This window comes from Kaistia terrae (assembly GCF_026344005.1).
Classification (GTDB): Bacteria; Pseudomonadota; Alphaproteobacteria; order Rhizobiales; family Kaistiaceae; genus Kaistia; species Kaistia terrae.
Window position 1 is genome coordinate 449,468 of sequence record NZ_JAPKNH010000001.1, and the last position, 230,686, is coordinate 680,153.

The window sequence follows — 230,686 nt, forward strand, 5'->3', positions numbered from 1 at the left end:
ACCTCTCCCTCAGGGAGAGGTGAAGGAAGAAACGACGGGGCAAAGAGGCAGGGCCTAGGGCGTCCAGGCGTCGTAGTCGCCGGTCGCGCGCGGACGCTGGTCGGCACCGATGATCGAACCCTTGGGGCGGTAGGCAGCAGCGGTGCCCGTGCCGTTCGGCTTGTGCGCCTTCTGCCAGTCGCGCGGCGTATAGCTCAACTGCGATGGCGGCGTTTCGATCCGGTGATGGATCCAGCCATGCCAGCCGGTCGGGATGGTCGAGCTATCGGCATAGCCGTTGTAGATCACCCAGCGACGCTCCGGAAAACCGCCGGCGGTGCACGCCGGGTCGGGAGTGCGGTAATAGGTGTTGCCGAACTCGTCCGTGCCGACCTTTTCGCCCTTGCGCCGCGTAAAGAGGCGCGTGCCCATGGTCTGGCCGTTCCACCAGGTGAACATTTCGGTCAGGAACCAGCCCATTTTCGACCCTTCTCTCGACAGGTAATTCGCTTGCTTATGCCGCCACCGCGCGGCCGAGTCAAAGGCTGCAAGGTGTTCCGGGCGGGAATGCCACCCATCTTGCGCTCATCCGTCGCGGGCAAGGTCCGAAGCCGCGACCGAAGGCTTTGTCGAAGCCGGCTCGTCGAGGCTGTCGCGCAGTCCGGCGATGGCGTCGCGGAGCGCGATGGCCTGCGTCTGCGTGACGGCAAGCTTGCCGGCGAGCGACTGCGTCACCGCGCAGGCATCCTGCAGCAGCGCCCGCCCGGTGTCGGTCAGGGAGACCCGCACCTGGCGCTCGTCGGCGGTATCGCGGCGACGCACGACATGGCCGGCCGCCTCCAGCCGCTTCAGCAGCGGGGTCAGCGTGTTCGATTCGAGGAAGACGTGCGCGCCGATCTCGCCGACCGTCAGCCCGTCGGTTTCGCCCAGCGCCATCAGCACGAGATATTGCGGATAGGTCAGGCCGAGCCGATCCAGCATCGGGCGATAGGCCCGGTTGAAGGCGCCATTGGCCGAATAGATCGCGAAGCACAGCATCTGGTCGAGATCGAGGGGGGAGGTCGGAACGTCCGGCATGGTCTGGTCTCCAGCGTGACCCCGCATAATGCATCGTGCGCGATTGAAGCGGAAGCGCTTTTATTTGCAGGGCAGGTATGCCCAAATATATATCGCACTCGATTAAATCGTGTGCGATACATATGTCGCCGGACAGGACCGGTGCCGATGCAAGCGCCTCCGGCGCAGACAAAACCCAGGAGACAGATCATGACCATACTCTACACAGCCGCCGCCACGTCCACAGGCGGCGGCCGCGATGGCCGCGCCGCCAGCTCCGATGGTCGCCTTGATCTGCAGCTGAGCGTGCCGAAGTCGATGGGCGGCAATGACGGTCCGGGCACCAATCCGGAGCAGCTTTTCGCCGCCGGCTATTCCGCCTGTTTCATGGGCGCGCTGCGCTTCGTCGCCGGCAAGGAAAAGGTGAAGTTGCCGGACACGACGGCTGTGACGGCCAATGTCGGCATCGGCCCGCGCGCCGATGGCACCGGCTTCGGTCTTGACGCGGCGATCTCGGTCGCGATCCCCGGCTTCGACCAGGCAGCGGCCGAAGACCTCGTCGCCAAGGCGCATATCGTCTGCCCCTATTCCGAGGCGACCCGCGCCAATCTCGATGTTCGCGTCTCCGTCGACGTCTGATTTCTGGACGGCTGACCAATAAAAAAGGCCCGGCAAATGCCGGGCCTTTTTCTATTCATGGGGCTTTCGCCGAAGAGGCGGCTTGCACCGCAGCCCGTTCCTAGAAGAACGAGCGGCGCTGCCACCAGCCACCGCGCTTCGGACGACCGTCCTCAGGCTCGGCTTCCGCCTGCGGCGCTGGTGCTACCGGTGCAGGCGCTGCCGCCGGTGCGACGGGTTCCGGCGCACGGTAGGCAACCGGCTCAGCTGCCGTTTCGGCGGCTTCAGCGGCTTCCTCAGCGGCGATCGTATCCTCGGTCACAACCGACAGGCTCTGGCGATCTTCGGCCGGAGCGTCGTCCTCGTTGTCGCCGACTTCCGGCATTTCGAGTTCCGGCTCGTCGTTGATTTCGTCCAGGAACGGCTCGCTCATGTCGCCGATATCGGCAACCGGGATATCGGCGGCGATCCTGCGCTCACCAGCATCTTCCGGCTCGACGTCGCGAACGCCCCGGCTCTCGACTTCGACAAAGCGCTCGGAAAGCACTTCGCCGGTCTCGTCGAGTTCGAGCGTCTGGCCTTCTTCGGCACCCTCGCCCTCGGAACCTTCGCCCTCGGCGCCACGACGACCGCGACGGCCGCCACGACGACCGCGACGACGGCGACGACGGGGCTCGCCATTCTCGTCGGTCTCGTCGCCCTCGGCATCGCTGCCTTCTTCGGAGGGCTCAAGCGTCGAGGCCTCGGAACCTTCTTCGCCGGCCTCGCCGTCTTCATCCTCTTCGCCGGCTTCGCCCGCGGATCCGGCTTCCTGGCCGGCACCGCCAGCCTCGCCGCCCCGACGACGCCGACGCCGACGACGCTTGCGCCGTCCGCCTTCATCCGCACGAGCTGCTTCGTCCGAGCTGTCACCTGCCGCATCCGTCTCTGCTTCGGCCGCAGCCTCTGCCTCGACTTCGTCTTCGACCTCATCCTCGATCTCTTCGTCTTCCGGATAGATCGTATCGGGATGGACGATGGGCGAGGGGGCCGCGATCAGCGCCGGGTCGCGCGGCACGACTGCCTCGCCGCGCTCGAGCATGTAATGCTGGGCGGTGTTGACGGTCTCGTCGGCGAGAACGGTGATGGCGATGCCGAAGCGGGCTTCGATCTCGGCCAGATGGTTGCGCTTCTGGTTCAGGATGTAGAGCGCGACGACCGTCTTGGTGCGGATGGTCAGGTTATGGGTTGCGCCCTTGAGCAGGGTGTCCTCAAGCGAACGCAGAACATGCAGCGCGACCGATGCCGGCGCGCGGACATAGCCGGTGCCGTGGCAATGCGGGCAGGTCTCGACCGAGCTCTCGACGACGCCGGTGCGCAGGCGCTGGCGCGACATTTCGAGCAGGCCGAAATGCGAGATGCGCCCGACCTGGATGCGGGCGCGGTCGTTCTTCAGCGCGTCCTTGATCTTGCGCTCGACCGCCCGGTTGTTGCGCTTCTCTTCCATGTCGATGAAGTCGACGACGATCAGGCCGGCGAGATCGCGCAGGCGAAGCTGGCGCGCCACTTCCTCGGCCGCTTCCAGATTGGTCTGGTAGGCGGTGTCTTCAATGTTGTGTTCGCGCGTCGACCGGCCCGAGTTCACGTCGATGGCGACGAGCGCTTCGGTCTGGTTGATGACGATGTAGCCGCCAGACTTCAGCGTTACCTGCGGCGAGAACATCGCGTCGAGCTGCGCCTCGATGCCGGTGCGGGCAAAGATCGGCTGGCTCTCGCGATAGGGCTGAACGCTCTTGGCATGGCTCGGCATGAGCATGCGCATGAAGTCCTTGGCCTCGCGATAGCCGTCCTCGCCGGAGACGAGAACCTCGTCGATGTCCTTGTTGTAGAGATCGCGGATCGACCGCTTGATCAGGCTGCCCTCCTCATAGACGAGGGTGGGGGCGGCCGAGCGCAGAGTCAGCTCGCGGACATTCTCCCAGAGACGCAGCAGATATTCGAAGTCGCGCTTGACCTCGGCCTTGGTGCGCGAGGCGCCTGCGGTGCGCAGGATGACGCCCATGCCCTCCGGCACCTCCAGATCGGCAGCGACTTCCTTGAGGCGCTTGCGATCAGCGGTGTTGGTGATCTTGCGGGAAATGCCGCCGCCCCGCGCCGTGTTCGGCATCAGGACCGAATAGCGACCGGCGAGCGACAGATAGGTGGTGAGAGCCGCGCCCTTGTTGCCGCGCTCTTCCTTGACGACCTGGACAAGCAGCACCTGGCGGCGCTTGATCACTTCCTGGATCTTGTACTGGCGACCGCGACCGCCGCGACGCCGCTCGGGCAGTTCCTCGAGCGCGTCCTCGGCGCCGACCGACTCGACGGTGTCTTCTTCGTGCTCTTCGTCGCCGCCGATTTCCTCGACGCTATGGTCGGATTCGGGCGCGTCGAGATGCGAAGCGTGGTTGTCGTCGCCATTCTCATCGCCATGGTCGCCATTCTCGGCGCCGCCGGCCGAGACCGGGCGTTCGTCGTGATGGTCGTCGTCATGGTGCTGGTCGTCGGAATGCGCTTCTTCGGAAGCGCCGCCTTCTTGGCCTTCCTCGGAACCGACATTCTCGGAGCGGGCGTCATCGGCGGCCTTGGCGGCAACCGAGCGGTTGCTGCCGCGCCGGCGGCTGTTCCTGGCCTTGGCGGCGGCGCGCTCTTCGGCTTCGCGCTCTTCCTGCTCTTCGGCCTCGATCAGCGCCTGACGGTCGGCAACCGGGATCTGGTAGTAGTCGGGGTGGATTTCGGAGAAGGCGAGGAAGCCGTGCCGATTGCCGCCATATTCAACGAAGGCTGCCTGCAGCGAAGGTTCGACGCGTGTGACCTTGGCTAGATAGATATTGCCGCGAAGCTGCTTCCGGCTCGCGGACTCGAAGTCGAATTCCTCGACTCGATTGCCGCGCACCACAACGACCCGGGTCTCCTCCGGGTGTGTGGCATCGATGAGCATCTTGTTTGCCATATTGGAAAATTCTCCATGGCTCGACGCGCAAATCTACGGCCGGCGCGCAGCGCCGATGCCGTGTTGGTCGCGAAGAAGCCGTGATGGGGGAAAAGTGAAAGTGCGCGCGCCTGCGCCAGGACCGTAGATACCACCCGACCGGCAATGGCCGGTTCAAGGTTGGCGGAACGGTCGGGGGTCGGCAAAAACATGGGTACGCGCTATGAGCCTCTTGAAGAACACACCGGCAAAGCTTCCCCTGCCGGTAATCCCGACCGCGAACGCTTCCGCGCCGCGCAGTCGCCGGATCGCAGGCACGCCCGACGTGCGCTCGGAAAGTCGAGCTGCACGAAAACGATACCTGTCCCATCCCCTGACCGTGCACCGAAGTGACCGCGGAACGCTCTTGAGCCGGCAACCTTTTGACAGGTCGATCGTCCCTCAGCGCCCCACCGCATCATGCCGATCACGCCTCGTTGGGGCGCAAATCGGTCGGAGGATGAATTCCGTAGTTTCCTTTTATGGAAGGTCACGATTCTTGGCAAGGATATTGGGTGGCAGGTGGGCCTTGCGAGGAAGCTGCAACAGGGCTTCAACAACACAGGCTTTTGTCGTCACGCAACTGTGCGCGGATGCTGTCTGGTTAGGACCTCTTAACCATTCGATCCTAATCGTTTAAACAGCCAGCATCGGGGCGGGGGCAAGGCTGCACCGGACGACACGATAGACATGCGAGCAAGACAAGGCGTCAGCGCCGATCCCACGGGTTGGCAAAAGGCCAAGAAACACGCCGAGCGTTTTCTCGGCGCCAGCGCCTTTGTGCTGATTTCCGTGCTGGCATCCGCCGCGCAATCGCCCGGCGACGACGCCCCGCCGAATTTTTCCGAAACGGTTGAGATGGCTCCGGCCGAAGACGCGTCGACGGGTTCCATCCCGGCCGTCATCGCGCCCGCCGATCCTGGATCTCCCTCGCAACGTGGCAGTCCTGCCCAAGCCTCGCCGGAAGCGCCGGCCGCCGTCCGCGCTGTGCCCGTCATAGCGCGCGAAGCCCGCGTCGTTGGCGATGGCGCGCGCACGCGCTTCGTCATGGACCTTTCCGGCCCTTCCGCCGTCACCGTCTTCACGCTCGACGAGCCGTATCGCGTCGTCGTCGACCTGCCCGAAATGCATTTCGATCTGGCCGCCGATGCCGGCAAGGCGGGGAAGGGACTGATCTCCGCCTTCCGCTACGGCCTGATCTCGGCTGGCAAGTCGCGCATCGTGCTCGATGCGACCGGACCTGTCGCGGTCGACAAGGCCTTCGTGCTGCCGGCCGAGAAGGAGCAGCCCGCCCGCCTCGTCATCGACATGGTCAAGAGCAACCGCACCGCCTTCCTGGATACGCTGCGGATTTCCCGCGACCGGGCTGCGGCGGAGCACAAGCCTGAACCCGCACCCGGCCCCGCGCCAAATGACGGCAAGCTGCGCATCGTGCTCGATCCCGGCCATGGCGGCATCGATTCCGGCGCCATCGCCAAGTCCGGCGTGTTGGAAAAGAGCGTCGTTCTCGCCTTCGCCCGGACGCTGAAGGAAAAGCTCGAGGCGAACAGCCGCTACGAAGTGCTGATGACGCGTGACGACGATACGTTCGTCACCCTGCGCGGCCGCGTCCAGTTCGCTCGGTCGAAGCATGCGGACCTGTTTGTCTCGATCCACGCCGATTCGTTCTCGGGCAAGGATATTCGCGGCGCGACCGTCTACACCCTGTCCGAGCGCGCCTCGGACCAGATGGCAGCCTCGATCGCAGAATCGGAAAACAAGTCGGATATCCTGGCTGGCGTCGACGTGCCGGAAGATACGGATGACGTTTCGGACATCCTGATCGACCTGGCGCGGCGCGAGACGAAAAATTTTGCCGTCGTCTTTGCGCGAAACGTGATCAAGGAATTGAAGCCCGCCGTACGCCTGTTCAAGCGCGCGCACCAGCAGGCCGGCTTCATGGTTCTGAAGGCTCCGGACGTCCCCTCGGCTCTTGTCGAACTGGGCTATCTGTCCAACGTGGATGACGAAAAACTGCTGACTTCTCCCGAATGGCGCGACAAAACCGCGGTTGCGATCACCCGCGCCATCGACGAATATTTTCGCACGCGGATCGCCAACATGGCCGCCTCCGAAACGGTGGATCCGAAGGTTGGCGTGCCATGAGAGGGCTGTTGCCCATAGATCACGCGGACGGACGGGCTTCCCTTCCGGACGCTCGCGCCCAAGTTTCTCCACAAAGCGACTGGAAGAACGAGGCTGTTGGGTCTATCGAGGCCAAACGAACCTGTAGTTCGCCTTCGGACAACGGACGGTTGAGTCCCTCGTTTTCAGGCGTTGATCGCGCGGTGAGCGTGAGCGGTGTCGTTCTTTTATCGGGACCGACCCGGCAATGCATGCCGGGAAGATCAACCAATTTCGAACCGGGGTTCGTCTCGTCGGCTTGAGCTTGTCGCCGGCTAGGCGATCCAGCGGGGAACGCGAGCGATATGTTTCTGCGACTAATCGGCTATTTATTCGGGATTGGCGCCGTGTTTTTCTTGGCAGTTGCTGCAGGTGTGGCTTGGTATGTCTCCGGCTTGACGGGCGGATTGCCCTCGGTCGAGGTACTGGCGAAATACGAGCCCCCGGTCATGACGCGCATCCACGCGTCCGATGGACAACTCGTCGGCGAATATGCCCGCGAGCGTCGCCTCTATCTGCCGATCCAGGCGATCCCGGATCGCGTCAAGGCCGCCTTCATCTCGGCCGAAGACAAGAACTTCTACACCCATGCCGGCCTTGATTATTACGGCATCGCCCGCGCGGCCCTCCAGAACATCGCGGCGCTCTCGTCCGACAAGCGCATGATCGGCGCGTCGACGATCACCCAGCAGGTCGCCAAGAACTTCCTGCTGACCAACGAGCGCTCGCTTGACCGCAAGATCAAGGAAGCGATCCTGTCGCTCCGCATCGAGCAGGCGAATTCGAAGGACAAGATCCTCGAGCTCTACCTGAACGAAATCTTCCTCGGCCTTGGTTCCTATGGCGTTGCGGCTGCGTCCTTGTCGTATTTCGACAAGTCGGTGCATGAGCTGACGCTGTCGGAAGCCGCCTATCTGGCAGCGCTGCCCAAGGGCCCGAACAACTACAATCCGTTCCGCTACGCCGACCGCGCCATCGAGCGCCGCAACTGGGTTATCGACCGCATGGTCGATAACGGCTTTGCCACCGCCGATGAGGGCGTGGCCGCCAAGGCTCAGCCGCTCGGCGTCAAGACACGCGTCGCCAGCCCGCACATCTTCGCCGCCGACTATTATGTCGAGGAAGTTCGCCGCCAGCTGATGCAGATCTATGGCGAGAAGGCACTCTATGACGGCGGCCTTTCCGTCCGCACCTCGCTCGACCCGGGCCTGCAGGTCATGGCGCGTCAGGCGCTGATGAACGGCCTTGTCCAGTTTGACGAGCAGCATGGCTGGCGCGGACCGGTCAAGAATGTGCCGATCGAAGGCGACTGGGGCGTCGCCGTCGGAACCGTGCCGCCGCTCGCCGATATCATCGAATGGCGCCTCGCCATCGTTACCGCCGTCGACAAGGATCAGGCCGAGATCGGGCTGCAGCCGGGTCGTGACGGCTCCGGCAAGCTGATGGCCGAGCGCGAGACGGGCGTCATTCCGTTCTCGGAGATGAAGTGGGCCAAGCCCGCCGGCAAGAAGCTGACCGGCGCCAGCGACGCGCTGGCTGTCGGCGACGTCGTCTATGTCGAACCGGCCGATGGCAAGCCGGGCTCCTTCCGCCTGCATCAGGTGCCGAACATCGCCGGCGCCATGGTCGTGATGGATCCGCATACCGGCCGCGTGCTGGCAATGGATGGCGGCTTCTCCTATGCGGAGAGCCAGTTCAACCGCGCCACCCAGGCGATGCGCCAGCCGGGTTCGTCGTTCAAGCCGTTCGTCTATGCCGCCGCTCTCGATAATGGCTATACGCCGTCGTCGGTGGTGATGGATGCGCCGATCGAGGTCGATCCGGGCTTCGGCCAGCCGATCTGGCGGCCTGAAAACTACGCCCAGAAGTTCTATGGACCGTCGACGCTGCGCACCGGCATTGAGCAGTCGCGTAACGTGATGACCGTGCGCCTGGCGCAGGACATGGGCATGCCGCTCGTGGCCGAGTATGCCAAGCGCTTCGGCGTTTACGACAAGCTCGGACCGTTCCTGCCGAACGCGCTCGGCGCGTCGGAAACGACGGTTCTGCGCATGGTCGCCGGCTATTCCGTGTTCGCCAATGGCGGCCGGCAGGTGAAGCCGACGCTGATCGACCGTATCCAGGATCGCTTCGGCAAGACCATCTTCAAGCATGAGGAGCGGGTCTGCGAAGACTGCTCTGCCGAGCAGTGGTCGCATCAGGACGAACCGGCCATCGAGGACAATCGCGAGCAGGTGCTCGACCCGATGACGGCCTACCAGATCACCTCGATGCTCGAAGGCGTCGTCCAGCGCGGTACTGCCACGGTTCTGAAGAGCGTCGGCAAGCCGTTGGCTGGCAAGACGGGTACGTCGAACGACTACAAGGACGCCTGGTTCATCGGCTATTCACCGGATCTCGTGGTCGGCGTGTTCATCGGCTACGACAATCCCAAGCCGATGGGACGCGGCATGACGGGCGGCGAAATGGCCGCTCCGATCGCCGGCGACTTCTTCAAGCTGGCGCTGGCCGACAAGGCCGCCATCCCGTTCCGCGTGCCGCCGGGCCTGTCGCTGATCCCGATCGATCGCAAGACGGGCATGCGTTCCGCCGCGGGTGGAGCCGGCACGATCCTCGAAGCCTTCAAGCCGGGCACCGGTCCGCCGGATACCTATTCGATCATCGGCCAGACCGATGCGAATGGTCAGCCCCTGACCGTGACGCCGGAAGCAGACCGAGCCGTCGTCTCGGGCACCGGCGGGCTCTACTGATCCAACAGGCCGCGGCTTACCCCCGCGGCCTTTTCCTTTGCGCAACTTTTCCCGAACGACATGACAAGTACTTCCCCGATCAAGACGGGCGGCTCCCCGACCCAAGCGGGCGCCTGGCGCCCGATGCGCACAGACGATCTTGGCGCCGTGGCCGAGATCGCCGACCGCGTCCACGAGGCCTATCCCGAGGATCCGGAGATCTTCGCCGAGCGGCTGCGGCTCTGGCCGGAAGGTTGCTGGGTCTATGAGAGCGACGGCGCGCTCATAGCCTATGTGTTGAGCCATCCTGCCATTGCGTTCGCGCCGCCGCCGCTCAACTCGCTCTTGGGCGAACTGCCCAAGGTACCCACGACCTATTACATCCACGACCTCGCCCTGCTGCCGGAAACGCGCGGGCAGGGCGCCGGCTCGGCCATCGTCCGCATCCTGCTCGACGGCGCGCTCCGGTCGGGTTGCCCGGATGTCTCTCTGGTCGCGGTCAACGAGTCGGCCGGTTTCTGGGGCCGACATGGTTTCGAGACCGTGTCGGTGCCGGCCCTCGACGCCAAGCTGCGCAGCTATGACGAGGATGCCCGCTTCATGGTCCGCCCGCTGGTGTGAGGCGGTGTCGGCAGGGCCGGCGACGCGCTTAACCTCTCCCTCAGGGAGAGGCGAAGAAGGCGTCAGTGCGATCCCGAAACGTGCGGGCTGCATTGCGCCCGGCACAACCTTCTGCGACCCTCCGGGGCGAGGGTTCGGAGGAATGGGTGATGCGGACCATGCTGACATCCTGGCTATTCTGGGCGCTGCTCTCGGCGGTGTTCGCGGCGTTGACGGCGATCTTCGCCAAGGTCGGCATCAGCAACGTCAATTCCGACTTCGCGACCTTTATCCGCACCATCGTCATCATTCTCACCATCGCCTTCATCCTGACGCTGACCGGACAGTGGCAGCCCTTCGGCTCGGTATCGCCGCGCAGTTACGTCTTCCTCGTCCTGTCGGGGCTGGCGACCGGTGCTTCCTGGCTCTGCTATTTCCGCGCCCTGAAGCTTGGCGAAGCGGCGCGCGTTGCGCCGATCGACAAGCTGAGCGTCGTGCTGGTGGCCGTTTTCGGCGTCGCCTTTCTCGGCGAAAACCTCTCCGTGAAAAACTGGCTCGGCGTGGGCCTGATTGCATCCGGGGCGGTTCTGGTGGCAATGCGCAGTTGACGGCGCTCCCCTAGCGGTTCGGCCTGCTCGGCCTCCAAAGCCAGCTAAATTCAATCCGAGGCCCTCTCTCGATGCGAATCGAGCGATTTATCACATTCGTCGCACGCGCGGTGCGAATGGGGGTTGACGTTGCCCTCGGGTTGGCGCACCTCAGCAGCGTCAAAGTCGGTTCGCGTATGCGGCCGACCCCCATCGGAACCTCAGTTTCATGTCGAGCGACAGTAGCTGTCGAATACAGGCGCCGCCCACGGCCGCCGTGAACTGATCGCTCGATCGGCTCACGCGACCGGCTGGGTGGCCGATCGGAGTGAGTCATGGAAGATATCGTCCGCCAAGACGAGGCGGTCCTGCGTTCCCGCGCATTGGATCTCGAAGGCGAGCACGTCGCCGATCTTATCGAACATCTCAACCAACACGACGCCGACGCCAATCCGGCCTTGTTGGCCGGCATTTCCGACGAAAGGCTGATCGAGATTCTCGACCAGCCCGAGTTCGAGGCGACGGTCGAGGTCATGTCGAGCCTGCCGGCCGATCGCGCGGTTCGCGTGCTCGCCGGCATGTCCGCCGACCAGGCAACGGATCTTCTGGCCGAGATCGAGGAGCCGACCCGCTCGCAGCTGATCGCGAAGCTCGATCCGGAGACGCGCAATGCCGTTGCGCGATTGGCCGCCTATCCCGAAGGCAGCGCCGGCTCGATCATGACGACGGAAGTGGTCAGCGTGCCGGCCAACTGGACCGTCGGCCAGACGCTGCAGCACATTCGCCTCGTCGAGAAGAGCCGCGAGACGATCTACACGATCTGTCTGCTCGATCCGCTGACCCATGCCCTGGTGCAGACCGTCACGCTGCGCCGGCTGATCGCAGCGGAACTCGATGCTCCCGTGCTATCCGCCGCCCGCCATCGCCGTCCGATCACCGTCACGCCCCGCACCGACCGCGAGGAAGTGGCGCGCCTGTTCTCGAAATACGATCAGATCGCCGTGCCGGTCGTCGACGAGCGCTATCATGTCGTGGGCATCGTCACCGTCGATGACATCATCGACACGATCTTCGAGGAGAGCACCGAGGACGTCCAGAAGTTCGGCGGCATGGAGGCGATCGACCAGCCCTACATGGACATCGGCTTCCTCAAGATGATGCACAAGCGGGCCGGCTGGCTCTGCGCGCTGTTCATCGGCGAAATGCTGACGGCAACCGCCATGCAGCACTTCGAGCACGAGCTGGAGAAGGCGATCGTGCTGACGCTGTTCATCCCGCTGATCATGAGCTCTGGCGGCAATTCCGGCTCGCAGGCGACCTCGCTGATCATCCGCGCGCTGGCGCTGGGCGAGGTCAAGCTGCGGGACTGGTGGCGCGTCGCACTGCGCGAATTGCCGAGCGGCCTGACGCTTGGCGCCATTCTCGGCCTGCTCGGCATCATCCGCATCAGCGCCTGGCAGGTGCTCGGCCTGTATGACTATGGCGAACACTGGATGCTGATTGCCGCCACCGTCGGTACCGGCCTTCTCGGCATCGTTACATTCGGTTCGATGGCGGGCTCGATGCTGCCCTTCATCATGCAGCGCCTCGGCTTTGACCCGGCCAGCGCCTCGGCGCCTTTTGTCGCGACGCTCGTCGATGTCACCGGCCTGGTGATCTATTTCAGCGTCGCCATGGTGATCCTGAGCGGCACGTTGCTTTAGCGAGCAAATGCGGAGCGTCCTTCGAGGCCCGAGCTTTGCTCGGGCACCTCAGGATGTTGAGGGCTGTTCCTGGCGGAAAGCAAAGACTTCAACATGCTGAGGTGCCGGCCAAAGGCCGGCCTCGAAGCACGCGCCAAGAAAGCGCGAGCTACTTCTTCTTCAGCTCGATGATGTCGAACTTCGATTCGAAGGCCGGCAGCGGTAGGTCGAGCCGGTAGCTAGACTGTCCGGCCTTGAGGAAATAGCCGACCTGGTCGTTGTCGGCCTTGGCGCCGTAGCGGCCCGGCTTGTCGCCGGCGATGTACGAGACACCGTAATAGAGCAACCGATTGGCGGAATCGTCGATGAAGTGGCCGGTCAGCCGCTGCGAGCCGCTCGTCTTGGTCAGCCGGTAGCCGATATCGTCCTCGTCGATCTTGCAGTTGAACCAGCCATAGATGGTCAGCGGCAGTCCGCCGCCGAGCTTGATCGTGCGGCAGCGATAGTTGCCGCGGATATCGACGCCGAGGATCGGCTGCGGCTTCAAAGCCAGCAGCGCATCGAGCGCCGTCACGTCGACTTTGTCGCCGCCTTTGCGGGCTTCCGCGATCGCCGATTTCTGAGTCGCTTCAAAGCGCGCGAGGCGATCCTTGTCGGTGGGAGTCAGGGTTCGCGCCGCCATAGTCCCATCGGCGAACGCCGCGCCGGACAGCAGCATCATGGCGATCGCCGGTATGAAGCGAAGGCGGCGGGCAGGCGATATCTTGGCAGGCGACGGCATGGAAGTCTCCCTCGTTCGTCCGCTTGGTTTACATGCGAAAGGGGCGTCACTATGTTGCCCCACCCGGCGGGGAGACCCTGCCCGAACGAGAAATGGACGTCTATCCATGCGAGCCGAGATCGAAACGATCATCGACGAAATCAAGCAGGGCATCACCCTGCTGAGGAGGCATCTTTGACTGGGATCGTGCCCAGAGACGCCTGCTCGAACTGAACGCTCTCTCCGAGACGCAGAACTTCTGGGATGATCCCCAGAAGGCGCAGAAGCTGATGCGCGAGCGCCAGGGTCTTGAGGACGGCATCGGCGCCGTCGAGACCAGCGAGCGCGAACTCCAGGATAACATCGAGCTGATCGAGATGGGCGAAGCCGAGGGTGATCCCTCGATCGTCGCCGAGGCCGAGGCCGCCATTTTCGCGCTCAAGGGCGAAATCCGGAAGCGCCAGGTCAATTCGATGCTGTCCGGCGAAGCCGACGGCAACGACAGCTATCTCGAAGTCCATGCCGGCGCCGGCGGAACCGAGAGCCAGGATTGGGCCAACATCCTGCTGCGCATGTACACGCGCTGGGCGGAGAAGAGCGGCCGCAAGGTCGAACTGCTGGAAGTCCATGACGGCGAAGAGGCAGGCATCAAGTCGGCCACGATCCTCGTCAAGGGCGAGCAGTCCTATGGCTGGCTGAAGACCGAATCGGGCGTCCATCGCCTGGTGCGTATCTCGCCCTTCGACAGCGCCGCGCGCCGCCACACCTCGTTCGCCTCGATCTGGGTCTATCCGGTCGTCGATGATTCGATCGATATCGAGATCAACGAGAGCGACTGCCGCATCGATACCTATCGCGCGCAGGGTGCCGGCGGTCAGCACATCAACACGACCGACTCGGCCGTGCGCATCACGCACATGCCCTCCGGCATCGTCGTGCAGTGCCAGAACGAGCGTTCGCAGCACAAGAACCGGGCCGCTGCCTGGGACATGCTGCGGTCGCGTCTCTACGAAGCCGAGCTGGAACGGCGCGAGGCGGCCGCCATGGCGACCGAATCGACCAAGAAGGACATCGGCTGGGGTCACCAGATCCGTTCCTACGTCATGCAGCCCTATCAGCTGGTCAAGGATCTGCGCACCGGCGTCGAGAGCACCAGCCCGCAGGACGTGCTGAACGGCGATCTGAACGACTTCATGGAAGCGGCGCTCGCCCAGCGCCTCGGCGGCAACGACGTCGACGTCCAGGATCTCGACTAATTCTGCTTTTCCGGGCGGGGCTTGGCTCCGCCCGGAATTTTCTAGAGCCGCCCAGCCTCAGTCCGGCCTGACGGCGGTGACATAGAGCCAGTCTGTCGGCTTGTTGTCATAGCCGCCGCCGACGCCCGACTCGATGGCGACCTCGCTACAGAGCCCGCCATCAGCCCTTGCCGGCGATCCAGTCCTGCGTTGCGACCACTTTCGCATAGCCGAAAGCCAACGCTGCCATGTTGGCGGCATGGACTTGCGCCGCGGGAACGGTCGTGCCGTCAAATTCCAGTTCCCGTGTCGCGCAGGCGTCGTGGATGACCACCGTCTTGTAACCGAAATCGGCGGCGGCCCGTCCGGTCGCGGCGATGCACATGTGGCTCATGGCGCCGACGATCACGACCTCCTTGATGCCCCGCTCGTCGAGCGCCTGCTTCAATACCGTCTCGCGGAAGGCGTTGGGGAAGTGCTTGATGACCACGGGCTCATCGCCTTTCGGCCGCACCGCCGCGTTGATTTCGACCCCTTCGGTGCCGGGCACGAAGAAGGGCGCCTCGTTCGACGCCGCCAGATGCTGGACGTGAATGACGGAATCTCCGTTGGAGCGCGCGGATTCGATCACCTGCGCCGCCTTGGCGGCGGCCGCCTCGATGCCTTCCAGCGGCCAGTTGCCCGGAGGAAAATAGTCATTTTGCAGATCGATGACGACGATGGCGCGCTGGCTCATGATGTTCTTTCCAGATCGGTTGTTAAGACAGTCTGCAATATGACCGCGTGCGTGCGAGTGCTAAATTGGCGAAATCGACAAAGATCGGGGTGATTTCGACATATGGCATTCGGCGATCCGATCGAACTCGGCCTGGTACTTTATCCGGATGCGCAGATGGCGGCAGTGCTCGGCCTGACCGATCTGTTCGCGGTTGCCAATCGCACGGCGCTGCGGCGGGGCGAGGCGGAGATCGCCCCGCTCAGGATCTCGCACTGGTGTCAGGCCGGTCCGGGAGGGGCGATGACGCGGGTCTTCGACACGGGGCCGGAACGCGCGGTTGAGCCCGCAGCATTGATCCTGCCGCCAAGCCTCGCCGATCCGATCGAGCCGGAGCAAGCTGCGCCCTATGCGGCATGGCTGCGAAGCTCGCATGCCCCGGGCGGCACGCTTGTCTCCGTCTGCGCCGGGGCCTTTCTGCTGGGCGAGACCGGCCTGCTCGCCGGTCGGACCGCCACGACCCATTGGGGCCTCAGTGAGCGCTTTGCCAGCCGCTTTCCCGACGTGCGCCTCGACATCGACCGGCTGATCGTCGACGAGGGCGATATCGTGACCGCCGGCGGCCTGATGGCCTGGACGGATCTCGGCCTCAAGCTGGTCGATCGCTATCTGGGCTCGGAGGTGATGCTGGAGACGGCGCGGGTGCTGCTGGTCGATCCGCCGGGGCGCGAGCAGCGCTATTACAGCACCTTCGTGCCGCGACTGGATCATGGCGACAAGGCGGTGCTGCAGGCCCAGCATTGGCTGCATGCGCTCGGCACCGAGGACGCGTCGCTGGAAAGCCTCGCATCGCGGGCCTGCCTGGAGGAGCGCACCTTCCTGCGGCGCTTTCGCAAGGCGACGGGGCTGACGACGACGGAATATCAGCAGCAATTGAAGGTGAACAAGGCCCGCGAGTTGCTGCAGTTCAGCGCCCTGTCGGCCGATCAGGTCGCCTGGGAGGTCGGTTATGGCGACCCCGGCGCGTTCCGAAAGGTGTTTGTGCGAATCGTCGGCCTGTCGCCGGCGGAATATCGCCGGCGTTTTCACGCCTGAGGCCGCGGATGGGGCCGGCTTACAGCAGGCGGCCGATTTCCTGGCCGGCCTTGAGGTAGATCATCGGATCGATGGCCTTGCCGTCGATGCGGATTTCGTAGTGCAGGTGCGGGCCGGTCGAGCGTCCGGTCGAGCCGACCTGGCCGATCTTCTGCCCGGCGACGACGCGCTCGCCAACCTTGACGGCGATGCTGCGCAGATGGCCATAGCGGGTCACGACGCCATTGCCGTGGTCGACGTCGACGCAATTGCCGTAGCCGCCCATATTGCCGGCGTTGACGATGGTGCCGGCGTTGACCGTGCGCGCCGGAAGCCCCGACATCGCGCGGAAATCAATGCCGGAATGGTACGCCAGTCGGCCGAGGAAAGGATCCCGGCGCGTGCCAAAGCCCGAGCTGATGTCGGCGTCTTCGAGCGGGCGCTTCAGCGGCAAGGCGAGCGCGATCTGCCGAAGCTTGGCTAGCCGGTCGAATTGGTTCGTCAGCGTCGCCACGTCCGACTTGAATTCGGCCGGGGTGGAGACAACGCCAGCCGGCGCGGGAATGAACGGTCCGCCGACACCGGAAGGAGCGGGCGGCACGCGACGTCCGAGCTTGCGCAGCGCCGCGTCGATCTTCTGCGACCGCTTGGTGACGCCTGCCATCATGCCGCCGACAAAGGCATCCTGATCGGCGGCCATCCGGGTGATCTTGTCCTCGAGCGGGTCGAGCTTGGGGACGACGGCCGGCATGGGCTGCGACGAACGAAGGGCCATGCTGGCGAGACGAACGTCCGGCTTTGCGACGCTCGGCGCGATCGAGCCCGTGACCTCCGGGTCGAGGCCGGCCTTGCGGCCTTTCGCCGGCTTCGGCTTGGTCGTGTTCGTCGCGGGGATCTGCACGTCCAGCCCGGCCCGTCGCGCCGCTTCGGTGATCTTGGACAGCGCCTTCTGGCGCGCTTCCAGTTCCTTCTGGCGGTCGAGCAGGCTGCGAACCTTCTCGTCGACGCCGGCGCTTTCCTTGGAGCGCGCCTTCTGCATGGTTTCAATCTCGGCGTTCAGCTTGCCGACTTCGTCGCGGAGCGTCGCTACCTTGCCCTCATAGGCCGAGATCTGGCCCTCGTGGATGGCGCTGGCCTCGACTTCGCGGGCCTCACGTACATTCTGCGAGGCGATGATCGCGTTCTGCCGCTCGGCGGCTGCATTGAGCAGGCCGTCGCGGAAAAACAGATAGGCGGTCGCGCCGAAATAGAGCGTCGAGAGCAGCAGCAGGCACGCGCCGCCGATCGCGATCGTGCGCGGGCGGATGTGAATGGCCCGTACCCGCTCGCCGTCGGCGACTACCAGCTTGGCCTTGCTCCGCTGACCGCGAACCCGGGTCGGAGCCAGTTCGGGCTCCGGCATGGGGGGCGCGGGAAGATGAGAGACCAGGCTCTGGCGGGGGATGGGGTGATAATCTTGGTACTGACTCGGCATCTGCGTTCCAACCGTCGCGGCGGTACTCGGACCTTTGGCCGAGGAGCACGACCGACCGCAACGATTAGAGGCAGTTAAGGTTAAGGCTTGGTTGACGCTTGGTCGGCTTTGCCGCTCTTCAGCGGTCGTAGGCGGGGGCCAGAGGCCGGTAGAAGCCGGGCGTCATGCCCGCCTCGGACCGCGCCGCTTCGTTAAAGGGAGGCTTCAGCGGACCGCGGAAATGCTTGATCACCAGCTGTCGGAATGTCGGTTCCGGCGCCAGATTCTGGCGGTCGCACATGAAGCGAAACCACTTGGCCCCGAAGGCGACATGGCGCTTTTCGTCGCGGTAGATAATTGACAGGATATTGGCGCTCTCGGCGTCGCCGACCTCGATCATCTTGTCGATCAGCGGCGGGGTGACGTCCAGTCCGCGCGCCTCCAGCACCAGCGGCAGGATGGCGAGTCGGGCGGTCAGGTCATGCCCGGTCTCCTGCGTTGCCTGCCAGAGGCCGTCATGCGCCGGCAGGTCGCCATAGGCGGCGCCGAGCAAGCGCAGGCGGTCGGCCAGCAGCGAATAGTGCTTGGCCTCCTCCAGCCCGACCTGCACCCAATTGTCGAAGAACGAGCGGGGCAGGGGGACGCGCACAAAACGGCCGACGAGATCCCAGGTCAGGTCGACGGCATTCAGCTCGATATGGGCGAGTGAATGGATCATGGCGATCCGGCCATGCTCGGAGTGGACCGAGCGCTTCGGCAGCGAGCGCGGTGGCACCAGGACGAGGTTGGCCGGCCGGCCGGGCTGGTCGGGCATGGCGCCGTCGAGCGCGCCTGCCGAGAGCGACAGGCGTCGCCCGAACCACGCCTTGGCGGTGGCGAAGGCCAGCTCAACCTTCTCGTCCAGGTCGGCGGTGGCAACGATCCGGGCGGAGGCGGCGGCGAGGCTGCGAAGATCGGAGGGCTCCATCGGGGTGTTCACAGGCTCTTTGCCGCCGCCAGAACGTCCTCGACATGGCCCTTGACCTTCACCTTGTCCCAGACTCGCGCGATGTTGCCATCGGCGTCGATGAGATAGGTGGTGCGCACAACTCCCATGTATTTATGCGCGAACATCGATTTTTCCGCCCACACGCCATAGGCCTCCAGCATGGCCTTGCTTTCGTCCGATACGAGGCGGATCGACAAATCGTGTTTCTTCTTGAAGGAATCGTGAGATTTGACGCTATCGGGCGATACGCCGATGACGATAGTCCCCGCAGCCTCGAAGTCGGCCTTTCGAGCCGAAAAGTCGATCGCTTCCAAGGTACAGCCGGAAGTGTTGTCCTTCGGGTAGAAATAGAGGACTACCTTGCGTCCCTTCAATTCCGAGAGCTTGATTCTGCTGCCGCCATCGGCCGGCAGGTCGAAGTCGGGAGCAGGAGAACCTTGTGTCAGCGTGGACATGCTGCCTTCCTTTCGTCGCACTTGTCTGGCGTGAGAAGCAGAATTGAAGCGGAATTTGCAAGGGGGGCTTGGATCAGGGCCCCGAATCCGGTTGAGATCAGAACAGAACGTCGGTCTGGTCCTGAGGGTCGGTCGACGTCTCCGATGAATTTACGCCGCTCCTGCATTGGGAGCCGGCTGGCAAGGGGTGTTGACGCCTGACAATGCGCCTCGACGAGTACCCATCGGCGCGCGCTCACCGGCCCCTCTATGAGCGTCCGCCGCCAAGGCGACGCGGCTGGTCGCGCTTGCTGCTGCGTCTGCTCGGCGCGTTTGTCCTGCTCGTCGTCATCCTGTTTGGCACATTGGCCGCCATCGTCGCCTCAGGCCCCGTCGATCTCGACGCGGTGCGCGATCGCGTGCGCGCCTCGCTCGCCTCCCGGCTGGGCCCCGATTATGCGGTCAGCGTTGGCCGCGCGATGATCGATGTCGATCCGGTGCTCGGCCTCGTGGTTCAGATCGACGAGATCTCTGTTCGCGACCAGAGCCATGCCGTTGTCGGCAATGTGCCGGCGGCGCGGCTGGCGATCGATCCGCTCTCGCTGCTGCGCCTGCGCCTGGATATCAGCACCGTCGAAATCTCCGATGCCGACATCTCGCTGGTGCGGGCGCCTTCGGGCAGCATCTATCTCGGCACCGCCGAGACGATCCGCCGAGCCGAACCGACACCCGCCACGCCCAGCACCGGGCCGGCCACGGCGCAAACAGGCAATGTGGCGGATGGCGGTTTTCCGGATCTGCTGCGGGCCATGCGGACCGTGAACGGAGCGCTCGATCCCGCCGTCGAGTTCGCGATTGCGCGTGGCTTCGAGCGCCTGTCGGTCGATGCCTCGACGATCCAGGTCTGGGATGCCGCCCAGATGCAGAAGCGGACCTTCGCCCACACCGATATCGCCTTGACGGTCGACCGTGACACGGGCGCCGTGAAGGCCAATTTCGACACCTCTGGCTATGCCGGGCGCTGGGCGGTCCAGGCCGAGCGGACCGTCGATTCCGACAACCAGGACCGCAATCTCTCGCTCATCCTTTCGCAGCTGTCGCTGGCGGATATCAATCCCGCCCTTGGCCGCCCCGAAAGCATGCTGCAATCCAACGTGCCGATGTTCGGTCGCGCCACCGTCCGGCTAAACCCCGCCGGCGAGGTCCAGCACGCGACGCTGCGGCTCGATCTCGGCGCCGGCCATGTCATCTCCGGCCTCGGCAAGGATACCGTGTTGCTCGACGAGGCGACGGTGCGGCTGCGCTGGGATGTTCCCCAGCGCACCATCGTCATCGAGCCGTCCGCCTTCTTCTTCGGCGACACGCGCGCCGTCGTCGCTGGCGAGATCAAGCCGCTGACGGCGGAGGCGGACGGGCGCTATGGATTTGCGCTCGAGAGCCGCAACGCCGTGCTTTTCGCGCACGACGCCAATGCGCCGCCAATCGTCGCCGACCGCATCTCGTTGGTCGGCACCGCCGATATCCCGGCCAAACGCATCGACTTCTCCGATGCGTCGATTACCACCGAGGGCGGATCGATCGCCGCCGCCGGTTCGGTCGGCTTCGATGGCGCCACGCCGTCGCTGGCGATGGCGGCTTCGTTCACGCCGATGGCCCTGTCCACCTTGAAGCAGATGTGGCCGCCCTTCCTCGCGGGCGGACCGCGCAAATGGGCCTATCAGCACATTACGGGCGGTACGCTGGAGGCTGGCCGTTTCGAGGCTTCTATCCCCGGCGGCGTGCTGTGGACGGGCGAGCGGGTGATCCTGCCGGAAGAATATATGCGCCTCGACATGCGCCTCGACGATGTTTCCTTCACCACCATCGGCACCGTTCCGATGGTGACGGGCGCCAGTGGCAATGCCGTGCTGGCGGGATCGACCTTCGGTGTCGACATCGAGAAGGGCCGTGTCGTCACGCCGCTCGGCAAGACCGTCGACGTGACGGCGGGCGCGTTCGCGGTTTCCAATACGGCACCGCGCTTTCCCGACGCGCAGATAGAGATCCAGCTGGAAGGCGATGCGGGCGCGATAGCCGAGATCGCCGACAGCGAGCCGGTTCTCGCCATGCAGCGCCGGTCGATCGACCCGGCCACGCTGTCCGGCAAGTCGCAGGCGACCGTGTCGATCAAGCTGCCGCTTCGGCCCGGCGTGACGCCGAGCGAGGTCGATTGGCGCGTCGGACTTACGACGACGAATTTTGCCAGCAGCGAGCCGATCGAGGGCAAGCTGATCAAGAACGGCGCATTGTCGATGACGGCGACGCCCGAAGAGATGGAGATTCAGGGCAAGGCGACGATCAACGGCGTCCTCGCCTCGATCGACCTCTCCCAACCGCTTGGCGATACCGATGGCGACGGCGTCACCGAGGCCGGGCGCCGCAAGGTCACGCTCAGCCTAGACGCGAAGGCGCGCAAGGCGCTCGGCATCGGCCTCGACAATGTCATCGGCGGCACGGTCGGCGCGATCGTTTCCGATCTGGGCGATGGCAGCAAGGCCCAGCGCTACGAACTGGACCTGAAGCAGGCGCGCCTCGTCCTGCAGGCGGTCGGCTGGTCGAAGGGCATCGGGGTTCCGGCCAAGCTGAGCTTCGATCTGCGTCCCACCGCCAACGGGTTCCTTGTCGAGAACATGGTGGCGACGGGCGATGGCTTCGGCTTCCGGGGCAAGGCCGTGCTCGATTCCAAATACGGCCTCGTCTCGGCCGATCTGGACCGGCTGGCACTTCGCAAGGGCGACCAGATCTCGGTCAAGCTCAGCCGCAAGGGCAACGGCTATTCGATCGTCGCGCGCGGCGCTTCTTTCGATGTGCGTGGCCTGATTGCCCAGTACAAGGCCGCCGCCACCGGGCCGAGCGAGGATGCGGCCGATATCTCCATCGACGCCAAGGTCGAGACCCTGATCGGCTTCAACCAGGCGACCCTGTCGGGCGCGGCGATCGTGGTTCAGGCGCGTGGCGGCACGCTGCAAAAGGCCTCGCTGGAAGGCATGCTCGACAAGGGCGGCATCTCGATGAGCTTCGTCGACAGTGGCGACCAGGCTGACCTGCGGCTGAACTCGGGCGATGCGGGCAGCGTGTTCCGCTTCATCGACATCTACAACCGGATCGTCGGCGGAAGGCTGACGCTGACCGGCAAGCGGGCAGGGCCGTCCGGCTCGTTCTCCGGCGTTTTCGACGTCTGGAATTTCCGCATCGTCGACGAGCCGTCGATGAGCCGGCTGGTGTCGGCGACGAACGGCACCGGGCCGGATGCGACCCGCACCGGGCTGAACCCGTCCAACGTCCCGTTCGACCGGATGCGGCTCGATTATACCAAGCGCGGTTCGATCGTCGTGATCGAGGACGCGACGCTGCGCGGCGCGTCGGTCGGCGCGACCTTCAACGGCACGCTGGACCTCGCCCGGCAGACGGTGTCGCTGGCCGGAACCTACTTGCCCGCCTATGCCTTCAACAATTTGTTCGGCAAGCTTCCCATCATCGGGCTCGCGCTCGGCGGCGGCAGCAAGGGCGGCCTGATCGGCGTGACCTTCAAGGTCGATGGCAAGCTGAGCGCGCCGAGCCTGATGATCAATCCGCTCTCGGCCATCACCCCCGGCATCTTCCGCAAGATTTTCGAATTTCCGGTCAACTGAGCGCGGGCCTGTTCGGCTGGAGCATCAGGTCGGGCGCGGGCTCGTTACGCCGGCAAGGTGTCGGATGTGAACGTCGGCCTCGGCGCCAGCTATACTTGGAACGAGATCGAAAGGACGCGCCACGTCTCGCTGTCCGGCTTCTTCGAGACCGAAAAGGCTGATTACTCCGCCGGCACGACGCAGATCTTCGGCGAAGTCGGCTATGACGTCGCGGTCAGCGCCGCGACGACGATCGAGCCGTTCGCAGGTCGCGACCGACGGCTATAGCGAGACGGGCGGTTCGGCTGCACGGGCTCCCGGATCAAGTCCGGGATGACGCCGAGATGATGATCATTGGCTTGGCAATCCGGCCGGAGCGCTTGTCTTGCGGAGCAACAGAAAAGGCGGCGCAGTTGCCTGCGCCGCCTCGAATTCTCATATCGACCGATTGATCAGACCGGACGAACCAGAATGTGCTTCTTGCGGCCGAGCGACAGCTTGACGACGCCTTCCGCCGTCAGCGCGTCCGGGCCGACCAAGACCTTCTCGTCGGTCACGGCCTGATCGTTGACGCGCAATCCGCCGCCCTTGATCTGGCGGCGGGCTTCGCCGTTGGAGGCGACGAGGCCGGCCTGGACGAACAGCGACAGTATGCCGAGGCCGTTGGCGAAGTCGGACTGGGCCACCTCGATCGTCGGCAGGTTTTCCGCCAGCGCCCCTTCTTCAAACGTCCGGCGGGCGGTCTCAGCCGCTTCGTCAGCGGCAGCGCGGCCATGCGCCAGCGCCGTCACTTCGGTGGCGAGGATCTTCTTCGCCTCGTTGATGTCGGAGCCGCCCAGCGCTGCCAGGCGGGCGATCTCGTCCAGCGGCAGCTCGGTGTAGAGCTTCAGGAAGCGCTCGACGTCGCCGTCCTCGGTGTTGCGCCAGAACTGCCAGAACTCGTAGGAGCCCAGCATGTCGGCGTTGAGCCAGACCGCGCCATTCGCCGTCTTGCCCATCTTGGCGCCGGACGAGGTGGTCAGCAGGGGGGTGGTCAGCGCGTAAAATTGCTTGTCGAGCATGCGGTGGCCGAGCTCGATGCCGTTGACGATGTTGCCCCACTGGTCGGAGCCACCCATCTGCAGCGTCACGTCATGGCGCTGGTTCAGCTCGACGAAGTCGTAGGCCTGCAGGATCATGTAGTTGAATTCGAGGAAGGACAGCGACTGCTCGCGGTCGAGGCGCGTCTTCACCGAATCGAAGGAGAGCATGCGGTTGACCGAGAAGTGCCGGCCGACATCGCGCAGGAAGTCGATGTAGTGCAGGCCGTTCAGCCACTCGGCATTGTTGGCCATGATGGCCGGGCGCTCGGCGCGCTCGAAATCGATGTAGTTGGCGAACACCTTGCGGATGCCGACGAGGTTCTCGTCGATCATCTCGTCGGTCAGCAGCTTGCGCGCTTCGTCCTTGAAGGACGGGTCGCCGATGCGCGTGGTGCCGCCGCCCATCAGCGCCAGGGGGCGATGGCCGGTCTTCTGCATCCAGCGCAGCATCATGATCTGCATCAGCGAGCCGACATGCAGGCTCTTCGCCGTGGCGTCGAAGCCGATATAGCCGGTGACCGTCTCCGTCGCGAAGCGGCGATCGAGCGCCTCGCTATCCGAGCACTGGTGGACGAAGCCACGCTCGGTCAGGATCTGCATCAACTCGGACTTGAAGGCGCTCATGACAGCCGGACCTTTGGAATTGTTTTGGGATTGGCCGGCTTTCTAGCAGCCGGGCCGGGAAATTTCACCCTCAAGGCGAAATTTCCCGGGCAGAAGCATTTTCGAGCGAAGCGGGTACCGGTTCGCGTGAGAACACGCGAGCCGGCAAGCTTCAGGCGGCGCGACGAGCCTTGGCGCGGCGCGCCTCTACGGATGCGGCAAGCCGCTCCAGTACGTCGACCGTGGTGTCCCAGTCGATGCAGCCATCGGTGATGCTCTGGCCGTACACCAGAGGCTGGCCTTCGACCAGATCCTGACGGCCGGCAACAAGATTGCTCTCGACCATCACACCCATGATGCGGCTGTCTCCTGCCTCGACCTGACGAGCGATGTCGTCGACGACGATCGGCTGGTTTTCCGGCTTCTTCGACGAATTGGCATGGCTGGCGTCGATCATGATCTTCGGCGAGATACCGGCCTTTTCGGATGCCTTGGCGGCCTCTTCGACGCTGGCGGCGTCATAATTGGTCGATTTTCCGCCGCGCAGGATGATGTGGCAGTCCTCGTTGCCGGAAGTCGTCGCGATCGCCGAGCGGCCGCTCTTGGTCACAGCGAGAAAATGATGCGGCTCGGATGCCGAGAGAACCGCATCGAGCGCGATCTTCACATTGCCATCCGTGCCGTTCTTGAAGCCGACGGCGCAGGAAAGGCCGGAAGCCAGTTCGCGGTGCACCTGGCTCTCGGTCGTGCGCGCGCCGATGGCGCCCCAGCCGACGAGATCGGCGAAATATTGCGGCGTCGTCATGTCGAGGAATTCCGAGCCGGCCGGCACGCCGAGATCGTTGATCTCGAGCAGCAGGTTGCGCGCAATCCGCAGGCCCTTGTCGATCTCGAAGCTGCCGTCGAGGTCCGGATCGTTGATCAGGCCCTTCCAGCCGACGGTCGTGCGCGGCTTCTCGAAATACACCCGCATGATGATCTCAAGCCGATCGGCGAGATAGGGGCGGATTTCGGCAAGCCGGCGCGCGTAGTCCATGGCGGCGACGGGATCGTGGATCGAGCAGGGGCCGATGACGACGGCGAGGCGGTCGTCGGTGCCGTGCAGGATGTTGTGCAGGGCGGTACGGGCGTTGGTAACCGTCTCGCTGGCCGTCTCTGTGCGCGGGATTTCCCGCATCACCTGCTCTGGCGTCGAGAGTTCTTTCAATTCGCGGATGCGGAGGTCGTCTGTGGTCAACACGGGTCATGGCTCCTTGGAAAATGGACCCACCCGGCGGCATAAAAAAAGCCGCCAGGTGTCTGGCGGCTTCGGGACAATTTGCGGTTTTTTAGACCGCGCGCACCCCTACCTCCGCCATTGTGAGCGGATAGCTAAAGTACCAAGCGTAGGTGGCGACGGCGAAAGTCATGACAGCGCATATAGATCAGCGAAATCGGTTTGTCACGTGGCAGATCGGCGGATCGCACGAAAGAGGGCGACTGTTGCCGATCTGCTCTTTGCCGAAGCGTGACTTGCGGCTATCCCGGATTAGAACAGTTCCGGGGGAACCTATGCGCAGAACCGTCGTTGTCGGGCTCATGAGTGGAACGTCGATGGATGGCGTCGACGCGGCCTTGATCGCGACCGACGGCGAAGAGGTCGAAGCTTTCGGCCCAACCTATTTCCGGCCCTATGCGCCGGACGAGCGCGCTGTACTGCGGACGGCGCTGAAGGCAGCCGTCGAGTTGAATCATCGCGATGCGCGCCCTGGCATCTTGGTCGAGGCGGAGCGGATCGTTACCGAGGCGCATGCCGAGGCCGTCGAGGCGCTTTTGGCGCGGCAGGACGTGGATGCTCCCCGCGTGACGCTTGTCGGCTTTCATGGCCAGACCGTTTTTCACGCGCCGAACCGCAAGCTGACGATCCAGATCGGCGATGGCGCGGCGCTGTCGCATCGGCTTGGCATTCCCGTCGTCTATGATTTTCGCGCGGCCGATGTCGCGGCCGGCGGGCAGGGGGCGCCGCTGGTGCCGATCTTCCATGCCGCCCTGGTGCGCGCCGCCGGCCTCAGGGGCGATGTCGCGGTGGTCAATATCGGCGGTGTCGGCAATGTCACGCGGATCGGCGCCGATGGTTCGATCGTCGCTTTCGACACCGGCCCCGGCAATGCGCTCATCGACGATCTCGTTCGCGAACGGACGGGCGAGGCGATGGATCGCGGTGGCGCGCTTTCGTCCGCCGGCACCGTGCAAAAGCAATCCCTGGCGGAGCTGATGGACAATCCCTGGTTCGACCTGGCTCCGCCGAAATCGCTCGACCGCGACGCCTTTTCGCGAGAGGCCGTCGCGCGCCTGTCGACCGCCGATGCAGCGGCCACTTTGGCTGCCTTCACCGCTGAGACCATCGCCCGTGCCGTTGCGCTGGCCGGTGGCGCCGACGACATCATCGTCTGCGGTGGCGGCGCGCATAATCCCGCCATCCTGCGCCTGCTTGCCGAGGCCAGCGGCGCCAACGTGACAACCGCCGATGCACTCGGCTGGTCGGGCGACTTCATGGAGGCGCAGGCCTTCGCCTATCTCGCCGCCCGCAGCGTCGCCGGCCTGCCGCTCAGCCTTCCGGAAACCACCGGTGTTCCGCATCCCATGCCGGGCGGTGTCCTGGCCCAGCCGGGAGCGCTGACGCGATGAGCCAACGCATCGCCGCCCCTGCGCGCCCATCCTTTCCCTTTTCTCCCGAGGAGTCGTCCGTATGCGCAATCGTCTGCTGAAGTATGGTGCTCTGTTGATGGTCGGCGCCGCGCTGGCCGTGCCGCTGGTGGCCTCGGCGCAGGCGGCGCCTGCCGTTGCGCCGCCTGCCGCGCAGGAGCCCGTGGCGGGTGCCGCGCCCGCGGCAAAGGTCGCGCCCAAGAAGGTGATTGCCAAGGTCACCAAGACCGCGCCGCGCGTCGCGCGCGACCCGCAGATCTATCTTTTCCGTGGCCTCGCCAACGTCTTCTCGCTCGGCATGGACGACATGTCGAAGGAGCTGACCGCGCAGGGCATTCCCAACAAGGTTCTCAACCACGCCAATTGGCCGAGGATTGCCGCGGAGATCACCGCCAAGTACAAGGCCAATCCGAAGTCCACCCGCCCGATCGTGCTGGTCGGCCATTCACTCGGCGCCAATGCCGTTCTGATCATGGGCCAGCAGCTCGCCCGCAACGGCGTGCCGGTTGATCTGGTCGTCACCTTCGATCCCACGACCAAGGGCCCCATCGCGCCCGGCGTGCGGCGCTATCTGAACCTCTATCAGTCCAACAATGGCTGGGCCGAGGCGCTGGACGTGCCGGAGGGCGCCGGCAAGCGCGTGGTCAATTCCGACGTCCGCAAGCGCGCCGACATCAAGACGGTGTCGCATTTCGACATCGAGAAGAACCGCGTGCTGCATCAGCAGGTGGTGTCGGAGATTGCCCGCCTGGTGGGAACGCGGGTCAAGCCGCAGAACCCGTCCAAAGCCGGAACGATGTGAGGCGCCGGCTCGTCGCGGATCCGTTTGGCGTCGCCCGAGCGGTTGAACTCTCCGGTTCGTCGCCGGGTGGCTGGCTCACTCGACAACGCTGACAGGCGTGAGTTCGAGCGGCTGTCAGTACTGAGTGAACTAAAAAAGGGCTCCCTCGGCGGAGCCCTTTTCTTTTTGTGGCGTCGAGCCGGCCTTGCCCGTATCGAGGCGCCAATGCCCGACTGTGCGGGTGGGGGCGTTGGTGGCGGGAGACCGGCGGCAACCCGGGCCCATTGCGAATCAGAGGCGTTTTAGGCGAGCGCAGAATCGACCCCGCCGACGCTTCCCAGGCGGATATTCGACGACCAGACTTTAGCAGTGCTTCAAATCCCCCCTGCTAGTGCCGCCTTATAGATCGGGTGGCATTGTTCGCCAGGTTCGCAATCAAAATTTGCGCGAGAACCGATTGCATTTTCGAAGGGCATCTCAACCTATGATAGGGATGAAATTCTCGTTTTCCTGCAAGGAGCTGCTGTCCAATTGCTAAGGGTAACAACTAGTATTAAGTGATAAGTGTATATTGACCCTGCGTCACTTGTAGATTGGTGATGCTATTTGGCAACGGTTTAACTCCGTGCGCTGCGCTAGCTTTCGTGCACCAGGCGGTGGGGGCCAAGATGGTCGTTCGCCCGGAGCATTTCTTTTGAGCGCAGGGGCTCCTTGATGAAATTCATTCTTCGCAGTGCAACGATGGCTTCCGTACTCGTCTTGGGCGTGGTGGGCGCTCATGCGGCGGACCTGACCTACGAGCCGGTCCCCGTGGCCGCTCCGGAAGTCTTCAACTGGACCGGCTTCTATATCGGCGTGCATGGCGGCGTCGCCGCCGGCGACTTCAAGTATCCGGGAGACATTACTGTCAACGATGACGGAGACATTTTCTCCATCGCCAACGGAGAGCTGGAGCAGGATGCAAGCGGCGGCTTCGGCGGCGTCCAGGTCGGCTACAATTGGCAGTTCAATCAGAACTGGGTTGTTGGTATCGAGGCCGACATCGCGGCTTCGTCCTACGAGGGCAAGCTCACCGGCAATCTCAATGCCGGCGGCACGAACGTCAATTTCGAGGCAGGCTCCGAAGTCGAATGGTTCGGCACGGTTCGCGGCAGGCTCGGCTACGCGCTCGACAACCTCCTGCTCTACGGCACCGGTGGTCTGGCTTATGGCAGTGTCGAGTCGTCGATTTCGGCCGGCATTAACGGCAACTCGCTGATCAATGAATCGGAATCGAATACTCAGTACGGCTGGACGGTCGGCGCTGGCTTCGAATACGGCGTCACCAAGAACATCACGCTGAAGACCGAATATCTCTATGTCGATCTCGGCAGCGAGAAGATCATTGATGCGAACTTCGGTCCCTTCCACGCAGGATTGGACGCAGAAACCAAGTTCCACACGCTCAAGGCTGGTCTGAACTACAAGTTCTGATCGCCACGGGTCAATCTGGATTTTGGAAAGGCTCCGCTTCGGCGGGGCCTTTTTTCGTTGCCGCTGGTATCTCGGATCGCGATCCGGATCTCGCTTGCCTTGTGGTGCCTCCGAGGCGCCGCGCTGCCGTTCCAGCAGCTCATCTGTATGGCCGCCAGCTTAGTGGATTGCCTTACGAAGATGGATATGTGTTCCTATCAAGTTACTTTCGGACTGAACAGAAAGTTAGCTAATCTACTACAGGCAAATCCTCGGAATAATTATACCAGAGGGTCAAACAATCGCGTATTTGCGCCTGAATCATCGAAAATTCGGCCAATTATGGAGTCGAATCCATGCGTTGTGTGACGAGTCTGCAATAGTTTGTTTGCAGATACGGTGTTAGCGTGAAGTCTCTGGGTGGCACTTTCATTTCAACCTTCGTGAACGACAAGATCGAAGAGGCTCGCAATGAAATATTCCCTTCTAATGGCGACCGCGGCTGCATCCGTCTTGGCCATGAGCCTCGGCGGCGCGCAGGCGGCTGACCTCACCTACGAACCCGCGCCAGTCATCGTAGCGCCCGCCGCCTTCAACTGGACCGGCTTCTATGCCGGTGTGCATGCGGGCTATGCCTGGGGCAGCGAAGACGACAACCAGAGTGTTTTCTTTCCCAACGTCATTACCCCCGCGGATAGCTTTGATGCGGACGGCTTCCTGGGCGGCGTCCATGCCGGCTACAATTGGCAGATGGACCAGTTCGTCTTCGGCGTCGAAGGCGATATCGATTATGCCGATATCAGCGGTGACCAGAGCTACAGCTATCTCGGCGGCGACGTGACTGGAAACCTTTCCTTCCGGAGTGACTGGCAGGGTTCGGCCCGCCTGCGCGCCGGCTATGCGTTCGACAACTTCCTGATCTATGCGACGGGCGGTATCGCTTTTGCGAGCGGCAAGCTGAGCTCGTACGGCTTCGACGTCAACAATGGAGCGTTCGGCTCCGATGACTCGAACACGCATGTCGGCTGGACGATCGGCGCCGGTGCTGAATATGCCTTCAGCCCGAACTGGATCGCCAGGGCCGAAGTTCGCTACTCCGATTTCGACAACCAGACCTACAATCTATACGAGGGCAGTGTAGATGCGGGCTGGGACCAGACGGCCGTCACCGTCGGTCTTAGCTACAAGTTCTGATCGAGAATTTCGGCTGATATGAGAAGGGCCCCGCTTGTCGGGGCCTTTCTTTTTGGATTGCCCGGAGGTCGCTTTTGCCTGTGAGGGGATGTCTCACGCTCCCGGCAGGAGCTTTTTCTCCCAGCCTCCATTCGCATCATCTTGCGGAGGGCCGAAGGGCCGTCTCGAAGGATGCAGGACGGCAAGACTGGATCCCGGCCTGACCGTGTGTCCTTCGGCGGGGGCTTCAGTTATGGCCTCTCGAGTGTCTGGCTCGTAATACATGATCGAAGGGAGCAGCCAGTCTTGAGCCTCCCCACCAGCGCGGTCCGAAATAGCCTTCCTTCACCTCTCCCTGAGGGAGAGGTCGACAGCCAAAGGCTGGCGGGTGAGGGTTTACGGCCTCTCCGGATGGTTCCCTAAACCCTCACCAGGAGCTGCGCTCCGACCTCTCCCTCAGGGAGAGGTAAGGGGCAACGCGGCTCGAATGAGGAAATCGGGCTCGCTTGCTGAATCACGGGCCGGACAATCAGGGGGATAGAAATACTGGCTGCAGGTAGGGCGCTTGGGGTTACGTGAAGGTCTGTCCAGGCCAGAGCCAAAGCACGCTCTGGTGCTTCAAAGCTGGTGTCTCTCAGGCGAGCCGGGGCGCAAAACTCATTGCATCTACAAACAAAAACGGCCCGGGCGATGACGCCTCGGGCCGTTTTCTTATGGGTCGAAAGGGCCTTGCGGCCCGTTCCAGAAAAATCAGGCGGCGGTCAGCATCGCGAGGCGCTTGTCGACATAGTTGCCGCAGATATCGATCAGCGGCTCGACCTGGCCTTCGAAGAAGTGGTTGGCGCCCGGCATGATCGTCTGTTCGACAATGATGCCCTTCTGCGTCTTCAGCTTGTCGACCAGCGTCTGCACGTCCTTGGGCGGTGCGACCTTGTCCTGGTCGCCATGGACGATCAGGCCGGAGGACGGGCAGGGCGCCAGGAACGAGAAGTCATACAGATTGGCCTGCGGCGCGATCGAGATGAAACCCTCGATCTCCGGGCGGCGCATCAGGAGCTGCATGCCGATCCACGAGCCGAACGAGAATCCGGCGACCCAGCAGGCGCGCGCATCCGGATGGATGGTCTGCACCCAGTCGAGCGCCGACGCGGCGTCCGAAAGCTCGCCCTCGCCATGGTCGAATTCACCCTGGCTGCGGCCGACACCGCGGAAATTGAAGCGCAAAACGGCAAAGCCGCGCTTCGCGAACATGTAGAACAGCTGGTAGGTGATCGCATTGTTCATCGTGCCGCCGAACTGCGGATGCGGATGAAGGATGATGGCGATCGGGCCGTTCTTTTCCTTGGACGGCTGGAACCGTCCCTCGATGCGGCCGGCGGGGCCGGTGAAGATTACCTCGGGCATGCTTAGCCTCGGACCTTTCGATCTGTTCAGAGCCCCATGAGCGACCTATATCAAAGCCAAATCGTAACTTGACTCTGAGTCTCAGGGTTTCTAGAACACTTTAGAATTATTCGAAAACGGCATCGGATGTCGATCCTGCCTTGTAGCGGGCCTTGTAGCATGATGCGGGGTCCGGATTTCAAGCATAATGCGACATCCGCCTCGCAACAGGAGACGGCAAGCCGTGGCAGCGCCGCGTATCTACCTCGATTACAATGCCGGTGCGCCGCTTCGACCCGAAGTGCGCGCGGCGATGATCGACGCGCTGGATGCGACCGGCAACGCCTCTTCCGTGCATGGCGAGGGCAGGGCGGCCCGCTCCAAGGTCGAATTGGCGCGACGCCTCGTGGCCAAGCTGGTCGGCGCCGATCCGGTGCGGGTGATCTTCACGAGTGGCGGCACCGAGGCAAATGTCACGGTGTTGTCGCCGAAAATGCGTATCGGTGCCGGTGAAATAGCGATCGACACGCTGCTGGTCGGCGCGACGGAACATCCGTCCGTGTTGGCGGGCGGCCGTTTCGGAAAGTCGGACACGCTGGCGATCGCTGTCGACGGCGAGGGTCGGTTGAACCTCGACGATCTTAGCGGCAAGCTTGATGGCTTGCAGGCTGAGGGCAAGCGGGCGCTGGTTTCGGTGATGCTGGCGAATAACGAGACCGGCGTGATCCAGCCGGTCGCTGAGATCGCTGCCATCGCGAGAAAATTCGGCGCGCTGGTTCATACCGATGCGATCCAGGCCGCCGGCCGGATCCCGGTCGATATCGCGGCGCTCGGCGTCGATTTCCTGACGCTCTCCGCCCACAAGATCGGCGGTCCGCAAGGGGCTGGCGCCATCGTGCTGGGTGGGGATCTCGCCTCGCCCCTGCCGCTGCTGGTTGGTGGCGGCCAGGAAAAATACAGCCGCGCCGGCACGCAGAACGTGGCGGCGATTGTCGGTTTCGGTGTGGCGGCGGAATGTGCCCGCGCCGATCTCGACCGGCAGGCCGAATGGACGCTATGGCGCGACGAAATCGCGACGGCGGCGCATCCGGCAATCCTATTGAGTGGCGGAGCCGACCGGCTTCCGCAGACGCTGTCGCTCAGCGTCGAAGGTCTCCAGGCGGAAACGCTGGTGATCGCCCTCGATCTCGAAGGAGCAGCGGTTTCGGCCGGGTCTGCGTGTTCTTCGGGAAAAGTCGGTATTTCGCATGTGATGAAGGCCATGAAGGTGCCGGAATCTCAAGCGAAGGCCGCGATCCGCGTCAGTTTCGGATGGCAAACATCCGAAAGCGACATACGTAGATTTACGGAGGTCTGGGGACGTGTCATGAGACGGCTTGCGCCGGGCGTGACACGCGCCGCATGACAACGCACTCAACCCGCGGTCCTTGAAACCGCTGTGGATGGAGTAGGCAATGCCTGCAATTCAGGAGACGGTCGATCAGGTTAGCCAGATCGACGTCGATCAGTACAAATACGGTTTCGTGACCGATATCGAATCCGACCGCGCCCCCAAGGGCCTGTCGGAGGATATCGTCCGCTTTATCTCTGCCAAGAAAAACGAGCCCGACTGGATGCTCGAATGGCGGCTGGACGCCTATCGGCGCTGGCTGACCATGACCGAGCCGACCTGGTCGCGCGTCCACTATCCGAAGATCGATTTCGACGACCTCTATTATTATTCGGCGCCGAAGAGCTCCCCGGGCCCGAAGTCGCTCGACGAGGTCGATCCCGAACTGCTCGCCATGTACGAGAAGCTGGGCATTCCGCTGCGCGAGCGCGAGATCCTGGCTGGCGTCGAGGGCGCGTCGGATCGTCGGGTCGCGGTCGATGCGGTGTTCGATTCCGTCTCCGTCGTCACGACGTTCAAGGAAGAGCTGAAGAAGGCTGGCGTGATTTTCTGCGCCATCTCGGAAGCCATCCGCGAATATCCCGAGATCGTGAAAAAGTATCTCGGCTCCGTCGTTCCGGTGACCGACAACTATTATGCGACGCTGAATTCGGCTGTTTTCTCGGATGGTTCGTTCGTCTACATCCCCGAAGGCGTCCGCTGCCCGATGGAGCTGTCGACCTATTTCCGCATCAACGAGCGGAATACCGGCCAGTTCGAGCGCACGCTGATCATCGCCGAGAAGGGGGCTCACGTCTCCTATCTCGAAGGCTGCACGGCGCCGATGCGCGACGAAAACCAGCTGCATGCGGCGGTGGTCGAGCTGGTTGCGCTGGAAGACGCCGAGATCAAGTACTCGACGGTCCAGAACTGGTATCCCGGCGACAAGGACGGCAAGGGCGGCATCTACAACTTCGTGACCAAGCGCGGCGATTGCCGTGGCGATCGTTCGAAGATCTCGTGGACGCAGGTCGAGACCGGTTCGGCGATCACCTGGAAGTACCCGTCCTGCATCCTGCGCGGCGATGACAGCCAGGGCGAGTTCTATTCGATCGCGGTTTCGAACGGCTATCAGCAGGTCGATAGCGGCACCAAGATGATTCATCTCGGCAAGAACACGAAGAGCCGGATCATCTCGAAGGGCATCGCGGCCGGTCGTTCGGACAACACCTATCGCGGCCTCGTCTCGGCGCACCGCAAGGCGTCCGGCGCACGCAATTTCACCAATTGCGACAGCCTTCTGATCGGCGACAAGTGCGGCGCGCATACCGTGCCCTACATCGAGTCGAAGAACGCCAGCGCCGTGTTCGAGCATGAGGCGACGACGTCGAAGATCGCCGACGACCAGCTGTTCTATTGCCTCCAGCGCGGGCTTTCGTCCGAAGAGGCCGTGGCGTTGATCGTCAACGGCTTCGTCAAGGACGTCATCCAGCAGCTGCCGATGGAATTTGCGGTCGAAGCCCAGAAGCTGATTTCGATCAGCCTCGAAGGGTCGGTCGGCTAAGTCCCCGCTTGTTGAACCCTCCCCGAGAGCGGGGAGGGTCGAAGCGCCTGAGGCGCTTTGGGAAGGGTCGCGGCCTTTCCGCTTGAACCCTGACCGAAGACGCCAGGGCGTCTTCGACCTCCCCCCGGGAGGTTCAAGAACCAGTTTTGAACGGAACAACGATATGCTCGAGATCAAGAACCTCCACGCCTCCATCGACGGCAAGGAGATCCTGCGCGGTGTCGACCTGGTCGTCCCGACCGGCGAAGTCCATGCGATCATGGGGCCGAACGGCTCCGGCAAGTCGACGCTGTCCTATGTGCTCTCCGGCCGCGATGGCTATGACGTCACCGAAGGCGAGATCATCTTCGACGGCAGCGACATCGTCGAGATGCCGGCCGAGGAGCGCGCAGCCGCAGGCGTTTTCCTGGCATTCCAGTATCCGCTTGAGATCCCCGGCGTCGCCACCATGACCTTCCTGAAGGCAGCGCTCAACGCCCAGCGCAAGGCGCGCGGCGAGGCCGAACTGACCACGCCGGATTTCATCCGTCGCGTGAAGGTTGCCTCGGAGAAGCTTAATGTTTCTCAGGAAATGCTGCGTCGTCCGCTCAATGTCGGTTTCTCCGGCGGCGAGAAGAAGCGCAACGAAATCCTGCAGATGGCGCTGCTGGAGCCGAAGCTGGCGATCCTCGACGAGACGGATTCGGGCCTCGACATCGATGCGCTGCGCGTCGTTTCGGAAGGCGTCAATTCGCTCCGTTCGCCCGAACGTTCCATGCTGGTCATCACCCACTATCAGCGCCTGCTCGACCACATTGTTCCCGACAAGGTTCATGTGATGTCGGCCGGCCGCATCGTTCGCACCGGCGGTCCGGAGCTGGCGCTTGAGCTCGAAGCCAAGGGCTATGCCGATTATGCCGGCGAAGCGGCTTGAGCGAGGGAGTGGCATCGATGAACGCCGAGCCGCGCATCCTGCGCACACAGGCTGAAGAAACGCTGGCGCTGGAGTTTGCCGCCGCCCGCACGCAGTTGCCGGGTTCGCCCGCGATTGCCGCGGCGCGTGAAAGCGCCTTCGCCACCTTCCAGAAGCTGGGCCTGCCGCATCGCCGGACCGAAGCCTGGCGCTATACCGACCTGCGTGCCCTGCTGCGCACCATGCCGCCGCTCGCGGTCGGTGCTACCGCCGAGGTGAGCTCGCTTGCAGATCCGCTTCCGGGTCTCGACCGTGCCCGTCTCGTGGTGGTCGATGGCATTTTCCGGCCGGATCTCTCGGACCTCAACGGTATTGACGGCGTCACCGTTCGTCCGTTGGTCGATCTGCTCCAGGCTAGCGATGCGCGCATCGGTCAGCAGATCGCCACGCTGAACGACGCGGTCGTGTCGCTGAATTCGGCGCTGATGATCGGCGGCGTTTCGATCGAGGTGCCGGCCGGCGCCCGCATCGAGCGCGCCATCGAGATCGCCCATGTGACGAGTTCGGCTGTCGCCTCGCATGTCCGCAACATTGTGACGGTTGGCGCGGACGCTTCCGTGCGCCTGCTCGAGACGCATGTCGGCCCGGCCGGCAGTGCCTATCAGGCCAATATCGTCACCGAGGCGACCGTCGGCGACCGCGCCAAGGTGATCTGGGCCAAGCTGCAGAGCGAAGGCAACGCTGCCGTCCATCTCGGCACGCTCGCTGTCACCATCGGCACCGAGACCCAGTTCGATCATCTGACGCTGATGATCGGCGCTACGGTTTCCCGCGCCCAGACCTTCGTCACCTATTCCGGCGAAAACGCCCGCGCCGGCCTGTTCGGCGCGACGATGCTGCGCGGCAAGCAGCATGCCGATATCGCGCTCAGCGTCGATCACGCGGTGCCGAATGGCGCCAGCCGCGAATTGTTCAAGGCGGTGATGGACGGTCGTTCGGAAGGCGTGTTCCAGGGCCGCATCATCGTGCGCCCCGACGCGCAGAAGACCGACGGCCGGATGATGACGCAGGGCCTGCTCCTCTCCGAGGACGCGTCCTTCTTCGTCAAGCCGGAGCTGGAAATCTTCGCCGACGACGTCCAGTGCGCGCATGGCGCGACCAGCGGCGAGATCGACGACGACATCCTGTTCTACCTGCTCTCGCGCGGCATTCCCCGCCCCGAGGCCGAAACCCTGCTGGTAACGGCATTCCTGGCCGAAGCGATCGAAGGCCTTGGTGACGAAGCCATTGGCGACGCCTTCGAGGAAATCTCGCGCAACTGGCTGGCAACACGCGGACAAGAGGCAGCATGAGCGAGCAGGGCGGCTATGACGTTCAGGCGATAAGGCGGGATTTTCCGATCCTGTCGAGGACGGTTTACGGCAAGCCGCTCGTCTATCTCGACAATGGCGCTTCGGCTCAAAAGCCGCAGGCGATGCTGGACGCGGTGACGAAGGCCTATTCGGAAGAATATGCCAACGTCCATCGCGGCCTGCACTACCTCTCCAACGTCGCGACCGATGCCTATGAAAAGTCGCGCGAGACGGTCCGGCGCTTCCTGAACGCCGGCTCGGTCGACGAGATCATCTTCACGCGGTCCTCAACCGAGGCGATCAACCTGGTCGCCTCGTCGTTCGGCGCGATGGAGATCGGCGAGGGCGACGAGATCATTGTCTCGATCCTCGAGCACCATTCCAACATCGTGCCGTGGCATTTCCTGCGCGAGCGCAAGGGCGCGGTGATCAAGTGGGCGCCGATCGCCGATGACGGCACCTTCCTGCTCGACGAGTTCGAGAAGCTGATCACGCCGCGCACCAAGATCGTCGCGATGACGCATATGTCGAACGTCACCGGCACCATCGTGCCGATCGCCGACGTGATCCGCATCGCCCATGCCCATGGCGTCAAGGTGCTGGTCGATGGTAGCCAGGCCGCCGTGCACCTGCCGGTCGACGTGCAGGCGCTCGACGCCGATTTCTATTGCGTCACCGGCCACAAGCTCTATGGCCCGACCGGCATTGGCGTTCTCTACGCCAAGAAGTCGCTGCTGGACGTCATGCCGCCCTTCCTTGGCGGCGGCGAGATGATCCGCGACGTCACCGAGGACAACGTCACCTATGGCGTGCCGCCGCATCGCTTCGAGGCCGGCACCCCGCCGATCGTCCAGGCGATCGGCCTTGGCGCGTCGCTGGAATACATGGAAGGCCTCGGCCGCGATAAAATCCTCGCGCATGAGCTGGCGCTGCGCGATTACGCGACGGAGCGGCTTTCGGCGATCAACAGCCTGAAGATCTTCGGCACGACCAGGGACAAGGGCGCGATCATCTCGTTCGAGATGAACGGCGCGCATGCGCACGACGTCTCCACGATCATCGATCGCGAGGGCGTCGCCGTCCGCGCCGGAACGCATTGCGCCCAGCCGCTCTTGCACCGGTTCGGCGTGACCTCCACATGCAGGGCATCCTTCGGTCTCTACAATACCTTCGACGAGGTCGACCGCCTTGCCGATGCGCTGGTTAAGGCGCACTCTTTCTTCGCATGAGGATCTGAAATGGACGACATCGCGCTGATCAGCGAAGAGACGAACGAAGTGGCGGACGAAGCGACGGCGACCGCGCCGGAAGCTGCGGTTTCCGCCATTCCGGCCGAGGAACTGGAGCGTCTGACCGGCGACATCGTCGCCGCGCTGAAGACCGTCTACGATCCGGAAATCCCCGCCGACATCTACGAGCTTGGCCTGATCTACAAGATCGACGTCGATGACGACCGCAATGTCGCGATCGAGATGACGCTGACGGCGCCGGGTTGTCCCGTGGCCGGTGAAATGCCGGGCTGGGTGGAAAACGCCGTTGGATCCGTTCCGGGCATTGGCCGTGTCGATGTCACCATGACCTTCGATCCGCCCTGGTCGCAGGACCGGATGTCGGATGAGGCTCGCGTCGCGCTCGACTGGTATTGAGGCCGACAATGGGCACGCCGCCACCGATCACCGGCGTTCTGGAAACGGCGATCTATGTCGACGACATCAAGCGTGCCGCGAAGTTCTATCGCGACGTGCTCGGCCTGCAGGCTTTGATCGAGGATGACCGCCTGGTTGCCTTCGATGCCGGGCCGGCCAGTGTGCTTCTGGTGTTCCTGCGTGGCGCGACGTTGAAGGATGTCGTGCTGCCGGGCGGCACCATTCCCGCCCATGACAGCAGCGGACCCTATCATTTCGCGCTGCGTATCCCGAAGGATGCGCTGTCCGCCTGGCGCGATCATCTGGTGGCGAAGGGCGTCCTCGTCACCGCCGAGATGGTCTGGCCGCAGGGTGGCGAGAGCCTCTATTTCAACGATCCGGATGGCCATGTCGTCGAGCTGGCGACACCCGGCATTTGGTCGAACGATTCCGATCTACCCGTCGCTGCCTTGCAGAACGGCATTTGATAGCCGATCTTAAGGGTCGACAAAGGCGCTTTGCGCCGCGAACTGGAGATATGCCATGGGCGTCCGTTCACGCTTTGCCGTGATGACCCTGACCGATGCCGCCGCCGAGCGCGTGCGCGAAATCGTCGAGGATTCCGACGTGCCCGTGCTGGGCCTACGCATTGGCGTCAAAAAGGGTGGCTGCGCCGGCATGGAATACACCATGAAGCCGGTCGCCGAGCCCGATCCCAAGGACGAGCGCATCGAGGAGAAGGGCGCTTCGGTGTTCATCGATCCGGCCGCGGTTCTCTACCTGCTCGGCACGGTGATGGATTTCGAGACGACCAAGCTGCGTTCGGGCTTCGTGTTCAAGAACCCGAACGAGGTTTCGGCCTGCGGTTGCGGTGAGTCCGTCATGCTGAAGCCGGCGGATCTCTCCGAGGCGAATGCCGCGACGGCCGACCACTAAGGCGGGCTTGCTTCACCTCTCGCCTCACGGGAGAGGTCGACGCACGCAGTGCGGCGGGTGAGGGTTTACGGCCTCACCGGATTTCCCAAACGCAACGCACCGTGCTCAACATGCTGAGGAGGCCCGAAGGGCCGTCTCGAAGCACGCAGAGCATATTCCGAACCCACCCTCTCCGCAGTCATCCCGGCGAAGGCCGGGATCCATACCCGCCGCCGGATTTCCGGACAGCCCCGCCTACATCCCCTGGCCAATGGTGATGGCCCCAGCCTTCGCCGGGGCGACGATGCCCGCGCCATCCCGAGTTCCATTCTGGAGACTTTCTTGTCCAGCCTGTTCGAGCGCTTGAAGTCCGATGCCGCCGCTGAGTGGCACGCCTATGTTCGCCATCCCTTCGTGGTCGGCCTTGGCGACGGCACGCTGCCCAAGCCGAGCTTCCAGCACTATTTGGTGCAGGATTACCTGTTCCTGATCGAGTTCGCTCGCGCCTATGCCATCGGCGTCTACAAGGCGCCAAACGCTTTGGAAATGCGCAAGGCTTCGGCCGGGATGCATGCCATCCTCGACGAAACCAGCCTGCATCTGACGCTTTGCGCCGAATGGGGGCTGTCGCAGGAAGCGGTTGAGAACACGCCGGAAGCCCGCGCCACCGTCGCCTACACGCGCTTTGTGCAGGAGGCCGGCTTGCGCGGCGACATGCTCGATCTCATTGTCGCGCTGTCGCCCTGCGTCGTCGGTTATGCAGAAATCGGTACCGATCTCGCGGCTTCCGGTACCGGCCTTGATGGCGCAAATCCCTATTCCGCCTGGATCCGCGAATATGCGGGCGAGGGCTATCAGGGCGTGGCCGAGGCAAGCCTTGCCCAGATCGACCGCCTCGCGGCAGACTATCTGACCGAGGCGCGCTATCCGCGCCTGCTTGAGATCTTCCGGCAGGCGGTCCGCCTGGAGGCTGATTTCTGGCAGATGGGCCTCGATATCGCAGACTGAGGCAGCCCATGACGGCCGATCTCGATTATCTCGCAGAGCTGTTGAGCCGGTCGGCGGCGTTCGCATCCGCCGCATGTTCGGCGGTCTGGGCTTTTTTCGCGATGGGCTGATGTTCGGCATCTGGCAGGGCGATGTCATCTACCTGAAGGCCGATGACCAAACCCGCCAGGCCTATGAAGCCGAGGGCTGCGGCCCATTCGTCTATGGCTCGAAGAACGGCCGCGATACATCGCTCAGCTACTATCGCATTCCGGAACGCCTGCTCGACGACACGGACGAGTTGCGCGACTGGGCGCTGGCCGCGATCGACGTCGCGATCCGGGCCAACGCCGCCAAGCCGATCAAGCAGCGGAAGTAGCGGAAAGTCCTCTTTCGCGCCGCCATCAGGGCGCCAGCGCGATCGCCTTCAGTTCCTTCCGGGCCGTGCCGAAGGTGCCGAGTTGATAGACCGATGCGCCGGTCGGGGAGAACGTGAACGTTTCGAACGGCTTGGCCAGCATCTTGTTCAGATAAGCTTCCGTTCCGACGCCGATGGTCACGTGCGGATTGAAATGGTCGCCCGCCGCGACCTTGGTGAATCCGGCGACATACTCGATCAGCGATTTCTGGATGTCCCGTCCGCCGTCTTGGCTGAAGAATGCCGAAGGCGTTCCCGTCTTCACCGTGAAGGGCTTGATGGCGGTGATCAGCTCATCCTGCAGCCGATGCAGGTCGGCGGTCGGTTCGACAACGATCCCGGCAAGGCCGACCGGCGGTGACGGGATATAGTAGTATTTGAAGGCCTTCAGCGGCCATGTCGTCGGCTTCTCCTTGCTGATAACCGCGTCCGCCGCCGCATAGACCTTGTCGAGGTCGTCGGTGCGTACGAATTGCTGCAGCAGCGTGACGTGAGGGTGGTGGGTCGCGTCGAGCGAAAACCCCTTCGGGAAGGACTTCAGCAGACGGGCGTTGGCGTCCTTCGCGTGCTGAAGCATCGTCGCGTCGGGTTCGAGCGCGATATCGATCGCGGTCACGGAATCGGATTGCGCTCTCGCACCGTCGATCGGCCCGAGCGCCAGGAGCAGCCCGAGGCCAGCCGCCATGCCGGCCACGATGAAGGCAGGTGCGCGCCGAGTGTGCTTCGGGGACAAAAACGGGCTCGCCGGAATAGCATTCGTCATCGCTCTTCTCCCGCAATTTTTGGCAAATCCGCAGGGGAGGTTGGTCGCCTGCGCGCTTTGAAAGACTTGCGCGCAGCCGATCGCCTTCAAGGCGCTTCACGCGATTGTGGAAGGCGCGAGATCGCTCAACCGGGAGCCAGTCCCCAACGGAAAGCAAGCCCCTCACCCAACCCTCTCCCGCGAGCGGGCGAGGGCTCTTTCGGCCTGCGGCTTTGTCGCAGGCCTAGCCGTCACTGTTCGGGAGAGCCAGCGTCTTCAATTACGCCGAGCCCGCCGGGATCGCCCCCTCTCCCGCCTGCGGGAGAGGGCTGGGGTGAGGGGCTTTCTGGCAGGCTTCGACGATCTGCCGCAACACTTCGTCGATGTTCTCAAACAGATCGTTGTTCCAGAACCGGACAACGCGATAGCCGAGGCCAGCCAATATGTCCGCCCGGTGCCGATCATGCCCGGCGCGCATTTCCGCATGTTGCCCGCCATCGAGTTCGACGATGAGCATGGTGTCCTTGCAGACGAAATCGGCGAAGTAACCTTCGATTGGAACCTGTCGGCGGAACTTCAATCCCTGGAGCCGGCGATCGCGCAGATGCAGCCAGAGCTTCAATTCGGCATCGGTCTGGGTCCTTCGCAAGGGCCGGGCGCGCGCGATTTCCTTGCGCATGGCTCCCCCGAAAGCAAGACCCTCACCCAACCCTCTCCCGCAAGCGGGCGAGGGCTTTTCCGCCGGCGGGTTTCATTCGGAACGAGACCACCATCCGTCCAACCCCTCCGCCCGGACTCCCTCGCCCGCGTGCGGGAGAGGGTGGGGTGAGGGGCTTGCTGTCCTATTCGACCACCACAGCTTCCGGATGCGGAGCCTTTGCCCTGACCGCGAGCTCCGTCACGGCCGTATTGTCGACCTTGCCGGATCCGAGCATTGGCAGCTTTTCGACGAAGATCACCGTCCTCGGCAGCATGATCTCCGACAGGCCGCGCGTCCGGGCGAAGCGCTGGAACTCCGCGAGGTCGGCGTCCGGCCGCTCGGTCACCAGCACGATCTCCTCGCCCTTGCGCTCATGCGGCACGGCGGCGGCCGCCGTCGCATGGTGCGGCCAGAATTCGCCGGCCAGCGCTTCAAGCGCCGCCAGCGACACCATTTCGCCGCCGACTTTGGCAAAGCGTTTGGCGCGACCGGAGATGGTGATGTAGCCGCTATCGATGGTGACGATGTCGCCGGTGTCGTACCAGCCATCGACCGGCGCCTCGAGCACGCCCGGCGCCTCGGCGCGATAGTAGCCGCGCATGACATTGGCGCCGCGAACCAACAATTTTCCGCCTTCCTCGATGCCGGCGATCTTTTCCAGCCGGGTTTCGATGCCGGGAAGCGCCTTGCCGACCGAGCCCGGACGGTTGGCCATCGGCGTGTTGATGGCGATGACCGGCGCAGTCTCGGTCGTGCCATAGCCTTCCAACAGGCGGATGCCGAACTTCTCCGACCAGACGCGGCGCGTCTCGGGCTTCACCCGCTCGGCGCCGGCGAAGACATAACGCACCGAATAGAAGTCGTAAGGGTGCGCCATCCTGGCATAGCCGGCCAGGAAAGTGTCGGTGCCGAACAGGATGGTGGCGTTCACGTCATAGGCCATTTCCGGCACGATCCGGTAATGCAGCGGCGAGGGGTAGAGCATCTGCCGGACGCCGGAGAACAGCGGCAGCAGGCAGCCCGCCGTCAATCCGAAGGCGTGGAACAGCGGCAGCGCATTGAGGACGATGTCCTCGCCGGAGAAGTCTATGACGCTGGCGATCTGCTGGCGGTTTGACTGGATGGCGTGGTGGCTGAGCGAGACGCCCTTGGGTGTTCCCTCGGAGCCGGAGGTAAACAGCACCACGGCTTCGGCCTGCGGATCGGTCGGGCGCTGGAAGGCGACGCGGGAGAGAAACAGCGGCGCAACCCCGCCAAGCATGGCAAACAGCTTGCGGAACAGGCCGATTTCGCCGCGCAGATCCTCCAGATAGACGATCCGGGTGTTCTGGCCGAGTATGTCGATCAACGGCTGCAAGCGGCCCTTTTCCACGAACAGCCGCGAGGTCAGCACCAGCTTGACCTCAGCCGCCTTCCGCGCCGCGTCGACCGAAGCAGGGCCGGCGGAGAAGTTGAGCATGGCCGGGATGCGGCCCGTCACCTGCAGCGCGAAGAACGTGACGACGGCGGCAAGCGTGTTGGGCAGCAGCACGCCGACCCGCTCGCCCGGCGAAGTCAGTTTCGCGAACGATTTTCCAAGCGCGAACGCGCCGCGGATGATCTGCGTATAGCCGATCGGGCTGCGGGTGACGTCTTCGATGACGGGACGCTTGCCGTGGATATGGCGGGCATGCAGCAGCGCGTCGAACAGAGTCTCCGCCGCCGGGCTGGTCTCGTAGACCATCTCGGTCATGATTGCTTGCAGGTGATGGCCTGCCTCGTGGCGGCGCTTGCGTCCGACAAGGCCGGGCGTCAGCTCGATCCGGCGCGTCGGCAACACCGTCATCTGGATGTCGGGGAACAGGCGGCGCCGAACCTTGCCCTTGAGCCGTGAGAAGATCGTGTATTGCGCGCCGTCGATGCGGACGGGGATGATCGGCACGTCGGCAAGCGCCGCGATCATCGCCGGGCCGTCATAGACCTTCATCAGCGCGCCGGTGACGGTGATGCGCCCTTCCGGGAAGATCACAAGCCGGCGGCCTTCCTTCACCAGCTTGACCATTTTTCGCACGGTGAACGGGCTGGTCGGGTCGACGGGCACGAGATCGAAGAACAGGAAGGCCGGCTGCACCCACCAGCGTTCGGCGATGTATTTGTTGATCGCGAACACCGGCTTGCCCGGCAGCAGGCAGCCGATCAGCACAGCGTCGAGGAACGAGGTGTGGTTGACCACCACCACCGCCGATTCCTCTCCGTCGCCATAGTTTTCCAACCCCTTCACGCGTGCGCCGAAGAAGAGCTGGAGAAGGCGATGGCCGATCGCCTTGACCAGTTCGTCGGGGACGAATTTCAGGCACACGATGGCCGCGATGATGTTGGCGAGGCCGAGCCAGAACAGCAGTTGCAGCGTCGTGACCCCAGCAGCGAGCAGGCCCGCCGCAACGACGGTGCCGAGCACCATGACGGCCGAATTCATGATGTTGTTGCCGGCGATCGCAGCCGAACGCTCATGCTCGTCGGCGCGCGATTGCAGCAGCGCGTACAGCGGCACGGTGAACAGGCCGCCGCCAAAGGCAACGCCGACGAGATCGATCAGGACGCGAATGCCGGGGCCCGACGTGATGAACGCGCCGAAATCGAGCGCGCCACCGGCGCCGACCGCGCCGAGCGCGCTGGCCGAATAGGACAAATCGACCATGAAGGCGGCCATGACCAGCGCGCCGATCGGCGTATGGCGGGCCGAGATGTGGCCGGCGAGCACTTTTGCTGTGGCGGCCGAGCCGAGCGCGATGCCGACGACGAAGGCGGCGACCAGCAGGTTGGCGACGATTTCGTCGACCTTCAGCGTCGACTTGGCGAAGTCGGGGAACACCGACATCACGATCAGGCCGATCATCCAGAACCAGGAGATGCCGGAGACAGCGAGGAAGAGCGTGCGTTTGCGGCGAATGGCGGCGAAGGCGTCGCGGCTGGAGCCGATGAGCGAGAACTTGAATTTTCCGGCTCCCGGCGCCGGCGGGGCGGACGGGATGAAAAAGGCGGCGACCGCGCCGATCAGCGCGACGGAGACCAGGCCGACAATCGCCACCCACTTGCCGCCGAGACCGATGGTGAGGCCGCCGAACAGCGTGCCCAGCAGGATGGCGACGAAGGTCGAGCCCTCGAACAGCGCATTGGCGGCGACCAGCCGTTCGCGGCCGACGAATTGCGGCAGGATCGAATATTTCGCCGGCCCGAAGATGGTCGATTGCACCGCGTAGAGGAACATGCCGAGCAAGGCGAGGGGTGCGGAATGGATCATGATGGCGATCGACGACAGGATCGCCAGCCCGACCTCGGCAAGCCGGGTCCAGCGCACGACGAGCTTCTTGTCGACCGTGTCGGAGAGCCGGCCCGAGACGCCGGAGAACAGGAAGAAGGGCAGCATGAACACCGCGCCGCCCAGCGTCACCGCCACTTGCGGCGATAGGCCGAACAGATCCGCGCCGCCATAGGCGACCATGAAGCCGAAGGCGCTCTTCAGCGCATTGTCGGCAAACGCGCCGAACCACTGCACGATGAAGAGCGGCAAAAAGCCCGGCGTCTTCAAAAGGGGCGGGGAGCCGGCAGGCGTGGCGCCAGGCGACGGGGTGTCGTGCGGTGATGTCTGTGCGGAAGCGTCCATGACGTCAAACCTCAGCCTGTTCGCGGCGACTCGCAAGTCGCTTTTATTGAACGATGTTCAATTGAATATCATCGTTTTGAACGCTGTTCAATACATGCTATCCCGTCCGGTGATAGGGAACGCAGTTGGAGTGGCCGGCCCGGCTTTCGCAGGAATGCGGTCCGGACTGGCAGAAGGCAGGAACGGCATGGCACGTCGCAGCGATCATGCGCCCGATGAATTGAAGCGCCTCGCAAGCGATGCCGGCCGGGCGATCGCCTCGGAGGAGGGGCTTCGCGGACTGACCGTGCGCCGCGTCGCCGAGCGGATCGGCTATGCGCCCGGCACGCTCTATAATCTGTTTGCCAATCTCGATGACCTGATCGTGCAGATCAACGGCTCGACGCTGGATGCGCTGGGTGTCGTGCTGGCCGAAGCGGCGAAGGCAGATCCGGAAGACCGGCCGCGAAAACTGGTCGAGGCCTATTTTGATTTCGTCGAAAGCCGGCCGCGCCTCTGGAGCATGTTGTTCGAGCATCGATTGCCGGAGGGAGAGGATCTGCCCGACTGGTATCGGCCGAAGCTCGCGGCGCTGCTGGCTCTCGTGGCCGAGGCACTGGGACCGCTGATGCAGGATCAGACCTTTGAGGCGCGGCAGGCGATCATCGTCACCATGTGGGCCGGGTTGCACGGCATCTCGACGCTGGCGGTCTCAAGCAAGCTGACCCTCGTCGCTGAAACCGACCCACGCCAGTTGGGCCATCTTCTCGTCCAGCGAATGCTGGGGCGCTAGGGCAAGGCCGCCGTCCTCTTGGGCATCCGGGCCGCGTGCGAGCTTTCTGGACCCTCCTTCGAGGCTTCGCTGCGCGAAGCACCTCAGGATGATGGCCGGTAAGGGTGAGGGGACGGGGAGCATGAGGCTTCGCCGGATGATCCCGTACCTTCGTCGGGAGCTGACTTGGTGCCCTCTGGAGCCACACGACCATCATCCTGAGGTGCCCGGCAGAGCCGGGCCTCGAAGGAGGGTCCAGAAGGCTCCTTACAACCTCAGCTCGCCGCAACCTCGGCCTCGCGGACGATCCCGAGGGCCGCGTCAAAGGCCGGAGCGATGGTGCGGGGCAGGGTGCCGGCGTTGAGCCGGTAGGTCGGCGTCGCGCTGACGAGCTTGGACAGCAGGCGGAACAACACCTGCTGCTGAGGCGGGACGCCGTCGTCGAACACGCCGATATTGTCGGTCAGTATGACGGAAAGCGCGTCGGCCTTGCTGAGACGAGAAAGGCTTGCCTCGCCATCCGAACGCGGCCCGACCACGACCACGGCGGCGATCTTGTAGCTTCGAGTGGCGTCCGGCAGCGGCATCAGTCCGGCGAGCGCGGCGCGCGTCAGCGGCGCCTCGTCCTCGTCGCCGCCAAATTCGCCGAGATGCGGCGCGATTTCCGGGAACAGCGCCGCCGTCCGTCGCTGCACCTTCAAGGTGCGCGGCATGCCCCAGCCGACAAGGTCGGTACCGTCCTGGCGCAAAATGACTGCGTCATCGCCCATATGGCCAAAGCCGCCAAGCGCCAGAGCCAGCGATGTCGTCGTCTTGCCGAAACCACTGGGCGCGAAAAGCAGCACCAGTTCGTCGCGGTCCGGCAAAAGCAGCGATGCCGAGTGAATCGTCATCAGCCCATGCCCGCGCAGGGCGATGTCGAAAAGCACCGCGCCGGCCATCGAGCGAAGCGGCTTCTCGGCGGACCCTACCGCCAGGACTTCGGTTAACGGCCGGCCGGCTTCCTCGATGATCGAGAGCCTGCCCGGCATATAAAACTGCTGGCGCTCGCCCGAGCGATGGATCTCGGCATAGCTGCCGTCGATCAGCGTGCCGCTCCAGATCATTGCGCCCTGGGGCGCAATGTCGTCACCGGCGGCCTCGCGGATGACAATCTCATGCTCGACAGGGCCTTCCGGCTGCACGAACTCCGCGAGTTGCGGGAAAGCCACCTCACCAGTGTCCTGGCGCTGGTCGACGAGATTGAAGGTGAGGCCGGGTATGACGAACCGGGTCGTGGACATCAGGCGGGTCTCGCGCGGTTCTTCTCGACGAAAATCGTCACCATGGACGGCTCCGGCGGATTGAGGATTTCCATATTGTCCGCCACCACCCAGCAATGCGCGGAAAGCTTCGCACTGCCGATGCTCTTGCGGTCGACGCCAAAGTGCATTTCGGCCGGTATACCCGCGAGCGTGAGGAAACGATAAGCGAGAATTCCTTCGCGCAGGCAGCGGCGGTCGCGCATGACCCAGGGCCGCCGCGCCGCGCGCTTGGAGCGATGGGCGATATAGGGCGCAGCCAGGCCGCGATAGCGGCGTCCGGGACCGGCATCGGCAATCTTCATGATATCGGAGAAATCACGCGATTTGCGACAGCGTAACGCCAGCGTGCGGGCCCAGAACCAGAGTTCAGTCCGGAACATAAGCCAGCGAAGGACGCCGTTGGGGGTCATTTTTCGACGCGGACGATCAGGCCTTCACCGGCCAGATGGTTGGCAAGTTCCGACATGTCGTCACGCAGCATGGCGGCGTCGACGTCGAACACCCTTTCGAGCTCAGAAAGTATGCCGGCGAAATTCCGCGTTCCATCGACGGTCGCCAGGAAGGCAGCGGTGGTGTCGTTGCAGGTGAAAAGCTGCCCGGACACGGTGTCGAGCAGAACCCCGCCCTCACCATCGCCAAGCGGCTGGAAGCTCGTATTTTCATGCAGCGCCCAAACAACGCCCGGCTCAATTCTCGACACAGCACGCCCTTCCGTCAGCGTTCGATTCCCGCGTGGGATAGCTCAACCACAAGTGATTGACCAGAGGCCCAACTTGCGGAGGCTTCCATAAGGACGTCATACTGATTAGGTTGATTCTAAATGTGTCGGAGGATGTTCATTGGCCAATCGTAGTGAAAAAAAGCCGTACGAGAGACCCGAACTGGTAAAGCGGGATCGTGTCGCGATGATCGTCGCCGCAATTTCCGGCTCGGCGCCCCTGCCGCCGCCATAGGCGGACCTTCCATCTCCGTCCGGATAGACCTTCGGGGGCGGAGTTTGGGGCTGAACATTTAAAGGGCGGTGCCAGGCACCGCCTTTTTCCGTGCTTAGGTGGATATACCTTGAATCGCAATGCCCGGGCTGGGGCGTGATGTCCGTCGTTGAAGCTGCCGCGCTGCCTTCCTTGTCCGCTGCCGGGCCGCGCCGCCTGTCGGGCGTCGACGCCCGTATGCTGATTGCGCTCGCCGATCCACAATCGGCCATCGTTCCGCCATCGCTGACGGCGGAGAGGGCCATTCTGTTGCTGTCGCAGGCCGAGCGGCATGGCGTGTTGCCGGCCGTCTTGCGAAAGCTTCGGCCGGGCCTGGGTTCCGCCGAGCGCCTGCCGATCCGCGACGGCTTCGCCCAGCGCTATTCAGCTGGCGTCGCTTTCAACATGCAGTTGCGCGCGGAAGGCAAGCGGCTCCTGACGGCGTTACGGGCTGCCGGCCAGCCGGCGCTGCTGATCAAGGGGCAGGATTTTGCCGAGAACCTCTATCCCGATCCCCTGTTGCGGCCGACAACCGACATCGATCTGATCGTGCCTGTCGAACGCTTGTCCGGCATCGAGGCAGTCGTGGCCGCGAGCGGCTTCGAACTGATAGCCGATCAGCGTGACGACGAGCAGCTCGAGCGAAAATGGATTCACTCGGTTCATCGCCAGCTGATGGTGGAGATTCAGGGCAATCTGGTGCATGCGCCCGGCCTGCGTTCGAAGCTCTCCCTGGGGTTTGCCGAGCTTTGCCCCGGCGGCGATCCGGGAGAGGCGGCGCGGCCTTCGGCGCGACTGGCGATCGCCGGCGTTCATGCCGCCAGCTCGCACCATTTCGAAAAGCTGCGACTGGTCGTCGATGTCCTGCAGGGGGCGCGCCGCCTGCAGGGAGCGGCCGAGGAAGCCGCGCTCGACGATCTCATCCGCCGTTCCGGCACGCGCCTCGCGCTGGTCGCCGCGCTCGATCTGGCGGCGCGGCTCTATGACGACGCGCGGTGCCGGGAATTGGCGCAGGCGTTGTCGCCGGTGCGCTTCCGCAGCGCCGCCAGGCTCCTGATCACGCCCGATGTCGTGATGGCGATGGAGACCGGCGAGCGGGCGTTGCAATCGTGGCGCCGCTCGCTGTTTCGCGAGTTGCTGAAGCGTGGTGAGGGAAGGGCTCCGATTCTCTCGTCATGAGACGAATTGAATGCTATCCGTTGTGCAGCGCGATGGGTTCGCGTGAAAGTCGACGGAGGGCAGGGTGCAGGTCGCCGAGATAGTTTCCTGGCTCGGTCGAACGAGCTTCTTCAATGGCCTGGACAAGGACGACCTGACGCGTCTGGCGCAGATCGCCCGTGTCTCGACCTATCCGGCCGACACGGTGCTGTTCTCGCAAGGGGACGAATCGGACGGACTTTATTCGGTCGTCGATGGCATCGTCCGTATCTTCCTGACGGCGGATGACAGCCGCGAGTTGACCATCCAGTTGTTCGAAGAGGGCGAGGTGATCGGCGAAATCGCGCTGATCGACGGCCTGCCGCGCAGTGCCGGAGCGGCGACCCTGACCGAAACGCGGATGATCTTCGTGCCGCGGCAGTCCTTCCTCAATCTGCTCGACAGTTCGAGCCAGTTGCAGCGCCAGATCATTCTCAGTCTCTGCGAGCGGCTTCGACAGACCAACGATCAGGTCAACCGCGCCGTCTTTTCGGATCTGCGGCATCGGTTGCTGGTGCTGCTGCGCCAGCTTGCGCTGATCCACGGCCGGATCGAGCGCGACATCGCCGTGGTTGAACTCGACCTGACGCAGGGCACGCTGGCACAGATGCTGGGCGCGAGCCGCGAGGCGGTGAACAAGCAGATACGCGCGCTGATCAAGGAAGGCCGCCTCTCGGTCGATGGCCACCGCATTATCGTGCACCGCTCGACCCGGGACGCCTGAAAGCCCTGCGCAACGCATTCCCACTGAAAATGATGACGATTTGGGCAACCGATAGGTTGTCGTCCAATCGAAACGGTCTGTGGCATAAGGTGCCCTGGCAACAAGGTGCCGACTCCTCCGCGACCCCGCAGCGGAAGAGCGCGGAAATCCGGCATCAATGTTGCATGGAACAAGGTCTGGCCTGAGCGATCGCCAAGGGGCCGGACACGAGCAATAGCGGCGAGCAGGACGAGGACATTCGATGCAGGATGCTACCATGTCGATATCGACGGACGACGCCAAGAGCGGCAAGCGTGCGCGCGTATCCGCCGCCGCGTCGGAAGCCGATGTGGCCGCTGCCCGCGACGCCATCACCGACAAGCTGACCTATGCGGTCGGCAAGAACGCCGTCACGGCAAGCGACCGCGACTGGTTTGTCGCCACCGCCTTGGCCGTGCGCGACCGCATGGTCGATCCCTGGATCGCCTCGTCCAAGGCCACCTATGCCGAGGGCCGCAAGCGCGTCTATTACCTGTCGCTCGAATTCCTCATCGGCCGCCTGCTGTTCGACGCGATGAACAATCTCGGGCTGACCGATGCGTTTCGCGCCGCGTTGGGGGATCTTGGTGTCGACATGGATCGCCTCAAGACCGTCGAGCCGGACGCAGCGCTCGGCAATGGCGGTCTCGGCCGTCTCGCCGCCTGCTTCATGGATTCCATGGCTTCGCTGTCGATCCCGGCCTATGGCTACGGCATCCGCTACGATCACGGCCTGTTCCGCCAGGTGGTGAAGAATGGCTGGCAGCAGGAATATCCCGAGACCTGGCTCTCCTTCGGCAATCCCTGGCAGTTCGAGCGCCCCGAGGTTGTCTACGACATCCAGTTCGGCGGCTCGGTCGAGGCGATCATGTCGCCGACCGGCGTTGCCCGCTATGTCTGGCATGCGGCCGAGACGATCGAGGCGGTTCCCTATGACACGCCGATCCCCGGCTGGCGCGGCCGCCACGTCAACACGCTGCGCCTCTGGTCGGCGCGCGCCGTCGATCCGCTGCGTCTCGACGCCTTCAACTCCGGCGATCACATCGGCGCGCTGGTCGAGCAGGTCCGGGCCGAGGCGATCTCGAAGATCCTCTATCCGAGCGACGAGAGTGCTGCCGGGCAGGAACTGCGCCTGCGGCAGGAATATTTCTTCGTCTCCGCCTCGCTGCAGGATTTGATCCACCGCCACACCCGCACCTATGGCGACATCCGCTCGCTGCCGGACAAGGTGGCGATCCAGCTCAACGACACCCATCCGGCGATTTCCGTCGCCGAACTGATGCGCATCCTCGTCGACCTGCGCGATATTCCGTGGGACGAGGCGTGGGACATCACCACCCGCACGCTCGGCTACACCAACCACACGCTGCTGCCGGAAGCGCTCGAGACGTGGCCGGTGCCGCTGCTCGATCGCCTGCTGCCGCGCCAGATGCAGATCATCTACCTGATCAACGCGATCCATCTGGAGAAGGCGAAAAAGCTCGCGGAATCGGACGACCGCTTCCTCTCCTCCGTTTCGCTGATCGACGAGAACAATGGCCGGCGCGTGCGCATGGGCCATCTCGCCTTTATTGGCTCGCATTCGATCAACGGCGTTTCGGCGCTGCATTCCGACCTGATCAAGCAGACGATCTTCCGGGATCTCGACCAGGTCTATCCCGACCGTCTCAACAACAAGACCAACGGCATCACTTTCCGCCGCTGGCTGCATGAGGCCAATCCCGGCCTGACGCGCATCCTCGTCGACACCTGCGGCCCGTCGATTCTCGACAATGCCGATGTGCTGTCGAAGCTGGAGCCGTTGGCTGGCGATGTCGGCCTGCATGAGGCGTTCGGCGCGGTTCGTCGGGACAACAAGATCGCGCTGGCCAAGCTGATCCGCGACCGGCTCGACATCCGCGTCAATCCGAATGCGCTGTTCGACGTGCAGATCAAGCGCATCCACGAATACAAGCGCCAGCTGCTCAACATCCTGGAGACGATCGCGCTCTACCAGGCCATGCGCGCCCAGCCCCACAAGGAGTGGGTGCCGCGGGTAAAAATCTTCGCCGGCAAGGCGGCGGCGAGCTACCATCAGGCCAAGCTGATCATCAAGCTCGCCAATGACGTGGCGCAGGTCGTCAACAACGATCCGACCGTGCGCGACCTGCTCAAGGTGGTGTTCCTGCCGAATTACAATGTCAGCCTGGCCGAGATGATCATCCCGGCCGCCGACTTGTCCGAGCAGATCTCGACTGCCGGCATGGAGGCTTCCGGCACCGGCAACATGAAGCTGGCGCTCAATGGCGCTCTGACCATCGGCACGCTTGATGGCGCCAATGTCGAGATCAAGGAACGCGTCGGCGACGACAACATCTTCATCTTCGGCCTCACCACCGAGGAAGTCGCTGCACGCCGCGCCAAGGGCATCGACGCCGCCGACACGATCGCCAGGTCGCGCATGCTGGCCGACGTTCTGGAAGCCATCGATTCAGGCATCTTCTCGCCCGGCGAGCCAGCCCGCTTCGCCGCGCTGACCACGGCATTGCGCCATCACGACTATTTCCTCGTGACCGCGGATTTCGATTCTTACTACGCAGCGCAACGAGACGTTGACGCGCTATGGCTCGACAGAGCAGCATGGTGGAAAGCGAGCCTACTGAACACGGCTCGGGTCGGCTGGTTTTCCTCGGACCGCACCATCGCGGAATATGCCGGGCAAATCTGGGACGTACCCGTCAAGCCGGCTGGATAGGCAAAGCATACAGGGAGACGCGATGACGGGTTGGCGGGCGAGCGTATCGGATGTTGAAGCCCTCATTGCCGCACGCCACGGTGATCCCTTCGCCCTTCTCGGGCCGCATGAAACGGATGACGGCCTCGCCATCCGCGCCTTCGTGCCCCACGCGGAAACGGTTGCCGTCGAGGATCTCGACGGCAACCGCGTCGCTCCGCTGGAGCGTCGTCCCGGCACGGACTTCTTCGAGGGCCTGATTCCAGGCCACAAGAAGCGCTTCGGCTACCGTCTCAGGGCGGAAAACCCAGGCGGCGGCTGGACCTTCCACGATCCCTACAGCTTTGCCGGCGTACTCGGCGCCACTGACGACTATCTGCTGGTCGAGGGCACCCACCGCCAGCTTTACGAAAAGCTCGGCGCGCATCTCCTGCATCATGAAGGCGTTGACGGCGTGCATTTCGCCGTCTGGGCGCCGGATGCCCTCCGCGTTTCCGTCGTCGGCAATTTCAACGGCTGGGATGGTCGCCGCCACCAGATGCGCAAGCGCGTCGATAGCGGGCTTTGGGAGTTGTTCGCGCCCGGCTTCGGCGAGGGCGAGATCTACAAATACGAGATCGTCGCCGCCGATGGCATCGTGCAGCCGCTGAAGGCCGACCCGGTCGGCTTTGCCGGCGAACTGCGCCCGTCGACCGCCTCGGTCGTGGCGCGAACCGACAATTTCACCTGGAACGACGATGCCTTCCTGCGCCAGCGCGGCGAGGGCCAGGCGCGTCGCCAGCCGATGTCGATCTACGAGGTGCATCTCGGCTCGTGGCAGCGCGGCGAGGGCAATTCGTTCCTCTCCTATGACGAACTGGCCGACCGGCTGATCCCCTATGCCGTCGAGCTGGGTTTCACCCATCTCGAACTGCTGCCGGTCAGCGAGCATCCGCTCGACGATTCCTGGGGTTACCAGCCGATCGGCCTGTTTGCGCCGACGCGCCGGCACGGCGAGCCGGCCGGCTTCGCCCGCTTTGTCGATCGCGCCCATCAGGCCGGCCTCGGCATCATCCTCGATTGGGTGCCGGCGCATTTCCCGACCGACCGGCATGGCCTTGCCCATTTCGACGGCAAGCCGCTCTACGAGCACGCCGATCCGCGCCGTGGTTTCCACCCGGACTGGAACACGGCGATCTATGATTTCGGTCGTAAGGAAGTGTCGAACTTCCTGGCCGCCAGCGCGCTCTATTGGCTCGACCGATTCCATGTCGATGGCCTGCGCGTCGATGCCGTCGCCTCGATGCTCTATCTCGATTATTCGCGCAAGGACGGCGAGTGGCTGCCCAATCCGGACGGCAGCAACGACAACAAGGATGCGGTCGCCTTCCTCTCCCGCGTCAACCAGCTCTGCTATGGCGAGCATCCCGGCACGGTGACCATCGCCGAGGAATCGACCTCCTGGCCCGGCGTCTCGCAGCCGGTGCATGAGGGCGGCCTCGGCTTCGGCTTCAAGTGGAACATGGGGTGGATGAACGATACGCTCGACTACATGTCGCTCGAGCCGATCCATCGTCGCTATCACCACGACAAGCTGACCTTCGGCCTGCTCTACGCCTTCTCCGAAAACTTCGTCCTGCCGCTCAGCCATGACGAGGTCGTCCATGGCAAGCGCTCGATCCTCGGCCGCATGCCGGGCGACCGCTGGCAGCAATTTGCCAACGTCCGCGCCTATTACGGTTACATGTGGGGCCATCCCGGCAAGAAGCTGCTCTTCATGGGGCAGGAGTTCGGCCAGCAGAAGGAATGGAACTTCAACCAGAGCCTTGATTGGCATCTGGTCGAAGATCCGATGCATGCTGGCCTCAAGGATTTCGTGCGCGACCTCAATCGCGCCTATCGCGGCCATGCCGGCCTGCATGCGCGCGATTGCGAGGGGGAGGGCTTCCGCTGGGTCGTGGCGGATGACAAGGACCAGTCGGTCTTTGCGTTCCTGCGTTTCGGCGGGCCAGACGACAAGCCGATCCTCGTCGTTTCCAACTTCACGCCTGTCATCCGCGATGGCTACCGCGTCGGCCTGCCCGAAACCGGGCGCTGGCGCGAAATCCTGAATTCGGACGCTTCCGTCTATGGCGGCTCCGGTGTCGGCAATCTCGGCGCCGTCGAGGCGACGGAGGTGCCGGCGCATGGTTTCCCGGCTTCGGCCGCGATCGTTCTACCCCCGCTTTCGACGGTCTTCTTCGAATACGAACCGTAAGGCGACCTTTGGCGCGGGCGGGCTTGGGTTGAGAAAAACTTGAGTTGATAAAAACACTGCAGGGCAACGAGCGTTTCGGGAGGGACTAAGGATGGAACGGCCGCAAACCAACGCGCCGCTGGCGCGTAATGCCATGGCCTTCGTGCTGGCGGGTGGACGCGGCAGCCGATTGATGGAATTGACGGACCGGCGCGCCAAGCCGGCGGTCTATTTCGGCGGCAAGTCGCGCATCATCGATTTTGCGCTCTCCAATGCCGTCAATTCCGGCATCCGCAAGATCGGCGTCGCCACGCAATACAAGGCGCACAGCCTGATCCGGCATCTGAACCGTGGCTGGAACTTCTTCCGCCCCGAGCGTAACGAAATCTTCGACGTCTTTCCGGCCAGCCAGCGCGTCTCCGAGGATGCGTGGTATCGCGGCACGGCCGACGCGGTCTATCAGAACCTCGACATCCTGAAGGACTACGACGCCAAGTATTTCGTCATCCTCGCCGGCGATCACATCTACAAGATGGATTACGAGTTGATGCTGCAGCAGCACGTCGACTCCGGCGCCGACGTGACGATCGGCTGCCTGGAAGTGCCGCGCATGGAAGCGACCGGCTTCGGCGTCATGCATGTCGACGATACCGACCGTATTCTCGAATTTGTCGAGAAGCCGAAGGATCCGCCCGCCATGCCCGGCAAGCCGGACAAGGCGCTGGCCTCGATGGGCATCTATGTCTTCGACACCAAGTTCCTGATCGAGGAACTGGAGCGCGACGCCAACGATCCCAATTCGAGCCGCGATTTCGGCAAGGACATCATCCCGAACATCGTCAAGAACGGCAAGGCGGTCGCCCATCACTTCGAGGATTCCTGCGTCCGTTCGAGCCAGGAATCGGTCAGCTACTGGCGTGACGTCGGTACGGTGGACGCCTATTGGGAAGCCAATATCGACCTGACCAGTATAGTTCCCGATCTTGACCTGTTCGACCGCAACTGGCCGATCTGGACCTATAGCGAGGTCACGCCGCCGGCGAAGTTCGTCCACAACGAGGATCACCGTCGCGGCTACGCGCTGTCGTCGCTGGTATCGGGTGGCTGCATCGTCTCTGGCGCCTCGCTGGAGCGGGCGCTGCTGTTCACCGGCGTGCGTTGCAACTCCTACTCGCATGTCGAGAATGGTGTGATCCTGCCCTATGTCGAGGTCGGTCGCGGCGCCCGCTTGAGCAATGTCGTGGTCGACGCCCGCGTCCAGATCCCGGAAGGGCTTGTGGTCGGCGAGGATCCGGAGCTCGACGCCTCGCGCTTCACCCGTTCGGCAAACGGCATCTGCCTGATCACCCAGCCGATGATCGACGCGTTGAAGGCTTGATGTTTCGATACAAGAGACCCTCACCCCAACCCTCTCCCGCAAGCGGGAGAGGGGCTTGCTTTCCTGGGGCAAGAAACATCTGGGCCGAATACGACTTTTCACCTCTCCCTGAGGGAGAGGTCGGCTCGAAAAGCCGGGTGAGGGTTTAGGGAACTATCCGGTGAGGCCGTAAACCCTCACCCGCCGGCCTTTGGCCGTCGACCTCTCCCTCAGGGAGAGGTGAAGAAGGCGGTTCAAAGTAGATGGATTTTGCTCTAGAGGCCGATTGTTGATGACCCTGAAAATCCTCGCCGTCGTTTCCGAGATCTATCCGCTGGTGAAGACCGGCGGACTGGCTGATGTCGCCGGTGCGCTTCCGGGCGCGCTGGTGCCGGAGGATGTCGCGGTGACGACGCTGGTGCCCGGCTATCCGGCCGTGCTGGCGGCGCTGAAGAAGCCGCAGGTCGTTCATACCTTCGCGGGCCTGTTCGGCCATGACGCGCGGCTCTTGAAGGCCAATGTCAGCGGTCTCGACCTTCTCGTGCTGGATGCGCCGCATCTCTTCAACCGGCCGGGCAATCCTTACGTCGACGCCGACGGCAAGGACTGGATCGACAACCCGCTCCGCTTCGCGGCGCTTTCGCGGGTCGCTGCTGAAATCGGCCAGGGCCTTGTGCCGGCGCTGACGCCGGACGTGATCCACGCGCATGACTGGCAGACCGGGCTGACCGCCGCCTATCTGCGCTATTCCGGCCGTCCCGCCGTGCCGACGGTGATGACCGTCCACAACATGGCATTCCAGGGCCAGTATGGCCGCGACCTGTTGCCCGCGCTCGGGCTTCCGGCGCGCGCCTATGCCATCGACGGGGTCGAATATTACGGCACGATCGGCTTCCTGAAGGCGGGCCTGCAGCTTTCCGACCGCATCACCACGGTATCGCCGACCTATGCGACCGAGATCCGTACCGCCGAGGGCGGCATGGGGCTCGATGGCTTACTGCGTAGTCGCGGCAATGCCGTCTCCGGCATTCTGAACGGCATCGATACCGGCGTCTGGAATCCCGCCACCGACGCCCGGATCGCCGCGCCCTTCGAACTTTCGCGCCTCGCCGGTCGCGCCGCAAACAAGAAGGCGCTGCAGCAGAGGCTGGGCCTCGACGTCGATCCGAATGCGCTGATCTTCGGCGTCGTCAGCCGGTTGAGTTGGCAGAAGGGCCTCGATCTCCTGCTCGAACGGCTGCCGGCGCTGCTCGCCGCCGGCGGGCAATTGGCGCTGCTCGGTTCCGGCGAGATGTCGCTCGCCAATGGTTTTGCCGGCGCCACCACCCTGCACAAGGGCCGCGTCGGCATGGTCAATGGCTATGACGAGGGCTTGGCCCATCTGATCCAGGCGGGCTCCGACGTCATTCTGGTGCCATCGCGCTTCGAGCCCTGCGGCCTGACCCAGCTTTGCGCGCTGCGCTATGGCGCGCTGCCGCTTGTCGCCCGCGTCGGTGGGCTGGCCGATACCGTCATCGATGCCAACGAGGTGGCGCTCGCCGCCGGCGTCGGCACCGGCGTCCAGTTCAGCCCGGTCTCCGGCGATGCGCTGGAGGCGGCGATCTGGCGTACCGCCGATCTCTGGCGCGACCGCCCAACCTGGAAGAAGCTGCAGAAGAACGCGATGAAGACCGATGTCTCCTGGACCCGGCCGGCCGCTGCCTATGCCCGGCTCTACCGCGAGCTGGTTGCCGGACGCGCGGGATGACCGTCAGTGCGCCCGTGAGGGAAGGTTCGCCGGAGCCGCTCGGCGTCACGCCGACAGAGACCGGCGTCAACGTCGCCGTCTATTCCGCCCACGCCGAAGCGATCGACTTCTGCCTCTTCGACGCAACTGGGCAGGTCGAACTGCGCCGCGTCCGCCTGCCAGAGCGCTCGGGCGACGTCTTTCACGGCCACATTGACGGGATTCGCCCTGGCGACCGCTATGGTCTGCGTGCCGAAGGACCATGGCGACCGGAGGCCGGCCAACGCTTCAATGGAGCAAAACTACTCGTCGATCCGTATGCGCTGGCGCTGGACCGGGCCTTTGTGCTCGACGACACGATGTTCGATGCCCGCCGGCTGGGCGCGGCTGAGGACGCGCGCGACAGCGCCGCCGTAGTGCCGAAGGCGATCGTCACGGCCGCCGCCACGCCCGCACCGCGCTTGCACCCGCCGATAGCCTGGGACCGGCAGGTCATCTACGAACTGCATGTGCGCGGCTTTTCAAAACTCAATCCGGCCGTGCCGGAGGCCATCCGCGGCACCTTCGCTGGCCTCGGCCATCCGGCCTCGATCGCGCATCTGAAGCAGTTGGGCATCACGACGGTAGAGCTGTTGCCCATCGCGGCCTGGCTCGACGAGCGCCATCTGCCGCCGCTCGGGCTCACCAATTATTGGGGCTACAACCCGATCGCCTGGATGACGCCCGACCCGCGTCTCGCGCCGGGCGGATTTGTCGAAGTGGCGGACTGCGTCGCCGCTCTGCATCAGGCCGGCATTGCCGTCATCCTCGACGTCGTCTTCAACCATTCCGGCGAGAGCGATCACCTCGGCCCGACCGTCTCGATGCGCGGCCTCGACAACGCGACCTACTACCGTCTCGAGCAGGGCGACCCATCCGGCTATGTCAACGATGCGGGCACCGGCAACATCCTCGCCATGGACCGACCGCCTGTCATCCGCCTGGTCATGGATGCGCTCCGAACCTGGGTCGAACGCACCGGCGTCGATGGCTTCCGCTTCGACCTGGCCACCACCCTGGCTCGCCGGGTTGAGGGTTTCGATCCGGCCGCGCCCTTCCTCGCCGCGATCGAGCAGGACCCGCTGCTGCGCGAACTGATCCTGATCGCCGAGCCATGGGACATCGGACCGGGCGGCTATCAGCTCGGCAATTTCCCGCCTGCCTGGGGTGAGTGGAACGACCGTTACCGCGATACGGTGCGACGCTTCTTTCGGGGCGATGCCGGCATGATCGGCGATCTCGCCACGCGCCTCGCCGGCTCGTCCGATATCTTTACGCATCGCTACCGGAAGGTTAACAGAAGCATCAACTTCATCACCGCCCATGACGGCTTCACGCTCGCCGATCTGGTCGCCTATGAGCACAAGCACAACGGCGCCAATGGCGAGCAAAACCGCGACGGCACCGACGACAACAAGTCCTGGAACAATGGCGTCGAGGGCGAGACGTCCGATCCCGCCATCCTCGCGCGCCGCCGCGCCGATATCCGCGCGCTGCTGATGACGCTGGTCTTCTCGCGCGGCACGCCGATGTTGACCATGGGCGACGAACTCGGCCGCAGCCAGCAGGGCAACAACAACGCCTATGCGCAGGACAATCCAATCGCCTGGCTAGATTGGTCGAAGATCGATCAGGATCTCATTGATTTCACAAAACAATTGCTGTCGTTGCGTGCGGCTCATCCGGCGCTGCGTGATCCGCGTCCCCTGACCGGGAAAGCACTTCCAGACAGTGGCGAGCCGGATGTCGGCTGGTTTGGCCCGAATGGCATGCCGCTCGACGAAGCCGGCTGGCACGCACGGGATGGCCGGACGCTGGTTGCCGTCCTTGCGGTTCGGATACCGCAAGGTCCGATCGAGCGCGTCTGTATCGCGCTCCATGGCGGCACTACTTCGATCGACCTGAAACTGCCGCCGCTTGACGGCGCGGCTCCATGGCGGCTCGCTGCTTCGTCCTTGCCGCCCGAGGATGGCGGGGCGGCAGGTTACGGCTCGAGCCGGTCGCTCAGGGTGGCCCCGCGCTCGGCATTGCTCTTCCTCGGCTAGATCATCCTCGGGGTAAGTCTTCGCCCGTCGAAGCGATCAGGAAGATTTTACATAAACTGGCGAGATGAAGCCGTCTCGCCATTTACGTTGTTGTGCTAATTCGATGGCTGCGCCTGGCGATTTTCGTTAAATTTGTAGGCAAGAATTTTGGGCGGCTGACGGAGGCTTTCGTGTCGGAAACGATTTTCAAGAATTGGACGAGCGACCTGAGCCGGGATTGGGGCAAGAAACCGATCCGGATCGATCATTCGTTGAGCCAGAATGAGCTGTTCTCCAAGGACGCCCTGGCCGAACTGATCCAGCGCTATCCGATTGAACATTACTCGCTGATGCGGACGAGCTCGCGCGGCGAGGAAAAGAAGATCTGGCGCAGGGGCGAGGTGGGTGGTCTGAGCGGCCATGAAGTGATGGCTCAGATCGCGTCCGGCGGTCTTTGGTTACAACTGCGCGAACTCAAGCTCGTCGACAAGCGCTACTACGACCTGCTGCAGTCGATCTATGGCGAGGTTGAGCAACGCGTGCCGGGCTTCGACTCGTTCAACCATGAAATGGGCGTGCTGATCTCGTCGCCGAATGCCAAAGCGCATTATCACGCCGATCTGCCGGGCCAGGCGCTTTGGCAGATCATGGGACGCAAGCGCGTCTACATTTATCCGGCGGAAGAGCCCTATCTGCCGCAAGCCGAACTCGAGAAGATCGCGCTGACCGGCCTGGAATCGGCTTTGCAGTACGATCCCGAATTCGATCGTCATGCGCTGGTGCTCGATCTTGAGCCGGGCCAGATGCTGACATGGGAACTGAACGCGCCGCATCGGGTCGAGAACCACGATGAGTTGAGCGTCTCGATGACCACCGAGCACTGGACGGAGGAAATCCGCCGCCAGCAGATGCTCACTGTGGCCAACGGCATCCTGCGCAAGCACTTCGGTGTCTCGCCGAAGCGCGGCCCCGCCGACGGCGCGAGCTTCTGGGCCAAGGCGGTATTGCAAGCTGGCTGGCGTCGCAGCCCCTGGTATAAGCGCGAGCAGCGCAAGATGTTGCCGGTCGACTTCCGTCTTACTCCGGGGACGACCACGTCGATCGTCGACATTCCCGCCTATGTCGTCTGAACGTTCGTCCGTTCGACCGCTGGCGATGGGGGAGCGACGTTATGACGAACGCGCCGCGTGATCGCTGGAAGGTGACCGTGCACGGATCCTGGCAGGAGGCCGCCACGCTTTGGCGGCCCTTCTTTGCCAGCGATTCCCCGCGGTCGCCCTTCCAGACAGAACACTGGTTATCGCATTGGTACGCGGCGTTCTCGGCCCGAGCGGATGTCGAGCCGTTGCTGGTGCTTGTCACTGATGCGAGTGGCGCTGACGCTCTCGCGCTGCCGCTGATCCTGCATCGCGACCGGCTGCGTACGATCGAGTTCGCGGATCTCGGCATCACCGACTACAACGCGCCGCTGCTCGGCCCGGCCGCGCCGGTTGACGAGACGGAGGCGCGCACACTCTGGCGCGCCGTTCGCGCCGCCCTGCCGCCGGCGGACCTGATCGAATTCACCAAGGTGGTGACGAAGATCGGGGATCGCCCCAACCCGCTGGTGCAGGCGTTGAGCGGCGAGGTCTCGCATCTGTTTGGAAATGTCGTCCAGATCGATGCCGACTATGAGGCGTGGCTGCGCAGCCTCAGCAAGGATAACCGCAAGGAACTCGGACGCTTCTGGCGGGTGTTCACGCGAGATGAGCGCGCGCGGTTCGTGTTCGCCGACACGCCCGAAGCCGCGAAGACCCTCTATGGACAGCTGACGGCGCAACAGAGCGCGCGCATCCGGTCTCTGGGCCTGCCTTATCTGCTGGATGAGCCCAACTATGATGACTTCTACCGGGAGCTTCTTCTCGACGGCCTGAACGATGGTTCGGCCCGGCTGTCGGCGCTGGTTGCCGGCGATGAACTGGTCGCGGCCTTGTTCGGCGTCGCGCGCGGCGATCACTATTCCATGGTTCGCATCAGCACGGCGGGCGGCGAATGGGCCAATTGTTCGCCGGGGCGGCTGGTGATCGAGCGGACGATGGAGGCGCTGCATCGCCAGGGTTTTCGTACCTTCGATTTCACAATCGGCGACTATGGCCACAAGCGCAGCTTCGAGGTCGCCCACATCCCGCTCGTCGACATCCATGAGAGCGTTTCCTGGCGCGGATGGGGAACCGTCGGCTATGAGGGCGCCAAGGCTTTCGTCAAGCGGCACCCGTCAATCGAGCGGTTTGCCCGCAAGGTCCTGCGCCGAGCTGCGTGAGGCTCAGGCGGAGGCCTGCGCCCGACGGTCGAGCCGGCGCCGCAGGATGCCGCGCGCTTCACCGCGATAGGCGATCAGGATGGCAACCGCATAGAGGAGCATGCCGAACAGGATGGTCAGCACTAGGCCTGTGATGCTCTGCGCGGTCGGGATGGTGGCCAGACCAAGTGCCATCGCGCCAGTCGCGGCCGTAACCTTGGCAATGTCGAGTACCGGCAGGATGAAGGCGAGCTTGCGAATGGCGAGATACATGCTGACGAGCGCGGCGAGGGTCGAGCCGAGAGCTGTGCCGATGACAGCGCCAATCGGTCCATAGAGCAGCAGGCCCGCTATTGTCAGGACAATGGCGGCGACGATCTCGACGATGTCGACGATCCCCGCATAGCTCAGCCTTTTCTCCAGGATGAAGATCTGGTCGCTGACATGCACATGCAGGAACCGGAGGGCGGCGGCGAGGGCGGACAATCCGAGAATTGCCTTCGTCATTTCGCGATAGGGCTCGGCGATCAGGAGGTCGGTCGCGGGCGCGCTGATCATGGCGATACCGACGACGGTCGGCGCCATAACGCCGATCAGCAGGGCGGCATTTGTGGCCAGTTGTTGCAAAGCTTCGGCGCGCTTCCCCTCGTTGAGCAGTCGCGCGGCGATCGGGAAGGCGGCGGCGGCCACCAGCATCGCGCCGAACGAAGCGCAGCGCCGCCCGAGTCCCCAGCCCACCGCCATCAGACCAAAGGCGGCGGCACCCGATATATGGCCGACCACGTAGCGGAAATTGTTTTCAGCGATCCAGCCGAGCCCATAGAGCAGCAGGATCGGTCCGCCATAGGCAAAGGCGCCGCGCAGGATTGCCCTGTCGATCCGGCGCGGCAGGATGGCGATGCCGATCAGCGGCGCGGCTATGAGGTTGGCAACAAACTGCGCGATGCCATAGGCGAGGATGAGCGCTTCGCCGGTGGGCTGCCACCAGGTGAGGAGCGCAAGACCGATGCCAAATCCGAGGATCGGCCCGACGATCTGCAGCAAGGTGTAGGCGAAGATGTTCGACTGCGCCCGTGCCCGTTCCGAATAGTGAGTGTTGATGCCCCGCGTCGCATAGAAGAAGGCAATGATGAGAACGGTTTGCCAGGACAGGTGCGTGACATCAATGATCGCCACCGTGGCCAAGGCGGCAATCAGGCTGATCGGGATCGAGAGGCAGACGATCGCGGCTTCGGTGTGCAGGAAGTCGCTGCGCTCGGTGCGACCTCGCTCGAACGGCATGAAGCGAAGCGCATAGACCGAGAACCATGACAGCGCGATCAGATAGGCGAATTCCTGGGTGGCAGTGATGAGGACATAGGACCCCATCTCCGCCGGCGGCAGGAAGTAGGTCCACACCACCATCGACAGAAGCTGGAACGCAGGCGACAGCAACTGCGCCGGCAGGTAGCGGATGGTCTGGCGGATCAGCATGCCGGACGTCCGTTGGCGGGCGCGGAAATCGCAGGGATAAAGCGGCGGTCGAGGCCGATCAGGATCATCGTCATGACGAGCGCCATGTCGGTGGTCTTGTTGGCGATGCCGGTCGAGGTCGAGGAGACAAGGAAGAAATAGGCAAGCGGTAGCAGTCCGGGCACCCCGACCGTGCGGATGATCTCGGCGCAAAGGAAAACGAGGCCGACGAAGAACAACACGGTGGTGACAATGCCGTAATAGGCGAAGAAGGCCACAACGAAGCTCTCGATGCCGATGGCGAGATCCAGCCGCCTCTGGTTGGAGGCGACATGGGCGAGGTCGGGGGCAAAGAAGATGTCGCGCAGCGCCATGCCGTCGAAGATGTGGAACATGGCGACGCGTGTCGCGGCGCTGCCGGAATCGTCATCGAACCGGCTCAGGAAGCTGTCGAGAATACCACCCTGGACGAGAAGCGTGCCCAGCGTTGCGATAAGGGTGAGGACGATGATTACGGCAAGGGCATTCCGGACGCGGAAAGGTCGCCCAGCGACCGCCTTGGCGAGGCTGAGCGCGCCGCGCGCCGCCAGCAGGGCAAGCACCACTACGGTTGCTGCGCGGCCACCGAAGGCAGCCAGCGCACCCAAGCTGTAGATCAGCAGGAAGGCGCGGATCGATAGGTCGAAGCGGCGACCGCCGGGGCCGGACAGGATCAGCAGATAGACGCCCGTCGCGAGTGAATTGATCAACGGATGGCCGAGCAGCGCTGTGGACCGCCAGTCATGATAGACGAGAACGCCGCCCTCGTAGTTTGGCGTCAGCCGCCAGCTTGTCAGAAGTTCCGCGAAGCCGATGGTGGAGTTGAGCAGGAAGAACAGGTGGAGCGCGATGTTCAGGCGCTCCATGACAGGAGCGGGTAATGCCGCAATCGATATGAACAGTGCCAGCGGCAACACGAAGGTGTCGACGACCGCCGAGACGGGCAGCTTCTGGACGACGATGGTCTGGAACGCCAGAAGGACAGTGGCCGCGGCGAAAACGAGTATGCCCGGACGCCGTATCGCCAGTGCCGCCAGCATCCGGCCCGGTCCGATGGCAATCACCCAGACTGCAAGCGCCGCCAGCGACAGATAGGTCGCGGGGTGAAATTTCGTCAGGCCTGATCCGCCGGGTGAACCGTAGGGTAGTCCGATCGCCTGAAGCACCTTGGAAGAAATAAAGAACAGAACGGCGATCGCCAGTACGGTAAGGCCGGTGGCGAGGCCGACCGGACGCGCAATGCGCAATGGCGGGCGCAAGCCCGAGGTTCCGAAGGTTCGGGAACCGTTGTCGTAAGCCGCGTAGGTCCGCTGGAGTCTCGGCGCAATCATCGCGCCACCGCTGTGTCCGTCGCGGAGCCGGTCTTGCCCGCACCCGTCTTGGTCGCCGGTCGAAGCGTGATACCGAGGAGAAGCGCCGCTGCCCAGCGCGAGCGGATCAGAACTTTGTGCAGCGCGATTGGCAGGAACAGGCCGGCAACCAGAGCCGACGCGAAGAGGATGGTGTTCGGCAAGCCTGGCGCCAGAACGGCAAGGCTCTTCCGCAACGCGGCGGTGAAGAACACGTGGAAGAGATAGATCGTATAGGAATAGGCGCCGACGAATTCGAGCGGACGCCATTTCAGCCGCGAGAAGAACAGAAACAGGCAGGCGCACACGCCGAATAAGAGGCCGAGCACGGACTCGCGGGAAAAATCGAGCGTGTTCCAACCGCGATATTCGCCGAGATCGAGCAGGAACAGGACCGCTACCGGCAGGCCGAATAGCGCCATTGCGATGCGCCGTCCCGACACGTCGCCGATCCGTCGATTGATGGACCAGATCCGCAGCAACTGTCCGAGCAGAAAATAGGGCAGGAGGTAAAGCGCCGAGCCGATTGAGAAAACGTCCGGATCGAAGGCGGGCGCGGCGATGAAGACGGCGCAACTGACGGGGAAGAGTGCGGTCATCCAGGCGCGCGCATAGCGGCCGGCGATGTAGTTGCTCACAAGCAGCGCCGCCATGATCAGCATGGTGGCCTGCAGAAACCAGTAGTGCTCGTAGGGCAGCACGTAGATCCGCCAGATCGGCAGGGAAAAATCGCGATTGATCAGGCCGAAGCAGACATAGAACAGGGTCGAGACGACGACAAAGGGAACTGCGATCCGGCGCAGCTTCTTGCCAAAGGCGACGCTCAGCGCTGCGCGATCGGCGACGAAGGCAGAGAAGACAAAGCCCGACAGGAACGAGAACAGCGGCATGCGGATATGGATGAATAGCTCCGTAAAGAGCCGCCAGTTGTCGTGAGCGGTGATGTGCATCCCGTGTTGCGGATCATTGCCGATCACGTGGTAGGCGACGAGCAGTACACAGGCGAAGCCGCGTAGGGTCTCGATATATCTGTCTCGTCCAGAATGGGTGGTTGCCATGCCGCTCAAATGGTCCGCTTGCAGGGTCATGCGCGAGCGAGCTTCGGAGGTGAGCTCGTCATGGGAGGCATTTTATATCGAAGCCCTTAACAAGTATCGTCTTTGGGCATCACGCAGGAGAATTGGCTGCCGCGATAGCCGCTCAGCCGAAAGACGCATTTCTCCCGCTCGCTCCAAGGATTTATGCGTCTTGGGGCAAGCGGAGATTATCGTTTAGCTATCCTTAAGCGACCCAACGCCATAGTCGTTCGGCCAGGGGGCGGGCGTGGCGACGATCCGTGATCTTGTGTACCTAATCACGTTCGTGGAAGCCAATGGCGCCCAAAGCCAATTTTTCAATGAATCGAGCTTCGCCAACGGCGGACGAACCCGGTGGGGCGTTTGGCCCGGGCTCGGATTCGATCGATCTCTCCGCACTCTTCGCTTTGTTGCGGCGCCAGATCCCACTGATCCTTCTGACGGTCGCACTGTTTGTCGGTGTCGCTTTTGCCTATTCCATGCTTGCCGAAAAGGTCTACCAGGCGACGACGCGCGTCCTGCTCGATCCGCGCGACAAACAGTTGGTCGGGCCTGAAGTTGTCCGTCCCACCCAGGGCGTGGATCTGAGCTGGATCGAAACGCAGGTCGATCTCGTCACGGCTTCTGGCACGCTTCGCGGTGTGGTCGAGAGCGAGCGTCTGATCGACGACCCGGAATTCGGCGGCACAGGCAACCCGGCCGATCTCGACGCGGTTCTGACGTCGCTCGCCCGGCATGTGCGCGCCGAGCGGGGCGCACAGACCTATGTGATCGATGTCATCGTTTCCTCGACATCGGCCGAGAAGGCAGCCCGTCTTTCCATTGCCGTCGCCGATGCCTTCATGGACGGCATGACTGAGGCAAAGCAGAACGCTGCGCGCCAAGCCAGTGTCCTGATCGCGCGGCAGATCGACGACCTCAAGGCCAAGGCACGCGAGGCGGAGGAACGGGTCGAGGCCTATCGCAAGGAACATGGCGTCGTTCAGATCGACGGCCGTCCCGTCGACGAACAGACCCTGAAGCAGCTCAACGAGGCGAATGTCGCGGCGCGGATGAAGGCGGACGAAGCCTCCAGCCGGCTCGCCAAGCTCGATGCCATCTCGCGCGAGAGTGGTGGCGATCTCGCATCGGCGTTGTCGTCGGTCGATTCGCCGGTGCTTGGCAGGCTCAAGGTCGAATATGCGATGGCCGTGCGCCAGCAGGCCGAGTTGCAGCAGACACTGGGCGATCGCCATCCGCGCATGCAGGCTATCGGTGCTGATGTCGCTCGCAGCCGCAGCCTGATCACGCAGGAACTCAAAACGCTTGTCGCGCGCGCCCGCGTCGATGCCGATCTCGCCAAATCGCAAGTCGCCAGCTCGACCGCTGCTCTCGTCGCCGCGACCCGCAAAGTCAGCGAGACCAGCGACGCCAGCGTGGCGATGCGCGATCTCGAGGGCGAGGCGGCCATACGTCGCGACGTCTATCGCGCCTTCGTTGCCCGCGCGCAGGAGACCGGATTGCAGGAGAACCTGCAGGTTTCGGACGCCCGTATCATTAGCCCGGCGCAGATACCCCTCTATCCGTCGTCGCCACGCAAGAAGATCATTCTCGGTCTCGCGGGTATCGGTGGCCTGGGCGTTGGCCTGGCCCTGGCGCTCTATCGCGGTCGCGCCAGGATGTTGCGACCCGTGGCGGCTCCGGCTGTTGCCATTGCCGATGCGGCGCCAGAGTTCCGCCGGAAGCCGGCACTCGTCGTCGACCCGCCGCGTCCACCGGGCATTGTCCTGGCAGAAGTTGCCGTGTCGGAATCACTCGCGAGTGGTGAGGGGCTTTCCGACGAAGCGGCCGGCACTGGAATCGCCAGCTTTGCCAAGGACGCCTATCCGGCGTTCCAGGCGCTTGCTGGGGCATTGACCATGCCAGCCGATACGGAGGGGCCCGCCGTCCATATTCTCTTCGGCACGGCCGCGAGCGGCGCGATCGCGACCGTCGCTCATGGCCTCGCCCGAGTTCTGGCAGAGCCGCAGGTCGAGACGCTGCTGATCGATGCCAGCTACGGTAGCGTCACGACGGGTTCGGCGCTGGTCGGCCACGATGCTCCCGGCATTCTCGATGTCGAGTTCAGTGGCGTTGATCCGCACGCCATCGGCACCCGACTGCCTGACGCCTCCATTGTGCTCCTGCCGGCTGCGAGCGCGCGTCTTCGTCAGGAAATCGGCCACCACGGCGACCAGTTGATCCAGACGATCCGCGACGTCGCCGACGGCTTCGCGCATGTGGTGGTCGATCTTGGTCCAGCCTGTCCGCCAGCGCTGTTCAACGCGCTGGTGGCGATCGCCGACGACGTCGTCATGGTGGTCGATGCGCAGGAAGCCGATGCGCCGGAAATTCTCGCCAGGTTCAATGAGCTTCGCCATCTCGTGCCCGAATTGCGCGGCATGGTGACGACGCTGGCGACCTCGGCCTCGGTCGAAACACGGCCTGTCGTTACGGCAGGATAGAGAATGGCCGCCAATCCCGTCCTCTACGTCGACGAGAGCCATCTCGGCCGCCATGTAACCGGATTGGAACGGATCACGCTCGAGCTGTTCTCGGTTGCCGCGCTGGCGCCGCTTGCCGTCGAGCCGCTGCGCGCCTCGGGCGTTCGCGGCATGATCGTTGCGCAGACGCTTAGCCTGCCAGCGCGCCTGGCCGCCAATCGGAGAGCCCTTGCTCTCTGCCCGGGCTTCCCGCCTTCGATTCCACTGTCGCTCTTCGGCGACCGCGTGATTCCCTATATCCACGACACCTTCCTGCTGAGCCGCCCGCAGGATCTGAACTGGCGTGCGAAATACTATATGGCGCCCGCGTTTCGGTTCGCGTTGCGCCGCTTGCCGTGGCTGTTGGTCAATTCCGAGACGACGCGCGCGGAAGTCGCCTCTCGCGCCAATTCGCGTGCGGAGATCTCGCTCTATCGCCCGCGCATACGCGACGTCTTCGGAATCGCGGAACAGGCGCTACGCCCTAGAAGCTGGTTGCCGGGCCAGCCGCTACGGCTGATTGCCATTGGAACGGTCGAACCGCGCAAGAATTTGAGGGCCGCCGCTGCCATCGTCGCCGCCTTGCAGCAGAGCGGCATCGACGCGCAACTCGACATCGTTGGCCGCTTTGGTTGGGGCGACGAGATGGAAGCGCTGAAGGCGTCGCCGCACGTAACGCTGCACGGCTATCAGGAAGCGGATCGCGTTCGCGCTCTGATCGGCGAGGCCCACGCGCTCATCACGACGTCGCATGACGAAGGCCTCGGATTAACACCGCTCGAAGCGCAGCATGGCGGGCTCGCCGTCATCGCAACGGACATCAAGGTGTTCCGCGAAGCGCTGGGCGATTCTGGCCTGTGGATCGATCCCGCCAATCCGGGTTCCGCCGCCGCGATCCTTCGCGAGCGGTTGGCTTCTCCGGACGCGCTGGCCGCGATTGCCAGCAAGGCGAGAGCCAATCTCGAGCGATGGAACGCTTGCGCCGACCGGGATCGCCAACAACTGATCGAACGCCTCACCGCGAAGCTTGCTGCGCAGCGCTAACTAGAGCGCTCTCCCCTTCAGCGCCGTCACGATGGCGTCAAAGGCGGGCTTCTTGCGGAAGCCTGAATCGAAAGGCAGTGGGCGGGGTAGTCGGGTCGCGTCCGGGTTCGCTTCGCGGGCGGCGTGCTCATACCAACTCGCGGAATCGGCCAACTGCCAGGTGATGATGGTCTTCACTGCCGGGACGGTGAGCACAGCGTTCAGGAAGTCGCGATAGCGGGCGGCTACAGCGGCATCGCGCAATCCGATGTCGGCCGGAAAGCTACTGTCATCGACATCAAGCTCCGTGATCCATATGTCGACCTGGCGTTCGGCCAACTGGTGCAGGAAGTCGACGAAGCCAGCATCGTCATGGGGCCGCGCTGGGTCGAGATGGCCCTGCAGGCCCACCGCATCCAGCCGTACCCCGTCATGCTGCAGCCGATCGACCAGGTTCAATAGCCCGGCGCGGACCCTGGCGCCGTCTTCTGTCCAGACCTCGGTCATCGTTTCGTTGAGCACCAGTCGTGCATTTGGGTCCGCCATCTGCGTCCGCCTGAAGGCGCGGCTTACATAGTCCTGGCCGAAAGCTTGCAGCCAGGGGCCGTCGCGAAAATCGCCGGGCAGTCCATGTCCCGGCCAGAACGGCTCGTTGACGACATTCCAGGCTGTCAGCTTACCGGCGAAGTAGGCAACAGTTTCGTCTATGTGGCGATCCAGCGCCTTCTGCTTGCCGGACTTCGACAGTGCCATCAGCCAGTCGGGGCGACTTTCGTTCCAGGCGAGCGAATGGCCATGGACGGGAAGACCTGCCTCGTCGGCAAAGGCAAGGATGGCATCGGCGTCCCCAGGATGGAAGCTGTCGGCCTCAGGACGGAGATTGCCGAAGACCATCGCCCAGTCGACAGTGAAGATGCGCGCCTGCTCAAGATAGAGCGTTGCCTGGGCCGGGCTCGTCAGCGTATCGGCGGCGATGGAGGTGCCAAACGTGATCGCGGATTTCGCAGCGATCGCGCCCAGGGTCTTGTCTTCGGGCGCGGCTTCCGCAGCCGCGGAGGTTAAAAGCGCGGCGGACAATCCGGCTCCCGCGCCAAGAATATCGCGACGCGACAGCGTCATTGCGGTTCCTCCAATGCCCGGTTCCGGTCTTCTTAACCTTCTTGGCTATATCGGTAGCGCACCACACAATGCAAAAACAGCGCCCGGATGTTCGATGACTACAGCCGGGCCTTCCAGGGTATGATGCACTTCATGGCGATGAGAGCCTGCAATCATGTCAATTCCTGACGGCCTTCCGCTACCAGCTCCGCTCGATCTGGTGCGTATCGGCGACGGGCGCATCAATGTGGGCGCACAGGATGAACTCATTGCTCGTGTTGTCGCCGACGCCCGGGGAGGTATCGGTGGCTCGGTCTTCACGCTCAATCTGGATCATCTGGTCAAGCTTCGCGACGATGCGCGGTTTCGCACTGCCTACCAGCGCGCGACTTATGTGACCGCCGATGGCGCGCCGGTCGTCAGGATGGCGCGCGGGCTTGGCGCACCGGTCGATCTCGTCACCGGGGCCGATCTGGTGGTGCCGCTCTGCGAGGCGGCGGCGAACGCGGGTGTCTCCGTGCACCTCTTCGGCACCTCCGACACGATCCGCAACGAGGCGGCGGCAAAGCTGACCGCGGCCATTCCGGGCCTTGTCATCGCAGGCTCGGAATCGCCTCCGCGCGGCTTCGATCCGGAGGGCGAGGACGCACGCGCCGCCGTCGAGCGGATAGTCGCTTCAGGAGCCGGCGTCTGTTTCGTAGCCCTCGGTGCGCCGAAGCAGGAACTGTTTGCCGACTGCGCCGTCTTGCGTTCGAGCGGCGTCGTGTACATCTGCATCGGTGCTGCTCTGGATTTCATTTCGGGTCACAGCAAGCGTGCGCCGCTGATTTTCCGGCGCACCGGCTCGGAGTGGGTCTGGCGCTTCATCCAGGAGCCGCGACGGCTCGGCATGCGCTATGCCCGCTCGATGACCTACTACATCCGCTATCGCCTAAGGCGGCAGGGCTCGCCCGGCAAGGACGTCTAGAGCGCTTCTCCGTGTATCCGGAACGGTGCGATTCTCCAGATTCTTGGCGGGCATGTTTTCTTCACGGGAACCGATATTCACTTTGCTCGAAAACGCTCCAAGGAATTCATCGTGCATCGGCTGACCATGCTTCATCCCATCGATCCGCGTGGCTCCAAGGTCGGCGGCATCGAGACCCACGTCCGGTTGATGTTCGAGCGCCATCCGCCGGATTTCTCGGTGCTGCTGGTCGGCGTCGACGAGCGCGGCGATCTGGAGCTTGGCAAGGTGGTCAAGTTGCCGGTCGGCGACCAAACGATCGATTTCCTTCCCGTTGTCCATATCCCCGACAAGGAAATCCACGGCGCGGCCAAGAAGCTCTGGCAATCGGTGACGTTGCGCTTTGCGCTCGGTGCGCTGCGCTATCTGCCGACCGTCCGCCGCGAGGGCGCGGCGGCACAGGCGACGACCGAGTTGCAGCGTTTTGAATTCGCGCCGATCGGGCGGATGCTCGGACGCCCCGTCGTCCAGCTCGTGCATGGCGAAGGCAGTCGCAAGGATCAGATGGATTCGCTGATCAAGCGCTTCTGGTACATCAACGCCGTCAACGAGCGCATCGCGCTGCGACTGGCGAGCCGCATCGTCTGCGTCAACCAGAACATCATCGAGCGCTTTAAGAAGGTCATGCCGCAACTTGTTGCGAAATCTGAGCTTCTAACCGTTTCCGTCGATATGGATCGCTTCGCGCTGGCGCCGTTTCCCGAGGGCGATGTTTTCCGGGTCGTCTTCGCCGGTCGCCTGGATGCGTTCAAGGATCCGTCACTGATGTTCGAGACGATGCGCCGGCTGCATGAGGCGCGGGGCGGGCGTTTCGAGTTCCACTATATCGGCACCAGCGATCCCCATCGCTTCGCCGAGTTCCCCGCGATCGAGCCCTTCACCATCCGCCACGGCTTCCAGAATTCCAAGGGCGTCGCCGCGATCATGCGGCAATGCCATTCCGGCGTGCTGACCTCGTTCTTCGAGGGAATGCCCTGCTATCTGCTCGAATCGCTGTCGACCGGTCGTCCGGTCGGCGCCATTCGCCTGCCGCAGTTCGATCCGCTGATCATCGATGGTGAGAGTGGGTTCCTCGTCGAACGGCCGGCCGATCCGGTCGCCTCTGCCGAGGCAATGACGGCGGGCTTCCTGAAGCTCTGGGACGAAATCCAGTCCGGGCGGCTCGACCCGGCGGCGATCCGCGCCAAGGCGATTCCATATTCGACCAAGGTGCAGATGCCTAAATTGTTCGAGCGCCACCGGCAATTGGCGGCGGCTGTCGCCCGGGCTTAAGCCTCAACCCTTGCGGACGATATCGTCGAGCAGAGACTGCCAGGCCGCGAAGCCGGCATCGCTGGAAAATAACTTTGCCCGACCGATGCGCGGTGCCGGGTCGCCCGGGTCGGCAAGGGTGGCGTCGATGGCGCGCGCCATCGCTTGTGTGTCTCCAATCGGCACGATCTTGCCGAATCGGTCACCTGCCAGAATTTCTCGCGGACCGGCACAAGCCGTCGCGACGACCGGAAGTCCGGCCGCCAGCGCTTCGACGGCGACCATGCCGAATGCTTCCGTTCGCGATGGGATCACGCAAAGTCGGGCTTGGGCGTAGAGCGGTCCAGGATCCGTATAGCCCACGAGTTGCACCCGCTCCTCGAGCTTGTTCTCGCGGATCAGCGTTTCAAGCGCGCCGCGTTCCGGACCTTCTCCTGCGATTGTCAGGGTGGCATGGTGGGTTGCTACAAGAGCAAATGCCGTGATCAGGTCATCAAAACCCTTTTCGCGAGACAGCCTACCGACGGCGACGATGCTGGGTGGCCGCGCCGTAAGCGATGCGGCGTTGATATCGGTCTCCGTGATGGGAACCGGATTGTAGATCCGCACCGTCTTCCCGGCTTCCGCGCCCCAGCGATCGATCATCACCATTTTCAGCGTCTCGGAGACGCAGACAATCCGGCTGCAGAGCTTCGTCAGCACCGGCATGCCGTAATAGGCAGCCGCGCTCAACTTGCCGGTTCTGTATTCCTCGAAGCCATGGAACGAGACGACCAGCGGCACGCGGCTGCCGGAGATCACCTTGGCAAGTGCCAGCTTGGTGGCGCTGCCAGAAAGGGCGGAGAGCGCGACATCCGGCTTGAGGCGGCGTAGCAGCCGGGCGAGGTCGAGCACATTGGCCCGGTTGCCCGGACGCAGTATTTCGACGCGCACGGCCGGATCGAGCGGCGTTGTATCATCGCCCGAGCCATCGACGGCGAGGATGACCTCGTCGCCTTGTGACGCGAAATGGGAAGCGAGCAGCGCCCAGACGCGTTCCGCACCGCCGCCACCAGCGAGAGACCGCGTGTAAAAGAGAAACTTACGCTTTGCCATTAGCCTGCTCGTTCCGTGCGTACTGCACCGAGCCGTAAAGCCGAATGCGCCCCGCGCCAAGGAGAGAGATGCCATGCGGATCGATATCCGGCTCGACCCGTCCAATCTGCGTGGCTGGCAGAGCGAAGTTGTCGCCGGATTGAAGGCGCTGCCGGAATGCGAGATCCGGCTCTCCACGGGAAGGGCCACCGGCGGCCTACCGAAATCCGCCGATACGCTATTCTGGCTGGAGCGCACGCTTTTTCATGCCGAGCACGGCGCGCTGGCGATGGTGGCCGACTGGCCGGACATGCCGATCGCGGATAGCGACTGGAGCCCTGATCTCCGGATCGATCTTTGCGGCGACGGGACTTCCGAGGGCGCGTCGATGGGCGTCCTGAGCCTCCGCTGCGATGGCGAGGCGCCGGAGGTCGGGGCGCTGGCCGCCGTGCTCGATGAACGCGCGCCTTACATGCACACCTGTCTCGCGCTCGACGGCGCGGTGCGCATACTTTCCGTCTGGCGTCCGGCGGTCGAGAATCCGCGTAGCGCGATCGCCGCGCTTGGGATGTTGCTGGGTCGCGCCGCCCACATGCTGGTGCATGACGCGGCGCGCCTCGTGGAGGGCGTCCCGGCCGGTAGCCTTGCCGCGCCGCCTCTTCCGGACACGCTGGGCCGCTCTGCGACCAGCTTCTTCGCGGCATCGCTGGCCGCGCGCGTGCGAAATCGGATCGAGCGGCAACTCGGCCGCGCGCCAAACTGGTTCGTCGCCTGGCGCGAACGGACGGGCGGTGAGGAATTGCCGGTGATCGGCCCGGCAGGTTTCCGCCGCCTCGCCGACGACGGCCAGCGCTTCTACGCCGATCCGTTTCTGTGGGAGCAGGGCGGTCGGCGGTTCCTGTTCGTCGAAGATTTTCCCTATGCGACGGGCAAGGGCGTTCTTTCGCTTGGCGAGATCGATGCGGCTGGAAACGCCACGACGCCGCGCGTCATCTTCGAGACCGATTGTCATCTCTCCTATCCGTTCGTTTTCGAGCATGACGGCGCGGTCTGGATGATCCCGGAAACCTCGTCGCGCCGCACGGTCGAACTCTACCGCGCCGACCCGTTCCCGGATCGCTGGACGCTGCATTCGGTGTTGCTGGAGGACGTCGATCTTGGCGATGCTACCTTGCAGAAGGTCGGCGACACCTGGTGGATGTTCGCCGGCTCGCGCGAGCGCTGGACGTCGAGCTGGGACGCGCTGTCGCTCTATCGCGCGCCGTCGCCCTTCGGGCCGTGGCAGGCGCATCCCGGCAATCCTGTGATGGTCGATCTCCACGCGGCACGTCCCGCCGGCCGAATCCTCGATATCGGCGGCCGACTGGTGCGGCCGGTGCAGAATTGCGACGGGCTCTATGGCGCGGCGTTGGGCTTTGCGGAGATCCGCACTTTGACGCCGGAGACCTATGCGCAGACGTTGTCGGCGACGGCGCTGCCCTGGGGCGACAATACCGGGCTGCATACCTTCAACCGCAGCGCCACTTTGGAGACCATAGACCTGTTCGGCCCACGCGGCTGAAGGACTGCGAGCAACGATCGGGCCTTGGGAATTCTGGCGATGAAATCCATGCGCCGAAAACGCGTTCGGCAATCATGACACATCGATGAATGAGCCGGCGAACCGGATTTTCTTAGTCTATTCGTGCGCTTCGACAGTGATCCACAGGGGAGGTCCGCTGTCACAAAAGATTTGCTTCGAAAATGCATGATCCGCCCAATCGGGAGATCATGATATGTTGGTTCTGGACGGCGTCGCACGACACTTCAACAACAAGGCAGCCGTCAGCGACGTCAGCCTGACGATCGGTTCTGGCAGCTTTGTTGGCGTGATCGGCCGTTCCGGCGCCGGCAAGTCGACGCTGCTGCGCATGGTCAACCGCCTCGTTGATCCGACCGCTGGCTCGATCCGCTTCGGCGATGTCGACGTCACCAAGCTTCGCGGCAAGGAGTTGCGCGACTGGCGCGCCCGCTGCGCCATGATCTTCCAGCAGTTCAACCTGGTCGGTCGCCTCGACGTGCTGACGAACGTGCTGATGGGCCGCCTCAACACCGTCTCGACGCCGCGCTCCCTGCTGCAGCTCTGGAAGGACGAGGATCGCGCCGTGGCGCTTTCGGCGCTGGAGCAGTTCGATATCTCGGCGCTTGCCGCGCAGCGCGCCGACAGCCTTTCCGGCGGCCAGCAGCAGCGCGTCGCCATTGCGCGCGCGCTGGTGCAGGAGCCCGAAATCATCCTCGCCGACGAACCGATCGCCTCGCTCGACCCGCGCAACACCAAGGTCGTGATGGATGCGCTGCTGCGCATCAATCGCCACTACGGCATCACCGTCATGTGCAACCTGCACTCGCTCGATCTGGCGCGCACCTATTGCGACCGGCTGATCGGCATGTCGGCCGGCCGCGTCGTCTTCGACGGCGTTCCCGAAGAGCTGACCGAGGATGTCGCCCGCGATCTCTACGGCCTCGAGGCCGATGATGTTCTCGATTTCGATCCGGCGGTTGCGCCGGACCGTTTCCGGGGCGCAATCGCCGCCGCGGCGTGATCCCCAAACTGCTTCCAAATCGGTGTCGATGCGGCACCGACAACACCAAAACTACCGCCAAAACCTGGAGACTACCGATGTTGAACCGTCGCACCCTTATCGGCGCCGCTGTCGCTGGCCTTGCGCTGGCCGGCGTTGCTTCGCCCGCTTTCGCTGACTGGAAGGCCGATTTCCCCGAGCTGACGATCGCCGTCATCCCGGCCGAAAACGCATCGACCACCGCCGACCGCTACCAGCCGCTGGCCGACTATCTCGGCAAGCAGCTCGGCGTTCCGGTCAAGCTGGCCGTCGCCACCGACTACGCTGCCGTCATCGAGGCACAGCGCGCCGGCAACGCCCAGATCGCCATGTACGGCCCGGCTTCCTACGCCCGCGCCGTGCTGACCGGCGTCGAAGTCGACCCGGTCGTCGTACCGCGCCATTCGAACGGCGCCACCGGTTATTATTCGGTCATCTACACGCTCGCCAACGGCCCCTACAAGTCGATCGACGACCTGAAGGGCAAGACGCTGGCGCTGGTCGACTCCAACTCGACCTCGGGCAACAACGCACCGCGCTTCTTCCTGCATCGCGATGGCAAGGACGTCGACTCGTTCTTTGGCAAGGCGATCTTCGCCGGCAGCCATGACAACGCCGTCCTCGCGCTCGCCCAGGGCACCGTCGACGCCGCTGCCAATTCCTGGAACTCGGAAGACGATTCCAACCTGACCCGCATGATCTCCAAGGGCATTCTCAAGAATGCCGACGGCAAGCCGATGACCAAGGAAGACTTCCGCGTCGTCTTCAAGACCGACTTCCTGCCGGAAGGCCCGTTCTCGGTCCTGTCGGCTCTGCCGGCCGACCTGAAGGCCCAGATCAAGCAGGCCTTCCTCGACATGCCGAAGAACGACGCCAAGGCGTTCGCCGGCCTTTCGGACGGCAAGGATACCGAGTTCGTCGCCGTCGAGCCGGCCGCTCTGCAGCCGATCATCGACATGGTCAAGTTCAACGACGAGCAGCGCAAGAAGGGCTCCTGAGCCTCTTCAAGCCTTTCGAGAGGCGGCCGGTTCATCCGGCCGCCTTTTTTGTAACCGGCCGCATGTCGCGGTTGTCCGTCCCTCGGGGCGGATGAAAAACAAGCGGAGACGGCTCTTGGCGACCGCCATTGCAAAGCTTCCGGATCACCAGGCGGCGGCCTTGAGCCGGGCTTATGCCAGCTCCGTCGCTGCCAAGCGGATGAAGACGCTCGCCGTCCTCGTTGTCTTGGCGGTGCTGATCTTTATCAGCGGCCAGATGGCGGACATCCGCCCGTGGAAGCTGATCACCAATATCGGGAATTTCGGCTCCTTCATCGGCCGTACGCTGCCGACGCTGACATTCGGTAATTTCTTCGCCGACATGAAAGCCTGGTACTGGAATTTCGGCGACTGGTTCCAACTGCTGGTCGAGACCATCCTGATTGCCTATCTCGGCACCTTCATCGGCGGCATACTCGCCTTCTGCCTCTGCTTTTTCGCCTCGGCCAACCTCGTTCGCAACAAGACGACGCGGTTCGTCGCCCGGCGCTTCCTCGAATTCTGCCGCACCGTCCCCGACATCGTCTTCGCGCTGATCTTCGTCATCGCCTTCGGCCTCGGGCCGATGGCGGGCGTGCTGGCGCTGACGATCCACACGGTCGGCGCCTTGGGAAAACTGTTCGCCGAGGTGGTCGAGAACATCGACATGAAGCCTGTCGAGGGACTTCAGGCGACCGGCGCCTCCTGGCTGCAGACGGTGCGCTTCGGCGTGCTGCCGCAGGTCTCGTCCGGCTTCGCCTCCTACGCGCTGCTGCGCTTCGAGATCAATGTGCGCGGCGCGGGCGTCATGGGCTTCGTCGGTGCCGGCGGCATCGGCCAGGAATTCCTGATCGCCATTCGCAATTTCTACTACACCGACGTCAGCGCCATCCTCCTGATGATCATCACCACCGTGATCCTGATCGATCTCGGCACGGAGCAGGTTCGTCATCGGCTGATCGGCATGGAGCGCATGCGATGAACACGGCTTCTACAGCAATTTCCCCCGGCAAGCGTGCCATCCGCGAAACGGCGCTGGCCGACCTCGACGGCCTCCGTCGACGTCACCCCGGCGCTTTCGCCAAGTCGGCGATGCGGCGCGCGTTCATGATCGGCCTGCCGCTCGTGATGGTGCTGCTGGCGTTCGGGGCTATGGTCTGGCTCGATTTCTCGCTGGTGCGGATCTGGAACGGCTTGCACCGGCTTGGCCAGTTCGCCGTGCTGATGATCCCGCCGGCGCCCGAAGGCCGGTTCATGGCCTTTTCCATCGCGCTTGGCGAGACGCTGGCGATCGCCTTTCTCGGCACGCTGACGGCCGCGATCCTCGCCTTTCCGGTGGCGTTCCTGGCCGCCAAGAACGTCATTCCCAACATCTTCGTCCATTTCGGCGCCCGCCGGACCTTTGACGTCTTCCGCTCAGTCGATACGCTGATCTGGGCGCTGATGTGGATCAATGTCGTCGGCCTCGGCCCCTTCGCCGGCGCGCTCGCCATCGCCTGTGCCGATTTCGGCGCATTCGGAAAACTGTTCTCCGAGGCGATCGAGGCGACGGACGGCAAGGCGACTGAGGGCATCGCGGCGTCCGGCGGCAGCAAGGCGCACCAGGTGCGCTTCGGCCTCGTGCCGCAGGTACTGCCGGTGATCGCCAGCCAGGTGCTCTACTTCTTTGAGTCGAATGTCCGCTCGGCGACGATCATCGGCATTGTCGGCGCCGGTGGCGTCGGCGCCTATCTGACCGAGCTGATCCGCGTGCTCGAGCTGAAGCAGGTCGCCTTCCTGATCCTGATGATCCTCGTCACCGTCGCGGTCATCGACTTCATCTCGTCGAAGCTGCGCATGGCGGTGATCGGCAAGTCGAAGATGGTGTGAGGGCGGGTTCCAGCCTGTCAGGTCCGCAAGGCGGTGCGTGCTTCGAGACGCCCGCCTAGCGGGCTCCTCAGCATGTTGAGATGGAGGTCTGCTGACCGGTTTTGGTCGTCGCAGGCCTCTTCCTATTGGGGAAGGCTTTCAAACCCAGCATGCTGTGGAGCCGCTCGCAGAGCGGCGTCTCGAAGCGCGCACAAACCTTCACCTCTCTCTCAGGGAGAGGTGAAGGGGAGGACGCCTCAGCTCTCGATCACCAGCTCCGTCCGGTCGGCGGAAAACGCCGCGCGGGTGAACTGGATTGGGGTGCCGGACGGATCGACATTGATGCTCTCGACCGTCAGGAGCAGGCGACCCGGCGCGAGATCGAGTTTCTGGGCCTCCTCGACACCTGCCGGCCGTGCCGTGATCCGCGTTTCCTGCCGGCGATAGTCGCTGACGCCGCAGGCTTCCAGCGCCTTTGTTACCGTGCCGACCGCGCGATAGGCCTCGACCAGACCGGCGAAGCGGGGCAGGGGGAAGTAGGCATTGCCGAGCGAGATCGGGCTGCCATCGGCCATGCGGACCGTATCCAGCCGGACAACCGGCGCGCCTTCCGCGATCGCCAGCGCCTTGGCAACCCCGGGATCGGCAGCCGTCTCATAGGCTTCCAGCAGCTTGCCGCCTGCCTCGCGCCCGGCGCGGGAAACGTTTTCCGAGAAGCGGGTGCGTGCGCCGATCGGATAGGGCATCGGCCTGTCCTCGACGAAGGTGCCGCGCCCCTGCGTGGCGCGCACGAGGCCGCGCGACGCGAGCTCGGAAAGGCTGCGCCGGACCGTATGGCGGTTGACCGCGAAGCGGGTGGCGAGTTGGCTCTCTGTCGGCAGCTGCATTCCGGCCCGCAGGCGTTCGCTGCGGATATCCGCCTCGATCTCGTCTGCGATCTGCCGCCAGGCGGCGATGCCGCGGCCGCGGGCCACTTCCGTCACGCCGTTGTCGTCGGCCGGGAGCACTGTGTCTGTCATCAAATCGTCACTGGACCTATTCATGCAGTTGTCTATATCATTAGACAACTCGAATGAGAAGCCTCGTAGGTGATGGATCTGGTCATGCGACATGAAGCGAACGGCGCCAAGCCGGCAATCGACCCCGATATTGCCGCCCGGCAGGCGGTGATGGCGACCTGCACCGGCGCAACGGCCGCCGAACTCGAGCACGCGTTGCAGGGTCTTGGCGAGGCTCCCTCGGCAAGCGATTTGCGCGGTACCGAGAACGGCCTCGTCATGCTGCGCGGCCGGATGGGCGGCGATGGCCGCGCCTTCAACCTCGGCGAGGCGACGGTGACGCGCGCTGCCGTTCGCCTGGACGATGGCCGCACCGGCTTCGCCTACCAGCTCGGCCGCGATACCGCCAAGGCGCGGATCGCAGCCATTCTGGATGCGCTCTGGCAGGGTCCGGAACGCGCCGCCGTCGAGAGCGTGCTGACGCCGATCCGCGACCGGATCGCCGGGGAAGCCGCCGCCAAGGCCCGTCGCGTCGCCGCGACCCGGGTCAATTTCTTCACCATGGTTCGCGGAGAGGATTGATGTCCGCCCTCGCTATCACCGCCGGCTTTGCCGATCCCGTCATCGAGGCGCAGGCGCATTTCCATGCCCTGATGAACGCGTTGGCGCGTCCGGGTTCGATCCAGCCTTTCCCGGCAGCCCTCGACGCCCCCGCGCCGCTGACGCCGGAACTCGCCGCCGTCGCGCTGACGCTCGCCGATCATGAAGCGACGCTCTGGCTCGACGAGACGCTGGCCGCCTCGAAGTCGGTCGTCGACTATCTCCGCTTCCATACTGGCGCCCGTCTGGTCGCCAATCCGTCCGACGCCGCCTTCGCGCTGGTGGCCGACGTGGCGGCCATGCCGTCGCTCGCAAGCTTCGCGCAGGGGACGGACGAATATCCCGATCGCTCGACGACGATCATCGTCGCCGTCGAGACGCTTGCCGCCGGCGGCGAACTCGAACTCGCCGGCCCCGGCATCGAGGATCGGACCCGCTTCGATCTCTCCCCCCGCCCTGCGGGCCTTGCCGCTCAACTCGCCGCCAACCGCGCGAAATTCCCGCGCGGCGTCGATCTGGTTTTCGTCGGCGCCCGCGAAGTCGCGGCGCTGCCGCGCACGACACTCGTTTCGGAGGTCTGATCATGTATGTCGCCGTCAAGGGTGGCGAGGAAGCGATCGACAATGCGCATGGGCTGCTCGCCCATGAGCGTCGCGGTCCCGTCTCGGTCCCCGATCTCTCCCCCGACCAGATCGAAAACCAGCTGGCGCTCGCTGTCGACCGCGTCATGGCCGAAGGCTCGCTCTATGATCCGGCGCTGGCCGCGCTCGCGATCAAGCAGTCGCGCGGCGATCTGATCGAGGCGATCTTCCTCGTCCGTGCCTTCCGCACCACCTTGCCGCGCTTCGGCAATGGCGAACCGGTCGATACCAGCGCCATGGCGATCGAGCGCCGCATCTCGGCCACCTTCAAGGATCTGCCCGGCGGGCAGGTGCTTGGGCCGACCTTCGATTACACCCACCGCCTGATCGATTTCATGCTGGCCGCCGGCGTTACCCCGCCGGCACCCGCCGAGGTCGAGACCGATTTCGAGGCGACGCCGCGCGTCACCGACCTGCTCGACGGCCAGGGCCTGATCGAGGCGGAGCTTCCCGACGATACCGCCGAAGTTGGCGACCTGACCCGCGCGCCGCTCGATTTCCCGGCCGACCGCGATTTGCGCCTGCAGGCGCTGGCGCGCGGCGACGAGGGCTTCCTGCTGGCGCTCGGCTATTCGACCCAGCGCGGCTATGGCCGCACCCACCCCTTCGTCGGCGAAATCCGCTTCGGCGAGGTGATGGCCGAGTTCGTGCCGGAGGAGCTTGGCTTCGCCGTGCCGCTCGGGCCGGTGACGCTGACTGAATGCCAGATGGTCAACCAGTTCCACGGTTCGGCCGAGCTGCCGCCGCAGTTCACCCGCGGCTATGGGCTGGTGTTCGGCCAGAGCGAGCGCAAGGCGATGGCGATGTCGCTGGTTGACCGGGCGCTCCGCACCCGCGAGTTCGGCGAGGACATCACCGCCCCGGCGCAGGACGAGGAATTCGTGCTGTCGCATTGCGACAATGTCCAGGCGACGGGCTTCGTCGAGCATCTGAAGCTGCCGCACTATGTCGATTTCCAGGCCGAGCTCGGGCTCGTCCGCAAGATGCGCTCCGAATATGCGGCGCGCCAGCAAGAGCTGAAGGAGGCGGCCGAATGAGCGCCGTGGCAGCACCGCAGGCGAGCGGCTACAATTTCGCCTATCTCGACGAACAGACGAAGCGGATGATCCGCCGCGCGATCCTGAAGGGGATCGCGATCCCCGGCTATCAGGTTCCCTTCTCCAGCCGCGAAATGCCGATGCCCTATGGCTGGGGCACCGGCGGCGTGCAGGTGACGGCGGCGATCATCGGCCCGGATGACGTGCTGAAGGTGATCGACCAGGGTTCGGACGACACCACCAACGCCGTCTCGATCCGCAAGTTCTTCGCCAAGACGGCGGGCGTCGCCACGACGACCGAGACGAAGGACGCGACGATCATCCAGACGCGCCACCGCATCCCGGAACGGCAGCTGACGGAAAAGCAGACAATCGTCTTCCAGGTGCCGATTCCGGAGCCGCTGCGCTTCCTCGAGCCGCGCGAGACCGAAACCCGCAAGCTGCATGCGCTCGCCGACTACGGGTTGATGCATGTGAAGCTCTACGAGGATATCTCGCGCCACGGCCACATCGCCACGACCTACGACTATCCGGTCGAGGTGGCGGACCGCTACGTCATGAACCCGTCGCCGACGCCGAAATTCGACAATCCGAAGATGCACATGTCGCCGGCGCTGCAATTGTTCGGCGCCGGTCGCGAGAAGCGCATCTATGCCGTGCCGCCCTTCACCAAGGTGCGCAGCCTCGATTTCGAGGATCATCCCTTCGAGGTGCAGAAGTTCGACAAGCCCTGCGCGCTTTGCGCCGCGACCAATGTCTATCTCGACGAGGTCGTGCTGGATGATCGCGGCGGGCGGATGTTCGTCTGCTCGGACTCGGATTATTGCGAGGAACGCCGCGCCGATGGCCATCGCGGCGAGCTTTCCGGCGAAGCGCCGCACCTCGTCGGGGGAGCGGCGTGATGGCGGACATCCAGGTTCGCAATGCGACGGAGGCCGATCTGCCGGCGCTGCTCGCACTCTATGGCCAGCCGGACTTCAACAATGGCCGCGTCACCTCGCTTGAAGTGGCGCAGGCAACGCTCGCCCGCATGGCGCAATATCCCGATTTCGCCGCCTATTGCGTCGAGGCGGATGGCCAGATCGTCGGCACTTTCTCGCTGATGGTGATCGACAATCTCGCCCATTGGGGCATGTCGTCGGCGCTGGTCGAGAACGTCGTCGTGGCGAATGGCCATCAGGGCGAGGGCGTTGGCCGCGCCATGATCCAGCAGGCGTTTCGGCTGGCGGAAGCGAAGGGCGCTTACAAGGTGGCGCTTTCGTCCAACATCAAGTCGACCAAGGCGCACGCCTTCTACGAAAGCCTCGGCTTCGAGAAATACGGCTTCAGCTTTCGGCTGGAACCCGTTTCCGGCAAGCGCGCCCCTCAGGTTGAACTCATCGACGGAGCCGCATCATGATGGCGAAGCTGAACGACAAGCCGCTGCTTTCCGCCCGCAATCTCGGCAAGCATTACGGCCAGCGGCTCGGCTGCCGCGATGTGAACTTCGACCTCTATGAGGGCGAAGTGCTGGCGGTGGTCGGCGAATCCGGCTCGGGCAAGTCGACCCTACTCAGCCTGCTCGCCACCGAGCTTCCGCCGACGGCTGGCGCCGTCAACTACCGGATGCGCGACGGCGAGACGCGAAACCTGTTCGACCTCACCGAGGCCGAGCGTCGCTTCCTGCTGCGCACAGACTGGGGCTTCGTCCGCCAGGATGCGCGTGATGGCCTGCGCATGGGCGTCTCGGCCGGCGGCAATGTCGGCGAGCGGCTGATGGCGGTCGGCGGCCGGCATTATGGCCGCATCCGCGACACGGCGAGCGACTGGCTCAACCGGGTCGAGATCGAGCCGGAACGCATCGACGACCTGCCGAAGAGCTTCTCCGGCGGCATGCGCCAGCGCCTGCAGATCGCCCGCAATCTGGTCACCCATCCGCGCCTCGTCTTCATGGATGAGCCGACGTCGAGCCTCGACGTTTCGGTGCAGGCGCGCCTGCTCGACCTGATCCGCGGCCTGGTTTCCGAACTCGGCCTCGCGGTCATCATCGTTACCCACGACCTCGCCGTCGCCCGCCTGCTGTCGCACCGGATCATGGTGATGCGGCAAGGAAGGGTGATCGAGACCGGCCTCACCGACCAGGTGCTGGACGATCCGCGCGAAGCCTACACCCAGCTTCTCGTTTCCTCGGTGCTCGCAGCATGACCCAGAACCTCGTCACCCTCGAAGGCGTCTCCAAGGCCTTCACTTTGCATCTGCGCGACGGCATGAAGATCAGCGTCGTCGACAACGTCTCCTTCGCGGTGAAGCCCGGCGAATGCGTCGTGCTCGGCGGTCCCTCGGGCGCCGGCAAATCCTCCATTCTCAAGATGATCTACGGCAACTACCGCTGCGATCACGGCCGCATCCTAGTGCGCGATGGCGATGAGCAGGTCGATGTCGCCAATGCCGAGCCGCGCCGCATCCTGGCGCTGCGCGGTTCGGTGATGGGCTATGTCAGCCAGTTCCTGCGCGTCATCCCCCGCGTCTCGTCGCTCGATATCGTCGCGGGCGCCGCGACCGATAGCGGCGTGCCGCAGCCCGAGGCCTGGGCGCGGGCCGAGCGCCTGCTGACGCTCCTGAACGTGCCGGAGCGGCTCTGGAGCCTGCCGCCGGCAACCTTCTCCGGCGGCGAGCAGCAGCGCGTCAACATCGCGCGCGGCCTCGCGGCGGATCGGCCGATCCTGCTGCTGGACGAACCGACCGCCTCGCTCGACGCCGCCAACCGCGCCGTCGTGGTGCGGCTGATCGAGGAGAAGAAGCGGGCAGGGGCGGCGATCATCGGCATCTTCCACGATGACGATGTCCGCGAGCTGGTGGCCGACCGCATCGTCGACGTGACGGAATTCGCCTCTTCCAAGGCGGCCTGAGGCTCCGACTGGTGCGTGGTTCGAGACGCGAACCTGCGGCTCGCTCTTCACCATGTTGAGGCCGGAGGAAGCCGGAACTCACGAACCCCAACATGGTGAGGAGCCCGCGAAGCGGGCGTCTCGAACCACGCACGAACCCAAACTTCGCCACGGCGTGACGAATGAACGAGAACGAGACCATGACCGAACCGACTGAATTCCTGATCGAGAATGCCAGCCTCGTCTTGCCCGATCGCGTGGTGGAAAAGGGCTGGGTCGCCGTCGCCGATGGCAGGATCGCCGAGATCGGCGAGGGTGACGCACCCGAGCGCGGCATCGACTTTGCCGGCGATCATCTGGTGCCGGGCCTCGTCGAATTGCACACCGACCACCTCGAGGCGCATTTCGCGCCGCGCCCGCACGTGCGCTGGCATGCGCTGTCCTCGGTGATGGCCTATGACGCGCAGATCGCCGCCGCCGGCATCACCACCGTGTTCGACTCGCTCCGCGCCGGCTCCGACGCTGACTCGGCCTCGATCGGCACCGATCTCGCGGTGCTGGCATCGGCAATAGAGGAAGCCCGTGCTACCGGCCACCTGCGCGTCGATCACCGCACGCATCTGCGCTGCGAGATCGCCTGTGACGACGTCATCGAGCATGTCGAGGCCTATGCCGCGCTCTACCCGATCCACATGATGTCGCTGATGGATCACACGCCCGGTCAGCGCCAGTTCAAGGATCTCGAGACCTGGCGCCGCTACTACATGCGCAAGAAGCCGATGTCGGACGAGGACGTGAACCGCTTCGTGTCTGCTCGGCTCGAACTGCACGCCAACAATGCCGGCCCGAACCGCCTGAAGCTGGTGGAACTCGCGGCAGCGAAGGGAGCGGTTCTGGCAAGCCATGACGACGCCACGGTGGCGCATGCGGCGGAAGCCGTCGGCAATGGCGTCGCACTTGCCGAGTTCCCGACCACACTCGAGGCCGCCGAGGCGCTGAACCAGGCTGGCATCAGTGTCATCATGGGCGGTCCGAATGTGGTGCGCGGCGGCTCGCACTCCGGAAATGTCGCAGCCGAAGATCTCGCACGCGCCGGCTTTCTCGATATTCTGTCGTCGGATTATGTGCCTGCGAGTCTGCTGATGTCCGCCTTCGAACTGCCCCGCCGTATTCCGTCGATCGACCTTGCGGCGGCGATCCGCACCGTGACGCAGACGCCGGCCCGCGCCACCGGGCTGACGGATCGCGGCGCGATCGAGAAGGGCCTGCGCGCCGATCTCGTGCGCGTGCATGTCAGCGGTCCCGATAGCGCCAATCCGACGCCGATGGTGCGCCGGGTCTGGCGCGAGGGCGAACGGGTTTCATGAGGGCATGATGAGCATGGGTGTATTGGTGGCGGTGGTCGGGCCGAGCGGTGTCGGCAAGGACACTTTGCTCGGCTACGCGAAGGCCGCCCTGGCGGGGGAGGAAGGCTTCGTCTTCGTGCGCCGGCTGGTGACGCGCGGCGAAAATGCCTTCGAGGACCACGATACGCTGGACGAGGCAGCCTTCGCGCATGGTGTCGAGACCGGCCAGTTCGCCGTGTGCTGGCGCGCGCATGGCCTCGGCTATGCGCTGCCGATCGACACGCTGGACGCGGTCGAAGGCGGCGCCGTCGTCATCTGCAATTTCTCGCGCGGCGCCATCGACGCGGCGCGGGAAAGGTTTCCGCAGGTTCGGGTCGTCGCGATCTCGGCTCCCGACGCGGTGCTGGCGGCGCGTCTCGCGGCCCGGGGACGCGAGAGCGACGATGGCATCGCCGCGCGTCTGGCGCGCGAGGCGATCTGCGCGAGTGAGATCCAGCCGGATCTGAACATCGTCAACGACCGCCCGATCGATCAGGCCGGCGGCGAACTGGTTGCCTATCTCCGAGGCTTGCGGGTCGGAGCGCTGGCCTGACGTTAGCTGGGCCTGCGCGCGCGGACGTGCAGGAAGATCGGGGCGACCCGTGTGTCGGCGATGATCGGTTCCGCCGCCGCCTGCGCCTCGGTCGCCCTTGGCTCGCCGAAGGCTTCAATGACGAGCCCGGCGTCGACGATCATCGACACCCAGTCGGTGAGGGTTCGGTGGAAGCGCGGGACGCAGAATGGCTCGACCTTGCCGCGCTCGTCCGCCGGCAGGGACGAAAACCACCAGGTCTCGACGGCGCCGTTCGTCTCTTCGAAATAATCGGCAACTTCGATCGCACGCGGCACGCCCTCTGCGTCGCGGATGTTTCGGCGGCGCGGTGGCACGAAGCAGGGATGCAGGATCGAGAACTGCAGGAAGCCGCCGGGGCGCAGCACGCGCTGCGCCTGCCCCAGCACGGCGTGCTGGTTGGGCATGTCCATCAGCGACATGAAGGCGGTAGCGAAATCGAAGCTGGCATCGGCGAAGGGCAGGGCCATGCCGTCGCCAAGCTGGTAGCGGATGCCGAGCGGATCGGCAGTCTCGCTGTCCTGCGCGTGGCGAAGGAAGGTGGGCGCGATGTCGACGGCCGTCATCTTCGCGCCCAGCCGCGCGAGCTGACGAGTGTTCGAGCCCTCGCCACAGCCGATATCGAGGCCTTCAAGCCCGTCGATCGGCGGCAGCATTGCCAGGAAGGCCGGCGTGTTCAGCGCATCCCGATAAACGTCGTAGCCGGCGCGCGAATGACGGGTCCAGGCTTCGGCATTGGCTTCCCAATGCGCGGCGACGATCGAAGGGTCCATGGGGCAGCGCCTTCCTGCTCGTGAGGGGCGCGCCTTTCAACAGATCGGGAACCGCCTGTCAAGCCGGCGGTTGCTGAGGGGAGCGGTCTCTACCGCTCAGTCCGTGACAGCGTCCCAGGGCAGGTCCGCGATGCGGATCGGCCAACGCTCGAACACCAGCGTTTCCTCGTTATCGGCGGAGCGCTCGAAGACGCGCGCGGCCATGCCGAGTTCAGCAGCGGAATGACCGAGATGCTTGGCCATCGACACTGCGACGTCATGCGACGTGAAAGCTCCGATTTGCGATCCGCTCTGGCTCACGATCGCATAGCCCCGGTCTTCATTGGGCTGAACATAGTAGACCGCCGAATCAAACACTTAACGTCTCCTTAAGCTCTTAACGATGCTTAACTGAGTCGGCCGGTCGTGTGTGCGGCTAAAGCACGTTGTACGGGAATTTCGGTCGAGTTGGGAGAAGACTGTGTCTATTCGGTCCGCCGCTTCGGCAGGGAGTGTCGGTCGGCGCCACCAATCGCCAGGAAGGCGAGGACGGCGAGGGTGCTGAGGACCGCGATGATCGAAAGCGCGACCGGGTAGCCGAGGTGCTCCGTCATCAGCGCGAACGCGAAGGGCGCGGCCGAGGAGACCACCAGTCGTACCGAGGTGACCCGGCCGAGCCGCTTGCCATAGCCGTCGCTGCCGAAAAGCTCGAGCGGCAGCGTTCCCTGCACGATGCTGGAAAGTCCCGAACTCAGGCCGAAGACGATCGCAAAGGCAAAGGCGCCGACGAGGTTCGGCGCGGTGGCGAGCAGGATCACGGTAGCGAGCGGCAGGAAGGCGGAGGCGATGACGGCCAGCGTCCGTTGCGACAGCCGGCCGCCAAAGGTCATGTTGGTGAAGCGGCTCAACACCTGCGCTGGGCCGAAAACCGAGGCCACCAGCACGCTGGCATTTGCGAGGCCGAGCCCGGTCAGCATCGGCAGCATGTGGACCAGGAAGGTCGAGGTCACGAAGCTCTGGATCGCGAAGCCAACCAGCATCAGCGCGAAGGCGCGGGGCCTTGCCGCGCTCTCGATGATCCCCGCCACCGACGCGGCGCCCGGCGGCGCATGGTCCGGCAGCGTGCGTCGGTCTGAGATGGCGCGCGTCTGCACCATCAGCCAGCCATGCACCGGCAGGCAGATGAAGAGATGCATCGCCGCGAACAGCCAGTAGACCTCGTGCCAGTCGAGATGGGCGTGCAGCGCCGTGGTGAACGGCCAGAACAGCGTCGAGGAAAACCCGGCCATCAGCGTCAGGTACGTGATCGAGCGCTGAGCCCGAGCGGGATCGAGTTGCACCAGCAGCGTGAACGAGGCGCTGTATTGCACCAGCGTCGAGGCGATCTGGATGGCGATCAGCCCGAGCACCAGCATCGTGCGGCTGCCAGACATCGCGCAGAAGGTGAGGGCCACCGCCGCCGTCAGCGAGCCGATCGTCATGATCCGACCGGCGCCGCGCCGGTCGATCCAGCCGCCGACCCAGGGCGCGCAGAGGCCGCCGGCCAGCAGCGAGACGGAGAGGGCGCCGAAGATCCATTCGGTAGAAAGCCGAACTCGCGCGCCATTGCCGGCGCCAGGACGCTGAAGCTGTAATAGAGCGTGCCGTAGCCGATGATCTGGGTCAGGCCGAGGGCGAGGACCGCCGTGCGGGAATTCATGGTCGATCGCCCTGGAAGGTGCCCGTCTCGGGCAGTTTCCGGCACCGCGCGACCTCTCGCGCCGTGATTCGTGCCGGTCACGGTTCTATGCGCGCTCCCGGCCCGAAAGGACAGCCGGAAACAGGCGGATACGCGGTCTTTCGCCAGGCGTGTAGCGACGGCGGATCGTGCCGCACGGAGCCGGGCGGGAACGTATCAACAGGGGACGGACAGGCTTGTCGTAGCGTCGGGCGAGCTTCGTATCGGCTTCGTTCTCCCCTTAGCCGGCGTGTCATCCGAGCGTTACGGGCGGCGGGCTAAGCGGTGGCCGTCGCGCCGGACCCCGGCGCTCCCTTTCCTTCGTGAGGCTCTCATGAACGCCAAATTCCTCGGCGCCGTCGGCACCTTCGCCGTTGCCGCGCTGCTCGCTGGCCCGGCCGCGGCCGACAAGACCAAGATCGATTTCTGGTTCGGCAATTCGGGCGATATCGCCAAGCGCGTCCAGGAACAGTGCGAGCGTTTCAACGCCAGCCAGGCCGACTATGAAGTCGTCTGCACCAGCCAGGGCACGTATGACGCCTCGCTGCAGAACACCATCGCGGCCTTCCGCGCTGGCCAGCAGCCGACCATCGCCCAGGTTTCGGATGCCGGCACGCTCGATATCATGCTGTCGGGCGCCTATTACCCGGCCAATAAGCTCATGACCGACATGGGTTATACGGTCGATTGGAAGGACTATTTCTCCGGCATCGCCAGCTATTATGCGACGTCGAAGGGCGAGATGTACTCGTTCCCCTTCAACTCCTCGACCGCGCTGCTCTACTGGAACAAGGACGCCTTCGCCAAGATCGGCAAGGACCATGCTCCGGCGACGTGGGAAGAAGCCGCAGCCGATTTCAAGGCGCTGAAGGCGGCCGGCTATGCCTGCCCGCTCGGCTTCAACATCTCGCGCGACGAAGTCTGGCAGCTTGGCGAGCAGTTCATGGCTGTCCATGGCGAGCCGGTTGCCACCAAGAAGAACGGCTATGAAGGCCTCGATGCCGAGCTGACCTTCAACAAGGGCAAGTGGGTCCAGTTCGTCAAGGATCTCAAGGGTTGGTACGACAATGGCGAAGCCGCCATCAAGTCGAAGGAAACCGGCCAGACCTTCGTCGAAGCCTTCGCCAATGGCGATTGTCAGGTCATCCTGACCTCGGTCGGCGACCACGGCAATATCGGCCGTACCGCCAAGGAAGGCATGAACTGGGACGTCGCCATGCTCCCGGTCTATGAGGGCACGCAGCGCAAGAGCTCGTTCGTGGGCGGCGCATCGCTCTGGGTCCTGACCGGCAAGTCCGACGCTGAATACAAGGGCGCAGCCGCCTTCTTCGACTTCATCGCCAAGCCGGAAGAAGCGCTGACCTGGTCGACCGTTACCGGCTATATCCCGGTCCGTAACTCGGGCTTCGAATATCTAAACGAGCAGGGCTTCTACGGCAAGGCGCCGTACAAGGGCCGCGAACTGGCGATCTCCAGCTTGACCGCTTCGCCGGCCGATGACGCCGCCCCGCATGGCATCCGCCTCGGCGGCCTGCTGCAGATCCGCCAGGAAATCTCGAACGGCCTCCAGGCGATCTTCATCAAGAACGAAGACGTCCAGGCCTCGCTCGACACGGCGGCCGATCGCGGCAACCAGATCCTGCGCAAGTTCGAGCAGACCTACTCCGGCAAGACGCTTCCGTAGTCGTCGCACCGAGCTCCCACCCCACCCTCCTCGCCAAGGCGGGGAGGGGCATGGGAGGCCGGGCGGAAGGTGGCCCGTTCACGTTCCGCCTATTCCTCGATCCGGCCGTGTGCCCCATGCGCCGAGCCGGATCCAGGTTGTCGTCGCCCCGTCGCGGGGCGCCGGCCGCCTGAAGAATGAGACCGTCCAATGGAAAAGCGCGCTACCTTCTCCTCCACGACGATCGGCCTGCTGTTCGCGGCGCCGATGCTCGTGCTGATCTTCGTCTTCTTCTACTGGCCGAGTGGCCAGGCGCTCTATTGGGCCTTCACGCTGGAACAGCCCTGGGGCGGTGGCAACACCTGGGTTGGCCTGCAGAATTTCCGCCAGCTGCTGATGGATCCCTATTACTGGGGTGCGATCTCGCGCAGCATGGTGTTCGGCCTGGGGGCGACCAGCATCGCCATGGGCGTCGCCCTTCTGCTGGCGCTGTTCACCGATCGCGAGATGCGCGGCCACAAGGCCTATCGCAGCATCTTCATCTGGCCCTATGCCATCGCGGCGCCGGCGCTTGGCCTCGCCTTCCGCTTCATCCTCGCGCCCGAGGCCGGCTTCCTGTCGCTGATCAACCAGATCTGGCCGGGACTGTGGAATCCGGCGCTTGATGGCACCGACGCGATGATCGCCGTCATCGTCGCCTTCTCGTGGAAATATATCGGCTACAACTTCATCTTCTTCCTCTCGGCGCTGCAGAGCATCCCGCGCTCGCTGATCGAGGCGGCCGCGATGGACGGCTCCGGCCCGATGCGCCGCATGTGGGATATCCAGTTGCCGCTGCTGACGCCGACCCTGTTCTTCCTGCTGGTGATCAACATCACCGAGAGCTTCCAGGACTCCTTCGGCATCGTCGACATCATGACCCAGGGTGGCCCGGCGAGGGCGACCGAGCTGATGGTCTACAAGATCTATTTCGACGGTTTCAAAGGCCTCGACTATTCCGGCGCTGCCGCGCAGTCGATCATCCTGATGGGTCTCGTCGTCCTCCTCACCATCGTGCAGTTCCGCTTCGTCGAGCGGCGCGTGCACTACAAATAGGGGGCGGATCCGATGGTCGAACGCACACCCATCTTCAACGCCATCTGCCAGATCGTCCTCTTCATCGGTCTGCTGACGGTCCTGCTTCCCTTCGTCATCGTCATCGTCGCGGCGACGCACGATATCCGCGCCGTCAACACGGTGCCGATGTCGATGGTGCCAGGCTCGGAGCTGTTCACCAACCTGCACGAAGCCTGGGTCCGGGCCGATCTCGGCCGCAAGCTGCTCAATTCGTTCCTGTTCGCGGGGACGGTGGCGGCCGGCAAGGTGCTGCTGTCGTCGATGGCGGCCTTCGCCATTGTCTATTTCCGCTTCCCCGGCCGGATGCTGATGTTCTGGCTGATCTTCATAACGTTGATGCTGCCGCTCGAAGTGCGCATCGTGCCGACCTATGCCGTCGCTGCCAATGCACTGGCGCCGTTCCAGGCGATCCTCAACATCACCGGCATCACGTGGCTGATCCAGACCGTCTCCGGCCTGCAGGTTAAGCTCGAATGGGGCCTGCTCAATTCCTATACTGGCCTGATCCTGCCGCTGGTCGCGACCGCCACCGGCACGTTCCTCTACCGCCAGTTCTACCTGACGGTGCCGGACGAACTGGCGGAAGCCGCCAAGATGGACGGCTCCGGCCCGGTGCGCTTCTTCGTCGACATCCTGTTTCCGCTGTCGAAGCCGAACATGATCGCGCTCTTCACCATCATGTTCGTCTGGTCGTGGAACCAGTATCTTTGGCCGATGCTGATCACCACAGATCCGAATTTCGGCATCGCCGTGACACAGCTGAAGCACCTCATTCCCTCCGAATTCGGCTTGCCGGACTGGAACGTCGCCATGGCGGGGACGCTCATCATCATGGCACCGCCGCTCATCGTCGTGATCTTGATGCAGCGCTGGTTCGTGCGCGGCCTGATTTCGACCGAGAAGTGATTGAAAGGACAATCCGATGTCATCGATTGCCATCAAGGGCGTCAAGAAGGCCTATGCCAAGAACGCCGTTGTGCACGGAGTGGACCTCGAGATCGCCACCGGCGAGTTCATTGTCATTCTCGGTCCGTCCGGCTGCGGCAAGTCCACGCTGCTGCGCATGATCGCCGGGCTCGAGGATATTTCGGGCGGCGAGATCTGGATCGACGGCAAGCTGGTCAACAAGATGGAGCCGCGCGCGCGCGGCTGCGCCATGGTGTTCCAGAACTACGCGCTCTATCCGCACATGACGGTGGCCGAGAATATCGGCTACGCGCTCAAGGTAGCCGGCGTGCCGAAGGCCGAACGGATGAAGCGCGTCGCCGCCACTGCCAAGGTGGTGGGCCTCGAAGCCTTCCTCGACCGCCGGCCGGCAGCCCTTTCCGGTGGCCAGCGCCAGCGCGTCGCCATGGGCCGCGCCATCGTGCGGGAGCCCAAGGTGTTCTTGTTCGACGAGCCGCTCTCCAACCTCGACGCCAAGCTGCGCGTCGCCATGCGCGCCGAGATCCGCCGCCTGCACCGTCGCCTCGGCGCCACCTCGGTGTTCGTCACGCATGACCAGACCGAGGCGATGACGCTGGGCGACCGGCTGGTCGTCATGAATGGCGGCCGGATCGAGCAGGTCGGCACACCGGCCGAAGTCTATAACCGCCCGGCCACCCGCTTTGTCGCCAACTTCGTGGGCTCGCCATCGATGAACCTGATGGAAGGCTCGATCGATCGGCATGGCGTCTTCGTCTATGACGAGCAGCGCCGGATCCCGCTGCCGGGCGCGATCGATGCCCGTCTCGTCGGCCACAAGGTCACGCTCGGTGTCCGCGCCGAAGCCGCCAGGCTTGTTGCTGCCGGTACGCCCGGCTCGCTCCCTGCCACGGTCGATTTCATCGAGGAACTCGGCGCAGGGCGTGTTGTCCATACCGATTTCGACGGCCTGTCGTTCGCCGTGGCGCTCAGCGACCCGGCCGCATTCGAGACCGGCGACACCGTCGGCGTCATGATCGATCCGGCCGACGTCCATCTGTTCTCTGCCGAAAGCGGCGCCCGCATCAACGCGCTGGCGCAGCTCCCACCGGTTCCTGTCGCGTCCTAATCAAACTCACGAGAGACTTGTCATGACCCAAGACCTGATCACGCATGTGGGCTTCAGCACCACGTCCGGCGAAGGCGATCTGAACCATCTTGAGGCCTCGCTCGCCCGCATCGTCGAATTGGGCGCCGATGTTGCCGAGCTTTCGCTCTGTGGTGACGACCTGATCACCGGCGGCCGGGTGATCGAGAGCCGGGCCAAGCGTCTCGCCGATATCTGCGCCAAGTTCCCGCTGCGTTACAGCGTTCACGGCCTGATCGTTTCCAACTTCATGGACGCGGTGAACCTCGACTACCAGACCGCCGCGGCCCGCGCTATGGTCCAACTCTGCGCCCGCGTCGGCTCGGACACGCTCGTCCACCACAGCGGCCATGCACCGATGGCGCCGGCCCGCGTCATCGCCGGCTACGACCGGATGCAGCAGGATGCGCTGACGGAATTGGCCGATTTCGCCGGCAAGCATGGCGTCCGCGTCGCGCTCGAGAACATCTTCTCAATCGGCGACGAAATGTATCGCCAGCAGCCGTCCGAGGTTGCCGCGACGGTCCGCGCCATCAACCACCCGAACGTCGTCGCCACCATCGATTTCGGCCACGCCTATATCGAGGCGACCCGCACGGGCGGCAACTTCCTCGACGAAGTCACGGCGATGGGACCGGTTGCCGGCCATCTGCACGTGCATGACAGTTTCGGCCGTCCCTACACGATGTCGAAATTCTACCACGCGAGCGAGGCGATCGCGCTCGGCATCGGCGATCTGCACCTGCCGCTCGGCTGGGGCGACCTGCCGTGGGAGACGGTGTTCGACACGATCGACGTCCTGCCGGGCACGTCGCTGATCATGGAGATCGGCGAGCGCTTTGACGCGGACCGTGCGGAATCGATCGAGCGCGCCCGCGCGCTTGCCGCTCGCCTCAACGCCCGCCACGCTGCCCTCGCGGCCTGATCCGATGAGCCCCGCAATGCCCCTGAACGAAGCTGCTGCTGCCTCGCTGGATCTGGTGACCGTACTGGTGCCGAAACTGCCGGCGCCGTCTTCCGCTTTGCTTCAGGAGGCGTTGCGCTCGGACAAGACGAGGGCGGAGCATGATCGCCTCGCCCTCGACCTGCCGGCGTTCAATGCCGTCGAGACGCGTGGGCCAGCGCCTGTGATCCGGCCGGATGGTCCACTCCGCATCGCGGCCTGGAATGCTGAGCGGCTCAAATATCAGATGCCTTCCGCCGATCTGGTCGCCGGCGTCTCGCCGGACATCCTGCTTCTGTCCGAGACGGACCTCGGCATGGCGCGGGCCGGCAACCGGCACACGACGGCCGATCTCGCGAGCGCGCTCGGCATGGGCTACGCCTATGGTGTCGAGTTCCTCGAACTCGGCCTTGGCGACGACCGTGAGCGCGCCTGGCATGCCGGCGAAACCAATGCCGTCGGCTTCCACGGCAATGCGTTGCTGTCGCGCCTGCCGTTCAGCGACGTGGCGCTGATCCGGCTCGACGACGGCGCCGTCTGGTGGGTGGATGCCAAGGATGGCGAACATCGGCTCGGCTGGCGCATGGCGATCGCGGCGAAGGTCGAGACAGGGCAGGGGCCGATCTGGACGGTCGTCGTCCATCTCGAAAGCAAATCCGACGCGGCCGACCGCGCGCGGCAGACGGCAAGGCTTCTGGTGGCGGTCGAGGGCTTGGCCGGCGACCTGCCTGTCGTCATCGGCGGCGATCTCAACACCAATGCCCTGATGGGGCATACGCCCGCAAACTGGCTGGCCGGACCGCAGAAGCACGAGCCTCTGTTTGCGTTGATGGCCGAGGCCGGTTTTGGCTGGCAGGAGGCGAATACCGCAGATGCGACATTGCGCATGCGCCCGGACGGCACGCCGCTGCCGCCCTATTGCCGGATCGACTGGCTGCTTTCGCGCGGTCTGACGGGCTCGAACCCGCGTACCGTGTCGGCATTCGACAAGGCCGGCAACGCAATCTCCGACCACGATTTGATCGTCGCAGATTTCGCGTTCAACGACAGGGTCTGAGCCTAGACACCCTACCTCGGGCGTCATCCCGGACGCAGCGAAGCGGAGATCCGGGATCCATGCAGCTGGGTTCCTCTCTCGGCAGCCGCTTCGGCGGAATGGATCCCCGGTCGAGCCGGGGATGACGGTGGGGATATGCCTGAGGGGCTCTATTCCCAGCCGAACACACTGCGGCCGGCATAGCTCGCCGACCGTTCGCGTTCGTCGGCGATCATCTCCTCGACGCTCGGGCCCGTGGCGATGCGCTCCAGCCGCCGCGACTGCTCGTCGAGCCGCTTTAGCGCCGCCATTTCCTCGGCCTCGCCGAGCTTCGCCTTCTGCACGGCCGAGGTCATGACGCGGATCGTGTGGTCATAGACCCTGAGCGGCACGGGGAAGGGGTGGCGGTCCTTGCCGCCATGCGCGAACGAGAAGCGCGCCGGGTCGCTGAAGCGATAGGGCGCGCCATGCACGACTTCCGCCACCATGGCCAGCGCCTGCACCGTGCGCGCGCCGACACCCGGCACCAGCAGCAGATCGGCGAAATCGACCGGCCCCTGGTCGGCCGCCGCCGCCAGCGCGCCATGTAGCCGCCGGGTGACGACATCGCTGGAGCGGACGTCATGATGCGCCGGCATGATCAGGTGCGGCAACAGCATCTGGTCAGTCGCGGACGGCGGCGGGGCCGTCTCGGCGCGGATCGCGGCGAATTCGAGAGCGATCTTGTCGGGGCCGAGGTCGGCCAGCATATCGAGTTGGCCGCTGCGCGACGCCTCCGCGCGCTTGTCGGTCAGATTGACGATCTCGCCCTGTCGCTCGCCATCGATTGCCGCATGCGGCTCGTCGACGAAGCTTTTCAGGCCTTCGGACTGCCAGTGATAGCGGCGCGCCTGATGGCTTTCCTCGTTCATGCCCTGCTGGATTACCACCCAACTGCCGTCATCTGTGACGATGAAGCCGTGCAGATAGAGGTCGAAACCGTCCTGGATCGCGGCGCTGTCGACCTTGGCGACGAGCCGGCTCGCCTTGGCCATCGCCATGCCGTCAAAGCCGACGCGGTCGCCGATGCCGATCAGTTCCTGCGGCGTCAGGCGCGAATGGCGGCCCTTGCCGCCGCAGACATGGATGCCGAGTTCGCCAGAGAGTGGCGCGAGCCCGCGCTTTAGCGCGCCGAGCACGCTGGTGGTGATCCCCGACGAATGCCAGTCCATGCCCATGACCGCGCCGAAAGACTGGAACCAGAACGGATGGGCGAGACGGCGCAACAATTCGTCGCGGCCATACTCCTGGACGATCGCCTCGCTGATGACGGAGCCGAGCTTCGTCATCCGGTCGGAAAGCCAGCGCGGCACATGCCCGCCATGCAGCGGCAGATCCGCGCTCCCGGCTCGCTTGGCCATGGTTCAATCCGTTTGTGATGATGCGTTTGCCGTCATCCTAGCATAGCGGATACAGCTGCAGGCACGCCCTTGAGCAGAGCAGACGCTGCGCAGGCTACATCATCTGCCCTGGTCTCAATCCGCGAAGACTATTGCCCAAGAACCAACGGGGCGCGGTGGCGAGGTCTTCGGGGGTGAGTTGCTGTTCGATCGCGTCGCCCGTTTCGAGCAGGTGCTGGCGCAGGATTCCGGGCAGGAGGCCATCGGCGAGTGGCGGCGTCAGGAGCAGGCCGTCACGCTCGACGAAGATATTGTTGCGGGTTGCTTCCGTCACGAAGCCTGAACGGTTCACGAGGATCGCTTCGTCCGCGCCCGATGTGGCCGCCTCCGCGAAGGCCGTTTCATAGAGTTGGCGACGCGTCGTCTTGTGGCGAAGGAAGGGATCGCCGGCATCGGCGCGCAGGCTGGCGATGATCGTCATCACCGGCCGATCCGGTTCGGCCGCCAGCGGCGGGGCGATGATGTCGAGAGTTCCGTCACGGCGAAGTTCGAGCCGCACGCGGTGATCATTGTCCGGATGGAACGTTTCTGCCAGCGCCTCCAGTCGTGCCTCTGTGTCTGCCCAGTCAAAGCGGAAACCGAGTGCCTTGGCCGATGTGGCGAGGCGGGCCAGATGCAGATCTAGGCGGGCTAGTCCTTGATCCGTCGATCCACGCAGCGTTTCGATCAGGCCGTAGTCTTCCGCGAGATCGGTCAGCACGCGGGCCTTGAGCAGACATTCGGCATATTCGGCCGAAGCCTGCGAGTCCGCCACGATGCCGCTGCCGACGTCGTAGCGGCCATTTCCATCGGCGAACAGGGTCGCGGTTCGAATGGCGACGTTAAAGCGAAGGTCGCCATTTGGTGCGATAGCACCGAGGGAGCCCGTATAGACGCCGCGGGGTGCTGTCTCCAGTTCGCGGATGATCTCCATCGCGCGTAGCTTCGGCGCACCCGTGATCGAGCCGCAGGGGAAGACTGCCTGAAGCAGCTGCGTGAGCGACGTGTCCGGCAACAGGTGCGATGTCACCGTCGAGGTAAGGGCGTGGAAGGTCGCGTAGCTTTCGACCTCGAACAGGCTGGGCACCGTGACGGACCCGATTTCGCTGATCCTGCCGAGGTCGTTGCGCAGCAGATCGACGATCATCAGATTTTCGGCCCGCTGCTTCGGGTCTTCGCGAAGCTCGACCTTTGCGGCGCTGTCGGTCTCTCTTTGACGGGGCACCGTGCCCTTCATCGGGCGAGTCGTGGCCTTGCCGTCCGAGATTTCCAGAAACAGTTCCGGCGAGACGGAGAGAATGGTCGTGTCGTCGAAGGCGACGATGCCGCCATGAGCCACGGGCTGGTTGGCGCGTAGCGCAGCGTAAAGCGCCAGCGGGTCGCCCTCATAGCGGAAGTCGATCGGGAAGGTGAGATTGACCTGGTAGGCATCCCCCGCTGCCAGATAGTCGAGGACGCGATTGACCTTCTCCGCATGGGCGAAGGCGTCCATCCTCGGCTCGATCGGACTCGGCGGTTGGGGTGGTGGCAGTTCCCCGAAAAATGCGTCGAGATCCCCGCCCGCGATGGTCGTGGGCTCGCGAAAAAGTCCGATCCACAGCAGCGGCAGCGCGCTTCCGGCCGGCATGGAGGCGATAAGGCGCTCTTGCAGCGCGTAGCCAAGTTCGTAACCGAAATAGCCGGCCGCATGCAGCCCGCGCGCAAGGCCCGCCTCAACTCGTCGCAACGCAGCCTCGATATCCTCGCCCGCGTAGCAGCGGATGATCTCGACCGGATCGTGATAGAGCCTTGCGGCGGCCGAGGTTGAGAGGCGGTCTTCCAGCAGAACGAAGGGGCGCGACAACAGAGCGGGAAGGGCAGGCGGCATCGGTAGCGTTGTCCTGAGCGTATGGGAGCGCCTTGTTCGGCTGGCACACTTCATAGCCTGAGGTATGCCGATTTACGACACCCAGTCCGGCTCCAGAACCCGCAGGCGCGGCATCCTCCAGCCAGAATGAGGACGGGATGCACTTGTCGACGAGTTAGGCACCCGCTTATGCCGTTAGCCCCAGTGCCTCAAAACGGCTGGCAACAGTTGCTGTATCCGAAACCCAGCAGTAGCCGCCAAATGCCTTCAAGGCATTGGCATGCCGTTCGGGGGTCGGCGCGGCGCAGGCGTCGGCGACGCAGGTAACGAGAAAGCCGCGATCTGCGCCGTCGCGCACTGTCATGTCGACGCACTGGTCGGTCAGGATGCCGGCAACGACCAAATGGCGAATCCCGAGATTGCGAAGCAGATAGTCGAAATTGGTCGAGTTGAAGATACCGGATGAGGTCTTCGGCAACAGGATCTCGTCACCGATTGGGGCAACAGCCGGCGAAGGCAGCCCAGCCGCGAGGCTTGGCGGAATGTGGATGGGTGTCAGCTTGTGGTCCAGCGAGCGATCGCGGCCATCCTCGGTCAGGCTCCGAATGATGGTGTGCAGCACTTCAACGCCAGACGCCCGCGCCGTCGCCAGTAGCCGCTGCTGGTTCGGAATCACCGTCTCCCGGGTCTGACGGTAAAAGTAGTGATTCGGCCCCCAGTCCGCGTGATCGGGATCCAGGCCGGGCTCCAGCCAGATCCGTTGCATATCAACGATAAGCAGCGCAGTCTCGTTGCGTCGGAAGGGTTCATTGCGGCGTGGTAATGGCGAACTCATGAGGCGGAATTCTCTCTGGTTTCAGCTTGGGCGGTGACCGCGCTTGTTCGCACTCCGGCAGCTAGAGCTGCTCGATCTCAGGGCGAATGTCCGCCTGCACGAGGGTTGGCTCCAACTTCGCGATCGCCGGTTGTGAATCGGTCAACTCGATGTCGCGCACCCACTCGCGCCAAATCGCGACGAGCAGGGCCATGAGGACGGGACCGATGAAGAGACCTAGAAAGCCCAGTGTCTTGACGCCACCAACGAGGCCAAAAATCGTCGGCAGGAAGGGCAGCTTGATCGGTCCCCCGACAAGCTTCGGACGCAATGTCTTGTCGACGATGAACAGCTCGACCGTTCCCCAGATGAACAGGCTGATGCCTGCGACAAGCGATCCGCTGGCTGCGAGGTATATGGAGACCAGCGTCATCGCCAGCGGCGCGCCACCTGGAATGAGCGCCATCATTCCGGTGATGACGCCGAGGGTGATCGGCGACGGAGCTCCGGCGATCCAGTAGGCGAGGCCGAGCACGATGCCCTCGCCGATGGCGATCAACGTCATGCCAGTGACGGTAGCGCTGATCGTGGCAGGAACGACGCGCGAGATTCGCTCCCACCGCATCGGAATGATGCGCTCGCCGATCAGGTCCACCTTGGCGACGAAAAGCTCGCCGTCGCGGAACACGAAAAACAAGGTTATGAGCATGAAGATGAGGGTCAGCAGCAGGCCGAACAGGCCACCACCCGCCGCGAGTACCGCGCGATAAATGTTGCCAATATTGGCGCCGCTGACTGCATAGATCATTTCGCCAATGGCGCCGGGACGCCCGACATACTCCGCCCAACGTGCCGAAAGCCATTCGCCGATTCCGGGGATGTTAGACATCCACGCGGGGACATCGGAGCCAAACCGGTTCGTCTGAATTGCCCAGGCCGAAAGCGCACGAACCTCGTCGATGGCATACCAGGCCGCGATGGCGATCGGTACAATCAGGAACAATGTGAAGAGCGCGAGCGCGACGGTCGCCGCCACCGTCCGGTTGCCGCCGGTAAAATCCACGATGCGGCGATAGATCGGCCATCCGGCAAAGGCGATGACGAGGGCGGCCAGAACCGGAACGACAAAGCTGTGAAAGAAATAGATTCCGGCGATGGCGATGAGGATCAGGAGCCAGCGCGCGGCCGAAAGCGGAGCGATCAGCCCGGATCGCGACGAACCGGCGAGGCCTAGAAGACGTGGTTCACGCGTCGGTATTTGAGTTTCCGCAGGGGGGCGCGTGTCAGGCAAGTCATTCTCTCCAATGGGTTAGCGCGGATGAAGCGGAATACCGATATGGCTTGATCCCGGCGAACGCCAACCCAACGCCAGTGTGGCGGATGCAGCCGCCCATGCCAACGCACCCAGTCTTGCATATTTGGATGTCACCTTGTGATCAGGCGGGATGGCCGTTCGTCGCACCGGTCCCTCAAGCGGAAGTGGGCGCGGTTCGCGCGTGGGTTGCCATCCAAGGTCGCGCGCCTTTTAGGCGCGTCTTCAGGGTGCCGCCTTGGTATGGCTTGGTTGTCTTTTTGTCGATGCGACTAGATCTCGGGTCCATTTGAGAGAATCGCTATTGCCGGCAAATGTTCAACGTGCCTGAATAGTCATGTTGTTCGCAGAACGGGAGGTCAGCATGGACGACACTAGCGTAGGTTGGATCGCGGCCATCATCATCGGCGGTATCGCCGGCTGGATCGCTTCGAACATCATGAAAAGCGATACCGGAATTCTCACCAATATCATTCTCGGCATCGTCGGCGCGGCTGTGGCCAGCTTCCTGCTGGGCCTCGTCGGTGTCGGCTTTGCAGGCTGGCTTGGCTATCTTATCGCCGGCCTCGTCGGCGCCTGTATCCTGATCGGTGTTGTGCGCGCGGTGAGGCGCTGATCTCGTTCGACTAAACGCCCGGTGCGGTCGCAGCTGTTCTGCGACCAGCGCAACAGCCAAACATCGCTCCGGGCGGATGCGAAACGGCTATGCATTCCAAGCTATGGCTTGAATGCGGCATGAACTGCCGGTGCCATGGCGAGCCTCTTCTCAGCCAGCCGCGAATTCTTCCGACGGACAGGGAACTGCTCTAAGGCCATCTCCCCTCACGTAGGGCTCGCCTTGGATCGTGCCGGCGATCGCCTCGACCTATGGCGAGGCCTCGACGAAGCTCGCGAGCAAGGCCGAGCAACCGAGGATCGACGGGGTCATCAAGCCCAGCCCTCCCAACCGGACCGAATGACCCTGCCATCGACCAATTATTCTTCGCCTTGCTGACAATCTATTTCTTTTGCAGTGCCTGGAAGGTGTCGACATAGCCGCGCCCTACAGCGCGGACTGCGCGGCCGATGTCGTCATAGGCGTCATCAGGCAGGTTGGCGAACGACACGCGCACGCTCCAGTTCGGCGCGTCGAACCCGCCCCCATTCAGCAGCACGATCGAATGGTCCTCGGCTAGACGATAGACAAGGTCGAGCGGATGCAAGTTCTTCTTCAACCAGGCGACGATGTCCTCGCCGACGTAGCGGCGAAGCCAGAACTCGAAATCGATGGTCCCATAGTATCCGGCGAAATTCGGATTGGGCTGGACATCCAGCGGCAAGCCCTCAAGCAGGCTGTTGACGCGACGGTTGCATATCTCCATGCAGGCTTTTTGATAGATTTTTTGGGTGTCCATCAGTTCGCTGATGGAAAACATCGTCATCATCACCTGCTGGGGCAAAGACAGGCCGGCCGTGTGATTGAGCGCGACGTCGCGGCTGTCGGCGACCATCCGGTCGATCATCTTCAACGTTCGAGGCTCGAGCGTGATCGAGATGTAGCGCTTGTCGAGGGCTTCCAGTTCCTTGGCCGGAAGCTTGGTCAACATGTCGTCGAGGATGTTCTTCTCATGCAGCGCGATCACGCCGAGGCGCCACCCGGTGCAACCGAAATACTTTGAATAGGAATAAACGCCGATCGTGTTGTGCGGCAGTTCCGCCATCAGCGAGCGGAAGCCGTTCACGAAAGTGCCGTAGACATCATCGGTCAGCAGGATGAGGTCCGGCCGCTTCGTTTTCACAAAGTCGACGAGCTTCTTCATTGTGGCAGGGTCGATCGCCATCGAGGTGGGATTGCCCGGGTTGACGACGAAGAACGCCTTGATCTTCGGGTCCGCGAGCTTCTGGATCTCCTCGTCGGAATACTGGAAACGGTTCTCCTGCGCGGCCTTGATATGCACCGCGTGGAAGTCGTAGTCCTCCAACTCGGCGATCTCGATATAGGGGGTGAAGATCGGCGTGCCGATCGCGATGGTGTCGCCCTTCTTGAGGATGCGGTTGGCGATCAGCGACTTGAAGATGTAGCACATGGCCGCCGTGCCGCCCTCGACCGCATAGAGGTCGTATTTGCCCGAAGGCGGCTTGTCGCCGCACATCGCCCACATCAGGTAGCGGTGGGCGACCTGCTCGGCGTGGACCAGCATCCGGTCTGGAACGGGATAGTTGTCGCCAATGATCGAGTCGGTAAGCTCGAAGACAAAGGCGTCGGCGTCAAAGCCCATGACCTTCACGCCGTGATCGACCATCCTGGATAGGAAGTCGGCGCCGGGCATGTCGGCATGCTTTTCCAGCCACGCCTCGAGGCGCTCGGCGATGCCGCGCATCTGCGGCATTCCAGCGAGCCCGGCCTTCGGATTGTCCATCGAACGGCGGCATTCGGTCAGGGCGAACTGGCCGAACAGAAAGAAGCCCTCGCGCGCCGCCGTTGCAACCCAATTGGGGTTGCCGCGGCCGGCATTCAGTAGGGCATGCGCGGACTTCTGCGCGCTCCGCTTGGCAAGCTTGAGGAGGCCGTCCTTGATCTCGAACGGGCTCATCTTCTCGTATTCACGGTAGTCGATCGTGGTCATGATGATACTCCCAGAATACCGAGCAGGACGTCATTGCCTGCTTTGCCTCTAGAGCCGTTCATCGGTTCGTCGAAATTGCTTGGCGGCTCTATCTCTTTGCTCAATCGCGCTTTCTTCACCCGCGAACCGGCACCCACTTCGCTCGAAGTGGGCGGCTAGCGGAATGCTGGATCATCTTCAGGATGCGGCGCGGCTTGCCGGCCGGCCTCAGAACTTCACCCTGGCTCCCGCCAGGACGGCATAGCTTTTGTCGAGTTCCGCACCCGGCTCCTCGTAGGAATAGGACCGAGCGCCGAGATAGAGCTCGGTTTGAAGGTAGTCGAGGTTCTGGACGAGTTGCGCGCCATAGGACGTGCTGCTGCTGTCGGCGGCGTCTATGTCCTCGCCGAAATAGGCGTCGACGGAGAACGCGGTCTTGCCGACCTCGAAGATCTCGGTCTGATAGCCGAGCTTGAAATAGCCATAACGACCGTCAACGACGTCTTCATCCGAGTAGGCGGCAGCGACAGTGAGGCTCAGTCCTGACGGCTGATGCAGTACCGATATCGATCCGTCGATAAGCGACTGGTCGTCCGCCGGCTGCGAATAGGCCAGGGCGCCAGAGACTTTGAAGGTGTCGAAGGTGTTCTCGTAGCGCGCAGCCACGTCCCAGACCGTGACGTCCGTCGTCTGGGGCACGACCTGCGTGCCGACGGATGTGGACAGGCTGAAACCGGAGAATTGCGGCGTGTCGTATCGAATCCGCATCTTGCGGCTCAGGCCGTCGAAATTAGTGAAGGTGTCCTTGACCTGGATCGAAGAGAGCTCTCCGTCCGAGAGCCTGTAAAATGGTCCGCCGGCCATGTCTGCAACAAGCGAATATCCGACCACGCTGGTGCCGGAAAGATCGACTTCCGCCGTCGAGTCTGAAGCCATGCTGCCCTGTCCGAGCCACAGCTTGCCGTAAGTCTTGGACTCCAGATAGAGCTCGGCCTTGCGGAGCAGGTTTGTTTCCCAGTCGAAGTCGCCACGATTGAGCTGGTTAACGTAGTTGGTCGAATAGGGATTCCATTCCCATTCGAGATTGCCGCCCATTACCCAGTCATCGTTGATAACCCCGTAGAGGCGGAGGCCGGCGCGGGTCGACGAGTTGCCGTTGTCGACCGGGCCGTATCCCAGCGTCGAGCCGCCATCATCGAAGATCAGCAGCCCCTTGTTGATCTGGCCGTAAAGCTCAATGTAGTTGTCGGGCGTGCCTGAGCGAAGTTTTGGTATCAGGGTCGCCTTGGCCTTGGTGGTTTCGGCCGCCGTCGGGGTCGCGGCGTCGGCTGCACTGGCCGGTACGGCCAAGCCCATCGACGCGAAAGGCAAAAGCATGGCTGCAGCCAACGCCCGTCGATAAGATCGCATCTCCCGTCTCCGCTCATTTCGATCCGCAGTTGCAAGCGGCGACCGCCTGACGGCGTGCGTCGCAGGGGGTATTCAAGTCGAAAGCAACTTGGAACATGACTTTCGTCGCTGTTCTAGACGGACATCTGGCGAGCGCTCAAGCGCGTTGCCGTTGCCAAGAGAGGCCTTTGCGGCGAGTAGCTGGATCGCCCCGGCGCCGTCGATGCTCCGACCGGATGCGGCGGCGCTAGCCTTCGCTGATCCTGCGCAGGACACGAAGCCGCAAATCGTTGCGCCGACACAGCGCAGGTCGCTTTTAAAACAACCCCTCGTTGGTATGCGCGAATGAAAGCCTCCCCTGACCTGCAGGTTTACGAAGTATTGTTCGGCGTTGTCGTCCAGATAAGAAGATAGTTAACTAGAAAAGAATAGGAAAAATGGCTTTACCATTAACTGCCGATGTCTGGGTATCAACGAATCGCAGTTATCGGAGGCTTTGTGGTTTTTATTAAGAAATTTTAATGTCGCACGAATTATTTTTGAATTAATGTCGTGCCGCATTTTGCAATCTTTACATTGATTACCCTTCGTCACATATGATCGTAGCATCTTGAAAGAATCTTTCAAGAGAGTAGGGTCTGATCGTAATCATGGTACTTGCAGTTAAAAATTTCTGCTGACCGTTCTGATGCATGGGGGGATTCCGCTATGTTTGATTGGTTTGTGGCCACGCTTCGCAGTTATCCGGAAATCGCTTTATTCCTTTCGCTTGCCTTAGGTTATTACTTTGGTTCCTTTACTTATAAGGGGCTCGGTCTTGGCGCCGTAACGGCGACGCTGATCGCCGCGGTCATCATCGGCCAGCTCGGAATCACAATTTCCCCGCCGCTCAAGGCGACCTTCTTTCTTCTGTTTTTGTTCGCGATCGGCTACGGCGTGGGGCCGCAATTCGTGAGGGGCATCGCCAAGGACGGTGTTCCGCAAGCGCTGTTCGCGGTGGTCGTCGCGGTGTTCTGTCTCGGCGCGCCGTTCATCGCAGCCAAGCTCGCCGGTTACGACGTCGGATCGGCCATTGGACTCTATGCAGGGTCCCAAACCATCTCTGCCTCGATGGGGCTGGCGACGGACGCCATCGGCCGGCTGGGCTTGCCGCCGGAGGAGACCAAGCGGCTGCTCGACGCCATGCCGGTCGCCTATGCCGTCACCTATATCTTTGGAACCGTCGGCTCCGCCATTGTATTGGCGCTGCTCGGACCGGCGCTGCTCGGCATCGACCTCGAGGCGGAATGCAAGCGCTATGAGGAAGAGCACGGCGGCAAGAAGCAGGAAGGTGGCGCGGGCACCGCTTGGCATCATTACGAACTCCGCGCCTACAAGGTGCGCGAGGGCGGTCCGATCGTCGGCCAAACAGCCCACAACGCCGAGTCGATGGTCCCCAATCAGCGCTTGTTTATCGAGCGCATCCGCCGCGACGGGAAGATCATAGACGCGACGGCGGAAACGGTGATCCAGGCGGATGATATCGTCGCCGTCGCAGGCCGCCGCGACGTATTGGTCAGCCTGCTTGGCCACGTGGCCGACGAGGTCGATGATCGCGAGCTACTCGCGGTGCCAACGGAAGGCGTCGACGTGCTGGTCACCAACAAGCAGGCAGACGGCAAGACGCTCGCCGAGCTGGCGCAATTGCCGGCGTCGCGCGGTGTGTTCCTCCGCCGGATTACGCGCGGCGTCACGGGGACCGAGATTCCGATCCTGCCGAACACGAAGGTGAACCGCGGCGATATCCTGACGATCGTCGGTCGGACCCAGGACACGACCGCGGCAGCAAAAGCGCTCGGCGTCGCCGATCGCCCCAGCGATATTGCCGACGTCGCCTTCATTGGCGCCGCGATCGCGATCGGCGCGCTGATCGGTGCGATCGTCTACAAGATCGGCAGCGTACCGCTGACGCTATCGACATCGGGCGGCGCGCTGATTTCCGGCCTCTTCTTCGGTTGGCTGCGCTCTGTCCACCCGACATTCGGACGGATCCCGTCCTCGACAGTCTGGTTCATGAATTCGGTCGGCCTCAACATGTTCATCGCCGTGGTCGGGATCTCGTCCGGCCCCGGCTTTGTCTCCGGCCTGCAGCAACTCGGATTCAGCCTGTTTCTCTGGGGCATCTTCGCAACGACCGTGCCGCTGGTGCTGGCGATGTATGTCGGCAAATACGTGTTCCGGTTCCACCCCGCGATCCTGTTAGGGGCCTGTTCGGGCGCCCGAACGACGACAGCTTCGCTCGGCATGATCAACGACCGCGCCAAGAGCCAGATTCCCGGGCTCGGCTATACCGTCACCTATGCGGTCGGCAACACATTGCTGACGATCTGGGGAATGGTCCTCGTGATGATGATGGCCTAGCGGCAGGGGCTCCGGATCAGGCTCCTCGCGGGAACTCTGGACGAGGGGGGCGTCCATCCGTGGCCGGCTCATTCGTGATGCGTCGGGCTCGTTCCAGGTGCATGCCATCTGCCGCCGGAAAAGAAAAATCGCGATGAAGTCGGCGGCAGGACCGCTGGCACCAATCAGGACATTGGGAGCGCGTCATGGCACGCAAGAACGCACGGATCGACCAGTTCCTCCTCATCCACTCGGCCCGCGCCGATAACTGGCGCGAGATCACGACCCTGGCCGATGCGTGGGCCGCCGGGCGCGGCGAGCGTGCGGCGCTGGAAGCCGCCATCGCCGAGATGGATAGTGTGGAGGAATTCCATGCCTATCCCGGAGCGCGGCTGCGCGGGGCGCTGACGGAGCGGATTGCCACCAACGATGCCGGTGGGGCGGCGAAGCTGGCGCGCCGGATCTCCAACGGACTTCTCACCCGGGCCTATCGTGATCGTCCCGGCGAATGGGACGTGCATGATGAAGGGGCGACGGGCGAGCTGGCAGACCTGTTGCCGCCGACGACGGGCGATGTCGGATTGCGACGCCCCTATTTCGAGGTGTTGTTCGTCAATAGCCAGCCGGCCGCCCGCTGGCCCGCCTTCACGGCGGAAGTGCGAAGACTGCGCCGAACGGAGGATGCCTTCATCTACGAGCCCGTCATGGCGGGCTCGTTCGAGGATGCCCTCTGCGCGGTGGCCTTAAATCCCGATATCATCTCTGTCGTTTTGGCCGAAGGCTTCCCCTATCGCTCGCGCCGCGATGCGCCGGTCCTGCGCTCGGTGCTGGATCCGCTCGGGGAGTCGGAGGGTCCGGACATGTCGGCGCTCCGTCTCTCGCGGGCGCTAAAGCGGATTCGCCCCGAACTAGACATCTATCTTCTCTCGGATCGCCAGGTCGAGACGATTGCCGGCGACCCCGCGGCGGATGCCGTGCGGCGTGTATTCTACGCGGTGGAGGAGTTGCTTGAATTGCACCTCGCCATTCTCGAGGGGGTGCAGGACCGCTTCGAGACGCCGTTCTTCGACAATCTGAAGAAATATGCGCGACGGCCGATCGGGACGTTTCATGCGCTGCCGATTGCCCGCGGCAAATCGGTGTTCAAGTCCGACTGGATTCGCGACATGGGCGAATTCTACGGCCTCAACCTGTTCCTGGCGGAAAGCAGCGCGACAACCGGCGGGCTCGATAGCCTGCTGGAGCCGACCGGCACCATCAAGCGTTCGCAGGAGATGGCCGCGCGCGCTTTTGGCGCCGACCACGTCTTCTTCGTGACGAACGGGACATCCACCTCCAACAAGATGGCGGTGCAGGCGCTACTGGCGCCTGGGGACATCGCGGTGGTCGATCGCAACTGTCACAAATCGCACCATTACGGCATGGTCCTCACCGGTGCGCAGCCTTACTACGTCGAGGCATTTCCGATGACGGAATACTCGATGTATGGGGCCGTTCCGCTCGATACCATCAAGCGGGCGCTGCTGGCCCTGAAGGCGGAGGGCCGCCTTGACCGGCTGAAGCTGCTGGACCTGACCAACTGCACCTTCGACGGACACATGTACAATGTCCGGCGGGTGATGGAGGAGTGCCTCGCGCTCAAGCCGGACCTCATCTTCCTTTGGGATGAGGCGTGGTCCGGCTTCGCCCGCTTCTCGCCCTTCCTGCGTCCGCGCACGGCGATGGGCGCAGCGGCAGATCTTGAGGATTGGTTGCGGGATCCGGATTCCGTCGCCGCCTACGAGAAACAGCAGGCGGAACTCGGCGAAAGCCCGTCCGACGAGGCGCTGCTCGCCACGCATCTGATCCCCGATCCGCGGCTCGTGCGGCTTCGCGTTTACCAGACCAATTCCACCCACAAGTCGATGTCGGCGATCCGTCAGGGCTCGATGCTGCTGGTCAAGGACGTCGACTTCCATACCGTGGAGGCGCAATTCCATGAGGCGGTCTTCACCCATGCCTCGACCAGCCCCAACCAGCAGCTGATCGCCAGCCTCGATGTCGCGCGCCGGCAGATGGAGCTGGAAGGCTACGGGCTGGTGATGAACGCCATCGAGATCGCGTTGAAGATCCGCCACGCGGTGAACTCGCACCCGCTGATCTCAAAGTACTTCCGTGTGCTCGGCGCGGACGAGATGATCCCGGAGGCCTACCGACAGTCCGGCTTCCAGGACTATCTCGCGCCGGGCTCTAGCTGGGGCACGGTGATCAAGGCGATGCGGGAAGACGAATTCTACCTCGACCCGACCCGCATGACACTGGTCTGCGGGACCGCCGGCTTCGACGGCACGCAATTCAAGGGCCTGCTGGCGAATGAGTACGACATCCAGCTCAACAAGACCTCGCGCAACAGCGTGCTGTTGCAGTCGAACATCAACAACACGCGAAGCGACGTCGCCCATCTCATCCGCGTCCTGGTCGAGATCTGCCACGGCATCGAAAAGCGCCTGGCCGATGGCGGCGAGGGCGAGCGCGCGACCTTCGCGGCGCGGGTCAAATCGTTGATGACCGACGTGCCCGATCTTCCCAATTTCAGCCATTTCCACGAGCTGTATCGCGGCGATGCCGGGCGGACGACGCCGGAAGGCGACATGCGCTCTGCCTTCTTCAACGCCTATGACGCCTCGGTCTGCGAATATGTGCCGCTGAATGGCGCCGAGTGCGACAAGCGCCTGCGCGAAGGCCCCGAAATGGTCTCGGCCAACTTCGTCATCCCGTATCCGCCGGGCTTCCCGATCATGGTGCCGGGCCAGGTGCTGACGCAGGAGACGATCGACTTCATGCGCAAGCTCGATGTGAAGGAAATCCATGGCTACGAGAAGGCGAGGGGACTGAAGCTGGTGAAGCCCGAGGCGGTTTTGGCCAAGGCGAAACGCTGAGCAGCATGTCGGGACCCGGCCGCGCCCGTGCATCGGGTCGGCCCGGGTCTCTGTCCGGCGAGCGGAGAAGCGCAGATCATGGTTTGGCTCGAACAGTTCCTGGTCAAATATCCCGAACTCGCCGTGTTCTTCGCGATCAGCCTCGGCTACTGGATCGGCGGGATCAAGATCGGCGGCTTCGGCCTCGGGCCGGTCACCGGCTCCCTGTTCGCGGGCATCCTGATCGGGCAATTCGCCGAAGTGCCGATCGCGGGCATGGCGAAATCCTTTCTGTTCCTCCTGTTTCTCTTCGGCATCGGCTATTCGGTAGGTCCACAGTTCCTGCAAGCGTTGAAGCGGGACGGGATGAAGCCGGTTCTGCTGGCGGTCGTCGTGTGCGTGACGGGACTGCTGACCGCCGTCGCCGTTGCGAAGATCCTTGGCCTCGACCCGGGCTTCGCGGCGGGCCTTGTTTCCGGCTCCTTGACCGAAAGTCCGGCCATGGGCACGGCGACCGAGGCGATCCAAGCGCTTCCCCTGCCGGAAGCCGAGCGAGCGCGCCTGGTCGCGCACATCGCGGTGGCGGATGCGGTCTGCTATATCTTCGGCGCTCTTGGCGTCATCCTCTTCTGCAGCGTCGTCGGTCCCAAACTGCTCGGCATTGACCTGACCGCGGAAGCGCTCAAGCTGGAGCAGGAGTTGGGCATCAAGCGTACGGCGGCCGGCGTTGTCTCGGCGTGGCACAGGTTCGAGTTGCGCGCCTACCGGATCGCGAAGGATGCGCCGATCGTCGGGCTGTCGCGGGCGGCCGCCGAGGCAAAATTCCCGGAACACAGGCTTTTCATCCAGCGTGTGCGGCGGCAAGGCGCAATTCTGCAGCCGACCGAGGACTTCCTCGTTGAAGCCGGCGATGTGATCGCTGTGTCGGGACGGCGAGAGACGCTGGTCGATGTGCTGGATCCCCGCGCCGAGGAGGTCGAAGACCGCGAACTGCTGGATATTCCGGTCGCGGCGGTGGAAATGCTGCTGACCCATCGAGAGCTCGCCGGCCGAAACCTGGAAGATGTTGCGAAGGAGGGCTGGGCGCGAAGCCTTTATCTCGCTGGCATTACGCGCGGCGGGCAGGACATCCCGCTTGGGCCGGGGGTGACGCTCGAACGGGGCGACATCCTCCGCCTGATCGGACCGGAGCCGGTTGTGGCGGACGCCGCCAGACAGATCGGTGTCACCATCGCGCCGACGACGGCCACGGACTTCTTCGTGCTTGGCCTGGCGATCTTCCTGGGCGGACTTGTCGGCGTCCTCGTCACCTTCCCGATCGGCGACATCCGGGTTTCCCTCAGCACGAGCGTGGGGACGCTGATCGCCGGGCTGGTGGTGGGGCACCTGCGGACACGCTTCCCACTGTTTGGTCGGATACCCGATGCAGCTGTGTCGCTGATGACCTCGCTAGGCCTTGCCGCCTTCGTGGCGATGACCGGCCTGCATGCTGGACCGGTCTTTGCCGCCGCCCTTGCTGAAGCGGGTGTCGGCCTGCTGTTCGGCGGCATGATCGTCACTTCGATGCCGATGATTATCGGGCTCTACTTCGGGCGCTACGTGCTCCGCATGAACCCGATCCTGCTGCTCGGCGGCCTCGCCGGGGCGCAGACCATGACGGCGGGTATGGCGGCCGTTCAGGATCGATCCGGCAGTCCGGTGGCCGTGCTTGGCTATACGCCGACCGTGCCGATCGGCCACATCCTGCTGACGACATGGGGAACCGTGATCGTCGGGATCGTCGCGAGCTAGATCCGACGGCCATCCTGGAGGGCGGCTGGATCCTTCGCTAAGCATGGGCGCGGCTCGTAGGGGCGGTGCCTCATCTCGAAGAAACGGTCAAATAAATTTTCGATTCGCGTGTAGAGAAAATTGTCATAGTGGGTAATTTTCGATAATATCGGCCTCTTGGTTGAGCATCAAGGTGAAGCATATGCTTGTCTTGCCGCGTGGCATACGGGTTTTGGACTTCGTGTTCCTGATGGCGACTGTTTTTGTCGCGACCGCGATTCCCGCCCGAGCGAAGGAACAACTCGTAGCGCAGGCTCCGGCGCCTCCCGTTCCGGAGCCGTCGCCAGCCGCGCCAGCGCCTGCCGCCGCGCCGACTGCTGACACGGCCGCGCCTACCCAGGCTGTACCGGACGACGTGTTCAGCGAGGCGGAACTGCGCAAATTGCTGGCGCCGTTTGCCCTCTATCCGGACACGCTCCTGGCGCAGCTTCTGCCGGCCTGCGCTTACCCGGTCGACATCGTCCAGGCGTCGCGCTGGCTTGGTAAGAACCGGTCCGCCGTCGCCAAGAATGACTTCTCCGGAGTCGACGCGCAGAACTGGGATCCGACCGTCAAGGCGCTGGTGCGATTCCCGGACATCATCGCGAGGCTCAACGACGACCTCGACATGACGACGGATCTCGGCGACGCGTTCGTGAACCAACCCGATGATGTCGCCGCGATGATCCAGGAATTGCGCCGCGAGGCGCAGAAGGCCGGGTCGCTCAAGACCACCAAGCAGCAGAGGGTTACGGTCCAGGACCAGGGCGGCACCGATTATGTCGTGATCGAACCGGCCGATCCGGGCGTGATCTACGTGCCGACCTATGATCCGCAGACGGTCTACTATGACAGCTACGGCAGCGGCGACGCGCTCGCCGCCGGCATCATCGGGTTCGGCGCGGGCATCGCCGTCGGCATTGCGATCGACAATGCCTGGGATTGGGGGCGTGGCTGGGTTTATCCGCCGCGTTGGCCGGGCTACCCCGGTTACCGTCCGGGCGGCGGCAACAACATCAATATCGGCAACAACATCAATATCGGCAACGACATCAACATTGGCGGTGACACGCGGCCCTGGCGGCCGGACGGTGACCGTTATCGTCCGGGTCAGGGCAGCAAGCCCGGCCTTGCCAACCGGCCGAATGCGCCGGGTGCCGGAAACCGGCCTGGTGCTGGCAATCGACCGGGCATTGATCGCCCGAATGCCGGCAACCGGCCGGAGACGCGCGACCGTCCCAATGCCGGAAATCGGCCGAGCGCAGGCAACCGGCCCGATCGTCCCGCGAGCGCTGGCAAGGGTCAGCGTCCTGGCTCGGGCGCCAAGCAAGCGGCGAAACGCCCGGCGAAGAATACAGCTTTCAGCAACGCCAAGATGGGCGGCAAGGGCTCCAAGGCTGTGTCGAACCGTGGTTCGTCGAGCCGGCAGTCGGTCGCAAGGCCGTCGAACAGCCGGCCTCAGATGAATCGGGGCGGCGGTGGCCGCCAGCAGATGTACAGGGGTGGCGGCGGGCGTCAGCAGATGCACCGCGGCGGCGGCGGTGGCCGGCAAATGCATCGTGGTGGTGGTGGCGGACGCGGAAGGCGCTGAGGAAAAAGACCATGCGAAACATAGCCTTGCCAGCTCTTGCCATCCTGATCGCCTGTGTCGCCGGCGGCGTCACCCGGCCAGCCGTCGCGCAGCAGGTCTTCCCCTCCGCCGAGGCGGCCTCGACCGCGCTCGTCGCGGCGGCGAAGGCGCCCGAGAAGGGAATGCTGGACAAGATTTTTGGCCCCGGCGCCCAGGATGTGATCGCCTCGGGAGACGAAGCGGTCGACAAGCAGCGACTGTCCGATTTTCTCGAACTGGCGAGCAAGGGCAGCACCGTCGTCGACGGCGAGAACGGAGCCAAGGTCCTGACTTACGGGGCTGATCTCTGGCCGTTCCCCATTCCGCTGAAGCCAAGCGGTGGCGGATGGACATTCGATCTCGCCGCGGGTAAGCAGCAGATCGCCGACATGGCAATCGGCCAGAACGAACTGGTGGCGATCGGCGTCTGCGACGACTACGTGGCCGCCCAGAACGAATATTTCCAGACCCTGCATGACGATGAGCCGGTGCAGCAATTCGCTCGTCGGCTGGTCAGTCAGCCCGGTCGGCACGACGGCCTTTACTGGGAGCCCGAGACGCCAACGGATCGCAGTCCGCTTGGCGATCGGATCACGGCGGCGGCCGTACGCAGCAGCGACGACCCGTCCGCGCCCCGCTCCTATAACGGCTATCGCTACCGCGTCCTGACCCGTCAGGGACCAGCGGCTCCCGGTGGTGCCTATGATTATCTCGTCAATGGCAGGATGCTGGCGGGCTTTGCCCTCGTCGCCTACCCGGAAAAATGGGGCGAGACGGGCATCATGACGTTTCTGTGCGACCAGCGCGGCAATGGCTATCAGCGCAACCTCGGCGCCTCAAGCGACGTGGTCGGGCCGCAGATCCGCAGCTTCAATCCCAGCGCCGCTTGGAGCCCCGTGCTGCCCTAGAGGCGGTTCCAGACACTCCACCTATTCCGCTTCCGCCAGTTCCAAGGTGGCCTCTTCCGTCGGATCACTATGACTTCATGCTGCCGGGCGCGGACGCCAGCGCGCGGATTGCGTCTTAGGCTGACCTTGCGCTCGTCGGCAATCGCGTCGGGATCGTAACCTGGTGTAGGCCCCGCAGGCCGTAGTCGCTGCAAATTGATGTGCCGGTTCCGAGATGTGACGTAAGTTACGGTAGCAGACATAGGCATGGCGAATACCGCAGACGGCTGACCCGGAGGAGGCGGCGGCGTGTCAAGTTCCATAGAACATCACGCCATCGACCCGTTGGACAGCGGGATGGCGCATGCCGTGCGCATCGCGGTTGATCGCGTTATCCGCAGTTCCGATTTCACAGTCGCGGAGCGTGCCCGCAAGTTCCTCTCCTATATCGTCAACGAGACGCTCGGCGGCCGGGCGGACCGCATCAAGGCCTATTCGATCGCGATCGAGGTGTTTGGCCGAAGCACCTCGTTCGACGCGCAGTCCGATCCGGTAGTGCGGATCGAGGCAGGCCGGGTGCGCCGAGCGCTGGAGCATTACTACCTGACGGCCGGGCGCGACGATCCGATTCTCATCGAGATCCCAAAGGGCGGCTACATCCCGAACTTCAGCTGGCGCAACGACCAGATCTCACGGCCGCCGGAGGCGGGCGCGACAACCGCGGCGGCGGTCCCGGCGGCTGGCGGGGGGCGCCGATACTGGCCGGCGCTCGCCATAGTCTCCGCGCTGGCCGTGGCCTTGGCCGTGGTGCTGTTCGAGCCTCTCGCCTTGCCGGGTGGGACGGACCGGCTCGCCACCTTCGGCGTGGCCGAGACGGCGGCGGTCCCTTCGCCTGCGCCGCACTTGGTCGTGTTGCCCTTCGCAGACATCTCGAACACGGCAGCCTCCGCGGTGATCGTCCGCGGGCTGACCGAGGAGGTGATCGGCCAGATCGCCAAGTTCCGAGAGATCGTGGTGATGCTGCCGAATGGCTCGACCGTGGCGCGTGACGACGGGGCGGCCGATAGAGAGGCGGCCTCTGCGCAGGGGGCTCGGTCGCGCTATGCGCTGGAGGGCAGTGTCCGCGTCGAGGACGACAGACTGCGGCTGATGGCGCGCCTGATCCGCCGCGGCGACGGGACCATCGTCTGGGCCGACAGCTATGACGATACGCTCGGCGCCCGCGACCTCATGGACGTGCAGGCGGAGATCGCCGCCAAGGTGGCGACCGCTGTCGCCCGACCCGACGGCGCCATTTTCAGCTCCGATTCCGCGCAGCTGTCGAAAGCGGCGACGGGCGACGGGGAGGCCTATACCTGCACCCTGGCCTACTATGCTTATCGAGCGGAACTGAAGCCGCAGACACGCAGCACCGTGGAGCCATGCCTGAGACAGACGACGGAGCGTTTCCCCAACGACGCCACCGCCTGGGCGCTGCTGTCGCTTACCTACCTCGATGAAATCCGCTTTCACCATCCTGTCGATGCGGGGCCGCCGCCGCTCGACCAAGCCCTTGCCGCAGCGCGGCGCGCCTTCGAACTGGATCCGAAAAACGTGCGCGGCATGCAGGCCTACATGGCGGCGCTCTTCTTCCACGATGAGGTCGAGGCGGCGCTGAAGCTGGGTGCCCGCGCGGTGGAGAGCAACCCGAACGACGCGGAACTCGTCGGTGAATATGGAATGCGCCTCGCCTTGTCAGGCGAATGGCAAAAGGGGCGGGAGCTGCTGCTCAAGGTGCTGGATGGTAATCCCGGCCCCCTCGGTTATTTCGAGACCGTCATTGCCCTGTCCTACTACATGCAGGGTGACTATCCGTCCGCTGCGACCCGGATCCGGAGGGCCAATCTGGACGCTAACCCCATCGACCACCTGGTCGCCGCGGCGATCTTCGGCCAACTCGGTCTCGATGATCAGGCGCGGGCGCAACGCGACTGGTTGCTCGGCAATGCCTCGGACGTCCTGGCGGATCTGCCTCGAGCTTTCCAGATGCGAAACCTGCGGGCGCGCGACGCGGCGCATCTCAGCGAGGGCCTGCGCAAGGCCGGGTTCGTCTTGTCCGCCTCCTAGGGCGGAGAGGTTGCCCCGCAAGGTGCGGGCAACGTCGAGACTACGCGATGCTACGGGCAGGCTCAGCTTGGCGCGCCTAGGCTTCAAGGTCAGCCGATCGGCGCATCGGTTCGAAGGAGGCGGTGATGGAACGGGATCTCGTCGAGACTGCGGAACCGGTCAAAGACCGGTCACGCGGAACCCTATCGGGCAAGGAATACGAGAAGGAGCTGCGGAAGCTGCAGAGCGAACTCTGCGTCCTACAGCAGTGGGTCCAGCACACCGGCCAGCGTATCATCGTGGTGTTCGAGGGTCGCGACGCGGCTGGCAAGGGAGGCACGATCCGCGCGCTCACCGAGCGGCTAAGCCCGCGCATCTTTCGGAAAGTCGCCCTGCCTGCGCCCTCCGACCGGCAGAAGACTCAGCTCTACATGCAGCGTTACATGGAGCATTTCCCGGCCGCCGGCGAAGTCATCGTCTTCGACAGGAGCTGGTACAACCGGGCGGGCGTCGAGACCGTCATGGGCTTCTGCACCAAGGAACAGCAGAAGACGTTCCTGCGGATCTGCCCGATGTTCGAACGGCTGGCGATTCAGAACGGCATCACGCTGATCAAATACTGGCTCGAAGTTGGCAACGAGGAACAGAAGCAGCGCTTCGAGGCGCGGATCACCGACCCGATGAAGCAGTGGAAGCTCTCGCCGATGGACCTGCCATCGCGGGAGCGCTGGTACGATTATTCGCGCGCGCGGGACCAGATGCTGGACGCGACGGACACCGAGGATTCGCCTTGGTACATCATCCGTTCGGACGATAAGAAGCGCGCGCGGCTGAACTGCATCGCGCACTTCCTTTCGCTCATCCCCTATGAGCGAATTCGCCCGCCTGAGGTGAAGCTGCCAAAGCGCGCGACGAAGCACGCCTATGACGACGAGCACACGATGACCGACCGTCGCTGGATTCCCGAGCGCTATTGAGGGTGCTTGCGGGCCGCGCGAGCCAAGGCTCTTCCTGGCGCCACGGGGGGTCAGCGGGGCGCAGCCAAACGCCCGCCGCCAGCTTCCCGGAACGCAGCCAAGGCATCCTCAAGGTCATCGAACAGCATGTCCGGACCGATCCGCGCCAGCGTTCCCGATCGTTCCAGCAGGGCACGGGGCTCGGTGTGCAGTTCTGCGATGCCGAATGCGATGCCACGCGCGGCGATCTGCGCGTGCATGTCATCCAGCATGGCCGCCGCGGTGGTGTCGATCTGGACGACAGCGCCTGCGTCGAGGACGAACCAGCGCGTTTCGGCCGGAAGCGCCGTGATCAGTTGCTCGAAACGACGTTTTACATAGTCGACGTTGAAGAACAGAAGGCTGCCCTGGATCAGATAGATGGCGAGGCCGGGGATGGGCTGCGCCTCCGGGTGTTTGTGCAGCTTGTAGAACCCTTCATGTCCCGGCATGCGGCCAAGAACGGCGTCGCGCGGCTTCGCGCCCCTGACGAGCAGATAGAGCAACGTCGCCGCGACCGCGACGATCACGCCCCTGAGCACGCCGAAACCGATTGCCCCCGACATACCGATCAGGGCAAACAGGAATTCCATGCGACTGGTCCGCCACAATTTGGAAAGCGCGCTGATGTCGATCAAACCGACGGCGGCCGAAGCCAGGATCGCGCCCAGCGCCGCCTTCGGGATCAACTGCAACGTCGCCGTCAGGAAGCCGACCGCGAGAGCAAGGGCGACCGCAGCGACGATGCTCGCCAACTGCGTTTTGCCGCCCATCGAGATATTGATGGCAGTGCGGGAATCCGACCCAGTCACGGGAATGCCCCCGAACAGCCCGGCGGCGACGTTCGCCGCGCCAAAACCGACGAGTTCCCGGTTGGCGTCGACGGTTTCGCCCGTCTTGGCGGCGAAGCTCCGCGCGGTCACGATGCCCGAGCCGAAGCTGACCAGCAGCACGGCGGCGGCGCCGAGGACCAGGTCTCCCAGATCTATGCCGGATGGAATCGGCAGCTGCGGCGTCGGCAGCCGGCCCGGAATCGGCCCAATGGCGGCAATGCCGTAGGATTGCAGGTCGAAGACCGTGGCGAGTGTCGTGGCGATGATGATGGCGACGACAGGGCCGGGTATCTTCGGCATCGTGGCGGCGAGTACGCGCAAGAGGATGAAGAGCGCCGACCCCAGCACCAGCGTCGGCCAGTTGATCAACGCCACCTTGCCCGCCAGCTCGATGAGCGGCCGGATCAGACCGTCGCTCTCGATGGAAACGCCGGTCAGCCGACCGATCTGACCGACAAGGATCGAGAGCGCGATGCCGCTCATGAACCCGATCAGGATCGGGCGGGAAAGGAAGCTCGCGATGAAGCCCAGCCGCAGCAGGCTGGCGATGAAGCAGAGCAGCCCGACGACCAGCGCGATGGCTGCCGCAGCGGCGACGTTGCCGCCGGCGGCGAGTGGCCCGAGCGAGGCGAGCACAGCGGCGATGACGATCATCGTCCCCGCGTCGGGTCCGACGATGAGCTGGCGCGACGAACCGAACAGCGCGTAAGCGATAAGCGGCACGATGCTGGAGTAAAGTCCCATCTCCGGCGGCAGGCCGGCTATGGCCGGATAGGCGATGGCGCTCGGCAAACCGACGGCGGCGATCGACAATCCCGACATGAAGTCGGCTTGCAGCCATGCGCGCTTGTAGTTGCTGAATTGGCTTAAGAAGGGTAACGCCGCCATCGCGGATCTCTCCGGCAGGACAAGAATGGGCGGCCCCAAGCCGGCGCGGGCTGGCAGAACCTGTCCCTTGCTGATTGTGGTCCTTCGAAGGGAGAGATCCTACGTAGCTTACGGTAGTGGCAGCACGCTCCGCGCCAGGCCGGCCGCCCGCGTCGCTTCCAAGCCCGCTGCTTTTGGCTGCGCGGTGCTGGCTACACCCGATGCTACGCGATGATACGCACGCGGGGTTTTGCGGATCGCTATGCTCACAGCTGAGAGTGGAATGGTGATCACGGCTTCGGAGACGGGTTAGTTGGTTTTCTAGCACAGCTGAATGGAGGGGTAGAATGAGGTGCCCCATCTGCGGCAGTAGCGCCAAGGACATCACTCCCCGTGAATCCGGATACGCATCCATTCGCTGTCTTGTCGATGGCGATTTCGAAATTGATGCCGGATGCCAGAGAGAGTTGTTCGAGTTGATCGAATCTGACCGTCATCGCGTCTTCCACGGGGCAATTCTCAGCGGACTAGCCGGCTCGCGCCCCCGCATTACGATGGCGGCAATCGTTGGTATTCAGGCCACGTCTCGTCAATTTCGACGGGATGCCATCGTGATCCCCGACATGAACTCAGAGTGCGCCACGTCTTCAAAGTAGGAGGAAGCGATGACAGCGACCGACGACCTCTCCAACCTGCTGCCGACAGCCGACCAGCTGAAGCAGAAAGCGGCCATGGCGGAAGCCGCAAAGGCAGACGAGGCCGAGCGTGCACGCATCGCCGGGGAGGCCGAGAAGCGTGCACTGATCGAGCGGCTCAGCAAACCATCGGGCGTATCGGACGAGGAGGCGCTGAAGCGGGTCGCGATCATCATCCAGCGCGCCGTCAGCAATGGCTTCACAGAGGTGCAGGTCTTTCGCTTCCCGAACACGCTGTGTACGGATCGCGGCCGGGCCCTCAACCAGGCGGAAGCGGGCTGGGAGGAGACGTTGACGGGGCTGCCAAAGGAGATGCTCGAGTTCTGGAGGCGGGAACTCCAGCCGCGCGGATACCGGATCCGCTACCAGATCGTAGACTTTTCCAGCGGCGCGCCAGGCGACGTCGGCATCTTTGTCGAATGGTCTTAGATAGCCCTCTTGCTCTGGGGCGAGAGGTTTGCGAGGCCGACCTGCAACTCGGCGACGGTCCGACATACCACCGTTGTCTGGTCCATGCCCGCGGTGCGGATTAAGAAGCTTGACGAACCGAGCATCGCGGTCCCTCAGGCTATTTGCAGACCAAATCAAGGATGGCGCCCTCGGCGTAGACGTGCGGCAGGCTTTTGTCCGCCGCACTTTTGGTTCAGGCCAGCGTTCGCCTCACGCTCGGCAGCAGACGCAGTAGCGCCGCATCGATCAGAAGCACCGCGACAATGGCGGCACCGGCCAGCGGGAACACGATGCCAAGGAAGACAACAAGCGCTGCCGCTCCTTTCCAGAACGGAACATCACCCGGTCGCGGCGGTGCGGCCAGCCGTCCAGAACCGCTGGGTCTCCGCTTCCACCACATGACCAGACCGGAGAGAGATACGCCCAGGACCGAGAGGCAGAAGGCTGTGTTGAGGGCGAAGTTCCAGACACCGAGGTCGCCCTCATGGAATGCGATGCCCCACGCCATCGCCTTGGCATAGGGCGAGTAGTCCGCATAGCGAACGTCTGCCAGGACATTGCCCGTGAACCGATCAATGTGGATGGTGCGGTCGGCCGCCGGGTTCGGTCCATCGTTCGATATGCTGTCGTGGCTGATCGTCCAGACGCCTGCATCTCCCTTCGGGAGGTTGATCTGGAAGCGCCCCACGAAGCCCAGGCTGCGCGCGAAAGCGGCCACCGTTTCAAGATCCACCGGTCCAGTAATGGCGGCTGTCCCTTTGAGGGAGCCGGAGGCGGGCATGGGGGTCTGCTCCAGCCCCCACGGCACCTCTTTGGCGGGTCCGTGGTTCATGTCCGCATGCACGTCATCGGACAGAGGCACGTTGTCCCACTTCTCGGCTGGAAACGTCGACCATGCCTGAACCATGCGCTCGCCCCAGACACCAGCCCAACTTAAGCCGGAGATCAGGAAGACGATCAGCATCAGCGACACCCAGAAGCCCACGACACCGTGCAGAGACTTCCAGAAAGTCCTGCCGCGCGCCGAAAGACGCGGGACGAGGGTATCCCGCCAAGAACCACCCCGCCGGGGCCAATGCAGATAGAGCCCGCTTGCCACCATCACGAGCCCGAGGCTGGCCGCGATTTCGATCAACCGGTCGCCGAAGGAGCCCAGCAGCAGCGTACCGTGGATCTTGTTGGCCAGGTCGTAGGCGCCAGCCCGCCACGGGAACGTGTGGAGCACCTCGCCAGTGTAAGGGCTCAGCACAACACCCGTGTTGCCGGCCTCGGTCGCGACCGAGATCACGGCTACCCTGTCCGCTGCAAGCGGCTCGACATACTGGGTGGCGCGGCCGCCCGGTATGGCCGTTTCGGCGGCCGTTTGCAGCACGCTCAGGGGAAGCGGCTCGCCACCCGGCTGGACGGTCATTCGCTCGGCACCGATGCCGGCCATCCAAGAGATCCAGAGCATGACCAGGCCGGTCGTGGCCAGCATGATCAGGAACGGGATGACATACAGCCCGGCATAGAAGTGCCAGCGCCAAGCGATGAAGTAGAACTTGTTGGCGCCAGAAGGCTGTGCAGCCTCCTTCGCCGACCCGCCGGCACCGACCGGGGGAAGCGTCGTATCCGTCATGTTTCCCTCGATCTCAGGCGCCAGCGACCAGTCGCTTCAGCTTTTCCAGCATGGTGTCGCGCGCTTCGCCGTAGGCGAGCGTGCCGACGAACTGACCGTCCTTGTCCATCAGATAGACCGAGGCGGTATGATCGATGGTGTAATCCCCGCCATCGACCGGAACGCGCTTGTAGTAAACGCGGTAGGCCTTGGTCACCGTCTCGATTTCGGCCTCGGTGCCCGACAAACCCTGGATATGGCTGTCGAAGGCGGAGGTGTAGCTGGCCAATTCCTTCGGCCCGTCACGTTCCCAGTCAACCGAGACAAAGGCGAAGTTCATCTTGTCCGCCTCGGGTCCCAGTTCCTTGATCAGGCCCGACAGCTCATAGAGCGTCGTTGGGCAGACCTCGGGACAGAAGGTGAAGCCGAAGAAGATGGCGGTCGGCTTTCCGAGGAAGTCCTTCTCGGTGACCGCCTTGCCATCGCCCCGCGTCAGCGTGAAGGGGCCGCCAATACTGGCAACTCCCGTCACGATCTGGCCGGCAGGCTGCGCCTGCCGAGAGTTTACAAGCGCGGTGAAGCCGACCAGCGTCAGGACGATGGCAGCCGCCCCGCCGGCCAGGAGACCTATGTGTCGAGGGCGCATCAGTGCTTGCCCCCGTGGCCGCCGTGCTCCATCGTCGGAGCTCCAAGCGCGCCGGCTGAGAGCTCTACGTCGACCGTGCCGGCATGCTCGAAGCGGAGCGTGACAGGGATCTTGGCGCCTTCGCTGATGGGTGCCTTGAGGTCGATCAGCATCAGATGAAAGCCGCCCGGCTCCAGCTTGACGGTTTCACCCGGAGGCAGCGCAAGGCCATCGGCAAGCTCGCGCATCTTCATCACACCATCGGTCACTTCCATTGTGTGGACCTCGACGCGGCCGGAAACCGATGAGGATCCTCCTACGAGGCGGTCGGCAGTCTGTCCGTGGTTGGTGAGGGTGAGATATCCACCTCCTGTACGCGCCGCAGGCGGTGTGGCGCGGGTCCAGGGATGGCCGATTTCGATGTCACCCGCCTTGTAGTCGTGGGCAAAGGCGGAAGGAGCGGCCAGCAGGACGGCGGCCGCGAGAAGGCGCGAAAAAGCTCGCATGATTGATCTCCAAATGCGCAAGAACAGCCGGCGCACGGGATGCGCGCCGAGCCATGAAATCAGGCGTCAGATGGAGAGCGAGGGCGGTCCTCGGGCCTCGGGAACAACTCGGGTCTTGGAAGGCGGGCCCCCTACTGCGCCGGCCGGGCGCCATTTCGCGGGTCGCACGTCGGCCTTGTAGGCGAACACGACCGGCGAAGAAGGCAGCAAAGGTCCTATGGCACTTGCTGCTTGGCAAAGCGTCGAGCAGCAATCGCGCGCCAGTGCCTTGATCGGATCTTCGTCGCTCGCCCCGCCGAGCGGAGAACAGATGATGAAGCGGGGGCCTGCTTCGGACGCAGCCATGACCGTCTGGGCGTAGGCCGAGATCAATCCTTGGGAGAGCAAGACATAGACAACGCCGACCGCCAGAAGGGCAGTCTTCAGCTCTTGCCAGATGAGCTTGCGCGTCACGTCCATAGATCGCTGATCGCATACCGCCATAGCTTTGTCACCGCGACAATTGCCTCCGGTAGGCCCGCTGCGACCTGTGGAGGGGCTGTATTGTCCAGTGGCGATCCAACCCAAATCTAGCATCGGCGGCACTGCCCACGTCGGATGAGGTTTCCGACGGCGCCGGTCGGTGACGGACCGGCCGGCGTCGAGGTCGGTTATCGCCAAGGCGAAAGGCAGGGAATTCAGCCTTGCGTGAGGGATCGCACCACGGTGTCGAGGAATTCGCTGAGAAGAAATGTCTCTTCGTCGACGTTCTGATCGGTAAGACAAGGCCCGTGCCGCATAGCAGCCTTCTGACGAGCGTGCTGATCTCCAACTACACGATCGACGTGTTGAAATCGGTTGCGTGGGCGCCAGCGTTTGGCTGCGGGAGATGTGGCGCGGACGCCAGCAAACGCCGCGTGAACTCGTGCTGAGGATTGATGAACAAATCCTCGGTCGCGCCGCGTTCGACGACTCTGCCGTCCAGCATGACCAGAACTTCGTCGCTGATTTCCCGGATCACGCCGAGATCGTGCGAGATGAACAGGTAGGAAACGCCGAGCTCGTCCTGCAATTCGCGCAGGAGATCGAGCACCTGCTTTTGCACCGAGACGTCCAGCGCCGAGACGGGCTCGTCGCAGACGATGACCTTGGGATTCGAGGCGATCGCTCTTGCGATGGCGATACGCTGGCGTTGCCCACCGGACAGCTGCAATGGCCAACGGCCGGCGTATTCGGCCGGAAGGCGGACTCTTTCGAGCAGCGACGCGACGCGCGCCGCATGCTGGCTGCGCGGCAGGCCGCCGGCATCAAGCGCATCGGAAAGAATGCGCCCGACATTCCAGCGCGGATCGAACGAACTGAGCGGATCCTGGTAAATCACGCCGAAATGGGGGCGCTGCGGCCGCCGCGCGCGTTCCGAGACGGCGTTCTTGCCGGCCGCGTTCCACCTGCTGCCGTCGAAGGTCACTTCGCCCCGGTCCGGGCCAACGAGGCCGAGCGCGATCCGCGCTGCGGTCGTCTTGCCTGAACCGGATTCGCCAACGATTCCTAGAGTCTGGCCGGAGCGAAGCGTGAAGCTTACATCGTCGACGACGCGACGGTCGCTACGGTCCGGTCCGGCATAGGTCTTCGACAGGTTCGACGCTTCCAGCACGATGGGTGTCTGGTCCTTGGAGGCGATCCGGGCCTTGTGCCGCCTTGCACCGGGAACCGAGCCGAGAAGCAGGCGCGTATAGGCGTGTCTCGGCCGGCCGAGCACCTGTTCGGTCGGCCCCTGCTCGACGACATCGCCTTGATGCATCACGACGACATGGTCGGCGATCTGCGAGACGACGGCGAGGTCGTGGCTGATGATCAGCAGGCCCTTGCCGCGCTGCTTGACCGCCTGCAGCACCTTCAGGATCTGCGCCTGCACGGTGGTATCAAGCGCCGTGGTCGGCTCGTCGGCGATGACGATGGCCGGATCGAGCGCCAGCGCGGTCGCGATCAGCGCGCGCTGGCGCAGGCCGCCGGAAAGCTGGTCGGGTCGCTGGCGGGCGCGCAATTGCGGCTCCGGAATGCCGACGAGATCGAGCAGCTCCAGCATCCGCTGCCGCCGCGTCTCGCGGTTGCCCCAGCCATGGGCCGAAAGCGCCTCGATCAGTTCGTCGCCGACCGGGCGCAGTGGATCGAGCGAGACGAGCGCATCCTGCAGGATGAAGCCGATATCCTTGCCGCGCAGGCCGCGCCATTGCCGGTCGGTCAAGCCGCGCAGGTCGGTTTCGCCGAATTGCAGCCGGGTCGCCGAAACGCCGGCGCCCGCGCCGGCCAGACCGACCAGCGTGCGCGCCGTGACGCTTTTGCCGGAGCCGGATTCGCCGACCAGCGCCACGGCCTTGCCGGGCTCGACGGTGAAGGAGATGTCGCGGACGACACGGCGGCGGCTCGCGCCGTTGCCGAGCGTGACCGAGAGGTCTTCGACGATCAGGGATTGGCCGCTCATGCGCCGCGTCCTTCCAGCCGGTGCTGCAGATAGCGGCCGAAGACGGTCGTCGCGAGCGTCGTCAGCACGATGAAGAGGCCGGGGAAGAAGGTCAGCCACCAGGCGCGCTGGACGAAGTCGCGGCCCATGGCGAGCATGGTTCCCCATTCCGCCGCCGGCGGCTTGGCGCCGAGGCCGAGGAAGGAGAGTGCCGAAGACCAGACGATCGCCTGGCCGATACCCATGGTGATGGTGACGATCAGAGGCCGCATGGCGTTGGGCAGGATCTGCCGGGCGATGGTGCGGAGCGGTGGATGGCCGAGCGCCCGCGCCGCCTCGACATAGCCGGCATTGCGGGCGGCGATCACCTGGCCGAGCACCATGCGGGCATAGCCGGGCGCCGTGCCGATGCCGGTCGCGATGATCAGCGGGCCGATGCCGCTGCCGAGATGGGCGGCAAACAGCAGCGCCAGCACCAGCGTTGGGAAGGAGAATAGCACGTCGAGCAGCCAGGAAACGGCGCGCTCGGCGAAGCGGCCGCCCAATCCGCCGATCAGGCCGAGGATGATGGCGAGGCTCATCGACAGCGCCACGGCGCCGACGCCGAGCAGCAGCGATTGCCGGGCGCCATAGATGACGCGGGTGAAGATGTCCCGGCCGGACTGGTCCGTACCGAAGAGATGCACCCAGCTCGGCGGCTGGAAGGCCTCGCGCGGCGCGATTGCCAGCGGATTGGCGGCGGTGAACAGGCGCGGTTCGATCGCCGCGAGCGCCAGGGCAAGAAGGAAGAGGCCGGCGAGGATGGCGCGCAGGGGCGGCAACCGCAGGGCAGGAAGCCGCCATGCGCCGGGGCGGATCGACAGGGCGTCGGAAAAGCTCATCGCGTGGCTGCCTTGATGCGGGGATCGACGAGGACGAACAGCAGGTCGGCGAGGGTGCTGGCGACGATGTAGACGATCGTCACCACCAGCGTGACGCCGATGGTCAGCGGAATGTCCTGGCGGGTGACGGCCTGGTAGAGGATGCGGCCGAGGCCCTGCCGGGAGAAGATCACCTCGACCAGAACGGCATTGCCGATCAGCGAACCCACCGCCCAGGCGGAGAGGCTGATGCCGGGCAGCACCGCATGGCGGAGCGCATGCCGCAGCCGCACCGCGAGGTCGGAAAGGCCGCGCGTTCGCGCCGAAAGGATGAAGGGCTGGTCGAGCGCCAGTTCGAGCGATTCCCGCGTCACCTGCGCCAGGAAGCCGGCGAGCGGAATGGCGAGCGCCAGCGTCGGCAGGACGAGGCCTGCGAATCCGTCGCGGCTTTGCGGCGGAAACCATTTGAGGCCGAAGGCAAAGACGGCGAGCAGGACCAGCGCCAGCCAGAACTGCGGCAGGGAGGCTGCCACGGCCTCAAGGCCGGAGCCGAACGCGCTGAGGAAGCGGTTGCGCCGGGTGGTGCCGATCACCGAGACGAGCGCGAGAGCCCATGCGACAAGCATTGCCGAGGCCGTCAATTGCAAGGTCGGGCCGATCTGCTGGGCCAACACGCTTGCGACCGGCTGGCGCTGCGAGAACGAGACGCCGAGATTGCCGGAGACCAGGCGCTCCAGATAGAGGCCGTACTGGACGATCAGCGGCCGGTCGAGGCCGAATTCGCGGATCGTCGCGGCGATCGTCTCTGGGCTCGGATTGGCGGTCGGGCCGCCGAGCACGGCGCGGACGGGATCGCCCGGTGTCAGCTTCAGCGCGAAGAAGGTGATCGTCGCCGAGGCGAGCAGCACGAGGATGCCGACCAGCACGCGGATCGCCACGCGCTGGCCAAGGCGTCCCAGCCCGTCACCCGATGGAAAGGCCAGGACGCCGGCGCTCATTTGCTGACCCAGGCGTCATAGAGAGTGGTCACCGACAGCGACGGCTCCAGCCGGACGCCATGCGCGGTCTTGTAGACGCCAAGGCGGGTGCTCTGCGGATAGGTCAGCACCTGCAGGAAGTTGGAGGCGACGATCTTCTGCGCCTGGTGGTAGAGCTCGCGCCGCGTCGCCTCGTCCTGCGTTTCCAGCGCCTTGGCGACGGTCTTGTCGAACTCGGCATCCTTGAAGCCGGAGGCGTTCTGGTGATAGCCGCCGGAGCCCGCCGCGCCGATGAATTCGGAGCTCAGCACGATCCGCAGCACGTCGGCGGTGTTGGTGTTCCAGTAGGCGCCGATCGCGTCGTAGTCCCAGCGCGAATCCCGGTCCAGCCAGTCCGAGAAGCCGACCGTTTCCAGCTGCACGTCGAAGCCGGCCTGGCCTGCGGTCGCCTGGATCTGCTCCCAGAGCGAGCGGTCGGCCGGGCCCTGGAAGTCGCCGATCGGGATGTGGATCGTGAGCTTCTTGCCGTCCTTGGAACGGATGCCGGCGCTATCGCGCTCGGTCCAGCCGGCCTCGTCGAGCAGCTTGTTGGCGCGATCGGGATCGTAGTCGTAGAGGCCCTGGAAGTCCGCCGTCGCGAAGGGGGTGACGCCGCTGAGCGGTCCCGGCGCGCGGCGATAGCGGCCGAAGAAGACGCTGTCGAGCGCGGAGGTGATATCGGCCGATCGGATGAACGCCTCGCGGACACGGATGTCGTCGAACGGCGCGCGGGTGATGTTGAGGCTGCCATTGGTCGGATTGCCGGGGCGATCGGTGACGATCAGCTTCAGATCCGGGTTCTGTTCTGCTTCTGCCTCGGATTCCGGCGGCACGGACTCGATGACGTCTACATCGCCGCTCGCGAGCGACGCATAGCGTACCGACGGCTCGGGGATGAACTTCCAGATAACCTGGTCGAGATAGGCCGGGCCCTGATGATCGGCGGTCGGCGGCGCCCAATTGTAGTCGGGGTTGCGCTCCAGCACGATCTCGCTCTGGCGGTCCCACTTCACCACCTTGAACGGGCCGGAGCCGATCGGGCTTTCGCAATTGACGTTGCGATCGCGCGCCAGCGCCGTCGGCGCCTGGATGCCGAGGAAACCCTGCGCCAGCACTTCCAGGAAGGCGGCATACGGCTTGGAGAGATGGACGACGGCGGTGAATTCGTCCGGCGTGTCGGTGCTGACATATTGCTGGATGTAGCCGCCGGCGGTCGAGGACTGCGTCGCCGGGTTCTTGATGTGGTCGAGGTTCGCCTTCAGTGCGGCGGCGTTGAACTTCTCGCCATTGGTGAAGGTGACGTCGTCGCGGAGTTGGAAGGTGTAGGTCTTGCCGTCCGGCGAGATGGTCCAGCTTTTCGCCAGCCAGGGGCCGATCCGGCCCTGCTTGTCCTGCGAGACGAGGGAGTCCGTATATTGCTGGGCAATGAAGACCTGCGGCATGTCGCCGTCGACATGCGGGTCGAGGCAGGTCGGTTCGCGGTCGGTCGCGTAGATCAGCGTGCCGCCCTTGACCGGCGTCGTCACGTCCTCGGCACTGGCGTGCGAAATGCCGCCGGCCAGCAGGAACAGGGTGGCAAGGGCGGTGGAACCGCGCGCAAGCGAAGCACGGCGAAGGATGCGTTTCATGCTGGTGTCGTCCTTTGCAAAAGGCAAGCGGAAGGCCGCGCCGTCCGTCCAGGAGGCGAGCATCCGGTCTGGTTTCAATCCGGGGCGACGGAGTGCCGGCCGGTGCGTTCAGGTCTTGGGTAGGGTCAGGCCGCTTCCGCGTCGGAGGGTTGCCGCGCTGCTGCCTGGGCCCGCTTCACCGCCTCGATGTCGCGATAGCGCGCACCGGGGTGATCGTCGGGCAGATAGGGGCCATCGCCGAAGAGCTTTTCGCGCAGCGTTCCCGCCGCATAGGAGGTCGGGTAGGCGTCGCGGCGCTGCAGTTCGGGGATGAGGTAACCGACGATGTCCTCGAACGAGCCCGGCGTGATCGCATAGGCGATGTTGAAGCCGTCGACGTCGGTTTCTTCGACCCAATCCTGCAGGATGTCGGCAATCGTTTCGGCCGAGCCGACGAAGACCGGCCCGGCGCCGCCAATGCCGCCCCAGCGCGCCAACTCCTCGATCGTCCAGGGCCGGCCGGTTTCCTCGATCGATTCAACCAGCGACGTCAGGCCGGCGGATTCGACCTTCCGCACCAGGTCGGTCGGCGCGTACTGGCCGAAGTCGATGCCGGTCCAGCCGGACATGAAGACGAGCGAGCCGTCATAGGAGGCGTATTCCTGCAGCTTCTCGAACTTGGCCTGCGCCTTGGCGTCGGTCTCGTCGACGATGATGGTGATCAGATTGTAGACGAGCAGCTTGCGCGGATCGCGGCCGGACGCTGCCGCGCGGGCGCGGACGTCGGCGACATAACTTTTCAGGGCCGGCTTTGTCAGGGCGCCGACGAACACGCATTCGGCGTTGCGCGAGGCGAAGCGTCGGCCTGCCTCGGATTGTCCAGCCTGGAACAGCAATGGCGTCCGCTGCGGCGAGGGCTCACTCAGGTGATAGCCCGGCACCTGGAAGTATTTTCCGTCATGGCCGATCTCGTGCACCTTGGCCGGATCGGAGAACAACCGCCGCTCGCGGTCGCGCACCACGGCGCCTTCTTCCCAGCTGCCTTCGAGCAGCTTGTAGAGGACCTCGAGATATTCCTCTGCCACGTCGTAGCGGTTGTCATGCTGGCGAAGCCCCGTTTCGCCGACATTCCTGGCGCCGCTTTCCAGATAGGAGGTGACGATGTTCCAGGCGACGCGCCCCTTGGTCAGGTGGTCCGCCGTCGAGAGCCGCCTTGCGAAGGTGTAGGGGTGCTCGAACGAGGTGGAGGCGGTGATGCCGACGCCGATATGCTGCGTGCTCATGGTGATCGGCAGCGCCAGCTGCAGCGGATCATTGACCGGAATTTGCGCCCCCTGACGCAGTGCCGCGTCGAGATCTCCCTTGTAGACGTCGTAATAGCCGATCACATCGGCGATGAAGATGCTGTCGAAGATTCCTTTCTCCAGAGTCCTCGCCAGATCAGCCCAGTATTCTACATCCTTGTAGCGCCACGACTGGTCGTCCGGGTGCGCCCATAGTCCCGGAGACTGGTGGCCGACGCAATTCATCTCGAAGGCATTGAAACGAATATGTCGAGGCAAGAGAATATTCCTTCGAGATTTCAAATTTTCGTAGTGAAAGACTAGCGGGGGTTTCGGGGCGGTTACAGGAAGCCGGTATCCTTCTTCGACGGATCGATGGAAATTTCCTCCACCATCCGACGCATCAGCTCGAACGGGCCGATCGCGCACGGGCATAATTTTTCCGCGCCGAGGCGCAGCACATGATGGGGTTTCTGTCCGCCTTCCCGTCGATCGGATATCGCTGGTGGACGGCTTCCACCGTCGTGGCCGTTTGCCTGTCAGGATCGCTTCCCGCCGTTTTCAGCGCGTGAGGCGGATCGTTGCAAAGGCGTCCATTTTCTCCCAGTCGAGGATCCTAAAGATGACGCAGATCGATGCCGGTTGGGGCGCCGGCCCTACGGCCTCCTACGAAACATTGGCCGCGACGTTCCGGCCCATTTTTCGGCAGATCGCGGCGGGAGCCGTCGAGCGCGAGGTTGCACGCCGCTTGCCGTATGAGGAACTCGCCCTGTTGAAGGTGGCGCGCTTTGGTGCTGTGCGCGTGCCGCGTGAGCAGGGCGGCTTTGGCGCCTCGCTTCCAGAGCTGTTCGCGCTGTTGATTGAACTGTCGGCGGCGGATTCCAACGTCACGCAGGCACTTCGTGCGCATTTCGGCTTTGCCGAGGAGATTGTCAGCGCGCAGCCGTCGCCCTGGCAGGCAAACTGGTTCGAGCGGCTCGTCGCCGGCGATACGGTCGGCAATGCCTGGACCGAAGTCGGCGATGCGAAGCAGTTGACCTTCGCCACTCGACTCGTCCGGGATGGCGAGCGTTGGCGGCTGAACGGCACCAAATATTACACGACCGGATCGCTGTTCGCGGAATGGATCGACGTCACCGCAACGGGCGAGGACGACAAGCCGGTCGGCGTACTGGTGCGCTCCGATGCGCCCGGCGTCGAGATCTTCGACGACTGGGACGGATTCGGCCAGATCGGCACGGCAAGCGGCACGTCGGTATTCAGCAATGTCGCGATCGAACCGGCGCAACTGGTCGCCGACGAGGGCAGGGTCAAATACGGCCAGGCCTTCTTCCAGCTCGTGCATCTGGCGACTTTGGCCGGCATTGGCCGGGCGGCGGCGATCGAACTCGCCGAGGCGGTTGCGACGCGGACCCGCCACTACAGCAACGGCGCCGGGGCGCGCTCGAGCGAGGATCCGCAGGTTTTGCAGGTCGTCGGTCGCATCCGCGCCTCGGCTTACGCTTCGGGCACGATCGTGCTGAAGGCGGCGGAAGCGGTGCAGCGCGCCTTCGAGCGTCGGATTGCCGGCGACGTGGAAGGCGAGACCACAGCCGCGGCAATCGCCGATATCGAAGTCGCGCAGGCGCAGGTGATCGTGTCGAGCCTGGTTCTCGACGCCACCTCGTCGGTCTTCGATGCGCTGGGAGCTTCGGCGACCCGCAAGGGCGTGGCGCTGGACCGGTTCTGGCGCAACGCGCGCACGCTGTCGTCGCATAATCCGCGCATCTACAAGGATCGCATCATCGGCGATTTCGCCGTCAATGGCGCGCCGCATCCCGCCCAGTGGCGGATCGGCAAGGTGGCCTGAAAAGTTGGATCGACGGTCGCCGGTGCACAGCCGGCGGCCGATCAGCCAGCGCGGCCGCGCAGCCCGGCGAGGGCCAGCGCGCCGACGAGGATCAGGCCGGACAGGGCGGATTTCAGGTTGAAGTCTAGCCCGAGCAGATTGAGCCCATTGGCGACCACGCCGAGGAATAGCACCCCGAGCAGGGTGCCCGGCACGTTGGGGCGCAGGCGCGGATGGATCGAGGCGCCGATAAAGGTCGCGGCGATCGCGTCGAGAAGGTAGGATTGGCCGGCGAGCGGTGTGAACTGGCGCAAGGTTGCCGCCAGGATGACGCCGCCGAGCGCGCAACTTGCCGCCGCGAGGATGAAAACAACAGCGACATGGCGGCCGACGCGGATGCCGGCGACGCGGGCGGCGCGCGGTTGTAGTCCGATCGCATGCACGCGCTGGCCGAAATTCGTTCGCTCCAGCAGCAGGTAGTAGCCGACCAGCACGACAGCGGCGATCACGATTTCCATCGGAATGCCGGCGATGTTGCCAGCCGCGAGGTCGCGAAAACCCTGCTCCATGCGTCGAAAGGCAATGGGCCCGCCGCCATCGGTGTAGATGCGCTGGATCGAGCTTCCGATGAAGAAGGTTCCGAGCGTTGCGAGGAACGGGCGGATGCCGAGCCCGACGATCAGCAGCGCATTGAAAGCGCCGACAAGCGCGGCGCCCGCCAAGGCGGCGAAGATCGCCACATACCAGGGCGCGCCAAAATCCTTCAGCGCGATCAAGGCGAAGACGGCCCCGAAATCGATCGCGACGCCCACGGAAAGGTCGATCCCGCCCGAGGCGATGATCAGCGTCATGGCGAGAGCGACGATCAGCAGGACGGCGCTGCTCTCCAAAATGGTGAGAAGGTTCGTCGGCGCAGTAAAGGCCGGCGCCTGGATGCTGAAGAACACCAGCAGCGCGATCAGGATGAGGATCAGGCTGTGCCGCAAAAGTGGGGCGACGAACCGGGGCAGGGCGAACGCGGTCATCGACGCAGCCGTTCATCGAGCGCTGCGGCGACCAGCACGAGCAGGATCAGGCCGCCCTTGATGCCGCTCACCCAGAAGATGTTGACCTGGAGCAGGGCAAAGCCGGTCGAGAGCGCCGTTACCAGCACGGCGCCGAGTAGGGCGCCCCAGACGGTCACGATCCGTCGGCGCGAGAAGGCACCGCCTAGAAAGGTCGCCAATACCATTTCGAGCAACAGCGGCTCCTCCGAGCCAGGCGAACTGCCGGAGCCGCGCGCCAGGATGGCGATCGCCGCCACGGCTGCGGCCGCCGCCGCCAGACCGTAGGAGAGGGCGACGGACTTTCGCGTCGGCAGGCCCGTCAGCGAGGCGACGGCGCGGCTGGCGCCGATCGCCTGTAGATGCGCGCCCCAGCGGGTGCGATGGACGAGGAAGGCGAGCCCGGCGAAGACGAGCAGCGCCAGCAGCATCGAGGCCGGGATACCGCCGATGTCGCCGTCGCGGACCCAGTCGATGGCCCGGTTCGAGACATTGATGCGTCGGTTGGAGGTGATGAGTTTGGTGAGGCCGGAAACGGCGACCGAGGTGGCGAGCGTCGCCAGGAGCGGCGTCAGGCCGATGCCGACGACAAGCAGGGAATTGGCGGCGCCGACCGCGAGCACGGCGGGCAGGCCGAACAGGAGCGCCGTGCCGAGGCCGCTTCCGGCGACGCTGAGCTGGTAGCTGATGATGCCGGCGCCGAGCACGGCTGCGGCGGGCAGCGACAGGTCGATGCCACCTGAAACGACATCATCCCCGCCGCCGATCACAACGACCGAGAGACCACAGGCGAGGATGGCGAGCGGCGCGGATTGGCGCAGGATCGCGGTCAGGTTCTGGGCGTCGAGGAAATTCGGGGCCCGCAGCGCCAGATAGGCGAGCAGTAGCGTGAGGACGATCAGCGCCGCATGCGAGACGAGGCCGGCCAGCCATGCCCGGCTGCTTGGGGCGGATATGGCGAGGCTCATGATGCCACCCTCTGGCCGGCCGCGTCGGTTGTCCGCGCGATCAGGCCGTCGACGCTGATTTCGCCGCACCGCACGATCTCGACCAGCTTCCCACGCACCAGCACGGCGATGCGGTCGCAAAGGCCGATCAGTTCGGCGGCGTCGCCGGACGAGACGATGACCGTCGCGCCGCCGTCAGCGAGTTCGCGGACCAACCGGTAGATCTCGGCGCGGGCGCCGATGTCGACGCCGATGGTCGGCTCGTCGAGCAGGAAGATTTCCGCTTCCGCCGCCAGCCAGCGGCCGAGCACCACCTTCTGCTGGTTGCCGCCGCTGAGCAGGCCGGCCCGCGTGCCGACGCTTCGCGGCCGGATGTCGAGCAGGTCGGCGAGCCGGGTCGCGCGCGCGTTGGCTCGACGCTCGCGGCGAAAGCCGGCAGTCGAGACTTCGTCGAGCGACGCGAGGTTGATATTGTCCGTGACTGCGAGGTCGAGCACGAGCCCATCCCGGCGGCGATCGCGCGGTACGAGGACGAGGCCGGATTGTACCGCAAGCGCGGGGTCGAGGCGGATTGGCCTGCCGGCTCGCGTCACGCGCCCCGTCGCAGGAGGGCGCAGTCCGTAGAGCCCGTCGACCAGTTCATCCCGGCCCGAGCCGATCAATCCGGCGATGCCGAAGATCTCGCCCTTCGCGAGGCTGAAGCTGACATCAGCGAAGCTGCGGCCGTCGCCCAGTCTTTCGACGGCAAAGCTTGGCTCGGCTTCGATGCCGTCTGCAGTGCGCACGGCCGCTGCCGGATAGAGATCGTCGAGCTGGCGGCCGATCATCCACGTGATGATTTCGTCAGTGCGGGTCGGGTTGGGCGCATCGAGGACGGCCACGTGACGGCCGTTGCGAAACACCGTGACGCGGTCGCAGATGTCAACGATCTCGCCGAGATAGTGGGAGACGTAGAGGATCGAGACGCCGCGCGCCTTGAGATTGCGGATGGCGTTGAAGAGCCGTCCGGTCTCGGCAGCGGCAAGCGGTGCCGTCGGCTCGTCGAACACGACGAGGCGGGCCTTGCCGTCGATCAGGGCGGCGGCGATCTGCACCAGCTTGCGCTCGGCGATGCCGAGGTCGCGGATCAGGGTTTGGCCATCGAGCGGGCATTCGAGCACGTCGCGCAGGAAGGCTTCGGCCTCGCGTCGCATCCGCCGCTTGGCAAGTCCGCCAAAACGGTCGGTCCGTTCCTGGCCGAGGAAGACGGATTCGGCGACGGTGAAATGGTCGACGAGGTTCAGTTCCTGATGGATGATGCGGATGCCGATCGCGTGCATATCGGCGGCGGCGCCACCTGCCAGCACCTCGCCATTGGCGAGAATATCGCCAGCGTCGCGCGCATAGACGCCGCCGAGGATCTTGATGATCGTCGACTTGCCGGCGCCGTTTTCCCCGACCAGGCCGTGAATCTCGCCGGCGCGGATGTCGAGATCGGCGGCGTCGAGCGCCCGGACACCCGGAAAAGTCTTGACGATGCCTGTCATCGCAAGCGTCAGGCCTGGCGCGAGGGATGCGGCGGCGAGGGGGAGGGGCATCGGGAAATCCAGCAGGAAAGCGAAAACCCCGGCGCGAAGGCAGGCTCCGCGCCGGGGTTGTGGTAGGGATGTGGCCTAGTTGATCGTGCCGTAGCCGAGCTGCTTGTAGACGCGCTTGGCTTCTTCAGGCCCGTCGACCGGGATGACCGGAACGAAGGTCTGCGACAGCAGCTTTTCACCGGCGAAGTGGCGCGCGACATTCTCGGCCGCCGTCTTGCCGATCAGGTAGGGCTGCTGGGCGATGTTGGCGACGAAGGGGCTGTCCTTCTCGGCGATGATCTCGAGCGTTTCCGGCCCGGCGTCCACTGCCGTCACCACGACGTCGCCGGCGCGGCCGGCTTCCTCAATGGCCTGGACGACGCCGATCGCCGGCTGGTCCCAGCAGGCGACGTGGATCGCGTCGAGCGTGCCCTTCGGGTGCTGTTCCAGCAGCGCCAGAGTCTGCTTGCGCGCGTCTTCAGGCGAGTTGGCGAAGACCTCGGCAAGTTCGGGCTTGATGATCTCGATCTCGGGGAAATCCTCGAGCACGTACTTCCAGAGGTCGTAGCGGACGCCGCAGAACTGCAGCGAGCCGGAGAAGGCGTTGAAGACCGCAACCTTGCCCTTGCCGCCAATCGCCTTGGCGAGAAGGATGCCGATCTGCGAGCCTGTAAAGTAATTGTCGGATGCTGTGTTGTTGACGGCTTCGGGAGAAAGGTGATCGACAGTAAATACCGGGATGCCGGCCGCCTTGAGCGCCTTCAGCTTGGGATCAACCGAAGCATCGCCAAGAATGGTGATGACGGCATCGACCTTTCGGGTGATGAAGACGTCATGGTTGTTGGCGTGGACCTGGTTGTCGCGACCGCCATCGGTCGGAACCACGGTGCCGCCCAGCTTCTCGATTTCCTCCGTCGCGCCTTTGAAGGCCTCGCGGTCCCAGAAATGCTGGGTGCCGACGACGGCGACGCCGATGGTCTTGCCAGCTAGGCTCAGATCCTGAGCACTGGCGGCCCCCGCCGCCAGTGCCAGGAGTGAAATGCCGCCGATCAAGCCGCCCGCAAGCGTTCGACCGAGCGTGGATACGAAACTGGATTGGGTCATAAGAAAGTCCTGAAAATTGGTTGTTGGTGCAAACTCGGTCCACCGCGGGAGGGGGCGCCCCTAGCCCCCCCCCGGTCCCATGCGTACAAGCTCTATGGATTTAGTCGTATTTTGAAGGCAGGCTGTTCTACGGATCCGCGGTAGAGGGGAAAATTCATCAGAAATGCGCCCGGCGCCGCCACGGCCGGATATTGGCGAAGAGCGGAACAGCGTCTGCCGGGTCGGGCGCGGAGCGCAGCGGAACCGCAGGCCAGCCTCAGTTACCGGCCGATGGAAACCCTCGGTCATCATTCTGAGGTGCCCGGCAAAGCCGGGCCTCGAAGGCGGGTTCAGTGAACCGTCGACTCCTCGCCTTTGTGACGTCCCGTTCAAGTCGGATTGCCCGCTGGATCCTCCTTCGAGGCTTCGCTGACGCGAAGCACCTCAGGATGATGGCGGAGCGGGGTCTATCCGCCCTAAAGGTTCAGAACGGCCGGCTCCGCGAGAGCGGCGAGGTCGCGATAGCGCGTGCCGGGATGGGGTGCCGCGAGTCGCGGCCCCTTGCCAAACAGCTTCTCGCGCAGCGTGCCAGGACGGTATTCCGTCTTGAACACGCCGCGCTTCTGCAACTCCGGCACCAGCAGGTCCACGACATCCTCGAAGGTTTCCGGCGTCACCGCATAGGCGAGGTTGAAGCCGTCGACATCGGTATCCTCGACCCATTCCTGCAACAGGTCGGCGACGGTCTCCGGCGAGCCGACGAAGAGTGGGCCGAAGCCGCCAATGCCCACCCATTCCGCCATTTCGCGCACCGTCCACTCCTTGCCGGGGTCAATGGTGGTGAAGGTCTCGACGGCGGATTGCACCGCGTCGGTCTTGCGGTGGCGTAACACTTCGTCGGGCTGGAACTGGCTGAAATCGATGCCGGTCCAGCCCGAGATCAGGGTCAGCGCGCCCTCATAGGAAACGTAGCGGCGGTATTCGTCGAACTTGCGCTTCGCCTCGGCATCGGTCTCGCCGACGATGACCGTCTGCAGGTTGAAGACCAGCACATCGCGCGGGTTGCGACCGGCGCGTGCGGCTGCCTCGCGGACATTGGAAACGTACTTCTTCAGCACCGCCTTGGATGGCGCGGCGACGAAGACGCATTCGGCGTTGGCGCCGGCAAAATCCTTGCCGCGGCTGGAAGCGCCGGCCTGATAGAGCACGGGCGTCCGCTGCGGCGACGGCTCGCTCAGATGGATGCCGGGCACCTTGAAAAACGGGCCATCATGCCGGATCGGGTGCACCTTGTCGGGGTGGGTGAAGATGCCGGCCTCGCGGTCGCGGACGACAGCGCCTTCCTCCCAGCTTCCCTCCCACAGCTTGTAGCAGACGGCGAGATAGTCCTCGGCGAGGTCGTAGCGGTCGTCATGCCGGGTCTGCGCCGGCATGCCGATATTGAGCGCACCGGAGTTCAGATAGGAGGTGACGATGTTCCAGCCGACCCGGCCCTTGGTCAGGTGGTCGAGCGTCGAAAGGCGGCGTGCAAAGGTGTAGGGATGCTCGAAGGAGAGCGACGCGGTCAGCCCGAAACCGAGGTTTTCAGTGAGGTGGGCCATGGTCGGGATCAGCTGCAGCGGATCGTTGACGGGCACCTGCGCCGAATTGCGCAATGCCGATTCCGTGTTGCCGCCATAGACGTCGTAGACGCCGAGCACGTCGGCGATGAACAGGCCGTCGATCTTGCCGCGTTCCAGCGTTTTCGCCAGATTCACCCAGTAGTCCAGGTCCTTGTAATTCGCGGATTTGTCTCGCGGATGGCGCCAGAGGCCGGGCGATTGATGGCCGACGCAGTTCATGTCGAAGGCGTTGAGGCGGATTTCGCGGGTCATGAAAATGCCTCCTACAGGGCGCCGTTGCGCGGCGGCGCAACCTGGTTGAGCACCCAATTGCCGACGACGTGGTACTTCCAGCGCACGGGGTCGTGTAGCGTATGGGTGCGGGCGTTGCGCCAGTGGCGATCGAGGTTTTCCTCGATCAGCGTCGAGCGCGTGCCGGAGAGTTCGAACAGCGTGTTGGTGGCAGCTAGCGCCACTTCCGTGGTCAGAACCTTGGCGCCAGCCACCGCGATGGTGGCGGCGATCACGTCGGGTTCGGCCAGCGAATGGCGGGCGATGTCGACCAACCGACCGGATTCGGCCAGCAGCGCGGTCGCGGCATCGAGGCGGATCGCCAGGCTGCCGACGATCGAGATGGTCAGCGGATCGTCCGAGGCGCGATCGACGCCGGCATCGCTCCAGGGGCGAGCCCGGTTGCGCACGAAATCCAACGTTTCCGCGAAAGCGGCGCGCGCGATACCAAGATCGATGCCGGCATGGATGACCTGCCCGAGCGAGCCGATCGTGGTCGGGCGGGCGAAGCCCTGATGGTGCTCGACGACGCTCTCGGCCTCGACGCGGACATTGTCGATGATGGTGGTTCCGCTGCCCGTCGTGCGCTGGCCAAAGCCGCTCCAGTCGTCGACGAGCGTCAGCCCTTCCGTGTCGTGCGGCAGGAAGGACATGGTGATCTTTCCGGCCGGGTCGTTGGCGAACACGACGATCCAATCGGCGAACAGCACACCGGTCGAATAATATTTGCGTCCGTTGATGCGATGGCCGTCGCCGTCCGGCGTGATCGTGGTGTTGAGCTGAGACACCGTCTTGGTGCCGATTTCCGACAGCGCGTTGCCGAACTGGTCGCCTGCCAGGGCGCGCTCGAAGAAGAAGCGCTTCTGCGCCTCCGTGCCGTCGACGCGTAGCGCCTCGAGAATGTAGAAATGGTTCTGCGGGATCTGGCCGATTGAGCTGTCTGCCTCGGCCAGGATCGCCGACACCTCGCCCAAGGTCGATGCCGAGACGTCGATGCCGCCATATTCGCGCGGGACCGTGATGGCGAGCAGGCCGGACGCGGCGAGTGCTTCCAGTTCGGCCCAGGGCAATTGCCGGTCGCGGTCGCGCTGCGACGCGCCGGGCGCAAATTCGGTGGCAAGCGCGCGGGCAACGTCCAGCGCTTCCTGATCGCTTTCGATCCGTTTCGCTGGCGAGGCGTCCGATAGGGCGGATGTGGCGGTGAGCGACATGCGGAAATCCTGACTGGATGGACATCGACGCGCCGAGCGAGCCTGCGCGCATTGCTGTCAAATTTCGCCGCCGAAGACGTTTGCGAGAAGACATCGAATTTCTATATTTAATAGATATTTGACAATTGTTTCCTTTTATTTCGATATGACGACCAATAAGTTACCGTGTCTTTTCAGAAAATTGGAAAGGCCTAAATAATAGTATTTGTATTGGAGATATACATGAGTGCGGACGTTCCCGAGCGCATCAAGGTTCTCTGGTTCCTTCCCACCCATGGGGACAGTCGCTATCTCGGCACGGCGGTTGGAGGGAGGTCAGTCGATCTGCCCTATCTGACCCAGATCGCACAGGCGGCGGACTCACTCGGATTCTACGGGGCGCTGCTGCCGACGGGGCGCAGTTGCGAGGATAGCTGGGTCATCGCATCGGCTCTTACGCCCTTGACCCAGCGCCTGCGCTTCCTGGTGGCGGTGCGGCCGGGCCTGCAGTCACCGACGCTTGCTGCGCGCATGACGGCAACGCTCGACCGGATTTCGGGCGGCCGGCTGCTCATCAATGTTGTGACCGGTGGTGATCCGCAGGAAAACAAGGGTGATGGCATTTTCCTGAGCCATGCCGATCGCTACGCCGTCACTCGCGAGTTCCTCGATATCTACAAGGCGGTTCTGCGCGGCGAGACGGTCGAGCATGAGGGGCCGCATTTCCATATCGAGGACGGCCGCCTGCTGTTTCCGCCCGTCCAGACGCCCTATCCGCCGCTCTATTTCGGCGGGTCGTCGGTCGAGGCGAACGATGTGGCGGCCGAGCAGATCGACAAATACCTGACCTGGGGCGAGCCGCCGGCGCAGGTGGCGCAGAAGCTCGACACGGTGCGGCGTCTCGCCGAGGCGAAGGGGCGGGATGTCAGCTTCGGCATTCGCTTGCATGTGATTGTCCGCGAAACCACCGAGAAGGCCTGGGCGGCAGCCGACGACCTGATCCGATATCTCGATGATGATACAATTGCCGCGGCGCAGAAGGTGTTTGCGCGGATGGATTCAGAAGGGCAGGCCCGGATGAGCCGGCTGCATGGTGGCCGACGCGACAAGCTGGAAGTGTCGCCCAATCTCTGGGCCGGCGTCGGTCTCGTTCGTGGCGGCGCCGGCACGGCGCTTGTCGGCGACCCCGATACGGTAGCGGAGCGCATTGACGAATATCGGCGCCTCGGCATCGATACCTTCATCTTCTCCGGCTATCCGCATCTGGAAGAAGCCTATCGCTTCGGCGAACTGGTGCTTCCGAACCTGCCGCTCGATCACCCGATCCCGTCGCGTAGCAACGCCGTGAACACCGGTCCGTTCGGCGAAACAATCGCCGGCGATCATCGGCCTGCAGCCCGATGAGTGCCTGTTCATGACGGGCCGCAGAAAGCCGCCGACAGTCGCTGTTGTCGGTGGTGGCTTTACCGGGGCGGCAGTGGCGTACCATCTCGCGGCAAGCCGCTTGCCTGGATTGGGGCTGATCACCGTCGTCGAACCGCGCTCGCTGCTCGGCGCCGGCCTCGCTTATTCCACGGTTGACGCCGCACATCGGATCAATGTTCCCGCGGCCAAGATGAGCCTGATCTCGGAACAGCCGGGCCATTTCGCGGAATGGCTCGACCGCACGGGGGCGGCGGACAAGGATGCGGAGACTGCCGAAGGCCAGGTCTTCCCGCAACGTCGCATATTCGGCTTCTATGTCGACGCGACGCTTCTGCCGCTGGTTGGAGAGGGCTTGATCCGTCACAGCCAGACCCGCGCCACCGCCATTGAAAGACAGGGAAAGCGCTTCCGGATAAGCTTGGAAGACGGAACCGCGCTCACTGTCGATGTCGTCGTGCTCACCACAACGCATCCCGCGCCGTCCGTGCCGGGGCCCTTGCAGTCGCTGATCGGCCGGAAGGGGTTCATTGCCAACGCCTATGCCCCGGATGCGATCGTTGACGTCGGACCAAAGGACCGGGTCCTGATCGTCGGCAACGGCCTGACGTCGGCGGACATCGCCGCCGCCCTTGACGTGCGCGGGCATACCGGGCCGATCACGTCCCTGTCTCGCCACGGCCTGCGTTCGAAAGGGCACGCTCCTGTGCCTGCCGACCCGCGCGGAGATTTCACCACGGCGCCCGCCCGAACCGCGCTGGATCTGCTGGCGCATGTCCGAGCCGAGTTGAAGGCGGGCCATGAGGTCGGCGAAAGCTGGCACCCGGTCTTCGACGCGTTGCGCAATCAGGGTGGGGCCATCTGGGCGGGGCTTACGCCGGTGGAGCGCCGGCGTTTCGTCAGGCACCTGCGGGTCCTCTGGGACATTCACCGTTTCCGTATCGCGCCGCAGGTCGAATCCGTGCTCGAAAGGCGGATTGCCGGAGGGAAGCTCGAGATCCTGGCCGGCTCCGTGGTGGCGGCGAGCCGTGAGGCTCGATCCTTTGCCATCGATATCCGCCCACGCTCGAAGCGTACCGTCCTTCGCGAGCGCTATGATGCGGTCGTCGTCGCGACTGGTCCGGCCCATGCGGCGGTCGTGAACGAGAATCTGGCGGTCGCCTCCCTGCATGCTGCAGGGCTCGTGCACCTCGACGAGTTCGGATTGGGATTATCCGTTAATCGCGACGCCCTCGCTCTCGATGCGGCCGGCTTGCCGGTGGCCGGGCTCTATGTTGCAGGACCTCTGGCGCGTGGAACTTTCGGGGAGTTGATGGGGTTGCTGGAAGTGACCCGCCATGCCGAATTTGTCGCCGCCCAAATCGCCCACGGCATCACAGGGTGAAGTGTGGGCGAGACGTCGATTTCGGTGTCTCGCTCCCTAAATGTGGTCGGTCGGCTCAGGCGGCGATCTCGTCGATCCCCGTCATGACGCCGACGACCTCGCGCAGGGTCGTCTCCGCCGGCGCGACGACGGCGGCCCGGCGTCCGTGCCGATGGATGTGGATGCGGTCGGCGATCTCCAGCACCTGCGGCAGGTTGTGGCTGATCAGCGCGACGCTGACGCCATTGTCGCGAATGCGGCGGATCAAGTCGATGACAACCGCCGTTTCCCGCACGCCGAGCGCTGCCGTCGGCTCGTCCAGCACCAGCACGCGCGCGCCAAACGCCATGCCGCGTGCGATCGCGACCGCCTGTCGCTGGCCGCCGGAAAGCTTTCGCACCGGCGTTGTCAGCGAGACATTGCCGAGGCCCAGTCGCGCCAGCTGCTCGCCGGCGACGTTCGCCATCGCCGCGCGATCGAGCGTCCGTAGGACGCGGCCGCTGAAGGAGGGTTTGCGGATCTCGCGCCCGAGAAACAGGTTGCTGACCAGATCGAGTTCGCCGGAGAGCGCGAGATCCTGATGCACGACACCGATGCCGGCGCCTAGGATCTGGGTCGGATCGGTGAGCCGCACCGGAATTCCGTCGATATAGATCTGGCCGGAATCGGGCACCGTCGCTCCGGTCAGCGACTTGATCAGCGTCGATTTGCCGGCGCCATTGTCGCCGACCACGGCAAGAATCTCGCCCTGGCGCAGATCGAAATCGGCCCCGCGCATCGCCTCGACGGCGCCATAGGTCTTGGTCAGGGCGCGCGCGGCAAGGATGGTTCCGGCGGGGATCGCGGGGCTGCTGGTCATGTCGATTTCCCGGCTCACGTCGATCTCCGGCGCGAATACTGGTCGAGCGAAACGGTGGCAACGATCAGGATGCCGGTGATGATGTCCTGGAACAGGCTGTCGATGCCGGCCAGCGTCAGCCCGTTGCGCAGCACGCCGACGATGAGCGCGCCGATCAGGGTGCCGAGCACCTTGCCGCGTCCGCCAAAGAAGCTGGTGCCGCCAAGGACGACGGCGGTGATGCTTTGCAGCGCGATGTTCGCCATGGCGTTCGGATCGGCGCTTGGAATCCGTCCCAGCGAAAGCCAGGCGCCGACGCCGTAGAGCAGGCCGGCGACTGCATAGACGCCGATCAGCGTGCGCTCGACCCGGACACCGGCGACCCGCGCCGCGTCGGGATTGTCGCCGACGGCATAGATGTGCTTGCCCCAGGCGGTGTTGCCGAGGATGTGGGCGAAAAGGGCATAGGCGGCGAGGAGGGTCGGGATGCCCCAGCTGACAAACACGCCGCCGATGCTGACGCCCTGGCCGAGCAGGGTCAGAAAACCCTTCGGGATCGTCTGGCTGCGCGAGCCGGAGAGCAGATAGGAGACGGCCGTCAGCACGGTGAAGGCGCCGAGCGTGACGATGAAAGGCGGCAGTCGAACTTTTGCCACCAGCCAGCCGTTCAGCGTCGAGGCGGTGATGGCGAGCGTCACGGCCAACAACAGCGCCAGTTCTTCCGGCACGCCGCCGACTGCGAGCTTGGCAGCCAGGATGGTGGCCAGCACGGTGATCGCACCCAGCGCCAGATCGACGCCAGCGGTCAGGATGATCAACGTCTGCCCGAGCGCCAGCATACCCAGCACCAGGGTTTGCTGCAGCACGAGCGAGACGTTGGTTGCCGTGAGAAAACGGTCGGAGGCGAAGGAGAAGACGATGATCAGTAGGAGCAGCGCCAGGGCGGGCCCGACAAGCGGATGACCGCGCAGGGATTTTCCCCACGCGGCCAGCCGGCTTTCATCTGCCTTCGCCGCCACGTCCGGGCGGGCGGGGACTACCAGCAATTCTTCAGGCCCCAGGCGGAGTTCTGCGAGGCGATGCCTTCGAACGGCTTGTCGGTCACCAGCACGGCGCCACTGTCGATGAAGCCGCTCGGCTTGGTGCCGGTCTTGGCGTAGTCGACGATCGCCTGCACGCCGAGCTCGGCCATCTTGCCGGGGAACTGGACCACGGTGGCGCCGACCTGGCCATCGGCCACCGCCTTGATGCCGTCGCAGCTGCCGTCGATCGAGCCGATCGCGACCTTGCCGGCGAGGCCGAGGGCGGAGGTCACGGCATGGGCGGAGACCGCCGCCGGCTCATAGACGGTGTAGACGGCGTTGATGGTAGGATCCTTCTGGAAGAAGTTCTCCAGCGCCGTCTGGGCTTCCGCCTGGTTGGAGATGTTCTGCTGGGCGATGATCTCGGGCGCACCCTCCTGGAGGCCGAAACCTTTCAGGAAGCCGTCATGGCGCTCGCGCGTCGAGACGGTGCCGCGCGTGCCGTCGACCAGCGCGACACGCGGCGCGGTATCGCCGAGCGCGGCGCGGACCCACTGGCCCTGCAGCACGCCGGCCTGCAGGTTGTCGGTGGCGAAGGTGGCGTCGACGGCGCTGTCGGGCGAGACGCGGCCATCGAGCGCGATCACCAGAATGCCGGCGGCGCGGGCCTTGGCGATGGCGTCGTTCAGCGCCTCGGCGTCGCTCGGCGTCACCAGGATGCCCTTGACGCCGAGCGCCGTCAGATCCTCGATCGCGGCGACCTGGCCGGCGGCGTCGTCATGCGTCTTGCCAGTGATGGCGACGATCTCGGCGCCGGCCGTCTTGGCATAGGCCTGCGCATCCTCGCGCAGCTTGACGAAGAAGGGATTGCTGTCGGTTCGCGTCACCAGGCCGATCTTGACGGCATCGTCCGCTGCGAAGGCGCTGGTCGACAGCATGGCGATCGCGACGAGGGCGAGCGAGGAGGCGTTGAATTTCAGGCGCATGGTTTTCATTAGCTTCTTATGGAGGCGCTATCTGCGTTCAGGAACGCGCAAAGACGTTCAAGGCGCAGATAGTCTCATTGAATAGGGTCGATGAATCGGGAAATATTCAAATAGATATGAACATCTATTCGTGCAAACATTGTGATTATCGATAATATTTAGGAAAGAAAGCGCGTTTTATATTTAAGGTGATCAATAGAAAAAACTTGAATGGCCGTTGCGTTATTTTCGCAGTCTCGCCGACAGGGGGGCTCGCGGCAGGCGTCACTGCCGTGGCTAGTCAGACGCAATCGATGGCGATTGTGCTGCGCGACAGGAGGGCTCACGCGGATACCTCCATCGGCTCCGCTTGCGGCCGCATTTGCAATGTCGGCGTAATGAAAGCGATGACGCTCGCCTTCAGCCCTTAGCGGCCGCCTGTCGGCGCTGTCTGGTTTGACAATTGGCGATAGCCGCCGTGCCAGTAGAGCAGGGGCTGGGCTTCCGCGCGTGTGGTGATGGCGCGCACCCTTCCGATCAGGATCGAATGGGAATGGCGTTCGATCGCCTCTTCCAGTTCGCAATCAAGCGCGGTCAGTGCGTCGACAAGGGCGAGGCTGCCGGTGGCAAGCTTCTGCCACGACGCGCCCTCATAGCGGTCAGGCCCCTTGACGCCCCCTCGGCCGGCAAAGTTGTCCGCGACATGCTGCTGGTCGTCGGCCAGCACGTTCACGCAAAAACTCTGGTAGCGCTGGATTGCCGGCCAGGAGGACGAGGAACGGTTGAGCGAGACGATGATCGACGGCTGATCTGCCGAAAGCGAGGAAACCGACGTCGCGGTGAAGCCCGTCAGTTCAGGCCCTTGTCCCACTGTGATGACACTGACGGCGCCCGCCAGAAACCGCATGGAGTTCTTGAAGGCCGCGGTTTCCACATGGGGCTGGAAGTTGTCGGGGATCGCCGTGTGGTCATAGACTGCGGCAAGGGACATGGTTTTCTCCATGGGGGACGTTAGTTTGCTGGATAGGCAACACGCGGCGCGCCGCCGAACGGCAGTGGTTCGCGGGCATGAGTCTTCACGCGATAAGGCGGAGCCACGCGTTCACGAATCTGGCGTTGTCGGAGGATCGCGGTCGCGTAGTTCATGCGCACATTGCAGCATGAGCGACCTATGAAAAACGAGGTCGAGACTATCCCGATTGCCACGCCACGAGGACTTTCCTTGCTGGAAGCGGGGTCGCAGGGAGAAGAAAAAACCTACAGACGATTTAGTCTATAATTTTGGTCGCCTTTTTAATTTAGGCGAACGCCGAAGCCATGGACTCCCTCTTGGCGCGGTGGCGGAGCAGGGGGCACGACGTTCCGAACAGTCCAACGTGTCAGGGTTGAAGGGTAGGTCGCCGCAGCGACTTGGTGCTGGATCGAGACTGGCAGTGCTGGATCCCGGTCTTGGCCCGGGCGATTGCCTCATGCGTCTTCGATGGTTCCTGCACGTCGTTGATGTGGGCGCCAAGCGGGTCGCGTCTGACCTGCGTCGTTTGGATCTTGAGCCTGTGCAGCATGGCTTGCGGCACGTCTTGCTTGACGCGTCCGGACGGGTTCCCTACCACTGCCTCCGTCATGGTTCTCCGGTCCGTCGAAGCGGCGCTGGGGCTAAGAGGGAATTAGGTGCGTCTGCTTCTGGCAGGCAATACCGGAGCTGCCCCCGCAACTGTAAGCGGCGAGTCCAGGTCCAACGAGTGCCACTGAAGCCGAAGCTTCGGGAAGGCCGAACCTGGGTGACGACCCGCGAGCCAGGAGACCTGCCCTGACCGGTTGCAATTCCTTGGGCGGGGTGTCCTGAAGGAACGGTTGGCTGGTCTCGACGGGCGTTTGCGCCGTCTATCCAATCATTCGTCCTTTTCCGACGCTTCGCCCGTTCCGCGGGGACTCGGACATGCTGGATCTCAAAGCCAAGCCTTCGGGCTCGAAGCCGCCTGGGCGTGCTGTCCTGTTGCTGGCAAAGTCTGCCTTCGCGGCGGCACCGATGCAGGAAATGCAGCGTCTGACCGAGCGCATCCAGCGACAGCGTGGTTCCGACGAGCATGTCGTCTTCGCGTTCTCCGAACAGGGTACGCCCGCCCTGCGCGATGTGATGCTGGAGCTTCGCGATGCCGGTTTTCGCGAGATCGTCATCGTGCCGCTGTTGATCCCGCTCGAGCCAAGCTTCCGTCTCTGGCTGGGCCGGACGCTGCAGCGCTGGCTGCGGGATGCCCCCGGCGTCTGGCCGCCGATCCGCATTTCCGCGCCACCGGAAGAGTCGCCAGGGCTGCATGACCTCGTCGGTGCGCTGATCGACGGCTGTTCGACGCAGCCTACCATGGCCATGCCCGACAGGCCGCTGCCCGACGCATCGCTGGTCCCTGCGCAGAAGCGTCGCGTCCTGGTCTGCCAAGGTGGCCCTTGCAACGCGGCGGGCGCCGACGTGATCTGGGGCCATCTCCGCAGCGAGCAGGAGCGCCGCAAGCTGCGCAACGTCGGCGATGGCGTGATGACCGCCAAGTCGACCTGCCTCGGTCCCTGCAATCTCGCGCCAGTGCTGCAGGTGTTTCCCGAAGGGACCTACTACGGCGGCGTCACCGAGGCCGGCATCGACTGCATCATCGATGAGCACCTGCTGGGTGGCCGCATTGTCGCCGCGCTCGCCTATGAGCCGACCGGCCGCAAACAGTTGCTGCGCTCTTAGTCCCTATTCTCCCATTTCAGAAAGACCTTCTCATGAAGACCATGCTTCGCGCCTTGCGGACGTCTGCGGTGCTGCTCGCGTCAGTGGCTGGTTTCGCAACCGTCGCTCATGCGGCCGATCCGTTGCGGGTCGGCGCCTCGTTCATTGCCAGCGGGCTTGATCCCACCAAGGGCTCGAACGGCTGGGCATTGGCCAGCCACGGTATCGGCGAGAACCTGTTTTCGGTCGATAAGGACGGCGTGCTCGTTCCGGAGCTTGCCGCGAGTGCCGAGCGCGTCGACAAACTGACATGGCGGGTCAGGCTCAAGCCGGGCCGCCAATTCTCCGATGGAGCGCCAGTATCGGCCGAAGCCGTCAGCGCCGGGCTGGCGCATACGACGGCGAACAACAAGGCGGCGCTCGCCACCGGAGGCAAGCTTGCGTTCCAGGCCGAGGATCCCCTGACAATCAAAGTTACGACCGAGCGGCCAGTGCCCCTCATCCAGGCACTGTTCGCCGAGTGGCCGTTGATCGTCTATGGCCTCAAGGCGGATGGCAGCGCCGTGTTCAGCGGTCCCTATGCCGTCCAATCCTTTAAGCCGGATGCGGAGATCGAGCTCGTCGCCAATCCGCATTTCGACGGCGCGGAGAAGCGCAGCCCCATCACCTACCGCAAATTCGGCGATGCGCAGGCGTTGACACTCGCCCTCGAAGCCGGGGAACTCGACCTTGCCTTCGGTCTGCCGGCCGAGAGCATTGCGCGGCTGAAGAAGGATCCGGACCTTGCCATCAAGTCGTTTCCGGTCGGCTACCAATATCTCGCCTATCTGAACACCCGGAAGCCCGCTCTGACCGATGCCAGGGTCCGCCGCGCCATCGATCTCGCCATCGACCGCAGCCAGCTCGCCACCGCCATCAATGGCGGCCTGCCGGCGACTGGGGCTTATGCTCCGTATTTCCCTTTCGCAGGCAAGGAAACGCGGCCGACCGACGCCGCGAAGGCTGCGGCGTTGCTGGACGCAGCGGGTTGGACGACTGGCGTCGATGGCAAGCGCTCGAAGGAAGGCGCGCCGCTGGAACTGACCGTTCTCGCCTATCCGCAGCGCCCAGACCTCGTTGCCATGTTGCCTGTGGTCAAGGCGCAGCTCGCTCCGCTCGGCATCGCGGTGGAGACGAAGATCGTCGAGAATGCCAACGACGTCGCCGCTTCGGGCGACTATGACGTTTTCCTCTGGGCCCAGCATACGGCACCGAGCGGGGACCCGGCCTTCTTCCTTAACAGCACGTTCAGGACAGGCGCCGGGCTGAACTTCACGGGCTATTCCAGTCCCGATTTCGACGCCATCCTCGACGGCTTCGCAACCGAGAGCGATCCGGCGAAGCGGGCCGACATTGCCGCCCACGCACAGCAGAAGCTGTTCGAGGACGCGCCGGTCTCCTTCCTGCTGTCGCCAGTCTGGCATGTCGGCCTGTCGAAGGCGCTTTCCGGCTACGAGCCCTGGGGCTCCGACTACCATGTGCTGCGCGCCGACATCGGCGAGGCGAACTGAGTGCGACGCCTTTGACGCTTCCCGCCCGGATCACGCTGAGGACGGTCACCAGCTTGCTGGTGATCTCTCTCCTGGCGTTCGCGGTCATATCGGCGATGCCGTCCGACCCCGTCGCCATCGCGATCCGGGCCTGGAACCTGCCGTCGGATGGCGCCACCGTCGCGGGCTTGCGCGCTCAGTGGGAGCTCGACCGGCCGTTCATCGAGCGCTACGGCTCCTGGCTGGCGCGCTTCGTTCGCGGCGATTGGGGCATCTCGTTCCGTACTGGCGAGCCAGTACTCGCCGAATTCCTGCAGCGCCTGCCGCTCACCATGACGATGGCGCTCTCCGGGCTGGCGCTCGCGCCACTTCTCGCCGTGCCGCTCGGCTTTTTTGCCGCGCTGCGTCCAAGCGGATTGATCGACCGCGCGACACGCGGCCTCGCGGTCTTCATCCAGGCCGTGCCGTCGATCTGGCTCGGCCTGATCCTGCTCTATGTCCTAGGTGTGCAACTCCGCTGGATCCGTCCTTTCACGCGCGACTGGACCGGGCTGATCCTGCCCGTGGCGTTGATCGCGCTGCATTCCCTCGCCGTGCTGACCCGAGTCTATCGCCGCGACCTGCTTGAAGTGACCCGGCAGCCCTTCTTCCGCACGGCGCTCGCCAAGGGCCTGACCCGTTCTGCCGCGCTCTGGCGCCATGGCCACGCCCACGCCCTCTACGCCATGATCTCTGCCTTTCGGGCCGAGGCAAGCTGGGCCGTTGGCAGCACGGCCGCGCTGGAGGTGCTGTTCGGTCTTCCTGGCATCGGCCAATTCCTCGTCGAGAGCATCGCGGCGCGCGATTACCCGGTCCTGCAGGCGTATGTGATGGTCGTGGCGGCCTGGCTTCTCGTTCTCAATGCCGGAGTCGCGCTCTGCCTCGGCTGGCTCGGGCCGCGTCCAGCATGAGACGGACGGTCTCTACACTCGCGTTGCTGCTTATCGGCTTGATGCTGATCGGCGCTGTATGGCAGCCCCATGACCCAGACGCGATTGATCTCTCCCTGCGTTTCGCGCCGCCGTCGCTGGATCACTGGCTCGGCACGGATCAACTCGGCCGCGACGTTCTTGCCCGCCTGATGATCGGGGGATGGCGGACGGTCGCAGTGCTTGGCTGCGTCGCGGCGATTGGCATGGTCGGCGGCACGGTGTTCGGCGTTGCTGCGGCCATGCTGGAAGGCTGGCGGGGTGCATTGATCCTGCGAGCGGGCGAGATGTTTATTGTCGTGCCCACGCTGGTCGTCGCTCTGACGGCGGCGGCCGTGTTCGGTCTCAATCCGGTTACGGCCGGCGTGGCAATGGGGCTGGCGGGCATCGGGCCCTACACGCTCTTCGCCCACGCCCTGGCGCGACGGCTCCTGGCCGAACCGTTCGTGCAGGCTGCACGAGCCATGGGGGTTGGCGGATCCGGACTTGTGGTGCGCCATGTGGTGCCGAACATGGCGCCCGTGTTGTTTGCGCATATCGGAGCCAATGCGGGTCTAGCCGTCACCGCCTATGCGGCGCTCGCCTTCCTCGGCCTCGGCGCCGATCCGTCCAGGCCGGATTGGGGGGCGATGCTATTTGAATACCGCATGTTCCTCTTCGATCATCCACTGCTGATGGTCTGGCCGGGGCTCGCCATCGCCATGGTTTCAGCAACGCTGAACGCAGTTTTCGATGCGCACTGAGCCGGATGAAAGCGGCGAGCATGGGGGCGCCGATCCATCGTGGATATGCCAGCGCTCGCCTCACGCTCGGCAGCAGACGCAGTAGCGCCGCATCCAGAGCTTTGTCGCCGCGACGATCGCCTCCTCCGGTTGCCAGACGGGGTTGGAAATTCGGGCTCATCCAAGAGGAGTCTGTGAGTATGAGCTTTTTGACTAGACATCATACGATCCCACCTCCTAGCCTTGTACTCGATGCGAAAATCACTCGGGGGTTGATCGATGCGTGGAGTTCTGGTCGGGGCGCTGCTCGGGATTGCGGCGACTATCGCGCCCGCATCGGGTGTCGTCGCGCAGACACTGAATTTCTCATGGCCAGCCAATGTCGGACCTCTCAACCCGCACGCCTACGCGCCGAGCCAGATGTTCGCGCAGGGTATGGTCTACGAGTCGCTGGTGAAGTATCAGCCCGACGGCACCGTGGCTCCGTGGCTTGCCGCCTCCTGGACCACGTCCGAGGATGGCCGGACCTACACCTTCAAGCTGCGTGATGACGTCACCTTCTCGAACGGCGAGACGTTCGACGCGGCCGCCGTCGTCGCCAACCTCGAAACCGTCATGGCCAACCGGAAGAGTCATGACTGGCTGGAACTCATCAGCCAGTTCCATTCGGTCAAGGCGCTGGCCGATTTCACGGTCGAGCTGCAGCTGAAGGATCCGTATTACCCGCTACTGCAGGAACTGGCGCTGGTTCGGCCCGTCCGTTTCCTCGCGCCGTCGCAGCTTCCGGCCTCCGGCAACACCGAGGAAGGCGTAAAGGCGCCCATTGGCACCGGGCCTTGGAAGCTCGTCGAAACGCGGCTCGGCGAATATGACGTGTTCGAGCGCAACGACAGCTATTGGGGTCAGAAGCCGGCCTACGAGAAGATCGTCGTCAAGGTCATCGCCGACAGCAACACGCGCGCCGTGGCGCTTGAGACGGGCGACATCGACCTGATCTATGGCGACGAGGGGCCTATCACGCCTGACACCTTCGCCCGCCTCAAGGCCCAGGGCTACCAGGGCGAGATCTCGCCGCCGCTCGGAACGCAGGCTATCGCGCTCAACACCAACAAGGCGCCGACGAACGACCTTGCCGTCCGCCAAGCGATCAACCACGCCATAGACAAGGACACGCTTATTTCAACGATCTATCACGGCACCCAGACCCGCGCCGACACCCTGTTCGCGCCGACCGCGCCTTATTCCGATGTGGGGTTGAAGCCCTATGGCTTCGACGCGGCACTTGCGGCGAGCCTGCTCGACAAGGCCGGGTGGACGCTCGCGCCGGGTGCCGACTTCCGCGCCAAGGATGGGCAGCCGCTGCAGATCGACCTCGCCTATATCGGGACGGACGCGGTGATGAAGTCGGTCGCCGAGGTACTGCAGGCCGACCTGGCCAAGGTCGGCATTGAGGCCCGGCTGCTGGGCGAGGAAGCCAACGCCTTTTATGCGCGCCAGACGGACGGCAATTTCGGCATGATCTTCGGCAACACGTGGGGCGCCCCCTACGACCCGCACGCCTTCGTCAGCTCGATGCGCGTTCCCGCTCACGCCGACTACCAGGCGCAACTCGGCCTCCCAGACAAGGCGAAGATCGACGCCGAGATAGGCCAGGCGCTGACCAGCACCGACGAGACGAAGCGCCAGGAACTCTATACCGACATCCTGACACGGCTACACGACGAGGCCGTGTACCTGCCGCTCACCTATTCCACGGCCATGCTGGTCGCGCGGGACAATGTCGGCAATCTCACCTTCGGCGCCACCTCGTTCGACTACCCCTTCGCCGACCTGAAGCCGAAGGACTGAGCCCCGCCATGGCCGGCTTCATCATCCGCAGGTTGCTTCTTCTGATCCCCATCCTGCTTGGCGTTTCCATCTTGATGTTCGTGATCATCCGGATGGCGCCCGGCGATCCTGCCGTGGCTTATCTTAAGCTCTCGAACATACCGCCGACGCCGAGCGCCGTGGCGGAGGCACGCCACACGCTCGGCCTCGACCGGCCCATCCTCTCGCAATATGCAAGCTGGATCGGCAATGCGGTGAAGGGCGACTTCGGCGTCTCGCATGTCACGCGACGCCCGGTCATCGACGACATCATGCACTTCCTGCCGGCGACGCTTCAGCTCGCCGGGGTGGCGCTCCTGTTCACGCTGGTCGTTTCCGTGCCGCTCGGCATCTGGTCGGCGCGTTACAAGGACCGCTGGCCCGACCACCTGGTGCGCGGCTTCGCCTTCGTCGGCGTCTCCACGCCGAGCTTCTGGCTCGGCTTCCTGCTTGTGCTGCTGTTTTCGCTGACGCTCAAATGGCTGCCGCCGATGGGCAAGGGCGGCTGGCAACACATGATCATGCCCGTGCTGGCGGTCTCGTTCATGTCGCTGGCGATCAATGCGCGCCTGCTGCGCGCCAGCATGCTGGAGACGGCGAGCGCCCGCCATGTACTCTATGCGCGGCTCCGCGGCCTCTCCGACCGGCGGGTCGAGCGCTCGCACATCCTGCGCAACGCCATGCTCCCCATCGTGACGGCGACCGGCATGCATGTCGGCGAACTTCTGGGCGGCACGCTGGTGATCGAGAGCGTGTTCGGCTGGCCGGGCATTGGCCGCTATGCGGTCACTGCGATCTACAGCCGCGACTTCCCCGTCATCCAGTGCTTCACCCTGTTCCTGGTGACGATCTTCGTCCTCTGCAACCTGGTGGTCGATATCCTCTATGCGTGGCTGGACCCGCGCATCCGCCTGAACGCGGAGGCAGCCCTGTGACCCTCGCCAGCCTCGATGAACACGCGCCCCGGCGCACGCTCTGGCGCCTGCCGGTTCGAGATACATGGCTGGTGCGCATCGCGCTCGTCATCGTCGTCCTGCTCGCCATTGCCGCCATTGCCGCGCCACTGGTCGCCCCCTACGACCCCAACGCGGTCGAACTGACCCGGCGCCTCCAAGGCCCCAGCCTCGCACATTGGCTCGGCACTGATCATCTCGGCCGCGACGAACTCACTCGGCTGATTTATGGAACGCGGGTTTCGCTGGGCTCGGTAGCGCTCTGCATTGTGCTGATCATGACGCTCGCCATCGCGGTTGGCGGCGCGTCCGGCTATCTGGGCGGGCGCGTCGACCAGGCCGTGATGCGCTTCTGCGACATCTTCCTCGCCTTCCCGACCATCGTCCTCGCGCTGTTCCTGATCGGCATCCTCGGCACGGGCATGGGGAACGTCGTCATCGCCATCGCGCTGTCGCACTTCGCCTGGTACGCCCGCATGGTGCGCGGCCTGGTTCTCTCCTTCCGGCAGCGTGACTTCGTGCTCGCTGCGCGGGCCGCAGGCGCCGGCCGCGTGCGCATATTCTTCGAGCACCTCTTCCCGGCCATCATGGCGCAGATGATCGTGCTCGCCACGCTCGACATCGGCCACATGATGTTGCACGTGGCGGGCCTCTCCTTCCTCGGGCTCGGCGTCCAGACGCCGACCGCCGAATGGGGCGTGATGATCAACGACGCCCGCCAGTTCGTCTGGTCCAACCCGATGCTGATTGTCTGGCCCGGCCTCGCGCTTCTGCTCAGCGTGATGGCGTTCAACATCCTGGGGGATGCGGTGCGCGACCGGCTCGACCCGAGCCTGCACGGAGACCACCAGCATTGACCGGGACGCTCACCATCGAGAACCTCCACATCGCCGCCAGGCATGGCGACCATGACCATGTGCTTGTCGACGGCATCAGCCTGACGATCCGGCGCGGGCGGATCCTCGCCTTGGTCGGTTCCAGCGGATGTGGCAAGTCCATGACCTGCAGCGGCGCGCAGGGCGTGCTGCCGCCCGGCGTGCGCGTCACAGGAGGGCAAGTGCTCTACGATGGCCGTCCCATCGCGCCGGAGAAGTTGCGCGGCCATGTCGTCGCGGCGATCCTGCAGAACCCGCGCTCGGCCTTCAATCCGGTCCTGACCATGGCCAACCACGCCAAGGAGACGCTGCGGGCGGTCGGCAAGCTCGACTCCGGCTGGCGCAGCCGGACTCTTGAGGCCTTCGCGACGGTCGGGCTGGAGGACGGCGAGACGGTGCTGGGGCTGCATCCTTTCGAGATGAGCGGCGGCATGCTGCAGCGGACCATGATCGCCCTGGCGCTTCTGTCGGACGCGCCCTTCCTCTTCGCCGATGAGCCGACCACCGACCTCGACCTCATCGTCCAGGCGCGCATCCTCGACCTGCTCGAAGAGCTTGCCCGCCGCCGCAATCTCGGCGTCCTCATGATCACGCACGACATGGGCGTGGTGGCGCGGCTCGCCGACGAAGTGGCCGTGATGGAGAACGGCCGCATCATCGAGCGGGCGACCACCCGCGATATCTTTGACAATCCGCAGCGCATAGCGACCCGCGAACTGGTCGAAGCCCACATGTCGCTCTATCCGGAGGTTGCATGAGCCCGATCCTGTCCGCACGGTCGCTCTCGAAGGTCTACTCGACCCATTCGCTGGTCGGGCGATCGGCGCCGAAGACCGTGCTCCGCGACGTGTCGCTCGACATCGCGGCCGGCGAGAGCATCGCGCTGCTCGGCCGCAGCGGCTCGGGCAAGAGCACGCTCGGACGCCTGCTGCTCGGCTTCGAGCGGCCGGACGGTGGCAGCGTCGCCTTCGATGGCCATGATCTGCGCGGCCTCTCGGGCGAGGCCTACCGGCACTATCGCCGCTCGGTCCAGGTCGTCTTCCAGGACTCGCTCGGCGCCGTGAATCCGCGCCATACGGTCGGCCGCATCATCGCCGAACCGCTGCGCCACCTGACGACGCTCGGCGCGGACGAGCGCGACCGCAGGGTCCGCTCGCTGTTGATGCAGGTCGGACTCGCGCCGGCCGACGCCCGCAAGTTGCCCACCCAGATGAGCGGCGGCCAGATGCAACGCGTTTGCATCGCCCGCGCCATCGCACCATCACCCCGGCTGCTCGTCCTCGACGAGGCAGTCTCCAATCTCGACCTCATGCTACAGATGCAGATGATCGCGCTTCTTAAGGAGCTGCAGTCGACGCTGAAGATGGCTGTGCTGTTCATCACCCACGACCTGCGGCTGGTGCGCCTGTTCTGCAGTCGCGTCATGGTGCTGGCTGCAGGTCGCATCGAGGAGGACGAGCCGGTCGTGCGGAGCCTGGAACTGCGCTCGGTGGAAGGACGCCTCCTGCAAGGCGCAATCCTGCCGGCACGGCCCGTCCATCGGCCCCTGGAGCCGGTTTAGCTGGCTTCGGCCTGAGGTGCGGGAACTGTTCGGGGGGCTGTCCGGCCGATAGTCTCCCTCGGACCACCGCGAGAGCCGCCGGAGCGCCGTGAAGAATTGCGGCTCCAGCGCGCGGAGAAATCCAGTCCGCCCATCGGCCGACAAGGCTACATCCTCCGACTCATCCCGAGCGAGGATGAAATGTAACATTCGCAGTCGCAAACGTTGCGGGGCAATTGCTTCAGTGCCCCCCCCCATATCCGATCGTCCGCTTTTGCCGTCCGTGCACATCTTCAATTGACCAACGAGCGCGCCGTCAAAAGCGGATCCGAAAATCCGTTCCGAGAGCTATTGTAGTTTAGCGGGCGCACGATGTACTTTGAACACTGCTCGATTTCACAGTCAATTTTCGACGAAATTCATTTAGGCTGTTTGCGATCGCAGTATACTGGTGCCGGATCAATTGGGGGGATCTAATTGCAGCGGGATCTGGAGGATGATGGTGCCGTCGCCACCGCGACGAGCGTCAAGAACTTGTCACGGCGCCAATTGCTCGATAGCAGCATGGGGATCGGCGCATTTCTGCTTACAGCAGGGGCCGCAAGGGCCCAGGACGCCGATCACAGCAAGCACGGCAGCATGGAAATGTCTCCTGCGCTGGGCAGGTTACCCGACAAGATGGTGCCCGCCACGGATCAGCCGCTTGTGGAGCCTGAGGTGCGGCGGTCCGTCGACGGCGTGCTGAGCACCACCTTGCGGGTTGGCTATGCCTATCGGCAGATCGGCGGCGTCCGGCTTTATGTCCGGTCCTACGAGGGCGGCAGCCCGGGACCGACCCTGCGCATGAAGCCCGGTGACACGCTACGCATCAAACTCGTCAACGATTTGCCGCCGAACCGCGACGCGATGCCCGCCGACATGAGCCGGCCGCATCAGTTCAACAACACCAATTTCCACTTCCACGGCGCGCATGTCAGCCCGAGCGGCATCGCCGACAACGTCATGCGCACAATGGCGCCTGGCTACACCTACGACATTGAAATCGAGGTGCCGGACGATCACACAAGCGGCACCTACTGGTACCATCCCCACCACCACGGCAGCGCCGATGTGCAGATGTCGAGCGGCATGGTGGGCGCCGCCATCATCGAGGGCGATTTTGCGGACGTACCGGAGATCACCGAAGCGCGGGAGCGCCTGCTGGTGCTGAGCCAGGTGGTGCACGATGCGAGCGGCATGATCGAGGATTTCGAGACGCTGTTTCCGGAGACGGCGACGCGCTTTCTGGCGATCAACGGGCAAAGGCGGCCGATGATCGCGATGCGTCCCGGCGAGGTGCAGCGCTGGCGCATCCTCAATGCCGGCTATCAGGACGATATGCTGCTCGATCTCGAGAAACACGACCTGCATGCGATCGCCTATGACGGCATCCAGCTCGGTGTCGTCGAGCCTTTCCAGCAGCTTCTCATCGCGCCGGGCCAGCGCGTCGATGTGCTGGTGAAGGCCGGTCCCGCCGGCACCTATGCCCTCGACGCAGCCCCCTACGACCAGGGGCATCCATCGCCCACGGGCCCGCTGGCACGGATCGTGGTCTCCGGCGACCCCATGGACATGAAACTGCCGGCTGCATTGCCGCCGCAGCCGCTGGAATCCATCCGGGATGCCGAGATCACCAACCGTCGCACGGTGGTCTTTTCCGCCACCGCGCCCGAGGCGGACGCCGCCGGCCATTGGCAGGAGTTCGGCTTCTTCATCGATGGCAAGAAATTCGATCCTCGCCGCATCGACCATCGGGTCGAGCTCGGCGCGGTCGAGGAGTGGACGATCGTCAACACCCATGAACATGACGATCACGTCTTCCATATCCACACCAACCCGTTCGAGGTCGTGTCGATCAACGGCAAGCCGCTGGCCGTGCCGCAATGGCGCGACACGGTGATCGTCGAGCGCAAGGGCGGCGAGGTCGTGTTCCGCTCCCGCTTCCTCGATTTCACCGGCGTCTACATGGTCCATTGCCACATGATGAACCATGAAGAGATGGGCATGATGCAGACGGTCGAAGTCTACCAGCCGTGAGCGGAGACGATCATGAATTTGGGCACAGTAACCGAAGTAAAACGGCCGAGATCCGCTGACGAAATCGGTAGCTGGCGGGATGGATACTCCTGGCTGGCCGGCGGCACCTGGCTGTTCTCGGAGCCGCAGGTGGCGGTCGACACGCTGATCGATCTCGACGCCCTTGGCTGGGCGCCGCTGACCGTGACGGAAGCCGGCCTCGACATCGCCGCGACCTGCCGGGTCGTGCAGCTGCACGATTTCGAAGGCCCGGCGGACTGGCGTGCGGTCCCATTGTTCCGGCAGGCCATCGACGCGTTCCTGATGTCGTTCAAGATCTGGAATGCAGCGACCATCGGCGGCAATGTCTGCATGTCGCTGCCTGCGGGCGCGATGATCTCGCTGACGGCGGCCCTCGACGGCGTCTGCACGCTGTGGCCGCGCGAAGGCGAGCCGCGCGAGGTGCCGGTCGTCGACTTCGTCACCGGCAACCACCGCAACGTGCTGCAGCGGGGAGAACTGCTCCGCCAGATCCACCTGCCGGCGGCGGCACTCTCGAAAAGGTCGGCCATGCGTCAGGTGTCGCTGACGAAATTCGGCCGTTCGGCCGCGCTCCTGATCGCCACGGTGGGGGATGGCGGCGCCGACTTCCTGCTGACGGTCACCGCCGCCACGCCGCGGCCGGTGCAGTTGCGCTTCGCCAGTTGCCCAACGGCCGAAGAACTGCGGCTGGCCCTGGAGGCTAGATTGCCACCGGACGCCTATTTCGACGACGTGCACGGGTCGGCTTCCTACAAGCGCCACGTCACGCATTATCTCGCCGAACAGATCCGCGCGGAGCTTGCATGACCCATTTCCATGTCAATGGCCGTCACTACGAGGCAGAGCCGACCGCCGGCCAGTGCCTGCGCACCCTTCTGCGCGATCTCGAGGTATTCGGGGTCAAGAAGGGTTGCGACGCGGGCGACTGCGGCGCCTGCACGGTGCATATCGACGGCAAGCCGTTCCACTCCTGCCTGGTGCCGGCGTTTCGTGGCGAAGGCCGCGAGATCACGACGATCGAGGGCCTGGCCACGGACGGCGAACTGCATCCGATGCAGCAGGCGTTTCACGATGCGCAGGCGTTTCAATGCGGGTTCTGCACCGCCGGCATGATCATGACGGCCGTGACGCTGACCGAAGCGCAGAAGCGTGACCTGCCGCATGCGCTGAAGGGGAACCTCTGCCGCTGCACAGGCTACCGATCGATAAACGACGCGCTGCACGGCACGTGCAACATCGAGGTGGACGTGGCCGGCAAGGCCTTGGGAGCCAGCCTGCCTAACCCGTTCACCGACGCCATACTGACCGGCACGGCGCGCTACACGATGGATCTTGCCGTCGAAGGGCTCCTGCACCTGAAGGTTCTACGCTCGCCCCATGCCCATGCGCGCATCGTCTCCATCGACCGCCGCGCGGCGCTCGCTGTGCCGGGCGTCGTCGCCGTGTATACTTGGGAAGACGTGCCGGGGCGCTTGTTCAGCTCGGCCTTGCACGAGGACCATCTCGTCGACCCCGACGACATCCGCCTGCTCGACGACGTCATGCGTTTCGTCGGCCAACGCGTCGCCGCCGTGGTTGCGGAGACCGAGGCGGCGGCTGAGGCGGGCTGCCGGGCGCTCTCCGTCGACTATGAGATCCTGCCGGCCGTCTTCGACCCGGTCCTGGCGGTGCAGCCTGGAGCCCCGCTGCTGCATGACAGGGACCAGGTAACCGGGAACGACAACATCTTCTGCACCTTGCAGGGCGAAATCGGCGACGTCGCCGAGGGCTTCGCGGAGGCCGACCTGGTGCATGAGCAGACCTATTCGACCACGCGCGTGCAGCATGTGCATCTGGAAACGCATGGATCGATCGCCTGGAAGGGTGAGGATAACCGCTGGCATGTCCGCACAAGCTCGCAGGCGCCGTTCGCCGCGCGGCAGAAGCTCGCCTACATCATGGGGATTCCGCCCCTCGATCTGCATGTGTTCACCGAGCGTGTCGGGGGCGGCTTCGGCGGCAAGCAGGAATTGGTGTCGGAAGATCTCGTGCTGTTCGCCACGATGAAACTCGGGCGCCCGGTAAAGTGGGAATGGAGCCGCGAGGATGAGTTCATCGGCGCCACGACGCGCCACCAGATGACCACACGGGTGAAGATCGGCGCGCGCCGGGACGGTACGCTGACGGCGCTCGACGTCGAGGTGTTCTCCAACACCGGCGCCTATGGCGGCCATGGCAGCGAAACACTGGCGGCTGCGATGGCGAGCCCGATCGCCGCCTATCGCTGCGCCAACAAGAAGGGCATCGGCCACGCCGTCTACACCAACATGACGCCCGGCGGCGGGTTTCGCGGCTATGGCGCCTCGCAGACCACCTTCGCGGTGGAGTGCGCGATCGACGAACTGGCAAGGCAGCTCGACATCGATCCGTTCGAGATGCGTCGCATGAACGTGGTTCGGCCTGGCGACAACATCGAATCGATCTGGAAGGAACCCAGCGACGCCAGCTTCGGCAGCTACGGCATCGGGGAGTGTCTCGATATCGTCGAGCGGGAGCTGAAGAAGGACAACGGCGTCGCGAGGCCCGACGGCGCGGATTGGGCCGAGGGCCAGGGTATCGCAATGGCCATGCTGGAATGCGGGCCGCCGACCGAGCATCGCTCGGGTGCCGAAATGCGGTTGCAGCCGAACGGCACCTACCATCTCGCCTGCGGTTCGACCGAAATGGGCAACGGCATCACCACGGCGCACAAGCAGATCGCCGCCTCGATACTGGGTACGCGCGCCGATGACATCGACATCATCAACGCCGATACGGATCGCACACCCTACGACACGGGCACGTTTGCGAGCACCGGCGTCGTGGTCGGCGGCAAGGCGGTTCACCTGGCGGCCGAGGCGATGTCGGCCGACATCCTCGACTTCGCGAGCCGCCACGCTGGCGTGCCGATCGATCAATGCCGCCTCGACAATGACGGCGTCATCTGCGGCAGCCGCCGGATCTCGCTACGCGAGTTGCATGCGGAAGGGACGAAGGTCGACCATCGCTTTTGGGTGAGCCGCCGGGCCTATCTGTCGCCGCGCACGATCGCCTTCAACGTGCAGGGTGTACGTCTCGCCGTGCATCGCACGACCGGCGAGATCCGCGTGTTGCACAGCGTGCATGCGGCCGATATCGGCCGGCCGATCAACCCGATGCAGTGCCGCGGCCAGCTCGATGGCGCCGTTGCGATGGGGTATGGCTGGGCGCTGGTTGAGAACATGGTGCATGACGCCGACGGGCATATGGTCAATCCGCAGTTGCGCAATTGCCGCATCCCGACCTTTGCCGACACGCCGCACACCGACATCTTCTTCGCCGATACGACCGATACGATCGGGCCTCTCGGTGCGAAGTCCCAGGGCGAGTGCGGCATCAATCCGGTGGCGCCGGCCGTCTCGAATGCGCTGGCCGATGCCACGGGTGTAAGGTTCGCCCATCTGCCTTTCCTGCCTGATCGCCTGTTCGCCAAACTCAGTGCTGCCCCATGAGCGATGCGGCAGCCAGCGTCAGCCTCGTCACGCAAACCTGCGTTCGGCCCGAATGCGCGGAAGCCTTCGCTCAATGGCAGGGTGAAACCAGCCGGGTAATCTCCGCCTTTCCGGGGTTCATCGAGCAGCGGCTGATGCCGCCGCACCCGCCGCTGCAGGTCGACTGGGTGATCCTGCAGCGCTTCGTCAATCTCGACGATGCCAGGCGATGGCTGGGCTCGTCCGAACGGCAGTCCCGCATCGAAGGCGCTGCCCCGATGCTCGTGGGTCGCGATGACGTCCATATCGTGCGCGACGATGCGGGTGCGGCGCGCACGGCGCCGGTCTCCGCCGTGATCAGCACGCGGGTGAAGCCCGGCATGGAGGCCGAATACCGCAAATGGGAGCAGAAGATCGCCGCCGCGCAGTCGAAGGCGGCAGGCTTGCAGGGCTATCGCTTCGAGCCGGCCGTGCCGGGCGTGCAGGAAGACTATGTCGCGATCCTGCGTTTTGACAGCGAAGCCAATCTGAAGGCCTGGCTCGAGTCGCCTGTGCGACGTCGACTGGTCGACGAAGCGGCGCCGCTGACGGCGGAGTTCCACACGCGGATGGCGGATAGCGGCTTCGAGCAATGGTTCCGCGATGCCACACCCGATGGGGCACCGGCGCCCGCGGCGTGGAAGATGAACATGATCGTTCTTCTGACGCTCTATCCGGTCGTCTTCCTGTGGGGCCTTCTGGTGGGCACGCCCATTCTGGCAGGCGTCCTGAAGCTGGATTTCCCCGTGGCCCTGTTCATCGGCAACGCGTTCAGCGTCATCCTCACTTCCTATCTAGTCCCGTGGACCGCCAAGCGGCTCAGCTGGTGGCTCACGCCACCGAAGGCAGGGCGAACTCTTGTGGAGCTGCGCGGCGCCGGGCTGCTGGTTGCGACTTACGCAATCATGATCCTGCTGTTTTGGAAGGCTTTATAGGCGATCGTACGGCGGGCCCGCCTCCAACCAAGCTCAACACTCTAATCAGACGCCATCGCGTTGGGGATCGCTCTGCGTTCAGATCAGCCTTATCGCGCTCTCGCTGACGGTCTGAGCGACGTACTCGGGGCGTTCCAGGGTCTGGGCGTCCTTCGTGTAGTCGAGGCATGCGTCATCGTTGGAAAACCAATTCCGATGGCTGCTCGGTCGACCGCATGTCAGCCGCTGCGGTGGCCGCATTTCATGTCGCAATGGATGAAGGCTTAGCGCCTATCGAGCCGGACATGCTTGATGGCGCGGCGGAAATAAGTGAAGGCGATCTCCAGCGAGTTGTCGGGTGCTTCGAGGATCGACGGGTAGGAGAACTCCCGGTTCAGCCCGTCCTTCGAGTTGTTGGTCAGGCAGTAGCCATCGCCCGTCTCGAGGTCGATGCGTTCGCCGAAGGTCTGGCCGCCATCCTTTGAGAAAGCCAGGCTTAGCGGCGCGCGGGGCACACCCCAGATCGCCTTCCGGCGATCGGCCGGCTCAGGCGTTGACGCGGCTTCAGCGTCGCCAGCGGTATCCTCAATGTCGTCGTAGAGCGAGAGCCGGCGATCGGTCGACGCTGAGGCGTCGACGTGGTTGTAGACGATGGCGATCTGGCCATCGGCGCAACGGATCGCCTGAACTGAGGAATTGTTGTTTGGGAGCGTCGTGGGCTCCGGTGGGCTCCAGTTCCGTCCCCCGTCATGGGAGCGGCTCCTCTGGATCCGCTCGGCGAAGCGGTGGCGGAAGAAGGCGACCATTTCGTCGCCGCCAAGTGGCACGATGTTCATGTGAACCGCGCCGATGCTCTCGGGCAGATCATGCATGGTCCAGCTGGCGCCATGGTCCACGCTGACGAGGACGGAGGCGAAATCCGCGTCGCCTGTCCAGCGCTCGCCCGGAATGCCGATGCAGCGGAACAGCGGCAGCAGCCATTCGCCACGGCCGTTCACGACGATCGGCTGCCGGACAAAAGTTCCCGGCACGTCCCAGAGCGTTTCGACCGGGCCAAAGGTGAGGCCGCCATCGTGCGAGATGCGCCGCTTCACCACCGAGCCGTCCTGATGGCCGGAGGTCTGCGAGGTGTGGAGCAGCCATACAGCGCCGTCCGGCGCGACGAAGAGGAGGGGGTTCTGCTCGGATTTTCCGTCGTCGTCCGAGAGCTTCTCCGGCGCCGACCAGCGCTGCGCGCCCGGCGCGAGACGGGAGAGATAGACCGAGATGTCGCCCATGCCCTCCATCGTGCCGCCGAACCAGACGCAGGTCAGCGTTCCATCCGGCAAGTAGGCGAGATTCGCGGCGTGGTTCTGGACTGTGAGCGCCGGAAGGAACGCATCCGAGCGGTCACTGCCGACGCGGTGAAGAACGCCGTCCAGGCTGTCCAGGCTGGGCATCGTGGTCATGGCAATTCGGCTACCTTGGCGCGGAGATCGTCGAGTTGGGTCGGGCTAAGTGGCAGGAGCGGTGGTCGCACGCGCTCCCAGCCTGTTTCGCCGTTCGCAACGCCGATCATGGCCTTGATCGCGGGGATCTGGACATAGCTGTTCGAGAGGCTGCGCCAGGCGTTGATGCGCGCCTGGGCTGGTTCGGCAACCGACGGTTCGCGGAAGCCGTCATAAATAGCGCGAAGCGAGTCTGCGACGAGATTGGAAGTGGCGGTGATGCAGCCCGCGCCGCCCGAACCGAGCAGGGGCAGGAGGAGCGGATCGGCTCCGGCCAGCACCGCGAAGCCGGGATGATCGGCGACCATCGCCTGCATGTTGGCAAGGTCGCCGGACGAATCCTTGATGCCGACGACGATGTCGGGAAAGGCCGCGATCAGCCGGGCGACGAGGGAGCGGGACAGCGGAACGCCCGAGACCTGCGGGATATGATAGAGGATGATCCGAAGGCGGTCGTCGCCCACCGCCTCGATGATCCGCGCATAGGCGGCGAAGAGGCCGTCGTCCGAAACGCCCTTGTAGTAATAAGGCGGCAGCATCACGACCCTGGTGACACCGTTGGCGAGCGCGTGGCGGGTCAGTTCAACAGTCTCGGGGATCGCCGCGACACCGGTTCCCGGGATCAGCTGATCGGGAGCGATACCGGCGCCGAGGGCTGCCTCCAGTATGGTCTTTCGCTCAGCGAGCGAGAGGGAATTTGCCTCGCCTGTGGTGCCGAGCAGGGCGATGCCGTGGCATCCCATGTCGAGAAGACGCTGGCAATGCTCGGCGAAAAGCCCGAGATCCGGCGAGAGATCGGCGTTGAACGGCGTCGCCGCCGCGCAGTTGACGCCCGAAATGGCGAAGCTCATGCGACGTTCCTCGGCGTGCCGGCGAGCCGCTTCGCATAAGCGATGGCCGCGTGCATGTTGACGTGATCGGCCTTGCCGGTGCCGGCGATGTCAAAGGCGGTTCCGTGGTCGACCGATGCGCGGTCGATCGGCAGGCCAAGCGACACGTTGACGGTCGTGTCGAACGCGACCAGCTTCATCGGGATGTGGCCCTGATCGTGATACTGTGCGACGACCAGGTCGAACGCGCCGTTATAGGCCCGATGGAAGACCGTGTCGGCCGAGATCGGGCCGACCGCGTCGATACCCTCCGCCCGCGCAGCCGCGACAGCGGGCGCGATCTGCTCATCGTCTTCCGTGCCGAACAGGCCATTCTCGCCGCAATGCGGATTGAGGCCCGCGACAGCGATGCGCGGTGATTCGATCCCAAGTCGGCGGAAATGCCGGTAGCCGGCGCGGATTGTCTCAAGGATGCGCTGGGTCTTCGACCGCTCGATGGCGCCGCGCAGCGCGACGTGGGTCGAGACATGGATGACCGACATGCGCTCCGAAGCGAGCAGCATGAAGCTGGACTTGGCGCCGGTCAGCGCCGCCAGCATGCCGGTATGGCCGTCATAGTGGTGTCCGGCGTCGTTCAGCGCTTGCTTGTTGATCGGCGCAGTGACGATGCAGCCGATCTCACCGCCTTCCGCCGCGCGTACCGCCTTCTCGATATAGCGGAAGCTGGCATCGCCAGCGCGCGGATCGAGCTTGCCGAAGGCAGGAATGTCTCCCTCGAAAGGGATGTGGTCGACGGCGATGTCATTGGACCCGGCCGAGAAATCGAGCGTCGCGCCGACGACGCCGGCGGCGCGCTGGAGCACGTCGCGATTGCCGAAGATGCGAATCTGGGCTCGCTCCGCAGGGGCAAGGTCGGCGAGCGCCTTGCAAATCACCTCGGCGCCGACGCCTGCAGCGTCGCCCATGGTGATGCCGATGATGGGGCTAGTCTCGTTCATGGCATTAACTGTCCGCCGTTGACCTCGATGATCTGGCCAGTGATGTAGCCGCTCATGCGCTCGCTTGCGAGGAATTCGAAGGCACCGACGCATTCCTCCGGAGTGCCGAGGCGCCCCATCGGGATGGTCTGGGCGGCGGCGGCAAGCTGCTCGGGCGTCGAAAAGCGTTCGTGGAAGGGCGTCAGGATCACGCCGGGCGCGACGGCGTTGACGCGCACGCCGGTTGGGGCAAGCTCCTTGGCAAGAACGCGGGTGATCGTCGAGACGAATCCCTTGGCCGAACCATAGAGGCCGGCACCACCGCCGCCGCCTGTACGGGCGGCGACCGACGTTGTGTTGATGATGGTGCCCGAGCGCTGTTCGCCCATCAGCTGCGCGGCCCTGCGGGCGGCGAAGAAGACGCCGCCGATATTGAGCGCGATGACGTTCTCGTACTGCTCGTCCGTGGCGTCGGCGATGGCGGTGCGACCGAACATCGAACCGGCGTTGTTGACGAGGATATCGAGTCCGCCGAGCTGCTCCGCTGCCTGGTCAATGAGACTGGCGGCTATCTCTCCATCGGCGACGTCGCCCTGTAGAACCGTGGCGCTGCCGCCACCCTCGCGGATCGTCGCGGCGACCGACTCGCCCCCCTCGCGATTGCCGTTGCAGTGGACCGCGACCTTGACGCCCAGCGCGCCGAACCGGGTGGCGACAGCCGCGCCTATCCCCGAACTCGCGCCTATGATGAGGCATCGCTTGCCTTCGAGATCCGCACTCATCGTCCCGTCCTTCCCAATGACACTTCAGTCGGAGCCTCACAACTGAGCGCCTTGTTGTCAAGTTGCCATTTGGTTGAACGTTGTTGCCTCGCGCAGGGACTTACTAGGTATTGTAAGGCTTCAGGCGCCATTCTTCACATCGCCGTCCGGAATTTTCGATTCCGTATTGACAGGTTTACAATTCGGGGTGAGGGTTCGCGTCGCGATTGGCGAGCGCTCGTGGAGGGAGCATTCGCCGATAGGATCGCCAAATGGGAGGGACAGACAATGTCGAACAGGGATACAGGCGCGCCGACTCGCCGCGAGGCGCTCAAGCTTGGCCTCGGCGCTGCCGTGGGCATCACGGCCTTCGGGTTTGGGGCCCGGATCGTCGTGGCACAGGAAGGCCAGGTGCTGAAGGTTGCCAACCCCAGCTTCGCGCAGGATTGGTCGCCGTTGCGCGGTGGTGGCGTTCCCTATCGCTGGAATTCGGCCTGGTGGGCCTCGCCGATGCGGTTCGACGCAGAGGGCAAGATTCACCCCTATGTTTTCGCAAGCTGGGCGCCGAACGCCGACAACACGGTCTGGACGTTCAAGATCGATCCGGCGTCGAAATTCTCCGATGGCAGTCCGATTACCGCGGCCGACGTCAAGGGATCCTGGGAGCTGGCGGCCATGCCGGCCTCGACCAACCAGCGCATCGCGCAGGTGATCTCCGGTGTGAATGGATATGCCGAGATCACCGGCGGCAAGACCAAGGAACTCTCAGGCGTCGCCACGCCGGACGCATCGACGGTCGTCGTCACGCTCGCCGCGCCCGATCCGATCTTCTTCATGCGCCTTGGCAATCACATCGCGCCGATCACCAAAGTGAGCCAGTCTCGCGGTGACGATGGCAACGAGGCGCCTGACTGGTATATGCCGCAGAACGGCGTTGTCGTCTCCGGCCCGTTCAAGCCGACCTCGATCGACCTCGATGCCGGTAAGCTGGTGTTCGAGCCGAACGAGAACTTTTTCGTCGCCAAGCCGAAGCTGGCCCGGATCGAGATCACGTCCATCGAGGACAATGTCACCGCGACGCAGTTGATCAAGTCCGGCGAATTCAACGCCCATACCGAACTGGTTACCTCGACCATCATCCAGGATCTCGGCCCCGAATTCGCCGCCGGCCCGCAGATCCCCACCAGCCAGCACTTCTGGTTCAATGGTTCGCGCGCGCCTCTCGATGACATCAAGGTCCGCCAGGCGCTGATCATGGCCGTCGACCGTGACGGACTGATCAAGGCTTCCTATCCGGACGGGCCGCACAAGAAGACCGACCAGGTACTGAATTCGGTCCCCGGCGCGGACCAGTCCGGCTTCGAGCCGTTCCCCTACGATCCGGCCGCCGCCAAGAAGGCGCTCGCCGAATCGAGCTATGGCGGACCCGAGCGACTGCCGAAGCTGCTGTTCGTCGGCATTTCGGGGCCGGCCATCCAGGCCGCGGCGCAGTACATCGCCGAGCAGTGGCGGCAGAACCTCGGCATTACCGCCGTCGACATGAAGCCGCAGCAGGACGCGTATGCCGGTCCGGACCAGAATGCGGTGCAGATCTTCCGCGACGACGTCGGCACCCGCTTGCCGGATGCGGCCAGCTATCTGCTCGGTTCGATCGCCTCGACCGCCGGCAATGCCCGCGACAAGATGGGCGGCTACAAGAACGAGACGGTGGACGCCAAGCTTGCCGAGGCTTCGACGAAGGCGGCCGACGACCCCGCGCGCGTAACGCTCGCGCAGGAGGCGCAGAAGGCCTTCCGGGAGGATTGGATGTTCATCCCCTGGTACGCACAGACGATGTCGCGTTGGGCAACGGCGAATGTCGCCGGCATGGACAAGAACCTGGACTTCCAGGTCGTCGCTCCCTGGGACATTGCGATCAACTGACGTCTTCGTCACGTTCCGGAGGCGCTTCATGGCGCCTCCGCCCCGACCGGATAGAAGTAGGAATCAGGGGCCATGCTCCGATACATCGCGATGCGGATCCTGCTATGGATCCCATCGGTTCTTCTCGTCATGCTGGGGGTCTACGCGCTCGCCTTTTATGGCGCCGGAGACCCGATCAAACTGATCTTCCTGCGTGCGCCCGGCGACGTCGCCTACGACCCGGTGCGCGTCGAGGCGATCCGGGAGAGTGCCGGCCTCACCAAGCCGTTCCTCGAACAGTTCGCCAATTATCTCCTGAACCTCTTGCAGGGGAATTTCGGCAACTCGCTGAATTCCGGCCGTTCTGTCTGGGCGATGATCTCGGCCGCGGCGCCGGTGAGCTTCAAGCTCGGCCTCTGCGCGATCGTGGTCACGGCCCTCATCGCGGTTCCGCTCGGGCTCGTGGCTGGGCTTAACCAGAATACCAAGCTCGACTACACCATCCTGGGCTCGGCACTTTTTCTCTGGGCCATTCCGCCCTATGTGGCGGGGCCGCTGCTGATGGTGGGCCTTCTCCTGATCCTTCCCGGCATCCATGTTCCCTATGGCTGGGGCGGGGTTTTTGACGCGCGGATCATTTTGCCTCTCGTCGTGCTCTCCTTCCAGCCGATCGCGCTCATCGTGCGGCAGACCCGCGCCGCCGTCATCGAGGTGCTGAGCGAGGATTTCGTGCGCACCGCGCGAGCGAAGGGCGTGCCGGAACTGTTCGTGGCGCTCAAGCATGTGCTCCGACCGGTACTCACGCCGGTCGTGACCCAGCTCGGCCTCATCATGATCACCATCATCAACGGCGCGATCTTCGTCGAGCTGGTCTTCGGCCTGCCGGGTCTGGGGCGCCTGACTGTGCAGGCCCTGATCAATTCCGACTATCCGGTGATCTTGGCCATCACATTGATCGGCTCTCTTCTCGTGATGCTCTCGAACCTGCTCGTCGATGTCCTGTACCCGCTCCTCGATCCGCGGGCAGCGACCAGCATGAAGGGGCGTTGAATGGCTTTTGTTCCGATGTCGGTACCCGTTCCCGACGAGGCCCCGGTCAGTCTTTGGCGCGACGCGTGGTCTCGTCTGCTGCGCAACCGGCTGGCGGTCGCTGGGCTGGTGATGGTTCTGGTCCTCGTCTTCGCCGCCGCCTTCGGGCCGATGCTGACGCCCTACGACTTTCTCAGCCAGAACCTCGAGGCCAGAAACCTTGCGCCAAGCCTTTCGCACTGGTTCGGCACCGACGATCTCGGGCGCGACGTCTTCAGTCGTGTGCTTTACGGCACGCGAACGGCTCTGATCGTGGCGGTCGTCGTCACCGCGATCGCCGTCGCGATCGGCGTAGCGCTCGGCGCGGTCGCGGGCTTCTTCGGCGGCCTGGTCGACCGGACAATCATGTGGTTCACCGACATGACCATGTCGGTTCCCAACCTGTTGCTGGTCGTCGTGATCAACGCATCGCTGAAAACGCCACTCAGCCAGTGGATGGAAGCCCGGTATCTCGTAACTCTCAACCCATTCTACCGAGAGACGATCTGGGTCGACTTCCTGCTCGTCTTCGGCTCGATGGCGTTGATCTCGTGGCCGCCCTATGCTCGCCTTGTCCGTGCACAAGTGCTCACGATCCGCAGTCGACCCTATGTCACGGCCGCGCGGGCGCTGGGGCTCACCAACCGGATCATCCTCATCCGCTATGTCGTGCCGAATGCGCTCGGTCCGTTGATCGTCGCCGTCAGCGCGGGGCTCGGCTCCGCCATGGTGCTGGAAAGCGCCTTCTCCTTCCTCGGCGTCGGTGTCAATCCGCCCACGCCGAGTTGGGGCAACATGATCTCGGACGGGCTACGGGTCTGGCAGCACTATCCGCACCTGCTCGCCGCACCGGCCGCCGTGCTCGGTCTTGCTACGGTCGCCTTCTCCTTTCTGGGCGACGGGCTCAACGACGCACTCAACCCAAGGGGCAGCAAATGAGCGAGCGGCTGCTTGACGTTACGGATCTCTCGATCGAGATCGAAACCAGGAGTGGCCCGGCCACCATCGTCGCGGGGATCGACCTGCATGTCGATAAGGGCGAGACGCTTGGCATTGTCGGCGAGAGCGGCTGCGGCAAGAGCCTCACCATGCTCAGCCTGCTCCGCCTGCTGCCCAACAAGATCCGCGTTGCCGGCGGTCGGGCCGAATTCCAGGGCCGTGATCTGCTGAAGCTGTCGCGACGCGAGTTGCGCCAGGTGCGCGGCGGACGCATCGGCTTTGTCTTCCAGGATCCGATGACGTCGTTGAACCCTGTCATGAAGATCGGAGCCCAACTCAGCGAGCCGCTGATCTACCATCGCGACATGAGCCGTGCCGATGCCTGGAAGCGGTCCGGCGAACTTCTCCGTCTCGTCGGAATTCCCGGCGCAGAGGAGCGGCTGCATTCCTATCCGCACGAACTGTCCGGCGGCATGCGCCAGCGCGTGATGATCGCGGCCGGACTTGCCTGCGAGCCGGAACTGCTGATCGCCGACGAGCCAACCACGGCGCTCGACGTGACCATCCAGGCGCAGATCGTTGATCTGGTGAAGGAACTCCGGAAGCGCCTCGGCATGTCGGTGGTCTGGATCACGCATGACCTCGCGCTAATCGCCGGCCTCGCCGACCGCATCTGCGTGCTCTATGCCGGTACGGTGGTGGAGGACGCGCCCGTCGACCAGCTCTTTGCCACGCCCGGCCATCCCTATACGCGGGGACTCCTCGCTTCCATTCCGCGTGTCTCCGGTTCGACGATGGCCCGCCTCAGCTCGATCGGCGGCACCCCGCCCGAGCCCGGCCGCCGGCCATCGGGCTGCGCCTTCGCGCCGCGCTGCCCGTTGGCGCAGGAGGTTTGCCGCCAGAATGCGCCGGCGCTCCAGCCGATGCAGGGGAGCTCGAACGCGCATCGTGTCGCCTGCCATTTTGCCGGCCGGCTGATGTCGGAGGCCGCATGATGGGTGCACAACCGCTAATCCGTGTGGAAAAGTTGCAGAAGCACTTTCCCATCCGCCTCGGCGCTTTTGGAGAGCGAGCCGTCACCGTCCACGCTCTCGACGATGCGACGTTCGACATTGCCGAGGGGGAGACACTGAGCCTCGTCGGGGAGAGCGGCTGCGGCAAGTCGACAACCGGCTTTGCCATTCTTAATCTGCACCGGCCGACCGCCGGGCGGGTCGTCTACCAAGGGCGGGACATTGCAACGCTCGACGAGAAGGCGATGCGGCCGATCCGGCGCGACCTGCAGATCGTCTTTCAGGACCCGTACTCCACCCTCAACCCGCGCATGACGGTCGGCGACGCCGTTGGCGAGCCGATCCTTTTTCACGGTCTTTGCAAGCGCAGCGAGTTGCCGCATCGGATCGAGAGGCTGCTCGCCGATGTCGGTCTTCCGCCACGTTTCGCCCAACGCTATCCGCATGAACTCTCGGGCGGACAGCGCCAACGCGTGGCGATCGCCCGCGCGCTGGCATGCCAGCCGAAATTCATCGTCTGTGACGAGGCTATTTCCGCCCTCGACGTCTCGATTCAGGCCCAGATCATCAATTTGCTGCTCGACCTGCAGGAAAAATACGGCCTCACCTATCTTTTCATCGCGCACGACCTCGCCGTTGTGCGTCACATCTCGACCAGAGTGGGCGTCATGTATCTTGGGCGCCTCGCCGAGCTTGGCACGCGCGATCAGCTCTTCGGTGAGCCGCTTCATCCCTATACCAAGGCGCTGATGTCGGCCGTGCCGGAGGCCGATCCGGTCGCGGAGCGCAACCGCCATCGGCAAATCCTCGAAGGGGACGTGCCGAGCCCGCTCAACCCGCCGCCCGGCTGCCGCTTCCACACACGCTGCCCGATCGCCATGGCCGAGTGCCGCACGATCGTGCCGGAATGGCGCGATCGTGGCGAAGGCCATTTCGTCGCTTGCCACGCGGTGCCGGCATGAGGCCGCTTTTCGCCATCATCGCGGATGACCTCACGGGCGCGCTCGACAGCTCCAGTCCGTTTGCGCTGGCTGGGTTGACGGTGGCCGTTGCGATCGGGCCGGACGCGCTCGACGCCGCGCTCCGGGATCATCCCGACGTGATCGTCGTCAACACCGCGACGCGGGGCGCGAGTGCCGACGACGCGGCCGCGACCGTGGCCGACGTGGCGTCGCGGCTGCGGGCGACTGAACCCCGGACAATGTTCAAGAAAATCGACTCCCGGCTGAAGGGGCATGTCCTCGTCGAAACCGAGGCGATGGCACGCGCCTTCGATTGCGCCCGCATCGTGGTAGCGCCGGGGGTGCCGGAGCAGGGCCGGCTGACGGTCGGCGGGGCAGTGACAGGACGCGGCGTCGCGGTGCCGCTGCCGATCAAGCCGCATCTCCCGCCGGGCACAATCATTGTTGATGCCATGACAGACGCGGAGCTCGACCGGATCGTTGCCGAGCATGACTGGTCGCAGACACTGGCTGTTGGCGCCCGCGGCCTTGGCGCCGCCTTCGCCCGGCGCCTTGGCAGCGTCCGCCACGCTCCGTTTCGACCGAGCCCGCGAACTCTCTTTGCGATCGGCTCACGCGACCCAATCACAATCGCTCAAATCGACGATCTCGCCAGGGCCGCGCCCGTGTACGACGTTCCACCCCATCGGGGCGCGATCTCGCTGCCGATCGTGCTCCGCAGCGTCGATCCGCTTTCCGGCGCGGACAGCGTGGCAATGCACCGGTTCGCCGAGGTGGCGCGGGACGCTGTCGCCAGGGCAGAACCCGATACGCTGGTTGCCTGTGGAGGCGACACGGCCCTTGCCATACTGGACGGGATGGGGTCTGGCGTGATCTATCCCCAGGGCGAGGCAGCGCCGGGCCTGCCGTGGTTTTTGATCGAACGCCCGGGCCAGCCGGGGGTACGCTGCATCGTCAAATCTGGCGGGTTCGGCGACGTCGACGCCCTCGCAAACCTGCTACCGAAGTGAACCGATGGCCAATACGGAACCAACGCCTCTCGACAGTCCTGCCAAGCCCCGGCCGACCAAGCTCGTCGACCGGGTTTTTGAGGAACTGAGCCAGCGCATCCAGGACGGCAACTATCCGCCCGATACGCGGCTTCCCGGCGAGCATGAACTGGCGTCCATGCTGGGTGTTTCGCGGCCAATCGTGCGCGATGCGCTCGGCCGTCTGCGCGAGAAGGGCATTGTCTATTCGAGGCAAGGTGCCGGGACCTTCGTCCGGGCGGCGGTATCGCCGCAGACGCAACTGGCTTATTCGCCCGTTAAGTCGATTGCCGACATCCAGCGCTGCTATGAGTTCCGCCTGACGATCGAGCCGGATGCTGCCTGTTTCGCTGCGCTGCGCCGGGACGAGGCGGCCATGAACAAGATCGCTGAAGCGCTTGCCGATCTTCGCGACGCCACGAGCCATCAGCTCCACCGCACCGATGCGGACTTCCTGTTCCACCGGGCAGTGACGGAAGCCGCCAATAATCACTACTACACGGCCTCGATGGATGCGCTGAAGCCGCATATCGCGGTCGGTATGCACCTTCACGGTCTTTCGCTGATGGGGCCTCACCTCCAGCTCGAGCGCGTCTACGGTGAGCACGAGCAGATCTACCTAGCCGTGCTCGAGGGCAGGGCCGACGATGCCCGCGAGGCGATGCGCGCACATCTAGAAGGCTCGCGCGACCGCCTCTTCGAGGGCAAAGTGCTGGATCTTTCGATCCGGTAGGAGAGGGCGGGTGTTTCGCTCAGAACGCCCGGGCGGCGGCGGGGGCAGGTCCTGGTGCTTGCGACAACCTTGATGTTGGCGGTCCGACCTTAGCTGGCGCGCCTCTCTCAATTGTCGCCGCCTCGCCGAGGATTTCACCCGCCGCGACAAGTCGCAGAAGAGAAGCGCGATGCGGTGCGACGTGAGCGTTGCGCTTCGCTACGGCCTGATTGCCGACTAAGGCCCCGCGCGCGTTGTCGTCGGCGACAAGCTCGGTCGCGTAATGTGCCTTGGCGGCGCTGGAAGGCGTTGGCTATTGAGCGGTGAGAGATTCGCGCGCCTGCTCAAGCTGATCGAGGGAGCCGGCTATGACGCCGTGCGACATCCGCTCGGCCGTCTTCTTGTCGTCGTCCAGCGGCTCGACAAGTTCGCGCTTGCCGATGATGTCGCGAAAATCCTCCGGGACGGTGACACGAAGGACATACCGGCCTCGGTTTAGATGGACATGTTTTATCGACGCCGCATCCCGCTTTTGTAGCAGGATTTGGGGCAAAAACCCTTGATCGGCAGGGTTTTTATAGCGATTTCAATGACTTCAAAGGGTGGTGGCGGAGAGGAAGGGATTCGAACCCTCGAGACGGTTTTAAGCCGTCTACTCCCTTAGCAGGGGAGCGCCTTCGGCCACTCGGCCACCTCTCCGCCGCCGGTGTTAAAGACAGAAAGCGCTGGATACAAGCGGTTTCGCGTGTTCACCGAGCTTTTCCACATCGCTCATCCTTGCAGGTCCGAGTCAGCAGAAGTGGAACAAGGCGGGTCCGAGCGTGGTTTGGTGCACCAAGACTGCATCAGTTTCGTCGCGCTTTGTTCACCGCCCCCCGACCTTGCGAGCGGGCTTGGCGGCCGGCTGCGCGAACACGTCGTCGATAGCGTCGCGGAGCTCTTCAGGGTGGAGGAACGTTTCCGACAGCAGGCGGTGCGATTTCCAATGCCCGGCCTTCGCCGTCGCCGCCAGCGTTGCTCCTGCTTCGAGGGGATCGGTTGCTGGCGTGGATAGCGGTGACGCTCAGCCCGATAGCGTCACTCTGCCGTTCAGCCTTCAGAGCCTCGCTGTTGTGGCGTCTGCAACGGATCGAGAGGTCGGCAGTCCGTGGCGCATGAAGACAACGCTGTTCACCTCATCAAGCCTGATCCTGACGGAATTCAGTGTCGGCTGCGGGAAAGTCCCTTTTCCTGCAACTCGGCCTGATAGGTGGCCCAGAGCTTGTCGTGGTCGCGACCGAGTTCAGCGAGGTAGGTCCAGGTGAACAGCCCTGTGTCGTGGCCATCATCGAAAATCAGGCGGATCGCATAGTTGCCGACAGGCTGAATGGAGGCGATGGTCACGTCGATCTTACCTGGTACGGTCTGCTTCTGTGCCTTGTTGTGCCCCTGGACCTCTGCCGACGGACTGGTGACGCGCAGATACTCGGCCGCGAGTTCGTAGCGCGCGCCGTCCTCGAATGTGACGGTCAGGATGCGCTTGTCGGGCGAAAGCCGGATCTCGGTCGGCCAGGGCGTGGTTGTGGTATTCATGGGAAACTCCGGCGGCGCTTCGGCCGTATAGATTGGCTAACGGTCGTCCTTCCGACGACCGCCATCTTCCGCGTGCCTTTGAAACCACGCGGCATGTCGTCTACATAGCAGAGATGGCGGCCCGTAAACGAAATTGGGCGGCTTGAGGGTTTTGCATGAACCAGTTCGTTCCGATCGTTGCCGATACGACGCCTATGATCGACCCGTTCGGTCGGTCGATCACGTATCTCCGCGTCTCTGTGACGGATCGGTGCGACTTCCGCTGCGTCTATTGCATGGCCGAAGACATGACCTTCTTGCCGAAGCGGGACGTGTTGTCGCTCGAGGAACTGGATCGGCTCTGCAGCGCATTCATCGCCAAGGGCGTTCGCCGGCTTCGCCTGACTGGTGGCGAGCCGTTGGTCCGCCGCAATATCATGTCCCTGGTGCGCTCGCTCGGCCGCCATATCGAGAGCGGCCATCTCGACGAACTGACGTTGACGACCAATGGTTCGCAGCTTTCCCGCTTTGCTTCCGAGCTGGCAGATGCCGGCGTGCGCCGCATCAACGTCTCGATCGATACGCTCGATCCGGCCCGCTTCCGTGCGATCACGCGCTGGGGCGATCTCGACAGGGTCATGGCCGGGCTCGACGCCGCCCAGGCTGCTGGCCTTAAGGTCAAGATCAATGCGGTCGCGCTCAAGGACGTCAACGAGCACGAGATAGACAACCTGATGCGGTTTGCTCACGGCCGCGGCATGGACCTGACCTTGATCGAGACCATGCCTCTCGGCGAGATCGAGGTGGATCGCACCGACCAGTATCTCCCGCTGTCCACCGTTCGCGCCCGGCTCGAGCAGAACTGGACGCTGAATGAGATCCCCTACAAGACGGGTGGGCCGGCGCGCTATGTCGAGGTCGCGGAGACGGGAGGGCGCCTCGGGTTCATCACGCCGCTGACGCACAATTTCTGCGAGACGTGCAACCGTGTCCGCGTCACCTGTACGGGCACGCTGTTCATGTGCCTCGGCCAAGAAGACGCCACGGATTTGCGCGCGCCGCTACGTGCCTCGGAGAATGATGCTCTGCTATCGGCGGCGATCGACGAAGCGATCGGCCGCAAGCCGAAGGGGCATGATTTCATCATTGATCGCGACCATCGCCGTCCAGCTGTCGGCCGGCATATGAGCATGACTGGCGGCTAGCTTCCCCGACGAAGCGAGGCGCTATGCTGCGCTGCAACCGAAGCGTTGCTGTCGATTGGGCGCGTTTTTCTTTCTTTGCATGTATTGATCGCGCCGAAGCGCCCCGCTCCGGTTGCTTCGTGCCCGTTTATTAGTCAATCTTGGTGCGCTGGGGCCTACCCGCCCTGACCCGGATCATCTGCGGCGCCGCGCTGCCGCGTATTGCCTGAAGTCCCATGCCCGCCCTGGCCGACAATTCACGCGGCATCATCATGATGGTGCTTTCGAACCTCGCTTTCATGATCAATGACACGTGGATCAAGCTGGCAAGCGATGGTCTTCCCACCGGTCAGATTCTCTTCATCCGAGGCATCTTCGCGTTCGCGTTGATCCTCGTGTTGGTATTCGCCACCGGTACGCACCGGCAATGGCGGGCTGCCTGCGATAAGCTTTTGGCCTGGCGCACAGTAGGCGAGATCGGCGCGACGGTTCTCTATCTCTACGCGCTGTTCAACATGCCGATCGCCAACGTCTCCGCCATCGGGCAGATCGTGCCGTTGATGACGACGGCAGCCGCAGCGGTATTTCTAGCCGAGCCGGTTGGCTGGCGCCGCTGGACAGCAATTGCCGTCGGCTTTTTTGGCGTCATGTTGATCATGCGGCCGAGCGTCTCGGGCTTTGACATCTATTCACTGGCGGCGCTGGCCTCGATGGGCTTCATCACGTTGCGCGATCTCGTGACGCGCGAGTTCAAGCCAGGCATGCCGACTCTGCTGGTCATCGCTGTCACGGCGGCCGCCGTCATGACGACCGGCGCGGCGATGTCGGTCACGGAAGTCTGGCCGGAGCCCGAAATCTGGCAATGGATGCTCCTCGCGGCCGCCGCCGTTCTGCTTGTCGGCGGCTACGGTGCGTCGATCCTGGCCATGCGTTATGGCGCGATGGCCGTCGTCGCACCGTTTCGCTATTCCGGCATCCTGTTCGCTGTCGTGCTCGGCTACATGGTTTGGGGCGACGTGCCGGACGCGCTGACATTGGTCGGCACGCTGATCGTCGTGGCGACCGGCGTCTATACGTTCAAGCGCGAAATGCGGCTGGCACAGAAGCCAGCAAACGCGTCGGAGCCGGTCGCGATCAACCCGTCCAGCGTGTGACGACCGCCTCAAGGTCCGGGCGGACGCGATCGGCGGGCCGTTCTGTCTGGCGTCCAAGATGGATGAACCCGGCGACGCGCTCACCCGTCTGAACGCCAAGGATGGCGGCGGCTTCAGGGTCTCGTCCCGGCCATTTCAGCAGCCATTGCGTGGCATAGCCATGAGCAGAGGCTGCAAGGATGAGATTCATGCCGACGGCGCCTGAGCCGAGGATCTGGTCCCATTCCGGAATCTTCGAGTTCGGGTCCGGACGGCTGACGACCACGACCGTTACGGGCGCGCGCATCATGTAGAGCGTCCACATATCGCTCTTCGAGGCATCGAGTCCCGGATTGCGTGCGGCATAGAGCGCGTCGAAGCGCTCGCCGGAGGACCTGCGAGCTTCAGCCTCAACGACAATGAAGCGCCAGGGTGCCAGGCGGCCATGATCGGGCGATCGCGCCGCAATCGAGAGGATGCGGTTGAGGTGCTCGGCCGGTATCGGCATCGGGTCGAACGCGCGCATGGGGACCGAGCGGCGCGTCTCGAGCTTGGCCAGCATGTTCGGCGATGCTTGCAGTTCGAACGCGTCGTCGTAGATGGGGACGGCAGACGTTGCCGGAGTGCCGTGATGGGCAGGGCCCTGATGATTCATGGGGGCAGGCTTTCGTCTTCGGGGCGGTGACGTTGGAGAAATGCGCCCAGGAACGACGATTTGCAAGGGACGGGGGAGGGTGGAAAGCTGTCCTTTCAGCACAAGCGGGAGACGAATTTATCTCCCTGTTGCGCGCTTTCGACAGCATGCGAACAGAAATCGCCCATGTCCTTGGTCAAAACATGGGCGATCAGCCGGATCATCTCTTTGAGCGGAGTGGGGCCGCCCTGCGCCTCATGCTCCCGGGCGCTCCATCAGGCCGCGCGGCCCGCCAGCGCCTGATCCGCGGTCAACGCCGTCTCCGGCGTCCCGGAAACGATCAGCTCCAGCACTTCCTGTTCGGTTGTGTGCTGGATGTAGCGGTCACCGACATTCTGGCCGCGCTTCATCACCATGATGCGGTCGCCGACCTCGAAGATGTCGGTCAGGCGGTGCGAGATGATGATCTGCGCCACGCCCTGGCGCTTCAACTCCGCCATGGTTTCGAGCAGTCTCTCGGTCGCCATTACGGAAAGGTTGGCGGTCGGTTCATCCAGCACGACGACGCGCGGATTGAACGAGATGGCACGGGCGATGGCGACGGATTGCTGACGGCCACCGGAAAGGCTCTCGACCTTCTGGAACACCGAATTGACGTCTACTTTCAGGCGCTTGAGCACCTGGTCTGCCTCGGCATACATGCGCGGCCGGTCCACGAAGAGACCCTTCTTCGGCCAGCGGCCGAGGAAGATGTTCTGGGCGATGTCCATGTTCCCGCATAGCGCGAAGTCCTGGTAGATCATCTCGATCCCCTCTTCGCGGCTTTCATGCGGGTTCTTGAAGTGCGTCGGCTTGCCCGAAACCAGCACATCGCCGGAATCGCGCTGATAGGCTCCCGTCATTACCTTCATCAGCGTTGACTTGCCGGCGGAGTTATCGCCGACGAGCCCCAGGATTTCCCCCTCGCCAAGTGTGAGGTTGATGTCCTTGAGGGCCTGGACGGGGCCGAATGCCTTGGAGATGTGACGCATCTCGATGATCGGCTTGGCAGCTTTGTTGTCTGACATGGGCGTTCTCAGATGTGAGCTGTTTCGGGGGCGGCCCCGGATTTTCGGGAAAAGCGGCGACGGATCGAACCGGCCAGGTCGCCCTGGCGGAACCAGATGTCGCCGACGACGGCAACGACAAGGATCAGGCCGATGAAGACGTTGACCCAATGCTGCGGCATCACGAAGGACTGGCCGTTGCCGAGGATCAATTGCAGCGACAACAGCGCCCGGATCAGCGCGATCACCGCGGCGCCGGCCAGTGCGCCGAGTACCGTGCCATAACCGCCGAAGATCGAGCCGCCGCCGATGATGACCGCGGCGATGGCGTCGAGTTCGCGAAGCTGGCCCGCCGAGGGATTGAACGAGCGCAGGAAGGCGACATAGACGACGCCGGCGCAGGCGGCGCAAAGAGCTGAGAACACAAGGCTTATCGCCCGAACCCGGGCGGTGTTGATGCCGGCGTAATCAGCGGCGCGGCGGTTGCCGCCGGTCGCGTAGACCATCTGTCCGAACGGTGTCTTGGCCAGCACGATGCCGGCAAGGATCGCGACGACGACCATGAAGATCGTCTGCACGCTGAGCGCTGCGGCGATGTCGTAGAACAGCGTTCCCTTGCCCGGTGCCACGCCAAAATAGGCGAGGGCGTCGATCAGCTTGCGGCCGAGCAGGTTGTACGCCTCCGGAAACGAGGATAGCTGTCGCCCCGCCGTCAGCCAGGCGCCGATGCCGCGCGCCATGTAGAACATGCCGAGTGTCGCGACGAAGGCCGGCAAACCGAAGCTAACTGTTAGCAATGCGTTAACCCCGCCGGCCGCAGCACCCGCGATCAGGGCGATGAAAACGGCCTGCCAGGGATCGAAGCCCATCTGCTTCATCAGGAAGGCGCAGGTGGCGGCTGAAAGCGCCAGCACCGAGCCGACCGAGAGGTCGATATCGCCATTGGCGATGACATAGGTCATGCCGATGGAGAGCAGGCCGACCTCGGTGAATGACAGCATCAGGTTGAAGGTGTTGTCGAGCGAGCCCCAGAAATCGGGCCGCAGATAGAGACCCGCGCACCAGAGCACGACGGCGAGAAGGATCGCCGCGGCATCGCGCCGGGCGAGGAAATGGCCGATCGGGCCGCGCGCCCGCATCGAGCGGTCGGAGGCGGAGGATCCCTTGGTCTGCGCACCCTCGATGGCGACACCGCCGATCTCGATGATCGGAGGAAGCGGACGTCCTCGAACGCGGGCCCAGAGGCGTGGAAAAACGTTGCGGCGGATGATCCAGGGCTCGATCAGCACCGAGATCAGCAGGATCAGACCCAGGAAGGCCGGTACCGCACCGGGCGGCAGCTGCGCCATGCCCTGCACCTGCATCTCGACCTGGCCAACCTTGACCGTCCGGGTCATGGGGATGCCTTCGCGCAGCACCTTGTCGATCAGCGTGACGAGGATGGCGCCAAGCGCGCCACCGAGCAACCGACCGCGACCGCCGAGGATTGAGGCGCCGCCGACGATGACGGCGGCGATGACGATCAGTTCGGCGCCCTGGCCATATTGCGAGGTGATGCCCTTGTCCTGCGCGACCGCCATAAGGCCGGCCAGGGTCGCGGCGAGCGAAGAGAGCACATAGGCGCGCATGCGGACGCGGCGGGTCGGGATGCCGGCATAGATCGCGGCCATCTCGTTGCCGCCGGTCGCGTAGGTCTCGTAGCCCCAGCGCGTCTTGGCCAGCACATACATGCCGACAAGCGTCACCAGGGCGAAGATCAGGATCTGGTTGTTGAAGCCAAAGGCGTTGGTCTCGCCGATCTGGAAGAACCAGGGCGCTATCAACGCCTTCTCGCTGTAGGAGACGGTCTTGCCGCCCGTTAGCCCCAGCACGAAGCCGCGACCGATGAACAGCATGGTCAGCGTCATGATGAAGGACGGCACGCGCAGAACCGTGACGAAGAAGCCGTTCAACAAGCCGACCGCCAGGCCGACCAGAATTGCGGCGACAAGCGACGGCACGATGCCAAGGTCGTAGTAGGACGTGGAAAAGGCGAGCGAGAAAACCGTCGCCACAAGACCGAAGGTCGAGCCTACGGAAAGGTCGAGATCCTTGTTGATGATCACGAAGGTCATCCCGGCGGCCATCACGCCGTAGCGGGCCGTGTCGCGCAGGATCGCCGAGATCGCGTCGGTCTGGCCGAAGAATTTCGGGTTGATGAAGACGCCCGCGATATAGAGCAGCACCATGAAGACCAGCAGGCCGACTTCCCAGCCTCCGATCAATTCAAGCGGCAGTCGTCTGCGGGGCGGGGCAAGGGTCGTCGAGGTCATGCTCTGCATCTTTGCGTCGAAGCGGGCCTTCAGGCTCAGCGAACCCCGGGGCTCCAAGGCGCGAAACGTATCTCCGTCCCGGTTGGCGTGAGGCCAGCCAGGACGGAGAGAGCGTCGCGTCATCCGCCAGCACGTCGCGAGGAAAGGCTGGCGGAATGCGGCTTAGTTTTCGAAGCGCTTGCCGACCAGGTCGACCGTGTCCTTCGTCACGAGCTGCGCGCTCGTGTCGAGATTGGCGGCGGAAACGCCGCGGTCGATCTGGAGATAGAGCTGGGCGACGGGCCAGAAGCCCTGCAGGAACGGCTGCTGGCCGAGCGAGCCGGTGAGCGCGCCGGTGCGGATCTGTTCCTGCTGCTTCGGACCGAGGTCGAAGCCGAAGGCGCAGACCTTGCCGTTGAGCTTCAGCTGGGCGACAGCGTCGCCGAGTGCAGGCGTCACGAAGCCATTGGCCGCGAAGGCGCCGACGACATCGCCGCGCGACTCGATCAGCGAGACGACGGAGTTGGTGATGTCGTCCTTGTTGACGTCGATGCCGATATTCTCCGGACCGGCGTCGATCTTGAAGTCGGCGAGGCGGCCGGCATCATTCAGGACCTTGACCGCGGCCTCGAACGCAGCGGTAACGCGGCGGTTCACTTCCTCGTTGCCGAGCGTCGTCGTCGACGGGAAAATGATCGAGCCGCCCTTGGCGCCCGAGTCGATGATGCACTTGGCGAGCGCTTCGCCGCCGATGCCGGCTGCCGACGAGAGCTGGCCGGTGTGGCTGATCTGCGAGCGGTTGGCGATCTTCGGATCGAACGAGTTGGTCGTCGCGACCGGGATGCCGTTGGCGAAGGCCTTCTTGACGATGTCGTCATAGGCGCCCGACTGCGGCGTCGTCATGATGAGGCCGTCGATCGTCGGATCGTTGATGACCTGGTTCAGGATTTCGATTTCGCGCGGAATGTCATCGACGGGGGCTTCGGAACCGAGCTTGATCAGGTTGATTCCAAAGGCGTCGGCCGCGACCTGCGCGCCCACATAGGTCGGATCAAAGAAGCCGTTGCCGGCGGTGTGCGTGACAATGGCAAAGGTCAGCTTGCCGTCTTTGGAATGGAAGTCCTTGGTGGTCGGAGCTTCCTTGGCGGCGTCCTCGAACGAAAAACCACCGACAGCCTTGCCGAGGCTGCCGCCCTGGGCGTGTGCCAGCGTGGCGATCAGCGATACCGATGCGCCGAGCGCGAGCGTCTTCAGAATCTGCTTCATAACTATCCTCCCAAATAGCCATCTCGGGACGCCAAGCGTCGGCTCGAGATGGCGGCAGCATAGGCAAGGCGTTTTAGGCCCGCAACGGGCAGATGACGCAAGTTGCCTTGAATATGAGGTTCGCACCTCACGCTTTAACCGAGGCGACGGGATAGGTCGCTCGTGATGCTGCGCCGCAATATTGTTAACTAGCTAGAATATTGGGGTAATTTAAACTTGCTGCAATGCAGGATTGCCTTAGGGAAGGCGCGCGTCATTCCAAAAGATTGTTTGGATTCTCGTGCGTCGCGGGGCCGGGTTGCGACAGCAGGCGCTCCGGCGAGGCGAAGAGACGTGTCCGGCACGCATGTCGCGCATCCGATCAGGGCAGGGCGTCGGGATCGCCGGAAAACTCGCTACTGGAAAACGTGCCGCCCTGAGTCAATTCCGCAATCGGGTCGTCGGTTGTCTTCCCTATATGCGTTTCGATGAAGCGGTCGGCGCTGTCCGCCGGCCGATAGCCCAGTCGCTCGGCATTGCTGTTGTCCCAGAACGAGCGGGAATTGTCGGAGACGCCATAGACGATCTCGTACGTGTAGTCGGCCGTGAGGCCGACTTCCACCATCCGGCCAAGGTCGGCGAACGACATCCACGTCGACAATTGCCGCGCGTCCGCCGGTTCGGCAAAAGACGAGCCGATGCGGATACAGAGCGCCGAAACGCCGTGCTTGTAGGCATAGAGCGCCGCGAGATCCTCGCCGAACGCCTTGGAGAGGCCATAGCGGCCGTCCGGCGCAGCCATCGCGCGATGATCGATCGTCGTGCTGCGGCGATGCATGCCGATGGCATGGTTCGAACTTGCGAAGACGATGCGGCGGACGCCGGCCAGCCGGGCTCCCTCCCAGAGGTTGATCGCACCGGCGATGTTCGCGGCGAGGACCTTGTCCCAACCGGCCTCCGTGGCCTGGCCGCCGAAATGCAGGATTGCATCGACGTCGCGGCAAAGCTCGGCCACGGCACTCGCGTCGGCGAGATCGCAGCGCACGACCTCTTCGCCGGGACCGGCCGGAGCCATTTCGGCGAGATCCGAAAGCCGTAGCGTTGGAAAGCGGCCGGCGAGTCGCGTCCGCAACTCGCGGCCGAGATTGCCGGCGGCGCCGGTCAGCAGAACGCGTTGATAGGGCATGTTTCGCTCCGCTGAGGTGGCAGTCGCCGTTATCCTAGGGCCTGGGCGCTTGCCTGCTCAAGCCTTGCCATGCGCGACGCTGGCCGCCAGCACGGTGAGTCGTCGAGATTGCTCAGGAAGGGCGGCATGGTCCTGTCTCAAGCGGATGAAGTGTGCGCGCGAGAGGCGGGGATGACGGCATCTGTCTTCATCAGAAGGCTCCGACTGCAATCTGTAATTTTACCTTACCTATTTTGAGCCGATTCGGCGATTGAAATGCGCCATTTGGCCTAATTTTACGGCGTCGTTGAGAGTTGGTGTGACAAATTAAGCCGTCCCCCCAGGCTTGAAAAGGTCACTGGCCCGCGGTCGACGCGTGGCGGCGGACATGCCATGTTGCGCCAGCGCAATCATCTGGAGACATCCATGACCGATCTCGGCCTTCGCCCGCTCGTTCCGACCCTGCATCAGTTGGCCGAGAGCGCCGTCTTTGACGATCGCAATAACCGGTTGCTCTATTGCGACATCCCCGACAAGGCGATCCACGCCGTTGATCTCGCGACCGGTGACGCCAAGGTCTGGCGCTTCCCGACGGTCGTCGGGTCGTTCGGACTGACCGAAAGCGGTCGTTTCGTGGTCGCTCTGCGTGATAGCGTCGTGCTGTTCGATCCGGAAACGGGCGAGAGCGAGACGCTGGCCGAGATCGAGGCCGACCTTCCCGAGACACGCCTCAACGACGGCAAGGTCGGACCGGATGGTTGCTTCTGGGTAGGCACGATGGACGAACGGCCGGATCGCCAGCCGATCGGCGCGCTCTACCGCGTCGATGCGAGCGGCAAGGTCGAGCGCAAGATCGATGGGCTGATGGTTTCGAACGGCCTGGCCTTCAGCCCGGACGGCCGGACGATGTTCCATTCCGATTCGCGCGGCCCCTGGATCGATCGTTGGGCATTCGACCCCGCCACAGGCGAGATCAGCGATCGCAAGCGTATCGCCGTGCTCGACGATTCCATTGGAAGGCCGGATGGCGGCGCGACCGATGCCGAGGGCAACTATTGGAGCGCCGGCGTCTCGGGCGCCAAGCTGAACTGCTTCTCGCCGGAAGGCGAATTGCTGGCGAGCTATGACGTTCCCGCCGCCGCGCCGACCATGCCCGCCTTTGGCGGTCCCGACATGAAGACCCTGTTCCTGACCAGCCTGCGAGATGGCCGGACGGAAGAGCAGCTGCAGCGCTGGCCGTTGACGGGTTCGGTGTTCATCGGCACGTCGCCGGTGGCCGGCTCGCCGGTCTCGCGCTTCCGCGACGTCTGATTATCTCCAAGGGAGGGGCCTTTGCCTCTCCCTAACGAGGTCTTCGCCCAAAAAGCCGCAGCCACAATCCTGAGGTGCCCGGCGCAGCCGGGCCTCGAAGGAGGATTCGGGAGGCTCGCTGGCGTGGCTGCGCCCTAGCACGAGCGTCCCGCGCTAGTGCCTTGAATCTACTGGACCCTCCTTCGAGGCTTCGCTGCGCGAAGCACCTCAGGATGATGGTGGAGATTGGGCGATCCCTCCGGGTCTCTGCCTCTATGGCGCTTACTCTTCTTCGGGTGGCAGCGGCCGCGACTTGCGGGTCGCGTCGATCGCCACGAAGGTAAAGGTCGCTTCCGTCACCTTGGTGACGTCGTTGCTCTCGCGGTTGCGCCGCCAGGCCTCGACGAAGACCCGCATCGATGACCGTCCGGTCGAGAGGATGCGGCCGTAGATGGTGACTTCGTCGCCGACGAAGACCGGGCTCAGAAACGACATTCCATCCACCGACGCCGTCACGGTCCGGCCGCGCGCGCGCCGGGTTGCGATCGTGCTCGCGCCCAGATCCATCTGCGACATCAGCCAGCCGCCGAAAATGTCGCCGGCCGGATTGGTGTCGTGCGGCATCGCGATGGTGCGGATGACCGGAATGGTGGTCTGGTGGGGAAAATCCGGCGCGTTCTGGGCGGTCATGGCAATTCCTGAGGCTGGCGATCGGCTGGCGGGTCGGCGTGAAACGAAACGGGGCGCCCGAAGGCGCCCCGCTGATAGTGCATCCTGATTCGGCTAGACCGAATAGTACATGTCGAATTCGACCGGATGCGGGGTGTGCTCGAAGCGGATGACTTCTTCCATCTTGAGCTCGATGTAGGCTTCGATCATGCCCTTGGAGAAAACGCCGCCTTCCAGCAGGTAGGCATTGTCCTTCTCGAGCGAGACAAGCGCCTCACGCAGCGATGCGCAGACCGTCGGGATCTTCTTCAGTTCCTTCGGGGGCAGATCGTAGAGGTTCTTGTCCATCGCGGCGCCGGGATGGATCTTGTTCTTGATGCCGTCGAGGCCAGCCATGAGCATGGCAGCGAAGGCGAGGTAGGGGTTCGCGCCCGGATCCGGGAAGCGGACTTCGACGCGCTTCGCCTTCGGCGAGGTCGCGAACGGGATGCGGCAGGAAGCCGAACGGTTGCGGGCCGAATAGGCCAGCAGAACCGGTGCCTCATAGCCCGGGACCAGACGCTTGTAGGAGTTGGTCAGCGGGTTGGTGAAGGCGTTCAGCGACTTGGCATGCTTGATGATGCCGCCGATGTAGTACAGGCAGGTCTCGGACAGGTCGGCATATTCGTTGCCAGCGAAGACCGGCTTGCCTTCCTTCCAGATCGACTGGTGCACGTGCATGCCCGAGCCGTTGTCGCCGTAAACCGGCTTCGGCATGAAGGTTGCCGTCTTGCCATACGAGTTCGCGACGTTGTGGATCGCGTACTTGTAGATCTGCATGTGGTCGGCCATCGTCACGAGCGTGCCGAACTTGACGCCCAGCTCGTGCTGTGCCGAAGCCACTTCGTGGTGGTGCTTCTCGACAACGACGCCCATCGCCTGCATGGCAGCGAGCATGTCGCCGCGCATGTCCTGGAGGCTGTCGATCGGGGGCACGGGGAAGTAGCCGCCCTTGGTCTTGACGCGGTGGCCGAGGTTGCCGCTCTCGTAGTCGGTGTCGGAGTTGGTCGGCAGCTCGATGTCGTCGAGCTTGAAGCCCGTGTTGTACGGGGTGGCCGAGAACTTGACGTCGTCGAAGACGAAGAATTCAGCTTCCGGGCCGACGAAGATCGTGTCGCCGATCTTGGTCTGCTTCAGGTAGGCTTCGGCCTTCTTGGCGATGCCGCGCGGATCGCGGTCATAGGCTTCGCCGGTGGTCGGCTCGAGCACGTCGCAAACGATCGAGAGGGTCGACTGCGCGAAGAACGGGTCGATGGTGGCCGTCGACGGATCGGGCATCAGCAGCATGTCGGACTCGTTGATGGCCTTCCAGCCAGCGATCGAGGAGCCGTCGAACATCGTGCCTTCGGCGAAGATTTCTTCGTCGATCATGCCGATGTCGAACGTCACATGCTGCCACTTGCCGCGCGGATCCGTGAAGCGGAAGTCCACATACTTCACGTCCTGCTCCTTGATGAGCTTCAGGACATCATTCGCGGTCGTCATAACTCTCTTCCTTCTATCAGGTGAACTGTGCCCGGTCGTGGCGGAGGCAAACAGAAGCCGGCGAAGCCGGCAGGAGGGATGCCGGCAACGAGTTGCCGGCGAAACTGATGGGGCTAGATCGCGTCCAGGCCGCTTTCGCCGGTGCGAATGCGAACCGCTTCTTCGATGTTGGAGACGAAAATCTTACCGTCGCCAATGCGACCGGTTTGCGCGGCCTTGCGAATGGCGTCGACGGCGCGGTCGACGAGCTCGTCGCCCAGCACGATCTCGACCTTCACCTTCGGCAGAAAGTCGACCACATATTCCGCGCCGCGATACAGCTCGGTGTGCCCCTTCTGGCGGCCGAAGCCCTTGGCCTCGGTGACGGTGATGCCCTGCAGACCAACCTCTTGCAGCGCTTCCTTCACTTCATCGAGCTTGAACGGCTTGATGATGGCTTCGATCTTTTTCATTGCCTCCGCATCTCCGAATGCTTGCCTCTAATGCCTGCCCAACCTGGCCGAATGACCGGCCTGGCTATTCACTTGCAGGCTCCGTGCCAATTGCCGGGTTTCGCTGAAAACGCCGGAAAATTGGGCTCCCCGCGTCCCATCATAGCGCGTATTGCAGGAAATCCGCCTATCGTCTGTTCAATTTTTAGGCAATTGAACAACAAGTCGGCAAATCGGCCTGCCGCGCTCTGGCGGGTTATTGGCCGTTCCGTGCCAGCCATGCATCGGCGCCGCGCATGTCGATACCGTGCTCGGCGCCAAAAGCGGGCAGATCCTCACGCTTCAGGCGGCCATCCAGCACTTCTCCGATGGCAAACAGGGTGAGCGAACGCGTCCCGCTGCGACAATGTGCCAGCACCGGGCCATCCGTCGTCGCCAGCACTGCCTGCAGGGCGCGGACATCCTGTTCGCTGATGGACGGGCCGGTGACTGGAATATGAGCATAGATCAGTCCGACGTCGTCGGCGGCGGCTTCTTCCTCGGCGGATGCCGGCTGGCCGGCCTCTTCGCCCTCGGGGCGATTGTTGATCACGGCCTTGTAGCCAAGGCCCGCCAGCGTCGCAAAATCCTCTAGAGCGATCTGGCCTGCGACGGATAGCTTGTCATTGATCTTGATCAGCGCGGTCATGGGCGGGGTTCCCGTGTTGAGGTCGTGTCGGCGCCGACCTTATCGCAGTGCGGAAAATGGACAACCTCAAGCCGCCTCTGGAAGCGGCTTTGGCCACGGTTGAGATCCGCAAGATGCCGATTGCGACGGCTTTGACCGCGTTCCAGACTGCGGTGCGGCCAGACGGGGGCGTGAAACAATGACGAGTAAGGGGCAGGGCGGCATGATCGAGCTTTTGACGCCGGGCGAGATGGCGGAGGCCGACAAGCTGACGATCGCCGCTGGGACGCCGGGCATTACCTTGATGGAAGCTGCCGGGCTTGCGGTTGCCGATGTCGCGGCCCGATCCCCCTTGGGAACGAGAATCGCCATCGCATGCGGTCCCGGCAACAATGGCGGCGACGGGTTTGTCGCGGCGCGTATCCTGGCTGCGCGGGGGTATCGGGTGCAACTGGGTCTGCTTGGCGCTCTGGATCGGCTGAAGGGCGACGCGGCGCTGGCAGCGGCAGAATGGCGCGGCGAAACGCTTCCGCTCGCCGCGGTCGATTTTGCCGGTGCCGGACTGATCATCGACGCACTGTTCGGCGCCGGCCTCGATCGCGGGATCGAGGGCGAGGCGGCCGAAGCGATCGCGGCCATCAATGCGTCCAGGGCGCGGGTCGTTGCCGTCGATTTGCCGAGTGGCAATCAGGGTGAGAGCGGGCAGATCCTGGGCGTCGCGGTCCGCGCTGACGAGACGGTGACGTTCTTCCGGCCGAAGCCGGGACATTTTCTGATGCCGGGGAGGGCGCATGTCGGACGGCTGACGGTTGCCGAGATCGGGATCCGTGATTCCGTGCTGCAGGCGATTCGCCCCAAGGCCATTCTCAACCGCAAGGAATTCTGGCTGCCGGCGCTGCCGACGCCAAAGGTCGATGGCCACAAATATGACCGTGGCCATGCTGTCGTCGTTTCCGGCGGCATGACGCAGACCGGCGCGGCGCGGCTTGCGGCGCGGGCTGCCCTTCGCGTCGGGGCAGGGCTGGTGACGCTCGCTTCACCGCCAGATGCGCTGGCGGTCAACGCGGCGCATCTGACGTCGATCATGCTGAAGCGGATCGATGGCGCCGAGGGCCTCGCCACCCTGCTCTCCGATCGTCGGCTGAACGGCGTCGGCATCGGGCCGGGGCTCGGGCCGGTCGAAATTGCCCGGCCCCTGGTCGAGGCCGCGATCGCTGCTTCGGCGGCGATCGTTGTCGATGCCGATGGCTTGTCAGCCTTTCAGCAGGACCCGGATCGGCTGTTTGCCTTGATAAAGGGGCGTCCGGCGCCCGTCGTGCTGACACCGCATGATGGAGAATTCGCACGGCTGTTTCCCGATCTGGCGAAACTGCCCGGCAAGCTCGATCGTGCGCGGCAGGCGGCCTCGCGCTCCGGCGCCATCGTGCTTCTCAAGGGAGCGGATACGACGGTCGCCGAGCCGCAGGGCAGGGCGACCATTGCCGACAACGCGCCGCCCTTTCTGGCGACAGCGGGATCGGGCGATGTTCTGGCGGGAATGATCGTCGGATTGCTGGCGGAAGGCATGCCCGCCTTCGAAGCCGCGACCGCCGCCGTCTGGCTGCATGGCGACGCTGGAGCCGTTCTGGGGCGAGGATTGATTGCAGAAGACCTTCCGGAGGCGCTTCCCCGTGTGTTCGCGCGGCTTTTCGTTTGACCCTGCGACCGCGAGTGCTATAGAGGCCCCACCTTGGCCGGAGCCTAGCCGCGACCGGGTATTGCGGGCGTGGTGGAATTGGTAGACACAGCAGGTTTAGGTCCTGCCGCCTCACGGTTTGGGGGTTCGAGTCCCTCCGCCCGCACCATCGCCCGGAATAAGCCGTGAACGCAGCCGGGCGAACGCCAAAATACCGATCGGAACAAGACAGAAAGCGCTGAACATGCAGGTGACCGAGACCCTCTCAGAGGGCCTGAAACGTGAACTCAAGATCGTGGTCCCGGCGACCGAACTCGACAGCCGCCTTTCGGCGCGCCTGGAAGAGATGCGGGGCCAGGTCCAGCTCAAGGGATTCCGTCCGGGCAAAGTGCCGGTCGCGCATCTGCGCCGGATCTACGGCAAGTCGGCCATGGCTGAGATCGTTCAGAACATCCTGAACGAGAACGCCCGCAACACGCTCGAAGAGCGTGGCGAGCGCGCTGCCATGCAGCCGAGCTTCGATCTTCCCGAAGACGAGTCCGATGCCGGCGAAGTGCTCGCAGGCAAGAAGGACCTCGCCTACACGATGTCGTATGAAGTCCTGCCGAAGTTCGAACTCGGCGATTTCAAGGGCATCAAGATCGAGCGTCCGGTTGCGGAAGTGACCGACGAGGAAGTCGACAACGAGCTCAAGCGGCTCGCGCGCGATTCCGCAGAATATGCCGTCAAGGATGGCGTGGCCGCCGATGGCGACCGTCTGACCATTTCCTACCTCGGCAAGCTCGATGGCGAGCCCTTCGAGGGCGGTGCTGACGACAATGCCTTCGTGACGATCGGCTCCGGCCGCTTCATCCCGGGCTTTGAAGAGCAGCTCGCTGGTGCCAAGGCTGGCGAAGAGCGCGTTCTCAACGTGACCTTCCCCGAGGAATACGGCGCGAAGAACCTGGCCGGCAAGGCCGCGACCTTCGACGTCGTCGTCAAGGAAGTGTCGGCTCCGGCCGAGACGACCATCGACGACGAGTGGGCCAAGAAGTTCGGCATCGAATCGCTGGACGAGCTGAAGGCAACGATGCGCCAGCAGCTGCAGAGCCAGCTCGGTTCCGCGACCCGCACGAAGGTCAAGCGCCAGTTGCTCGACCAGCTCGACGAGAAGCATGCTTTCGAGCTGCCGCCGACGATGGTTGAGCAGGAGTTCCAGAACGTCTGGAACCAGGTCACCCAGGATCTGCAGCGTTCGGGCCGCAGCTTCGCGGACGAGGACACGACGGAAGACGCCGCCAAGGCCGACTACCGCAAGATTGCCGAGCGTCGCGTGCGCCTCGGTCTCGTGCTGTCGGAAATTGGCGAGCAGAATTCGATCCAGGTCACTGACGAGGAAGTGCAGCGTGCACTCGTCGACCGGATCCGTCAGTTCCCCGGCCAGGAAAAGCAGGTCTACGATTTCTACCGCGAGAACCCGGATGCGCTGGCTAGCCTGCGCGCGCCGATCTTCGAGGAGAAGGTTGTCGACTTCGTGCTCGGCCTCGCAGAGATCACCGACAAGACGGTGTCGCGCGAAGACCTGATGAAGGACGACGAGGAAGAAGCGAAGGCCTGATCGGCGTTCGCTAGCCTCTGGAACGGGCTTGCCCGCGTCCACATACAAATAAGGGAGCCCCGGCGGAAGCCGGGGCCACCCGACGCGCCGGCGGAACGGTTGCGATACGACTGAGATCAACGATTTCGGCCGTGTCGGGGATGACGATCTGCGAAAGGGTCTTCCGCCACCCCTTTCGAACGCAGACGGCGTACCATATGTATGGGCCTTCGTGCTCCGGGAATCGGTCGTTCCGAGTGAGGTCGGGCCGGGGCATCTCAAGGTAATCGTGGCAGTCCACTGCGCCGAAGGAAGATCATGAAAGATCCTATCGACCTCTATATGAACACGCTGGTGCCGATGGTGGTCGAACAGACCAATCGCGGCGAGCGTGCCTATGACATTTATTCGCGACTGCTGAAGGAGCGAATCATCTTCGTCACGGGTCCCGTCGAGGACTATATGGCGACGCTGATCACCGCCCAGCTTCTCTTCCTCGAGGCCGAAAACCCGAAGAAAGAGATCGCGATGTACATCAACTCGCCGGGCGGCGTCGTCTCGTCGGGTATGGCGATCTATGACACGATGCAGTTCATCAAGCCGGCCGTCTCGACGCTTTGCGTCGGCCAGGCCGCTTCGATGGGTTCGCTGCTGCTGACCGCTGGCCAGAAGGGCATGCGTTTTGCGCTTCCGAACGCACGCGTCATGGTGCATCAGCCTTCTGGCGGCTATCAGGGCCAGGTGACGGATATCCTGATCCACGCCCGCGAAGTCGAAAGCCTGCGCAAGCGGCTCAATGAAATCTACGTGCATCACACCGGCCAGGATATGAAGACCGTTGAAGACGCGCTTGAGCGCGACAACTTCATGGTTGCCGAACGGGCCGTCGAGTTTGGCCTGATCGATCAGGTTCTGACGAGCCGTGATGCGCTCGATGCGATCAAGAAGGACTGATCGGATCGTTCTAGGTTCCGTCCCAGGGCAAGCTCGGCTGTACGTCAGCCGAGCGCGACATTAAGTATATGTTGACCATGTCGCGCCTAGCATGATTGGACCGCAATCTTAGGATTGTGTCCGTCATGAGGGACTGCAGAGTCCGAGTTTCGACCACCGGAGCGATGGAAATCGATCCGGAAAAGACATCGAAAGAAGTCGTTTGGAGGTCCCGAGCCTGAACGACAGCGAGGTAGACGGATGAGCAAAGTCAGCGGAAGCGACACCAAGAACACGCTCTATTGCTCGTTTTGCGGCAAGAGCCAGCACGAGGTGCGCAAGCTGATCGCAGGCCCGACGGTGTTCATCTGCGATGAATGCGTCGAGCTGTGCATGGACATCATTCGCGAGGAATCGAAGTCCTCGCTGGTGAAATCGCGCGACGGCGTTCCCACGCCGCTCGAGATTTGCGCGGTCCTGGATGATTATGTGATCGGCCAGCGTCACGCCAAGCGCGTGCTGTCGGTTGCCGTTCACAACCACTACAAGCGCTTGAACCACGCGGCGAAGAACAACGACGTCGAGCTGTCCAAGTCGAACATTCTGCTGATCGGCCCGACCGGTTGCGGCAAGACGCTGCTCGCGCAGACGCTCGCCCGCATCCTCGACGTGCCCTTCACGATGGCCGACGCGACGACGCTGACCGAAGCCGGTTATGTCGGTGAGGATGTCGAAAACATCATCCTCAAGCTGCTGCAGTCGGCCGACTACAATGTCGAGCGGGCCCAGCGCGGCATCGTCTACATCGACGAAGTCGACAAGATCTCCCGCAAGTCCGACAACCCGTCGATCACGCGCGACGTGTCGGGCGAGGGCGTTCAGCAGGCGCTTCTGAAGATCATGGAAGGCACGGTTGCCTCCGTGCCGCCGCAGGGCGGCCGCAAGCACCCGCAGCAGGAATTCCTGCAGGTCGACACGACGAACATCCTATTCATCTGTGGCGGCGCCTTCGCGGGTCTCGAGAAGATCATCTCGGATCGCGGTCGTTCGACGTCGATCGGCTTCAGCGCCCGCGTTTCGGGCCCGGAAGATCGTCGCACGGGTGAGCTGTTCCGCAATGTCGAGCCCGAGGATCTGCTGAAGTTCGGCCTGATCCCGGAATTCGTCGGCCGTCTGCCGGTTCTGGCGACGCTCGAGGATCTCGACGAGCCGGCGCTGATCACCATCCTGACCGAGCCGAAGAACGCCCTGGTCAAGCAGTACCAGCGCCTGTTCGAGATGGAGAATGTCGAACTGACATTCCATCCCGACGCCCTGTCGGCGATCGCCAAGAAGGCCATCGAGCGCAAGACTGGCGCTCGCGGCCTCCGTTCGATCATGGAAGCGATCCTGCTCGAGACGATGTTCGACCTGCCGGGCCTCGATGGCGTGCAGGAAGTCGTGATCTCGGCCGAGGTCGTCGAGGGCTCGGCCCGCCCGCTCTACATCTATGCAGAGCGTCAGGACGAGGCCGTCGCAAGCGCCGGCGCATAGCCAAGGCGTCCATAGCGAACTTGAACGGCGGGGCTTGTCCCCGCCGTTTTTCGTTTTGGGACCGCGGGTAGGTTTGTAGGGCAGTCTGGCGCGCAGTCGCTCAGATTGGCCCGTTGTTTCAGCGCTTTGGCGGCAGGATGGTCTTTAGGCCGAATTGAATGGCATGCGGCTCATAAGGCCGGAGATAAAAAGCGACCCTAAGTGCCCTCGGGTCGCGTGCCGACAACTTGACACCCCGATGGTGCGACGCCACCTAATGGACAACGCATCGCAAGATGCTCCGACCCCTGAGTCGAACTGTCGGCCCTTTCCCCCGGGCCGAAGGTTCATCTCCCAAGCCGAGCGGTGCCAAATTTGGGCCGTACCCGGTTCGAAAGGAATGCCTCATGACAGCTGATACCAAGCGTTCGATCGGCCTCGAAGCAGGCGACGAACTCTATCCGGTTCTGCCGCTGCGTGACATCGTCGTGTTCCCGCATATGATCGTGCCGCTTTTTGTCGGGCGAGAAAAGTCGATCCGTGCGCTGGAAGAGGTGATGCGGGCGGACAAGCAGATCCTGCTGGCGACCCAGCAGAATGCCAGCGATGACGATCCGTCGCCGGAAGCCATTTTCCCTGTCGGCACGCTCGCCAGCGTGCTGCAGCTCCTGAAGCTGCCGGACGGAACCGTGAAGGTTCTGGTTGAGGGTATCGCTCGCGCCGAAATCCAGCGCTACACCGACCATGAGGCCTATTACGAGGCCTATGCCACGGTGCTGACCGATGACTTTGGCGACAAGGTCGAGGTCGAGGCGCTGTCGCGTTCGGTCGTCAGCGAGTTCGAAAACTATGTGAAGCTCAACAAGAAGGTCTCGCCCGAAGTCGTCGGTGCGGTCACGCAGATCGACGACTATTCGAAGCTGGCTGACACGGTTGCCTCGCATCTCGCCATCAAGATCCCGGAAAAGCAGGCGATCCTCGCCTTGCCGACCGTTGGTGGCCGTCTGGAGCGCGTGCTCGGCCTGATGGAGAGCGAGATCTCCGTCCTGCAGGTGGAGAAGCGCATCCGTTCCCGCGTCAAGCGGCAGATGGAGAAGACCCAGCGCGAGTACTACCTGAACGAGCAGATGAAGGCGATCCAGAAGGAGCTGGGCGACCAGGAGGACGGCAAGGACGAACTGGCCGAACTCGAGGAGCGCATCACCAAGACCAAGCTCTCGAAGGAAGCCAACGAGAAGGCGATGGGCGAGCTGAAGAAGCTCCGCCAGATGTCGCCCATGTCGGCCGAAGCGACGGTGGTCCGCAACTATCTCGACTGGCTGCTCGGCATTCCGTGGGGCAAGCGCTCCAAGGTCAAGCATGACCTGCGTTTCGCGCAGGAGGTGCTCGATGCCGACCACTACAGCCTCGACAAGGTCAAGGACCGGATCATCGAGTATCTGGCCGTGCAGAGCCGCGCCAACACGCTGAAGGGGCCAATCCTGTGCCTCGTCGGCCCTCCGGGCGTCGGCAAGACCTCGCTGGCTCGTTCGATCGCCAAGGCTACGGGGCGTGAATATGTCCGCATGTCGCTCGGCGGCGTGCGCGACGAGGCCGAGATCCGTGGCCATCGCCGCACCTATATCGGCTCGATGCCCGGCAAGGTCATCCAGTCGATGAAGAAGGCCAAGAAGTCCAACCCGCTCTTCCTGCTCGACGAGATCGACAAGATGGGCCAGGACTTCCGTGGCGATCCGTCTTCGGCGCTGCTTGAGGTGCTGGATCCGGAACAGAACAGCACGTTCAACGATCATTACCTCGAGGTCGATTACGACCTGTCGAACGTGATGTTCGTGACGACGGCCAACACGCTGAACATCCCCGGCCCGTTGATGGACCGTATGGAGATCATCCGGATCGCCGGATACACCGAGGATGAGAAGCTCGCGATTGCGAAGAACCACCTGTTGCCGAAGGTCGTGAAGAATCACGGCCTGAACGACAAGGAGTTCAAGCTGGACGATGAGGCGCTTCGCCTGGTCATCCGTCGCTACACGCGGGAAGCCGGCGTCCGGAGTCTCGAGCGCGAGCTGGCTACCCTGGCCCGCAAGGCGGTCAAGGACATCTTGCTGAAGAACGTGAAGTCGGTTGAAGTCAACGAGACCGTCGTCGAGGAATATCTCGGCGTCCCGCATTATCGCTACGGCGAAGCGGAGCTCGAGGACCAGGTCGGCGTCGTGACGGGCCTCGCCTGGACGGAAGTCGGCGGCGAGATCCTGACGATCGAAGGCGTCATGATGCCCGGTAAGGGTCGCATGACCGTCACCGGCAATCTGCGCGACGTTATGAAGGAATCAATCTCGGCGGCGGCGTCTTATGTCCGTTCGCGAGCTGTTGATTTCGGCATCGAGCCGCCGCTGTTCGACAAGCGCGACATCCACGTGCACGTGCCGGAAGGCGCGACGCCCAAGGATGGTCCGTCTGCCGGTATCGCCATGGTGACGGCGATCGTTTCGACGATGACGGGCATTGCCGTCCGCAAGGATGTCGCCATGACAGGCGAGATCACGTTGCGCGGTCGCGTCCTGCCGATCGGCGGATTGAAGGAAAAGCTGCTCGCGGCGCTGCGCGCCGGGATCAAGACCGTGATGATCCCCGAGGACAATGCCAAGGATCTCGCCGAGATCCCTGACAACGTCAAGAACGGCATGGAGATCATTCCGGTCGCGCGGATGGACGATGTTCTGGCCCATGCTTTGGTGCGCAAGCCCGAGGCGATTACGTGGGACGAGAGCAAGGTTGTGGCCGATAAAACGGTCGTTGCGGAGGACGATCCGGCGTCCGCTCTGACCGCCCATTAACGGCTGATTCCTGCGAAAATGACGACGCCCGCCTCTTCGGCGGGCGTTTTCATGTGCTTTTTCGGCAATTTATCGGTCAAAAGTGAGGAATTCCGCCAGTTTCGCTTGCGTTTGTGCCGTTTTTCAGTGATTTCTCGCGCTCGGTCGGGTCATGCGAATCGTCCCGACTCAAGACCTGAGAAAGGATCATCCATGGCTAACAAGAACGATCTCATTGCTGCCGTCGCCGAGCGTACCGGCACGTCCAAGGCCGCCGCCGCGGAGGCTGTCGACGCAACGTTCGACGTGATCACGGCTGCCCTGAAGTCGGGTGACGAGGTCAAGATCATTGGCTTCGGCAATTTTAGCGTCGCCGCGCGCGCCGCGAGCGAAGGCCGCAACCCGCGTACCGGCGAGACGATCCAGATCGCCGCTTCCAAGACGCCGAAGTTCAAGGCCGGTAAGGGTCTGAAGGACGCCGTCAACTAAGCCATTCGAGGCTTGTTGGGTTTTGACGGCCTTGCGCTTTTCGCGCGAGGCCGTTTTATTTTGTGCGTGCGACCGAAAGGCTCGCTTTCGGGACTTGTAAGGCGGGGCGGTTTTCGCCTACACGTCACGGCGCTGCAGGACACTGCGGGCGATTAGCTCAGTTGGTAGAGCGCCTCGTTTACACCGAGGATGTCGGGAGTTCGAGTCTCTCATCGCCCACCACTATTTTCCATGGCAACCCCAAAAACTTAGCGTTTTCCTTGGTTTCCGTCAATGCGGACTGCTATGGGAATGTGCTAGGGCAATGGTTGGCAGGCGATGGCGAATGCGGGGACTGTTCAAGCGCAAGGGCTCGGACATTTGGCAGGGCCGATTCCGAATCCCCGAAAATCTCTGGCGCGAACGCAAGCGGCTCGTAGCCCTCGGCGTCAAAGACGCCCCAAAAACCCAAGAACATGCCCGCTCTACCGGCAAGCTTGATCAGAGCGAAGCCCGCGAGGCCTTCCAGGCCATGCTGGGCGCTTGGGACGCCAAGATGGCGGCGTGGGGTCGGTTGCTAGAGGAGGGGCCCCAGGGGCTCTCCCAGAAGCAACAAACGGCACTTGCTGCGGACTATGCCCGGGCGTTCCTTGCGAAGCATGAGGACAATCCCTCGGACGCTCCTCCGCCTCGGCCTCTGCGAGAACCCCCTGAGGTCAATAACGGTGCGTGGAAGGCAGCGGTAAAGGCTATGTCACCCGCCGTGCAAAAGCGCCTGGCGGCCGACCTCAAGGCCTTTCTCTCTGCGTCGGATGAGGAGCGGCGGCTTCGTCTCGGAATCCGGATCATCAAAGACCATCCGGCATTCGCCGCTTTCCTGGCACCAGACTTCGCGTCAATGCTGGAGGCGGAACATGGGGCTGAGACGGATGCGGCGCTGGCCTCCAGGGGCCTTCATATTGATTCGGAGACGCGGGGTCTGGTGAATTTCGAAATGGCCCGCCTCATGGGCGCTGTCCATCGGGGCTTGGAGGAGATGCGCGGCCATGAATGGAACCCGGTGCGGGAGCTTGAGGTCGCCCCCCACGTTTGTTGCCACGCGTAAGGCTGCTGCGGAGCCCGCTGACGCCCGCTTCTCCTTCCAGGGCATCGTTGACGCGGAAAAGGCTCGGAGGGCGCTAGGCAGGGACGCCAAGCCATTCCCCGAGTCATCCGTGCGGAAGTACTCAAAGCGGGGCCAGGAGTTTGCCGCGTGGCGCTTGTCTCGGGGGATGCCCAAGACGGCTGCTTCGGATGCCCGGACCGTGACTCGGGAGGAGGCGGAGCAGTGGCGGGCCTCGTTGCTGGATCAGGGCACGCTCGCCAACCGGACCGTTAATGACAAGCTAGCCAGCATCTCGACCATCATCGAGTGGGGTAGGGGGATGCATAGGGGCGACTTCCATCCGGGCGGCAATCCGATGGACGGACTGAGGAAGCTAGACTTCCGGGTACTCGATAGTGATGCCCGCACGTACGGCATAGAGGAGGCCATTACGGTCCTGGAAGCGGCTCGAAGGGAGGCCGAGGTGCGGCGGCGGTGGTTGCCATGGGTGTGCGCCTATACCGGGATGCGGATAGAGGAGGCGGGCCAGTTGAAAGCGGAGGACTTCTTCCAGGCCGGTGGACGGTGGTTCCTCACAGTCTCGACCTCGGGACGGCGGAGCTTGAAGACGGCCTCAAGTCAGCGGCGTATCCCGATCCACCCATCATTGGAGGCGGAGGGCTTCCTAAAGTTCGTCCAGGCTGTCGGCAAAGGGCGGCTCTTCCTGAGCAATCGCATCCAGCCACACATGTCGGAGTGGGTGCGGGAAACAGCAGGGGTTAAGCGCAAGGAGCTGTCACCGAATCATGGCTGGCGGCACTTCTTCGAGGACCTTTGCGCCTTGGCGAACATGCCGGATGCCGCAAGGGACTATATGACCGGGAGGGCCACTGGTAAATCCAGGGACCTCTACGGGCGAAGTGAGGTGATGTTGCCGGGGCTGACGAAGGCGATGGACATGGTGGCGGACATCTTGCAGCTTGGTGGTGCCAAGTGAGGCTCCCGTCACTCCAGATTGCAAAAATGATGATGTTGTTCACTAGACTAGGTCAGTTGATTGCATGGCTCGCTGTGCTGTTCGGCGCACTCAGGGCAGGTATGGGTTTTGGCATTGCCACGTCTGAGGACTATCAGGCGATGGCTACCCGCATACTCGGATCAAGCACAGGCGAGGCAATAGACAAGGGTCTAATGATGATTGTGTTCGGTATTAGCCTGGGGATTTTGACCGACATAAGCCGGTCGCTCCAGCGCTAGGGCCCTGGAGTCGCGGGCCGATTCATGCTCCTTCTCACGCCTCCTCCGTCATCCTCTTTGCCAGCCGCGACAGGGTGCTCCGAGACGCCCCCGTAGCCGCCACGATGCTATTCCAGCTTTGTCCGCTCTTGAGCATCTGCATGATGGCGGCGTTGCGTCCCTCGTCCTCAGGGCGGCCCTTGTAGCGACCTTCCTCCTTGGCCTTGATGATGCCCTGCGCCTGACGCCTGCGCCGATCCTCATAGTCCTTGCGGGCGATTGCGGCGAGCATGTCCAGGAGCATCCCATTGAGAGCGTCCAGCATGCGGGACGTGAAGTCGTCCTCCTTGGCGGTCGCCATGCCGTGGGAGGTTGGGAGGTCGAGGGCGACGATGCGAACCCGGCGCTGCCTGATCTCGTCCTTGAGGCGCTCCCAGTCGGCCGTGTTGAGGCGGCTCAAGCGGTCTACCTGCTCGATGAGGAGGATGTCTCCCGGCTGGCAGTCTGAGAGGAGGCGGAATAGCTCGGGGCGGGCCAGCGATGCGCCGCTCTCGTTCTCCAGGTAGGTGGCAGCAATCCTCAGCCCCCGCTCCTTGGCGAATGCCTCTAGGTCCGTTTTGGCGCGGCTGGCATCTTGTTCCTTGGTGGAGGCGCGGAGATAGGCGCGGACGAACATGGTGAGACCCCCTCAGTTCGATTTACATGGTCTCATTATTATTGGTTCGCTTTGGGTTGTCAAAGAGTATTTATCGAACCAATTCCACAAAGGTTCGCTAAAGGTATACCCATTTGGGTGGCAAGCGAACGCAGGCTAGTGAGGTGGCTGGGAGATCGACACAATGGGGTGGCGTAGGGGCCCGGTGCCGCTGGACTGAGGGGTGCCCCATGGTCGAGACCCCGGGCCAGTTTGGCGGGGGGGCATGAGGGGGGAAGCTGACCAATTGCCACGTATGTTGGATGGATCGCGCGGCGGACCCTTGGAGCTTTTCCGGGAGTCGGCTAGGGAGGGTTGTACCGGAATTGGATCGCACGTATGGACCTTCAGCTAGCCCTCATCCTCGGGCTCACCTTTGTGATCCACCTCATCGGCACCTTGGCCTATGCCTTCAGGATTGCGGGTATCCGTACGGGCCGCATTGCGGTCGCTTTCTCGCTGTTCAACATCTTGGTTCTGGTCTCGCGCACGTCGAACTCCTTCCAGGGGCCGTTCCTGGCGAAGCGTGTGGAGACGACGATTGATGGCCCGTCGCTCTACAATCTCCAGTTTGACTTCATGTTGATCATCGCCACTGCCTCGGCCGCTACCCTGGTGGGCGGTCTGCTGATCCCGACGTTCCAAAGGTACTCCACCACGGCGGTCTCAAGCTTCAGGCGAAATCGCTCGGTGCTGCGCCTGCTGCTTCGGTCTGTGACGCCACGTGGCATTTCGCTCTTGGTCGAGTCGGCGGCGGTTCCCAGTTATCAGAACCTTATCCAACTGAGGCGGCCCTCTGGCGTCCCTATCGGCGTCATCCTGATGAACTTCGCAGCGAGTGCGCTTTGGACAGTGGGGGTCCTTGCGGCGATCTATGCCGGTACTATCTCGCCCGAGCTACGGGTGACATCCAGCACGCTCTCCTCGGTCATCAACGGCGTGGCGACCATCATGCTCTTCATCATGATCGATCCCTACCTGGCTGGCCTGACGGACGACACCATAAGCGGTGACGCTACCGAGGGCTTTTTCCGCAAGGTCGTCGTGTGGATGATCGTGAGCCGTCTCGCCGGAACAATCGCGGCGCAATTCATGCTGGAACCGGCAGCGAAGCTGATTGCCCTAACAGCAAGGGCACTATGACGAGGGGGGCTACGCCCGCGCCAGCACTAAGACTGAGGCCACGAACAGCCCGAAGAACGTGATGCCGATCATCAGGCCAAGGCGCATGGTGGAAATGTGCAGGGCCGCCCTGAGGTGATCTTTGGTGACGAGTTCCGACATGGGGACTCTCTGCCTCCTAGCTGCTCACATGCAGAACATAGACGATGGCGACGAAGGCCAGCATCATCAGCGCGAAGCGGACAGTCAGCTTTCGGACCTGCAAGGCGAATAGCGCGTTCAAGTCCGCGAGACTGGCCTTGAGATCGTCTTTTGTAGCGGGGGCAGGCATGGCGTTGCTCCTCGGTGTGGGGCCTGACGCTTGCTTCGCACCATTCCCGTCGGCCCACAAGTTTGCGCAGAGCCCTCCTAATGCCGCTCCCTCCAAATGGCACCGTAAGGATCAGGTCCACTGGGACATAAATGCCGCCGGTCGGTTGGGCTTGAAGGCGAATCCAAAAGCAGACGTTATCGGTCGGATGGTGGGGAGGGGCCGTGCCTCAATGTTGCATTCCAGCGATATCCAACCCACGATAGTGTGGCAGACTATCTATAGATCTTCGATGGAATGAATCTTTGCACGTAAGTGCTGGGAGTTCGGGGGGACTCACATGATGAATGAGCTTGGCGCCGTGGGCGAACGTTTGGCGGCGTCGCAGGTTACTCTGGACGAGTTGCCCCAAACCAGCATTTGGGACGAGCTTAATAGCTGGGGCAAGTCCATCGTAGCATGGCAGCGCCACATCATCTCCCATGCCGTTCGAGATGGAATGCTCAGCAGCGAGCGCATCGACGAGGTCTATCGACTGTTTCTGCGAGAAAAGGGTCTTGATAAGGGCGACGAAGAGTTGCCTGACGTGCCGGAGTCGGTCACGGGCCGCGCCGCCGTAGAGGGGACGCCGCTCGCTCTGCAAGCCGTGAGGTCTCTGAACAATGTGAACGCCATCCCCGACGTTTCGCATCTTACCTTCGGCCCCCAGCTCACGGTCATTTATGGCCAAAATGGTGCCGGAAAGACCGGCTTTTCCCGCGTTCTGTCCCGCGCCTGTTTCAGTCGCTCCAGTCCCCAGATCATTCGCAACATCTACTATGATGACGCGCCGGACACACCGGCAACCGCCCAGTTTATCATCGACCGAGGCAATGGCCCTGACGAGGAGGTCACCTTCACTGACGGTGACGAACATAGTGATCTTAAGCGCGTGAGCGTTTTCGATTCCTTCGTCGCTCGTATCCATTTGGCCAAGGAAAATGAGCTGGGGTTTCAGCCCGCGGGGTTCGACGTCTTTGATGAAGCGATCCGCGCCATCGGCCTCATTACTCAGAAACTCGAAGCCGACATTAGTCAGAAGACGCGGCCGAATAAGTTCAATCAACTCTTTTCGGACCCTGGTCCGATTGCGGAACAGATCGACGCACTAAATCATAAGTCGGACCTTGCCGCATTGAGCGCGCTTGCCATCTTTGGCGATGCCGAACAGGAGAGGCTCGATGAGTTGGCGCGGCAAGAAAAGGGGCTTCTCGCCAAATCGCCTGTCGAAACGGTCAAGGCGCTGGCGACAGCCAAGACCGACATTGAAGCACTTCAAAAGAAGGTCACGGAGTTCGCCGGAAAATTCGCTGAGGCCGCCCTGGAGGAAGCACGCGGACTTCTTGATGAGCACCAGGCCGTGCTTCTGGCGGCGTTCAAGGCCGGAAGTGACATCGTCTCTAATCCGCGGTTAAGCCAAACAGGATCAGCCGGCTGGGATGACTTTGTGCTTTCAAGCCGAAAGTTGGGCCAGACTGAGGGCGATACCTATCCGGAGGAAGGCGACCCCTGTTTGCTCTGCCATCGTCCACTCGATGCACCATCCGCCACCCTCATTAATCGAATGTGGGGTTTTCTGGACCATGAAGCACGTAAGTCCGCCGTGGCCGCTGACGAGCGTCTCAATGCTTATATCGCGCAGATCAGGGCACTGGATTGCGCTCTGCTGCCTGGCGACAGTCGGATCCGAGCTGACCTTTCCAAGATCAATCCTGCGCTGGTTTCCGAAATCGACGAGGTCTCGGCTTCCTTCGACGGACGACGCAACGCGCTTGTCGCTACTCTGGAGATAGGTGCAAGGGCCGAGCTTCCGACCGGCGATTTTAATCTCCCCAACGAAGCGCTGGCGAAAGCCTTGGAAGAAATAGAAGTGCAGGCTGCCGCGCTCCGTGACGGCAAATTCGATGAGCTTCTCGCCAAGCTGAAGGCCGAGCATATCGCGCTTCGACAACGCCAAGTGCTGAGCAAGAATATCGGCGACGTTGTCGCCCACGTCGAGGACCTAGTTTGGATCGTGAAGGCGGGCGGGTCGCGTCCTAGCCCGCGTTTCGTGACCGATCGCCAGAAGATCGTTTTCGAAAAGCTGATTGAGGGTAACTACAAGAAGCGCCTGAAGGACGAATGCGCCAAGCTCGATTGCTCACTCCCATTTGACTTCAAGGCTCGGGGAAGCGCAGGAAAGACGCTGCGAGGTTTTAAGGCTAAGGGCGGCCACAAGCCTGATGAGATTTTCAGTGAGGGCGAGCAGCGGGCCTTGTCGCTGGCGGATTTTCTTACAGAGGTAAATCTCAACCCGACCAGCGCTGCTATCGTACTTGATGATCCGGTCACTTCGCTGGACCATCAGCGAAAGATCTCCATCGCCAGAAGACTCGTGGAAGAAGCGGGCGTCCGGCAAGTCATTGTCTTCACACACGATCTGGTGTTTTTGACGCTTCTCTCGGACTATGCCGAGAATACGGGTCATTCGGTTGTCGGACATTGGATCGAGCGCCATAGTGGCATGCCTGGCCATGTGAACATCGACGAGACACCAGCCAACACCAGAATCTACCGGAAGACCACAAAGGCCAAGGAGTTCTTGGAGCGTGCCAGAAAGGCGGACGGCCGCGAGAAGGTGGACTTGGTTCGTAGCGGCGCGGGAGCACTTCGCCGTACGATTGAGGAAGTCGTCCTCGTTCACCTGTTCAAAGACACCGTACGACGTTGGAATGAACAGATTCGGCTCGGTGCCGTTAGCAAGATTAGCTGGTCCGATGAAGTAGCGGATGAAATTGTTGCCTTGCAGGACGATACCTCTCGGCTCTTGGAGGGCCATTCCAACTCCGACGAGTTTTCTGGCGGAATGCCGGATGAGGATGGCTTGGCGAGGCTTATAGCCCGCGTGGATGCCCTGATTGAGAAGGCCAAAATAGAGCGCAGGTGATATCGTCTTGGGCCGAATGAATTGAGTGTGGACAGTCAGATTTGAAGTCGGCATTCAAATTGCCGACCATCGGCTTCTAGTGAGCCCGAAGCGTCATTGGAGGACTGTCTCCGTGCGCCTAGGATCACCCCACCCCGGATAGGACGGGATGGAATGCCTCGCGGGAGACATGGGGCGGACGGTAGGGGGGCTGGAGGCTGGCTGGTTGGGGGGGAGATTTGCGGGGGAGTGCATTGGGTGACTGGGGGGAGGTGGGGATTGATCCCTCCACCCTCTCTCTCGGCCGTGAGGCGAGGCCAGGGGGCTTCCGGGAGGAGGCCAATCACATTGAGCACTGAAGCAAGGCCTCAGTTCCCCGCCTCATGTCGCCCCTCAGGTCCCCCTCTCGGTCTAGAGGTCGATGATGAGAAGAGAGACCGTTTGTGCTCGCGGCTCCTTCTCCTAGAGGGGAGACTTGAAGGGCACTAGTGGCCAAGAGCGCTTGCGGCCGCCATATCGCTTATCCTTCACGGGTAACTCCACGCCTAGCAGCCGCGCGAGCGTGTTCACTAATAAGGCTAGCGCATAAGCCTAATTCTACGAGACATATAGGCTGACCCTGGGTTGCCGACTCCCAAGCGGACACCTACCCTTGCGCAAAGCTATGAAGCGAGCGAAATGCAATTCGCAGTGCGAGGGCGCAGCCAGTGATTCATGTTTTCAGCAACCTGGAGGAGCCAGGCGACGGCCTCGCGCCGATGTGCGACTTGACCTTCGACATTGTTGAAGCCGTTTACGACGAAGCCGGCTCCTGCTGGCGGTTGGAATTCCGCGCCGATGCGACACCACATGAGCCAGTCGGCTTCATGGCGATCATCCCGGTTTCCGGATGGCGCGAGCAGATCGATTTCGATGGGGATGATGCCCTTTACAGTTTTTGGGGATCGATCACGCTATGCTCGTGCGGCATTCAAAGTGACCGGCTCCTGGCCCTGATCGCCGAGCACTATGGTATCCCTACGTCGCGACCCAAAAGTAGATGGCCGCTGGTCAATTTCTTTGCCAGAAACGATCGCGACATCGCTACTAGATGGAAATTCGCCAACAGCATCGAATGCCTCGCCGTCGGGATAAACACGGATCCAGCGTTTATTGCTGACGGTCTGGTCCGCATGAAGCTCTTTCTAGACGATGGCATTGAAGACGGCCGCTATGCCGAGGTTTTTCTCAAAGTCGACCTGTCCATAGGGTTAGCCGCATTGTCGGAAAAAGATGAGGCCTATCGCGCGGACTTGGTTCGTTGGCTGTCGTTTCCGGGAAATGTGGTTGCCAAGCCAGTTGCGGCCGAGGCTGAGCCGAACCACTGACGATCTGCAACACCATCACGAGCCGCCAGTCGGCTTCCCACCCCCACACCAGTCATTTCGTATTTGTGAGTTCACGGCCTAGGGCAGCGCTCTGATCGTGACCACGGCGAGGACGAGCCCAGCGACCATGACGCCGAGCATGAGGAGGAGGCGAAGCTCCAGGACGCGCAGGGCGGCTCGGAGGTCATCTTTGGTGACGAGTTCCGGCATGGTGTCTCCCTACCGAGTCACGTCTAAGGCGTAGACGGTGATGGCGAAGGCAACCAGCATCAGCGCGACCCTGTTGGTCAGCTTTCGGGCCTGCAAGTCGGTCGATTTCTCTAGGGCCCGCGATGGAGGCCTTGAGGTCTGGAGGCGTAGGTAGGACCTGAGGAGAGTGCATAGAATGCAGGAGAGGGCACACTCTAGGGCTCAGCTTACTACGGAGGCCCGGTTTATATCAAAGATGTCGATCTGTGCATTATCGAAGAGCGCCTCAAGCGCATCGATGCCGTTGCTCTCAAGGTAGGCTTTTTCCCCGTCCGAAATTGGCACCATCAACAAGCAGTAAATTACTTGTCCTTCGACTTCGATTTTGTCTAGCGCGGGCCATAGAAAGGGGGCGACGAACGTTACGTGTCGAAGCGTCCGCGAAATTCCATACTGGTCTATGATATCGGGGATTAGTGAGCCGTACGAGATATTTGTCCGGTTTTTGAAACAGTCGAATACGCAGCTCGACAATAAGCTATCGACGTGCGGTGTGTCTGAGGCGCAGGCAGTCACGACCTCCACTTTCACCTCAACATCTCCCGCTTGCTGAACAGTTTGGCTCAATCCTACCGAGCCGTATGAAGTCACCCCTTCGACCGGAAAGTTGCGTCCGCTCACGATGGCGCAATCAACGACGCCGTCATCGTCTCCGAAACGAAAGACCTTTGTTTCAACCCCAAATGCAGCTCGGATTGTCTTTCCGAGACTGCGTTCGAATAAGGAAGGTGTTCTCATCGAGATTCCCGAGAAATTCATACATGACGGCAAAAGCAGCCCCTGAGCATGGGGCCATCATATGTGCCCATTGATGCAATTGGGAGATGAAACATTGGGTGGATGCAATCTTCCTTCAGCGTCAGGAGACCTGGAGCGGCTCCCAAGGGCGGACCTTGGGGCATGCCCGCCTCCGCGCGGAGACCTTCTGACAGTACTGGAGGGAAGGACGCGATGGGGCCTAAGGGGGAGACTTGAGGGGAGTGCGTAGGTGACTGGGTGGGGAGGAGGTGAACCCTCTCCATCCTCCTCAGACCGCAGGTCCAGACAGAGAGTTGTCCGGGAGGAGGCCAATCACATTGAGCACTGATGTCAGGCGCTCCTCTCCCCCGCCTCATGTTGCCCCTTGGGTCTCTCCTCCCGGCCTAGGTCGATGATGAGAAGAGAGACCGATCTCTTACTCCTAGAGGGAGAGAGACTGGGAGGGAGGTATAGTGGCAAGTTAAGCCACCAAGGCCACCTGAGGCCTCCAAATCGGCTTCTCCTTCACGGGCAACGCCACGCCTAGCAGTTTTGCCGAGACCGATTGCATGACATTCACGGCCTCCGCTCGGTCGGAACCCCTCACGTTTATTCCGTCATGAACCGGAAGGGCCGGAATGCCTCGGTCGGCCAATTCCAGAAGCACGGCCATGAGCACGCGGCTCTCGGTATGCATGAGTTCTACGCCAACATCCCGCCCGAGTAGATGCGCGATGGCCGGATGCCTTAGCATCATTGCCTCGACAAGCCGCCTCGCGGTCCAGCCCTCGGGGAGCGCGGCCTTGAGTTTCGGGGCAAGGAGCTTCATGTCGCCCTTTCGGGATAGCAGGGAGATCATCGCCAGCTTGGCCCCGTCCCGGTGTTCCTCCAGGCCGGGAACGTCGTAGGGGTCTCCATCCGGGAGGCTTCCGGTGGCTTTGAGATAGGCCAGAACAGCAAAGGCCGAGACATAGTCCAGGTCCGCGATATCCTCTCCGCCGATGGTGATGAGATACCGCCTGCGTGTCTTGAGGGTCTGCCAGAAGCCCCCAGCGATGCGACCATTGAGATCGAACGCTTGAGGGGAGTGGGCAGACCTGATGAGAAAGGATCGCCGCAAGGCCAGCGGTCCTATTGGCTCCCTGGCGTAGGCTATCCCGGCATCGTTGAGTATCGTGTTGATGTGTTCCATCTCGGCGCGGAACCTCATGGTCTCCTCGGTGTCGACGTATGGCACCAGATGTTTTCCAAGCGGAGCATGTTGGCGGCGGCGTGGTTCGTCCTTCTCTTGGTCATCTCGTGCCCGAAGCCAGATGGTCTCGCCTCCCATGTCCCGCCCAATGTCCCCGAGGCGGACCCTATGACGGTCCATGAGGGTCACGAACTCGGCGCTCGGCTCCACGGTCGTCGTACGCTGTTTGAAGACATAGGGGTGAACCACAAGCAGCCCGGCTTCCTGCAAAGACTGCACGACTCCCTTGAGTATTCCCTGAGGGTAGTCCTTGCGGTCGTACCGGGTCGGCTTGGTCTTGGCGGTTGAGATTGCCAAGAGGTTTCCCAGCTCGTGACAGGGACTCAAGGCAAGGTGCGTGAGGTTGGCCGCGATGTTGCCCATCACGAAGCGCCTACGCTCGGCGGCGTCACGGCGGAGAGACCTGATGCGGGTCGGGGAGGTAGGCACGGTGATGGACATGAGGTGGTCCACGAGGGCGGTTAAGGCGTCTCCCTTCGCGGTCAGCCAGGGGTCCAGAAAGATGGACGTGGGGGGCTCCTCATTGCTCACTCGCGGGCCCTTTCTGCCGCTTGATTGTTCACTCAATGACTCGTCAAATCGTTCCATATTCATCCTCCCACGATGGTTGTCCGACCGCCTGCCCCGAACAGTCCCAGGAAGGCCTCCATGCGTCGGAGTTCGTCCCTGGAGTCGTCCCTCGGAGGTCGTGCTGGAGGACGGGAGACCTTTGCGGCTGGCCTTGCCTGCGCTCTGATGTGATCGATGGTGTCGCTGCCGAAAGCTATGGAGGCTCGTTCCTCAATCATCCTACCCAGGTGTCGGAGATAGAGCCCTTCACTTCGAGGGTAGCGGGAGGTCCCATCTGGATAGTGCGTCCCGGCCGCCCCTCGGAGCCGCTTTGCCTGCTTGCTGATCTGGACGGCCTCCCAGTCGGGGGCTCCCCAGGGTCCCAACTCGGCCTGTGTCGCCTGGATGGTCAGAACGATGAGGAAGAGTTGCTCTGCCGTCTTTCCGGCCTCATGCAGCCTCGCGAGGGTGTTCCTGGCTTTGCCCTCTGGGGACATGCTCCGTTGGCGGTAGGCGTCCTGACTGCGGCCTTGAGAGGACATGAGGGCTTCCAGTCGGGAGAGGGCCATCCTGACGGGGGCATCATGCTGGTGCAGCCGATACCACTCAAGGACCGCCTGCCTGAATGGCATTAGCTCAGCCTTGGAATACGATTTCCGGTGCTCATGACCGTGAGCCCTCAGGTGCTCTCGGTGCGGCTTGCAATATTCCTCACTGAGACCCTGTGAAGCGGAGCGCTGAGTGGGTAGTTCGCACCCGGGCACCACACAGTGCTCTGGCGGGTAGGTCGAGGGAGCCTTGGCGCGACGCTTGATGTCTCGGGCCGCTCGAAGGCGGGAGTTTCGGGAGGTCATTGTCAATCCTCCTCGCCCATGAGCCTGTCCTGCACCAGCCGTCCCGTCTCTCCGTCATGGTCTGTGCAAATAGTGATCCCCTTGGCGAACCCTGGTGCCCCTCCGTTGGCTAGGTCGATGCCGTGATTTGGGTGGTAACCTAGAGCGATTTCCGCTGCTGCCCGCCGCCTGGTCGCGTGCTCCAAACTGTCGAAGCCGCCCAAGTCCCTAAGCACGCCCTGGTCATCCCGGATCTGCGCCCGCCACTTCTTCCCGTGGAGATGGACTCCCGTGACACCGGACGTGTTGTTCTTGTGTGGAGTGCGGTTCCGTGTGTTTTCCGCATGGGTAACGGCGCGGAGGTTCTCCCAACGGTTGTCGTCGCCCTGGTGATTGATGTGGTCTACGGAGTCGTCCGGCCACTTCCCGGTCTGGATCGCCCACGCAATGACATGCACTAGCGGGCGGAAGAGCTTTGAGTCGAGCGTCATCTGTGCCTGGAGGTAGCCGCTGGAGTTGCTACCTCCCACGGGCTTTCCGGCATATCGCTTGTTCCAGGTCTTCCACGCGCCATCGCTGGTGAAATGGCTTCGTGGTCGTTCGCGCCACGTCAAGATGCCCGACATGGGGTTGTAGTTAAAGAGTTCCCGAATGGTCTCTACTGGGGGAAGCTCTTTAGGCTTTGGCCTTTGGGCCATGGGTGTCTCCATCAAAAGAATGGGGACGGAAAGGCGCTGCTCTCCATCCCCAAAGATTGTTAATGTCTGTTGTGGTGGGTGCTGGTGCCTATGCTGGCCTAGCGGTGGGACCTGATGGCGAAGTGGGGCTTGTCCTTGAGGCTCTTCCAGTCAGCACCGACATCGAGCTTGATGCCGAGTTCCTTGGCGGCCTGCTTCATGGCCTTGACGATCTCCGCCTGGGAGGCCGACTCGAAGTTCACCGCCCCCTCTGCGTCGATAGGCCAGAGGTCCACGGCGTTGCCGTCCAGGTGGTCACTGTCTTCGGTCTTGCTCCATCCCCACTCGACAGCCTTCTTCTGGCTGGCTGCATCACGCTTGCCGGACCCTATGACGAACTTGATGCCCGTCTTCTCCTGGGCCCGTCTGATCACGTCCTGGAGCCCTGGCTTGAGGGTCTTGAGGTTGGCCTCGTGGTTCGCCACGGGGTCGCTATTCCACTCCTGGAACTTGGCCACCTGTCCCGCTCGGCCCTCGCCATCCACGTCAGGGATCTTGGCGTAGGCCCTGGGTGCGTTCGGGGAGCCAAGGGAGGCGGTGAGCCTCTCGGAGGAGTGTCCGGGAGGCCCCCCGTGGAGGGCCTTTATGACCTGCTGCGGGGTGGCTGCTGCCCGCTGGCCCTTGTAGGTTCCCCTACCGTTCGCCTTGGGCAGCGAGGCCCACTCGGCTGAGAGGTTGTTGAGGAACGTCTTGTCGTCCATCTGCCCAGCCTGCCACTTGGAGAGGCCACGACGCTCAAGAAGGTGCATCGCCATCCGGTCCTGCATCTTCTCATCGAACATCTCGTTACCCTTGAGGCCGAGATCCTTGCGGAGACTACGCAGGGTGGTGCGGACGATCTGATACCGGCCGGACGCCGAGGAGTTCCACCTGTTGTTCTTGTGGCGCAGCATCTTGGTCTGCATGGCGTCCACCTGGTCGAGCGTCATGCCGACGAGGTTCACGTCTCCGCCCGTGTAGGCCCCGTAACCCAGGGTCTCATTGTAGCCGTTCCTGCGGTCAGTTCCCTCGGTGTGTCCGATGAGGCCGAGGATGCCGTCCATAGGCACGCCAGCCTTGCGGAGGGACTCCACCCGGGGCGGGGCGCTGAATAGGTTCGTCAGCTTCTCGCGTGTCTCGGGGGAGACCTCAGAGGTATCCGGCTGGATGGAGTTGGTGATGGTCGGGTCGATCCCATCTCCGCTCTCACCCATGATGGCCTGCGTCTCCTCGTGAAACATCCGGTTGGCTTCCTCCAAGGAGACCCCGTTGCGCTGCGAGAAGGACTCGACGGCCCCCTTGCGGGCTGGACTCAGGGTCTCGAAGGCCGGAGGCGGGGTCGTATTGTTGTCGCCTGACGTTGGGAGGCCATTCGGTGCGACCTGCTGGTTCGCTGGGGGAATGACCGGCTCGGGCTCGCTTGCGAATGGGTCCTTCTTGGGCCCATTGGGTCCTGCCATCAGGTTGTCACCCATAATGCCGAGTGACCCGAGGGCGGACTGCCACCAGCTTCCTGCATCCTCCTGGGCGTACCCGGTGGCATCCTGGACGGCGTTCATGGTGTCCGTCACCGCGTCCGCTGACGCCTGGTCGGCCTGGCCCTTGGCCTCGGCCTTTGCGGCCTGCTGTGCTGCCAAGGCGGCGGCGTCAGCCTTCTGGCGGTCTGCATCCGACTGGTAGGTGTTGACGTACTCCCCGGTGTCATCCTCCTGGAGCCGGGAGCGGATGATCGTGGCAGCTTCCAGCGCCGCTTTCTCCTTCTCCATCATGGAGGCGTCGGGGTTCCGTTTCTCCCAATCGAGGAGGAGATGGCGGTAGTCGTGCAGAGCTTCGAGGGCCTCGGAGGAGAGCGGCATGTCCCCGCTGATGGCGGCCTCTGTCTTGGAGAGGGCGGTTGCGTTGGTCAGGAACCTGACGGTGTCCTTGGCGGTGGGGGCAGTGAAGATGCCGCCGTCATCCTGCGCCTTCTTCACGGCAGCCATCCGGTCGAGGGCCTTCTGGTAGGTCGCCTGATTCTTAATGACGCCGGCATCCCGCATCGCGTTGATATAGCCAATGCCAGCGCCGCTATGAATGTTCTCCCAGACGGGCATCAGACCCACATCCTCCTCCTGCTGGAAGCCAGTCTTGGCGGAGGTCTTGGCGTCCTGGAGGGTCTTGCGGATGTCGCCATCCCTGCGGCTCAACTTGACGATCAGCTCCTCGGGGACCTCCTTGTTCTGATAGATGAGGGCGTAGGCCCCGGCCTTGTCGGCCTCCTGCTGGGCCTTCTCTTCCGCCTCGCGCTGCCTGGCGATCTCCCCACCCGTGGCACCTTGAGCCGCCGTGATGCGGTTCTGCGAGGCAGTCATGGCCTCCCGGATCTTGGGGGCGAAGTTCATGGGGTGCTCCTTGCCGGGGAGCTTCTTGTCGAGGAGCTTGAGGACCTCCATGTCGGAAGTCCGCTCGGCCTGGAGGAGGATGGAGTCAACGATGAGCTGGTCCACCGGGGCTTCCTGCTCACCCCGGGCGAGCGCCTCGGTGCGGACCTCGATGGTCTTGTCCCAGAAGGCGTTCCAGTCGGTCGTTCCCGTGGCCCTACCGTCGTCCAGGGTCTCAGAGAGGGCGTGGGTGATGGTCGCGCCTGTGGTTGCCCGTGCTCCCTCCTTGATGCGCTCGTCACGTTCCGTCTGGAAGGTGTTGAGGCCACCCATCGTGACGCGCTCAAGGTGCGGGGCCAGGCCCTGAAGGACCTCGGGGTCCTGCTCCTCGCCCACGTTGTCGGACATCCACTGGGAGGCCCACGCCGAGTAGCCCGCGCTGTCCGCATCATGGCGTCCCTCCCAGGACTGGTAGTCGAGGGAGGACTTGTCACCAAGGCGGAGGCCCGCGAGGTTGCCCTGGGACTTCTTGTAGGAGGCCATGTAGACGGGCGAGGAAGATGCCGGGACCAAGCCCTGCTTGACTGCCTCGGCCCAGCCCACCTGGTTGTTCCGGTTGAAGTCCACAATGGCCTTAGCCTCTTCGGCCTTGTCGTTCTCCCCCTTCTTCTTGTTGAGGTAGCCCCCGAGGCCAGAGTCGAAGGCGGCCAGACCCTCGGCCAGCTCGTGCAGTGAGGAACGGCCTGGTTCTGCCGGACGGACGTAGGTGTCTACCGGCGAGGCCACACCCTGAATAGCGCTGGGTGCGGAGACCTCACGTACTTGCTGACGTGCCATTGTGATGGTCCTTTCGTGACAACAAAAAGCCCGCGTCCTCACGGTCGAGACCTGAGAGGAGAGGCGGGCGGATGATTGATCGGGTGAGAGAGGGTGGGAGGCCGGAAGTTGCTGCTACAAGGCGGCGGAAAAACGCGATGGGGCGCTGGGCCCCATCATATGCGCACCTATTGGGTCGCAGGATCCGATTGTCCCATCAAGTAGGAGGACATTGGGCACGGTCCCCATGTGTAGGCGGCGACCGTGCCGCTGCGCTAGTCGGCCTTCTTTAGGATCAGATCCAATTGGCGAATGAGACCCCTACCTGTCGGCGTCAGGCGGAACATCTTCTTCCGTCCGCTGTGGGGATGCTCTCGGGTCTCCACCAAGCCCAGTCCCGGCTTGTCCTCTCGGTAGCGGTGTCCGAGGTAGCGTGTGTGCTGCGAGAGCGAGCTGGGAGAGGTGCCTATCTTCACCGCGAGGTCCTCCAGGCTCATCAATTCACCGGCGCTGTCCACATGGTCCTCCCAAATAGCGACACCGAGGAGGGTCAAGGCGACGGTAACCGGGATGTCTCGATGCTCTGCCAGTAGCCTGCGGTTGGCCTCGAACAGTGCGCGTACGTGTCTGGTACTCATGGAACTCTTTCCCCCTGGAGAACGCGGAGGAGTGGCCCGGTGTCAGGCTCACTCCCCTTGATGGCGGCGCTGGTGCTACTCGGTGGAGGGCTTCAAACGTGACGGGGCGCACCCTGTCCGGCTTCCTGATCGATCCTCCAGGCGTCCACCCAGGGCGTCAGGTCGGCCCCAGAGGTCCAGTCGATGAGGAACTGGCGGACTTCGAAGTCCTCGATGTGCTCGATGGCGAACCCCATGGCGCTCTCGGGGCTCTTGAGGAGGGCGAGCATTTCAGTGTCTGTCGTGGCAGCTGTCAGGGCGGGGAGGATGTTGGTGGTCATAGGAAGGTCTCCATAGGGTAGAAAATGCTAGGTTTGACTGCTATGGTTTTGTCATCGGAAGCGTCGAAAAACGTAATGTTTTCAATGCTTGGATTGTGGGGGAGGTGATTTCGAGTCTCTCATCGCCCACCATGCCTCCGCGCCACGCGCGCCGGCCTCCTGAGCCCCTCAATCACCTTTCGAACAATCTCCCCGTCGATACCCCGGATCGCCTCCAGCGGGCCTCTGTGTCGATTCTGGACCGTAGGTCTCCGGATCTGGCGACGCCTGCTTGTGCCGCTCGCCCGGGACGTCGAAATAGTTGGCTTCGATCCGGCGGGAGCGCGCTGCCTGCGGCTTGCGTTTGGGGTGTGCTGGTCGCCCTTTTGGCGGTGTCGTGCGGTTTTCGTCGGCTAAACCGGTTTTCCACAATCGTGCTGGATCGCGTGCTTGACTTGGATAGGTCGGTACCGTACTTCAGCGCTCAACACGACGCGGTGACGAGCCGCGGCGCCCCGAAAGGGACCCCAGCGGGGGTGTAGCTCAGTTGGTTAGAGCGCCGGCCTGTCACGCCGGAGGTCGCGGGTTCGAGCCCCGTCACTCCCGCCATTCATTTTACCGAGCATCGGATTGCATCGCGTCAATCTGCTTGGAATGCGGATTGGAAGCCGCATCGAGCCTTCAGGGCTTGTTGGTCTTCCGGTCTGACTGCACGGTGCGGCCAAGGCTGCATCGACCCGAAAGGGGCACCCGCGGGGGTGTAGCTCAGTTGGTTAGAGCGCCGGCCTGTCACGCCGGAGGTCGCGGGTTCGAGCCCCGTCACTCCCGCCATTTCTTTCCCAGAGACTTTTCCTATCGGTCGCCGCCCCAGGCAAGCTTTGCTTGTCCGCGACGCTATTTGGCTTCGCAGCATCTGGCGCGGCCAGTGCCTGTCTCGTGCCGAGCCCGGGGCAGGGGCTGTGGGCTCATGTCGAGTCGGGTGGAGCCTCCGTGCTGCCCAACGTCTCGATCGCCGTTACGCGGCCCCGCAGGGCTTCGGATCGCTATCCGCGGCGAGCTGGCAGTGGGCCCGTATCGTGAAAAGCTATGTCCTGGCAAACAACACTCCGAATGAATGAGCGGTGCGCGCGGGATGTCGGTTGTCGTCGCGGCAGTCGCCGAGAATACACCGATGAAACGACGCCTGGTGCTCGAATACTTATGCTGCGACGCAGCGACATTAATATTAGATCGATGTCCGTGATAAGTTTATCCTTCGTTTGCTGACGTCGTTCACGAATGATTCGCGCTCGGTCGGCTTCTTAGGGAGTTCACATGGAAACTCTACTGCCTTTGATCATTCAGGTGGTCGCCGGCTTGATTGGCGGCAATGCAGCCGGCTCGGCGCTCAAGGACAAAAGCCTCGGCACAACCGGCAATTCCATCGCCGGTGGCATCGGCGGTGTTATTCTCGGCCAGATCTTGCAGGCCGTCATGGGAGGCGCAGCTCCTGACGCCGGCGCGGCAATGGCTGGCATGGATATCGGCAAGATCGTGACGGACGTGGTCGGCGGCGGTGCCGGTGGCGCTATCCTGACGGCCATTGTCGGCATGCTGAAGAATCAGGCTTCCGGCGCCCGATAGATCCTGATCGGTGCCCCGCGCACGGCAGCATCCATCTCGGCCAGCTTGAGACAATGGGGGCGATTCGCCCCCATTTTTTTGTCAAAACGCTCGCTATGGTGAACCGTTCGCTTTGCGGGCTTTCTGGCCGGTTTTCCATTCCGTCTGCGGGACATCTCGCCGCACGCGAAATTCCTTTCATTCTTCCAGTTCTAATTTTTGTCGGTTTTTGGCCGCGATGCGGTAGGTTGGCCTTCCGGGACGCCTTTGACGGGCGGGCTTGGGGCTTGCCACGTCTGGTCGCCTCCGATAAGCCTCGCCTATGTTTTCGACCGCCGCCCCGGCGGATCGCCGCTTTTCCTCGCGGCCGGCCGATACCTTAGTAGACTGAAACGCTTGGCGGCCTTTTTGCGCCGCACCATCCAAGAGCAGCGGCGCGGCTGTTCGGGATGGAGCAACGGAGCCGGATGCATGGAAGACCTGTTGCGCGAATACCTTCCGATTGTCGTGTTCCTCGGGATCGCTCTCGTCATCGGTTTGGCGCTGCTGATCTCGCCGTTCCTGGTCGCATATCGCAATCCGGATCCCGAGAAGCTCTCCGCCTATGAGTGCGGCTTCAACGCCTTCGACGATGCGCGCATGAAGTTCGACGTCCGGTTCTACCTCGTCGCGATCCTGTTCATCATCTTCGATCTGGAAGTTGCGTTCCTGTTTCCGTGGGCCGTCGTGTTCGGCGATCTCGGCTGGTTCGGATTCTGGTCGATGATGAGTTTCCTGGCCGTTCTCACGATCGGCTTCATCTACGAATGGAAGAAGGGAGCGCTCGAATGGGATTGAGCGGAACCTCGGGCACCCAGGTCGCGCAGCGGCCGAAGGGGCTTGTCGATGCGTCTGGCCGCCCGCTTGGCCATGACGATCCCTTTTTCATGGACGTCAACAACGAGCTGGCCGACAAGGGCTTCCTTGTCGCCGCCGCGGACGACCTGATCACCTGGGCCCGTACAGGCTCGCTGATGTGGATGCAGTTCGGCCTCGCCTGCTGCGCCGTCGAGATGATGCAGGTCTCGATGCCGCGCTACGACGTCGAGCGCTTCGGCTTCGCGCCGCGCGGTTCGCCGCGCCAGTCGGACGTGATGATCGTCGCCGGCACGCTGACCAACAAGATGGCTCCCGCGCTCCGCAAGGTCTACGACCAGATGCCGGAGCCGCGCTACGTCATCTCGATGGGCAGCTGCGCCAATGGCGGCGGCTACTATCACTATTCCTATTCGGTGGTGCGTGGCTGCGACCGCGTCGTGCCGGTCGACATCTACGTTCCGGGCTGTCCTCCGACGGCCGAGGCGCTTCTGTACGGCGTTCTGCTTCTGCAGAAGAAGATCCGCCGCACCGGCACCATCGAGCGCTGAAGGTACAGCATGGAAGAGACCCTCAAAGAGCTCGGTGACTACATCGTCGCGCAGCGCGCGGCCGATGTTGTTGGCTTCGAGGTCGCCTATGGCGAACTCAATGTCACCGTTCAGCGCGAAACGATCGTCGGACTGGTCCAGTGGCTCGCCAGCGATCCGAGCACCGGCTTCATCAGCCTGATCGATGTCTGCGGTGTGGATTATCCGCAGCGCGAACTGCGCTTCGACGTCGTCTACCACCTGCTGAGCCCGACGCGGAACCTCCGCATCCGTCTCAAGCTGGAGACGGACGACGTCACGCCGGTTCCCTCGATCACGTCGATCCTGCCGGGTGCGGACTGGTTTGAGCGCGAAGCCTACGACATGTACGGCATCCTGTTCACCGGCCACCCCGACCTTCGCCGTCTGCTGACCGACTATGGCTTCGAGGGACATCCGCTTCGCAAGGATTTCCCGCTGACCGGCTATGTCGAAGTCCGCTATGACGACCAGCAGAAGCGGGTCGTCTACGAGCCCGTAAAGCTGGCGCAGGAATTCCGCGACTTTGACTTCCTCTCCCCCTGGGAAGGCACCGACTACGTGCTGCCGGGCGACGAGAAAGCCAAGGACGCTCCCAAGCCCGAACAGAAGTCGAGCTGAGGCACGAGATGGCAGAAGCCCAGGTTCGTCCGTTCAATATCAATTTTGGTCCCGAGCATCCTTCGGCGCACGGCGTGCTCCGTCTGGTGCTCGAGCTCGACGGTGAAATCGTCGACCGCGTCGATCCGCATATCGGCCTGCTGCATCGCGGCACCGAGAAGCTGATCGAGACCAAGACCTATCTCCAGGCCGTGCCCTATTTCGACCGGCTCGATTACGCCGCGCCGATGAACCAGGAGCATGCCTTCGCGCTGGCCGTCGAGAAGATGCTCGACATCCAGGTGCCGAAGCGCGGCCAGCTGATCCGCGTTCTCTTCTCCGAGATGGGCCGTCTCCTGTCGCACGTCCTGAACGTGACGACCTGGGCGATGGATTGCGGCGCGCTGACGCCGCCGCTCTGGGGCTTCGAAGAGCGCGAAAAGCTGATGATCTTCTACGAGCGCGCGTCCGGTTCCCGGATGCACGCGGCGTATTTCCGTCCCGGCGGCGTGCATCAGGATATTCCCGAGCAGCTGGTTCGCGACATCGGCGATTTCTGCGATCCCTATCTGCGCCGGATGGACGATCTCGATCGTCTCGTCACCGGCAACCGCATCTTCAAGCAGCGCAACGTCGATATCGGCGTGCTGACGCAGGAAGAGGCGTGGAAGTGGGGCTATTCCGGCGTGCTGATCCGCGGCACGGGTGCCGCCTGGGATCTGCGCCGCTCGCAGCCCTACGAGTGCTACTCGGAGCTTGAATTCGACATCCCGACCGGCGTGCATGGCGACAATTACGATCGTTATCTCGTCCGCATGGCCGAGATGCGCCAGTCGATCCGGATCATGAAGCAGTGCGTGAACCGCCTGCTGACGACCGAGAAGACCGGTCCTGTGTCCTATACGGACAACAAGATCGTGCCGCCGAAGCGCGGCGAGATGAAGCGTTCGATGGAAGCGCTCATCCATCACTTCAAGCTCTACACCGAGGGCTATCATGTGCCCGCCGGCGAGGTTTACGCGGCCGTCGAAGCGCCCAAGGGCGAGTTCGGCGTCTATCTGGTGGCCGACGGCTCGAACAAGCCGTATCGCTGCAAGATCCGCGCTCCTGGTTTCGCGCATCTCCAGTCGATGGACTTCCTGTGCCGTGGCCACATGCTGGCCGACGTTTCCGCGGTGCTGGGTTCCATCGATATCGTGTTCGGAGAGGTTGACCGCTAATGTCCGTTCGTCGTCTCGCATCCGAGCAGCCGGAAAGCTTCACGCTCTCGCCGGAGAATCTGGCCTGGGCTGAGAAGCAGCTGTTGAAGTTCCCGGAAGGGAAGCAGGCTTCCGCCGTGATTCCGCTTCTGTGGCGGATTCAGGAGCAGGAGGGCTGGGTCTCCGAGCCGGCGATCCGCTGGGTCGGCGAATATCTCGACATGGCCTATATCCGCGTGCTCGAGGTTGCCACCTTCTACACGATGTTCCTGCTCGCCCCCGTCGGCAAGAAGGCGCACATCCAGGTCTGCGGCACCACGCCGTGCATGCTGCGTGGCGCCAACAAGCTGATCGATCGCTGCCGCGAGCGCATCCATCCCGAGCCGTTCCATGTTTCGGCCGATGGCAGCCTGTCGTGGGAAGAGGTCGAATGCCTTGGCGCCTGCGTCAACGCACCGATGCTGCAGATCGTCCCGGATACCTATGAAGATCTGACGGTCGAGACCCTCGACAAGCTGATCGACGACATCGAGGCCGGCCGGCCGATCAAGCCGGGCCCGCAGATCGAGCGCCATCATTCGGCGCCCGTCGGCGGCTTCCGCGCCCTGACGACGCCGGAGCTTTATGACGGCTCGATGGTCGGGCAGGGTGCTGGCCTGGCTGCCGCGCGCGAGGCGATCGCCGCCCGCGCCGCCGCCGCCGAGGAAGCCGCCCGCGTCGCTGCCAATCCCGCTCCTGCCGAGCCGCCCGTCGCTCCCGCCGTCAAGGCGCAGGGCGAGGCCGACAAGGAAAAGGTTCCCAATCAGGTCAACCAGACCGTACCGGCTTCGGACCCTGCGGTCCGCCCGGACGCGGCCAAGAAAGAGTAGAGGGGCGGACGATGCTTTCGGACAAAGACCGCATCTTCACGAATATCTACGGTCATCATGACTGGGGCCTGCAGGGCGCGCTGAAGCGCGGCTCGTGGGATGGCACCAAGACGATCATCGAAGCTGGGCGCGACTGGATCGTCGACCAGATGAAGGCGTCTGGGCTTCGTGGTCGCGGCGGCGCCGGTTTCCCGACCGGCCTGAAGTGGTCGTTCATGCCCAAGCAGAACGACGGCCGGCCGCACTACCTCGTCATCAATGCCGACGAGTCCGAGCCGGGCACCTGCAAGGATCGCGAGATCCTGCGCCACGACCCGCACCACCTCGTCGAAGGCGCGCTGATCGCCGGCTTCGCGATGGGCGCGCATGCCGCCTATATCTACGTCCGTGGCGAGTTCATCCGCGAGCGCGAGCATCTCCAGGTCGCCATCGACCAGGCCTATGACGCGCGCCTGATCGGCAAGAACAATGTCCATGGCTGGGACATGGACATCTATGTCGCCCATGGCGCCGGCGCCTATATCTGCGGCGAAGAGACGGCCCTGCTCGAAAGCCTGGAAGGCAAGAAGGGCCAGCCGCGCCTGAAGCCGCCGTTCCCGGCGAACGTTGGCCTCTATGGCTGCCCGACGACGGTCAACAACGTCGAGAGCATCGCGGTTGCCCCGACCATCCTGCGTCGCGGCCCGACCTGGTTCTCGTCGATCGGCCGCGCCAACAATGTCGGCACCAAGCTGTTCGGCATTTCCGGCCATGTGAAGACGCCCTGCATCGTCGAAGAGGCGATGGGTATCCCGTTCAAGGAATTGATCGAGAAGCACGGCGGCGGCATTCGCGGCGGCTGGGACAATCTCAAGGCGATCATCCCCGGCGGCGCTTCCTGCCCGATCATCCCGGCCGACCAGTGCGAAGACCTGATCATGGACTTCGACGGCACCCGCGCCGTCAAGTCGAGCTTCGGCACGGCCGGCGTGCTCGTCATGGACAAGTCGACCGACGTCATCCGCGCCATCGCCCGCATCGCTTACTTCTTCAAGCATGAGAGCTGCGGCCAGTGCACGCCGTGCCGTGAAGGCACCGGCTGGATGTGGCGCGTGATCGACCGCATGGCGCGCGGTGAAGCCGAGAAGCGCGAAATCGACATGCTCCTCCAGGTCACGACGCAGGTCGAAGGCCACACGATCTGCGCGCTCGGCGACGCCGCGGCATGGCCCATCCAGGGCCTGATCCGGCATTTCCGGCACGAGATCGAAGAGCGGATCGACCTCTATTCCCGCAACCCCAGGCCGATTGAGCGGCAGATGCTGGAAGCGGCGGAGTAAATCATGGCCAAAATCATCGTTGACGGCATCGAAGTCGACGTTCCGCCGGACTACACGCTGCTGCAGGCGGCGGAAGCCGCGGGCGCCGAAGTGCCGCGCTTCTGTTTCCACGAGCGTCTGTCGATCGCCGGCAACTGCCGCATGTGCCTCGTCGAGGTAAAGGGCGGACCGCCGAAGCCGACCGCTTCCTGCGCCATGAATGTGCGCGACCTGCGTCCGGGCCCGAACGGCGAGCCGCCGGTCATGCTCACCAAGTCGCCCATGGTGAAGAAGGCACGCGAAGGCGTGATGGAATTCCTGCTGATCAACCACCCGCTGGATTGCCCGATCTGCGATCAGGGCGGCGAGTGCGATCTGCAGGACCAGGCCATGGCCTATGGCGTGGACAAGAACCGCTTCGCCGAGAACAAGCGCGCTGTCGAAGACAAGCATATCGGCCCGCTCGTGAAGACGTCGATGAACCGCTGCATCCATTGCACGCGTTGCGTCCGCTTCACCACCGAGGTTGCCGGCATCTCCGAGCTTGGCCTGATCGGCCGTGGCGAGGACGCCGAGATCACCACCTATCTCGAGAAGGCGCTGTCTTCCGAGCTGCAGGGCAACGTCATCGACCTCTGCCCGGTCGGCGCGCTGACCTCCAAGCCCTATGCTTTCCAGGCACGTCCCTGGGAACTGACCAAAACCGAGTCGATCGACGTCATGGACGCCGTCGGTTCGAACATCCGCGTCGATACGCGTGGCCGCGAAGTCATGCGCGTGCTGCCCCGTCTCAACGAGGCGGTCAACGAAGAGTGGATTTCCGACAAGACGCGCTTCATCTGGGACGGCCTGCGCACGCAGCGCCTCGACCGCCCGTATCTGCGCGTCGATGGTCGCCTGAAGGCTGTTTCGTGGGCCGAGGCGTTTGCCGCCATCGCCGACCGCGTCAACGCCACGTCGGCTTCGAAGATCGGCGCGATCTCCGGTGATCTGGCCGCCGTCGAAGAGCTGTTTGCTCTGAAGGCGCTGATCGCATCGCTCGGTTCGGCCAATCTCGACTCCCGTCAGGATGGCGCGAAGCTGGATCCGGCGCTTGGCCGCGCCAGCTACGTGTTCAACCCGACCATCGCCGGCATCGAGCAGGCGGACGCGATCCTCATCGTCGGCGCCAATCCGCGCAAGGAAGCGTCGGTTCTCAACGCCCGTATCCGCAAGCGCTGGCGCGCCGGCAATGTCCGGATCGGCGTCATCGGCGAACATGTCGACCTGACCTATCCGCATGATTACCTCGGCGCTGGCCCCGAGACGCTTGGCGAAATCGCTGCCGGCAAGGGCTCGTTCGGCGAGATCCTCGCCAACGCCAAGCGGCCGATCGTCATCGTCGGGCAGGGCGCTCTCTCCCGTGACGACGGCAAGGCTGTGCTCGCCGCCGCCGCTGCCATCACTTCGGCTCCCGGCCGTGACGAAGGCTGGAACGGTCTCGCCGTTCTGCACACCGCCGCTTCGCGCGTCGGCGCCCTCGACGTCGGCTTCGTGCCGGCGGAAGGCGGGCTCGATGTTGCCGGCATGGTTTCCGCCGCGGGGCAGGGCGCGCTCGACGTGCTCTTCCTTCTCGGTGCTGACGAGATCGACACGACGAGCCTCGGCTCGACCTTCGTCGTCTATATCGGCACGCATGGCGATGCCGGCGCACACCGCGCTGACGTGATCCTGCCGGCGGCCGCCTACACCGAAAAGTCGGGCACCTTCGTTAATACCGAAGGCCGCGTGCAGATCGCCAATCGGGCAGGCTTCCCGCCCGGCGACGCGCGCGAGGACTGGGCCATTCTTCGCGCCCTGTCCGACGTGCTCGGCCACAAGCTTCCGTTCGACTCGCTCGGCGAATTGCGGAAGGCGCTCTATGCGGCCCATCCGCATTTCGCAGCGGTCGACACGGTCCGCGCCGGCGATATCGCCGACGTGGCGGCGCTGGCTTCGGCCGGCGGCTCGCTCGGCTGGGCGGCCTTCGCCAATCCGATCCATGATTTCTACCTGACCAACCCGATCGCCCGCGCTTCCGCCATCATGGCGGAATGTTCGGCGCTCGCGGCCGGCCAGCTTGCCGCTGCTGCGGAGTGAGGCGGGAATGAACGGCTTCGTCGAAAACTACCTCATCCCCGGTGCGATCATCGTCGGCCAGAGCCTGCTGGTTCTGGTGCTGCTGCTGGTCTTCATCGCCTATGTCCTTCTTGCCGACCGCAAGATCTGGGCTGCCGTGCAGATGCGTCGCGGCCCCAACGTCGTCGGCGCCTTCGGCCTGTTCCAGTCCTTCGCGGATCTGCTGAAGTTCATGCTCAAGGAACCGATCATTCCGTCGGGTTCCAACAAGGGCATCTTCCTGATGGCGCCGCTCGTCACCGTGACGCTGGCGCTGGCGGGCTGGGCCGTGATCCCGTTCAATGCGGGCTGGGTGATTGCCAACATCAATGTCGGCGTCCTCTATCTGCTGGCGATCTCGTCGCTCGGCGTTTACGGCGTGATCATGGGCGGCTGGGCTTCGAACTCGAAGTACCCGTTCCTGTCGTCGCTTCGTGCCGCGGCCCAGATGGTCTCTTACGAAGTGTCGATCGGCTTCGTCATCGTCACCGTGCTGCTCTGCGTCGGTTCGTTGAACCTGTCGGACATCGTGCTGTCGCAGCAGACCGGTCTTGGAACCAAGCTTGGCCTGCCGGGCAGCTTCCTGGACTGGTACTGGCTCGCGCTGCTGCCGATGTTCGTCATCTTCTTCATCTCGGCTCTGGCGGAGACCAATCGTCCGCCGTTCGATCTCGCCGAGGCTGAATCGGAGCTCGTCGCCGGCTTCATGTCGGAATATGGCTCGACGCCGTACATGATGTTCATGCTCGGCGAGTACGCATCGATCTGCCTGATGTGCGCCATGACGACGATCCTGTTCCTCGGAGGCTGGCTGCCGCCGGTCGATATCGCGCCCTTTAACTGGGTGCCGGGCATCGTCTGGTTCGTGCTGAAGGGCTCCATGGTCTTCTTCATGTTCTCGATGGTGAAGGCTTTCGTGCCGCGCTACCGCTATGACCAGCTTATGCGTCTGGGCTGGAAGGTTTTCCTGCCGATCTCGCTGGGCATGGTCGTCCTGGTCGCGGCTGTTCTGCAGACCATGGGATGGGCACCGTGATGCGCCTCGACCAGACCGCCAAGTCGATCTTCCTGACGGAATTCGTCTCCGCCTTCTTCCTGGCGATGCGCTATTTCTTCGAGCCGAAGAAGACGCTGAACTACCCGTTCGAGAAGGGGGCGCTGAGCCCGCGCTTCCGTGGCGAGCATGCGCTGCGCCGCTATCCGAACGGCGAAGAGCGTTGCATCGCCTGCAAGCTGTGCGAGGCGATCTGCCCCGCCCAGGCCATCACCATCGAGGCCGGTCCGCGCCGCAACGACGGCACCCGTCGTACGACGCGCTACGACATCGACATGGTGAAGTGCATCTATTGCGGCTTCTGCCAGGAAGCATGCCCGGTCGATGCCATCGTCGAGGGGCCGAATTTCGAATTCGCGACGGAAACGCGCGAGGAGCTCTACTACGACAAGGAAAAGCTTCTTGCGAATGGTGACCGGTGGGAGCGCGAGATCGCGCAGAATATCAGCATGGACGCACCCTACCGCTAGGCGGGTTGTGGTTCCGACGCAATTTTGGAGGGGCGCCGCGGCTTGCCGCGCTGTCCGAGGGCACGGATCATGATCCTGCATACCATTTTCTTTTATCTGTTCTCGGGCATCACCATCGCCTCCGCGCTGATGGTGATCTCGTCGCGTAATCCTGTGCACTCCGTGCTGTTCCTGATCCTCGCCTTCTTCAACGCGGCCGGGCTCTTCGTCATGCTCGGTGCCGAGTTCCTGGCGATGATGCTGGTCGTCGTTTATGTCGGCGCGGTGGCGGTGCTGTTCCTGTTCGTCGTCATGATGCTCGACGTCGACTTCACGGAACTGCGCCAGGGCTTCCTGCAGTATCTGCCGGTTGGCGGACTGATCGGTGTCGTGTTGCTGGCCGAACTGTTGATCGTCCTGAGCGGCTGGGCTTTCGCGCCCAATGTCGCCGGCAATCCGGTTCAGCCCATTCCCGACATGGCTCAGATTTCCAATACGGAAGCGATCGGGCGGTTGCTCTACACCCACTACATCTTCTTCTTCCAGACCGCCGGCTTCGTGCTGCTGGTGGCCATGATCGGCGCCATCGTGCTGACCCTGCGCCACAAGCCGCGCGTCAAGCGGCAGAACATTGCCGACCAGGTCGGACGGACGCAGATCGTCGAGCTGCATTCCGTCGAACCCGGCAAGGGCATCTGAGCGAGAGACGAGGAAAAAAACATGGCAATCGGTCTCTCCCATTATCTGTCCGTCGCGGCGATCCTGTTTACGATCGGCGTGTTCGGCATCTTCCTGAACCGGAAGAATGTGATCGTCATCTTGATGTCGGTCGAGCTCATCCTGCTCGCCGTCAATCTCAACTTCGTCGCGTTCTCGTCCTTTCTGGGCGATCTCGTCGGTCAGGTCTTCGCGCTTCTGGTCTTGACCGTCGCGGCCGCTGAATCGGCCATCGGCCTCGCCATCCTCGTCGTCTACTTCCGCAACCGTGGCTCGATCGCGGTGGAAGACATCAACATGATGAAGGGCTGAGGCCTGCCATGTATTCAGCCATCGTCTTCCTCCCGCTTCTCGGCTTCTTCCTTGCCGGCGCGATCGCTCTCTATGGCAGCTACTCCGCTGCCATGGTCGGCGCGCCCAAGGATGGCACCGACACGCATGATGACCACGCGCACGGTCATGATCATGGGCATCATGCTCACGATGATCACGGCCATGACGATCACGGCCATGATCATCATCACGCATCGGCGCCCGGTTCGCGCCCTGCGGAACTGATCACCACCGGCCTGCTGCTGGTTTCGGCGGCCCTGTCGTGGATTGCCTTCCTGACCATCGGTTCGCCGGAAGGCGAAACGGTCCGGATCAAGGTTCTGTCGTGGGTCACGTCAGGCACGCTGTCCTTCGACTGGGCGCTGCGCGTCGACACCTTGACCGCCATGATGCTGGTCGTCGTGACCTCGGTCTCGTCGCTCGTCCACGTCTACTCGATTGGCTATATGAGCCATGACGAGCATCGTCCGCGTTTCTTCGCGTACCTGTCCCTCTTCACCTTCGCCATGCTGATGCTGGTGACGTCGGACAATCTGTTCCAGATGTTCTTCGGC

194 protein-coding genes, 5 tRNA genes, 2 pseudogenes and 1 riboswitch (1 of these 202 only partly in view) are annotated in these 230,686 nt (G+C 63.7%); of the genes and pseudogenes, 122 read left to right on the forward strand and 79 right to left on the reverse strand.

Features of this window, described 5'->3' with window-relative positions; genetic code table 11:
• Nucleotides 1-54 precede the first annotated feature (54 nt).
• Together OSH12_RS02155 and OSH12_RS02160 are read right to left on the reverse strand one after the other, a co-directional pair.
• On the reverse strand, nt 55-459 hold the full coding sequence (locus OSH12_RS02155) for an NADH:ubiquinone oxidoreductase subunit NDUFA12 (RefSeq protein WP_266341854.1): 405 nt from the start codon (nt 457-459) through the stop codon (nt 55-57).
• A 105-nt stretch (nt 460-564) separates the two neighbouring features.
• The gene (locus OSH12_RS02160; protein WP_266341855.1) at nt 565-1,056 is read right to left on the reverse strand and encodes a MarR family winged helix-turn-helix transcriptional regulator; all 492 of its coding nucleotides are present in this window, start codon (nt 1,054-1,056) and stop codon (nt 565-567) included.
• 189 nt (nt 1,057-1,245) lie between these two features.
• On the opposite strand from OSH12_RS02160, the gene OSH12_RS02165 reads away from it, so the two are divergent.
• Nucleotides 1,246-1,674 carry an organic hydroperoxide resistance protein gene (locus OSH12_RS02165; RefSeq protein WP_266341856.1) on the forward strand — a complete coding sequence of 143 codons (429 nt, stop codon included), beginning with the start codon at nt 1,246-1,248 and terminating at the stop codon, nt 1,672-1,674.
• 100 nt (nt 1,675-1,774) lie between these two features.
• Here the strand turns inward: OSH12_RS02165 and OSH12_RS02170 are convergent, their stop codons facing one another.
• The gene (locus OSH12_RS02170; RefSeq protein WP_266341857.1) at nt 1,775-4,624 is read right to left on the reverse strand and encodes an Rne/Rng family ribonuclease; all 2,850 of its coding nucleotides are present in this window, start codon (nt 4,622-4,624) and stop codon (nt 1,775-1,777) included.
• Between the two features lie 708 nt (nt 4,625-5,332).
• Between OSH12_RS02170 and OSH12_RS02175 the strand changes: the two genes are divergently transcribed.
• From OSH12_RS02175 to mgtE, 5 genes are all read left to right on the forward strand, one after another.
• A complete protein-coding gene (locus OSH12_RS02175; protein ID WP_266341858.1) occupies nt 5,333-6,787 on the forward strand; it encodes an N-acetylmuramoyl-L-alanine amidase in 1,455 nt (484 codons plus the stop codon).
• A gap of 323 nt (nt 6,788-7,110) precedes the next feature.
• Nucleotides 7,111-9,555, forward strand: a complete 2,445-nt coding sequence (locus OSH12_RS02180; RefSeq protein WP_266341859.1) for a penicillin-binding protein 1A — start codon at nt 7,111-7,113, stop codon at nt 9,553-9,555.
• Between the two features lie 60 nt (nt 9,556-9,615).
• Nucleotides 9,616-10,155 (forward strand): GNAT family N-acetyltransferase, encoded by a 540-nt coding sequence (locus tag OSH12_RS02185; RefSeq protein WP_323180584.1) that lies wholly within the window; start codon nt 9,616-9,618, stop codon nt 10,153-10,155.
• Nucleotides 10,156-10,304: 149 nt separating this feature from the next.
• Nucleotides 10,305-10,742 carry an EamA family transporter gene (locus OSH12_RS02190; RefSeq protein ID WP_266341860.1) on the forward strand — a complete coding sequence of 146 codons (438 nt, stop codon included), beginning with the start codon at nt 10,305-10,307 and terminating at the stop codon, nt 10,740-10,742.
• 314 nt (nt 10,743-11,056) lie between these two features.
• On the forward strand, nt 11,057-12,424 hold the full coding sequence (gene mgtE, locus OSH12_RS02195) for a magnesium transporter (RefSeq protein ID WP_266341861.1): 1,368 nt from the start codon (nt 11,057-11,059) through the stop codon (nt 12,422-12,424).
• A gap of 148 nt (nt 12,425-12,572) precedes the next feature.
• On the opposite strand, the gene OSH12_RS02200 is transcribed toward mgtE, so the two are convergent.
• Nucleotides 12,573-13,184, reverse strand: coding sequence for a DUF4893 domain-containing protein (locus tag OSH12_RS02200; protein WP_266341862.1), 612 nt, complete (start codon nt 13,182-13,184; stop codon nt 12,573-12,575).
• Nucleotides 13,185-13,290: 106 nt separating this feature from the next.
• On the opposite strand from OSH12_RS02200, the gene prfB reads away from it, so the two are divergent.
• Nucleotides 13,291-14,419, forward strand: a protein-coding gene (prfB, locus tag OSH12_RS02205; RefSeq protein ID WP_266341863.1) for a peptide chain release factor 2 whose coding sequence is annotated in 2 segments (ribosomal slippage) — nt 13,291-13,359 and nt 13,361-14,419 — 1,128 coding nt in all. Because the reading frame shifts where the segments join, the coding sequence is not laid out codon by codon here.
• A 160-nt stretch (nt 14,420-14,579) separates the two neighbouring features.
• On the opposite strand, the gene OSH12_RS02210 is transcribed toward prfB, so the two are convergent.
• Nucleotides 14,580-15,134 (reverse strand): cysteine hydrolase family protein, encoded by a 555-nt coding sequence (locus OSH12_RS02210; RefSeq protein ID WP_266341864.1) that lies wholly within the window; start codon nt 15,132-15,134, stop codon nt 14,580-14,582.
• A 102-nt stretch (nt 15,135-15,236) separates the two neighbouring features.
• Between OSH12_RS02210 and OSH12_RS02215 the strand changes: the two genes are divergently transcribed.
• Nucleotides 15,237-16,208 (forward strand): GlxA family transcriptional regulator, encoded by a 972-nt coding sequence (locus OSH12_RS02215; RefSeq protein WP_266341865.1) that lies wholly within the window; start codon nt 15,237-15,239, stop codon nt 16,206-16,208.
• A 19-nt stretch (nt 16,209-16,227) separates the two neighbouring features.
• On the opposite strand, the gene OSH12_RS02220 is transcribed toward OSH12_RS02215, so the two are convergent.
• The 3 genes from OSH12_RS02220 to OSH12_RS02230 form a co-directional block, all read right to left on the reverse strand.
• On the reverse strand, nt 16,228-17,589 hold the full coding sequence (locus OSH12_RS02220; protein WP_266341866.1) for a M23 family metallopeptidase: 1,362 nt from the start codon (nt 17,587-17,589) through the stop codon (nt 16,228-16,230).
• 190 nt (nt 17,590-17,779) lie between these two features.
• A complete protein-coding gene (locus tag OSH12_RS02225) occupies nt 17,780-18,607 on the reverse strand; it encodes a ferritin-like domain-containing protein (protein WP_266342430.1) in 828 nt (275 codons plus the stop codon).
• Nucleotides 18,608-18,615: 8 nt separating this feature from the next.
• A complete protein-coding gene (locus OSH12_RS02230) occupies nt 18,616-19,083 on the reverse strand; it encodes a peroxiredoxin (protein WP_266341867.1) in 468 nt (155 codons plus the stop codon).
• 203 nt (nt 19,084-19,286) lie between these two features.
• On the opposite strand from OSH12_RS02230, the gene OSH12_RS02235 reads away from it, so the two are divergent.
• Nucleotides 19,287-22,733, forward strand: a complete 3,447-nt coding sequence (locus OSH12_RS02235) for an AsmA-like C-terminal region-containing protein (protein ID WP_266341868.1) — start codon at nt 19,287-19,289, stop codon at nt 22,731-22,733.
• A 33-nt stretch (nt 22,734-22,766) separates the two neighbouring features.
• Nucleotides 22,767-23,000: pseudogene (locus OSH12_RS02240) on the forward strand (autotransporter outer membrane beta-barrel domain-containing protein); the annotation flags it as partial.
• 164 nt (nt 23,001-23,164) lie between these two features.
• On the opposite strand, the gene tyrS reads toward OSH12_RS02240, so the two are convergent.
• The gene (gene tyrS / locus OSH12_RS02245; RefSeq protein WP_266341870.1) at nt 23,165-24,418 is read right to left on the reverse strand and encodes a tyrosine--tRNA ligase; all 1,254 of its coding nucleotides are present in this window, start codon (nt 24,416-24,418) and stop codon (nt 23,165-23,167) included.
• 151 nt (nt 24,419-24,569) lie between these two features.
• Nucleotides 24,570-25,637, reverse strand: coding sequence for a 3-deoxy-7-phosphoheptulonate synthase (locus OSH12_RS02250; protein WP_266341871.1), 1,068 nt, complete (start codon nt 25,635-25,637; stop codon nt 24,570-24,572).
• Between the two features lie 311 nt (nt 25,638-25,948).
• On the opposite strand from OSH12_RS02250, the gene OSH12_RS02255 reads away from it, so the two are divergent.
• The 4 genes from OSH12_RS02255 (at nt 25,949) to OSH12_RS02270 (ending at nt 30,509) form a co-directional block, all read left to right on the forward strand.
• A complete protein-coding gene (locus OSH12_RS02255; protein WP_266341872.1) occupies nt 25,949-27,064 on the forward strand; it encodes an anhydro-N-acetylmuramic acid kinase in 1,116 nt (371 codons plus the stop codon).
• 61 nt (nt 27,065-27,125) lie between these two features.
• The gene (locus OSH12_RS02260; protein WP_266341873.1) at nt 27,126-27,884 is read left to right on the forward strand and encodes a hypothetical protein; all 759 of its coding nucleotides are present in this window, start codon (nt 27,126-27,128) and stop codon (nt 27,882-27,884) included.
• 693 nt (nt 27,885-28,577) lie between these two features.
• The gene (locus tag OSH12_RS02265) at nt 28,578-29,336 is read left to right on the forward strand and encodes an outer membrane protein (RefSeq protein WP_266341874.1); all 759 of its coding nucleotides are present in this window, start codon (nt 28,578-28,580) and stop codon (nt 29,334-29,336) included.
• 450 nt (nt 29,337-29,786) lie between these two features.
• Entirely contained in the window at nt 29,787-30,509 is a 723-nt protein-coding gene (locus tag OSH12_RS02270; protein WP_266341875.1) for an outer membrane protein, read from the forward strand.
• A 729-nt stretch (nt 30,510-31,238) separates the two neighbouring features.
• Here OSH12_RS02270 and OSH12_RS02275 read toward each other — a convergent pair.
• A complete protein-coding gene (locus tag OSH12_RS02275) occupies nt 31,239-31,892 on the reverse strand; it encodes an alpha/beta hydrolase (protein WP_266341876.1) in 654 nt (217 codons plus the stop codon).
• Between the two features lie 223 nt (nt 31,893-32,115).
• On the opposite strand from OSH12_RS02275, the gene OSH12_RS02280 reads away from it, so the two are divergent.
• The 10 genes from OSH12_RS02280 to OSH12_RS02325 all read left to right on the forward strand — a co-directional run bounded on the left by OSH12_RS02280 (nt 32,116) and on the right by OSH12_RS02325 (nt 40,954).
• Nucleotides 32,116-33,276, forward strand: a complete 1,161-nt coding sequence (locus tag OSH12_RS02280; RefSeq protein WP_266341877.1) for a cysteine desulfurase family protein — start codon at nt 32,116-32,118, stop codon at nt 33,274-33,276.
• A 49-nt stretch (nt 33,277-33,325) separates the two neighbouring features.
• Entirely contained in the window at nt 33,326-34,804 is a 1,479-nt protein-coding gene (sufB, locus tag OSH12_RS02285) for a Fe-S cluster assembly protein SufB (protein WP_266341878.1), read from the forward strand.
• A 163-nt stretch (nt 34,805-34,967) separates the two neighbouring features.
• On the forward strand, nt 34,968-35,717 hold the full coding sequence (sufC, locus tag OSH12_RS02290) for a Fe-S cluster assembly ATPase SufC (protein WP_266341879.1): 750 nt from the start codon (nt 34,968-34,970) through the stop codon (nt 35,715-35,717).
• Between the two features lie 17 nt (nt 35,718-35,734).
• The gene (gene sufD, locus OSH12_RS02295) at nt 35,735-37,048 is read left to right on the forward strand and encodes a Fe-S cluster assembly protein SufD (RefSeq protein ID WP_266341880.1); all 1,314 of its coding nucleotides are present in this window, start codon (nt 35,735-35,737) and stop codon (nt 37,046-37,048) included.
• Nucleotides 37,045-38,277 carry a cysteine desulfurase gene (locus OSH12_RS02300; RefSeq protein ID WP_266341881.1) on the forward strand — a complete coding sequence of 411 codons (1,233 nt, stop codon included), beginning with the start codon at nt 37,045-37,047 and terminating at the stop codon, nt 38,275-38,277. Before sufD ends, OSH12_RS02300 begins: the two co-directional genes overlap by 4 nt.
• Nucleotides 38,278-38,286: 9 nt before the next feature.
• Nucleotides 38,287-38,694 carry an SUF system Fe-S cluster assembly protein gene (locus tag OSH12_RS02305; RefSeq protein ID WP_266341882.1) on the forward strand — a complete coding sequence of 136 codons (408 nt, stop codon included), beginning with the start codon at nt 38,287-38,289 and terminating at the stop codon, nt 38,692-38,694.
• Between the two features lie 8 nt (nt 38,695-38,702).
• Nucleotides 38,703-39,161, forward strand: coding sequence for a VOC family protein (locus tag OSH12_RS02310; protein ID WP_266341883.1), 459 nt, complete (start codon nt 38,703-38,705; stop codon nt 39,159-39,161).
• A gap of 55 nt (nt 39,162-39,216) precedes the next feature.
• Nucleotides 39,217-39,609, forward strand: coding sequence for a Fe-S cluster assembly scaffold SufA (gene sufA, locus OSH12_RS02315; protein ID WP_266341884.1), 393 nt, complete (start codon nt 39,217-39,219; stop codon nt 39,607-39,609).
• A gap of 321 nt (nt 39,610-39,930) precedes the next feature.
• On the forward strand, nt 39,931-40,596 hold the full coding sequence (tenA, locus tag OSH12_RS02320; RefSeq protein WP_266341885.1) for a thiaminase II: 666 nt from the start codon (nt 39,931-39,933) through the stop codon (nt 40,594-40,596).
• On the forward strand, nt 40,526-40,954 hold the full coding sequence (locus tag OSH12_RS02325) for a TfoX/Sxy family protein (RefSeq protein ID WP_266341886.1): 429 nt from the start codon (nt 40,526-40,528) through the stop codon (nt 40,952-40,954). The genes tenA and OSH12_RS02325 overlap by 71 nt, the downstream gene beginning before the upstream one ends.
• A gap of 25 nt (nt 40,955-40,979) precedes the next feature.
• On the opposite strand, the gene OSH12_RS02330 is transcribed toward OSH12_RS02325, so the two are convergent.
• From OSH12_RS02330 to OSH12_RS02340, 3 genes are all read right to left on the reverse strand, one after another.
• Complete coding sequence (locus OSH12_RS02330) at nt 40,980-41,756, reverse strand: 2'-5' RNA ligase family protein (RefSeq protein ID WP_266341887.1); 777 nt, start codon at nt 41,754-41,756, stop codon at nt 40,980-40,982.
• Between the two features lie 259 nt (nt 41,757-42,015).
• A complete protein-coding gene (locus OSH12_RS02335) occupies nt 42,016-42,414 on the reverse strand; it encodes an endonuclease domain-containing protein (RefSeq protein WP_266341888.1) in 399 nt (132 codons plus the stop codon).
• A 163-nt stretch (nt 42,415-42,577) separates the two neighbouring features.
• On the reverse strand, nt 42,578-45,985 hold the full coding sequence (locus OSH12_RS02340) for an acyl-[ACP]--phospholipid O-acyltransferase (protein ID WP_266341889.1): 3,408 nt from the start codon (nt 45,983-45,985) through the stop codon (nt 42,578-42,580).
• On the opposite strand from OSH12_RS02340, the gene OSH12_RS02345 reads away from it, so the two are divergent.
• Nucleotides 45,915-46,850, forward strand: a complete 936-nt coding sequence (locus OSH12_RS02345) for a TetR/AcrR family transcriptional regulator (RefSeq protein ID WP_266341890.1) — start codon at nt 45,915-45,917, stop codon at nt 46,848-46,850. The genes OSH12_RS02340 and OSH12_RS02345 overlap by 71 nt on opposite strands.
• Nucleotides 46,851-47,104: 254 nt before the next feature.
• Here the strand turns inward: OSH12_RS02345 and OSH12_RS02350 are convergent, their stop codons facing one another.
• From OSH12_RS02350 to OSH12_RS02360, 3 genes are read right to left on the reverse strand one after another with little or no spacing between them, the layout of a single operon-like run.
• Nucleotides 47,105-48,112 carry a phosphoenolpyruvate carboxykinase (ATP) gene (locus tag OSH12_RS02350; protein ID WP_266341891.1) on the reverse strand — a complete coding sequence of 336 codons (1,008 nt, stop codon included), beginning with the start codon at nt 48,110-48,112 and terminating at the stop codon, nt 47,105-47,107.
• Nucleotides 48,112-48,543, reverse strand: a complete 432-nt coding sequence (locus OSH12_RS02355; RefSeq protein WP_266341892.1) for a lasso peptide biosynthesis B2 protein — start codon at nt 48,541-48,543, stop codon at nt 48,112-48,114. Before OSH12_RS02355 ends, OSH12_RS02350 begins: the two co-directional genes overlap by 1 nt.
• Nucleotides 48,540-48,833: a PqqD family protein gene (locus tag OSH12_RS02360; protein ID WP_266341893.1), complete on the reverse strand. Its 294-nt coding sequence runs from the start codon at nt 48,831-48,833 to the stop codon at nt 48,540-48,542. The genes OSH12_RS02355 and OSH12_RS02360 overlap by 4 nt, the downstream gene beginning before the upstream one ends.
• Nucleotides 48,834-49,224: 391 nt before the next feature.
• Between OSH12_RS02360 and OSH12_RS02365 the strand changes: the two genes are divergently transcribed.
• The 9 genes from OSH12_RS02365 (at nt 49,225) to OSH12_RS02405 (ending at nt 63,416) form a co-directional block, all read left to right on the forward strand.
• A complete protein-coding gene (locus OSH12_RS02365; protein WP_266341894.1) occupies nt 49,225-50,283 on the forward strand; it encodes a nucleotidyltransferase family protein in 1,059 nt (352 codons plus the stop codon).
• Nucleotides 50,284-50,347: 64 nt separating this feature from the next.
• Nucleotides 50,348-51,025, forward strand: coding sequence for a Crp/Fnr family transcriptional regulator (locus OSH12_RS02370; protein ID WP_266341895.1), 678 nt, complete (start codon nt 50,348-50,350; stop codon nt 51,023-51,025).
• Nucleotides 51,026-51,281: 256 nt separating this feature from the next.
• The gene (locus OSH12_RS02375) at nt 51,282-53,777 is read left to right on the forward strand and encodes a glycogen/starch/alpha-glucan phosphorylase (protein WP_266341896.1); all 2,496 of its coding nucleotides are present in this window, start codon (nt 51,282-51,284) and stop codon (nt 53,775-53,777) included.
• Between the two features lie 22 nt (nt 53,778-53,799).
• Nucleotides 53,800-55,992, forward strand: coding sequence for a 1,4-alpha-glucan branching protein GlgB (gene glgB / locus OSH12_RS02380; RefSeq protein WP_266341897.1), 2,193 nt, complete (start codon nt 53,800-53,802; stop codon nt 55,990-55,992).
• 91 nt (nt 55,993-56,083) lie between these two features.
• On the forward strand, nt 56,084-57,349 hold the full coding sequence (gene glgC / locus OSH12_RS02385) for a glucose-1-phosphate adenylyltransferase (RefSeq protein ID WP_266341898.1): 1,266 nt from the start codon (nt 56,084-56,086) through the stop codon (nt 57,347-57,349).
• A gap of 268 nt (nt 57,350-57,617) precedes the next feature.
• Nucleotides 57,618-59,075 carry a glycogen synthase GlgA gene (glgA, locus tag OSH12_RS02390; protein WP_266341899.1) on the forward strand — a complete coding sequence of 486 codons (1,458 nt, stop codon included), beginning with the start codon at nt 57,618-57,620 and terminating at the stop codon, nt 59,073-59,075.
• Nucleotides 59,072-61,138 (forward strand): glycogen debranching protein GlgX, encoded by a 2,067-nt coding sequence (glgX, locus tag OSH12_RS02395; protein ID WP_266341900.1) that lies wholly within the window; start codon nt 59,072-59,074, stop codon nt 61,136-61,138. The genes glgA and glgX overlap by 4 nt, the downstream gene beginning before the upstream one ends.
• A 170-nt stretch (nt 61,139-61,308) precedes the next feature.
• A complete protein-coding gene (locus OSH12_RS02400) occupies nt 61,309-62,247 on the forward strand; it encodes a hypothetical protein (RefSeq protein WP_266341901.1) in 939 nt (312 codons plus the stop codon).
• Between the two features lie 41 nt (nt 62,248-62,288).
• Nucleotides 62,289-63,416 (forward strand): GNAT family N-acetyltransferase, encoded by a 1,128-nt coding sequence (locus OSH12_RS02405; RefSeq protein ID WP_266341902.1) that lies wholly within the window; start codon nt 62,289-62,291, stop codon nt 63,414-63,416.
• 3 nt (nt 63,417-63,419) lie between these two features.
• Here OSH12_RS02405 and OSH12_RS02410 read toward each other — a convergent pair whose 3' ends face one another.
• From OSH12_RS02410 to OSH12_RS02420, 3 genes are all read right to left on the reverse strand, one after another.
• The gene (locus OSH12_RS02410) at nt 63,420-64,868 is read right to left on the reverse strand and encodes a polysaccharide biosynthesis C-terminal domain-containing protein (protein ID WP_266341903.1); all 1,449 of its coding nucleotides are present in this window, start codon (nt 64,866-64,868) and stop codon (nt 63,420-63,422) included.
• Nucleotides 64,862-66,145 (reverse strand): VpsF family polysaccharide biosynthesis protein, encoded by a 1,284-nt coding sequence (locus OSH12_RS02415; protein ID WP_266341904.1) that lies wholly within the window; start codon nt 66,143-66,145, stop codon nt 64,862-64,864. The genes OSH12_RS02410 and OSH12_RS02415 overlap by 7 nt, the downstream gene beginning before the upstream one ends.
• Nucleotides 66,146-66,213: 68 nt before the next feature.
• Nucleotides 66,214-67,323, reverse strand: a complete 1,110-nt coding sequence (locus tag OSH12_RS02420; protein ID WP_266341905.1) for an acyltransferase family protein — start codon at nt 67,321-67,323, stop codon at nt 66,214-66,216.
• Nucleotides 67,324-67,631: 308 nt separating this feature from the next.
• On the opposite strand from OSH12_RS02420, the gene OSH12_RS02425 reads away from it, so the two are divergent.
• Both OSH12_RS02425 and OSH12_RS02430 read left to right on the forward strand, forming a co-directional pair.
• Entirely contained in the window at nt 67,632-69,794 is a 2,163-nt protein-coding gene (locus OSH12_RS02425; protein ID WP_266341906.1) for a Wzz/FepE/Etk N-terminal domain-containing protein, read from the forward strand.
• A 3-nt stretch (nt 69,795-69,797) separates the two neighbouring features.
• Nucleotides 69,798-70,856, forward strand: coding sequence for a glycosyltransferase (locus OSH12_RS02430; protein WP_266341907.1), 1,059 nt, complete (start codon nt 69,798-69,800; stop codon nt 70,854-70,856).
• Here the strand turns inward: OSH12_RS02430 and OSH12_RS02435 are convergent, their stop codons facing one another.
• Nucleotides 70,857-71,954, reverse strand: coding sequence for an endo-1,4-beta-xylanase (locus OSH12_RS02435; protein ID WP_266341908.1), 1,098 nt, complete (start codon nt 71,952-71,954; stop codon nt 70,857-70,859).
• Nucleotides 71,955-72,108: 154 nt separating this feature from the next.
• On the opposite strand from OSH12_RS02435, the gene OSH12_RS02440 reads away from it, so the two are divergent.
• Nucleotides 72,109-72,900, forward strand: coding sequence for a WecB/TagA/CpsF family glycosyltransferase (locus OSH12_RS02440; protein WP_266341909.1), 792 nt, complete (start codon nt 72,109-72,111; stop codon nt 72,898-72,900).
• Nucleotides 72,901-73,011: 111 nt separating this feature from the next.
• Entirely contained in the window at nt 73,012-74,211 is a 1,200-nt protein-coding gene (locus OSH12_RS02445) for a glycosyltransferase (protein WP_266341910.1), read from the forward strand.
• A 3-nt stretch (nt 74,212-74,214) separates the two neighbouring features.
• On the opposite strand, the gene OSH12_RS02450 is transcribed toward OSH12_RS02445, so the two are convergent.
• Nucleotides 74,215-75,285 (reverse strand): glycosyltransferase, encoded by a 1,071-nt coding sequence (locus tag OSH12_RS02450; RefSeq protein ID WP_266341911.1) that lies wholly within the window; start codon nt 75,283-75,285, stop codon nt 74,215-74,217.
• Nucleotides 75,286-75,358: 73 nt separating this feature from the next.
• Here OSH12_RS02450 and OSH12_RS02455 point away from each other — a divergent pair, with 73 nt between their 5' ends.
• From OSH12_RS02455 to phnE (OSH12_RS02475), 5 genes are all read left to right on the forward strand, one after another.
• The gene (locus tag OSH12_RS02455) at nt 75,359-76,825 is read left to right on the forward strand and encodes a glucosamine inositolphosphorylceramide transferase family protein (protein WP_266341912.1); all 1,467 of its coding nucleotides are present in this window, start codon (nt 75,359-75,361) and stop codon (nt 76,823-76,825) included.
• 214 nt (nt 76,826-77,039) lie between these two features.
• On the forward strand, nt 77,040-77,846 hold the full coding sequence (gene phnC, locus OSH12_RS02460) for a phosphonate ABC transporter ATP-binding protein (protein ID WP_266341913.1): 807 nt from the start codon (nt 77,040-77,042) through the stop codon (nt 77,844-77,846).
• A 77-nt stretch (nt 77,847-77,923) separates the two neighbouring features.
• On the forward strand, nt 77,924-78,862 hold the full coding sequence (gene phnD / locus OSH12_RS02465; RefSeq protein WP_266341914.1) for a phosphonate ABC transporter substrate-binding protein: 939 nt from the start codon (nt 77,924-77,926) through the stop codon (nt 78,860-78,862).
• Nucleotides 78,863-78,977: 115 nt separating this feature from the next.
• On the forward strand, nt 78,978-79,862 hold the full coding sequence (gene phnE, locus OSH12_RS02470; protein WP_266341915.1) for a phosphonate ABC transporter, permease protein PhnE: 885 nt from the start codon (nt 78,978-78,980) through the stop codon (nt 79,860-79,862).
• Complete coding sequence (gene phnE, locus OSH12_RS02475; RefSeq protein WP_266341916.1) at nt 79,859-80,749, forward strand: phosphonate ABC transporter, permease protein PhnE; 891 nt, start codon at nt 79,859-79,861, stop codon at nt 80,747-80,749. Before phnE (OSH12_RS02470) ends, phnE (OSH12_RS02475) begins: the two co-directional genes overlap by 4 nt.
• Before the next feature lie 236 nt (nt 80,750-80,985).
• Here the strand turns inward: phnE (OSH12_RS02475) and phnF are convergent, their stop codons facing one another.
• Nucleotides 80,986-81,747 carry a phosphonate metabolism transcriptional regulator PhnF gene (phnF, locus tag OSH12_RS02480; protein WP_266341917.1) on the reverse strand — a complete coding sequence of 254 codons (762 nt, stop codon included), beginning with the start codon at nt 81,745-81,747 and terminating at the stop codon, nt 80,986-80,988.
• An 84-nt stretch (nt 81,748-81,831) separates the two neighbouring features.
• Here phnF and phnG point away from each other — a divergent pair, with 84 nt between their 5' ends.
• The 9 genes from phnG to phnN all read left to right on the forward strand — a co-directional run bounded on the left by phnG (nt 81,832) and on the right by phnN (nt 88,809).
• Nucleotides 81,832-82,308 (forward strand): phosphonate C-P lyase system protein PhnG, encoded by a 477-nt coding sequence (gene phnG, locus OSH12_RS02485; protein WP_266341918.1) that lies wholly within the window; start codon nt 81,832-81,834, stop codon nt 82,306-82,308.
• On the forward strand, nt 82,308-82,907 hold the full coding sequence (phnH, locus tag OSH12_RS02490) for a phosphonate C-P lyase system protein PhnH (RefSeq protein WP_266341919.1): 600 nt from the start codon (nt 82,308-82,310) through the stop codon (nt 82,905-82,907). Before phnG ends, phnH begins: the two co-directional genes overlap by 1 nt.
• 2 nt (nt 82,908-82,909) lie before the next feature.
• Nucleotides 82,910-84,004 (forward strand): carbon-phosphorus lyase complex subunit PhnI, encoded by a 1,095-nt coding sequence (locus tag OSH12_RS02495; RefSeq protein ID WP_266341920.1) that lies wholly within the window; start codon nt 82,910-82,912, stop codon nt 84,002-84,004.
• A complete protein-coding gene (locus OSH12_RS02500) occupies nt 84,001-84,906 on the forward strand; it encodes an alpha-D-ribose 1-methylphosphonate 5-phosphate C-P-lyase PhnJ (RefSeq protein WP_266341921.1) in 906 nt (301 codons plus the stop codon). The genes OSH12_RS02495 and OSH12_RS02500 overlap by 4 nt, the downstream gene beginning before the upstream one ends.
• Nucleotides 84,906-85,403, forward strand: coding sequence for a GNAT family N-acetyltransferase (locus OSH12_RS02505; RefSeq protein ID WP_266341922.1), 498 nt, complete (start codon nt 84,906-84,908; stop codon nt 85,401-85,403). Before OSH12_RS02500 ends, OSH12_RS02505 begins: the two co-directional genes overlap by 1 nt.
• Nucleotides 85,400-86,188, forward strand: coding sequence for a phosphonate C-P lyase system protein PhnK (gene phnK, locus OSH12_RS02510; protein WP_380223847.1), 789 nt, complete (start codon nt 85,400-85,402; stop codon nt 86,186-86,188). Before OSH12_RS02505 ends, phnK begins: the two co-directional genes overlap by 4 nt.
• Nucleotides 86,185-86,892 (forward strand): phosphonate C-P lyase system protein PhnL, encoded by a 708-nt coding sequence (gene phnL / locus OSH12_RS02515; protein WP_266341923.1) that lies wholly within the window; start codon nt 86,185-86,187, stop codon nt 86,890-86,892. The genes phnK and phnL overlap by 4 nt, the downstream gene beginning before the upstream one ends.
• 179 nt (nt 86,893-87,071) lie before the next feature.
• Nucleotides 87,072-88,238: an alpha-D-ribose 1-methylphosphonate 5-triphosphate diphosphatase gene (locus OSH12_RS02520; RefSeq protein ID WP_266341924.1), complete on the forward strand. Its 1,167-nt coding sequence runs from the start codon at nt 87,072-87,074 to the stop codon at nt 88,236-88,238.
• Between the two features lie 4 nt (nt 88,239-88,242).
• Nucleotides 88,243-88,809 carry a phosphonate metabolism protein/1,5-bisphosphokinase (PRPP-forming) PhnN gene (gene phnN / locus OSH12_RS02525; protein WP_323180586.1) on the forward strand — a complete coding sequence of 189 codons (567 nt, stop codon included), beginning with the start codon at nt 88,243-88,245 and terminating at the stop codon, nt 88,807-88,809.
• A gap of 2 nt (nt 88,810-88,811) precedes the next feature.
• Here the strand turns inward: phnN and OSH12_RS02530 are convergent, their stop codons facing one another.
• The 3 genes and pseudogenes from OSH12_RS02530 to arsK form a co-directional block, all read right to left on the reverse strand.
• Complete coding sequence (locus OSH12_RS02530) at nt 88,812-89,600, reverse strand: class I SAM-dependent methyltransferase (protein ID WP_266341925.1); 789 nt, start codon at nt 89,598-89,600, stop codon at nt 88,812-88,814.
• A 96-nt stretch (nt 89,601-89,696) separates the two neighbouring features.
• Nucleotides 89,697-89,957: a hypothetical protein gene (locus OSH12_RS02535; RefSeq protein ID WP_266341926.1), complete on the reverse strand. Its 261-nt coding sequence runs from the start codon at nt 89,955-89,957 to the stop codon at nt 89,697-89,699.
• A 107-nt stretch (nt 89,958-90,064) separates the two neighbouring features.
• Nucleotides 90,065-91,278 (reverse strand): annotated as a pseudogene (arsK, locus tag OSH12_RS02540) (arsenite efflux MFS transporter ArsK).
• Between the two features lie 352 nt (nt 91,279-91,630).
• Between arsK and OSH12_RS02545 the strand changes: the two are divergent.
• The 6 genes from OSH12_RS02545 to OSH12_RS02570 all read left to right on the forward strand — a co-directional run bounded on the left by OSH12_RS02545 (nt 91,631) and on the right by OSH12_RS02570 (nt 98,125).
• Complete coding sequence (locus OSH12_RS02545) at nt 91,631-92,980, forward strand: extracellular solute-binding protein (RefSeq protein ID WP_266341927.1); 1,350 nt, start codon at nt 91,631-91,633, stop codon at nt 92,978-92,980.
• A gap of 189 nt (nt 92,981-93,169) precedes the next feature.
• Nucleotides 93,170-94,054: a carbohydrate ABC transporter permease gene (locus OSH12_RS02550; protein ID WP_266341928.1), complete on the forward strand. Its 885-nt coding sequence runs from the start codon at nt 93,170-93,172 to the stop codon at nt 94,052-94,054.
• 12 nt (nt 94,055-94,066) lie between these two features.
• Nucleotides 94,067-94,981, forward strand: coding sequence for an ABC transporter permease subunit (locus OSH12_RS02555; protein WP_266341929.1), 915 nt, complete (start codon nt 94,067-94,069; stop codon nt 94,979-94,981).
• A gap of 16 nt (nt 94,982-94,997) precedes the next feature.
• Nucleotides 94,998-96,107: a sn-glycerol-3-phosphate ABC transporter ATP-binding protein UgpC gene (ugpC, locus tag OSH12_RS02560; protein WP_266341930.1), complete on the forward strand. Its 1,110-nt coding sequence runs from the start codon at nt 94,998-95,000 to the stop codon at nt 96,105-96,107.
• A 22-nt stretch (nt 96,108-96,129) separates the two neighbouring features.
• The gene (locus tag OSH12_RS02565; protein WP_266341931.1) at nt 96,130-97,050 is read left to right on the forward strand and encodes a sugar phosphate isomerase/epimerase family protein; all 921 of its coding nucleotides are present in this window, start codon (nt 96,130-96,132) and stop codon (nt 97,048-97,050) included.
• A 16-nt stretch (nt 97,051-97,066) separates the two neighbouring features.
• Complete coding sequence (locus OSH12_RS02570) at nt 97,067-98,125, forward strand: endonuclease/exonuclease/phosphatase family protein (protein ID WP_266341932.1); 1,059 nt, start codon at nt 97,067-97,069, stop codon at nt 98,123-98,125.
• A 149-nt stretch (nt 98,126-98,274) separates the two neighbouring features.
• Here OSH12_RS02570 and OSH12_RS02575 read toward each other — a convergent pair whose 3' ends face one another.
• The 4 genes from OSH12_RS02575 to OSH12_RS02590 form a co-directional block, all read right to left on the reverse strand.
• Nucleotides 98,275-99,504 (reverse strand): DUF763 domain-containing protein, encoded by a 1,230-nt coding sequence (locus OSH12_RS02575; RefSeq protein ID WP_266341933.1) that lies wholly within the window; start codon nt 99,502-99,504, stop codon nt 98,275-98,277.
• Nucleotides 99,505-99,598: 94 nt separating this feature from the next.
• Nucleotides 99,599-101,389 carry an aminodeoxychorismate synthase component I gene (gene pabB, locus OSH12_RS02580; protein WP_266341934.1) on the reverse strand — a complete coding sequence of 597 codons (1,791 nt, stop codon included), beginning with the start codon at nt 101,387-101,389 and terminating at the stop codon, nt 99,599-99,601.
• Between the two features lie 166 nt (nt 101,390-101,555).
• Nucleotides 101,556-102,203 carry a cysteine hydrolase family protein gene (locus OSH12_RS02585; protein ID WP_266341935.1) on the reverse strand — a complete coding sequence of 216 codons (648 nt, stop codon included), beginning with the start codon at nt 102,201-102,203 and terminating at the stop codon, nt 101,556-101,558.
• Between the two features lie 61 nt (nt 102,204-102,264).
• Entirely contained in the window at nt 102,265-103,473 is a 1,209-nt protein-coding gene (locus OSH12_RS02590) for an AI-2E family transporter (RefSeq protein ID WP_266341936.1), read from the reverse strand.
• 385 nt (nt 103,474-103,858) lie between these two features.
• Between OSH12_RS02590 and OSH12_RS02595 the strand changes: the two genes are divergently transcribed.
• Nucleotides 103,859-104,110 carry a GlsB/YeaQ/YmgE family stress response membrane protein gene (locus OSH12_RS02595; protein ID WP_266341937.1) on the forward strand — a complete coding sequence of 84 codons (252 nt, stop codon included), beginning with the start codon at nt 103,859-103,861 and terminating at the stop codon, nt 104,108-104,110.
• 382 nt (nt 104,111-104,492) lie between these two features.
• Here OSH12_RS02595 and OSH12_RS02600 read toward each other — a convergent pair whose 3' ends face one another.
• Together OSH12_RS02600 and OSH12_RS02605 are read right to left on the reverse strand one after the other, a co-directional pair.
• Nucleotides 104,493-106,100 carry a bifunctional aspartate transaminase/aspartate 4-decarboxylase gene (locus OSH12_RS02600; RefSeq protein WP_266341938.1) on the reverse strand — a complete coding sequence of 536 codons (1,608 nt, stop codon included), beginning with the start codon at nt 106,098-106,100 and terminating at the stop codon, nt 104,493-104,495.
• 207 nt (nt 106,101-106,307) lie between these two features.
• Nucleotides 106,308-107,456, reverse strand: coding sequence for a porin (locus tag OSH12_RS02605; RefSeq protein ID WP_266341939.1), 1,149 nt, complete (start codon nt 107,454-107,456; stop codon nt 106,308-106,310).
• A gap of 720 nt (nt 107,457-108,176) precedes the next feature.
• On the opposite strand from OSH12_RS02605, the gene aspT (OSH12_RS02610) reads away from it, so the two are divergent.
• The 7 genes from aspT (OSH12_RS02610) (at nt 108,177) to ppk2 (ending at nt 120,111) form a co-directional block, all read left to right on the forward strand.
• Nucleotides 108,177-109,868, forward strand: coding sequence for an aspartate-alanine antiporter (gene aspT, locus OSH12_RS02610; protein ID WP_266341940.1), 1,692 nt, complete (start codon nt 108,177-108,179; stop codon nt 109,866-109,868).
• 185 nt (nt 109,869-110,053) lie between these two features.
• Nucleotides 110,054-112,765 (forward strand): aminotransferase class I/II-fold pyridoxal phosphate-dependent enzyme, encoded by a 2,712-nt coding sequence (locus OSH12_RS02615; RefSeq protein WP_266341941.1) that lies wholly within the window; start codon nt 110,054-110,056, stop codon nt 112,763-112,765.
• 78 nt (nt 112,766-112,843) lie between these two features.
• A complete protein-coding gene (gene aspT, locus OSH12_RS02620; protein WP_266341942.1) occupies nt 112,844-114,535 on the forward strand; it encodes an aspartate-alanine antiporter in 1,692 nt (563 codons plus the stop codon).
• Nucleotides 114,536-114,764: 229 nt separating this feature from the next.
• Entirely contained in the window at nt 114,765-116,144 is a 1,380-nt protein-coding gene (locus tag OSH12_RS02625; protein WP_266341943.1) for a DUF3300 domain-containing protein, read from the forward strand.
• 11 nt (nt 116,145-116,155) lie between these two features.
• Nucleotides 116,156-117,070: a DUF2950 domain-containing protein gene (locus OSH12_RS02630; RefSeq protein ID WP_266341944.1), complete on the forward strand. Its 915-nt coding sequence runs from the start codon at nt 116,156-116,158 to the stop codon at nt 117,068-117,070.
• A gap of 288 nt (nt 117,071-117,358) precedes the next feature.
• Entirely contained in the window at nt 117,359-119,155 is a 1,797-nt protein-coding gene (locus tag OSH12_RS02635) for a hypothetical protein (RefSeq protein WP_266341945.1), read from the forward strand.
• Between the two features lie 125 nt (nt 119,156-119,280).
• The gene (gene ppk2, locus OSH12_RS02640; protein WP_266341946.1) at nt 119,281-120,111 is read left to right on the forward strand and encodes a polyphosphate kinase 2; all 831 of its coding nucleotides are present in this window, start codon (nt 119,281-119,283) and stop codon (nt 120,109-120,111) included.
• Nucleotides 120,112-120,161: 50 nt separating this feature from the next.
• On the opposite strand, the gene OSH12_RS02645 is transcribed toward ppk2, so the two are convergent.
• Nucleotides 120,162-121,850 (reverse strand): SulP family inorganic anion transporter, encoded by a 1,689-nt coding sequence (locus OSH12_RS02645; protein ID WP_266341947.1) that lies wholly within the window; start codon nt 121,848-121,850, stop codon nt 120,162-120,164.
• 644 nt (nt 121,851-122,494) lie between these two features.
• Here OSH12_RS02645 and OSH12_RS02650 point away from each other — a divergent pair.
• Nucleotides 122,495-122,953 carry a hypothetical protein gene (locus tag OSH12_RS02650; protein WP_266341948.1) on the forward strand — a complete coding sequence of 153 codons (459 nt, stop codon included), beginning with the start codon at nt 122,495-122,497 and terminating at the stop codon, nt 122,951-122,953.
• A gap of 214 nt (nt 122,954-123,167) precedes the next feature.
• On the opposite strand, the gene OSH12_RS02655 is transcribed toward OSH12_RS02650, so the two are convergent.
• The 9 genes from OSH12_RS02655 to OSH12_RS02695 form a co-directional block, all read right to left on the reverse strand.
• Nucleotides 123,168-124,592, reverse strand: a complete 1,425-nt coding sequence (locus OSH12_RS02655) for a PepSY-associated TM helix domain-containing protein (RefSeq protein ID WP_266341949.1) — start codon at nt 124,590-124,592, stop codon at nt 123,168-123,170.
• A gap of 13 nt (nt 124,593-124,605) precedes the next feature.
• Complete coding sequence (locus tag OSH12_RS02660; RefSeq protein WP_266341950.1) at nt 124,606-125,217, reverse strand: SCO family protein; 612 nt, start codon at nt 125,215-125,217, stop codon at nt 124,606-124,608.
• Complete coding sequence (locus OSH12_RS02665; RefSeq protein WP_266341951.1) at nt 125,217-125,702, reverse strand: copper chaperone PCu(A)C; 486 nt, start codon at nt 125,700-125,702, stop codon at nt 125,217-125,219. Before OSH12_RS02665 ends, OSH12_RS02660 begins: the two co-directional genes overlap by 1 nt.
• Nucleotides 125,703-125,768: 66 nt before the next feature.
• Nucleotides 125,769-126,155 carry a hypothetical protein gene (locus tag OSH12_RS02670; RefSeq protein ID WP_266341952.1) on the reverse strand — a complete coding sequence of 129 codons (387 nt, stop codon included), beginning with the start codon at nt 126,153-126,155 and terminating at the stop codon, nt 125,769-125,771.
• 358 nt (nt 126,156-126,513) lie between these two features.
• Nucleotides 126,514-128,163, reverse strand: a complete 1,650-nt coding sequence (locus OSH12_RS02675) for a dipeptide ABC transporter ATP-binding protein (RefSeq protein WP_266341953.1) — start codon at nt 128,161-128,163, stop codon at nt 126,514-126,516.
• Nucleotides 128,160-129,023: an ABC transporter permease gene (locus tag OSH12_RS02680; protein ID WP_266341954.1), complete on the reverse strand. Its 864-nt coding sequence runs from the start codon at nt 129,021-129,023 to the stop codon at nt 128,160-128,162. Before OSH12_RS02680 ends, OSH12_RS02675 begins: the two co-directional genes overlap by 4 nt.
• The gene (locus tag OSH12_RS02685) at nt 129,020-130,000 is read right to left on the reverse strand and encodes an ABC transporter permease (protein ID WP_266341955.1); all 981 of its coding nucleotides are present in this window, start codon (nt 129,998-130,000) and stop codon (nt 129,020-129,022) included. Before OSH12_RS02685 ends, OSH12_RS02680 begins: the two co-directional genes overlap by 4 nt.
• On the reverse strand, nt 129,997-131,646 hold the full coding sequence (locus OSH12_RS02690) for an ABC transporter substrate-binding protein (protein ID WP_266341956.1): 1,650 nt from the start codon (nt 131,644-131,646) through the stop codon (nt 129,997-129,999). Before OSH12_RS02690 ends, OSH12_RS02685 begins: the two co-directional genes overlap by 4 nt.
• A gap of 125 nt (nt 131,647-131,771) precedes the next feature.
• A complete protein-coding gene (locus tag OSH12_RS02695) occupies nt 131,772-133,187 on the reverse strand; it encodes an LLM class flavin-dependent oxidoreductase (RefSeq protein WP_266341957.1) in 1,416 nt (471 codons plus the stop codon).
• Between the two features lie 343 nt (nt 133,188-133,530).
• Between OSH12_RS02695 and OSH12_RS02700 the strand changes: the two genes are divergently transcribed.
• The gene (locus tag OSH12_RS02700; protein ID WP_266341958.1) at nt 133,531-134,757 is read left to right on the forward strand and encodes an acyl-CoA dehydrogenase family protein; all 1,227 of its coding nucleotides are present in this window, start codon (nt 133,531-133,533) and stop codon (nt 134,755-134,757) included.
• 41 nt (nt 134,758-134,798) lie between these two features.
• On the opposite strand, the gene OSH12_RS02705 is transcribed toward OSH12_RS02700, so the two are convergent.
• From OSH12_RS02705 to OSH12_RS02730, 6 genes are all read right to left on the reverse strand, one after another.
• Nucleotides 134,799-135,761 (reverse strand): ABC transporter permease, encoded by a 963-nt coding sequence (locus OSH12_RS02705; protein WP_266341959.1) that lies wholly within the window; start codon nt 135,759-135,761, stop codon nt 134,799-134,801.
• The gene (locus tag OSH12_RS02710) at nt 135,758-136,747 is read right to left on the reverse strand and encodes an ABC transporter permease (RefSeq protein WP_266341960.1); all 990 of its coding nucleotides are present in this window, start codon (nt 136,745-136,747) and stop codon (nt 135,758-135,760) included. Before OSH12_RS02710 ends, OSH12_RS02705 begins: the two co-directional genes overlap by 4 nt.
• Complete coding sequence (locus tag OSH12_RS02715; RefSeq protein ID WP_266341961.1) at nt 136,744-138,303, reverse strand: sugar ABC transporter ATP-binding protein; 1,560 nt, start codon at nt 138,301-138,303, stop codon at nt 136,744-136,746. Before OSH12_RS02715 ends, OSH12_RS02710 begins: the two co-directional genes overlap by 4 nt.
• A gap of 75 nt (nt 138,304-138,378) precedes the next feature.
• On the reverse strand, nt 138,379-139,386 hold the full coding sequence (locus tag OSH12_RS02720; RefSeq protein WP_266341962.1) for a sugar ABC transporter substrate-binding protein: 1,008 nt from the start codon (nt 139,384-139,386) through the stop codon (nt 138,379-138,381).
• Between the two features lie 455 nt (nt 139,387-139,841).
• The gene (locus tag OSH12_RS02725; protein ID WP_266341963.1) at nt 139,842-141,239 is read right to left on the reverse strand and encodes an LLM class flavin-dependent oxidoreductase; all 1,398 of its coding nucleotides are present in this window, start codon (nt 141,237-141,239) and stop codon (nt 139,842-139,844) included.
• An 11-nt stretch (nt 141,240-141,250) separates the two neighbouring features.
• Nucleotides 141,251-142,468, reverse strand: a complete 1,218-nt coding sequence (locus OSH12_RS02730) for an SfnB family sulfur acquisition oxidoreductase (RefSeq protein ID WP_266341964.1) — start codon at nt 142,466-142,468, stop codon at nt 141,251-141,253.
• Nucleotides 142,469-142,690: 222 nt separating this feature from the next.
• Here OSH12_RS02730 and ssuD point away from each other — a divergent pair, with 222 nt between their 5' ends.
• Nucleotides 142,691-143,851, forward strand: a complete 1,161-nt coding sequence (gene ssuD, locus OSH12_RS02735) for an FMNH2-dependent alkanesulfonate monooxygenase (protein ID WP_266341965.1) — start codon at nt 142,691-142,693, stop codon at nt 143,849-143,851.
• 10 nt (nt 143,852-143,861) lie between these two features.
• Entirely contained in the window at nt 143,862-145,253 is a 1,392-nt protein-coding gene (locus tag OSH12_RS02740; protein WP_266341966.1) for an FAD/NAD(P)-binding protein, read from the forward strand.
• A 55-nt stretch (nt 145,254-145,308) separates the two neighbouring features.
• Here OSH12_RS02740 and OSH12_RS02745 read toward each other — a convergent pair whose 3' ends face one another.
• From OSH12_RS02745 to OSH12_RS02760, 4 genes are all read right to left on the reverse strand, one after another.
• Nucleotides 145,309-146,091: an ATP-binding cassette domain-containing protein gene (locus OSH12_RS02745; RefSeq protein WP_266341967.1), complete on the reverse strand. Its 783-nt coding sequence runs from the start codon at nt 146,089-146,091 to the stop codon at nt 145,309-145,311.
• 14 nt (nt 146,092-146,105) lie between these two features.
• Nucleotides 146,106-147,116, reverse strand: coding sequence for an ABC transporter permease (locus OSH12_RS02750; RefSeq protein WP_266341968.1), 1,011 nt, complete (start codon nt 147,114-147,116; stop codon nt 146,106-146,108).
• Nucleotides 147,107-148,087 carry a substrate-binding domain-containing protein gene (locus tag OSH12_RS02755; RefSeq protein ID WP_266341969.1) on the reverse strand — a complete coding sequence of 327 codons (981 nt, stop codon included), beginning with the start codon at nt 148,085-148,087 and terminating at the stop codon, nt 147,107-147,109. Before OSH12_RS02755 ends, OSH12_RS02750 begins: the two co-directional genes overlap by 10 nt.
• 397 nt (nt 148,088-148,484) lie before the next feature.
• Nucleotides 148,485-149,048 (reverse strand): flavin reductase family protein, encoded by a 564-nt coding sequence (locus OSH12_RS02760; protein WP_380223820.1) that lies wholly within the window; start codon nt 149,046-149,048, stop codon nt 148,485-148,487.
• A 613-nt stretch (nt 149,049-149,661) separates the two neighbouring features.
• A riboswitch (cobalamin riboswitch) is annotated at nt 149,662-149,881 on the forward strand.
• A gap of 112 nt (nt 149,882-149,993) precedes the next feature.
• Between OSH12_RS02760 and OSH12_RS02765 the strand changes: the two genes are divergently transcribed.
• The 13 genes from OSH12_RS02765 to OSH12_RS02825 all read left to right on the forward strand — a co-directional run bounded on the left by OSH12_RS02765 (nt 149,994) and on the right by OSH12_RS02825 (nt 165,773).
• A complete protein-coding gene (locus OSH12_RS02765; RefSeq protein WP_266341970.1) occupies nt 149,994-150,782 on the forward strand; it encodes a (2Fe-2S) ferredoxin domain-containing protein in 789 nt (262 codons plus the stop codon).
• Nucleotides 150,783-150,814: 32 nt separating this feature from the next.
• The gene (locus OSH12_RS02770) at nt 150,815-152,311 is read left to right on the forward strand and encodes an ABC transporter substrate-binding protein (RefSeq protein WP_266341971.1); all 1,497 of its coding nucleotides are present in this window, start codon (nt 150,815-150,817) and stop codon (nt 152,309-152,311) included.
• A gap of 11 nt (nt 152,312-152,322) precedes the next feature.
• Nucleotides 152,323-153,240 (forward strand): ABC transporter permease, encoded by a 918-nt coding sequence (locus OSH12_RS02775; RefSeq protein WP_266341972.1) that lies wholly within the window; start codon nt 152,323-152,325, stop codon nt 153,238-153,240.
• A gap of 41 nt (nt 153,241-153,281) precedes the next feature.
• On the forward strand, nt 153,282-154,001 hold the full coding sequence (locus OSH12_RS02780) for an ABC transporter permease (RefSeq protein WP_266342434.1): 720 nt from the start codon (nt 153,282-153,284) through the stop codon (nt 153,999-154,001).
• 258 nt (nt 154,002-154,259) lie between these two features.
• Nucleotides 154,260-155,828 carry a nickel ABC transporter substrate-binding protein gene (gene nikA / locus OSH12_RS02785; RefSeq protein WP_266341973.1) on the forward strand — a complete coding sequence of 523 codons (1,569 nt, stop codon included), beginning with the start codon at nt 154,260-154,262 and terminating at the stop codon, nt 155,826-155,828.
• Nucleotides 155,829-155,836: 8 nt separating this feature from the next.
• Nucleotides 155,837-156,781, forward strand: a complete 945-nt coding sequence (gene nikB / locus OSH12_RS02790) for a nickel ABC transporter permease subunit NikB (protein WP_266341974.1) — start codon at nt 155,837-155,839, stop codon at nt 156,779-156,781.
• Nucleotides 156,778-157,656 (forward strand): nickel ABC transporter permease subunit NikC, encoded by an 879-nt coding sequence (nikC, locus tag OSH12_RS02795; RefSeq protein WP_380223814.1) that lies wholly within the window; start codon nt 156,778-156,780, stop codon nt 157,654-157,656. Before nikB ends, nikC begins: the two co-directional genes overlap by 4 nt.
• Nucleotides 157,653-158,432: a nickel import ATP-binding protein NikD gene (locus OSH12_RS02800; protein WP_380223812.1), complete on the forward strand. Its 780-nt coding sequence runs from the start codon at nt 157,653-157,655 to the stop codon at nt 158,430-158,432. The genes nikC and OSH12_RS02800 overlap by 4 nt, the downstream gene beginning before the upstream one ends.
• Nucleotides 158,429-159,235 (forward strand): nickel import ATP-binding protein NikE, encoded by an 807-nt coding sequence (nikE, locus tag OSH12_RS02805; RefSeq protein ID WP_266341975.1) that lies wholly within the window; start codon nt 158,429-158,431, stop codon nt 159,233-159,235. Before OSH12_RS02800 ends, nikE begins: the two co-directional genes overlap by 4 nt.
• A gap of 696 nt (nt 159,236-159,931) precedes the next feature.
• On the forward strand, nt 159,932-161,290 hold the full coding sequence (locus OSH12_RS02810; protein ID WP_266341976.1) for a multicopper oxidase family protein: 1,359 nt from the start codon (nt 159,932-159,934) through the stop codon (nt 161,288-161,290).
• A gap of 12 nt (nt 161,291-161,302) precedes the next feature.
• Nucleotides 161,303-162,118, forward strand: coding sequence for an FAD binding domain-containing protein (locus OSH12_RS02815; RefSeq protein WP_266341977.1), 816 nt, complete (start codon nt 161,303-161,305; stop codon nt 162,116-162,118).
• Entirely contained in the window at nt 162,115-164,820 is a 2,706-nt protein-coding gene (locus OSH12_RS02820) for a molybdopterin-dependent oxidoreductase (protein ID WP_266341978.1), read from the forward strand. Before OSH12_RS02815 ends, OSH12_RS02820 begins: the two co-directional genes overlap by 4 nt.
• Nucleotides 164,817-165,773, forward strand: a complete 957-nt coding sequence (locus OSH12_RS02825) for an antibiotic biosynthesis monooxygenase (protein ID WP_266341979.1) — start codon at nt 164,817-164,819, stop codon at nt 165,771-165,773. The genes OSH12_RS02820 and OSH12_RS02825 overlap by 4 nt, the downstream gene beginning before the upstream one ends.
• A gap of 263 nt (nt 165,774-166,036) precedes the next feature.
• Here the strand turns inward: OSH12_RS02825 and OSH12_RS02830 are convergent, their stop codons facing one another.
• The 4 genes from OSH12_RS02830 to OSH12_RS02845 are packed head-to-tail and all read right to left on the reverse strand — an operon-like array spanning nt 166,037 to nt 169,828.
• Entirely contained in the window at nt 166,037-167,200 is a 1,164-nt protein-coding gene (locus OSH12_RS02830) for a sialidase family protein (RefSeq protein WP_380223807.1), read from the reverse strand.
• Nucleotides 167,197-168,090 carry a dihydrodipicolinate synthase family protein gene (locus tag OSH12_RS02835; RefSeq protein WP_266341980.1) on the reverse strand — a complete coding sequence of 298 codons (894 nt, stop codon included), beginning with the start codon at nt 168,088-168,090 and terminating at the stop codon, nt 167,197-167,199. Before OSH12_RS02835 ends, OSH12_RS02830 begins: the two co-directional genes overlap by 4 nt.
• Nucleotides 168,087-169,067 (reverse strand): 4-hydroxythreonine-4-phosphate dehydrogenase PdxA, encoded by a 981-nt coding sequence (gene pdxA, locus OSH12_RS02840; RefSeq protein ID WP_266341981.1) that lies wholly within the window; start codon nt 169,065-169,067, stop codon nt 168,087-168,089. The genes OSH12_RS02835 and pdxA overlap by 4 nt, the downstream gene beginning before the upstream one ends.
• On the reverse strand, nt 169,064-169,828 hold the full coding sequence (locus OSH12_RS02845) for an SDR family NAD(P)-dependent oxidoreductase (RefSeq protein WP_266341982.1): 765 nt from the start codon (nt 169,826-169,828) through the stop codon (nt 169,064-169,066). Before OSH12_RS02845 ends, pdxA begins: the two co-directional genes overlap by 4 nt.
• A 267-nt stretch (nt 169,829-170,095) precedes the next feature.
• Between OSH12_RS02845 and OSH12_RS02850 the strand changes: the two genes are divergently transcribed.
• The 7 genes from OSH12_RS02850 to OSH12_RS02880 all read left to right on the forward strand — a co-directional run bounded on the left by OSH12_RS02850 (nt 170,096) and on the right by OSH12_RS02880 (nt 177,452).
• A complete protein-coding gene (locus tag OSH12_RS02850) occupies nt 170,096-171,730 on the forward strand; it encodes an ABC transporter substrate-binding protein (RefSeq protein WP_266341983.1) in 1,635 nt (544 codons plus the stop codon).
• Nucleotides 171,731-171,802: 72 nt separating this feature from the next.
• Nucleotides 171,803-172,759 carry an ABC transporter permease gene (locus tag OSH12_RS02855; RefSeq protein WP_266341984.1) on the forward strand — a complete coding sequence of 319 codons (957 nt, stop codon included), beginning with the start codon at nt 171,803-171,805 and terminating at the stop codon, nt 172,757-172,759.
• Nucleotides 172,760-173,716: an ABC transporter permease gene (locus OSH12_RS02860; protein WP_266341985.1), complete on the forward strand. Its 957-nt coding sequence runs from the start codon at nt 172,760-172,762 to the stop codon at nt 173,714-173,716.
• Nucleotides 173,713-174,711, forward strand: coding sequence for an ABC transporter ATP-binding protein (locus OSH12_RS02865; RefSeq protein ID WP_266341986.1), 999 nt, complete (start codon nt 173,713-173,715; stop codon nt 174,709-174,711). The genes OSH12_RS02860 and OSH12_RS02865 overlap by 4 nt, the downstream gene beginning before the upstream one ends.
• Nucleotides 174,711-175,691, forward strand: coding sequence for an ABC transporter ATP-binding protein (locus OSH12_RS02870; RefSeq protein WP_266342438.1), 981 nt, complete (start codon nt 174,711-174,713; stop codon nt 175,689-175,691). The genes OSH12_RS02865 and OSH12_RS02870 overlap by 1 nt, the downstream gene beginning before the upstream one ends.
• The gene (locus OSH12_RS02875; RefSeq protein ID WP_266341987.1) at nt 175,688-176,701 is read left to right on the forward strand and encodes a four-carbon acid sugar kinase family protein; all 1,014 of its coding nucleotides are present in this window, start codon (nt 175,688-175,690) and stop codon (nt 176,699-176,701) included. The genes OSH12_RS02870 and OSH12_RS02875 overlap by 4 nt, the downstream gene beginning before the upstream one ends.
• Before the next feature lie 4 nt (nt 176,702-176,705).
• A complete protein-coding gene (locus OSH12_RS02880; RefSeq protein ID WP_266341988.1) occupies nt 176,706-177,452 on the forward strand; it encodes a FadR/GntR family transcriptional regulator in 747 nt (248 codons plus the stop codon).
• Nucleotides 177,453-177,744: 292 nt separating this feature from the next.
• Here OSH12_RS02880 and OSH12_RS26235 read toward each other — a convergent pair whose 3' ends face one another.
• From OSH12_RS26235 to OSH12_RS02895, 3 genes are all read right to left on the reverse strand, one after another.
• Nucleotides 177,745-177,984 carry a DUF6538 domain-containing protein gene (locus tag OSH12_RS26235; RefSeq protein WP_380223800.1) on the reverse strand — a complete coding sequence of 80 codons (240 nt, stop codon included), beginning with the start codon at nt 177,982-177,984 and terminating at the stop codon, nt 177,745-177,747.
• Nucleotides 177,985-178,037: 53 nt separating this feature from the next.
• Nucleotides 178,038-178,130, reverse strand: a tRNA-Ser gene (locus OSH12_RS02890).
• A 501-nt stretch (nt 178,131-178,631) separates the two neighbouring features.
• Nucleotides 178,632-179,003, reverse strand: coding sequence for a DUF971 domain-containing protein (locus tag OSH12_RS02895; protein WP_266341990.1), 372 nt, complete (start codon nt 179,001-179,003; stop codon nt 178,632-178,634).
• Nucleotides 179,004-179,158: 155 nt separating this feature from the next.
• Here OSH12_RS02895 and moaA point away from each other — a divergent pair, with 155 nt between their 5' ends.
• Together moaA and OSH12_RS02905 are read left to right on the forward strand one after the other, a co-directional pair.
• Nucleotides 179,159-180,187, forward strand: a complete 1,029-nt coding sequence (moaA, locus tag OSH12_RS02900) for a GTP 3',8-cyclase MoaA (protein WP_266341991.1) — start codon at nt 179,159-179,161, stop codon at nt 180,185-180,187.
• Between the two features lie 215 nt (nt 180,188-180,402).
• Complete coding sequence (locus OSH12_RS02905; protein ID WP_266341992.1) at nt 180,403-181,320, forward strand: DMT family transporter; 918 nt, start codon at nt 180,403-180,405, stop codon at nt 181,318-181,320.
• On the opposite strand, the gene OSH12_RS02910 is transcribed toward OSH12_RS02905, so the two are convergent.
• From OSH12_RS02910 to OSH12_RS02930, 5 genes are all read right to left on the reverse strand, one after another.
• Nucleotides 181,301-181,954 (reverse strand): nitroreductase family protein, encoded by a 654-nt coding sequence (locus OSH12_RS02910; RefSeq protein ID WP_266341993.1) that lies wholly within the window; start codon nt 181,952-181,954, stop codon nt 181,301-181,303. The two genes, OSH12_RS02905 and OSH12_RS02910, sit on opposite strands and share 20 nt — an antisense overlap.
• Before the next feature lie 254 nt (nt 181,955-182,208).
• Complete coding sequence (locus OSH12_RS02915; RefSeq protein WP_266341994.1) at nt 182,209-183,000, reverse strand: ATP-binding cassette domain-containing protein; 792 nt, start codon at nt 182,998-183,000, stop codon at nt 182,209-182,211.
• Nucleotides 183,001-183,008: 8 nt separating this feature from the next.
• Nucleotides 183,009-185,300 (reverse strand): ABC transporter permease, encoded by a 2,292-nt coding sequence (locus OSH12_RS02920; RefSeq protein WP_266341995.1) that lies wholly within the window; start codon nt 185,298-185,300, stop codon nt 183,009-183,011.
• A 153-nt stretch (nt 185,301-185,453) separates the two neighbouring features.
• Nucleotides 185,454-186,536, reverse strand: a complete 1,083-nt coding sequence (locus OSH12_RS02925; RefSeq protein WP_266341996.1) for a substrate-binding domain-containing protein — start codon at nt 186,534-186,536, stop codon at nt 185,454-185,456.
• 361 nt (nt 186,537-186,897) lie between these two features.
• Nucleotides 186,898-187,701, reverse strand: coding sequence for an NAD-dependent epimerase/dehydratase family protein (locus tag OSH12_RS02930; RefSeq protein WP_266341997.1), 804 nt, complete (start codon nt 187,699-187,701; stop codon nt 186,898-186,900).
• 405 nt (nt 187,702-188,106) lie between these two features.
• Between OSH12_RS02930 and OSH12_RS02935 the strand changes: the two genes are divergently transcribed.
• Nucleotides 188,107-188,991: an SMP-30/gluconolactonase/LRE family protein gene (locus OSH12_RS02935; protein WP_266341998.1), complete on the forward strand. Its 885-nt coding sequence runs from the start codon at nt 188,107-188,109 to the stop codon at nt 188,989-188,991.
• Nucleotides 188,992-189,252: 261 nt separating this feature from the next.
• Here the strand turns inward: OSH12_RS02935 and OSH12_RS02940 are convergent, their stop codons facing one another.
• From OSH12_RS02940 to OSH12_RS02955, 4 genes are all read right to left on the reverse strand, one after another.
• Nucleotides 189,253-189,660 carry an acyl-CoA thioesterase gene (locus tag OSH12_RS02940; protein ID WP_266341999.1) on the reverse strand — a complete coding sequence of 136 codons (408 nt, stop codon included), beginning with the start codon at nt 189,658-189,660 and terminating at the stop codon, nt 189,253-189,255.
• Between the two features lie 93 nt (nt 189,661-189,753).
• Nucleotides 189,754-191,163, reverse strand: a complete 1,410-nt coding sequence (gene glnA, locus OSH12_RS02945; protein ID WP_266342000.1) for a type I glutamate--ammonia ligase — start codon at nt 191,161-191,163, stop codon at nt 189,754-189,756.
• A 113-nt stretch (nt 191,164-191,276) separates the two neighbouring features.
• Complete coding sequence (locus OSH12_RS02950) at nt 191,277-191,615, reverse strand: P-II family nitrogen regulator (protein WP_201404153.1); 339 nt, start codon at nt 191,613-191,615, stop codon at nt 191,277-191,279.
• A 235-nt stretch (nt 191,616-191,850) separates the two neighbouring features.
• Nucleotides 191,851-192,282 (reverse strand): TIGR01244 family sulfur transferase, encoded by a 432-nt coding sequence (locus tag OSH12_RS02955; protein WP_266342001.1) that lies wholly within the window; start codon nt 192,280-192,282, stop codon nt 191,851-191,853.
• A gap of 56 nt (nt 192,283-192,338) precedes the next feature.
• On the opposite strand from OSH12_RS02955, the gene OSH12_RS02960 reads away from it, so the two are divergent.
• The 11 genes from OSH12_RS02960 (at nt 192,339) to OSH12_RS03010 (ending at nt 203,325) form a co-directional block, all read left to right on the forward strand.
• A complete protein-coding gene (locus OSH12_RS02960; RefSeq protein WP_266342002.1) occupies nt 192,339-192,464 on the forward strand; it encodes a hypothetical protein in 126 nt (41 codons plus the stop codon).
• Entirely contained in the window at nt 192,461-193,957 is a 1,497-nt protein-coding gene (locus OSH12_RS02965) for an NAD(P)H-hydrate dehydratase (RefSeq protein WP_266342003.1), read from the forward strand. Before OSH12_RS02960 ends, OSH12_RS02965 begins: the two co-directional genes overlap by 4 nt.
• 63 nt (nt 193,958-194,020) lie before the next feature.
• A tRNA-Leu gene (locus OSH12_RS02970) sits at nt 194,021-194,105 on the forward strand.
• Between the two features lie 75 nt (nt 194,106-194,180).
• Nucleotides 194,181-195,533 (forward strand): trigger factor, encoded by a 1,353-nt coding sequence (tig, locus tag OSH12_RS02975; RefSeq protein WP_266342004.1) that lies wholly within the window; start codon nt 194,181-194,183, stop codon nt 195,531-195,533.
• 297 nt (nt 195,534-195,830) lie between these two features.
• The gene (locus tag OSH12_RS02980; protein ID WP_266342005.1) at nt 195,831-196,466 is read left to right on the forward strand and encodes an ATP-dependent Clp protease proteolytic subunit; all 636 of its coding nucleotides are present in this window, start codon (nt 195,831-195,833) and stop codon (nt 196,464-196,466) included.
• Between the two features lie 240 nt (nt 196,467-196,706).
• Nucleotides 196,707-197,978, forward strand: coding sequence for an ATP-dependent Clp protease ATP-binding subunit ClpX (gene clpX, locus OSH12_RS02985; protein ID WP_266342006.1), 1,272 nt, complete (start codon nt 196,707-196,709; stop codon nt 197,976-197,978).
• 386 nt (nt 197,979-198,364) lie between these two features.
• Nucleotides 198,365-200,797, forward strand: a complete 2,433-nt coding sequence (gene lon / locus OSH12_RS02990) for an endopeptidase La (RefSeq protein WP_266342007.1) — start codon at nt 198,365-198,367, stop codon at nt 200,795-200,797.
• Nucleotides 200,798-200,989: 192 nt separating this feature from the next.
• Nucleotides 200,990-201,265 (forward strand): HU family DNA-binding protein, encoded by a 276-nt coding sequence (locus tag OSH12_RS02995; protein ID WP_266331908.1) that lies wholly within the window; start codon nt 200,990-200,992, stop codon nt 201,263-201,265.
• 146 nt (nt 201,266-201,411) lie between these two features.
• Nucleotides 201,412-201,487 (forward strand) — tRNA-Val (locus tag OSH12_RS03000).
• Nucleotides 201,488-201,590: 103 nt separating this feature from the next.
• Nucleotides 201,591-202,349 carry a hypothetical protein gene (locus OSH12_RS03005; RefSeq protein ID WP_266342008.1) on the forward strand — a complete coding sequence of 253 codons (759 nt, stop codon included), beginning with the start codon at nt 201,591-201,593 and terminating at the stop codon, nt 202,347-202,349.
• Nucleotides 202,291-203,325: a site-specific integrase gene (locus OSH12_RS03010; RefSeq protein ID WP_266342009.1), complete on the forward strand. Its 1,035-nt coding sequence runs from the start codon at nt 202,291-202,293 to the stop codon at nt 203,323-203,325. Before OSH12_RS03005 ends, OSH12_RS03010 begins: the two co-directional genes overlap by 59 nt.
• 294 nt (nt 203,326-203,619) lie before the next feature.
• Here the strand turns inward: OSH12_RS03010 and OSH12_RS03015 are convergent, their stop codons facing one another.
• Nucleotides 203,620-204,240, reverse strand: coding sequence for a recombinase family protein (locus OSH12_RS03015; protein ID WP_266342010.1), 621 nt, complete (start codon nt 204,238-204,240; stop codon nt 203,620-203,622).
• 357 nt (nt 204,241-204,597) lie between these two features.
• Here OSH12_RS03015 and OSH12_RS03020 point away from each other — a divergent pair, with 357 nt between their 5' ends.
• Nucleotides 204,598-205,401: a lipid II flippase Amj family protein gene (locus OSH12_RS03020; RefSeq protein ID WP_266342011.1), complete on the forward strand. Its 804-nt coding sequence runs from the start codon at nt 204,598-204,600 to the stop codon at nt 205,399-205,401.
• Between the two features lie 9 nt (nt 205,402-205,410).
• Here the strand turns inward: OSH12_RS03020 and OSH12_RS03025 are convergent, their stop codons facing one another.
• Together OSH12_RS03025 and OSH12_RS03030 are read right to left on the reverse strand one after the other, a co-directional pair.
• On the reverse strand, nt 205,411-205,542 hold the full coding sequence (locus OSH12_RS03025; RefSeq protein ID WP_266342012.1) for a hypothetical protein: 132 nt from the start codon (nt 205,540-205,542) through the stop codon (nt 205,411-205,413).
• Nucleotides 205,543-205,558: 16 nt separating this feature from the next.
• Complete coding sequence (locus tag OSH12_RS03030; RefSeq protein WP_266342013.1) at nt 205,559-205,711, reverse strand: hypothetical protein; 153 nt, start codon at nt 205,709-205,711, stop codon at nt 205,559-205,561.
• A 319-nt stretch (nt 205,712-206,030) separates the two neighbouring features.
• Here OSH12_RS03030 and OSH12_RS03035 point away from each other — a divergent pair, with 319 nt between their 5' ends.
• Nucleotides 206,031-208,655, forward strand: a complete 2,625-nt coding sequence (locus tag OSH12_RS03035; RefSeq protein ID WP_266342014.1) for an AAA family ATPase — start codon at nt 206,031-206,033, stop codon at nt 208,653-208,655.
• A 686-nt stretch (nt 208,656-209,341) separates the two neighbouring features.
• Nucleotides 209,342-210,001: a hypothetical protein gene (locus OSH12_RS03040; RefSeq protein ID WP_266342015.1), complete on the forward strand. Its 660-nt coding sequence runs from the start codon at nt 209,342-209,344 to the stop codon at nt 209,999-210,001.
• A gap of 78 nt (nt 210,002-210,079) precedes the next feature.
• Here OSH12_RS03040 and OSH12_RS03045 read toward each other — a convergent pair whose 3' ends face one another.
• From OSH12_RS03045 to OSH12_RS03080, 8 genes are all read right to left on the reverse strand, one after another.
• Nucleotides 210,080-210,211, reverse strand: coding sequence for a hypothetical protein (locus OSH12_RS03045; RefSeq protein ID WP_266342016.1), 132 nt, complete (start codon nt 210,209-210,211; stop codon nt 210,080-210,082).
• 201 nt (nt 210,212-210,412) lie between these two features.
• The gene (locus tag OSH12_RS03050) at nt 210,413-210,988 is read right to left on the reverse strand and encodes a suppressor of fused domain protein (protein WP_266342017.1); all 576 of its coding nucleotides are present in this window, start codon (nt 210,986-210,988) and stop codon (nt 210,413-210,415) included.
• Between the two features lie 481 nt (nt 210,989-211,469).
• Nucleotides 211,470-212,828: a hypothetical protein gene (locus OSH12_RS03055; protein ID WP_266342018.1), complete on the reverse strand. Its 1,359-nt coding sequence runs from the start codon at nt 212,826-212,828 to the stop codon at nt 211,470-211,472.
• Between the two features lie 2 nt (nt 212,829-212,830).
• A complete protein-coding gene (locus OSH12_RS03060) occupies nt 212,831-213,421 on the reverse strand; it encodes a hypothetical protein (protein ID WP_266342019.1) in 591 nt (196 codons plus the stop codon).
• Between the two features lie 224 nt (nt 213,422-213,645).
• Complete coding sequence (locus OSH12_RS03065; protein ID WP_266342020.1) at nt 213,646-214,320, reverse strand: HNH endonuclease signature motif containing protein; 675 nt, start codon at nt 214,318-214,320, stop codon at nt 213,646-213,648.
• 98 nt (nt 214,321-214,418) lie between these two features.
• Nucleotides 214,419-217,535 carry a M15 family metallopeptidase gene (locus OSH12_RS03070; RefSeq protein ID WP_266342021.1) on the reverse strand — a complete coding sequence of 1,039 codons (3,117 nt, stop codon included), beginning with the start codon at nt 217,533-217,535 and terminating at the stop codon, nt 214,419-214,421.
• 254 nt (nt 217,536-217,789) lie between these two features.
• Nucleotides 217,790-218,152, reverse strand: coding sequence for a helix-turn-helix domain-containing protein (locus OSH12_RS03075; RefSeq protein WP_266342022.1), 363 nt, complete (start codon nt 218,150-218,152; stop codon nt 217,790-217,792).
• A 92-nt stretch (nt 218,153-218,244) separates the two neighbouring features.
• Complete coding sequence (locus OSH12_RS03080; protein WP_266342023.1) at nt 218,245-218,472, reverse strand: hypothetical protein; 228 nt, start codon at nt 218,470-218,472, stop codon at nt 218,245-218,247.
• A 511-nt stretch (nt 218,473-218,983) separates the two neighbouring features.
• Between OSH12_RS03080 and OSH12_RS03085 the strand changes: the two genes are divergently transcribed.
• The 15 genes from OSH12_RS03085 to nuoL form a co-directional block, all read left to right on the forward strand.
• Nucleotides 218,984-219,060 (forward strand) — tRNA-Asp (locus OSH12_RS03085).
• 145 nt (nt 219,061-219,205) lie between these two features.
• Nucleotides 219,206-219,282 (forward strand) — tRNA-Asp (locus OSH12_RS03090).
• A gap of 483 nt (nt 219,283-219,765) precedes the next feature.
• A complete protein-coding gene (locus OSH12_RS03095; protein WP_266342024.1) occupies nt 219,766-220,074 on the forward strand; it encodes a hypothetical protein in 309 nt (102 codons plus the stop codon).
• Nucleotides 220,075-220,524: 450 nt separating this feature from the next.
• Entirely contained in the window at nt 220,525-220,890 is a 366-nt protein-coding gene (locus OSH12_RS03100) for an NADH-quinone oxidoreductase subunit A (RefSeq protein ID WP_266331905.1), read from the forward strand.
• Nucleotides 220,881-221,459, forward strand: a complete 579-nt coding sequence (locus OSH12_RS03105; protein ID WP_266331904.1) for a NuoB/complex I 20 kDa subunit family protein — start codon at nt 220,881-220,883, stop codon at nt 221,457-221,459. The genes OSH12_RS03100 and OSH12_RS03105 overlap by 10 nt, the downstream gene beginning before the upstream one ends.
• A gap of 9 nt (nt 221,460-221,468) precedes the next feature.
• A complete protein-coding gene (locus OSH12_RS03110) occupies nt 221,469-222,098 on the forward strand; it encodes an NADH-quinone oxidoreductase subunit C (protein ID WP_266342025.1) in 630 nt (209 codons plus the stop codon).
• 8 nt (nt 222,099-222,106) lie between these two features.
• Nucleotides 222,107-223,297, forward strand: coding sequence for an NADH-quinone oxidoreductase subunit D (locus OSH12_RS03115; protein WP_266342026.1), 1,191 nt, complete (start codon nt 222,107-222,109; stop codon nt 223,295-223,297).
• Complete coding sequence (nuoE, locus tag OSH12_RS03120) at nt 223,297-224,145, forward strand: NADH-quinone oxidoreductase subunit NuoE (protein WP_266342027.1); 849 nt, start codon at nt 223,297-223,299, stop codon at nt 224,143-224,145. Before OSH12_RS03115 ends, nuoE begins: the two co-directional genes overlap by 1 nt.
• An 11-nt stretch (nt 224,146-224,156) precedes the next feature.
• The gene (nuoF, locus tag OSH12_RS03125; RefSeq protein ID WP_266342028.1) at nt 224,157-225,464 is read left to right on the forward strand and encodes an NADH-quinone oxidoreductase subunit NuoF; all 1,308 of its coding nucleotides are present in this window, start codon (nt 224,157-224,159) and stop codon (nt 225,462-225,464) included.
• Nucleotides 225,465-225,467: 3 nt separating this feature from the next.
• A complete protein-coding gene (gene nuoG, locus OSH12_RS03130) occupies nt 225,468-227,561 on the forward strand; it encodes an NADH-quinone oxidoreductase subunit NuoG (RefSeq protein WP_266342029.1) in 2,094 nt (697 codons plus the stop codon).
• A 7-nt stretch (nt 227,562-227,568) separates the two neighbouring features.
• A complete protein-coding gene (gene nuoH / locus OSH12_RS03135; RefSeq protein WP_266342030.1) occupies nt 227,569-228,615 on the forward strand; it encodes an NADH-quinone oxidoreductase subunit NuoH in 1,047 nt (348 codons plus the stop codon).
• Nucleotides 228,615-229,103 (forward strand): NADH-quinone oxidoreductase subunit NuoI, encoded by a 489-nt coding sequence (gene nuoI, locus OSH12_RS03140; RefSeq protein WP_266342439.1) that lies wholly within the window; start codon nt 228,615-228,617, stop codon nt 229,101-229,103. Before nuoH ends, nuoI begins: the two co-directional genes overlap by 1 nt.
• 69 nt (nt 229,104-229,172) lie before the next feature.
• Nucleotides 229,173-229,781: an NADH-quinone oxidoreductase subunit J gene (locus OSH12_RS03145; protein ID WP_266342031.1), complete on the forward strand. Its 609-nt coding sequence runs from the start codon at nt 229,173-229,175 to the stop codon at nt 229,779-229,781.
• A 21-nt stretch (nt 229,782-229,802) separates the two neighbouring features.
• Entirely contained in the window at nt 229,803-230,111 is a 309-nt protein-coding gene (nuoK, locus tag OSH12_RS03150; protein ID WP_266331896.1) for an NADH-quinone oxidoreductase subunit NuoK, read from the forward strand.
• A gap of 8 nt (nt 230,112-230,119) precedes the next feature.
• On the forward strand, nt 230,120-230,686 hold the start of the coding sequence (gene nuoL / locus OSH12_RS03155; protein ID WP_266342032.1) for an NADH-quinone oxidoreductase subunit L. It continues 1,509 nt past the right edge of the window; 567 of the gene's 2,076 nt are visible here — the first part of the coding sequence; its start codon is at nt 230,120-230,122; the stop codon falls past the right edge of the window.

Excerpts from the sequence above, each read along its gene's own strand:
- OSH12_RS02880 (WP_266341988.1), top strand. The coding sequence starts at position 176,706 with ATGGCCAATACGGAACCAACGCCTCTCGACAGTCCTGCCAAGCCCCGG.
- nuoH (WP_266342030.1), top strand. The coding sequence starts at position 227,569 with ATGAACGGCTTCGTCGAAAACTACCTCATCCCCGGTGCGATCATCGTC.
- OSH12_RS02685 (WP_266341955.1), bottom strand. The coding sequence starts at position 130,000 with ATGAGCGCCGGCGTCCTGGCCTTTCCATCGGGTGACGGGCTGGGACGC.
- OSH12_RS02615 (WP_266341941.1), top strand. The coding sequence starts at position 110,054 with ATGGCACGCAAGAACGCACGGATCGACCAGTTCCTCCTCATCCACTCG.
- OSH12_RS03100 (WP_266331905.1), top strand. The coding sequence starts at position 220,525 with ATGGAAGACCTGTTGCGCGAATACCTTCCGATTGTCGTGTTCCTCGGG.
- OSH12_RS02720 (WP_266341962.1), bottom strand. The coding sequence starts at position 139,386 with ATGACCCAATCCAGTTTCGTATCCACGCTCGGTCGAACGCTTGCGGGC.
- pabB (WP_266341934.1), bottom strand. The coding sequence starts at position 101,389 with ATGCCGCCTGCCCTTCCCGCTCTGTTGTCGCGCCCCTTCGTTCTGCTG.
- OSH12_RS02275 (WP_266341876.1), bottom strand. The coding sequence starts at position 31,892 with ATGCCCGAGGTAATCTTCACCGGCCCCGCCGGCCGCATCGAGGGACGG.
- OSH12_RS02965 (WP_266342003.1), top strand. The coding sequence starts at position 192,461 with ATGACGAGTAAGGGGCAGGGCGGCATGATCGAGCTTTTGACGCCGGGC.
- OSH12_RS03005 (WP_266342008.1), top strand. The coding sequence starts at position 201,591 with ATGCGGGGACTGTTCAAGCGCAAGGGCTCGGACATTTGGCAGGGCCGA.
- OSH12_RS02845 (WP_266341982.1), bottom strand. The coding sequence starts at position 169,828 with ATGAGTGCGGATCTCGAAGGCAAGCGATGCCTCATCATAGGCGCGAGT.
- OSH12_RS02570 (WP_266341932.1), top strand. The coding sequence starts at position 97,067 with ATGCCCCTGAACGAAGCTGCTGCTGCCTCGCTGGATCTGGTGACCGTA.
- OSH12_RS02935 (WP_266341998.1), top strand. The coding sequence starts at position 188,107 with ATGACCGATCTCGGCCTTCGCCCGCTCGTTCCGACCCTGCATCAGTTG.
- OSH12_RS02600 (WP_266341938.1), bottom strand. The coding sequence starts at position 106,100 with ATGACCACGATCGACTACCGTGAATACGAGAAGATGAGCCCGTTCGAG.
- OSH12_RS02760 (WP_380223820.1), bottom strand. The coding sequence starts at position 149,048 with ATGTCCCTTGCCGCAGTCTATGACCACACGGCGATCCCCGACAACTTC.
- OSH12_RS02925 (WP_266341996.1), bottom strand. The coding sequence starts at position 186,536 with ATGAAGCAGATTCTGAAGACGCTCGCGCTCGGCGCATCGGTATCGCTG.
- OSH12_RS03105 (WP_266331904.1), top strand. The coding sequence starts at position 220,881 with ATGGGATTGAGCGGAACCTCGGGCACCCAGGTCGCGCAGCGGCCGAAG.
- OSH12_RS02655 (WP_266341949.1), bottom strand. The coding sequence starts at position 124,592 with ATGACGGATACGACGCTTCCCCCGGTCGGTGCCGGCGGGTCGGCGAAG.
- OSH12_RS02625 (WP_266341943.1), top strand. The coding sequence starts at position 114,765 with ATGGCGACTGTTTTTGTCGCGACCGCGATTCCCGCCCGAGCGAAGGAA.
- OSH12_RS02725 (WP_266341963.1), bottom strand. The coding sequence starts at position 141,239 with ATGACCCGCGAAATCCGCCTCAACGCCTTCGACATGAACTGCGTCGGC.
- moaA (WP_266341991.1), top strand. The coding sequence starts at position 179,159 with ATGAACCAGTTCGTTCCGATCGTTGCCGATACGACGCCTATGATCGAC.
- mgtE (WP_266341861.1), top strand. The coding sequence starts at position 11,057 with ATGGAAGATATCGTCCGCCAAGACGAGGCGGTCCTGCGTTCCCGCGCA.
- sufD (WP_266341880.1), top strand. The coding sequence starts at position 35,735 with ATGAACGCCGAGCCGCGCATCCTGCGCACACAGGCTGAAGAAACGCTG.
- nikB (WP_266341974.1), top strand. The coding sequence starts at position 155,837 with ATGGCCGGCTTCATCATCCGCAGGTTGCTTCTTCTGATCCCCATCCTG.
- OSH12_RS02575 (WP_266341933.1), bottom strand. The coding sequence starts at position 99,504 with ATGGCCAAGCGAGCCGGGAGCGCGGATCTGCCGCTGCATGGCGGGCAT.
- OSH12_RS02860 (WP_266341985.1), top strand. The coding sequence starts at position 172,760 with ATGGCTTTTGTTCCGATGTCGGTACCCGTTCCCGACGAGGCCCCGGTC.
- OSH12_RS03050 (WP_266342017.1), bottom strand. The coding sequence starts at position 210,988 with ATGAGAACACCTTCCTTATTCGAACGCAGTCTCGGAAAGACAATCCGA.
- OSH12_RS03075 (WP_266342022.1), bottom strand. The coding sequence starts at position 218,152 with ATGAGTACCAGACACGTACGCGCACTGTTCGAGGCCAACCGCAGGCTA.
- OSH12_RS03025 (WP_266342012.1), bottom strand. The coding sequence starts at position 205,542 with ATGTCGGAACTCGTCACCAAAGATCACCTCAGGGCGGCCCTGCACATT.
- glgC (WP_266341898.1), top strand. The coding sequence starts at position 56,084 with ATGGAACGGCCGCAAACCAACGCGCCGCTGGCGCGTAATGCCATGGCC.
- glgB (WP_266341897.1), top strand. The coding sequence starts at position 53,800 with ATGACGGGTTGGCGGGCGAGCGTATCGGATGTTGAAGCCCTCATTGCC.
- tig (WP_266342004.1), top strand. The coding sequence starts at position 194,181 with ATGCAGGTGACCGAGACCCTCTCAGAGGGCCTGAAACGTGAACTCAAG.
- OSH12_RS03095 (WP_266342024.1), top strand. The coding sequence starts at position 219,766 with ATGGAAACTCTACTGCCTTTGATCATTCAGGTGGTCGCCGGCTTGATT.
- OSH12_RS03080 (WP_266342023.1), bottom strand. The coding sequence starts at position 218,472 with ATGACCACCAACATCCTCCCCGCCCTGACAGCTGCCACGACAGACACT.
- OSH12_RS02665 (WP_266341951.1), bottom strand. The coding sequence starts at position 125,702 with ATGCGAGCTTTTTCGCGCCTTCTCGCGGCCGCCGTCCTGCTGGCCGCT.
- OSH12_RS02270 (WP_266341875.1), top strand. The coding sequence starts at position 29,787 with ATGAAATATTCCCTTCTAATGGCGACCGCGGCTGCATCCGTCTTGGCC.
- OSH12_RS02345 (WP_266341890.1), top strand. The coding sequence starts at position 45,915 with ATGAAGCCGAAGGCGCTCTTCAGCGCATTGTCGGCAAACGCGCCGAAC.
- OSH12_RS02550 (WP_266341928.1), top strand. The coding sequence starts at position 93,170 with ATGGAAAAGCGCGCTACCTTCTCCTCCACGACGATCGGCCTGCTGTTC.
- OSH12_RS02905 (WP_266341992.1), top strand. The coding sequence starts at position 180,403 with ATGCCCGCCCTGGCCGACAATTCACGCGGCATCATCATGATGGTGCTT.
- OSH12_RS02500 (WP_266341921.1), top strand. The coding sequence starts at position 84,001 with ATGAGCGCCGTGGCAGCACCGCAGGCGAGCGGCTACAATTTCGCCTAT.
- OSH12_RS02505 (WP_266341922.1), top strand. The coding sequence starts at position 84,906 with ATGGCGGACATCCAGGTTCGCAATGCGACGGAGGCCGATCTGCCGGCG.
- glnA (WP_266342000.1), bottom strand. The coding sequence starts at position 191,163 with ATGACGACCGCGAATGATGTCCTGAAGCTCATCAAGGAGCAGGACGTG.
- OSH12_RS03115 (WP_266342026.1), top strand. The coding sequence starts at position 222,107 with ATGGCAGAAGCCCAGGTTCGTCCGTTCAATATCAATTTTGGTCCCGAG.
- phnE (WP_266341916.1), top strand. The coding sequence starts at position 79,859 with ATGAACACGGCTTCTACAGCAATTTCCCCCGGCAAGCGTGCCATCCGC.
- OSH12_RS02180 (WP_266341859.1), top strand. The coding sequence starts at position 7,111 with ATGTTTCTGCGACTAATCGGCTATTTATTCGGGATTGGCGCCGTGTTT.
- OSH12_RS02915 (WP_266341994.1), bottom strand. The coding sequence starts at position 183,000 with ATGTCAGACAACAAAGCTGCCAAGCCGATCATCGAGATGCGTCACATC.
- OSH12_RS02710 (WP_266341960.1), bottom strand. The coding sequence starts at position 136,747 with ATGAGCCTCGCCATATCCGCCCCAAGCAGCCGGGCATGGCTGGCCGGC.
- OSH12_RS02185 (WP_323180584.1), top strand. The coding sequence starts at position 9,616 with ATGACAAGTACTTCCCCGATCAAGACGGGCGGCTCCCCGACCCAAGCG.
- OSH12_RS02155 (WP_266341854.1), bottom strand. The coding sequence starts at position 459 with ATGGGCTGGTTCCTGACCGAAATGTTCACCTGGTGGAACGGCCAGACC.
- OSH12_RS03110 (WP_266342025.1), top strand. The coding sequence starts at position 221,469 with ATGGAAGAGACCCTCAAAGAGCTCGGTGACTACATCGTCGCGCAGCGC.
- OSH12_RS02230 (WP_266341867.1), bottom strand. The coding sequence starts at position 19,083 with ATGTCCACGCTGACACAAGGTTCTCCTGCTCCCGACTTCGACCTGCCG.
- OSH12_RS02645 (WP_266341947.1), bottom strand. The coding sequence starts at position 121,850 with ATGGCGGCGTTACCCTTCTTAAGCCAATTCAGCAACTACAAGCGCGCA.
- nuoE (WP_266342027.1), top strand. The coding sequence starts at position 223,297 with ATGTCCGTTCGTCGTCTCGCATCCGAGCAGCCGGAAAGCTTCACGCTC.
- OSH12_RS02175 (WP_266341858.1), top strand. The coding sequence starts at position 5,333 with ATGCGAGCAAGACAAGGCGTCAGCGCCGATCCCACGGGTTGGCAAAAG.
- OSH12_RS02780 (WP_266342434.1), top strand. The coding sequence starts at position 153,282 with ATGCTGATCGGCGCTGTATGGCAGCCCCATGACCCAGACGCGATTGAT.
- nuoK (WP_266331896.1), top strand. The coding sequence starts at position 229,803 with ATGGCAATCGGTCTCTCCCATTATCTGTCCGTCGCGGCGATCCTGTTT.
- phnC (WP_266341913.1), top strand. The coding sequence starts at position 77,040 with ATGTTGGTTCTGGACGGCGTCGCACGACACTTCAACAACAAGGCAGCC.
- OSH12_RS02870 (WP_266342438.1), top strand. The coding sequence starts at position 174,711 with ATGGGTGCACAACCGCTAATCCGTGTGGAAAAGTTGCAGAAGCACTTT.
- OSH12_RS02165 (WP_266341856.1), top strand. The coding sequence starts at position 1,246 with ATGACCATACTCTACACAGCCGCCGCCACGTCCACAGGCGGCGGCCGC.
- OSH12_RS03045 (WP_266342016.1), bottom strand. The coding sequence starts at position 210,211 with ATGCCGGAACTCGTCACCAAAGATGACCTCCGAGCCGCCCTGCGCGTC.
- OSH12_RS02495 (WP_266341920.1), top strand. The coding sequence starts at position 82,910 with ATGTATGTCGCCGTCAAGGGTGGCGAGGAAGCGATCGACAATGCGCAT.
- OSH12_RS02215 (WP_266341865.1), top strand. The coding sequence starts at position 15,237 with ATGGCATTCGGCGATCCGATCGAACTCGGCCTGGTACTTTATCCGGAT.
- OSH12_RS02830 (WP_380223807.1), bottom strand. The coding sequence starts at position 167,200 with ATGACCACGATGCCCAGCCTGGACAGCCTGGACGGCGTTCTTCACCGC.
- OSH12_RS02210 (WP_266341864.1), bottom strand. The coding sequence starts at position 15,134 with ATGAGCCAGCGCGCCATCGTCGTCATCGATCTGCAAAATGACTATTTT.
- OSH12_RS02260 (WP_266341873.1), top strand. The coding sequence starts at position 27,126 with ATGCGCAATCGTCTGCTGAAGTATGGTGCTCTGTTGATGGTCGGCGCC.
- OSH12_RS02755 (WP_266341969.1), bottom strand. The coding sequence starts at position 148,087 with ATGAAAACCATGCGCCTGAAATTCAACGCCTCCTCGCTCGCCCTCGTC.
- OSH12_RS02980 (WP_266342005.1), top strand. The coding sequence starts at position 195,831 with ATGAAAGATCCTATCGACCTCTATATGAACACGCTGGTGCCGATGGTG.
- OSH12_RS02305 (WP_266341882.1), top strand. The coding sequence starts at position 38,287 with ATGGACGACATCGCGCTGATCAGCGAAGAGACGAACGAAGTGGCGGAC.
- OSH12_RS03065 (WP_266342020.1), bottom strand. The coding sequence starts at position 214,320 with ATGGCCCAAAGGCCAAAGCCTAAAGAGCTTCCCCCAGTAGAGACCATT.
- OSH12_RS02405 (WP_266341902.1), top strand. The coding sequence starts at position 62,289 with ATGACGAACGCGCCGCGTGATCGCTGGAAGGTGACCGTGCACGGATCC.
- OSH12_RS02605 (WP_266341939.1), bottom strand. The coding sequence starts at position 107,456 with ATGCTTTTGCCTTTCGCGTCGATGGGCTTGGCCGTACCGGCCAGTGCA.
- ugpC (WP_266341930.1), top strand. The coding sequence starts at position 94,998 with ATGTCATCGATTGCCATCAAGGGCGTCAAGAAGGCCTATGCCAAGAAC.
- OSH12_RS02170 (WP_266341857.1), bottom strand. The coding sequence starts at position 4,624 with ATGGCAAACAAGATGCTCATCGATGCCACACACCCGGAGGAGACCCGG.
- sufB (WP_266341878.1), top strand. The coding sequence starts at position 33,326 with ATGCCTGCAATTCAGGAGACGGTCGATCAGGTTAGCCAGATCGACGTC.
- OSH12_RS02630 (WP_266341944.1), top strand. The coding sequence starts at position 116,156 with ATGCGAAACATAGCCTTGCCAGCTCTTGCCATCCTGATCGCCTGTGTC.
- OSH12_RS02865 (WP_266341986.1), top strand. The coding sequence starts at position 173,713 with ATGAGCGAGCGGCTGCTTGACGTTACGGATCTCTCGATCGAGATCGAA.
- pdxA (WP_266341981.1), bottom strand. The coding sequence starts at position 169,067 with ATGAACGAGACTAGCCCCATCATCGGCATCACCATGGGCGACGCTGCA.
- OSH12_RS02850 (WP_266341983.1), top strand. The coding sequence starts at position 170,096 with ATGTCGAACAGGGATACAGGCGCGCCGACTCGCCGCGAGGCGCTCAAG.
- OSH12_RS02335 (WP_266341888.1), bottom strand. The coding sequence starts at position 42,414 with ATGCGCAAGGAAATCGCGCGCGCCCGGCCCTTGCGAAGGACCCAGACC.
- OSH12_RS02225 (WP_266342430.1), bottom strand. The coding sequence starts at position 18,607 with ATGGAGCCCTCCGATCTTCGCAGCCTCGCCGCCGCCTCCGCCCGGATC.
- sufC (WP_266341879.1), top strand. The coding sequence starts at position 34,968 with ATGCTCGAGATCAAGAACCTCCACGCCTCCATCGACGGCAAGGAGATC.
- OSH12_RS02825 (WP_266341979.1), top strand. The coding sequence starts at position 164,817 with ATGAGCGATGCGGCAGCCAGCGTCAGCCTCGTCACGCAAACCTGCGTT.
- OSH12_RS02435 (WP_266341908.1), bottom strand. The coding sequence starts at position 71,954 with ATGACGCTGTCGCGTCGCGATATTCTTGGCGCGGGAGCCGGATTGTCC.
- OSH12_RS02690 (WP_266341956.1), bottom strand. The coding sequence starts at position 131,646 with ATGAAACGCATCCTTCGCCGTGCTTCGCTTGCGCGCGGTTCCACCGCC.
- OSH12_RS02265 (WP_266341874.1), top strand. The coding sequence starts at position 28,578 with ATGAAATTCATTCTTCGCAGTGCAACGATGGCTTCCGTACTCGTCTTG.
- OSH12_RS02715 (WP_266341961.1), bottom strand. The coding sequence starts at position 138,303 with ATGCCCCTCCCCCTCGCCGCCGCATCCCTCGCGCCAGGCCTGACGCTT.
- OSH12_RS02745 (WP_266341967.1), bottom strand. The coding sequence starts at position 146,091 with ATGACCAGCAGCCCCGCGATCCCCGCCGGAACCATCCTTGCCGCGCGC.
- OSH12_RS02650 (WP_266341948.1), top strand. The coding sequence starts at position 122,495 with ATGACAGCGACCGACGACCTCTCCAACCTGCTGCCGACAGCCGACCAG.
- tyrS (WP_266341870.1), bottom strand. The coding sequence starts at position 24,418 with ATGAGCGCCTTCAAGTCCGAGTTGATGCAGATCCTGACCGAGCGTGGC.
- OSH12_RS02820 (WP_266341978.1), top strand. The coding sequence starts at position 162,115 with ATGACCCATTTCCATGTCAATGGCCGTCACTACGAGGCAGAGCCGACC.
- phnL (WP_266341923.1), top strand. The coding sequence starts at position 86,185 with ATGACCCAGAACCTCGTCACCCTCGAAGGCGTCTCCAAGGCCTTCACT.
- OSH12_RS02330 (WP_266341887.1), bottom strand. The coding sequence starts at position 41,756 with ATGACGAATGCTATTCCGGCGAGCCCGTTTTTGTCCCCGAAGCACACT.
- OSH12_RS02705 (WP_266341959.1), bottom strand. The coding sequence starts at position 135,761 with ATGACCGCGTTCGCCCTGCCCCGGTTCGTCGCCCCACTTTTGCGGCAC.
- OSH12_RS02950 (WP_201404153.1), bottom strand. The coding sequence starts at position 191,615 with ATGAAAAAGATCGAAGCCATCATCAAGCCGTTCAAGCTCGATGAAGTG.
- OSH12_RS02770 (WP_266341971.1), top strand. The coding sequence starts at position 150,815 with ATGAAGACCATGCTTCGCGCCTTGCGGACGTCTGCGGTGCTGCTCGCG.
- OSH12_RS02595 (WP_266341937.1), top strand. The coding sequence starts at position 103,859 with ATGGACGACACTAGCGTAGGTTGGATCGCGGCCATCATCATCGGCGGT.
- OSH12_RS02930 (WP_266341997.1), bottom strand. The coding sequence starts at position 187,701 with ATGCCCTATCAACGCGTTCTGCTGACCGGCGCCGCCGGCAATCTCGGC.
- OSH12_RS02895 (WP_266341990.1), bottom strand. The coding sequence starts at position 179,003 with ATGAATACCACAACCACGCCCTGGCCGACCGAGATCCGGCTTTCGCCC.
- OSH12_RS02585 (WP_266341935.1), bottom strand. The coding sequence starts at position 102,203 with ATGAGTTCGCCATTACCACGCCGCAATGAACCCTTCCGACGCAACGAG.
- phnG (WP_266341918.1), top strand. The coding sequence starts at position 81,832 with ATGCGACATGAAGCGAACGGCGCCAAGCCGGCAATCGACCCCGATATT.
- OSH12_RS02675 (WP_266341953.1), bottom strand. The coding sequence starts at position 128,163 with ATGAGCGGCCAATCCCTGATCGTCGAAGACCTCTCGGTCACGCTCGGC.
- OSH12_RS02310 (WP_266341883.1), top strand. The coding sequence starts at position 38,703 with ATGGGCACGCCGCCACCGATCACCGGCGTTCTGGAAACGGCGATCTAT.
- OSH12_RS02815 (WP_266341977.1), top strand. The coding sequence starts at position 161,303 with ATGAATTTGGGCACAGTAACCGAAGTAAAACGGCCGAGATCCGCTGAC.
- OSH12_RS02300 (WP_266341881.1), top strand. The coding sequence starts at position 37,045 with ATGAGCGAGCAGGGCGGCTATGACGTTCAGGCGATAAGGCGGGATTTT.
- glgX (WP_266341900.1), top strand. The coding sequence starts at position 59,072 with ATGACCGTCAGTGCGCCCGTGAGGGAAGGTTCGCCGGAGCCGCTCGGC.
- nikE (WP_266341975.1), top strand. The coding sequence starts at position 158,429 with ATGAGCCCGATCCTGTCCGCACGGTCGCTCTCGAAGGTCTACTCGACC.
- OSH12_RS02190 (WP_266341860.1), top strand. The coding sequence starts at position 10,305 with ATGCGGACCATGCTGACATCCTGGCTATTCTGGGCGCTGCTCTCGGCG.
- OSH12_RS02765 (WP_266341970.1), top strand. The coding sequence starts at position 149,994 with ATGCTGGATCTCAAAGCCAAGCCTTCGGGCTCGAAGCCGCCTGGGCGT.
- OSH12_RS02960 (WP_266342002.1), top strand. The coding sequence starts at position 192,339 with ATGGACAACCTCAAGCCGCCTCTGGAAGCGGCTTTGGCCACGGTTGAG.
- OSH12_RS02255 (WP_266341872.1), top strand. The coding sequence starts at position 25,949 with ATGCGCAGAACCGTCGTTGTCGGGCTCATGAGTGGAACGTCGATGGAT.
- OSH12_RS02955 (WP_266342001.1), bottom strand. The coding sequence starts at position 192,282 with ATGACCGCGCTGATCAAGATCAATGACAAGCTATCCGTCGCAGGCCAG.
- OSH12_RS03020 (WP_266342011.1), top strand. The coding sequence starts at position 204,598 with ATGGACCTTCAGCTAGCCCTCATCCTCGGGCTCACCTTTGTGATCCAC.
- clpX (WP_266342006.1), top strand. The coding sequence starts at position 196,707 with ATGAGCAAAGTCAGCGGAAGCGACACCAAGAACACGCTCTATTGCTCG.
- nuoI (WP_266342439.1), top strand. The coding sequence starts at position 228,615 with ATGCGCCTCGACCAGACCGCCAAGTCGATCTTCCTGACGGAATTCGTC.
- OSH12_RS02520 (WP_266341924.1), top strand. The coding sequence starts at position 87,072 with ATGACCGAACCGACTGAATTCCTGATCGAGAATGCCAGCCTCGTCTTG.
- OSH12_RS02375 (WP_266341896.1), top strand. The coding sequence starts at position 51,282 with ATGTCGATATCGACGGACGACGCCAAGAGCGGCAAGCGTGCGCGCGTA.
- lon (WP_266342007.1), top strand. The coding sequence starts at position 198,365 with ATGACAGCTGATACCAAGCGTTCGATCGGCCTCGAAGCAGGCGACGAA.
- OSH12_RS02910 (WP_266341993.1), bottom strand. The coding sequence starts at position 181,954 with ATGAATCATCAGGGCCCTGCCCATCACGGCACTCCGGCAACGTCTGCC.
- OSH12_RS02235 (WP_266341868.1), top strand. The coding sequence starts at position 19,287 with ATGCGCCTCGACGAGTACCCATCGGCGCGCGCTCACCGGCCCCTCTAT.
- nuoG (WP_266342029.1), top strand. The coding sequence starts at position 225,468 with ATGGCCAAAATCATCGTTGACGGCATCGAAGTCGACGTTCCGCCGGAC.
- phnD (WP_266341914.1), top strand. The coding sequence starts at position 77,924 with ATGTTGAACCGTCGCACCCTTATCGGCGCCGCTGTCGCTGGCCTTGCG.
- OSH12_RS02740 (WP_266341966.1), top strand. The coding sequence starts at position 143,862 with ATGACGGGCCGCAGAAAGCCGCCGACAGTCGCTGTTGTCGGTGGTGGC.
- OSH12_RS02410 (WP_266341903.1), bottom strand. The coding sequence starts at position 64,868 with ATGCTGATCCGCCAGACCATCCGCTACCTGCCGGCGCAGTTGCTGTCG.
- OSH12_RS03035 (WP_266342014.1), top strand. The coding sequence starts at position 206,031 with ATGATGAATGAGCTTGGCGCCGTGGGCGAACGTTTGGCGGCGTCGCAG.
- OSH12_RS02555 (WP_266341929.1), top strand. The coding sequence starts at position 94,067 with ATGGTCGAACGCACACCCATCTTCAACGCCATCTGCCAGATCGTCCTC.
- OSH12_RS02875 (WP_266341987.1), top strand. The coding sequence starts at position 175,688 with ATGAGGCCGCTTTTCGCCATCATCGCGGATGACCTCACGGGCGCGCTC.
- sufA (WP_266341884.1), top strand. The coding sequence starts at position 39,217 with ATGGGCGTCCGTTCACGCTTTGCCGTGATGACCCTGACCGATGCCGCC.
- OSH12_RS02680 (WP_266341954.1), bottom strand. The coding sequence starts at position 129,023 with ATGAGCTTTTCCGACGCCCTGTCGATCCGCCCCGGCGCATGGCGGCTT.
- OSH12_RS02220 (WP_266341866.1), bottom strand. The coding sequence starts at position 17,589 with ATGCCGGAGCCCGAACTGGCTCCGACCCGGGTTCGCGGTCAGCGGAGC.
- OSH12_RS02365 (WP_266341894.1), top strand. The coding sequence starts at position 49,225 with ATGTCCGTCGTTGAAGCTGCCGCGCTGCCTTCCTTGTCCGCTGCCGGG.
- OSH12_RS03060 (WP_266342019.1), bottom strand. The coding sequence starts at position 213,421 with ATGCCATTCAGGCAGGCGGTCCTTGAGTGGTATCGGCTGCACCAGCAT.
- OSH12_RS03010 (WP_266342009.1), top strand. The coding sequence starts at position 202,291 with ATGAATGGAACCCGGTGCGGGAGCTTGAGGTCGCCCCCCACGTTTGTT.
- OSH12_RS03055 (WP_266342018.1), bottom strand. The coding sequence starts at position 212,828 with ATGGAACGATTTGACGAGTCATTGAGTGAACAATCAAGCGGCAGAAAG.
- ppk2 (WP_266341946.1), top strand. The coding sequence starts at position 119,281 with ATGGAACGGGATCTCGTCGAGACTGCGGAACCGGTCAAAGACCGGTCA.
- OSH12_RS02700 (WP_266341958.1), top strand. The coding sequence starts at position 133,531 with ATGACGCAGATCGATGCCGGTTGGGGCGCCGGCCCTACGGCCTCCTAC.
- OSH12_RS02430 (WP_266341907.1), top strand. The coding sequence starts at position 69,798 with ATGGCCGCCAATCCCGTCCTCTACGTCGACGAGAGCCATCTCGGCCGC.
- phnH (WP_266341919.1), top strand. The coding sequence starts at position 82,308 with ATGTCCGCCCTCGCTATCACCGCCGGCTTTGCCGATCCCGTCATCGAG.
- phnF (WP_266341917.1), bottom strand. The coding sequence starts at position 81,747 with ATGACAGACACAGTGCTCCCGGCCGACGACAACGGCGTGACGGAAGTG.
- ssuD (WP_266341965.1), top strand. The coding sequence starts at position 142,691 with ATGAGTGCGGACGTTCCCGAGCGCATCAAGGTTCTCTGGTTCCTTCCC.
- phnN (WP_323180586.1), top strand. The coding sequence starts at position 88,243 with ATGATGAGCATGGGTGTATTGGTGGCGGTGGTCGGGCCGAGCGGTGTC.
- OSH12_RS03070 (WP_266342021.1), bottom strand. The coding sequence starts at position 217,535 with ATGGCACGTCAGCAAGTACGTGAGGTCTCCGCACCCAGCGCTATTCAG.
- OSH12_RS03030 (WP_266342013.1), bottom strand. The coding sequence starts at position 205,711 with ATGCCTGCCCCCGCTACAAAAGACGATCTCAAGGCCAGTCTCGCGGAC.
- OSH12_RS02450 (WP_266341911.1), bottom strand. The coding sequence starts at position 75,285 with ATGGCAAAGCGTAAGTTTCTCTTTTACACGCGGTCTCTCGCTGGTGGC.
- OSH12_RS02350 (WP_266341891.1), bottom strand. The coding sequence starts at position 48,112 with ATGTCCACGACCCGGTTCGTCATACCCGGCCTCACCTTCAATCTCGTC.
- OSH12_RS02995 (WP_266331908.1), top strand. The coding sequence starts at position 200,990 with ATGGCTAACAAGAACGATCTCATTGCTGCCGTCGCCGAGCGTACCGGC.
- OSH12_RS02660 (WP_266341950.1), bottom strand. The coding sequence starts at position 125,217 with ATGCGCCCTCGACACATAGGTCTCCTGGCCGGCGGGGCGGCTGCCATC.
- OSH12_RS02160 (WP_266341855.1), bottom strand. The coding sequence starts at position 1,056 with ATGCCGGACGTTCCGACCTCCCCCCTCGATCTCGACCAGATGCTGTGC.
- OSH12_RS02440 (WP_266341909.1), top strand. The coding sequence starts at position 72,109 with ATGTCAATTCCTGACGGCCTTCCGCTACCAGCTCCGCTCGATCTGGTG.
- OSH12_RS02835 (WP_266341980.1), bottom strand. The coding sequence starts at position 168,090 with ATGAGCTTCGCCATTTCGGGCGTCAACTGCGCGGCGGCGACGCCGTTC.
- OSH12_RS02730 (WP_266341964.1), bottom strand. The coding sequence starts at position 142,468 with ATGTCGCTCACCGCCACATCCGCCCTATCGGACGCCTCGCCAGCGAAA.
- aspT (WP_266341940.1), top strand. The coding sequence starts at position 108,177 with ATGTTTGATTGGTTTGTGGCCACGCTTCGCAGTTATCCGGAAATCGCT.
- OSH12_RS02920 (WP_266341995.1), bottom strand. The coding sequence starts at position 185,300 with ATGCAGAGCATGACCTCGACGACCCTTGCCCCGCCCCGCAGACGACTG.
- OSH12_RS02565 (WP_266341931.1), top strand. The coding sequence starts at position 96,130 with ATGACCCAAGACCTGATCACGCATGTGGGCTTCAGCACCACGTCCGGC.
- OSH12_RS02200 (WP_266341862.1), bottom strand. The coding sequence starts at position 13,184 with ATGCCGTCGCCTGCCAAGATATCGCCTGCCCGCCGCCTTCGCTTCATA.
- nuoF (WP_266342028.1), top strand. The coding sequence starts at position 224,157 with ATGCTTTCGGACAAAGACCGCATCTTCACGAATATCTACGGTCATCAT.
- OSH12_RS02940 (WP_266341999.1), bottom strand. The coding sequence starts at position 189,660 with ATGACCGCCCAGAACGCGCCGGATTTTCCCCACCAGACCACCATTCCG.
- OSH12_RS02855 (WP_266341984.1), top strand. The coding sequence starts at position 171,803 with ATGCTCCGATACATCGCGATGCGGATCCTGCTATGGATCCCATCGGTT.
- phnK (WP_380223847.1), top strand. The coding sequence starts at position 85,400 with ATGATGGCGAAGCTGAACGACAAGCCGCTGCTTTCCGCCCGCAATCTC.
- OSH12_RS03145 (WP_266342031.1), top strand. The coding sequence starts at position 229,173 with ATGATCCTGCATACCATTTTCTTTTATCTGTTCTCGGGCATCACCATC.
- OSH12_RS02530 (WP_266341925.1), bottom strand. The coding sequence starts at position 89,600 with ATGGACCCTTCGATCGTCGCCGCGCATTGGGAAGCCAATGCCGAAGCC.
- OSH12_RS02355 (WP_266341892.1), bottom strand. The coding sequence starts at position 48,543 with ATGACCCCCAACGGCGTCCTTCGCTGGCTTATGTTCCGGACTGAACTC.
- OSH12_RS03015 (WP_266342010.1), bottom strand. The coding sequence starts at position 204,240 with ATGTTCGTCCGCGCCTATCTCCGCGCCTCCACCAAGGAACAAGATGCC.
- OSH12_RS02545 (WP_266341927.1), top strand. The coding sequence starts at position 91,631 with ATGAACGCCAAATTCCTCGGCGCCGTCGGCACCTTCGCCGTTGCCGCG.
- OSH12_RS02425 (WP_266341906.1), top strand. The coding sequence starts at position 67,632 with ATGAATCGAGCTTCGCCAACGGCGGACGAACCCGGTGGGGCGTTTGGC.
- aspT (WP_266341942.1), top strand. The coding sequence starts at position 112,844 with ATGGTTTGGCTCGAACAGTTCCTGGTCAAATATCCCGAACTCGCCGTG.
- OSH12_RS02420 (WP_266341905.1), bottom strand. The coding sequence starts at position 67,323 with ATGACCCTGCAAGCGGACCATTTGAGCGGCATGGCAACCACCCATTCT.
- nikA (WP_266341973.1), top strand. The coding sequence starts at position 154,260 with ATGCGTGGAGTTCTGGTCGGGGCGCTGCTCGGGATTGCGGCGACTATC.
- OSH12_RS02455 (WP_266341912.1), top strand. The coding sequence starts at position 75,359 with ATGCGGATCGATATCCGGCTCGACCCGTCCAATCTGCGTGGCTGGCAG.